This is a genomic window from Acidobacteriota bacterium (genome assembly GCA_016716715.1).
In the GTDB taxonomy this organism is placed as follows: Bacteria; Acidobacteriota; Thermoanaerobaculia; order UBA5066; family UBA5066; genus Fen-183.
Window position 1 is genome coordinate 42,501 of the sequence record JADJVE010000008.1, and the last position, 230,686, is coordinate 273,186.

A 230,686-nucleotide genomic window follows, 5' to 3' on the forward strand; every position below is an offset into this window, starting at 1 on the left:
ATCCGTCGAAGGCGAAACGGCTGCTGGGCTGGGCCCCGCGCGTCGCGTTCGCGGGCCTCGTCGACATGATGGCGGACGCGGACCTCGCGCGGGCCCGCCAGGAATCCGCGGCGTCCGTTCCGTCAGTCTGAGGAAAGGGCGAACGCGAGCGTCGCGCGGAAGTCGGGGAACGCGCCGGACGTCTCGACCGCTCCGTGGAGCGCGGGCGTCAGCGACCTCACGGGCGTCTTCGGCGTCGAAAACGCGAGATTCGCGGTGACGCGACCCTCGTCGAAGGCGAGCCAGCGCGGCGGGTGCAGCGTGCCCTCCGCCCGCCCGGCGGCCACGAAACACTCCGTGAAGAGCGTGCGGAGCATCGTGGCGTCGTCGAGTCCGGCGCCCTGCACGGGATAGGTCTGGCCGTCGGATTCGCCGGCCGGCGGCGCGCCGCCGTAAACGGCCTCGAGGGCGGCCTTCACGGCTGCGCCGTAAAGCTCGTCGCGGGATTTCGCGGCGAGCGTGATCGTGAGTCCGGAGGGTGTCTCGGAGATCCCGTACGTCACGTCGTGCTCCTTATGGTCCGGCGCGCGATCTTAACCGGCTGCTAGTCTCGCGGCGATGATGCCGCTTGCTCAGCGTCTCGCCGCGCGCATCCGCGCCGAGGGCCCGCTCCGCTTCGACGCGTTCCAGGAGGCGGCCCTCTACGACCCGGAGGGGGGCTATTACGAGCGCGCCGGGCGCGTCGGGCGCTCCGGCGACTTCGTGACCGGCCCGTCCTGGCACCCCGCGTTCGGCCGGACGATCGCGCGGATCGCGCGGCGTCTCCGGGAAGAGGGCGCGCCGCGCGGCCTTCGCGCGCCGACGGATGTCGTGGACTTCGGGGCCGGCGAAGGGGAGCTGCTTTCGGCGGCGGACGAGGCTCTTCGCGCGTGGGGAATCCGAGAGCAGTTCCGCCTCGTGGGTGTCGAACGCTCCGCCAAGCGCCGCAGCATCGCCGACGGGAGGTGCCCCAGCGCTGTCTGGCTCTCTTCACTCGAAGAAATCCCCTCTTCTTCCCTCTCCGGTCTCGTCGTCTGCTACGAGTTGTTCGATGCGCTGCCGGTGAGGGCGCTCTTCTTTGAAGGTGAAATGCTGCTGGAGCGCGTCGTGACGCTGGCACCCGACGGCGAGGGCTTCGCGTGGGGCCTCGCGAACTGCCCAGACGGCGCCGAGCTGCTCGACGGGTTCCGAGCCCGGGGCATTCACCTTCATAGAAATCAAAAGCTCGAGATTCGCTCCGGCGCCGCCCGACTCGCCGCAGAACTCGCAGCGCGTCTCTCTTCCGGGCTCGTTCTCGTCTTCGACTACGGCGCGCCCGCTCGCGCTCTCTACTCGGCTGCGCGGGCGAACGGAACGCTGGAGGCGTTCGTCTCCCACGGCGTGACGCGCGACGTCCTGACGGATCCCGGGTCGCGAGACCTGACGGCGTGGGTCGACTTTTCGGAGCTCGCCGACGCGTTCGCCGCCGCCGGTCTTTCCGTCGAGGGGCCGGTCAGCCAGTCGCGCGTCCTCGCCGCGGGCGGGATCTTCGAGGAACTCGCGGTGGACCCCGTCTCGCCACCCGACGCCGCGCGCGAGGCGGACCGCCGAGCGGCGGCGGCGCTCGTCCAGCCGGGCGGAATGGGCGAGTCGATCCGCGTCCTGATCGCCTCCCGGGGGACCGCTCTCGGCTCCGCTCTTGCGTCCTGGACACGCCCCGCGTGATGCCTTTGCATCGTTTGACATCGCCGGGACCGAAACACAGAATCCTCCTCGTCTTGACCGAAGCCGGGTGGTGTTCAGGCGCGGGCGGATCGCGAGGGGTGTGCTCATGAACCCGTCCATGGCGTCGTACCTGCCCATCCTGTACTTCGCGATCATGGCGGCGATCGTGCCGATCGCGGGCCTCGCGGCGATGTCGCTCCTGAGGCCGAAGAACCCGAACCCGACGAAGCTCTCGCCGTACGAGTGCGGCGTCGCGTCGCCGACGGAGGCGTTCGACCACCGCTTCTCGGTCCGGTACTACCTGATCGCGGTTCTCTTCGTCGTGTTCGACGTCGAGACGATCTTCCTGTTCCCGTGGGCGGTCATGTACCACAAGCTGAAGCTGTTCGGCCTCGTGGAGATGCTCGTCTTCCTCGTGATCCTCGTCGTGGGTTACGTCTACGCGTGGCGGAGGGGAGCGCTTTCGTGGGCCTGATCGAGAACGCGTTCCCGGACAACGTCCTCACGACCACCGTCGACGCCCTCATCGGCTGGGGCCGCAAGAACTCGCTCTGGCCGATGCAGTTCGGCCTCGCGTGCTGCGCGATCGAGATGATGGCGGTCGTCGACAGCCGCCACGACATGGCGCGTTTCGGCGCCGAGGTCTTCCGCGGGTCGCCGCGGCAGTGCGACATGATGCTCGTCGCGGGCACCGTCACCGAGAAGATGGCGCCGATCATCAAGCGCCTTTACGACCAGATGGCCGACCCGAAGTGGGTCATCGCGATGGGCTCGTGCGCAACCTGCGGCGGCCCGTACCGGAGCTACGCGGTCACGCAGGGCGTCGACCGGATCATCCCGGTGGACGTCTACGTTCCCGGCTGCCCGCCGCGGCCCGAGGCCCTTCTCTACGGCCTCATGGAGCTCCAGAAGAAAATCCAGAAGATGCGCGTGATCCGCCGCGCTCCCGAGGAGCTCGCCGTTGGCTGACGAACCGAAGGACGCTCCCGCCGCACCGCCCGCGGGCGAGCCTGCCGCTGCGCCCGCCGGCGAGCCCGCGAAGCCTGCCGCCGCAGCCGCCCCGAAGCCGGCCGCTCCTCCGAAGGTTCCCCTTCCGGCCCCCGTCGACGCGATGGGCGAGCCGCTCGTCGTCGCCCTCGCCGCGGCCGTGCCCGGCGCGGTCCTCGGCGCGAAGAAGATGGTCGGCCAGACGACCGTGGAGATCGCACCGGGCAAGCTCGTCGAGGCCTGCCGGCACCTCAAGGACAAGGAAACGTACACGTTCCTCGTGGATCAGACGGCCGTGGACTGGAAGGAGCGCGCCCCGCGCTTCGACGTCGTCTACTGGCTTCATTCGTTCGACCGCGGCAACGCGCGCGTGCGGCTCAAGGTCGGCGTTGCCGACGGCGCCACCTGCCCGACCGTGAGCGGCGTCTGGGAGACCGCGAACTGGATGGAGCGCGAGGTGTTCGACCTCTTCGGCATTTCGTTCGACGGCCACCCCGACCTCCGCCGGATCCTCACGTGGGACGGCTTCCAGGGCCATCCGCTCCGCAAGGACTTCCCGGTCGAGGGCATCGACACGGGAGCCGCGATCTACCCGGACCGCTACCCCGAGGGCGGCGGCCCCGCGCCCGACGACAAGAACAGGAAGACCGTCTCGTGAGCGAGCTCGTCGGAACCGCCGGCGCCGTTCCCGAAACGGACGAGACGATGCTCGGGCTCCGCGAGATGGAGCTCAACTTCGGGCCGCAGCACCCGTCCACGCACGGCGTCCTCCGGATCGTCCTCAAGGTGGACGGCGAGCGGATCGTCTCGGCGCGGCCGGACGTCGGCTACCTCCACCGCGGCACCGAGAAGCTCTTCGAGACCGAGACGTATCCCATGGTCATCCCGCACACGGACCGCCTGGACTACGTCGCGGCCGCGACGAACAACCACGCGTACGTGCTGGCCGTGGAAAAGCTCCTCGGCGTCGACGTCCCGAAGAGGGCGCAATACATCCGCGTCGTCCTCGACGAGATGCAGCGGATCTCGTCCCACCTCCTCTGGCTCGCGACGGCCGCGATCGACCTCGGCGCGATCACGCCTTTTTTCTACACGTTCCGCGAGCGCGAGGTCATTCTCGACCTCTTCGAGGACTACTGCGGCGCGCGCCTCACGCTGAACTGCATGCGCGTCGGAGGCCTCCAGGAGGAGCTGACGCCGGGCTGGATCGAGAAGCTCCGCGCCTTCACGGAGGACCTCGGGTCGAAGATCGACGAGTACGAGGACCTCCTGACCGAGAACCGCATCTGGAAGATGCGGACGATCGGCGTCGGGATCCTCAACACGGAGCGCTGCATCGAGTGGGGCGTCACGGGCCCGCCGCTGCGCGCGGCCGGGCTCGCGTGGGACATCCGCCGCGCAATTCCCTACGAGTGCTATCCCGAGCTCGACTTCGAGATTCCGACCGGCAAGAACGCCGACACGTACGACCGCTACCTCGTGAGGGTCGCCGAGCTGCGCCAGAGCCGCCGGATCCTCCTGCAGTGCTGCGACTGGCTCGCCGCGAACCCGACGGGCGACATTCGCGGCAAGGTGCCGCGCGTCATCAAGCCGCCCGTGGGCGACGTGTACGCCAGCGTCGAGTCCCCGAAGGGCGAGCTCGGCTTCTACCTCGTCTCGAACGGAACCAACAAGCCGTACCGGCTGCGCGTCCGGCCACCGAGCTTCATCAACCTGCAGGCTCTGCCGGAGATGGCGCGCGGCCACATGGTTTCGGACCTCGTCGCGATCATCGGGACGATCGACATCGTCCTCGGTGAGGTGGATCGATAGACATGGAAATTTCCGCGAGCGTCCTGAACTACGTCCTCATCCCGGCCGTCAAGGCCGTGGTGGTCGTGATCCTCGTCGCCACGGCGGCGGGCGTCCTCACGTACATCGAACGCCGGACTCTCGCGTTCCTCCAGGTGAGGAAGGGCCCGAACCGCGTAGGGCCGGAGGGCATCCTTCAGTTCGTCGCGGACGTCGTGAAGCTCCTGACGAAGGAAGACGTCGTCCCCGCGAAGGCGCAGCACTTCGTCCACTTCCTCGCGCCGGTCCTCGTGATGGTGCCCGGACTCGCGGTCTTCGCGGTCCTGCCGTGGGGTCCCGAGTTCACGATGAGGATCCCCGGCCTCGGCAAGATCACGACGGCCTGGTACGCGACGGACCTCAACGTCTCGCTGCTCCTCCTTCTCGCGATCACGTCGGTGGGGATCTACGGGATCATCCTCGGGGGCTGGGCGTCGAACTCGAAGTACGCGCTCCTCGGCGGCCTGCGCTCGGCGGCACAGCTCATAAGCTACGAGGTCCCGATGGGCTTCGCGGTCGTGAGCGCGATCCTCATGGCGCGCTCGCTGTCCCTCGTCGAGATCGTCGAGGCGCAGCGGACGCACCACATGTGGTTCATCCTGCCCGGCCTCGTCTCGTTCTTCCTCTACTTCGTGTCCGGCGTCGCCGAGACGAACCGCATCCCGTTCGACCTGCCCGAGGCCGAGAGCGAGCTCGTCGCGGGCTTCCACACGGAGTATTCGGGCTTCCGGTGGGCGATCTTCTTCCTGACCGAGTACGCGAACATGATCACGATCTCGGCGGTCGCGACGGCGCTCTTCTTCGGCGGCTGGCTGCGGCCGTTCCCGAACGTCGCCGCCCTCGGGTTCCTCGACGTGATTCCGGGCGTGATCTGGTACGTCCTGAAGGTCTCGTGCTTCCTCTTCGTGTACATCTGGTTCCGCGGGACGTTCCCGCGCTACCGGTTCGACCAGCTCATGGCGCTCGGGTGGAAGACCCTGATCCCGATCTCCCTCGTGAACCTCGTCCTCGTCGCGGTCGCGGCGCTGGCCGGGTTCCGCGGGCTCCGGATCCTCGGCACGATTCTCTGGGTCGCCGCCATCGGCGCCTTCGTGATCGTGACGCGGCTCAAGGCGGCGAAGAAGCCGCCCGCGACGCGCTTGATTCCGGCGCCGGTCGGCGCCCAAAAGGCGGAGGCCTGACGTGAGCTTCTGGGACGACGTCCTCCTCCTCGACATCTTCGGCGGCCTGAAGATGACCGGAAGGCACCTCTTCCGGAAGGCCGACACGGTGGAGTACCCCGAGGCCGCGCGCGAGCCGAGCGACCGTTTCCGGGGCATGTTCCGCCTCGACGAGGAGCGGTGCATCAAGTGCACGCTCTGCGCGATCGAGTGCCCGATCAACATCATCTTCATCGACTGGCACAACGAGAAGAACCCGCAGGGCAAGAACGAGAAGGTCCTCGACCGGTTCGACGTGGACCTCAAGCGCTGCATGTTCTGCGGCCTCTGCGAGGAGGCCTGCCCGACGAACCCGAAGTCGATCTGGCTGAGGACGAAGACTTACGAGCTCGGCACGTACGAGCGGAACGACGCCCTCTACCTCGACATCAAGAAGCTCACGAAGTGGGACGAGAACGTCAAGCCGTTCACGATCGTCGAGCAGGGGGAGGGGCGGTGACGACGCCGTTCTTCTTCTGGTTCTTCGCGGCGATCGTCGTGTTCGGCGCCGTGGGCGTCGTCGCGATGCGCCAGCCGGTCCACTCGGCGCTCTTCCTCCTCCTCTCCTTCTTCGGGATCGCGGCGCTTTTCGTCACGCTCCGCGCCGAGTTCCTCGCGGCGGTCCAGATCCTCGTCTACGCGGGCGGGATCATGGTTCTCTTCCTCTTCACGATCATGCTCGTGAACATCCGGAAGACGGCCGGAGAGCCCTTCCTGCACCGGCAGGCGGGCGCCGCGCTCCTCGTCGCGTTCCTGCTCCTCGCGGTCGTCGGCGGAACGATCGTGGCCTCCTCGCGGACGAGCGGCCTCGCGGACGCGGGCCAGAGCGCGGATCCCGCGAAGCTCTCGACGACGACGATCACCCGCACGGTGACCGAGACCGTCGACGGGAAGGTCGTGAAGACCCCCGTCACCGAGGAGATCGCCGGCAACAGCCAGGCCGTCGCCTGGAGCCTCTATCGCGACTATCTGCTGCCGTTCGAGGTGGCCTCGGTGTTCCTCCTCGTCGCGATGATCGGGGCGGTCGTCCTCGGCAAGCGGACGATGGAGCGGGTGGACTGATGATCTCGGTCACGCACTACGTCGCCCTCTCGTTCCTGCTCTTCGCGATCGGGGTCACCGGCGTCCTGATCCGCCGCAACCTCCTCACCGTCCTCATGTCGATCGAGCTCATCCTGAACGCCGCGAACCTCAACCTCATCGCGTTCTCGCGTCAGTTCGGCGACCTGAACGGGCAGCTCTTCACGGTCTTCGTGATCACGCTCGCCGCCGGCGAGGCCGCGATCGGCCTTGCGATCATCATCTCCCTCTACCGCCTCAAGAACTCCGTGAACCTCGACGCCGTGTCGGAGCTGAAGGGATGAAGGCTGCCGCGATCCTGCCCTGGATCCCCGTCTTCCCGCTGATCGGGTTCCTCGTCAACGGGCTCCTGTACCTCGCCACCCACTCGAAGCTGGGCGGCAAGGACTCCCCGAAGGGCCCGCACGGCGACGGACACGGCCACGTAGCTCACGACGATCACGGCCACGGCGCCCACCACGAGATCCCGTTCGCGGCGGTCCACGCGGTGGTCGGCCCCGCGGCAGCGATCCTCTCCTGCGTGGCGGCCTTTGCCGCGATCTTCCTGTGGTGGGGCGAGACGCACGGCCACGAGGGCGTCGTCGCGAACCTCTGGACGTGGATGCCTCTCGGCGCGAACCCGACGTGGTTCGGCGGAAAGGCGCTCGTCGTGGACGCGGCGTTCCGGCTCGACGCGCTCTCGGCGCTGATGCTGGGTTTCGTCACGTTCATCGGCTCCCTGATCCACGTCTACTCGGTCGGGTACATGGGGCACGACGAGGGGTTCGGGCGGTACTTCTCGTACCTGAACCTCTTCATGTTCTCGATGCTCACGCTCGTTCTCGGCGCGGGCCTCCCGATCCTGTTCGTCGGCTGGGAGGGCGTGGGCCTCTGCTCGTACCTCCTGATCGGCTTCTACTGGAAGAAGGACTACGCCGCCGACGCCGGCAAGAAGGCGTTCGTCGTGAACCGCATCGGCGACTTCGGATTCGTCCTCGGGATCTTCGGCTGCTTCGCGCTGTTCGGGACGACCGACTTCGGCGCGATGTTCTCCATGGCGGCCGCCAACCCCGCGAAATACGCCGCGGGCGGCCTCATGACGGCCGTCTGCCTCGCGCTCTTCATCGGCGCGTGCGGCAAGAGCGCGCAGATCCCGCTCTACGTCTGGCTCCCGGACGCCATGGCCGGCCCGACGCCCGTCTCCGCGCTCATCCACGCCGCGACGATGGTCACGGCGGGCGTCTACATGGTCGCGCGCTGCAACGTCTTCTACCGCATCTCGCACGAGTGGGCGATGAAGGTCCTCGGAGAGCACGCCACGGTTGGCGGCCTCCTGACGCACGACGCGTCCTTCGTCGTCGCGGTCGTCGGCGGCGCGACCGCCCTCTTCGCCGCGACGATGGGCCTCACCCAGACGGACATCAAGAAAGTCCTCGCGTACTCGACGGTCTCGCAGCTCGGTTACATGTTCCTCGGCTGCGGCGCGCTCGCTTTCTCGGCGGGCATGTTCCACGTCTTCACGCACGCGTGGTTCAAGGCCTGCCTCTTCCTCGGGGCGGGCTCCGTGATTCACGCCCTCGGCGGCGAGCAGGACATGACGAAGATGGGCGGGCTCCGCAAGCTGATCCCGCACACGTTCGTCACGATGTTCGTCGCGACGCTCGCGATCGCGGGCGTCCCGGGCCTCGCGGGGTTCTTCTCGAAGGACGCGATCCTCGCCGAGACGTGGGGCGCGGGCTACAAGGTCCTCTGGGTCCTCGCCGTCCTCACGGCCGGGATCACCGCCTTCTACATGTTCCGGCTCATCAAGATGACGTTCTACGGGACGTTCCGCGGCACGGCCGAGCAGCTCAAGCACGTGCACGAGTCGCCCGCCTCGATGGTCGTGCCGCTCTATTTCCTCGCTGCCGGCGCCGCCGTCGTCGGCTGGTTTGGCATTCCGAAATTCATTCTCGGGAAAGAGAATTCCTTCGAAGGGTTTTTGGAGCCCGTCATCGTGAAGCTGCCTGCGGCCTGGGTGGCCGAGGCGCACGAGATGACTCATGCGACGGAGTGGTCGCTGATGCTCACGTCGGTCGGCGTCGCCGCGTTCGGCATCGTCCTCGCCTGGGCGTTCTACTCGGGCGCGTACCCGTTCGCGATGCCCGAGCGCATCGCGTCCTCCCTCGGCGGCTTCTACCGTCTGGTCCGGGACAAGTACCGCGTCGACGAGCTCTACGAGGCCGTCTTCGTGAACGGGCTCATCAAGAAGGGCGGTCGCCTCATGTGGGAGATCGACGCCCGCGTCCTCGACCTCATCCCGAACGGCTCGAGCGCCGTCACGCTCTTCGCCTCGAGGATCTCCTCGTGGTTCGACCGGACGTTCGTGGACGGCGCGGTGAACGGCGTCGGGAACACCCTGGAAACGGCGTGGCGCGGGATGCGCCGCGTGCAATCCGGGCGCACGCAGAACTACGCGCTGACCATGGCGGCCGGCGTTTTCGGATTCGTCTGCCTCTACCTCCTCCTGAGATGAAGAAGGGCGCCGCATGAACGGACTCCTCTCCCTGCTCATCTTCCTGCCGGTCGTGGGGACCCTCGCGGTCTTCCTCGTGCCGCGCGAGAAGCCGGGCCTCATCCGCTGGGTCGCGACGCTCTTCACGGGCGCCGAGTTCCTCCTTTCGCTCCCGCTCTGGACCTTCACGGGGTTCCGGACGTCGGGCGACTTCTTCTTCCGCGAGACGCACGACTGGATCCCGTCGCTCGGCGCGAAGTACGCGCTCGGCGTCGACGGAATCGCGGCGCTCCTGATCCTCCTGACGACGCTCCTCTCGTTCATCTCCGTGTACTCGTCCTTCACGGCGGTCACGAAGCGCGAGAAGGAGTACTACGCGTTCCTCCTCCTTCTCGAGACGGGGATGATCGGCGTCTTCTGCGCGCTCGACTTCTTCCTCTTCTACGTGTTCTGGGAGGTCATGCTCGTCCCGATGTACTTCCTGATCGGGATCTGGGGCGGGCCGCGGAAGCTCTACGCGGCGATCAAGTTCTTCCTGTACACGCTCGCGGGCTCCGTCGTCATGCTGCTCGCGATCATCGCCCTGTACTTCTTCAACACGTCGGGCTTCCTGTGGTGGAAGGGTCTCGGCAACGCGCCGTCGTTCGACATCGTCCACTTCCAGTCGATCGCGTCCCAGATCCCGCCGGACCTCCAGATCTGGCTCTTCTGGGCGTTCTTCATCGGGTTTGCGATCAAGGTTCCGATGTTCCCGTTCCACACGTGGCTGCCGGACGCGCACGTCGAGGCGCCGACGGCGGGCTCGGTCATCCTCGCGGGCGTTCTCCTCAAGATGGGGACGTACGGCTTCCTCCGGTTCTCGCTTCCGATCTGCTCGGGAGCCTCGCGCACCTACTGGGTGCAGCTCACGGTCGTCGTCCTCTCGATCATCGGCATCATCTACGGCTCCATGGTCGCGATGGTCCAGAAGGACATGAAGAAGCTCGTCGCGTATTCCTCGGTCGCGCACCTCGGGTTCGTCATGCTCGGCCTCTTCTCCCTGAACAACGCGGGCATCCAGGGCGGAATCCTCCAGTCCATCAACCACGGGCTTTCGACGGGCGGGCTCTTCCTTCTCGTCGGAATCGTCTACGAGCGAACGCACACCCGCATGATCGCGGACTACGGCGGCCTCTCGGGCGTCATGCCCGTCTACGCGATGCTCTTCATGGTCATCCTCCTCGCCTCGATCGGCCTGCCGCTCCTGAACGGGTTCGTCGGCGAGTTCACGATCCTCACGGGCGCTTTCCTCGCCGACTGGCGCTGGGCAGCGTGGGCGAGCCTCGGCGTCATCCTCGGCGCGGCGTACATGCTCTGGCTCTACCAGCGCGTCTTCTTCGGCGAGCTGACGAACGAGAAGAACAAGGGCCTCGAGGACGTCAACCTCCGCGAGATTCTGACGCTCGCGCCGCTCATCGTCATGTGCTTCTGGATCGGCCTCTACCCGAAGCCGTTCTTCGAGATGACCGCGAAGTCGGCCGAGAAGATCGTCGCGGCCGTGAACCCGCCCGCGGCTTCCGAGTCCGCGCCCCGCATGGCGGCCGCAGGAGTCAAGTAGGCCATGCCGTTCGCCGCCGCCGACACGCTCCTCATCCTGCCGGAGCTGTTCCTCACGGCGGCGGGGCTCGTGCTGCTGCTCGCCGCGACCGTGGGCGGCCGCGAGAGGGAGCGGACGATCGCCTTCGCCGCGATCGGGTCCCTCGTCACGACCGGACTCCTGCTTGCCGTCTCGGCGTCCACCGCCAAGGCCCTGCCCCAGTCGGCCTTCGGCGGGATGTTCGTCCTCGATCGCTTCAGCCTCTACTTCAAGGTCCTGATGCTCCTCGCGGCCGTCGTGACGATCCTCTTCTCGCTGCGGTTCGTCGGCGCCTCGCCGTACCCGTCGGGCGAGTACTACGGGCTCATCCTCTTCGCGACCGTCGGCATGCTCTTCATGGCGTCCGGCACGCACCTCGTCTCCATCGTCGTCGCGCTCGAGCTCATGGCGCTGTCGCAGTACGTCCTCGCGGGCTACTTCAAGCGCGAGACGAAGTCTCTCGAGGCGGCCACGAAGTACTTCATCCTCGGCGCGTTCTCGTCGGGCGTCCTCATCTACGGCATTTCCCTCGTCTACGGCGCGACCGGGACGCTCTCCCTCGCGGGGATCGCGAAGGCCCTCGGCGCCGCGCCCGCGACGCCGCTTCTCATCGTCGGGATCATCCTCGTCGCGTGCGGCATGTTCTTCAAGATCGCCTCGGCGCCGTTCCACGTGTGGGCGCCGGACGTGTACGAGGGCGCTCCGACGCCGATCTCGGCGTTCTTCGCCGTCGGACCGAAGCTCGCGGCGTACGCGATCTTCGCGCGGATCTTCTTCATGGGCTTTGGCCCGCGTGCTCACGACTGGACCGCGATCGTGGCGGCGTCCGCCGCGCTCACGATGGTCGTCGGGAACGTCGGCGCTCTGCAGCAGACGAACGTCAAGCGCCTTCTCGGCTACTCCTCGATCGGGCACGCGGGCTACGCGCTTCTCGGCCTGCTCGCCTATGGCGACGCGACGGGCATCGGCCTCTGGGCCATCCTCGTCTATCTCCTCGCTTACGCGTTCATGAACCTCGGAGCCTTCGGCCTCGTGATCCTCCTCGAGTCGAAGGGCTACGCCGCCGAGAGCGTCGACGACTTCAACGGCCTCTCGAAGAAGAATCCGTGGGCGGCGGCCGCGATGCTCGTCTTCCTGCTGTCGCTGGCGGGGATCCCGCCGACGGCCGGGTTCGTCGGCAAGTACCTGCTCTTCTCGGCCGCGATGAAGGCCGGATGGTTCTGGCTCTCGCTCCTCGCGGTCCTCATGTCGGCCGTGTCGCTCTTCTACTACTTCCGGATCGCGCGGGCGATGTACCTCGTGGACGGGGAAGGCGAGCTGCACTGGCGCGAGGAGCCCGCCGTGACCGCGGCGATCGCGATCTGCGCGGCCGGGACGCTCGCGATGGGCATCCTCCCCGGGCCGTTCGTGGCATTCGCGAAGAGCTGCCTCTTCCCGTGAGCCGGGCAGCGGCGAGATGAGCGGCGCCGCCGGTCCCGGGAATGACGACGGTTCGGGCGGGGACCGGGGTTTTGCGCGCTACTTCGCCGACGTCCTGACGTTCGGGTGGGTCCTGCCGGCGGCCATCGCCGCGGGCGCCGGCCTCGGCTGGGTCCTGGACAAGGTCTTCGGCCTGTTCCCGGTCCTGACGGCCGCCCTGGCCCTCGTGGGCCTCGTTGCCGGCCTCAGGCAGATCTACCGCGAGTCGGGAGTCCTGTCCCGCAGCGGGAAGGGCCCCGGAAGTGGCAACGCCTGAGGGCCGCGAGGCTCCCGAGAGGCCCGGACGGGGGTGGCTTCGGACGGCCGCCGTCCTCGCCCTTCTGGCCGCCTCCGGACTGGCCGCGACGGGCCGTTTCCGGCCCGCCCTCGCCTTGACTCTGGGGGCCTCCGTGGCTATCGTCTCGGCGCTCTGGCTGTCGGATTTCCTCGGTCGCTTCGCGGCGCCCGAGCGAAGCACGCCGGCCCGATTCGACTGGAAACTCGGGTTCAAGGCCGTTCTCCGGTACGGCCTGATCGGAGCCGCCCTGTGGGCCTCCGTTCGGGCATTCCCGGCCGACGTCCCGTGGCTGATCGGGGGTCTCTCGACGGTCGTCGCCGCGGCGGCGATCGACGGGGTTCTCGAGCAGGTCCGCGGGCCGCGGAACGGAACGGGCGCGGCCCGCTGAAGGCGGAAACGGCGACGTGCACCACGAACATTCGATCTTCTTCGGGTTCTTCAACGCGCTCCTGACGCGCATCCTCGGGCCCGTCGACGGCGCTCCCGCCTGGTGGAAGAACGGCATCGACCTCGGGAGCTTCCACATCGCGGGCGTCGCGCCGCGCGGCGAGGGCGGCGAGCTTCTCGGCTGGATCCCCGACCACGTCGCGATGGCGATCGTCGTCGTCCTCTTCATGGCGGCGTTCTTCTTCTACGCCTCCCGGAGCTACCGCCGGGACGCCCCGGGCCGGCTTCAGAACGTGATCGAAGTCTTCGTCGACTTCCTGCGCGGCGTCATCAAGGAGAACATCGCCCACGGGGAGCATTACCTCCCGATCGTGGGGGCGTTCTTCTTCTTCATCTTCTTCTCGAACATCTGCGGCCTGTTCTTCTTCCTGCAGCCGCCCACGGCGAACCTGAACGTGACGTTCGCGCTCTCGATCACGTGCTTTTTCATCTTCAACGCCGAGGGCATCAAGGCGCACGGCCTGTTCGGGTACCTCAAGCACTTCCTCGGGCCGATGCTCGCGCTGGCGCCGCTCATGTTCCTCATCGAGATGATCGGGAACTTTGCCCGCGCGCTTTCGCTCTCGATGCGTCTCTACGGCAACATTTACGGCGAGCACACGGCCGGCAGCATCTTCACCGGCCTGATGCCCATCGTGGTCCCGTGGCCGATGATGGCCCTCGGGATCTTCACGGCGCTGCTGCAGGCGTACGTGTTCACTCTCCTGACCACCGTCTATCTGGGCGGCGCGACCGCCCACGAGCACTGATCCCGATTTCTCATCTCGAAAGGAGTCTTATGTTCAAGAAGCTCATGTCCGCGGGCGCCCTCGGTGCGCTCGCCCTGGCCCTCCCGAACCTCGCCCTCGCCGAAGAGGCCGCCAAGGCCGTCTCCTCCGGCGGGGCTGGATGGGGCCACTTCTCGGCTGCGTTCGCGATCGGCCTGGCCGCCGCGGCCGGCGCCATCGCCCAGGGCCGGACGGCGGTCGCGGCCTGCGAGGGAATCGCGCGCAACCCCGGCGCGGTCGGCCAGATCCGCGGCCAGGCCTTCCTCGGCCTCGTCCTGATCGAGTCGCTCGTCATCTACGCCCTCGTCATCGCTTTCGTCATCAACGGCAAGTAAATCTTTTCCCGTCAGGGATTTGGCGGCCCCGGGCGACCGGGGCCGCTGCTTTTTAGGGGGTGCCGGAAAAGCCGTTTGAAACCGGCGCGCGTATTGCTCTTCAGAAGGCGGTACGAACATGGCATTTCTGACCAGCAAGAAGCCTTCCTCCCCGGGCGCATGGGACTTCAAGAACGGCGAGCTGCCGTTCGCGGACGCGCTCTACGGCGCCGCCCTGCGTCTCACGCGCAACCGTCAGGACGCCGAGGATCTTCTCCAGGAGACTTACCTGAAGGCGTTCGCGCACTACGAGGGCTTCACCGAGGGGACGAACCTCAAGGCGTGGCTCTTCCGCATCCTCAAGAATGCGTTCATCAACGGCTACCGGCACGCGAAAGTCGGACCGAAGGAAGTCGACCTCGGCGTCGACGGCGATGACGCCCTCGAGGCGGCCGGGACGCGCGCGCGCGCCGCGGCGAACCCGGGCCCCGAGGATCAGCTCGTCGCCGGAACGATGGACGGCCCCGTTGCCGAGGCGCTGGCGGCCCTGCCGGAGGACTTCCGCCTCGTCGTCGAGCTCGTCGATCTGCAGGACTTCTCGTACCGGGAGGTCGCCGACATCCTCGAGGTCCCGCTCGGCACGGTCATGTCGCGCCTCTACCGGGGCCGGCGCCTCCTCGAGTCGGCCCTCCTCGAGTACGGCCGGCGGCGCAACTACCTCGGCGAGGGCGAGCCCTCGCGGACGCGCCAGGGCGCGCCCGGGCCGAAGACCGTTCAGTTGTCGGAATACCGCAAGCGCCGGTAGCGTTAGGCGGACTGGCGGGGACGACCGCCGCGAACGATGGATTGCCGGACGGCCAGCCTCCTCATCGAGGCGTACCACGACGACGAGCTCGAGCTCGTCGATGCCGCCCGTCTCCTCGCCCACTTCGAGGCCTGCCCCGAATGCCGCTCCCGCTGCGACGAGGCCGCGCTCCTGCGCGACGCCATGCGCACCGGCCGGCCCGTGGACCGTTGCCCCGAGGACCTCGCCCGGCGCCTCGCCGCGCGCTGTGGAGCGCTTCCGCCGCGCCCCCCCCGGCGTTCGCTCCGGCCCGTCGTCGTCGTGCTGGCGGGCGGCTGCGGTCTCCTCATTGGCTGGGTTGCGGGCCGTTTCGTGCCGGCCGCCGCCCGCAGCCCCCTCGCCTTCGCGGGTGCGAGCCGGACGTTCGACGCGGACGTCTTCTGCCTGCGCTGCGCGCTCGACGCGATCCTTCCCGGCGCCGCGGACTCCGGAGCGCACCGGCCGCTCCTCCGGACCGCCGACGGCAGGATCTGGGTCGTCGATCCCGGCAGCGCCGCGCGCGCGCGCTTCGGCAAGCCCGGGCAGGGGCCGCGCCACGTCGTCGTGACGGCCGCGCTCGACGAGCGGACGGGCGTCGCGGACGTGTCGGACGTGACGGAAGCCCCGCCGCCCGCGGCGTCTCCGGCCGCGGCGCGCTGAGCCCGCGCCCGGGCGTCAGGCGGTCGTCGCCGGAGGGTTGAGCCGCTTCTCGAACACGATGCGCTCGCGGACCCCTCCTCCGACCGGGAAGGCTTCGAGGCCCGCGACGCTGAACCCGTAGAGCCAGTACAGGCGGCACGCGGCGGGGGAGACCGCATAGGAGTAGGCGCGCAGAAGGTTCCGGCCGCGCTCGCGGCAGGCCTCGATTCCGCGGAACAGGAGCTCGCGGCCGATCCCGGACCCGCGGAACTCCCCCTCGACGGCGAGCCAGCTGAACACGGCGGCCTCGCCCGACCCGCCTCCCGGCAGGACGAGGAGGACGCCGGCGTCGCGTCCCTCCGCCTCGGCCGCGACGCACAGGTCGCGGCGCGCGTCGAAGATCAGCGCTGCCGCCTCGGCCTCGCGCGTGAACGCGTCGTCCGCCGGCATGTCGAATTCCTCGCGGAAGACGCGCGCGACGAGCGGCGCGAGCGCGGAGAGGTCCGCGGCGCCGCACGTGCGGTAGCGGACGTCCCGCGCCGGCGTCACATCCTCTCCGGGATCGGGACGCCGAGGACGCCGAGGACGTCCGCGAGGTGCTCGGAGACGACCTGGAGGGCCGCGCGGCGGGCGCGGCGCCGCGCCTCGTCCTTCTCCTGCGAGATCGGATGCGTGTGGTAGAGGTGATGGAAGGCCGCGGCGACCGCGAGAGCGTGCCGCACGAGGAGCGAGACCTCGAGCGTCTCGGCGACCTTCTCGAACGTGTCGAGCGTGCGCGAGCACGTCCGGACGACGTCCCACAGGCCGTCGTCGAGCGTGTCCGCCGGCAGCGACTCTACGGCCGCCGTCTCGGTCGCGTCGAGCCGGCCCGCGAGGCCCGTCTCCTCGAGCTTCCGGAAGATGTTCGCGGCCCGCACGGCGGCGTACTGGAGGTACGGGCCCGTGTCGCCCTCGAACGCGAGCGCCTCGTCGAAGTCGAACGCGATGATCTTGTTGCGCGAGAAGCGCGTCATGTAGACGCGCAGGGCGCCGACGGCGATGGACTCGGCGCGTCCCGGCTCCGGGCGCTCGGCGCCCGCTCGGGAGGCGATCTGGTCGCGGGCCTTCTCGACGAGCCGGTCGAGAAGGTCGTCGGCCTTGACGCCGAGGCCCTTGCGGCCCGACATCTCGACGAACGGCTTCGCGCGGTCCTCGTCGGTCAGCTCCACGCCGAGCGCCTCGGCGGAGGCCGGCGTCAGCGCGACCATCTCGTACGCGAAGTGCACGGAACGGTCGGCGGCCTCCGGGAAGCCGGCCTTCCGGACGGCCTCCTTGACGACCTTCTGCGGGTAGGACTGGCGGACGTCGATCACGTTGATGACGCCCGTGCCCTTGCCGAAGCGGCCGCGGACGGACGGGTCCGCGCCCTCGGCGTCGCGTCGCGTCCGGTAGAGCGGCGATTCGCCGTCGGAGGCGCGGAACTCGGGGCTGCCGTCGACGTCGACGTAGGGAACGGGCTCGTACTCGAAGTCGATGCCGAGGACGCCGAGCTTCCAGAGCTGGTAGGCGACGTCCTTGCCGGTGTACGTGACCGTCCCGTTCGAGCGCACGAGGACCTTGTCCGCGTCCTCCATGCCCTCGAACTCCGCGGCGCCCTCGAGAGGCATGACCCAGCAGCCGGCGTTCTTGCCCTCCGATTCGAGGCGCGCGGCCCCGGCGGCCTTCAGCCGCTCGAACGCTTTGGCCCAGAACTTCCGCCCGAGGATGTCGCTCTCGCGGGGAAGGAGGTCATAGTCGACGCCGATCCTCTCCATCGTCAGGAGGTGGCAGCGCACGACGGCTTCGGCGAGCCGGGCCGCGACCCTGGCCGTGGCCTTCTCCCCGGGCGTCTGGTCGTGGCCGGTCGCGGCACCCTCGATCGCGTGGAGCGTCGCGCGCCGCTCCTGTTCGAGCTCGGGATCGGCCGCGTAGCTCCTGCCCATGAGGGCGTAGAGGTCCCAGGCGAGGTCGCCGAGGCGGCGCCCCTCGACGCCCGGCGCGTCGTATGGGAAAGCCTCGAGGATCTCGCGGATCTCCTCGCCGTACGCGGCGGCCTTCTTCGGGTCGACGAGGGCGTCCGGGTGCTCGAGGCCGACGACGACATCCGCGACCTGCACGCCCGTGTCGTCGAGGTAGTTCTGCACCTCGACGTTCCGCCCGAGGCGCCGGAAGTTCCGGACGAGGACGTCGCCGAGAACGGCGTTCCTCAGGTGCCCGATGTGCGCCGCCTTGTTCGGGTTGATGTTCGTGTGCTCGACGATGAGCTTGCCGGTGCCGGCTTCCGCCTGGAGTGCGGCGTGGGCGTCCTCGAGCATCGCCCGGAGGACCTTCGGGCGGTCCACGAAGAAGTTCAGGTAGCCGCCGCCCTCCACCGTCCGCTTCACGACGACGTCGGGAAGGACGAGGGCGGGCGCGAGCTCCTCGGCGATCTTGCGCGGCGGGCGCTTGAGCACCTTGGCGAGCTCGAAGGCGACGGGGCAGGAGAGGTCACCCATCTCCACCTTCGGGGGCGTTTCGAGGACGAGGCGCGGGGGCTCGACCCCGAACGTCTTCCGGCAGGCGTCGACGATGGCGCGCTCGAGCGCGCTCTTGAGTCCGATCAGCATGGCGGCGGCGATTCTCGCATGTCGTAGCATCGCGAACGTGAGCGGAGCCGTGACACGCGGGGTTTTCGTGCGTGCCCTGCCCGAGCGCGCGTTCGAAGCCTTCGTGAGGGTCTCCGAGGTGCTCAGCTGGCTCGCGGACGGCGCCGTGATCGGCGCGCGCGCGGGCGGCAACTGGGCGCTCGGGTGGTACGCGGATCCCGACTCGGACGCCGGGTACAGCTCGATGGGCCAGATCGAGACCTTCGAGCCCGGGCGCACGCTCGCGGTCTCGAACCTCGTGTTCTCGAGCCCCGAAGGGCTGTCCTTCGGCCCCATGCGCCTCGTCATCACGTTCGAGGCCGTGGAAGAGGGCACCGACGTGACCGTGACGCAGGAAGGGCTCGAAGAGGGGCCCGTCTGGGAGTCGTACCGCGACCAGCTGGGACCGGGCTGGGAGCGGATGCTCGGGGACCTCAAGGCCTGGCTCGAGGAAGGGAAGAAGCTTCCGGGGCGCTGAGGGCCGGGATCAGGCCGGACGCTGCGGGCGGTGGAACCGCGCGTCGCCGGGGTACTTCTTCAGGCCCTCCTGCTTCCAGCGCTCCGCGCCGGCGCGGTCGCCGAGCACCGACAGGGTCTGATACGCGGCGAGGTACGCGTCGACGCCGGGGGAGGCCGCCACCATGTCCTCGATCGCCTTGCGCGCATCCGCCGTCCGGTTCTGCGTGGCGTACAGGATGACGAGCGAGGACCACGCCGCGAGCGTCGTCGGGTAGGCGCGCAGCTCGTCCCGGAACTCCGCCTCCGCTTCCTTCGGGCGGCCCATGCGCGCGAGAACGTCGCCGCGGAGGAGGTGCAGGCCCGGCAGCGGGAGGGCGTGAACGGCCCCTTCCTGGACGCGCGCGGACGCCTCGAGCGCCTTCGGGAGGTTTCCGCGGCGCACCTCGACCTGTGCGAGGACGAGGAGCCCCTTGTCGCGATTGCGGTCGGTCCTGAGGCACTCCCGCGCGGCCGCCTCGGCCGCCGGCAGGTCGCCGAGCGCGAGGCACGCGCGCGCGAGGATCTCGTCGCCCGCCGGGTCGCCCATCGACCGCGCGAGCTCGGCGTGCTTCCGCGCCTCTTCGGCCTTGCCCATCTGGAGCGCGTGGTTCGCGAACGACACGACGTACTGCGTCGAGCCCGCGGGGGAGAGCTCGATCGTCCTCTTGAGCGAGGCGAGCGCCTCGTCGGTCTTGCCCTGCTTCGCGAGCGCCTGCGCCTGCAGCTCCCAGATGTCCAGCATGCGCGGGTTCTCCGCGAGGAGCTTCTGCGTGATCGCCACGGACTTCGCCGCGCTGCCCTCGACGAACTCGCGGAGCGCTTCCTTCATGAGGCCGACGGTCGCGATGTGGTCCTTCGGGTCGTCCAGCGGGCCGCTGCCGGCCGACGCCCCCGAGCTGAGATACCCGAGGGACGCGAGCTTCTTCGCCGTCTCCTGGTCTACGGCGGCGGGCGCCGCGAACGACGTCCGGAGAACCTCCATCTCGATCCGCATCTTCCGGAACGGCTCGGGCAGGCCCGCCGCGAGGTTCGCCTTCTCGGCCGGGTCGGCGGCGAGGTCGAAGAGCTCGGGCCGGGGCGCCTCGATGTAATGCCAGCGGCCGTCCACGAGCGAGCGCAGCTCGCTCCACCCGAAGTGCGTCCGCGGGAAGAACGACTCGGCGTAGATCCGCCGCCCCGGCTGCACTTTGGCGTCCGTTGCGTCAGCCACGTCGATCACGGAAACCGTACCGGCGGGCGGCGCGAAGCCCGCGAGTCCCACGGCCCTGCCGATCGTCGTGAAGAGGTCGGCGAGCTGGACGGGGACGGCGACCGCGCGCGGCGCCGGGGGACCGCCCTTCGGGAGCTTCACGAGCAGCGGAACCTGCAGGACCTCGCGGTAGAGGAAGACGCCGTGCTCGCTCTCGCCGTGGTCGCCGAGCCCCTCGCCGTGGTCGGACATCAGGACGATCAGGGCGCGGTCGTAGAGACCCTTCGCCTTCAGGAAGTCGAGGAACTTGCCGGTGATCGCGTCGGCGGTCGCGATCTCCCCGTCGTACGGGCTCGCGTAGAGGCTTCGGAAGGGCTCCTTCGGCTCGTACGGGGCGTGCGGCTCGTAGAGGTGGAGAAAGGCGAAGAACGGCCCGCCCTGCTTCTCGATCCAGCGCTCCATCGAGGCCTCGGCCTCGTCCCCGGGGCGCTGCACGCGGCTCAGGGCCTGGAAGGGGCGCGTCGGGGCGACGTCGTCGTCCCAGAGGCCGAAGCCGCGCCCGATGCCGGTCGTTCCGGAGAGGACGATGCTCGTGACGGCGCCGCCGGTCGCGTAGCCGCCCTTCCCGAGCAGCTCCGCGAGCGTGGGGACGGAGGGATTCAGCACGTAGCCGAGGTTGTCGTGGAGGCCGTTCCGGTCCGGCAGGAGCCCGGTGAAGACCGTGGCGTGGGACGGCAGCGTGAGCGGCGCGTGGGCCCAGGCGCTCTCGAAGAGGATCGACTCCTCCCGCAGGGCCGAGAGAGCCGGCGTCTTCACGCCGCCGTAGCCGTAGAAGGGGAGGTGGTCGGAGCGGAGCGTGTCGATCGAGATCAGGACGACCGGGGCCTTGGGAAAGACGCGCAACGATCGAGGCCGGCCGCAGCCGCTGGCGGCGACGAGCACGACGAGCCCGAGGGCTTGAAGCAGCCCGCAGCGGGCTCGTGTCGGGGAGAGCACGCGGCGAGTCTAGCGCCCGGGCAAAGAAAAGGGCCCCGGCAGCGCCGGGGCCCGTCGACAGAGAAGGAGGGAAAGGACTAGAAGCGGATGCCCACCGACATCTGGAAGTAGCGCGGGGTCTGGTAGCTCCCGGCGGCGGCTGGTCGTTCCGAAGGTCGAGCCCTTCTGCCAGTTTGCCCCCATCGCCTTGCAGGCCGCGCCGGACGTGCCCTGCGGGCACTCGATCGGCGACGCGTTCGTGAACGGGTTGAACGCGATGAGGTTCGACGTGTTGAAGTTCGTGTTCACGGTCGTGTTCACGGCGAGGATGTGCTGCGCGTTGAACACGTTGAACACCTGCGGGATGACGAAGATCTCGAGGCCGCCGACGATGCGGTGCGAGTAATAGAGCTGCATGTCCGTGCGGTAGATGCTCTCGGTCCGGTACGCGTCCCGCGGGGTGAAGTAGTAGGCGACGGAGGCGGGAGGCGTCAGGTAGCCGGGGTTCGTGACATAGGAGCCCGTGCGGATCGTGCCGGAGGCGCCGTAGGGCGTTCCGGTGTCGTAGGTCTGGATGAGGCCGAAGTTGAAGCTGCCCCAGCTGGCCGGAACCGGGAGGTCGTAGTTGCCGTAGACGCGCACGCGGTTGCGCTCGTCCTGGCTCAGGTCGCCGGTGGGGTTGTTCCACGAGCGCTGCACGTACTCGGGGTAGACGTGCGAGCCGCCGCGCACCGGGCCGGAGCCGCTCGTCTCGCCGACGATGTCGCCGATCAGGTGCGACCACGTCCAGTTGGCGCCCATGGTGAAGCTCGGGGTGAAGCGGTAGAAGACCTGCGAGTGGAGACCGGTGTACTCGCGGCGGTAGTCGTTCGAGTTCACGACGAGGCCGAGGTCCTGGATGTCGCCGAACGGGCTCGCGACCCTGCCGGTCGTCATGTCCTTCTTGAGGTCGTAGTAGTCCTGGTACTCGCGGCGGACGAAGTCGACCCGGTAGCTGCCGCTCGACGACTTGCCGAAGTTGCCCGCGATTCCGAACACGTACTCCTTCGTGTTCGGGGAGGCGAGCGAATCGCGGATCTGAACGTTAACGCCGCCGATGGACGGCGCGCCGCCCTGCGGAACCTTGCAGCTCGCGGCGAGGGGGTTCGGGAGGCAGCCGTTGGCGTTGAACCAGTCGAAGATCTTCTGGGTCGCCTGCTGCGAGGTGAGGTACGGGCCCGCGCCCGTGTTGATGCCGGGGCCGTCGTAGTACCAGTAGAAGTCGGCCGGGCTGCCGGCGAGCGTCGCGCCGCTGCCTGCCTGCGTCTCCTGCAGGGCCGCGACGTACTGCGCGTAGCTCGCGGTGACGCGGAGGCTGCCGTTGCCGAGGACGTCGTACGTGGCGGCGAGACGCGGGCTGAACCTCGAATCCTTTGACGTGACGTTGCCCGCCGCGTCCGTGGCGTCGTTCTTGTCGTAGCGGACGCCGAGGTTGAACGACAGGCGGTCGTTCAGGCGCCACGCGTCGTTGAGGAACGCGGACTGCGTCCGGAGGTTGCTGCCCTGCGACGCCTGCAGGACCGGCCAGTAGTCGAGCTCGGTGAGGCCGGACTCGAAGACGGGGTAGACGTTCTGCCCCTGGAAGACGGATCTCCCGGATCCGAACGTGTAAATGACGTAGTTGCTGCCCGACTGGTAGTTGTTCGACAGGCGCTGGCCGGCGAAGTTGTCGTACCCGACCACGATGTTGTGCGAGCCGAGGCCCGGCGTCGAGAGGAAGTACGTGCCCTTGACGAAGAACTCGTTGTTGTCGCGCTTCTCGGGGCCGCACACGCCGCAGAAGATCGGCGCGTTATACGAAATGCCGAGCCCGAGGTCGCGGATGACCGTGCCGTTGGCGTTGTCCGTGTATCGGCCGCCGGAGTTCTCGAACGTGAACTTGCGCTTGGAGTACGAGCCCTCGAGGAAGAAGTTCGACGAGAGGACGCCGTTGTAGTTGAACGCCATGAGCTCCTGAGGGAGCTGGCGGTCGTAGATGCTCGCGAGGTCCGCGACGGGGATGCTCGTGAAGTAGTAGTTGACGTCGTCGTGCTTGACGCCGATGTACGAGCCGGTGAGGGTGTGGTTCTGGACGGGCGAGAACGTCAGCTTGCCTTCGTACCGCGTTTCCTTCGCGCCGTTCGTGTATGGAATGTTCGTTCTGTTCGTGAGGGAGGTGAGGGCCTCGCTCGTGTCGAAGTAGCGGCCGGCCCCGAAGAACCACAGCATGTCCTTGAGGATCGGGCCGCCGAGCGTCGCCTCGTAGGTCGACGTGACCGTGTTCGTGAAGGTGTCTTCCTGCGGGTTCACGCCCGTCGCGGTGCGGTAGCCGGACGTGGAGTTCCAGGCGTTGTTGTTGAGCGTCGAGCGGAACGAGCCGGAGAACACGTTGCCGCCGGACTTCGTGATCGTGTTGATCACGCCGCCGGTGAACCGGCCGTACTCGGCCGAGACGCTCGACGTGGTCGTCGTGGTCTCCTGGATGGCGTCCTCGATGAAGAGGTTGTTCGGCGAGGAGCGGACGTTGTCCGTGATCGTGACGCCGTTGACCGTGTAGAGGTTCTCGGTGGACTGCGCGCCCGAGATCGACGCCCCGTTCGGGCCGTTCTGGTTGACGCCGGGCGAGAGGTTGACGGCCGACGTGACCGTGCGCGCCGTCGGAAGCTTGCTGAGGACGTCGCCCGTGTACGTCGTCGCCTGGGCGGGCGACTGGGAGATCGAGTCGCTCTGGGCCGTGACCGTCGTCGCCGCGCTGACCGTCATCGCGAGGTTCGCGTCGAGGCTCGCCTGCTGCGAGGCGCCCAGCGACTTGCTGAGCGTCTGGGCCTTGAAGCCCTGGATCGTGAACGTGATCTGGTAATCGCCGGGGGGAAGGTTCGCGAGGACGTACGTGCCGTTCGCGCCGGTGACCGTGGTGCGGGTGCCCTGGAGGGCCGGGGATTTCGCCGTGACGGTGACGCCCGGCAGATCGAGGGCGTCGTTGCGCGCGCGGCCCGACAGCGTGGCGGTCGGAAGCCCCTGTGCGAGGACGACGGGCGCGAGGGCGAGGCCCACGAGAAGAGCGATGCCGACGAGAATCGAAAGCCTTGCGGAAACTGGGGATGTTGACGAGCGCACTAGATTCCCTCCTTCGGGTACCCCGGCCTTCTCGCCGGGAAATGTAAAGATGACGAAAGACCGAATACCGGGGACGAAGTCGCATCGGGCCGGGACGGAATTTCCGTGATGATCCTATGGGATCGGGGAACTCGCAAGGCCTGATGCGTCTGCATCAGGCAGGAGAAGGGGGGGGGCTGGCTCCCTTCGCCCTTGTCAGGGATTTCACTTTGCGGTATTCCAGCGGGCAAGATGAAAACCCCCACTCGCGTCCTCGCCCTGCTCCTTCTCGCCGCGTCTGTCCCGGGCCTCGGCGCCGGCCTCGAGCGCTACAAGGACTGGACCCGCTCGCCCGAGTTCGTCTTTCTCGCGACGGACGCCGAGCAGAAGGAGTGGAAGAAGATCACGACGGACGAGCAGGCCGACCGGTTCGTCCAGCTCTTCTGGGCCAAGCGCGACCCGGACCTCAAGACGCCGGTCAACGAGTACAAGCTCGGCTTCGACCAGCGCGTGAAGGAGGCCGACCAGATCTTCGCGATGCCGCGGCAGCGCGGCGCCCTGACGGAGCGGGGGAAGGCCTACATCCTGCTCGGCCCCCCGAAGACGCTCCAGCGGTCCGCCGGGACGAAAACGCAGCCCACATCGGCCCCGGGCTCGGTCAACATCCCGCCGCCGAACGAACCCGGGACGTCGATCGGGGAGAGCAAGGTCACGTTCGTCTACGAGGCGGCGCAGCTTCCCGAGTGGGCCAAGATGAAGTCCCTCGTCGTTGAGTTCGTCGTGGAGCAGGCGAGCGACTTCGTGGCGGGAAGGAGCGGCGACGTCAAGCGCCTCGAGGTGAACGCGCGCGCCGCTCTCGTGAAGAACCCCGACCTCAAGGAGGCGCCGCACTACCGCACGGCCGAAGAGCTCGAGGCCGAGCGCCAGGCCGCGCTCGCCGCCGAGGTCGAGGCCCGCAAGGGGCCCGCCCTGACGCCCGCGATCCGGACCTCGCTCGAGGGCCTCGCGGAGGATTCCGCGCTGCTTGCGGTCGTCCCGCTGGCCGCGGGGGAGACGGACGACACGCGCATCCAGGCCCAGATCTTCGTCACGGCATCCGCGGGCGAGCCGCCGGCCGGAAGCCGCCTCGCGTTTCTCGTGCGGACCCCGGACGGCAAGGATGCCGCCCGGTACGAGGAGGCGACGCCGCTCGAGCCGGCGCCGGGCGGAGGCCTCTACGCGAGCCGGTGGTTCTCGGTCCCGCCCGGCGAGTACACGGTGGCCGCCGGCGTCTACGACGCATCCGGAAAGGCCGTCGCCGCGGCCCGGAAGAGCGTCTCCGTCGCGGCCGTGCCCGCCGACTTCGCGGTCTCGCCCCTCGTGATCGCCAGCGCGTTCTTCGCCGTGCCGAAACCGAAGCCCGAAGACGCGTTCACGTTCTCGGGCCACCGCTTCGTCTCCAAGGGGGCGCGTCTCGACCCGACGGACGGCCTCTCGTTCGTCCTGCGCGTCTACAACCCGGCCGTGGACCCGGCGACGAAGTCCGTGAGCCTCTCGCGCTCGGTCCGGTTCCGGCCGAAGGGCGCGCAGTGGTCGGACGTTCCCCAGCCGCAGGACCCGCCGACCCAGGTCCCGGACCGCAAGGACCAGGCCTCCGGGGGAATCCTGACCGTCGACGTCTCGGCCGTCCTGATCGAGACGCGCCTCGGCGAGTACCTTCGCAAGCCCGGCGACTACGAGATCAAGGTCGTCGTGACGGACAACGTCTCGAAGAAGAAGGCCGAAGCCTCGACCACGTTCGTCGTGACGGGGACGCTCCCGCCGAAGAAATAGCGCGTCAGAAGCGCGCGTCGCGGGGGAAGCGGCGCCTGGCCTCGCGGCGCATCTCGCGCTCGCCGTCGGGGTCTTCCGTCGCGCGGAACGTCTTCATCGCGAGGAGGAAGGCCTCCGGGCTGGGCTCGTGGACGACGAGCGCGATGAGCGTCCGGCGTGCGTCCTCGCGCCGGCCCGCGGACGCGTAGAGGGCGGCGAGCGAAACGCGGGCGTCCGAACGGTCCGGGTAGAGGCGGATCTCCTCGAGGAACTCCTTCTCGGCCTCCGGCGCCCGGCCCTGCCGGGCGAGGACGTCGCCGCGCAGCATGTGGAGCCCCGACTGGACCAGCTTGTCTCCCGCGGAGAGGGCCGCCGCCTCCTGCGACCACTTGTCGGCCGAGGCGACGTCGCCGCGCATGACCGCGAGACGGCCGAGGACGAGCGCGCCGCGCACCTTCGTCTTGCCCGAGCCCTTCTCGTATGCCGCGCGGGCGGCGGGCTCGGCGGCGGCGAGGTCGCCCTTGCCGAGGAAGCCGCGCGCGGCGACGTCCTCGGCGTCGGGGTCGCCGAGCGCCCGGAGCGCCTCGGCGTGCTTCAGCGCCTCGTCCCATTTCCCGAGCTGCAGGCAGAGGTTCGCCACCTCGCGCAGATACGGAGTGCGCGCGGCCTCCGGCGCGAGATCGACCGTCTTCTTGAGGGCATCGAGGGCCTCCTCGGGCCGGCCGAGCTGCACCAGGGCCTTCGAGTCCATGTCCCAGATGTCGAGCATCCGGGGGTTCTCGGCGAGGAGCTTCCGGAAGACCGCGTGCGCCTTCGCGGCGTTCCCGGCGGTGAATTCGCCGAGGCCCATCCGGAGCTCCTCGAAGGTCTTGACGCGGTCCTTCGGGTCGTCGAGGCCTCCCGCGTTCGCGCTCGACGGGCCCGCGCTCAGGTAGCCGAGGGAGGCCAGCTTCTTGCGCGCCTCGGGGTCGAGGTCGCCGGCCGTTTCGTACGCCGGCTTGCGCTTCGCGATCTCGGCGAGCATCGGCCGGAGCGCATCGGGCTTCTGCGCGTAGAGGTTCGTCTTCTCGCCCGGGTCGGCGGCGACGTCGTAGATCTCGGCCTTCGGGGCCTCGATGTAGTGCCAGCGCCCGTCGAAGAGCGACGACAGCTCGCTCCAGCCGAAGTGGATTCGCGGGAAGAACGTCTCGGAGAGGATGCGGCGTGCCGGGGCGCCCGGCGGGTCGAGGAAGGACCGCGTGCCCTCGGGCCGCTGGAAGCCGCGGACGCCCGCGCCTTCGGCGATCGTCGTAAAGACGTCGATGAGCGCCGCGGGCTCGTCGACGGTTTCGCCCGCGCGCCGGCCGCCCGGGAGCTTCACGAAGAGCGGCACCTGCAGGCTCTCGCGGTAGAGGAACATCCCGTGCTCGGACTCGCCGTGCTCGCCGAGTCCCTCGCCGTGGTCCGAGAGGAAGACGATCACGGCCTTGTCGTATAGGCCCCGAGCCTTCAGGAACGCCATGAGCCTTCCGAGGATCGCGTCCGACTCCGCGATCTCGCCGTCGTAAGGCTGCGCGGCGTAGCGCGTCTTGAACGGCTCGGGCGGCTCGTACGGCGTGTGGGGCTCGTAGAGGTGAAGGAACGCGAACGTCTTTCCGTTCGTGGGCCGCGCCGCGAGCCAGGTCTCGAGCCGGGCCACCGTCTCGGGCCCCGCCCGCTGGACCCGGCCGAGGGCCTCACCGCCCTTGTCCGGTTCCACGGCGTCGTCGTAGAAGTCGAAGCCGCGCGAGATCCCGCTGGCGGCCCCCTTCAGGACGAAGCACGAGACGGCGGCGCCGGTTTCGTAGCCCTCCTTCTTGAGCAGCTCGGCGAGCGTCGGGACGTCCGCCCGGAGGCGGTAACCGAGGTTGTCGTGGATGCCGTGGGCGGAGGGCTCCCGCCCGGTCAGCATCGAGGCGTGAGAGGGGAGCGTGAGGGGGACGTGAGCCCAGGCGCGCGTGAAGAGGATGGAATCCTTCCGGAGCGCGTCGAGCGCGGGCGTCTCGACGCCCTTGTAGCCGTAGGCCGGGAGGTGGTCCGAGCGGAGCGTGTCGACGCTCACGAGAACGACGGGAGCGCCCGAGAAGGCCCCGGCCTTAGGCCCGCGGCGGCAGCTGGCGGCTCCGAACAGGAGGGCGATCGTGCAGGCGAGGGCGGCCGCGGCCAGCCTTCCGGACTTCATCGACGGAGGGTAACCCAGGGGGGCGAAGAAAAAGGAGCCGGGCCCGAAGGCCCGGCTCCCGAAAGGACGGGTGAGGAAGACTAGAAGCGGACGCCGGCCGTGAGAAGGAACGTGCGGGGCTGCTGCCAGCCCGCGACCGACGTGACCTGCCCGAAGCTCGGGCCGTAGTTCCAGTTCGCGGTCGGATTCGCCACGTTCCGCTCGCCCCGGACGGGCGTCGTCGTGAAGGGGTTGAAGTGCAGGTAACCCGTCGTCGTGTTGAGCGTCTGGACCGTCTGGTTGACGGTGATGGCGCCCTGGTTGTTCGTGACGTTGAGGACCTGCGGCTGGACGAAGAGCTCGAGGGTGTTGAAGAGACGGAGCGTCCACGTGAGCGAGAGGTCCGTGCGCTTGATGTCGTCCGTCCGGAAAGCGTCGCGCGCCGTGTAGTAGTACGTGGACGTCGTGGGCCGCTGCTGGTACCCGGGGTTCGTGACGTAGTTGGACGCGCGGACCGTGCCCACCGCGCCGTACGGGGCGCCCGTGTCGTAGCCCTGGACGAGGCCGAGGTTGAAGTTGCCCATCGCCTTCGGGATGAACGGGAGGTCGGCCGCCGCGATGAGCCGGACCCGGTGCCGCTGGTCCGAGGCCATCGAGCCGTACGGGGCGTTCCAGGACATCTGCTTGTATTCGGGGTACTGCTCGGTCGCGTTCGTGACCGCGCCGGTGTTTCCGGCCTCGGCGTCGAAGTTGCCGAGCGTGTGCGACCACTGCCAGTTGCCGCCGATCGTGAGCCACTGCCAGCGGTACTGGAACTGCGTCTGGAGGCCCGTGTAGTTGCGCTCGACGCTGTTCGTGTTCCCGATGAGGCCGAAGTCCAGCTTGGCGCCCGTCGAGGTGGTCACGTAGCCCGTTCCGGTGTTGATGACCAGGTTGTAGAAGTCGTGGAACTCGCGGCGGACGAAGTCGGCGCGGTACGAGAAGCTCGCACCGATGTTGCCGGCCACGCCGACGGTGTACTCCTTCGCGTACGGCGACTTGATCGTTCCGTCGATCGCCCGGTTCACGCCGGGGACGTTGGCGCCGCCGAGCGGGAGCTTGCACGTCGCGAGGTCGGGGCAGCCGTTGGCGTAGAACCAGTTGAAGACCTGCTGGATCGCTGCCGCGGCCGAGGTCGGGGGCTGCGTGCCCGCGGGGACGCCGACGTTGATCTTCTGCGCGCCGGAGCTGGCCGTGTAGTACCAGTAGTACGTCGCGGGCTGGCCGCCGGACGACGTCGAGTCCTGGATCGAGTCCTGCAGGCCGCCGACGTAGTGCGCATAGCTCGCACCGATGCGGACGTTGCCCTTGCCGGTCACGTCCCAGTTCACGGCGACGCGCGGGCTCCACGCCGCGTCGTCCGCCGTCGTCGCGCCGACGCTGTTCTTGGCGTTGTTCTTGTCGTAGCGGACGCCGAGGTTGAACGACAGCCGGTCGTTGAGACGCCACTGGTCGTTCAGGAAGAACGAGTCCGTCTTCGTGCTCGTGCCCTGCGTGAGCGTGGTGATCGGCGTGTAGTAGATGTAGTTCGTGCCCGTGTTGTCGATGACGGGGTAGATGGTGCCGTTGTACTTGATCGTGCTCGAGTGGAAGATGCGGTAGTTGCTGCCGGACTGGTAGTTGTTCGCCGTCCGGATGCCCTTGAACGTGTCATAGCCGAGCACGATGTTGTGCGAGCCCAGCGAGCCCGTCGAGAGGAAGTACGTGGCCTTGAGGAGGATGTCCTCGTTGTCGCGCTTCTCGGGGCCGCACACGCCGCAGAACGTCGGGGAGTTCCACCGGGCGTTGCCGCGCCCGCGGTCGCGCATGAGCGTGCCGTTGATGATGTCCGTGTACGTGGATCCCGAGTTCTTGAACGTGAAGTGGCGGTTCGAGTACATGCCCTCGAAGAAAAGGTTCGACGTGAAGACGCCGTTGTAGGCGACGGAGAGCGTGTCCTGCGGAAGCTCGCGCTGGACGAAGCTCGCCGTGTCCAGGACGACGCCGAAGACGTTGTTCCCTTCCTTGCTGCCGATGCTCAGGTAGGAAGCGGTGAGGGTGTGGTTCTGGACCGGGGTGATCGTGAGCTTGCCCGAGTAGCGCTGCTCGTCGATCGTGTTCGTGTAGGGGATTCCCTCGTAGCCGCCGACGGGCGTCTGGCCGTTCACCTTCGCGTCCGCGAACGTGGTTGCGGCCGTGCCCACCTTCGCGCTGCGGCCGGAGCCGAAGAACCAGATGTGGTCCTTCCAGATCGGGCCGCCGAGGGTCGCCTCGTACCGCTCGTTCAGGTCCTGGACGCGCGTCTCGCCCTGGGGCGACACGGCGCTCCACGCGTCGTTGACGAACGTCGTCCGGAACGAGCCCGAGAACGAGTTGCCGCCGGACTTCGTCACCGTGTTGATGACGCCGCCCTGGAACCGGCCGTACTCGGCCGAGATCCCGTTCACGTTCGTGGTCGTCTCCTGGATCGCGTCCTCGACGAACAGGTTGTTCGGCGTCGCGCGGATGTTGTCCGTGATGACGGCGCCGTCGACCGTGTAGAGGTTGTCGAACGTGGGCGCGCCGCCGATCGTGAGGGCGTTGCCGAGGCTCACGACCGGGATGACGCCCGAGGAGAGCGCCGCGGCCTGCGCGATCGTGCGCGTGTTCGGCAGCTGGTTCGAGAGGTCGCTCGTGATCGTCGTCGAGGCCTGCGACGTCGTCGAGACGATGTCGGACTTCGCCGTGACGACGGCGCTCGCCTGAACGCCCGAGAGCGTCATGTTGATGTCGAGGGCGGACGGCTGGCCCGCCGTCACCTTGACCGTCTTCGTGATGGGCTGGAAGCCCTGGAGCGCGAACGCGACGGTGTAGTCGCCCGGGGGGAGCGCCGAGAACGTGAAGCCCCCGTTGTTGGACGTCGTCGTCGTGCGCGTCCCCTGCAGGTTTTTCGAAGTGATCGTCACGGTCACGCCGGGCAGGCCGGCGTTCTCGTTCTCGACCTTTCCGGTGAGGTTACCCGTCGTCGTGCCCTGGCCCATCGCGCTCGTCGCACCGACGACGACCACGAGGAGAAGAGCCAGGAGTCCGAGGATCCTGTTTCTTGTCATGCTGCTTCTTTCCTCCTCCATTGAGATTCAGATGAACTTTTCCGCCCGGGACGAGGCCACAACCAACGGGATGGATTCCGTGTGCCCGGAACGGTGCTTCGAAGTGCGCTCAGTCGTTTGAGTCCTAGCACTCTACATGCCGTCCCTGCCACTCGTAAACCGCCTTTTATCCCACTGCAAACAAAAGCCTTCACCACCAGCTGCAGGGCTGTGGACGCGAATGTCGAACGGCAGCCGGGATTTCGGTCCAAGTTTCCGTAGACGAGGCGGGGGCGATTGCTCGAGGCCAGGGAGATTCGAACGCTCCTGTATAGTTGCGAGTTGGCGCGCCTCCTCGAGGCGCCCGACTGAAACCGCGCCTCGCGCTGGAGTCGTCATGAAGCGATCGATCTCCGCCCTCGCCCTCCTCGCTCTCCTCGTCTCGGCTGCCGGGCCTGCGCTGGCCGCGCTCGACAAGTACAAGGACTGGGAGAAATCGCCCGAGTACCAGTACCTCACGACGGACGCCGAGAAGAAGGACTGGAAGAAGGTCGCGTCCGACGAAGAGGCCGAGAAGTTCATCGCGCTGTTCTGGGCGCGGCGCGACCCGGACATCAAGACGCCGCGCAACGAGTTCCGCGAGCGCTTCGACGCGCTCGTGAAGCTCGCCGACGAGCGCTTCGCGGTCGGCAAGAAGCGCGGCGCCCTGACCGAGCGCGGCAGGCTGGTCATCCTCGTCGGCCCCCCGAAGGAGATCGCGGCGAAGGCGACGTCTTCCGCGGACACGCCGTTCGCCGGCACGGGAGGCGCCGGCGGCGTGTCGGGCACGGGCGGCGGCGCGTCGATGCTGTACACGTGGGTCTACGACAAGGCGCACCTGCCGGCGTGGGCCGACGTCCAGTCCCAGGAGATCAAGTTCATCGTCGACGTCGGCCTCGGGACCGAGTCGCTCCTCGACATGTCGCCGGCGAGGCGTTTCGAGAACAAGGCCGTGCAGATGTCGATCGTGAACCCGGACCTCAAGGAGGTTCCCGTCTACAAGACGCGCGAGCAGGCCGAGGCCGAGCAGAAGGCCGCCGTCGAGGCCGCCAAGGGCCCGGCCCTCGCTCCGGCGTCGCGCACCGCGATCGACGGCCTCCCGAAGGAGCCGTTCGGCGCTCTCGCCCTCCTCTCGCTCGCCTATCGCGACGGGGCGACGCGCCTCAGCGTCCAGCTCTACGCGCCGGCGGGCGCGGTCGGGACGGGCGAAGGTGTGCGCCTCGCGATCGTCGCGCGCGCCGCCGACGGGAGCGAGGCCGCCCGCGTCGACGAGGACGCGAAGCTCCTGAAGACCCGTTCCGACTTCTTCGCCGACCGCGCGCTGCGCGTCCTCCCCGGCGACTACGACGTCGCCGCTGTTCTTCTCGACGCCTCCGGCAAGGTCCTCGTGTCGGGGCGCCGGCCGATCACGGTCCCCGCGCTCCCGACGGAGTTCTCGGCCTCGGCCCTCGTGGTCGCCGTGAACGACTTCCCGACCGACGCGCCGGCGGCCGACGATCCGTTCACGTTCTCGTCCCGCCGCTTCGTCGTCAAGGGCGACGGCAAGCTGGATCCCGCCGACGGCCTCTCGTACGCGGTTCGCGTCTACAACCCCCCGGTGGACCCGGTGTCGCGCACGCTCACGCTCAAGCGCACGATCAAGCTCAAGCCGAAGGGCCAGCCGCCGATCGACGTGCCGACCCCGCCGGAGGAGCCGCAGAAGGTTCCCCCGTCGCAGGAGGGCGGCGCGCTCGTTCTCGACCTCGCCGGCGGCGTCATCGAGTCGAACCTCGGGCAGTACCTCAAGCCGAACGACTACGAGCTGCGCGTCACGATTCTCGACACGGTCACGCAGAAGAAGCTCGACCTCGTCGCGCCGTTCACGGTGGTGGGAAGCGCGGCCCCGGCTCCGGCGCCCGCGCCAGCGCCCAAGAAGAAGGGCTGAGGCCTGCTCGACCCTGACGCTCCCTACTCGACTCGAACGCTTGTCGTTCCGACCCCGACGCGGTTCGAGGCGACGTCCCGCACGGTCGCCACGAACCGCATGTTGCCGGTTCCCGACTTGAACTCGCCGCGGTAGACGAAGGGTTCCCTCCCGGAGGCCGCGAGGATCTCGGGCGTCACGACGATCTCCTGCCGCTGGGTGACGGGCGCCGAGCGCGCTCCGGTGTCCTCGACCGCCGCGAGGCCGATCTCGACGACGGCCTTCTTCTTACCGCCTTCGTCGAGGAACGTGAGCGCCGAGACGGGGACGACGACCGCGAACGGGACGAGGCGGCGCCCCATGCCGCCGCCCTTCCTGGGCGCGTCCGTCCGGACCGCCACCGCGAAGTCGCCGGCCGCGTCGGGGGTGATGAGCGCCAGTTCGAGCCGGTCGCGTGCGGCCTGTGCGGCCGTCAGCGGCGCGAAGCCGCGGCGCGTCCGAAGGGTCACGCCGGGGCGCGTCGTCCGGAGCTTCACGTCGTGCGTGGGCTTCTTCGCGTTGAGGGACGCGAGGGTGACGCCGACGGAGTAGTAGCTCCCGGATTCGCGGTAGATGCGGTCGAGCGAGGGCGCGAAGACGTTCCGGTTCTCGACGAGGACCCCACCCGTCTCGTCCGCGAAGCCCGCGAGGATCTCGCGCCGGTTCGAGTTCGCGAGGAAGGGGTCGATCGCGGGCGGGTCGGACTCGGAGGCGTCGCCGCCCGCCACGAGTCCGAGCGCGTCGATCGCGTGGAGCGTGATCCCGGCGCGGTTCGCGGACTCGAGGACGGCCCGGTACTGGGGCAGGACGTCGTAGTCGAACTGGTTCAGGGCGGTCCCGCCGAGGGCCTGCGCGAAGCTCTGGCCCGGGCGCAGCTCCATGCCGTGCGACACGTAGAGGAGAACGCGCTTTCCCGAGCGCGCCGCGAGCGCGTCGACGGTCCGGCGGAACTCGTCGAGCGTGCCCTTGTCGCGCGCCCACGCCTGCGCCCCCCAGGTCCGCACGATGGAGTCGCGCGCGGCCTGCCCCTGGATCGAAACCGGGGAGTAGCGCCGGGCTTCCCGGATCGCCTGGCGATACTGCGTGTCCCAGTAGAGCCCGCGCGGGGGGAGCTTTTCGAGCTTCGAGAGGCCGAGGAGGAGATCCTCCTTCGAGCTCGTGAAGGGCACGAAGACGCGGGTCGAGATGTTGTACGCGAGAAGCGCCATCGAGTCGGACGGCGTGAGGCGCGTGACGAAGTCGCGCAGCCCCTCGATGACGCGCTTCCTCTCGAACGGCATCAGGTGCTCGTCGTCGAAGAAGGCGAGGAACTGGCGGGGGACCCAGCGCGTGTCGCCGGCGCGCGTCGTCTCGAGGACGACGTCGGGCGACGCGTTCGCGAGATCCGGGCCGTGGACCTGCCCGGCGTCGATGCGGGCGAAATAGTCGGGCGCGTGCGGGATGCCGTCCACGATGACCGTGATCTCGCCCTTCGAGAGGTCCGTCACGGGTTCGCCGCCCTTGCCGGTCGCGACGACGTCGAGGTCCATCACCGTGACGTCCACGGCCGCGCGGACGCCCTCGCGGAGAAGGGACGGGGGCTCGGGCTGCTGGGCGGCGGCGACCACGGCGAGCGCGGCGGCGAGGACGGCGGCGCCCGAGCGCCGGAAACGGACGGATGGGGTCATCAGAGCTGGAGGATCTCGCGCAGCATCGACGCGTCGCGGGCGACGAGCTGGGGAAGTTCGGCGCGCGCGGAGAGCGCCACGACCTGGTCCGAGAGCTTCGGATCCTCGGTCGTCCACTCGTGCCCGATCTGCTCCGACGGCGCGATCTGCTTGGCGAGAAAGATCAGCTGTTCGGCGGCCGGGCTGCGCGAGGCGACCCGTCCGCTCGAGCCGAGGACGTCCTCGACCGCCTGCGGGAGGTTCAGCTTCCGGGCCAGCACGCGGCCGGCGGCCGCGCGGAAGCGCGAGAGCGCCCCGATGCGGATCGGGCCGGGCGGGAAGGGCACGGAGATCAGCAGCTTGAGGAGCTCGTAGCTGCCGAGCGGCTCGAGGAGGCCGAGCGTATAGGCCTCCTCGCGGGGAATGTCCGTTCCCTCGGCGAGATGGGAGGCGGCCACCGCGGTGGACAGCGCCGCCCGGCGGATGACGCGCTCCATCTTCTCCTCGGACGGGACCTTCGGGGTGGACGGGTCCGCGAGGAGGCCCACGAACCGCCGGAGCGCGGCGTTCCCGAGGACGCCGGCGGCCTCGCGGCAGGTCCGCACGAGCTCGGTGCTCTCGGTGCGCAGCGCGTTCGCGAGGTAGAGGAGGTCGATCGTGAGAAACGGGTCGAGCGCCGCGACCTGCACGATCCGCTCGGGATCGCCGCCCTCGTCGAGCGCGCTCTTCAGCATGACGGCGGTGTCGTCGTACACCGGGAAGAGGCGCGACGGCTCGCGCAGGCGCTTGTGGACGCGGTTCGCGAAGGACGTGAAGCCCTGGTACGACTCCTTGAGCTGGGCGGGGGACGGCGTTTCGCCGGGGAGGCCCTCGAGGATCTCCCAGAACATCGCCGCGAGGCTCTCGGCCTTGAACTCGCGCTCCCAGCGCGCGCCCGTCTCGTCGCTCCCGGCCGCCGTGCCGACGTTCACGCGCGAGTCGTCGACCGACTTGGCGCCGTGGAACGCGAGAACCTGGCCGCGGAGGGAGAGGTGGATCCGGATGAGGTCCTCGATCTTGAAGAGCGGGTCGAACTCGAACGACGCGCCCGCCCAGTGGAAGAGGTCGAGCAGGACCTTCATCGCGAGGCCCTCGACGGCCTCGGCGAGCTTTTCGCGCGGGAGGAGGTTGCGCTCGAGGATGAGGCGCGTGAGGTTCCGGCCCGTCGCGAAGCTCTCGGCGAGGAGCTCGAAGACGACCGGCTCGGTCAGGACCTTGCGGCGCGTCAGGAAGACGCCGAGGCGCTCGTTAGGGAGCGACGAGGAGACGAAGACGATCGCGCCGCCCTTGAGGTCGATCGTGCGCACGACCTCGCCGCGCCAGACCGTGACGCGTCCCGACAGGGCGTTGATCTCGAGCCACTGCAGGAGGTCGGCGAGCGAGAAGGTGTCGAGGTTGCCGCTGAGCGTGCGTGCCACGTGTGGACCAATCTTGACACGAACGCGCGAACCGGCGCCGGGACGGGTCAGGAGCCCGTGCGGAGGAGCCGGGCGGCCCTCTGGAGCGAGATCATCTCGCGGGCGTCCTTCTGGAAGACGGCGTCCCCGTAGCCCTTTTTCGAGATGAAACGGTAGCGGAGCTCCTGGAAGGGCAGCCCCTTCGGGACGCGATCCTGGCGGTAGTACCAGATCTCGACGTCGCCCTCGATGTCGCCGGGGGTCACCTCCCCGCGGGAGTTCGTCGGAACGCGCACGATCGCGGCGCCGCCCGTCGGGCTCGAGACGATCTGCGGCGCGGTCGTCTTGAGGTATGTCATCGGATCCTCCGACCGGAGGAGAGGCGAGCGGCCCACGTACGACGGAGGGCCGAGGACGAGGAGGACGCGGCCCCGGTCCGAGAGCGAGCCGCGCGTCGTCTCCGTCGAGAAGTGCGCCTCGGCGTACTGCACGCGCCGGTAGAACTCGCGCTCGGCCTCGTTGTCGGGCGTGGCGGGGTCCGGGTCGAACTTCTTCCAGAACCGGAAGACCCACTCCCGCCGCGCGGCGTCGTCCCCGAGCGCCGCGAACTCCTTCTTCTCGGGTTCCGTCAGGAGGAAGGAGACCGCGGTGGCGGGCCACGCCGGGTCGCCCGTGTACTGGGGGACCGTCCCTTCGTCCGGCAGAGTCGTGCCGAGGCCGGGGAGCCCGGGCGGCGGCGGCGCCGGGTTGCGCCTCTCGGCGGCCGTGCGCTGGGCGTCGAAGAAGATGCAGTAGCTCTTCGGGTACGCGCCCGGGTCGATGGTGGCCTCGGGCTGGAACTCGAAGTAGCGCGCGAGCTCCTGGCGCGCGCGGGCCTCGTCCTTCCTTTCCCACGCGACGGCCGCCGCGTAGAAGTGGTAGACGGGGAGGATCTTCGGCACGGCCGCCTCGCGCCCGGGCGCGGCGGCCAGTTCGAGGAGGCGCCGGAGAGCGGCGTCCGCCTCGTCCCACCGCTTCTCCTTGTAGGCTTTCTTCGCCTCGAGGAGCGAGAGGAGGAGGGGATCCTCCGCGGCGCGCGAGGGGATCGCGGCGAGGAGGGCTGCGAGAAGGAGCGCCGGGAGACGACGGAGGGCCACTTGGGAACCTCTGCCGGACCAGCTTAGCATCGGCCTCATGAGCGACTCCAGCGTCACGACCACCTCCGGCCTCCCCGTGAAAGCTGCTTACGGCCCCGCGGACGTGCCGGCCGGCTGGGATCCCGGAAAGCCCGGCGCGGCGCCGTTCACGCGCGGCACGCTGCCCGGCGGCTATCGCACGAAGCTCTGGACGATGCGGCAGTACGCGGGCTTCTCGAGCGCGAAGGAATCCAACCGCCGGTACCGCTTCCTGCTCGACCGCGGCCAGAGCGGCCTCTCCGTCGCGTTCGACCTCCCGACGCAGATCGGCTACGACTCGGACCACGCGCTCGCGCGCGGCGAGGTCGGCAAGGTCGGCGTTCCGATCGCGTCGCTCGAGGACATGGAGACGCTGCTCGACGGGATCCCGCTGGACGCCGTGTCGATCTCGATGACGATCAACGCGACCGCGTCGATCCTGCTTTCGCTCCTGCTCGCCGTCGCGAAGGGGAGGGGCACGCCGTGGGCGAGGCTCTCCGGCACGATCCAGAACGACATCCTCAAGGAGTACGCGGCCCGCGGCACGTATGCCTTCCCGCCGAAGCCCTCGATGCGGCTCGTTACGGACGTCTTCGCGTTCTGCCAGAAGGAAGTTCCGCGCTGGAACACGATCTCGATCTCCGGCTACCACATCCGCGAGGCGGGCTCGACGGCGGTCCAGGAGGTTGCGTTCACGCTCGCGGACGGCCTCGAGTACCTGACGGCCGCGCGGGAGGCGGGCCTCGATCCCGCCGCCATCGCGCCGCGCCTGTCGTTCTTCTTCAACGTCCACAACGATTTTCTAGAGGAGATCGCGAAGTTCCGCGCGGCCCGCACCCTGTGGGCGCGCCTCGTCGGGGAGCGCTTCGGCGTGACGGACCCGCGCGCGGCCGCCCTGCGCTTCCACACGCAGACGGCCGGCTCGACGCTGACCGCGCAGCAGCCCGAGGTGAACGTCGTCCGCGTCGCGATCCAGGCGCTCGCGGCTGTGCTCGGGGGCACGCAGTCCCTCCACACGAACGGCAAGGACGAGGCGCTGTCGCTGCCCACGGAGGATTCGGCGCTCCTCGCGCTCCGGACGCAGCAGGTCATCGCGCACGAGACGGGCGTCGCGCGCGTCGCGGACCCGCTCGGCGGCTCGTGGGCCGTCGAGGCTCTCACGGCCGGCATCGTCGCCGAGGCCGGCGCGCTCATCGCCCGGATCGACGGGATGGGCGGCGCCCTCAAGGCGATCGAAGCCGGCTTCTACCAGCGCGAGATCCAGGACGCGGCCTACCGCGCGCAGCGCGCGATCGAGGACAAGGAGCAGATCGTCGTCGGCGTGAACGAGTTCACCGTGGCCGAGGAACGGCCGATTCCGACGCTCGTGATCGACCCGGCCGTCGAGACGGACCAGGTGGCGCGGCTCAGGGCGCTCAGGGCCCGGCGCGACGGCGCGGCCGCGGCCCGGCTGCAGAAGGCCGTGGCCGACGCGGCGCGCGAGGGCCGCAACCTCCTGCCGCCGATCGTCGAGGCCGTCTCGGGCCTCGTGACGCTCGGTGAGGTCGTGGACGCGCTGCGTTCCGTGTTCGGCGAGCACCGCGAAAGCGCCGGCTGGTAGGGGCGAAGGCCCGCAAAATCGCGTCAAACAGGCATTTTTCCGAGGGTTTTCAGCGTGTGAGCGCGATCAAACCCGCATGGTGAGCCGACTTCGCCCTGTGTAATTCGCCAGAACCGGCCCGCCATGCGGCTTCGCGTCGGCCTCACAGAGGCATTACGCGGCAAACCCCAACATTCGCAGCAGTTTGGCCGTTGCACAGGAATCCGTGCAGGATTTGCGAACTCAGCGAAGGACGGGGGAGCGCCCTCTTTTGCACATCGAAATCCACAGGAGAATTCACAGATCCTCTGAGGATCTCCGCAACCTCTTCGAACTCAATCGGTTGAAGAGCCGTCCGGGAAGGGCAGCTTGCCCTCCGCGCTCGCGACGCCGGGCTCGAAACAGCGCCGGCAGCGGGCCTCGTAGAGACCGGCGGCCCCGACGACGACGCGCTCGGTGGACTCGACGAGGCGCTGCGTGCGGCTCGCGGGCTGGCCGCAGCGGACGCAGATCGCGCGCGTCTTCGTGACCTCCTCGGCGGCGGCCATCAGCGCCGGCATCGGCTCGAACGGGCGGCCGAGGTAGTCCTGGTCGAGGCCCGCGATGATCACGCGCTTGCCGAGGTCGGCGAGACGCGAGACGACCTCGACGATCGCGGCGTCGAAGAACTGCGCCTCGTCGATCCCGACGACTTCGGTGCGCGCGTCGGTCTTCGCGAGGACCTCGGCCGAGGTCGAGACGGCAACGGCGACGAGACGCAGGCCGCCGTGCGAGACGACCTCCATCTCGGCGTATCGGTCGTCGATCACGGGCTTGAAGGCCTGAACGCGGCGGCGCGCGATCTGCGCGCGCGTGAGGCGGCGGATGAGCTCCTCGGACTTTCCCGAGAACATCGAGCCGCAGATGACTTCGATCGAACCGATTCCAGGAGGCGTCATTTTCTCTTCTTCTTTTTCTCGACGCCGATCTTCGGGCAGATGTCGGCGAGGGTGCAGAGGTCGCACTTCGGCCGCTGCGAGGCGCAGATGCGGCGGCCGTGGAGGATGAGGGCGTGGCTGATCCACGTCCAGCGTTTCTCGGGGACTTTCCGGTTCAGGTCCTGCTCGACCTTCACGGGGTCGGCGTTCTTCGTCCACCCGAGCCGCCGCGCGAGGCGGCCGACGTGCGTGTCCACGACGACGCCGTCCGGCGTCGCCCACACGTTGCCGAGGACGACGTTCGCCGTCTTGCGCCCGACGCCCGGCAGGGCGTGGAGCTCGGCCATCGTGCGCGGGACCTCGCCGCCGTGCTTCTCGACGAGCGCCTTCGCCATCCCGCGGAGGGACTTCGCCTTCGCGTTGAAGAAGCCGGTGGAGCGGATGACCTCCTCGAGGGCGCCGGGCGGCGCGGCGGCGAGGGCCGCCGCGTCGGGAAAGCGCCGGAAGAGCTCTGGCGTCACGCTGTTCACGCGCGCGTCCGTGCACTGCGCCGAGAGGATCGTCGCCGCGAGAAGCTCGAGCGGACGCCCGAAGTCCAGCGAGCAGCCCGCGTCCCCGTAGAGGTGCTCGAGGCGGGCGAGCGTCTCGGGCACGGGCGCGGGAGGAGATTTCTTCGAGGGCATGGGGCCGGAGGATATGCCAAGATTCGCGCACTTTGAGATCGCACGCACGCCTCCCGAGACCCCTTCCGTCCTTGCTCATCGCCGCTCTTCTCGCCGGTGCTCTCTCCGCGTCGGCCGAGCGCGTGACCGTCACGATTCTCCAGACGACGGATCTGCACGGCCACCTCCTCCCGTGGGACTACCAGCGCGCGCAGCCCGCGGACGACGGTCTCGCCCGCGTCGCGACGCGCGTCGCCGCGATCCGCAAGGAGACGCCGAACGTCCTCCTTCTCGACGCGGGCGACACCATTCAGGGCACGCCGATCGAGTTCCTGCACGCGAAGGATCCCTCGAAGGGCGCCGATCCCATGGCGGAAGCGATGAGCGCGATGCGCTACGACGCGATGTCGGTCGGGAACCACGAGTTCAACTTCGGCCTCGCGGTCCTGCGCAAGGCGCAGAAGGAGTCCTCGTTCCCGTGGCTGTCGTCCAACACGCGCAACGTCGCGGACGGTTCGGCCGCGTTTCCCGAGTACCTGGTCAAGACCGTCGCCGGGGTCCGCATCGGGATCCTCGGCCTCACGACCCCGAACATTCCGAACTGGGAGCCCGCACGAAATCGCCCCGGCCTGCGCTGGGAGGATCCCGTGGACGCGGCCGCGCGCCTCGTGCCCGTTCTGCGCGGCAGGGAGAAGTGCGATTTCGTCGTCGCGCTGATCCACAGCGGCCCCGAGGTCGACCTGAAGACGGGCGAGCCGGACGGCACCGAGGACGAGAACCGCGTCGCGGCGCTCTCGAAGGTGCCCGGCATCGACCTCCTCCTCACGGGCCACACGCACCGGCGGATCCCGCTCACGCGGCTGAACGGCGTCGCGATGATCCAGCCGGGCCGCTGGGGCGACGTCCTCGCCCGCGTGGACGTCGTGTTCGAGAAATCCGGGAAGCGCGTGAAGGTAGCGGACCTGACGGCGTCGCTCCTGCCGTCGGACGCGTCCGTCGCGACGGACCCGGCCGTGGCGGCGATCGCGGCGCCCCACGACGCGGCCGCGCGCGCCTACATGGAAACCGTCGTCGCGACCGCCGAAGAGGACTTTCCGGGCGCGCGGGCCAGGCTCGAGGACACGGCGCTCCTCGACTTCGTGAACGACACGATGCGCGAGGCAACCGGCGCGGACCTCGCGATGACGTCGCTCCTCCCCGGGCGCTCCGAGGGGTTCAAGAAGGGTCCGATCAAGGTCCGCAACGTCTACGCGCTCTACCCGTACGAGAACCAGCTCGTCGAGATCGAGGTGGACGGGGCCACGCTCAAGGCCTGCCTCGAGCACGCCGCCGAGTTCTACGGCGCCGCTCAGTGGACGGACGGCAAGCTCGTCCTGACGCCGAAGGAAAAGATGATCCCGTACAACTTCGACGTCGTGCAGGGGGCGACCTACCGCATCGACCCGACGGCGCCCGTCGGCTCGCGCGTGAAGGCGCTGGCGTACAAGGGGCGACCCGTCCAGCCTTCCGACCGGTTCACGCTCGCCGTGAACGCCTACCGCGCCCAGGGCTCGGGCGGGTACAAGGCGCTCAAGGGCGCGAAGGTCGTCAAGGAGTTCCCCGACGAGATCCGCGAGCTCCTCATCGATCGGCTGAAGAAGCTCGGCACCGTGCGCCCGCAGACGGACCACAACTGGGTCGTCGCGCCGGATGCCGCCTGGGCTCCCGAGGCGCCCAGGAGAGCGCCTTAGATCACTTCGCCGCCGGGAACAGGTCCCACGCCCGGCTCAGGCTGAAGCCGATCTTCACGTTGTTGTCTGTCACGCCGCCGTTGTAGTCGCCGCCGATCATCTGGTCCATCGTCGTCGGCTGCGAGTTGCCCATCCAGAGCGCGAAGCGGTGGTTGAAGACCTGCTTCTCGATCGCGACGGACCACTGGCCGACCGAGTCCGGCACGTAGTCCTTCTTCGGGACGTACTCGCCCATGAGCGCGATCGTCTTCGTGACCTTGACCTGCACGATGACGGGCACGTTCCAGACGTCCTTCTGGAACTGCGTGTTCTCGACCCAGGCGGGCGCGGCCGCGAGGGTCACGCGGTCGGCGATCGTGTACGAGACGATCGCCTGCCCGAACCAGCTCGTCTCCTTCGGCGCGTAGGACGCCGTCCGCCAGTCGAGGCCGCCGCGCAGGCCGACGGCGAGCGGGAGCTTCGCGGTCGGCCGAAGGACCGTCGCCTTGAGCGCGAACTCGTAGTCCGCGTAGTTGTTCACGCGGTAGACCTGCACGGCGAGGTTCTTCACGGGCACGTACTCGATCCCGATGCCGGTGGACGCGCCCGAGTCGAGGCCGAAGAGGCTGCCGCCGCCGGCGTCCTTCACGTTCTGGTTGAAACGGTGCGTGATGTACGCCTCGAACGCGCCCTTCTCGTTCGTGAGCGGCGTCGACGTCTGGACGAAGTGGTTGCCGACCGTCGTCGCGACGCCCGGCGCGTCCTCGGCGGCTGCGGGCGCGCCCCCGAATGCGGCCAGAACCGCGGCGGCCCCGGCGGCCGCCGCACGAATTCCACGTCGCGTCATGGAGCAGCCCTCCTCGCGGTTACTTGGGTACCACGAAGGGCGAAATCGCGTCGGTGTCCTGGCTCACGCGATCGCGTCGCGCGAGGATGGCGAAGACGGACGGGCCACCGTCCGCCGGCGTGACGTCCACGCGCCCCATGTCGGTCGTCTCTCCGGCCGGCCACGCGGGAAGGTTGACGACGGCCTGCGCGGGGAGCGAGACGGTCTGCGCGCTTCCGACGGCCGCGCCGTCCGCTCCCGTGAAGGCCACGGTGACGACGGCCGGCTCAAATCCCGCGTTCACGAGCTGAAGGGTCGACGTGAACGCGTCGTTCACGGTCGAAGACACGAAGACGCCGCGGGAGCCCGCGGGAATCGCGGCTCCGAGCGACTGCGCGGCCACGCCGTACCCCGCCGTACCTCCACCCGCGATCGGACGCCGGTAGGTCGCGAACGCCGCGACGTTCTGGTCCGACGAGAGGTCGAGGGCGCCCTGCGCCGCGGCGCCCGCGCCGAGATCGACGGACACGACGGCGCCCGCCGGCACGGTCACGCTGCCGATCGTCTGGCCGGGAGCCGCGGGCGCCCCGGCCACCTGCGCGGCGCGGAACGAGAGGTTCACATGCGCGGACGTGGTGCCGGGATTGAAGACCTGGAGCGTGCCCGCGACCCCGCCTCCGCGCACGAACCCGGGCAGGACGGGCCAGAGCCCGACGTCGCCCGAGCGGAACGGCTCGAGCCGCACGGCGTCGCCGCTGACCGGGTCGTAGGCCGTCCCGAAGAGCAGCACGCTGCCGGTCGTGACGGAGCAGACGATCCGCGCCGAGGGCAGCGCGGGGACGCCGAAGACGTCGAAGATCGTCGAGCCCTGGACGCGGAAGCCGGAGGGCCAGTCGAACGGGAAGGTCACGCGCGTCTGTCCGGCGGCGTCGACGATGGAGACCGTGCCGGTCGCGTCCTGGACGATCAGGATGCCGGCGTGCGTCTTGAAGCTCGCGTCCGCGGGCGTGAAGACGAAGCCCGAGTCGCCTGCGGCGATCGCCGCGGTCCCGAGGACCGCGTTCGTCGCGGCGCCGAGCGTCCCGCCGCCTGCGGTGGGCACGGAAATCCGCGACCACGCGAAGGTGTCCGCCCCCTGGTCCGAGACGGTGCGGATCGAACCGAACGCCCCGGGGGAGTTCATGTCCGTCCCGACGACGTCGGACTGGACGAGGAGCTTTCCGGCGTCCACCGCCTGTTGCGCCGCGGGGGCCCAGCCGGCGATCCACCCTTCGGGGAGGAGCCGCTCGACCTGGTTGAGCGTCTTCGTCGCGCCCGTGCTGTCGGGCGTCCCGCGATTCCACGTCACGATCTGCGTGGTCGTGCCGGCCGCCGGGCTCCCTGCCGCGGCGACCGGGAAGTACAGCTCGTCCGCCTGGACATAGGGTGGCGCCGAGAGCGCCCCGACGCCAGCCGCCGTCCCGAAGTAGATGCGGGCCCGTTTCTCGTCGACGACCATTCCCCAGACGGCGCTGCCGTTGGCAGGCGAGAGGATGCCGCCGTCGGCGCCCTGCACGCCCGCAATGCTGCCGAGGAACGTCGTGGCGACGGGATCGTCGACGGAGGACAGAGTGGAAACGCCGGCCCCGGTCAGATAGACAGCCTGGATGGTGGGTGTCACGTCCGTGGGCGTGAGCGTCGCGGTGACCGGCACCGAGCCGGCCGGGTCGAGGAACCCGATCTGGCCGGCCTGGTCCGAGTAGAGGATCCGCCCCCGGTACCCGTGCAGGTCGTAGGGGTTCGTGCCCGCGCCGGTGTCGAAGAAGTCGATCTGGCCGGTCGTCTCGTCGAACCGTGCGATCTGCGAGGAGAAGTACATCGAGATCCAGAGCTTTCCACCGAGCCGGACGATCTTCGAGGGAGCGCTGACGTAGATGTCGATGGGAAGAGGCCAGACTCGCGCCGTCGACATGTCCGGCGCCCAGTGAGCGATCGAGTTGTAGATGAAGTCGCACGCCCAGACGGACCCGTCGTCGTCGACCCACGGGTACGAGAGGTAGAACATGCCCGGAGTGACCCAGTACGTGAAGGACGGCGCGGCGGGATCGAACACCGCCATGTAGCCGCCCGTTTCGGGCAGCCAGAACTTTCCGTCCGGACGCTTCGCGAGCGCCGTCGGCCGCCGGTAGACGTCGGGCCACGAGGTCAGCGTGCCGTCCGCCGGGTTGAAGTGCCCGACGTTGAAACCGCCCAGCTCGGTGATCCAGAACGTCCCGTCGCTGTCCTTCAGGAGCGAGCTCGGCGCCGTGTCGGCCGCGAACGTCCAGCGCGTGACGGTCGTCCGGTCGGGCAGCAGCTTCGAGATCTTGTTGTCGGCTGCCGAAACGCTCCAGACCGAGCCGTCGGGATCGAGCGAGACGTTGGCCCCGTCGATGTTGGGGGCGTTCGGGAAGGCGTACAGGTTGGAGTTTGCGGTGAGCGAGATGACCCCGGGCGTCGGCGTCGGCGTCGGCGTGGGCGTCGGCGTCGGGGTTTGCGCGTGCGCTCCGAGCGAGGCCGCGAGGAGAGCGGCGGGCAGGAGGCGGAGGAAACGGGACGGACGGGGGAGGGGGTGCGGAATTGTCACGGCGCGCATTGTAAGGGCGACGGATGCACGACCCGTTCCGCCCGAATCGTCGGGTCCAGAGGGCGATTGACGGGCGCTTCCAAATGGGCGTAGCATCTGAAATGTCGTCGCAGGGCGGCCTCGATCCGGTGAGCCAACGGGCTCCGGATGCGGAGCCGAAGGGCCGGGTCCAATCCCGCCGCCGCCCGGCAACGCAGGACCTGACGATCCGGGATCCCGTGCGCCGCCCAGGCGACGCGGGCCTCGACCGCAGGTCAGGAAGGCCGTTGGCTCCTGAAAGGGCCAACCCCGGAGGACAGGTTGAGCGAAAACGAACCCAAGGAGCGCGTCGTGGCGGCGCCGGAGGGCGAAGCGCGGGGCGGCGAGCCCGAGGGCGACTTCGAGTCCGACGCCGGCGACGAAGCGGGCGACGGTCCCGAGGGTCCGGAGGGCGGCGAAGGCGCCACCGCCGGGGAAGGCGGAGCACCCGGCTCCTTCGACCCGTTCCGCCGCCGCCGCCGCCGGCGCCGCCGGCGCGGGCGGGGACGCGGCCCGGCAGTTCCGGGCGCGGGCGGCGAGGGCGCCGCGGCCCCTGCGAACGAACCCGCTCCCGAGGCGCGAGGGCGGTATGCGACCCCTCGAGTGGACGCGCCTGCCGCGGGCCCTGCGAGCAGTCAGGCGAAGGTCAACGTCAAGGGGATCGTCCGCCTGCACGGCGACCACTCCGGCATGCTCGTGTCCGCCGAGTCCTTCTTCGGCGAACGGGGCGACCCGTTCCTCCCGAAGTTCCTCGTCGAGTCCGAGGACCTCGAGGACGGCCTCCTGGTCGAGGCCGAGGCGGTTCAGCGGGGCGGCAAGGGCCCGATGGTCCAGAAGATCCTCGCGATCGAGGGCCTCGAGCCGACGGAGTACCGCGGCAAGTACGTCCAGTTCCACAAGGGCGTCTCGGTCGACCCCGACCGGCGTCTGCGCATGGAGACGACGGCCGACGAGGTCTCGGGCCGCGTCCTCGACCTCGTCGCGCCGATCGGGCGCGGCCAGCGCTGCCTGATCGTCGCGCCGCCGAAGGCCGGCAAGACGTTTCTCCTGAAGACGATGGCGAACGCCATTGCGACGAACAACCCGGACGTCGTCATCTTCATGCTCCTCGTCGACGAGCGGCCCGAGGAAGTGACGGACATGCAGCGGTCCATCACGGGCGAGGTCATCGCGTCGCCGAGCGACCTCAACGCGGCGCATCACATCGCCGTGTCCGAGGCCTGCTTCGAGAGGGCCAAGCGCCTCGTCGAGATCGGCAAGGACGTCGTGATCTTCTGCGACTCGATCACGCGCATGAGCCGCGCCTACAACAACGAGCAGCGCGGCAGCGGCCGCATCCTCTCGGGCGGCATGGACGCCCGCACGATGGAGAAGCCCCGGCGCTTCTTCGGCGGCGCGCGCAACCACGAGGACGGCGGCTCGCTGACGATCATCGCGACGTGTCTCATCGACACGGGCAGCCGCATGGACGACGTCATCTTCGAGGAGTTCAAGGGCACCGGGAACAGCGAGATCATCCTCGACCGCGGGCTCTTCGAACGCCGGATCTTCCCGTGCATCAACATCCCGGCGTCCGGCACGCGCAAGGAAGAGAAGCTCTACGACGCGGACGAGCTCCCAAAGATCCACAAGCTCCGGCGCGCCCTCTCGTCCGTCAAGCCCCAGGACGCGATGGAGCTTCTGCTCTCCAAGCTCGGGAAGACGAAGACGAACAAGGAATTCCTGAAGAGCATCCTCTAGGCGTTCACTCTTCCGGCGGGATGTAGAAGTCGGTCAGCCGCCGCATGACGTGGCGCGCGTCCTCCATGTGGAGGAAGCGCCCGAGGCCCTCGAACGTCGTCCCCTCGGCGCCCGGGACGCCCTGGACGATCGCGGCCGCGCAGCGGAGGCGTTCGGCGTCTTCGCGGTTCCCGACGAGGACTGCCGTGCGGACGCGGATCTCGCCGAGCCGCTGGGCCTGGACGGGGCCCGCGTGCGGCGGACGCTCGAGCGAGCCGCCGGCGACGCGCGGATTCGCGTAGATCGCCTCAAGGCGCTCGAACGGGGTCTCGTGCTCGCGCGCGACGTCGAAGATGCGCGACGGCAGCCACTTCTCCGCGATCGCGTGCTGCGGGTTTCGCGCGTAGGCGGCCAGGAGATCGCGCCGCGCCGCGCGCGTTTCGTCCCGCCATGCGAACCCCTCGAGCGTCGGCGCGAGGAGGGCGAGCGAGAGCGTGCGCTCCGGGAAGTCGAGCGCGAACTGGAGGGCGATCTCGGCGCCGTCGTCGTGGGCGAGGACGTGCGTCTTCTCCGTCGAGAGCCAGTCGAGGAACGCGGCGAGCTCGGCGGCTTCTTCGGCGAGCGGGAGCGGGTCGGGCGCCTCGCCGGAGCGGCCGTGACCGCGGCGGTCGTAGCGGATCGCGCGGAAGCCCGACGAGATCGCGGTCGCGGGCGCCTCGAGGAGGTCCGCGTTCGCGAACGATCCGTGCAGGAGCACGACCGTTTCGCCCTCGCCGCCGACCTCGTAGTAAAAGCGGCGCCCGTTCACGCCCGCATACGGCATGGTCGTCAGGCCGGAGCGGCCGCCTCCGCGCGCGGCGCGACGCGCCGCCCGCGCCGCCGCCGGCGGCGCTTCGCCGGCGCGCCGGCGGGGGAGCCCGCAGGCGGCAGCTCGGGAAGGTCCTCGCCGAACCCGCCCTCGGGCGCGTCGAGACCGAATGCCTCACGCGTCCAGAAGTCCGCGGTGATGAGAGAAAGAGAAGAGATTTCTTCGAGTGAAGAGACCGGAGAGGGATTCGGAGAAGAGGGGACGGAAGAGGGGATTTCTTTGAATGTGGGTGGGGCGGGCGCGACCGGCACGCGTGGCGTGATGGGTTCCGGCTCCAGCGCTGCCGCGGCCTCTTCAACGTTCAGAGAAATCTTCGGCGCCGGAGGCGCGATCTTCTCTTCCACCTTCAAAGGAATCCGCGGCGCCGCAGGCGCCGTCTTCTCTGCCGTCGGCGCCGAAGGCGCTGTAAGTCTCTCGGTCTTCTCGACCTTCGGCGTCGCGCCGGGCGGCGCGAAGAGCTTGTCGTCCGCGAACTCCACCGGGATCTTCATCCCGATGAGCTTCTGGATCGCGTCGAGCGAAAACACGTAATCCTCGTCCGCGAGCGAGATCGCCTTGCCCGTCCGGCCCGCGCGAGCCGTGCGGCCGATGCGGTGGACGTAGTCCTCGGGATCCTGCGGAAGGTCCACGTTGACGACGTGCGTGACGCCCTCGATGTGGAGGCCGCGCGAGGCGACGTCCGTCGCGACGAGGAGCGGGAGCGTTCCGTTCTTGAAGTCCGCGAGGATCTTCATCCGCCGCGCCTGCGGGATGTCGCCGGTCAGCGCGCCGATCTTCCAGCCGTGCCGCTCGAGCGTCCCGACGAGGCGCTCGGCGAACCGCTTCGTGTTCACGAAGAGAAGCGTCCGGAGAGGCTCTCCGCGCGGGGCCGCGGCGGCTTCGCGGCGGAGGATGCCGAGGAGGAGCGGCATCTTCTCGCGCTGCGACACGTGGTAGAGCGCCTGCGTGACGCGGTCGGCGGTGACCTGCTCCGGCCGGATCTCGACCTTCACGGCGTCGTTCATGTGCTCGTAGGCGAGCTCCATCACGCGTAGCGAGAGCGTCGCCGAGAACATCATCGAGTGGCGCTTCCCGGGCGGCGGGCAGCGGCGGAGGATGCGCCGGAGGTCGCGGATGAAGCCGAGGTCGAAGAGGCGGTCGGCCTCGTCGATCACGAGGGACTCCACCTCGCCGAAGGACGTCGCGCCCTGCTGCTCGTAATCGAGGAGGCGGCCGGGCGTCCCGATCAGGAGGTCGCAGCCCGCCTTGAGCTGGTCGCGCTGCTTGACGTAGTCGATGCCGCCGAAGACGGTGACGATCCTCGGCTTGAGGAAGTGGCCGAGGGCCTTTGCGTCCTCCTGGATCTGGATGGCGAGCTCCCGCGTGGGCGCGACCGCGAGGGCGCGCGGGTACGGCGAGGGCTTCGGGCGTTTCGTGCGCGCGAGGCGCGTGAAGATTCCGATCAGGAAGGCCGCCGTCTTGCCCGTGCCCGTCTGCGCCTGGGCGGCGACGTCCTTGCCGGCGAGGAGGAGGGGCAGCGTCGCGGCCTGCACGGGGGTCGCGCGGACGAACCCGCACGCGGCAACCCCCGCGCTCACGGCGTGGGGGAGCTTGAGGTCGGCGAAGTAGACGTCGGTGAGGTGATCGCCGAATTTTCCCGGGGGCGCGGCCATCCAGACTTCATTGTAGCGTCCGCGGCCTCCCGGAACGCCCGCGTATACTCGATCGAGTCGTGCCTGTTCGGGAGCTGACCAAACGGATCTTTCTCGGCAAGAGCCGGGACCCCCTCGATCCGCAGGTATTTCACCAGCTCTCCCTCGTGGCGTTCCTCGCGTGGGTGGGCCTCGGGGCGGACGGGTTGTCGTCCTCGGCGTACGGCCCGGAAGAGGCGTTCCTCGCGCTCGGGACGCACACCCACCTCGCGGTCTTCCTCGCCGTGGCGACCGCGCTCACGGTCATCCTGATCTCGGCGTCCTACGCACAGCTCATCGAGCTCTTCCCGTCGGGAGGCGGCGGCTACCTCGTCGCGACCCATCTTCTCGGCGAGACGGCCGGGCTCGTTTCCGGCGCCGCTCTCCTCATCGACTACGTCCTCACGATCTCGACGTCCTGCGTGGCGGGCGTCGCCGCACTCTCCTCGTTCTTCGGCGAGATCTCCCCGTCGCGCCAGCTCGCGTACGCGTGCCTCTCCGTCGTCGTCCTCGTGGTCCTGAACCTCCGCGGCGTCCGCGAGTCGATCCAGGTGCTGCTCCCGATCTTTCTCGCGTTCCTGCTGTCGCACGTCGGGATCCTGCTCTTCGGGATGTTCCGCCACGTCGGCGCGGTCCCCGAGCTCGTCGCCCAGACGGCCCACGAGACGCGGTCCACCTGGGCCGAGCTCGGTGCGTGGGGGACGATCATGCTGCTCCTCAAGGCGTTCTCCCTCGGCGGCGGCACGTACACCGGCATCGAGGCGGTCTCGAACGGGCTCCAGATCCTGCGCGAGCCGCGCGTGAAGACCGGCAAGCGCACGATGGCCTACATGGCGATCTCCCTCTCGTTCATGGCGGGAGGGCTGATCCTCTGCTACCTCCTCGCGAACGTGCGGAAGGCCGAAGGCGTGACGCTGAACGCGTCGCTCTACCAGATCCTCTCGCGCGAGCTGTTCGGGAACGGCGGCGTCTCGGCCGCGTTCGTCCTGGTCCTTCTCGTCTCGGAAGGCCTCCTCCTCTTCGTCGCGGCGCAGTCGAGCTTCCTGGCGGGCCCGCGCGTCCTCGCGAACATGGCGATCGACTCGTGGGTGCCGCACCGCTTCAGCCTGCTCTCCGAGCGGCTCGTGACGCAGAACGGCGTGATCCTCATGGGCGCGGCCGCGATCGCGATGCTGGTGTATGCGCGCGGCTCGATCCACATCCTCGTCCTGATGTACTCGATCAACGTCTTCCTGACGTTCACGCTGTCCCAGCTCGGGATGTGCGTGCACTGGTGGCAGGTGCGGAAGACGGATCGCACGTGGGTCCGCCGTTTCGCCGTGAACGGCGCGGGGCTCGCCATCTCGGTGACGATCCTCATCGTGTCGACGGCCCTGAAATTCCGCGAGGGCGCGTGGATGACGGTCGTGATCACGGGCGCGCTCGTCGCGCTCTGCATCGCCGTCAAGAAGCACTACGGCTCGGTGAGCCTCCTCATGAAGCGCGCCGACGACGTCCTCACGACGCTCCCGACGCCGAAGACGGCGCCCGGCGCCGCCGTGCCGGCGCCGGAACGCGGGGCGCCGACGGCGGTCTTCCTCGTGTCGGGCTTCAACGGCCTCGGCATCCACTCGCTGCTCCAGGTCCAGAAGTACTGGCCGCGTTACTACCGCAACGCCGTCTTTCTCTCCGTCGGCGTCGTCGACTCGGCGAAGTTCAAGGGCACGGACGAGATGGAGAACCTCCGCCTCGAGACGGAGCGGGACCTCGACAAGTACGTCGAGTTCGCGCGCGGGCTCGGCATGCACGCCGAGCGGCACCACGCGATCGGGATCGACCTCCTCGATGAGATCGTCGCGCTCTGCAAGAGCGTCAAGGAGCAGTACGACCGGCCCGTCTTCTTCGCGTCGAAGCTCATCTTCCCGAACGAGAACCTCGCGAACCGGCTGCTCCACAACCAGACGCCGTTCGCCGTCCAGCGGCGCCTCCAGTTCGAGGGGCTCCAGACGGTGATCCTCCCGATTCAGGTCTCGATTTGAAGCCGGAGGCGCGGCCGTCGCCGCGGGGACCTCTCTCGTCCCGCCGCCCGCTCGCCTTCGCCCTCGGCGTCGCCGCCCTCGTCCTCGCCGTCACGACGGACGAGCGCGTGTTCGGCCTCGTCACAGACGGCCAGATCATGACCCGCACGGCGTACGCGATGGCGGCGCTCGGAGAGATCGGGATCGCGAAGGGCCATCCGGTGGACATCGTCCAGCCGGCGGGCGACGCGGTGACGCGCTACGGGATGGGGCCGTCGCTCGTGCGTCTGCCGGTGGCCGCGCTCGGCGGCCCGTTCGAGAACGCGTTCGGGCTTGGCGCCTCGCAGACGCTCTTCGTCCTCGAGCAGATTCTCCTCGTCCTGCTCGCCGCCCTCTCGGCCGGACTCCTGGCCCGTGCGTGCGGCGCGGACGCGAGGGCCGTCCGCCGCGCGGCGCTCGCCGCATCGCTCGCGTCGCCCCTGTGGGCGTACGCGTCGTCGGACTGGTCCGAGCCGCTCCAGGCCGCGTGCGTCGGCGGCGCCTTCGCGTGCGCGGCGCTCGCGGGCGCGCCGGGCGCGCGGCGCCCGGCGCTTCTCGCGGCCGGCGCCGGCGCTCTCGCCGGGTTCGCGCTGCTCTCGAAATCGATCTTCATCGTGCTGCCGCCGGTCGTCTTCCTCGTCGTCGTCCTCGAGTCCGGGAAGGGAGCGCGGCTGAGGCGGGCTCTCGCGTTTCTCGCCGGAGCCGCGCCGCTCGGCGCGCTCTGGCTCGCGCTCGAGATCGTGCGCTTCGGAGCGCCGTTCGCCTCGTACGGCGGGGAGCGCTTCAGCCATCCGCCGCTGGACGGCCTCTGGCGGCTGACGGTCGGGCCGAACAAGGGCCTCTTCGTCTACTTCCCGCTCGCGCTCCTCGGCGTCTGGGGCTTCGTCCGCCTCGCGCGGACCCGCCGCGTCCTCGGGTTCGCGCTCGCGGGGTTCTCGGCGTTCGTGCTCCTCACGACGGCGGCATGGTGGTCGTGGGACGGCACGGCGGGCTGGGGCCCCCGGCTCCTCGTTCCGCTCGTTCCGCTCCTCGCGGCGGCGGCGGCTCTCGCGGCCCCGGCTCTTCCCGCCGCGGCGTTCGCCGCGCTCTTCGCGCTCGGCGTCGCCGTGAACGCGCTCGGCGCGCTGCAGCCCGACGCGGTCCTCACCTGGTACTACGCGACGGTCAAGCCGCGCGTGCTCTCCGAGGCGGAGCAGCGCGCGTTCCCGTCCTTCGCCCTGGAGACGGACACCGCGGGCGTCGTGCGGCTGCTCCCGGTCCACGACGTCGCGAACCACGCCGCGCTCTCGCCGCTCACCGTGAACGCCTGGCTTCTCGCGCGGCGCCTCGCGGGCGGGGACGTTCTCGCCGCCCTGAAGACGCCGCCCTGGCGCACGGACCTTCCCGGGCAGGAGGCCGGTCTCCCGCCCGAGCAGGCGATTCCGGCCAGCGCTCTCCAGTTCCTCACGTCGCCGTTCCGCTGGCCGCACCTCGGGATGTCGCTCTCCCGCGCGTCCGCCCAGACGGACACGGTCCTCGCGTGGATCGACTGCCTCTACGACCAGGCGCTGCGCGCGCAGGACATGGAACGCGGCGACCGCGCCGTCGCATTCGCCGAGGAGCTCTACCGGCGCGTGCCGGGGGCGCAGACCGCCGCGACGCTCGCGGAGGCGTACCGGATCGCGGGGCGCCGCGAGACCCTCGCGGACTTCGTCGGATCGCTTCCGCCCGCGCAGAAGGCCACGCCCGAATTCGGGATGGTGCTCGCGCTCGCGACGCGCGACACGGGCAACGAGGCGGGAGCGCGCAAGATCCTCGGGCAGGTTCTCGCTGCGAGGCCGAAGCCCGAGTACGCCCGGCTCGCGGCCGCGCCGCTCGCCGCGTGGCCCGCGACGCTGCGGAAGATCCAGTATCCGGCCTCGTTTCTCGCGCCGAAGACGCCGTGAAGATCCGGCGCCCTCTCGCCGCCGCGCTGCTCCTCGCGGGCGCCGTCCTCGCGCTCACCGCGGACGAGCGCGTCTACGGCCTCATGGCGGACGGGAGGACGATGCTCCGCACCGCCGTGTCGATCGCGACGCTCGGGGAGATCGGGATCGCGCGCGGGAGCGCCGTCGACGTCGCCCGGCCCGGCGGGGACGCCGTTTCGCGTTACGGGATGGGCGCGTCGCTCGTCCTCTTGGTCCCCGCGCTCCTCGCGCCGGGATTCGAGAAGGCGTTCGGGACCGGGACGTCGCAGACCCTCTTCGTCCTCCTGCAGATCCTGCTCGTCCTGCTCGCGGCGCTCGCCGCGGGCCTTCTCGCGCGCGCGTGGGGTGGGGGGGAGAGAGCCGTGGCGGGCGCCGCCCTCGCGACCGCTCTCTCTTCGCCGCTCTGGGCGTACGTCGCGCTCGACTTCTCCGAGCCGCTCCAGGCCGCGCTCTGCGGCGGGGCTTTTGCCGCTGCGGCGTGGGCCGTGAAGGAGACCGCGGAGGAGACCGCCCCGCGACGCGCGCTTCTCCGCGCCGCCCTCGCGGGGTTTCTCGCCGGATTCGCTCTTCTTTCGAAGAGTCTCCTCGTGATTCTCTTTCCCGCGGTTCTCGCCGCCCTGTGGGCTCCAAGGGCGGGCCGCCCGCGGCGGCTCCTCGCCGCCTGCGCGGGATTCGCGCCGCCCGCGGCGCTGTGGCTCGCGTTCGAGGTCGTCCGCTTCGGGCGGCCGTTCGCGTCCTACGGAGGCGAGCGCTTCGACCACCCGCTCCTCGACGGCCTGTGGCGCCTGCTCGTCGGAGCGAACAAGGGCCTCGTCTTCTATTTCCCGCTCGTCCTTCTCGCGGCGTGGGGAGCGTTCGGTCTCCTGAAGGCGCGCCGCGCCGCCGCGCTGCCCGCCTTCGCCTTCGCCGGGGCGCTGCTCGCCGCCGCCGCCGCGTGGTGGGCGTGGGACGGGACCTTCGGATGGGGTCCGCGGCTCCTCCTGCCGGCGATTCCATTGCTCGCCGCCGCGGCGGCCGTGGCGCCGGCGCCGCGCGTCCTCTTCGCGGCGCTGCTCACGGCCGGAGTCGCCGTGAACGGCCTCGCGGCGCTCCAGCCCTCGACGCTCACGACGTGGACGTTCGCGACGCTCGCGCCGCGGCCCCTCGCGCCCGCGGACGCCGCCCTCTATCCGGACTTCGCGCTCCGGCGCGCGGCGGACGGCACGGCGTCCCTCTACCCGCAGTACTTCGCGTCACGCGAGGCCGCGCTCGCGCCGATCCCGCTCGCAGGGCGGCTCCTCACGGCGCGCCTCACCGGCCGAGGCGCCGCCGGGATCGACGCGGCGCTCTGGAAGGGAGAGCCCGCTCCCGCCTTCGGCGTCGCCGCCGCGTTGCCCGCGAGCTCGCTCGTGCACCTCACGGCGCCGTTCCGGTGGCCGCGCCTCGGGATGTCGTTCGCCCGCCGGAAGAACGAGGCGGACTGGTCGTTCGCGTACGTCGAGGCGCTCCTCGACCAGGCGAACCGCGCGCAGGACATGGGGCGCGCGGACCGGGCTCTCGACTTCGGTGAGCGCCTCTTTTCGGCGCTGCCGAACCCGGAGACGGCCACCGTCCTCGCGGAGGGATACCGCCTCGCGCGGCGGCCCGAGACTCTCGAGGCGTTCGCCGGAACGATCCGCCGCAAGGGAATGGAACCCGAGTTCGCCGTCGTCCTCGCGCTCGCGGCGCGCGACGCCGGAGACGCGCCCGGCGCCGCCGCCCGGATGGGCGAGGCCGCGGAGCGGAGCGGCCGCGCCGACCTCCAGGCGCTCGCCGCGGCGCCGCCGTCCACGTGGCCCGCGACGCTCCGGTTGATCCAGTCCGCGGCGGGTAGGATGCCGCCGTGAGCGCTGCCCCGATCCGCGTCGTCTCTCCCGCGACGGGCGTCCTCGTCGGCGAGGTCCCGGACTCCGGGGCCGCCGGCGCCGCGGAAGCGTTCGCCCGCGCGCGCGCCGCCCAGCCGGCGTGGGCCGCGTGGGACCTCGAGCAGCGCGTCGAGGCGATCCGCCGGTGGCGCGACGCCGTGCTCGACGAGCCCGCCGTGCCGGAGACGCTCGTGAGAGAAAGCGGCAAGCCCCGGATGGAGGCCGAGGGGATCGAGGTCCTCTACCTCTGCGAGCTGATCCGCGCGATGACGCGGCTCGCGCCGAGAGCATTCCGGGAGGAGACGCGGCACCCTCTCCTTTTCCTGACGAAGAAGACGCGTCTCGTGCGGCGCCCGCTCGGCGTCGTCGGGGTCATCGGCCCCTGGAACTTCCCGATCCTGAACAACGCCGCCGACGCGGTGGCCCCGCTGCTCGCGGGGAACGCCGTCGTCCTCAAGCCGTCCGAGGTGACGCCGCTGACGTCCGTCCTCCTCGCGGAGCTCTGGCGGCGGGCCGGAAATCCTCCCGACATCTTCCAGGTCGTGACGGGCCGGGGCGAAACGGGCGCCGCCGTCGCGGACCTCGCGGACGGCGTCATGTTCACGGGCTCCGTCGCCACCGGCCGCCGCGTCGGGGCGCGCTGCGGCGAGCGGCTCGTCCCGTGCGTCCTCGAGCTGGGCGGCAAGTCGCCGTTCGTCGTCCTCGCGGGCGCCGACGTCGAGCGGGCGGCGGAGGCCGCCGCGTGGTCCAGCTTCGTCCACTCGGGCCAGGTCTGCGTCCGGACCGAACGCATCTTCGTGGACGCCTCGGTGGCGGACCGCTTCGAGTCGCTCCTCGCCGCGCGCGTCGCCGCGCTGCGTCAGATGGCGCCCGATCCCTCCGGCACGGTGACCCACGACCTGGGGGCGGTCACCTTTGTGCGACAGATCGAGGTCGCGGAGCGCCAGATCGCGGACGCCCTGGCGAAGGGCGCGCGCGTCCTGACGGGGGGGGCGCGCGCGGCGGATCGCGCCGGTCTCTTCTTCCAGCCGACCGTTCTCGCGGGCGCGACGCCGGACATGGCCGTCATGCGGGAGGAGACGTTCGGCCCGCTCGTGCCCGTGATGCGCGTCTCGGGAGCCGAGGAGGCGCTCCGCCTCGCGAACGACACGCACCTGGGTCTCAACGCGACGGTGTTCGGCCCGCGGGCCGACGCGATCGCCTTCGCGCGAAAGCTGCAGACGGGCCAGGCGATCGTGAACGACGTCCTCGTGAACTACCTCGTCGTCGAGTCGCCGCTCGGCGGCTGGAAGGAGAGCGGTCTCGGCGTGCGGCACGGCGTCGAGGGCCTGCGCCAGTGGACGCGCATCGAGGCGATCACGGTCGGCCGGCCGCTTCTCGCGCCCGTCGGGCGGTTCCTCGCGCGAATGCTCGCGTTCCCGTACGACCGCCGCGTCCTCGTGGTGCTGCGGCGCGCCAGCCGGGTGCTGTACCGCCGCGGATGGTCCGAGAAGCTGAAGTCCCCTCCCGGCCCCTCGCGCCCGTAGAATCCGCCGGATGAAGCGCTCCCTCGCCGCTTTTGCGGCCTTGTCGTTCCTGTCGTCCGCCGCGGCCGCCCAGTCCGGCGCCTCCGCGAAGAAACCCACCCCGATGGCCGCGCCCGGGTTCCAGGTGTCGACCTCGACCGAAGCGCCGAAGGGCGCGACCGTCAGCGCCGGGGACCTCCGCGCGGTTCAGGGCGAGAAGCAGGACCCCTTCGAGCTCGAGCGCCTCGGCCTCGCCGCGGTCAACGCGAACGATCTCGACCGCGCGCGCATTTTCTTCGAGAAGGCCTGGAAGGTCGGCGAGCTGCCGACCGCCGCCTACAACCTCGCGTGCCTCGACGCGCGCAAGGGACGCGCGGACGCGGCGTTCGCGAACCTCGACAAGGCGCTCGCCGCCGGCTTCGACGACGGAACGTCGCTCGAGAAGGACCCGGACCTCGCCTCGCTGCGCGGCAAGCCGAAGTGGCCGTCGGTCGTCGCGGGCGCGGCGCGGAACCGCGCCGCCGGCGACGCGGCCGTCGTGAAGGAAGGCGTCTTCCTCATGCCGAAGGAGAAGCCGCTCGCGATCCTCGTCCTCGTGCACGACAAGCAGTCGGACCCCTACTCCGTGAGCGGCCCGTTCGCGGACGTCGCGCTCTCTCACCGCATCTTCGTCGCCGCGCCGCGCGGCCCCGGCCGGTCGGCGAAGAAGCGCTTCGGCTGGGGCTCGGCGGACCGCGCCGCGAAGGCGATCGACGCGGCCATCGACGCGGCCCGCAAGAAGGCCGGCAACGCGAAGCTCCCGATCCTGATCGTCGGCGTCGGGAGAGGCGGCACCGAGGTGTTCACGGTCGCCGCGAAGAAGGCGCCGAAGACGTTCGAGGGCATCGGGTCCATCGGGGGCCCGTTCGACCCCGGCGCCGCGCCGAACACGGCCGGCCTGCGGGGGGCGAAGCTGTTCCTCGGGTCCTCGCGCGACGCGGAGCCGAACGAGATCAACGCGATGAACCGGGGCATCGAGACGCTTCGCCAGCAGGGCTTCCAGCCGGCCGTGGCCCAGTGGCCGGGCACGGCGGCGGGCTTCCCGACCGACGTCCCGCGCGCCGTCAAGGAAACGCTCGACGCCTTCGCCGGAATGGTGCCGGCCGCACGCTGATGGCCGTCGACTTCTACCGCCATTCGCTCGGCGACGAGGAGAAGGACGCGGTCCGCTCCGTCCTCGACTCGCTGTTCCTCACGACGGGCCAGAAGGTCTACGCGTTCGAGAAGGCGTTCGAGGAATACCTCGGAGTGCCGGCCGTCGTCTGCACGGCTCACGCGACCGCCTCGCTTCACATGGCGATGCTCGCGGCCGGCATCGGCCCCGGCGACGAGGTCGTCACGACTCCGATGACGTTTCTCTCCTCGGCGAACGCCGTGCTCTACGCCGGCGGGACGCCGGTGTTCGCGGACGTCGACCCGTCGACCGCGAACATCGACCCGGACGCCGTCGAGGCCGCGATCACGCCGCGGACGAAGGCGATCGTCGCCGTGGACCTCTACGGCCTCCTCGCGGACATGAAGGCGCTGCGGAAGATCGCGGACCGCTACTCCCTCGTCCTCGTGGAGGACGCGGCGCACTGCGTCGAGGGGCGGCGCGACGGCGTCGGGCCCGGACAGCTCGCGGACTTCGCCTGCTTCAGCTTCTACGCGACGAAGAACCTCACGTGCGGCGAAGGCGGCGCGGTCTCGGCGCGCGACGCGTCGAAGAAAAACCTGCTCCGCCAGCTCGGCTCGCACGGGATGTCCCGCAACGCGGCGGACCGCTACGCAGGGAAGTACCAGCACTGGGACATGGAGCGCCTCGGCTACAAGTACAACCTCTCGGACGTCGCGGCGTCGCTGCTCCTCCCGCAGCTCCCGAAGCTCGCGGCGCGCCTCGCGCGGCGCGAGGAGATCTGCCGCCGTTACGAGGCGGCGTTCCGCGACGCGCCCGGCATCACGTTCCCGATCGTGCCCGCGGGCGCGACGTCGGCGCGGCATCTCTTCACGATCTGGGTCGAGCCGGCGGACCGCGACGCGATCCTCGCCGGGATTCAGGCGCGCGGGGTCGGCGTCGCCGTGAACTACCGCGCCGTCCACCTCACGTCGTACTACGCCGAGCGCTTCGGCTTCACGCGCGGCATGTTCCCGAAGGCCGAGCTCATCGGCGACTCGACGATCACGATCCCGCTCTGGCCCGCGATGACGGACGCCCAGGTGGACGAGGTCATCGCGGCGGTGAAGGCGGCGGTCGCGGAGACGTCCTAGCCGCCCCGTGTCCCCCCGGCGCCCCGGATGTCGAGTTGAGGGGCATGAGCAGAAACCCGCTCGGGCCCCTCGCCCTCGCCCTGTCGCTCCTGCCGAACGCCGCTCCGGCGCAGACGCCCGTGCCTCGGCCGCCCGGCCGCGGGAAGGAGCTCACCATCAAGGTGACCTGCCCGGCGTCGGCGCCCTTGTACGGGAGGCTCGACGTCTTGGTGTCCGTGATGGAGACCGGGGGGATGCCCGTGCAGACCTGGGGCTGGACGGAAAAACGCCTGACGTTGGATGGCGGGCCCATCGCGGCGAACTGCGGCGGGGACGCGTTCGGCGTGACGTCTGTCTGTAAGATCGAGGTGCCGCCGCTGCTTTCGCTGAGCGCCCACACAATCACCGCCCGCCTCGGCGCCTTCGACGGCTACCTGCCCAGCCACGGGGCCTGCACCTTCGACGTGAAGAAGGCCCCGTCCGCCCTCGCGTTGGCCGCCTCGGAACCTTCTGCCATGCAGGGTCTCAACGTCCCCGGCGCCGAGTTCCGTCAGGTGGTGGCGACGCTTTCCTCGAAGTCGCCCGACCAGGCGCGGTGGGGCCAGACGATCCGCTTCTGGGTCAACGGGCAGGAGAAGCCGCCTGCGAAGACCGACGCGGCGGGAAAGGCGACGATGCTCTTCAAGGCCACGCAGGTGCAGAACACGGTGCGGGCGGCCTTCGACGGGGATGGGCTCCACCTCGGGTCCACGGCCGAACTGGCCGTGCGCGTCGTCGACGAAGCCGGGATCGCGACGAAGCTCAGGCTCGAGCCGTCGCTCGTGGCCGCGCTCCCGAACGCAACCTCGATCCGGCTCAGGGCCACGCTCGAACGACAGATGTTGGGAGGTTCTCAGCCGGTTCCGGGCAAGACGATCCGCTTCTACAACGCGTCGGGGCCGCCGCAGCAGATCGGTTCCGCGACGACCGACGGGAACGGGCGGGCTGAGATCCTGTGGACCACGCCCCCGGGCTCCGGGCTGCAGTTCGAGGCGCGCTGGGGCGGAGACATGTTCGCCGGCCCTTCGACCGCGAGCGCCGTGCCGAGCATGGGGAGGTGATGCGGTGATTGTCGATCATGAAGGAATGAGCAGGCAGGCGCTCGCGCCCCTCCTTCTCGTTTTCTCGCTCATCCCGGCCTCCGTGCGGGCTCAGGTCCCCACACCCGCCCGCGTCTCGTCGCCGAGCAAGGGGCTGGAGATGAGGGTGGATTGCGGCAAGGGAGAGGGCAAGAGAGAGGAGATGTACTACCACCTGGCCGGTTACAGCGCCGAGATCCACGAGAAATCCACGGGCGCCTACGTTCCGTTCCCGGCGCCACTGGAGGTGAAACTCGAAGGCGTCCCCGTCCCGACGGTGGGCAGGCCCAACATCTGGGGCGCCGGATTCTTCGGGGAGTACTACGTCCCGCCCAGCGTGCCGGCCGGCAACCGCACCCTCACCGTCCGCTCTGGAGCCGTCGAGGGGGCTTGCGCCGTAATCGTCAAGAAGGTGCCGGCGCAGCTCAAATTGAGCCTATTCCAGAAGGATGCCTTGCCGGAGATGTTGCAGGAAGCCGGTCTCCCGGGCCAGAAGTACCTGATCGCCGACGTCTTCCTTTCCAGACAGAAGGACTACACCACCTCGTCCGTACCCGTCGGCGGGCAAGTGGTCCGTTTTCAGGTCAATGGAAAGGAGCAGCCGCGGATGACGACGGATGCGAACGGGATGGCAAGCCTGAAGGTCAAAGCACCGCCCGGGCCTACCGACGTGCGCGCGACCTTCGATGGCAACGGGCAACTCCTCGAATCGACGGCCACGGCCACGATCCAGATGAGGTGACGCCCGCGGGCGGTTCAGCCCGGCCCGGTCGACTCGACGATCTTCAAGACGTCCGAGGCCGGGTCGAGCGTGATCCCCGCGACGAACTTCCGCGACGGGTTCGGGACGACGAGCGTCGTCGTCGCGCCCGTCGCGGTCACGGGCACGTCGAGGAACGTCCCGTCCACGTACGTGATCCGCACGGTCAGCGGGAAGACGTAGTACGGCTTGTCGTTCGGTCCGGCCACGGGATGGGTGACGGCGTGCCCCTGCGTCTGCGTGACCGCGAGCGTCACCGTCGACGCGTCGACGGCCGTCCGGTACGTGGCCCGGAACGTCGGACGGAACCGCGTCTCGAGCCACTGGTCCCAGAACTGCTTGAGGTCGAGCCCGGTGCGCTCCTCGAAGAGCGCGCGCAGCTCGCCGCGCGTCGCGGTGCCCCACGCGTGCGCGTCGCCGTACGCGCGCAGCCCGGAGAAGAACGCGTCGTCGCCCACGAGGCGGCGCAGCATGTGAAGGAACCACCCGCCCTTGTTGTAGACGGCCCCGGTGTACTTGAACGGGTCGGCCGGATCGGCGACGACGGCTTGCGCGAGCCTGCCACCGTAGAGCCCGTCGTCGTAGGACGTGCGGAGCGTCTGGCCGGGGTTCTTCCCGAGCGCGCGCTCCTGGTAGAGCACCTCGGCATACGTCGCGAAACCCTCGTTCAGCCAGATGTCGTCCCAGGTCCGCATCGTGACGCGGTCGCCCCACCACTGGTGCGCCAGCTCGTGCACGAGGAGGAGCGTGATGTCGCGTGACGTGTTCGAGAGGATGTTCTCGCCGATGGACGTGAGCGTCGGGTGCTCCATCCCTCCCGAGAACCACGACGAGACGATCCCGTACTTCGTGTCGACGAACGGGTATTCCCCGAACAGCGACGCGAGGACCGAGATGTGGTCCTTCATCGCGGAGAGCCGCGGCACGTTCTCCGCCGCGTTCTCGGGCATGAGGTACGAGCGGATCGGCATGATGCGCCCGTCCATCGCCCTGTAGGCGTCCTCGACGACCTGGTACTTCGCGACGTTCAGGGAGACGAGGTACGTCGAGATCGGCTGCGGGAGGCGCCACGTCGACCGGATGCGCCCGTCGGGCAGCGTGGCCGACGTCCCGAGGCCCGCGGACGCGACGACGTAACCCGGCGGGACGGTCGCCGTCACGGTCGCCACGGCCTTGTCGTCCGGCGCGTCCACGCAAGGCCAGTACGTCCGCGAGTCGAACGGCTCGGCGACGCTCGTGGCCGCCTTGCCCGTCGTGTGATCCCACCACGCGAGCGCCGCGGCCGCCGGAGGAATGCCCGACCAGGCGATGCCGATCGACGTCCGCTCCTCGGCGGCGAGCGGGGGGGTGAGCGGCACGGTGAGCAGGTCGTTCGCGAACGTGAACCCGGGGACGGGCGCCCCGTCGCGCGTGACCGACGTGACGGCGTACGCGCGGTCGAGGTTGAACGTGACGGAGTCGGTCGTCTTCGCAAAACCCGACAGGCGCGTCGTGGAGGAGCCCGAAAGGATCCGAACGCCCGGGTCGAGCTCGAACGAGAGGTCGTAGGCGACGACGTCGAAGCCGCGCGTCGTGCCCTCGACGGAGGCCGGAGGCGGCCCGGAAACCCCGCGCGAGAGCGCGGCCTCGGCCGCCGCGCGCGAAAGCGCGTGCTTGGCGCGGCCTTCCTCGTGCTCGAGGACGAGGCGCGATCCGTCCTCGGGGCCCGGGCGGCGGGCGCCGGCCTTCCAGGCGGCGGCGCCGATCAGAAGGGCGAGGGAAACGGCGAGCGGGAGCCGCAGCGCGCGGGTCACGCGCCGATTCTACGGTGCGAAGCCGCCCTCAGAGCGCGGCGCCGAGGGCGTCGCCGCGCGCGATGCGCTCGCCCATGGCGATGCCGTCGCGCCAGCCGCCCGTGAGGACCATGCCCGGCAGGTACTCGAGGTCCTTTTCGACCGCCGCCAGCGTGCGGTGGTGGAAAAGCGGGATCTGCGGGATCGCGGCGGGCCACCGGAAGATCCACGAGCGGGTCGGCGCCGTCAGGCCCGGGTGGAGGCGTTTCGCCTCGTCCGTCGCGACCGCGAGGACCTCGGCGTCGGAGGACGCCGCGAGCGCGGGGTCGAGCGCTCCGCCGAGGAAGGACGTCGTGAGAATCGAACCGGCGGGGGCGCGCCCGGAGAAGAGCGACGACGGGTAGAGAACGCCGAGCGACCGGATGCCCTCGCCGCGCGGGACGAGCGCGCCGAAGCCCTTCGGCGAGCCGGGCCCGTCCGGCCACGCGAGCGCGACGACCGTGATGGGCGACGTCTTCATCGCGGCGAGCCCCGCGCCCGAGCGCGGCAGCCGGTCGCCGAGAAGGCGCGCGAGCGCCGGGCCCTCGAGCGTCGAGACGAGAACGTCCGCGTCCCACGAGCGGCCGTCCGCGAGGCGCACGGTCCACTTCGGGCCGGAAGCGTGCGGGCCCTCGACGATCGCGGCGGGGGAATTCACCTCAACGCGGCACGCGCCGCGCGAAAGGAGACGCTGTTGAAGAGTTTCTATGAGTAGGTAAAGACCCGTGTCGAACGTCAGCGTTCGGGCACGATGGCGGGGCGGGGCGCCGCCACCCGCGGCATTGTCGCCCGTCGCGCCCGCCGCCTCGCCCTTCTTACCCTTTCTAAGAAATCCTCTTATGACGCTGCCCGCTGCTCCTTCCGCCTCCCAGAGGCGAGGGAACGCCGAGCGCGTCGACAGCGTGTCGGGGTCGCCCGCGTAGACGCCCGACACCATCGGCCCCGCGCCGTAGCGCGCGGCTTCCGGTCCGAATCGCCGGGCGAAGAACGACGCCACGCTCTCGTCCTCGAGATCGGCGGGACGCCCGGGGACGAACGGCTCCTTCAGGAGGCGGAGCTTGCCGCCCGTCGTGAAGACGGTGTTGAAGAGGGCGCCCGGGCCGGGCACGACGGCGCGCGGCCGGCCGCCGCGGACGATCCAGCGCGGCGCCTTCGAATCCGCCTTGACGACGTGGGGCTCGAGGCCGAGGTCGGCGAGGAGCCGGTCGGCCGCCTCGCTCGTGCGGAGCGTGTTCGGGCCGCCTTCCACGACGAAGCCGTCCTCGCGGACCGTCTTCACCGAGCCGCCGGGCGCGGGGCCCGCTTCGAGGACGACGGTTTCGCCCTCGCCCCTCCGCCGATACGCCGCCGTCAGGCCGGCGATGCCGCCGCCGAGGATCACGACACGATTCATTCAGCCGCCTTCTTCACGGACGTGTTGACGATGTTCGCGAGCGCCCGGACGAACGCCGGGTGGTCGTTGAGGCCCTCGGCGACCGCGTAGTGCGGGATGCCGAGGCGCGCCGCTTCGCCCGCGAAGAGGAGCCGGATCTCGTAGAGCGTCTCGACGTGATCGGACACGAACGCGACGGGGACGACGACGACCTGCTTCACGCCCTCTTTCGCGAGGCTCGCGAGAACGTCGGAGGTGGAGGGGCCGAGCCACTCCACGGGGCCAACCTTCGACTGGTAGCCGACGCGCGAGGGGAAGCGGTTCCCGAGAGCGGCGTCGATCGCCTTCACCGTGCCCTCGACGTGCTGCGGGTACGGGTCTTTCTGCGTCACGACGGTCTTCACGGGCAGCGAGTGCGCGGAGTAGAGGATCACCGTATTCGCGGGGTCCGCGTCCGGCAACGTCCCGTGCGCCTTGAGGATCAGGTCGGCGTGCGCGGCGACGAAATCCGGCTCCTCGTACCAGGCGTCGGGCGCGTTCGTCCGCGCCGGGTTCCACCCCATCTTCGCGAGGGCGGACGTCACGCGGTTGAACGACCCTCGCGTCGTCGTGACGGAGTACTGAGGGTAGAGGGGGAGAACGAGGAGGCGCGTCGCGCCGGCCTTCCGGAGGTCCTCGAGCGCGTCCTCCACGAACGGGTACGAGCACGTCATCCCGACGCGGACGACCGGCGCCGGAATGGACGAGGCCGCGCCCTTGCCGAGCTCGGCCTCGAGGAGGCGGGCCTGCGTCTCGGACCAGCGGCGGATGGGCGACCAGTTGATCCGCTCGTACGTCGCGGCGGACTTCGGCGCACGCGTCGTCGCGATGAGCCACGCGACGAATCGACGAAGGGGAGAAAAGGAAATTCCGAGAATTTCAGGATCTACGAAAAGCTCATACAGGAAGGGCTTCAGCTCCTCGCGCGACGCGGGTCCGCCGAGCTGGACGAGCAGCACACCCAGACGATCGCTCATAAACCTTCTAAGAAAATCAACGGATCCTCCGCCGAACTGCCTACAGGGTACGAGAGAAGATCTTCGGCGAGTCCGCGCTCTTCTTCTCGAGGTAGGCGTCGAACAGCATCGCCACGTTCCGGATGAAGATCCGTCCCATGGTGGTCACCCGGATTTCGTCCGCGGTGATCGTGACCATCCCGTCGTTCACGAGCTCGGGGAGCTTTGCCGTCGCGTGCGCGAACGTCTCGTCGAACGACTTCAGCGAAAACGTCTTCTCGACGTCGCGCTTGTCGATCACGCAGTGGCAAAGGAGGCGCGTGATGACCTCGCCCCGCAGGACGTCGTCGGCGGAGAGGCGGCAGCCCTTCACGGTGGCGAGGCGGCCCGCCTCCATCGCGGCGTGGTACTCGGCGTAGTCCTTCGTGTTCTGGACGTACGCGTCGTCCAGGGTGCCGATCGCCGAGACGCCCATGCCGTAGAGGTCGCACCCGGCGTGCGTCGTGTAGCCCTGGAAGTTGCGCGTGAGCGTGCGGTCCTGCTGCGCCTTCACGATCTCGTCGTGCGGGAGCGCGAAGTGGTCCATCCCGATGTAGACGTAGCCGGCGGCCACGAAGCGCTCGATCCCCGACACGAAGATCGCGAACTTCTCGGTCCCCTCGGGCAGGTGCGCGGCGAGGACGCGCTGCGGGCGCTTGAGCCACGGGACGTGCGCGTACGAGTACATCGCGACGCGGTCGGGGCGGAGCGAGATGATCTGCTCGACGCTCGCCTCGAAGCCCGCCCGCGTCTGGCCCGGGAGGCCGTAGATCATGTCGAGGTTCACGGAGCCGTAGGCGAGGGAGCGCGCGGCGTCGACGAGCGCCTTCGTCATGTCGAAGGGCTGGACGCGGTTCACGAGCTCCTGCACCTCGGGGTCGAAGTCCTGGACGCCCATCGAGACGCGATTGAACCCGCGGTTCCGGAGGACCTCGAGGTGCCGGGCCGTCGTGACGCGCGGGTCGACCTCGACCGAGATCTCGGCGTCCTTCGCAGGGCGGAACGTCTCGAGGAGGTGCTGCGCGAGGCGGTCGGCCTGGACGGGCGTCAGGTACGTCGGCGTGCCGCCGCCCCAGTGCACCTGCTCGATCGAGCGCGAGGCGTCGATGCGCTTCGCGAGGAGGTCGATCTCCTTGTGCACGTCCGCGAGGTACGGCTCGATCTCGGCGCGGTCGTCGCCCTTCCGTTCGGGTTTCGGAACGACCTTCATGAAGCAGCCGCAGAACCAGCACTGCTCGTCGCAGAACGGGAGGTGGACGTAGAGGGAAACCGGCGACTTCTTCGCGTTCGCGCGCGCCGAGGCGGCCTCGTAGTCCTTCACGCCGATCGCCTCGTTCCACTCGGGGGCGGTGGGGTAGGAGGTGTAGCGGGGCCCCTGGACGTTGTACTTGTCGAGGAGCTCCGTCGTCATCGGGAGCGTCTCGCCGCGGAGGCGAATGGGGATGGCCGTCACGGGCCGGAGGTTAGCATCCGGCGCGACTGGGTCTCGTTAGAACAGGTGCATCAGGCGCGCCGGGACGGCGCTCATTCCACGAGGGTTACCTTCCGCGCCTTCGGGGAGAGGGAGATCGATTGCGGGAGGTGCCGGCCCTCCAGCCACACGATCCGCTGGGCCTCGACGGCCTTCGTCACCGTCTTCACCGCGTCGGGCACATCGGAGGCAGACGAGAGGACCTCCGCCTTGCCCCACGCGGGGTCGACCATCTTCTTGTTCTTCGCCCAGACGAACAGCGGAACGCGCAGCGCGCGCAGATACGCGCGCGTCCATGCGATCGGCGTCAGGCTCTCGTCGTCGGGTCCGGCCACGAGGAGCAGAACGGCCCGCGGCCGGTTCCCGGCGGCGGCCGAGAGCGCGGCCACCCCGACGGCATCGCCGAGGCGAGGCGGGCCGTTGTATTCCGGCGGGCCGACTTCGATCAGGAGTCTTCGGACGTCCCACGGCGCGGCGAAGTCCTGCGAGCGCAGGAAGACGTCGTAGCCGGGGGCCGAATCGCCGGGCTTGAGGGTCCCGGGCCAGCAGAAACGCAGGCGCTGGCCCTTTCGCAACGGGGATGCGTACCTGGTGTCCTGGGCGAAGAAAATGGAGGTGCGGAGCTGTGCGATCCACGGGCCCGCGTTCTCGTCCTTCACGACGACGATCTCGCCGGGGCTCTCCTCGACGGCCTCGACGTGCACGGGCTCTCCGTTCGAGAGGAACCAGCCGTCCATCTCGGATTCCTTCGGCGGGCTGCCCCTGAAGACGACCGGAACGGCCGTGAGCTCGGCCTCGGCCTCGCCGCGCATCGTCTCGGGCCCGCCCGGGGCCTCGCGCTTCACCCCGCCGACGAGAAGCTCCGTCGTGGCCCGGTTGCCGCCCTTGAACTCGAGGACGGCCCGGAGGACGTGGACGTCGGCGGGACGGAAATCGGGGAGGCGGATGCGGGCGAGGTTGCCGGGGTCGAGGACCTGTCCGTCGAACGTCAGCTCGATGCCCTCGGGCCGCGCGGAGAAGGCGCTCGCGAACGTGAGGCTTGCGATGCGTCCGCGGCCGCCGGCGCCCCGCAGGAGCGCCAACGAGGCCTCGGAGTTCGGACGCGGGACGTTGACCAGCTGGACCGCGCGCCCCAGCTCGGCGCCCTCGCGGTCCCGCGCGATCGCGACGAGCTCGTGCGGAACGGGACGGCCGAAATCGACGAGCATCTTCCACGGGGGCTTCGTCACGGAGTGGAGCGTTTGCCCGTCGAGCTGGAACTCCACGAACGCCGCGGCCGGGTCCACCTGCACTTCGATCGTGTGGACACCGACCGCGATCCCGAGGATGAGCGTGAGGAACGTGATCACGCCTCAGCCCCGCTTTCGTCGCCCTGGGTCAGATTCCGATCGGCAGCGCCACGGCTCCGAGGCGGTTCGTGGACGTGTCGCGCACGCCGACGAAGAGGCGGCCCTTCCAGCGCTTGTCGAGGTTGAAGTTCGAGTCCTTGCGGAAGAACGCTCCGGCCCCGGCGGCCTTGTCGACCGTGACGGAGAAGGGGATCACCATCGGCTCGGAGGCGCGGCCCTCCTCGTCGACGCCCGCGATCAGGAGCTCGAGCTTCGCGCGCTTCGTGTCCCCGCGCTCCTCGGCGTAGACGCCGCCCACGGGAACGACGACGTCGAACGGGAACGCGTCGTCCTTGCGGTCCTTCACGGCGGCCTTCGTCTCGAGCGCGATCGCGAAGTCGCCCTTCGGCGCGTCGGCCGACAGCAGCAGCGCCGCGAAGCGCGCGCGCGCCGCCGTCTCCGGCGTGAGCGAGCGCTGGCCGGCGGCGGCACGGACGACGACGCCGGGCCGCGCGACCTCGACGCGGATGTCGCGCCGGGCGGACGTGCCGTCCGGCGGCGTGAAGCCGAGGCGATAGCGCTGCGCGAGGAGGTTCGTCTCGACGATCAGGTTTTCGACCGGCTTGTTCGTGAAGCCGAGGCGCGCGCCGCCGGTCGACTGCGCGATGAGCGCGAACGTGTCGCTCCGGTACAGGAACGAGTCGACGGCGTCTCCCTCGCTCACGTTGTTGGCCGGCCGGAGCGCGGCGGCGGCGTCGCGCGGGGGCCGGCCGGAGGGGCTGGACATGGAGCTGGTCTCGGCCCTTCCGTCCGGCGAGTACAGGCCCGACGGGTCCACGGCGACGACCGTCGCCCGGGCGAGAAGCGCCTGGCTCTCGGCGTCCTTCGCCTCGGCGAGGAAGTTCCAGAGGCCGCGCGCCGAGTACGAGTTTCCCGACGTCGAAAGGACGTCGATGCCGTCGGTCGGGCTGCCCGCGAAGACCGTCTGCCCGAGCGCCCCCGAGCCTGCCGGGCCGCCGATCGGCTGGACGAAACCGGTCGGGGAGATCGGGCCCGCCATGACGACGACCGTCTTGGGCTCCGGGCGGTTCGCGATCGTGTCGAGGACGGTCGAGAAGTTGCGGAGCATCTGGCGCGACTGGCCTTCCCACTCGACGCTGCCCTGCTGCGGGAAGATGTACGCGCGTGGGAGCGTCCGCGCAGGCTTGTCGAGCGCCTTCTTCAGCGCGGAGCGGTCCGACGTGAACGCCTGCAGACGGCGAACGCCGTTGTCGAGGAGATACACGGCCGCTTCCTCGCCGCCCGGCATCCGGTCGACGTACGTCTTGAGCGCGTCGAGGCCCGCGTTGCGCGAGCGCAGGTCGGTCTGGAGGTCGGAGATCACGAAAACCGTGCTGTGCATGCGGCGCGCGGCGGCGGCGCCGGTGAGGGCTTCGGCGGCCGGAGCCGCGGGAGCCGAAGAGGCCGCGGCGGAAACCGGAGCGGCCGCCGGGACGGCGGGCGCCTCGAGCCAGTCGATCGGCGTCTCCTTGCCGTTCACGAAGAGCTTGAAGTCGCCCTTGGCGAGGCCCTGGACGGGCTTGCCCTTCGAATCGAGGACGAGCACCTCGACGTCGGCGGCGACCGCCTCGACGGAACTCTTGACCGACCGGGGCGCGTCGGACTGCGCGGAGGCGGGGACGGCCGGGGAAAACGCGAGAACGGCCGCAAGGGTGAACGTCAGGGTGCGTTGCATGGAGGCCTCCGGACACCCTCTTAGCACGCCCCGTGCCGGTTGTCACAGGGTCCGGACGTCTCCCGGCGGGGACGGAAGGAGCGAAAACGAGGCCGAACGCCCTGGCGTTTGTTTGCTACGTTCGGGGCAACGTGCAGATCCTGACCTATCCCGTGGGCGTCGTCGTCGGGCTCCTCCCCGTGGTCGTGGAGCTCGGCGCGCCCCCGCGCCCGGCGAGCCTGCTCCTCGACGGGCGGCCCGCGTGCACGTTCGTGAGCGAGGCGTCGACGTGCGTCGTAGACCTCGGTTCCGCCCCGAAGGTCCACGTTCTCGAGCTCGTGAGGAAGGGCCCCGCGGGCAACGTGGTCGAGCGCGCGGTGCGCTGGGTGAACCGGCCGGGCGCCGCCGAAGCCGAGGTCCAGACGCGCACGCGCTGTCCCGAGGGAGGCGGCCGCTGCTCCGTCCGGGTGGGCTGGGCGCACCCGGAGCGACAGAATCCGAAGAAGATCTCCGTCGCGCTCGACGGGAAGCGCGCCGCAACGACCCGCAACCGCGACGTGAGCCTCGACGTCGCCGGGACGCGCGGCTCGATCCTGACCGTCGACCTCGTGTTTCCGGACGGGCGCCGTGCGACGCATGCGTCGGTCCTCGGCGGACGTGTGCACGGAGACGAGGACACGGCCATCACCGCGAACCTGGACGCCGGCGCCTGCGGACCCGACGGACCCGCGGCGGCGGCCGCCCGCCGGCGCGCGGCGGGGGAAAACGTCCGCGCGGCCGAACGGGGAGAGGCCGAGATCGTCGTCGTCGCCGAGCCCGCGGCCTACGGCGCCCTCGCGCGCCTCGTCGGACCGGCGCACGTGGTCCCGAAGCCGCCGGACCGCGTCGCGCTCGACGACATCCTGAGAAAGGCCGGCTTCACCGTGCACGTCGTGGTCGCGGACCGGCGTCTCGCGCGCGGCGAGCTGCAGCCGAAGGAGCCGGTTCTCGACGCGATCCTCGAGACGCTCGACGCGACGCCGCTCAGGCCCGTGCGCCTCGCGGACGCCGTGGCGTCCGCGGCGCTCCACGTCGGCGTGCCCGGGAATCGGCGGCTCGTCGTCCTCGTCGCCGCCGAGGGCGCGGAGGACTCGAGCGCGCTCGGCGCGGCCGGCGTTCGCGCCTACCTCGACGAAATCCGCGTTCCGCTCGCCGTCTGGCGCATGCAGCCGGCGGCCCGGCCGGACTGGCCGGAGGGCCGGACGATCGCCACCGTGGAGGATTTCCGCGCGGCGCTCCTCGACGCGAAGGAGCGGCTCGACTGCCAGGCCGTCGTATGGATCGAACCGCGCGAGGAGAAGAAGCCCTAGCCGAGCGGCGCGCGCGCGGCGGCGACGAACGCGCCGACGTTCTCGGGCGGCGTGGGCGGCAGGATGCCGTGGCCGAGGTTCACGATGTGGCCGAGCGGCCCCGCGGCCTTCCGCGCGGCGAGGACGGCGGCGGTCACGCCTTCCTTCGGTCCGAGGAGGACGCCGGGGTCCACGTTGCCCTGTAGAGCCCGGCCCTTCGCGCGGGGGCGCGCCTGGTCGAGCGGGAGCTTCCAGTCCACGGAGACGACGTCGCCCGGCAGCGCGGCGATCGACTCGATCAGGTGGGCCGAGCCGGACGCGAAGTTGATGACGGGCACCGTTCCGCGCTTCGGGAGCTTCGCGAGGAGCCGTTCCGTCGCCGGACGCGCGAAGCGGTCGTAGTCGGCGCGCGAAAGCTCGCCCGCCCACGTGTCGAAGACCTGCACGACGTCCGCGCCCGCCTCGATCTGCGCGGCGAGATAGTCGCCGCAGCTGTCCGCGAGCTTCTCGAGGAGAAGGACGAGCGTCTTCGGGTCGCCGTGCATCATCTTCTTCACTTCGACGAACGACTTCGTGCCGCCGCCCTCGATCGCGTACGTCGCGAGCGTCCACGGAGCCCCGCAGAACCCGATCACGGCCGCGCGGCCTGCGACCTCGGTCTTCAGAGCCTTCATGATCTGGGGGACGAACTTCGTCCCGACGAGCGGGTCGAACGTCTTGAGGCGTGCGACGTCGGACGCGCTGCGGATCGGGCTCGGGAGCTTCGGCCCGCCCTCGTCGAGGCGCACCTCGATTCCCATCGGGGGGAGCGGGATCAGGATGTCGGAGAAGAGGATGACGCCGTCCATCCCGAACCGCCGGAAGGGCTGCATCGACACCTCGACCGCGCTCTCGACGTTCGCGCAGAGGTCGAGGAACGCGAGGCCCTTGCGCACCTCGCGGTACTCGGGGAGGTAGCGCCCGGCCTGCCGCATGAGCCACACGGGCGGGACGTCCACGGGGCGGGAAAAGGCGGCGTCGACGAATCGCTGGCGGGACGGCCCGGGGCCGGAGGTGGTGGGAACCGACATGGCGCAGGAGGTTAGCAGTTGATGCAGACGCAGGGGTTGTGGGCCCCCGGGGGGTTCCTATAATCGCCCCGTGATGGTGGATTCGGCCGCAGCGGCCGCGTGGAGCGCCGGCCTCGGCTGGACCGCTCTCACGCTCTACGCCCTGGCGTCGGCTCTCTACGTCCTGAACCTCTACCGGCCGTCCGCCTGGGCGGGCCGGACGGCGACGGCGTGCGCGATCGTGGGCGCCGTCCTGAACTTCGCGGCGCTTTACGCCCGGGCCCTCGCGGTCGGGACCGTGCCGTATCGCGACCTTCTCGGCTCGATGAAGCTCTTCGGCTTCTTCCTCGCCGTCCTCTCGGTCGTTCTCGAGCTGCGCCACCACGACCGCGCGCTCGGCCCGGTTCTCATGCCGGCGGCGCTCTTCTTCATGCTGCTCGCGCTCCTCGAAGCGCCGGGCGGGCCCCGTCCCGCCCCGAACCCGGACCTCAAGGGCGCGATCTTCGCGCTGCACGTCACGCTCAACATGCTCGCGTACGCGGCGTTCGCGGTATCGGCCGCGCTGTCGATGCTCTACATCGCCGCGGGGCGCGCGCTGAAGTCGCACACGCTCTCCGGCCCCGCGACGCGCCTGCCGACGCTCTCGTACCTCGAGCGCGCGAACCGCACGTCGCTCGGCCTCGGAATCATCGCGCTCGGCACGGGCCTCGCGCTCGGCTTCCTCTGGGCCGCGCGCGTCTGGACGAACGAGCACCCGCACTGGGGGCTCGACCCGAAGATCTTCTTCGCCCTCGGCACGCTCTTCTTCTACCTCTTCGTCCTCGTGCGGGCGCGCCGCGGCGCCCCGGGGGTCTCGACGGCGCGCCTCTCGATCGCGGGCTTCGTGCTCGTGCTCCTGTCGTACACCGCCGTCAACATGTTCGTCTCCAAGCTGCACGTCTTCCGCTCATGAACCTCGTCTTCGTCGGCTGGAATCACCGGGGCGCCCCTCTCGACCTGAGAGAGCGACTCGCCTTCACACCCGAGAAGGCGCGCGAGGCGCTCGAGGGGCTCTTCGCGGAGCGCATCCTCGCCGAGGGCGCGATCGTCTCGACGTGCAACCGCGCCGAGATCTACGGCGTGTCGGACCGCGAGGACGACCTCGACGCTCTCTCGGGTTTCTTCTCGCGCTTCCACCGCGTGGACGACGTGCTTCTGCGCCAGACGGCGCTCACGGGCCACGGCGACGCGACGGTGAGGCATCTCTTCCGCGTCGCCGCGGGGCTCGACTCGATGGTCCTCGGCGAAGCGCAGATCCTCGGGCAGATCCGCGAGGCGCACCGCGTCGCGACGGCCGCGGGGTCGCTGCGCGCCGTGACGAACCGGCTCTTCATGAACGCCCTCGAGTGCGGCAAGCGCGTGCGTTCCGAGACCGGTCTCGGCACGCGCCCGACGTCCGTCGCGGGCCTCGCCCTCACGCTCGCGGGCCGCATCTTCGAGTCCCTGAGCGGCCGCCGCGCGCTCCTCGTGGGCGCGGGCGAGACGGCCGAGCTCACGGCGCGCCTTCTTCTCGACGAGGGCGTGTCCGAGATCGTCGTCACGAACCGCTCGTTCGAAAGGGCGCAGGCGCTCGCGGCCGCGTCGGGCGGCCGTGCCGTCCCGTGGGACCAGCGCGCCGTCGCGGCCGCCGACGTCGACCTCATCCTCTCGGCCACGAACGCGACGGAGCCCGTCCTCACGGCCGCCGCGCTCAAGGCGTCGCTCTCCAACGCGAAGCGGCGCGGGCCGCTCCTCGTCCTCGACCTCGCGGTCCCGCGCGACGTGGAAGTCGAGGTGGGCGACCTGCCGGACGTCTACCGCTACGACCTCGACGCCCTCACCGGGATGGCGGACGCGAACGCGAAGGCGCGCCTCGAGGAGGTCCCGAGGGCCGAGGCCATCGTCGAGGAGTGCGTCCAGCGCTTCGCGGACTGGTGGGGCGGCCTCCTGCATGTCGACGTCGTGCGCGGCCTGCGCGAGAAGGTCGAGAAGATTCGCCTCGCCGAGATCGAGAAATACGCGGGCAAGCTGTCCGGCTTGTCCGAGAAGGACCGCGCCACGGTCGAGCGCCTCACCGAGACGCTCGTCGGGCACATCCTCCACGAGCCCACCGTCGGCCTCAAGGAGGGCGACGTGTCCGAGCGCCTCGAGAAGGCCGCTTCCGTGAAAGCCCTCTTCCGGCTGGGCGACCCTCCGAGGTGACGACGATGACGACCGCATCCCCTCTCCGCATGGGCACGCGGGCCAGCGCGCTCGCGCGCGCCCAGTCCGGGGCCTTCGCCGCGGAGCTCACACGCCGCTCGGGCCGGCCCGTCGAGGTCGTGATCGTGCGGACGCAGGGCGATCAGCTGTCCAGCGAGGGCAAGGCCCCGCCCGGCGGCGACTCCGCCGGCGTTTTCGTCCGCGCGCTGGACGACGCGCTCCGGAACCGCGAGATCGACTTCGCCGTCCACTCGCTGAAGGACGTCCCGACGGCCGACGCCGAGGGGCTCGTCCTCGCGGCCGTGCCCGAGCGAGCGGATTCGCGCGACGCGTTCGTCGTCGCGTCGCGCCACGCGGGCGTGACGAAGGTCGAAGACCTGCCGCAGGGCGCCCGGGTCGCCACGTCGTCGCCGCGGCGCGTCTCGCAGCTCCTGCGTGTCAGGCCGGACCTCGTGACGGTCGCGATGGCGGGCAACGTCGACACGCGCCTCCAGAGGCTCGAGGAAGGCCGCGCCGACGCCCTCATCCTCGCGGCCGCGGGCCTCGACCGCCTCGGCCGGGGCTCCGTCATCACGCGTCGGCTCGGGCCGGACGAGATACTCGGCGCGCCTGCGCAGGGCGCACTCGGCATCGGCTGCCGGGCGGACGACGAGGAAACGCGGATTTCTCTGCTGAAGATGGAAGACCCAGTCGCACGAGCGACCGCCTCGGTCGAGCGCGAGCTTCTGCAATTCCTTAGAGGGGGATGTCGCGCGCCTGTCGGCGCCCGAGGATTCCTAGAAGGTGAAGAGGGGAACCTGACGCTGAAGCTCGTGGGCCGCGTTCTTTCTCTCGACGGCCGCGAGTGCCTCGAAGACGAGATGAGCGAGCCCTTCGCGCCGCCGCCCTCTCCCTCTTCACCTTCAAAGAAATCTTCTCTTTCTCTTTCTTCCTCTTCCCTCGGCCGCCTCCTTGCCGAGAAGCTGCTCGCGCGCGGCGCGGCGCGGCTGATCGACGCGGCGCGCGTGTGAGCAAGCGGATCCTCCTGCTGCGCTCCGGCTCGGCCGGGCCGGAGGATTCGGTCGTTGCGCCCGATGTGACGATCCTGCACACCCACGTGGTCGAACCCCGCCCGGAGGGCGTGGCCGAGGCGCTCGCGTTCGACCCTGCGGGCGCCACGCTCGTCGTTTCGTCCAAGGAGACCGTGAGAGTTTTGCTCCCTCTCTTTCCGTTGCGCTTCTCTCGAGTGATTGCGGTGGGGGAGGGCACGGCTGATTTGCTTAGAAAGGTGAATACGGGGGGGCGGGTCGGCGGCAGTCTCGGCGGTGCGTCAACCTACAGTGGGGCTCCCGAAACGCAGATCGTCGTTCCCGAGGTGCCCGGAGCGGCGGGGGTCCTCCACCTTCTAAGAAAATCTTCAGCGGCGTTTCCTTCGCGCATTCTCTGGCCGCATGGGTCGGACGCCGCCTCCGAACCCTTCGAAGAAATCCGATCTCTGGGCTTCTCTCTCGCTTCGCCCGTCGTCTATCTGAAGCGTGCGCTCGGTGCTTCCGAGCTGGACGCGTCCGTCGTCGCCGATTTCGCCGCCGGTCGCTTCGGCTCGGTGGCGGTCGGTTCGACGGCCGGTCTGGACGTCCTGCTCTCGGCCGTGCCGTCCCCCCCGCCGGTAAGATGGGGCGTCCTCGGCCCCGAGACGGCGAAGGCCGTCGCCGCGCGTCATCTTCCCGCTCCCGTCGTCCCGCCGCGTGCGCGGCTTTCCGATCTTCTCGATCTCCTCCGGAAGGAAACCTCATGAGCTTTCCCCTCCACCGTTATCGCCGCCTCCGCCGCAGCGAGAGCCTCCGGACGATGGTCCGCGAGACGTCGCTCGCGCCGTCGGACTTCATCGCGCCGCTGTTCGTCGTGCCGGGGCAGGGCGTCCGCCAGGGCGTCTCGTCGATGCCGGGCGTGGACCGCACGTCCGCGGACCTCGCGGGCAAGGACGCGAAGGCGCTCGCCGACCTCGGCGTCCTCTCCGTGATCCTCTTCGGGATCCCCGACCACAAGGACGCGAAGGGCACGTCGTCCACCGACCCGGAAGGCCCGGTCTGCCGCGCGGTCCGCGCGATCAAGGCCGAGAGCCCGAAGACGGTCGTCATGACGGACATCTGCCTGTGCGAGTACACGGACCACGGGCACTGCGGGGTCATCAAGGGCGACACGGTCGACAACGACCCGACGCTCGCGATCCTCGCGGCCGAGGCCGTGGCGCATGCGAAGGCGGGCGCCGACGTCGTCGCCCCGAGCGACATGATGGACGGGCGCGTGGGCGCGATCCGCGCCGCGCTCGACAAGGAAGGGTTCGCGGACGTTGCGCTCCTCTCGTACGCCGCGAAGTACGCATCCGGGTTCTACGGGCCGTTCCGCGAGGCCGCCGAGTCGACGCCGTCCTTCGGCGACCGCCGCGCGTACCAGATGGACCCGGGCAACGTGCGCGAGGCCGTCAAGGAAGTGCTCTCGGACGTCGCCGAGGGCGCGGACATGGTCATGGTCAAGCCGGCACTTTCGTACATGGACGTCATCCGCGCCGCGAAGGAAGTCACGAACGTCCCGCTCGCCTGCTACAACGTGTCGGGCGAGTACGCGATGGTGAAGGCCGCGGCCGCGAACGGCTGGATCGACGGGCAACGCGTCACGCTCGAGATCCTGACCTCGTTCAAGCGCGCGGGGGCGGATCTGATCCTGACGTATCACGCCAAAGAAGCCGCGCAGTGGATCGGATGATGAAGAAGAAAGAGAAGAAAGATTTGCTTAGAAGGAAAGAGGGAAGGCCGCGGCGCCTGTCCGCAGGCGGGTCCGGCGGACGGCCCAGTCGGAGGCGCTCTTCCTCAGGGGCAGAAGCGCATGCCCGGAGGCGTGTCGTCGCCCGTGCGCTCGTTCGCGTCCGTCGGCGGGACGCCGTTCTTCGTGAAGAAGGGCAAGGGCGCGACGCTCGTCGACGCCGACGGCAACCGGTACGTCGACTGGGTGATGTCCTACGGGCCGCTCGTGTTCGGGCACGCGTACGGGCCGGTCCTCTCGGCCGTGCGCAAGGCGCTGCCGCGCGGCACGTCCTACGGCGCGCCGACGAAGGCCGAGATCGAGCTGGCCGAGCGCGTCGCGAAGGCCGTGCCCTCGATGGAAAAGGTTCGCTTCGTCTCTTCGGGTACGGAGGCCGCGATGAGCGCCGTGCGCCTCGCGCGCGCCGCGACCGGCCGCGACCTCGTTCTGAAATTCTCGGGCTGCTACCACGGCCACGCGGATTCGTTTCTCGTCTCCGCGGGCTCGGGCCTCGCGACGCTCGGCATCCCGGGCTCGCCGGGAGTGCCGGCGTCCCTCGCGGGAATGACCTTGACGGCCCGGTACAACGACCTCGATTCCGTAAAGGCGCTCTTCGCGGCGCATCCCGGCAGGATCGCCGTGATCGCCGTCGAGCCCGTCGCCGCGAACATGGGCGTCGTCACGCCGGCCGCGGGCTTCCTCGAGGGGCTGCGCGCGATTGCCGACAAGGAAGGGGCACTCCTCCTCTTCGACGAGGTCATCAGCGGCTTCCGCCTCGCGAAGGGCGGCGCGCAGGAGATCTACGGGATCAAGCCCGACCTCACGTGCCTCGGCAAGATCATCGGCGGAGGCCTGCCCGTCGGCGCGTACGGCGGCCGGGCGGACCTCATGGCGCAGATCGCGCCGGACGGGCCCGTCTACCAGGCCGGGACGCTCTCCGGGAACCCTCTCGCGATGGCAGCCGGCAAGGCGATGCTCGACGCGCTCACGCCGGCCGTTTACTGGAAGCTCGAGCGCACGGCGCGCGACCTCGAGCACGGCATGAACGCCGCCGCGAAGAAGGCGGGCGTCGCGGACAAGGTCGTCCTGAACCGCATCGGCTCGATCCTGACGCCGTTCTTCACGCCGGGTCCCGTGCGCAACTTCGACGACGCGAAGAAGGCCGACCTCGGCAAGTTCAGGGTCTGGTACCACGCGATGCTCCGGCAGGGCGTCTTCGTCGCGCCCGCGCAGTTCGAAGCGATGTTCGTCTCGACGGCGCACGGCCCTAAGGAGGTCGCGAAGACCGTCAAGGCGCACGAGATCGCGCTGAAGGAAGCGTTCGCCGCGGCGTGACGCTGCCCGACGCTTTCGAGAGAGCGCGGCGCGAAGCGCGCGAACGGGACCGCGAGGACCCGCTCGCGCGCTACCGCGCCGAGTTCGTCGTCGCGGACGAGGGTCTCCTCTATCTCGACGGCAACTCCCTCGGACGTCTCCCGAAGCGGGCGGAGGCGCTCGTCGTGAGGGTCGTGCGCGAGGAGTGGGGCGGACGCCTGATTCGCGGCTGGAACGAGGGCTGGGTGGACGCGCCGCGCCGCGTCGGCGACAAGCTCGGGCGTCTCCTCGGCGCCTCGCCGGGCGAAGTCGTCGTCGCGGACTCCACGAGCGTCAACCTTTTCAAGCTCGCGGTCGCGGCGCTGAAGGCGCGCGAGGGCCGCACGGTCATCGTCACGGACGAGCTGAACTTCCCGTCCGACCTCTACGTGCTCGACGGCGTCGCGAAGCTCCTCGGCGGCGGGCGGCGCGTGACGGTCGTCGCGGCGCGCGACGGCATCTCCGTCGATCCCGCCGACCTCGCGGCGGCGATCGGGCCGGACACGGCCCTCGTCTCGCTCTCGCACGTCGCGTACCGGAGCGGGTTTCTCCACGACATGAGAGAGGTGACCGAGATCGCGCACCGGGCCGGCGCGCTCGTCCTGTGGGACGTGAGCCACTCGGCGGGCGTCGTCCCGATCGACCTCGAGGTTTCGGGTGTCGATCTCGCGGTGGGCTGCACGTACAAGCACCTGAACGGCGGTCCCGGCGCCCCCGCGTTCCTCTACGTGCGCCGCGAGCTGCAGACGTCGCTCGAGAATCCGATTCCGGGCTGGTTCGGGCGCGAGGCGCCGTTCACGTTCGCGCCGGATTTCGCGCCCGCCGCGGGCGTGGAGCGCTTTCTCGTGGGGACGCCGCCGATCCTCTCCCTCGCGGCCGCGGAGGCCGGCGTCGACCTCGCGCTGGAGGCCGGCGTCGAGGCCGCGCGCGCGAAGTCCGTCGCGATGGGGAGATTCCTCGAAGGTTGTTGGAGGACGCAGCTCGAATCACTCGGCGTCACGCTGCGTTCTCCTCGCGAGAGTGAGCGCCGCGGTTCGCACCTTTCCTTCGGCCATCCGGAGGCGCTCGCGATCGACCGTGCACTCATCGCGGAGATGAACGTCATCCCGGACTTTCGCCCGCCGGACGTGATCCGCTTCGGCTTCGCCCCCCTCTACACCCGCTTCGAAGAGCTCTGCGATGCCGTGGATCGGTTCCGGAGGGTCCTCGACGAGGGGCTCTGGCGCCGGCACTCGGGCGCGGGCCCCGCCGTCACCTGACGCCTATTCGAACCAGCCGACGACGTCGAGGATGACGTGCGCGGTGCCGGTGGGGAGGCCGTCCACGACGACGTCTCCGGAGGCGCCGAGCGGCATCGTGACGTTGTTCGCGCGGGTCTGGCCGGCCCGGAAGGACACGGTCCCGGTGCCCGTCGCGGGTGCGCCGCCCGGCACGAGGCGGACCGACCCGGCGGCGGTGGATCCCGTCGCCGTGAGATTTCCGGCGATCGACTTCGCGGTGGCCGGGATGCCGCAGCGTCCCCGGACGACCCACGAGCGCGCCTGGCCCGCGTAGAGGGTGGGCCCGCCGTACGTCCCGTTCGCGCTCCGCGTGTCGAAGACCCGACAGGGCTGCACGGTGTGGAAGCTCGTCGCGGGCGGCGGCGTGCCGTAGTCGACCTGGATCGTGAGGGACGACGCGGTCTTCGAGAGCGCGGTGATCGTGAGGGACAGCTCGGGGTCCGTGAAGGACTTGCCGACGTCGAGCTGGGCGTCGTCGAAGCTGCCGGCGGTCGCGAAGTTCATGTCGAGGAGGTCCGAGCCGCCGGCGCTGCTCGGCGCGAAGCGGATCAGACCGCCGTTCGCCACGCCGGCCGGGAAACCGGAGTCGAAGCCGGCGCGGCTCCGCCACTCGATCCAGTAGGTGCGGTCGCTCTTCGTGGTCGGAATGCGCACGGCGTACGCGAACCCGCCGGGCGCCTCGAGCGCGTCGAGCGTGTACGTGACGCTGCCGCCGGGATGGTTGCGGACCGAGCCGGCCGGGAGCCATCCGAAGGTGTCCTTGAACTGCGCGTTGAAGTGTCCGGCGCGCGAGTTGCCCATCGTGTCGAAGCGGTCGCCGTATTCGCTACGCGTGCAGCCCGACGGCGCGACCGCCGCGGACGGGCACGTGTACGAGTGGGCGTGATAGACGCCGAAGTTGTGGCCCAGCTCGTGCGCCGCGACGAGCAGGCTCATCGAGCCGGTGCCGTTGATCCACGACCCGCCGCCGCCGACGTAGCCGAGGCCGTTCCACCCGCACGCGCCGATCCCCGCGAAGACCCAGACGGGGAAGTTGTAGTTCGACGGGTTGTAGCCGGCCGCGAGCGCCCGGGCGTTCGCCTGGGTCTGGATCGTCCCGGTGTCGCACGTCGTCGGCTTCGGGACGGTGGCCGTCACGAGGACGACGTCGCCCGTCATCGTGGCGAGCCCGTAGGACGCCTCGGCGTAATAGCGGGCGACGCTCGAGCCGGTGCCGAAGAAGAGGTTCTGGGCGTTCGTGACGGTCGTGGCCGTCAGCGAAGAGTCGTTCGTGAAGTTCAGGAGCATCACGAGCACGCGCTTGGGGCCGGTCGTCCAGGCGCTCAGCGCCGTCCGGCCGAGAGCCGTCCGCCCGGGTCCAACGGAATGGATCTCGTCGACTTCGAAGGCGTGGCGCCCGGGCCAGCCCGTGACCGAGACCCGCTCGCCGGTTCGGTTGGTCGGAGGGATCGCGAACCGCAGGGGCAGGACGTCGCCCTCGTCCGTCTCCAGCTCATAGAGGAGACTCGACTTACCCGCCGCGAACTCGTCAGCGACGAGGGCCCGGAAGGTGCCCGTGCGGGTGAACTGATCGTCGGATGGCCCCTCGGCGCGAGCCGCCGAAGAGATGGGGAGCAGGGTCGCGAAGAAGAGGGCGGCGAGGAAGCGGGCGTGCTGCATCGGGACCTCCGGTCGGATACGCCGAGAGGAACGGGGATTCTGTCTCGAAATGATACCCCAAATTGCTACGGGAGACGGCGTCTCAGACCCATGCTTGTACTAGTGCGGAATTTGATGCAACTGAATCAAAGCCTTGGGGATGCGCGATTTCATACCCTTCGCTACGGATGCAAAAGGTCCATTTCTACGCGCTAACCGAACTCACGTTCGTCAACACGCCGATTTCTTTCCGGCAAGGAGGCTGAAATGTCCATGGTTTCCCGCACGGCCCTCACGTTGCTGGCTGGCCTGATCGCGGTTCCGTTCACTCCGGTGAACCGCACGGCCACCAACAACGCGCCCGAACAGCAGGCCGCTCCCGCGGCCTACGCGACGACCGCCAAGGAGGCGTACCTCGCCCCCGAAGCGCTCACGTACATCCGTCCCGGGTTCAACATCAAGATCCAGGCCGTGACGAACTTCGGGCCCGGCCAAAAGCCGGTCGTCGAGCTCTACTTCACCGACGATCTCGGCGGGCCGCTCGACCGCCTCGGCCTCGTGACGCCGGGCACCATCTCGACGCGGTACGTCCCGGCGCTCTGGAACCCGACGACGAGGCGCTACACGGACTACATCGGCTACAACGCCGACCCCGCGAAGAACGCGAACCCGAGCCGTGACAACACGGGCACGTGGCAGGAACTCGAGATCGGCCACTACAAGTACACGTTCTTCAACGCCCTCCCCGCGACGATGGACCCGACGAAGCCGCACACGCTCGCCGCGATGGGCGTGCGCAACACGACCGACATCGTCGGGAAGCCCTACTACGCGGTTCCGAAGTATCTCGACTTCGTCCCGTCCACGAACGCGGCCGCGACGACGTTCAACGCGATGACGGTCGCGCGCTGCAACCAGTGCCATGACCCGCTCGCGCTGCACGGCGGCAACTACCGCGACATCAAGACGTGCGTCCTCTGCCACAACCCGAACAACATGACGGGCAACATCAGCGCCACGGAATCGCGCGTCCAGTTCGACGGGCAGATCTTCTTCCACGCCCTCCACATGGGCAAGAACGAGCTCGTCGTTCCGGAACTCACGTATCCGCAGGACGTCCGCTTCTGCACAACCTGCCACGACCCGGCGGCAGCCGGCGGCGCGAGCTGGTACACGTATCCGTCCATCGCGGCCTGCGGCTCCTGCCACGACGACGTGAACTTCACGACGGGCGCGAACCACACGGCCGGCCCCGCGGCCGACGGCACGTGCGCCACCTGCCACAAGCCGGAAGGCAGCGCGGATTGGGATGCGGGCATCAAGAACGCCCACGTCGTTCCGATCCAGTCCAAGCAGCTCAAGGGCTACACGGCCCAGATCCTGTCGGTCGCGAACGCCGGCCCCGGCAAGAAGATCGCCGTGACCTTCCAGCTCAAGAGCGGCGACGGCTCGTTCGTCGACCCGGGCGTCTACAAGGACACGACAAAGGGCAGCATCAGCATCAAGCTCGGCGGCCCGACGACCGACTACACGAACGCCGGCATGGCCGCGGCCGGCCAGCCGTTCAGTGAAGCCGCCCAGACCGCGACGTACAACGCGACGAACGGCCAGGCCGTCTACACGTTCACGAACGCCATCCCGGCGGCGGCCAAGGGCTCGTACGTCGTTTCGATCGACACCCGCCGCGCCTACACGTTGAACCCGGCGCCGAAGAACGGCCCGGCCACGATCAACGAGGGCGCGCCGAACCAGCCGTTCTACTTCGCGGTCACGGGCACGACGGTCGTCCCGCGCCGCACGTCCGTCGCGCTCTCGAAGTGCAACGTCTGCCACGCGAGGCTCGATAACCTCTTCTCGCACGGCGGCCAGCGCATCGAGACCCAGCACTGCGCCATCTGCCACAACCCGAACGCCACCGACATCGGCCGCCGCCCGACGGACGGCTCGGCCAACCCCGGCGAGTCCATCGAGTTCGCGCGCATGATCCACCGGATCCACACGGGCGCGGAGCTGACGCAGGACTACTCGATCTACGGATTCGGCGGCGCGGCCGCGAACTTCAACGAGGTCACGTACCCCGGCGACCGCCGGAACTGCCTCGCCTGCCATGTGAACGCCGCCGCGTACTCGCTCCCGCTCCCGAACTCCAACGTCCCGGTCGTCACGGACCGCGATTACTACTCGCCTCGCGGGTCGACCACGGCCGCCTGCACGGGCTGCCACGACAGCCGCGACGTCCTCGCGCACGCGTACATCAACACGGCGTACTTCCCGAACAACCCCACGGTCCCCGCCGACGCGTGCGGCACGTGCCACGCCACCGGTGCGGACGCCGGCGTCGACAAGGTTCACGCGCGGTAAATAAGGAAGGCCTGTGAAACACCTCTCGCTCGGAGTTGCCTTCGCCGCCCTCGCCGCATTCGCGGCGGGGCCGGCGGTGGCCCAGGCGCCGGCCAAGCCGGCGGCGAAGGTGGAGGCCGGGCCCTCGTGCGCCGACTGCCACGACGAGGCCAAAATCTTCGCCAGTAATCCCCATTCCCGTGGCTACGCCGCCGCGCACAAGGGCGCGACGGGCAACGCGGTCTGCGAAACGTGTCACGGCGACGGCAAGAAACACATGGATGCGGGCGGCGACAAGTCGCTCATCAAAACGCTCCATGGCGGCCGCGCCACCGACACGTGCCAGACCTGCCACAAGCAGTCCGCGGAGCGCGCGTCCTTCTGGAACAGCGTGCACGCGTCGTCCGAGGCGGTGAATTGCCTCTCCTGCCACTCCGTCCACAAGTCGGGCCAGGGCCAGAAGGCTCTTCTCAAGTCCGACCCCAACCAGCTCTGCGCGACCTGCCACCAGGACGTCAAGGCCTCGTTCACCGCCATGCCATACGCACACCGTCTCAAGGACGGCGTCATGTCGTGCGTGAGCTGCCACGATCCTCACGGCCGCCCGGTGAACCACGCCGTGCGACAGACCCGCGCGGGCGAGCCGGGCTGCGTCTCCTGCCACGCGGAGAAGAAGGGCCCCTTCGTCTATCCCCACGTCACCGGCATCGTCGGCAGCTGCCAGTCGTGCCACCGTCCGCACGGGTCCCCGTACCCGCACCAGCTGACGAGGGCCACGGTTTACACCCAGTGTCTCGAGTGCCACTCCACGCTCTCGACGGGCACGCTGGGCTCGCAGCCGCCTTCTTTCCACAACATCTCGCTGCCGCGCTACCAGAACTGCACGACGTGCCACACGGCCGTCCACGGTTCGCAGCGCGACCCGCAGCTTCTGAAGTAAGGACAGGCCGATGCGAATTCTCCGCTCCGCCTTCCTCACGGCCGCACTCGCTGCGACGCTCGCTTCCGGCGTTGCCCGCGCCCAGGCGATTCCCTTCGACATCGAGGCCGGCTATCGCTTCCTCTCGGTGACCGGAAACGAGGAGATGTACCGCTCGCAGATCAACGACCGCGAGGGATTCCTCATCCGATCGCTCCACATCGGGACCGACGAGAAGTACGCGGGCTTCCCGCTCACGGACAAGTTCCGGCTCGACGCCGCCGACCTCGGCGCCGGCGGCGCCGGCTTCCTGCGCCTCGACGCCGGCCTTTCCGGTGTCTACCGGCTCAGGTTCTCGTATCGCAACTCGCAGTACTTCAGCGCCATCCAGGGCTTCGCGAACCCGCTCGGCGCGACGGTCGGCCAGCAGACCTGGGACCGCACGCGCCAGCAGTTCAACGTCGACCTCGAGGTCCTTCCGGGCAAGGTGATCACGCCGATCGTCGGCTACACCTCCAACACGCTCTCGGGCCCCGGGTACACGACGTACCACTTCTCGCAGGACGAGTTCCAGCTCTCGCAGAACCTGCGCAGCAACGACCAGGAGTTCCGGGTCGGCGCCGCGTTCAACGCCGGGCCGGTGTCCGGCGAGGTCATCCAGGGCTGGCGCAAGTACCACGAGACCGAAGACCTCACACTCGCCCCGTTCGCCGCCCCGGGCAACAACACGACGCCGGTTCTCGGCAAGAACGTCTCGGCCAATTCGCTCACGCGCTCGAGCACGACGGACATCAACGTGCCCGTCACGTCGGCGTTCGTCCGCGGGTTCGCGCTGCCGAACCTCCAGATTTCCGGCTTCTACGTCCGGTCGAACGCGACCGGCGACGACGGCACGAAGGAAGGCGCCGCGGGCAGCTTCGCCTCGTTCGCCATCTCGCGGTTCTTCACGGGCTACTCGGCCAACAACACGACGTCGCCGAACAGCCTCACGTGGCGCGCCGGCGGCCGTGCGGAATGGCACGTCCTCTCCGGCCTCGACCTTTCGGCCGGCTACACGGAGCGCGACCAGACCTGGGACAACCAGGCGCTGATCAACGAGCTGTACACCGGCACGTCGACGTTCACGGGCTTCTCGCAGGCCGACGTCACGTCCCTCCTCTCGACCCAGACCAACATTGAGCGCAAGGAGAAGCTGCTCGACGTGCAGGCTTCCATGCGCTTCCTCGGGCCGGTTGGCATCCGACTCGGCTTCTCCCGCATCGACCAGGACCTGACCGTCGTCGAGGATCCGGCGGAGATCGTCGTTCCCGGCAACCAGGGCGGCACGTTCTCCCGCAGCATCAACCGCTACGAGGGCGCACTCACGTTCTCGATGGCCGGCTTCAACATCATGGGCGAGGCCTCCTTCGACGACGCGAACGCGGCCATTACCCGCGTGGACTACCTCACGCGGGACCGCGAGCGCATTCGCCTGACCTGGAAGACCTTCGACTGGATTCAGCTGGGCGCGGCCGCGATGTGGCTCGACCAGAAGAACGACGACTCGGGCCCGCTCAACTCCTATAGCGCGAGCTCGACCAACTACTCGGTTGACCTCACCCTCAAGCCCCTGAAGGACGTCTGGCTGCGCGGCGCCTACGGTCAGCTCAAGGCCCAAAGCTCCATCCCGGTCCGGGCGCCTCAGGACTTCACGACGTTCCTCTCCGTGAACGACGAAGACGGCGAGCTGATCGACTTCGGCGCCGGCTTCAAGTTCAAGCAGTTCGCGGTCGACGGCTTCTGGAGCCGCTTCGACAACACGGGCTCCTACCTGTTCCGGATGTACCGCGGCGGCGCTCGCGCAGACTGGACCGCGTCGGCGCACGCCGGTCTCGTGGTCGAGTGGACCGTCGATCGGTACCTCGACCTCATGCAGTCGTCGCAGAGCTACCGCGGCGACCGCCTTGGTGTGTACCTGAGGTGGCGGCCCTGAGCGGCGCCCGACTTCGATTGGAAGGAAGGTAAAATGAAGAGAATCTCCCTGGCCGTCTTCGCCCTCGTGGCGGCCATCACGCTCGTCGCGGGAGCGGCGTTTGCGACGATGGACCTCCAGAAAGAGTTCCTCGCGAAGTACCCGGACTCCAAGATGAAGTGCGGCTCGTGCCACACGAAGGCGATGCCCAAGAAGGGCGACGCCGAGGTCAACAAGTTCGGCGCCGACATGAACAAGGCCAAGAAGGACGGCAAGTACGACTTCGCCGCTCTCGACAAGATGGACAGCGACGGCGACGGCGTTTCCAACGCCGACGAGCTCAAAAAGGGGACGAACCCCGGCGATCCTGCATCCAAGTAAGATGGGGCGGATGAGGCTCGGAGTCGTTCTCACCGCGTTCCTGCTCTCGGCGACCACGCTGAGCGCAGCCCCGGCCGCGACCCCGAAGGCCCCGTCCAACGACGACTGTCTCGGTTGCCACGAGGACCCGTCCGCCAAGAGGGCGGACGGGTCCTCTCTTTTCGTCGACAAGAAGGTCTTTGCCGAGTCCGTCCACGGGTCGGCAGGGGCCTCGTGCGTCGACTGCCACACGGACCTCGCGAAGACGGCGGACTTCCCTCACCCGGAGAAACTCGCGAAGCCCGACTGCTCCGGCTGCCACGCGCAGCAGGTCGAGGACTACGGCAAGAGCTGGCACGCGGCCGCGCGGGCGAAGAGCCCGACGAGCAAGGCCGCCTGGTGTTCCGACTGCCACGGGTCGCACGACATCAAGCCCTCGAAGGACCCCGCGTCGCGGACGAATCACTTCAACCTGCCGGCGACGTGCATGCGCTGCCACGGCGATCCGAAGGTCTTCCCGCGCGCCGGCGGCGCCGACGGCAGCGAGCCGATGAGCTTCCACGACTCGATTCACGGCAAGGCGCTCGAGAAGTCCGGACTGAAGGTCGCCCCGAACTGCGCCACCTGCCACGGGTACCACGAGATCCGCAGCCCGAAGCGCGACCCGAAGAGCACCGTCGCGCGTATCCACGTGCCGTCGACGTGCGGCTCGTGCCACTCGAAGATCCTCGACGAGTACGCGACGTCGATCCACGGCGAGCAGCTCGCGAAGGGCAACGAGAGCGTCCCCGTCTGCTCCGATTGCCACTCGGCTCACGCGATCTCGGGCACGCCCGAGGTGCGGCGCCTTGCGATCCTCAAGCAGTGCGGGAGCTGCCACGACTCGTCCCTCAAGAGCTACCGCGACACGTACCACGGCCAGGTCTCGGAGCTCGGCTTCGCGGCGGTCGCGACGTGTGCGGACTGCCACACGGCGCACGAGATCCACCCGGCGGGCGACGCCCGGTCGTCGGTGGGGCCCGCCAAGCGGCTCGCGACGTGCCAGAAGTGCCATCCCGGCGCCGGGCCGAAGTTCGCGAAGTACGACCCCCACGCGAATCCGCACGACAAGGGCCGCAGCGGAATCCTCTGGTTCACGGCCCTGTTCATGAAGTACCTCCTGATCGGCGTCTTCGCCTTCTTCGGAGTCCACACGGCGCTGTGGTTCCCGCGGTCGGTCAAGGCGCGGCGCGAGGCGGCACGCCGCGACGGAAACGGAGACGCGCGATGAAGGACCACGGGACCGCGGCTCCGGCCGGCGGCGCGTACGTCCGGCGGTTCGACGACCTCGATCGCCGGCTCCACATCGTCCTGATGACGAGCTTTCTCGGGCTCGCGTTCACGGGGCTTCCGCTGCTCTTCTCTGAGCGCAAGTGGGCGAAGGCGCTCTCGAACCTGGTCGGCGGATTCAGGGCCGCCGGCGGCCTCCACCGGGTCTTCGCAATCGTCATGGTCATCGTCTTCCTCGTCCACCTCTCGCGGATGATGAAGCGGCTGTTCCTCGACAAGGACACGACGATCCTCTGGGGTCCCGGCTCGATGGTCCCTCAGCCGCGAGACCTCTCCGAAATGCTCGGGCACATCCGGTGGTTCGTGGGACTCGGAGAGCGGCCGCGGTTCGACCGCTTCACGTACTGGGAGAAGTTCGACTACTGGGCCGTCTTCTGGGGCATGGGGATCATCGGCGGCTCGGGCTTCGTCCTCTGGTTCCCGAAGTTCTGGTCGCGCTTCCTGCCCGGCGACTGGTTCAACGTCGCCCTCCTCGTCCATGGGGAAGAGGCGCTGCTTGCGACCGTCTTCATCTTCACGATCCATTTCTTCAACGGGCACCTCAGGCCCGAGAAGTTTCCGATGGACACCGTGATCTTCACGGGGGTCCTGCCGCTCGACGAAGTGAAGCACGAGCGCCCCGCCGAGTACGAGCGCCTGATCGCGGAAGACAAGGTCGCGGAGATCGCCGCTCCCGCCCCGACGCCCGCCGAGTTCCGCCGCGGCCGGATCATCGGCACGATCGCGGTCTGTGTCGGCCTCCTTCTCGCATCCTTGACGATCTATGCTCTGCTGAGCTGATTGCCGAAAACCTGAGGAGGAGTCCATGACCCCAGAGCCCGCGGGCCTCGCGGCCCGGTGGATGCGGCCGATTCTGTATCTCGGCCGCAACCGCTTGTCCATCCTCGGCGCCGTCCTGACGACGGGCGCCGTTTTCTCCCTGGTCGGCTTCTGGATCATCGAGGCGAACGCCTCGAAGCCCCTGCATCCCTACGCGGGCATCGTTTTCATCCTCGTCCTGCCGGCTTTCTTCCTGCTCGGTCTCGTCCTGATCCCGATCGGGATCTTCTTCGAGCGCCGCCGCCTGAAGAAAGAGGGGGCGCTGCCGTCCGTCTACCCGCAGATCGACCTCACGGACCCCGGTCTGCGCCGGTTCGGGTCCCTCGTCGCCCTCCTCTCGATTCTCAACGTCATCATCCTGACGTTCTCGGCGTACATGGGCGTCGAGTACATGGAGTCCTCGCGCTTCTGCGGCCTGACGTGCCACAAGGTCATGTCGCCCGAGTACGGCGCTTACCTGGACTCGCCGCACTCGCGCGTCGCCTGCACGAGCTGCCACATCGGGCCCGGCGCCTCGTGGGCCGTCAAGGCGAAGATCGACGGCGTGCGGCAGGTCGTCGCGGTCGTGTTCGGGACGTACTCGCGCCCGATCCCGTCGCCCGTCCACACGCTGCGCCCCGCGCGCGCCACCTGCGAGCAGTGCCACTGGCCGCAGAAGTTCTCGGGCGACAAGCTCCGGATCGTCACGAAGTACGCCGACGACGAGAAGAACACCGAGTCCAAGACGGTCCTCCTCCTCAAGCTCGGCGGCCGGCGGGCCGCGGGAGCGGTCGGGATTCACGGGCGCCACCTCGACGACAAGGAGCGCATTTCGTACACGACGGCCGACGGCCGCCGCGAGATCATCCCGACCGTGAACTACCTCGACGACGACGGAAAGACCGTCGTCTTCACGTCGACCGAGGTCAAGCCCACCGAGGCCCAGAAGGGCAAGTCCGAGACGCGGACGATGGACTGCATCGACTGTCACAACCGGCCGACGCACGCCTACCAGCTGCCGGACCGCGCCGTGAACGAAGCGATGGCGGGCGGCGCGATCAGCGCGGAGCTGCCGTTCGTCAAGAAGAAGGCGGTCGAGGTCCTCAAGGCCGAGTACGCGTCACGCGAGGTCGCCTTCGACCGCATCTCCAAGGACCTCACGGAGTACTACAAGGCGAAGTACCCCGACGTCTACTCGTCGCGCCGCGCCTCCATCGAGACGGCGGTGCGCGAGATCCAGCGGATCTACGGCCGGAACGTCTTCCCGGAGATGCGGCTCACGTGGGGAACCCACCCGAACCACATCGGCCACGAGGATTTTCTCGGCTGCTTCCGCTGCCACGACGGCAGCCACAAGACCGCGACCGGACGCGTGATCTCGCAGGAATGCGACGCGTGCCACCAGATCCTCGCGCAGGACGAGACGAATCCGAAGGTCCTCGCGGACATGGGGATCAAGTAAGGGCGGGCTGAACCGGCGGGCCGGGGGCGCCTGAATCCTCTGCATCATGGCGCCCCCCGGCCGTTCGCGCGAACTTCGAGGGAGTGGATCTCTCCTCGTCCTACCTCGGCCTCCGCCTCGCGAGCCCCGTCGTTCCCGGCGCCTCCCCGCTGACCGGCGACCTCGATTCCATCCGGCGGCTCGAGGACGCCGGCGCGCCCGCAGTCGTCCTCCCGTCGCTCTTCGAGGAGCAGGTCGCGGCCGAGGCCCTCGGCCACGAGGGCGCCCTGACGGACCCGGACCGGTACCTGCGCCAGGTGCGGGCCGCTAAGGACGCCGTGTCGATCCCCGTGATCGCCTCCCTGAACGGCACGACCGACGAGGGGTGGACGTCGTTCGCGCGGCTCGTCGAGCAGGCGGGCGCCGACGCGCTCGAGCTGAACCTGTTCCACATCTCGACGAACCTCTGGGCGAGCGGCGCGACCGCCGAGGCTCAGGTTCTCGAGAGCGTCGCGGCCGCGCGGCGCAGCATCTCGATCCCGGCCGCCGTGAAGATCTTCCCGTACTTCTCGTCGATCGCGTCGCTCGCGCGGCAGCTCGAGGAGGTCGGGGCGGACGGCCTCGTCCTCTTCAACCGGCTCTACCAGCCGGACATCGACCTCGAGGGGGGAGAGCCGACGGCCGACCCGCGCCTCTCGAGCCCGTCCGAGCTCGTCTCGCGCCTGCACTGGATCGCGCTCCTCGCCGGCCGCGTGGAGGTCTCGCTCGCTGCGTCTGGAGGCGTCCACACGGCAGCGGACGTCCTGCGGTGCGTCCTCGCGGGCGCCGACGTCACCCAGATGGTCTCGGCCCTCATCCTCCACGGCCCCGGGCATCTCAGGACGGTGACGGACGGAATCGCGATCTGGCTCGAAGCGCACGGCCACGAGTCGCTCGACGACGTCCGCGGGCTCATGAGCCTCGAGCGGCGGGCAGACCCGCGCGCGTTCCCGCGTCCGGGCTACCTGCAGGTGCTCCAGGGCTGGAAGACCGCCGAGCGGCGGGGCTGAGCCCGGAGACCGGGCCCGCGGGCCTCAGGCTTCGGCCGCGCCCGATTCCGTGACGACGAGGGTCTCGCCCAGGACCTCGGCGCAGTAGCGCTCGAGGTCGGCGTTCGAGAACGCGTCCCAGCCCCGGCAGGTGCCGTGCTCCTTCGTCTGGACGTCGCACGCGAGCGGCGAGCCGTGGACGATCTGGCGGCCGAGCTGCCACTTGTTCGCGAGCTCCTCGAACGCGACGCGGGGCAGGCCGGGGCGGCGCGCCTCGATCGTGGAGAAGCGCTTGCGCAGGTCCTGGTCCGACCACGCGCGGAACCCGCCGCAGAAGATCCGGTCGCGCGAGGCGACGTCGCACATCGAGTGCTCCTGGTCCGTCCTCGCGAGAAAGGCGTCGCGCAGCATCCGGATCGCGGCGGCCCTCGAGACGACGCGGCTCACGGGATCCTCGCGTGCTCCGTCAGATCCAGCCGCGGCGGAAGGAGAGCGCGACGGCCTCGACCTGGCTGTGGACGTCGAGCTTGCGGAGCACGTTCTGGATGTGGTTCCGGACCGTGGCGTGCGAGAGGTTCAGCTTCGCGGCGATGTTGAGGGCCGCGTAGCCGTTCGAGAGCAGGAGGACGATCTCGCGCTCGCGGGCCGTGAGCGGCGAGACGGAGATCGGCGCCTCGGGCGCCGCGACGGGTCCCGAGCGCGGGGCGTCGCCGTCCGCGGGCTCCTTCACCGTTTCGCGGAGCGCCTTGAGGATCGGCTCGGCGGACTCTCCCTCGGCTTCGATGAAGTGCATGAGGCACGAGAAGCGCGGGCCGACTTCGGGAAGAGCGATCGTGCGGACCACGATCTTCACGGTGCCGGTGCCCTTCTTCCGGACGTCGAGCAGAAACGGCCGCGGCTCCTCGCCCTCGGAGGCCGTCTTGACGGCGCCGCAGTCGTGCGAGCAGTAGACGTTTCCGAAGACGTCGCGGCCCGCGAGGACGTCGAAGCAGGCCTTGCCGAGGACCTCTTCGGGCTTCCACCCGAGAATCTTCTCGGCTCCGTCGTTCCAGTAGACGATCCGGTCGTTCCGGTCCATTCCGTAGGCCGGGAGCTTCGACTCGGCGATCAGCTCGAGGGGATCTTCGGCGGGCACTGCGGCGATTCTCATCGGTCGGACCCCGATTCTGTCAGAAATGTTCTGGCCCCTGCCCCTCTCCCCGAGACGGCGTCGAGCCTGAGTCTCGAAACGAGGCCTGAGCCGGGGGAGTCTACACCGGGCCCGCACCCGGTACACTCGCCGGATGTCGCGCCTGACGCTCGTGACGGCCGGGGAGTCGCACGGCCCGCTCCTGACCGGGATTCTGTCCGGCCTCCCGGCGGGCCTGAGAATCAATCCGTCCGAGGTAAATGCCGACCTCGCTCGCCGCCAGCACGGTTACGGGCGCGGCGGCCGGATGAAGATCGAGCGCGACGAAGCCCGCTTCACGGGCGGCCTCAGGGGCGGGGAGACGCTTGGGGGCCCCGTCGCGTTCACGATCGAGAATCGCGACCACGGCGTGTGGGAGAAGGTCATGGGGCCGCTCGAGGTCGACGCGGAAGCGGCCGCGAAGCGGCGCCTGTCGTCCCCCCGTCCCGGTCACGCCGACCTCGCGGGCGGGCTCAAGTACGGCCGCCGGGACCTGCGCGACGTCCTCGAGCGCGCGAGCGCGCGGGAGTCGGCGGCGCGCGTGGCGGCCGGTGCGCTCTGCCGGCAGCTCCTCGTCGCGTTCGGCATCCGCGTCAGGAGCGGCGTCCTGTCGCTCGGCCCGGTCTCCGTTCCCGCAGGCCCGCGCGGCTTCGACGACCTCGAACGCGTGGACGAGGCCTCGCCGTTCCGCGCCGTGGACCGGGAGCTGGAGGCCGCGATGACGGCCGCCGTGGACGCGGCCGCGAAGGCGGGCGACACGCTGGGCGGGACGATCCTCGTGGGCGCCCGCGGCGTGCCCGCGGGGCTCGGCTCCCACGTCTCGTGGGAGGACAAGCTCGACGGCCGGATCGCGCGGGCGATGATGTCCATTCCTTCGGTGAAGGGTGTTTCGCTCGGGGAGGCCGTGGCGAACGCCGGCCGCCCCGGCTCGGAGGCGCACGACGCGATCCACTTCGAGGCGAACCGCGGCTTCTTCCGCGCGACGAACCGCGCCGGCGGCCTGGAGGGCGGAATCACGAACGGGGAAGACGTCCTCGTCACGCTCCATCAGAAGCCGATCGCGACGCTCCGCGAGGGCCTGCCGTCGGTCGACATCGACACGAAGCAGCCCCACCGCGCGCAGTACGAGCGCTCGGACGTCACGGCCGTCCCCGCATGCGGCGTCATCGGCGAGGCGATGCTCGCGTTCGTCCTCGCGGACGCGCTGCTCGAGAAGACGGGCGGGGACTCGATGGAAGAATGCCGGAGGAACTTCGATGGGTTCATCCAGACTCAGAAGAGATATTGAGAGGGAAGAAGAGAAGATTTTCTTAGAAGGGTGAGTGGGGCCGGAGCGGTGCGCGAGGCCGATGCGACAAATGGACTTCTTCCTCGAATTTCCTTCTAAGAAATCTTCTATTCAATTCAACCATGCAGCTGTTTGTCCGTTGCCCGCGCGGGCCGCGGATGCGATCCGTGCCTATGCGGACAATCTCTCCCTCCGCGGCGCGCTCGACTGGAAGGACTGGATCCGGAAGGCCGACGAGGTGCGCGCGCTCGCCGCGCGGCTGATCGGGGCTTCCGACGCGGTCGGCGGCGCCGGCTCCATCTCGATCGTCCCGAACACGTCCTACGGACTTCATCTCGTCGCGTCCGGGTTCCCGTTCCGGGCGGGCGACTCCGTCGTGACGACGGCCTCGGAGTTCCCCGCGAACCTCGCGCCGTGGGCCGCGCTACGAGCGAAGGGCGTCGAGGTGCGGCGCGTCCCGACGCGCGACGGGGCGTTCGCCGCCGCGGACATCGAGGCGGCGTGCGACGCGTCGACGCGCCTCGTGTCGGTCTCCCTCGTCGCGTTCCATACGGGGTTCCGCGCGCCCGCCGAGGAGCTTGCCGAGTTCTGCAGCGCGCGCGGCATCGTCTTTGGCCTCGACGGGATCCAGGCCGTCGGCGCACAGCGCGTGGACGTCGCGGGCTGGGGCGTCGACTTCCTCTCGGCCGACGGCCACAAGTGGATGCTCGGGCCCGAGGGTGCCGGCGTCCTGTTCACGACGCCGGCGCTGCGGGAGAGCCTGACGCCGCCGGCCGGCTGGACGAACCTCGACCGCGCGTCCGCGACCGACTACCGCGTGCCCGAGACGCTCCGCTTTCGCTCCGACGGCGTCCGCTTCGAGCCGGGCGCGCTCCCGACGCCGGGCCTCTACGCGCTGGCGGCGTCGCTCGGCCTTCTCCTCGAGATCGGGCTCTCCGAGGTCGAGGCGCGCATCGCGCGGACGCTCGCCGTCCTCACGGAGGGCCTCCCGAGGCTCGGCTTCGATCCCGTGCTGTTCGGAGGTCCTCCGCGTTCGGGCATCCTCGCGGCGCGGCCGCCGGCGGGGAAGGACGCCCGGCATTTCCAGAAGCGCGCGGCGGAGGAGAACGTCGTCATCTCGGCACGCGAGGGCTTCGTGCGCTTCTCGCCGCACGTCGGGAACGACGAGTCGGAAGCGGAACGCGTGCTCGCGCTGCTGAAGAAGATCTAGGATTCGGATTTCTTAGAATGGTTATGAGGAGAAACAACATGTTCAGTCGTCCCTCGCGAGCGATCGCCGCCCCTGTTCTTTTCGCAGCAGTCTTTCTTTCTCTTCCCGCTCTCGCCTCCAAGAAGACCGAGGAAGAACTCATCGCGATCCTCTCGTCGCCCGACGAGGGGAAGGTCACCTCGGCGCTTCAGGACCTCGAGAAGCAGTACCCCGAGTCGAAGACCGCGCAGGCGGCCGTCGTCTCGAAGCTGAAGGACCCGCGCGAGAAAGTGCAGCGCAAGGCCGCCCGCGTCCTCGGCGCGATTCACGCGCCCGTCGACAAGAAAGTCCTCGCCGACATCACGCCGCTCCTGAAGTCCCCGAACAAGGACGCGGTCATCGACGGCCTCAAGGCCCTCCGCGGCCTCGACTCGAAGTCCGCCGTGCCGGAGATGGTTCCACTTCTCTTGAATCCGGACGAGAACATCAAGCGCGACACGTGCCGGACGCTCGCGGTGGTCGGCGACGCCTCGCTCGTCCCGAAGATCGAGCCGCTCCTTTCGGACCCGAACAAGAAGGTGCAGGAAGACGCCCGCGACGCGATCGCGACGCTGAAGAACCGCGTGAAGTAGGGCTCAGCGGCGCTCGGGCGGAAGCTCGGGCGCCTCGGGCGCCGCCGGGGCCTTTCGCAGCTCGGCGGCGCCGATCCAGTCCTGGTCGAGGATGAACACGCGCGGGTCGCGCGCGACCCAGCGTCCGTTCTCGAAGCGCTGGACCTCGTAGTGGACCCGCGGTGTCGGTGCGAAGCCGCTCGTGCCGACCTTCGCGAGCGCCTGCCCCCGCCCGACGCGCTGGCCGCGGCGCACGGAGACGCTTCCGAGATTCCCGTAGACGGTGCGCGTCCGCGGGTCGTGCGCGAGGATGACGACGATGCCGAGGCGGCGCCAACGCGCGTCGGCCTTGCGCGAGACGTGCCCCGCCTGCAGCACCGTGCCTTCGGCCGTGGCCGTCACGGGGCTCCCCGCCGGGGAGGCCAGCGTGAGGCCGGACTCGAATTCGGGCTCGCGCGTGATGGGTGATTCGTGCGGCCCGAAGACCGAGATCGGCACGGCCGTCGAGGGCTCGACGGGGGAGCGCGACGGCACGGCCGAGGGCCGGAAGCCCCCCGGCTCGTCCGCGGGAAGCGCGGCGAGGCTGCGCCGGAAAAGCTCGAGGACGCGCGTGCGGCGCGCGAGGTCGGACGTGGCGTTCTCCAGCCCCACCGCATCGGAAGCGGGCGTCCCGGGAGCGTCTCCAGGAAAGCCCGGCGGCGGAGGCGCCTCGATCACGGCGGCGACGCGCGCGAGGAACAGCTCGTCGGCGGCGATGCGGCTCCCGAGCGCGAGGGCGCGCCGTCCGACGGACGCGAACGCCTCGGCGCCGCGCTGAGCCGTCTCCCCGACGGCCCGGCGCTCGGCGGCGTGGACGATGTCCGACACGAGGCGCGGCGCCGCGACGAGACCCAGCGTCGTCGCGCCTCCCGCGAGGAGCGCGAAGGCGGCGAACGCGATTCCACCCTTTGGCCCGATCTCGAGCGAGCGGCTCTTCCTTCGCGGGTCGTAGGGGTGGAGGCGCAGGAGGCTCACGGCGCCCCCCGAAGGGCCGGGGCGCCCGTCTCGACGCCGAGGTCGCGGCGGTCGTCGTGCGCGGGAGGACGGAAGGTTTCGGCCACGGCGACGCGCAGCACGACCGGCGCCGTGCCGACGGGCACGGGCACCTCGAGGCGTCGCCAGCTCCCGGCAGGGAGCGTCACACGGCCGCGCAGTGCGTCGTCGACCCACACGTCGAGGGCGACCGGGCGCCCGTCCGGCCGGGCGTTCCTCACCGGGAGCACCGCCGTCGAGGCCTCCATCGCGCCCGGGATCCGCCACGCGGCCGCGGCCGCCGTCCAGCGAAACGCCCGGCCGTCCGGCTCCGCCTCGGGAGCCCACACGCCCGCGTCAGGCGAGAACCGGAACGCGGCGTCCGCCGTCTTCGTCTCGAGGGCGCGCGCGGCGACACCGCCGAGCGTGCAGGCCAGGGCGCCCGCGAGAACGACGGGCACGAGACCCGTGAGGAGGCGCGCCGTGCGCCCGTCCTCGCGGAGCGGAAGGCGGCTCGTGAGGACGGCGATCCACGCCGCGACCTCGGGGTAGACGAGGTGCGAGCCGAAGAGAAAGACGACGAGGAGCCCGATCACGGATGCCGCCGCTGCCGCGTCGCCCAGCGGGCCCGGCCCGTGCCCGGTGCCGAAGCCGAGCGCGCGGCCCGCGCCGCGCGCGAGGCCGAGGAGCAGCAGCGCGAGGAGCGCTCCGCCCGCGAGCCCCGACTCGGCGAGCGTCCCCAGGTAGAGGGACGGCGGGTGGTCGGTCGTCTTCACGGGACGGTGGAGCGTCCCGGCGGCGACGTCCGGAAACGCCATCTGGAACGAGCCGAGCCCGAAGCCCGCGAGGGGGTGTTCGCGGAAGATCTCCCAGCCTGCCTCGTAGAGGAGCACGCGCCCGCGCGTCTGCTCGAACGGCGCCGGCTCGGTGCGCAGCAGCGCCTCGACGCGGGCGTAAAGGGCCGACCTTCCACCGGGGCCCGGCCACGACACGGCGGCCGCGAGGGCGAACGCGCCGAGGATCGAGAGGGTGCCGATCGTCGCGGCCACACGGCGGCGGGTGCCGCCGCCCTCCCCGGCCGCGAGGCGGGTGAGGCCCCACAGCGCGAAGACGATCGCCGCCGTGATCGTCCCGACGAGCCCCGCCCGCGACCCGGAATCCGCGAGCACGACGAGGAGCGCGGCGCCAGACGCCGCCGAGGCGAAGCGCCGGGCGCGCCCGCCGGCCGCCGCGCCGGCGAGAAGCGGCGTCGCCAGGAGCACGACCGCGACACCCGCCGCGGACGGGTCCGTGAACGTGCTCTGCGCGCGATGCCATTCGGCCCAGCGCGCCGAGCGGAGCATCGGGAGGGCCCCGACCTTCTGGAGGATGCCGATGCTGCCCGCGAGCGCGCCGGAGGCGAGGAGGGCACGGTCCAGCCAGGCGCGGCCGTCGCTCTCTCGCGCGAGGCGGCCGGCCGCGCGGGCGAGGCCCGCGGCGGCGACGATCGGGAGCAGGGCGAGGAGCACGGCCGGCGCGGCGTGCGCGGCGTCCTCGCCGAGAAGGTTGACCGTCCGGGGCGGCGGCACGCCGCGCGAGAGAAGGTAGCTCGTGCGAAAGCCGACGAACGTGGCGGCGCCCGAGACCGCGGACAGCACCGCGAAGGCGCGCCAGGCCAGGACGACCGGCGAGACGAACGGCGCCGCGTGCGGCTCGTAGACCTCCCTGAGCGCCGCGCCCGCCAGATAGCCGAAGAGAAGGAGCGGACCCGCGGATGCGGGCTCCTTCGCGCCGAACGCGAGGGCGGATGCGCCCGCCGCCGTGACGGAGACGAGGGCGGCCGCGAAAGCCGGCCGCGGCGCCGCGAGCGCGAGACCGAAGAGGAGAATCGCGGCGGCCGCGACCGCGGTGCGATAGCCCGCGAGGGGCGGCAGGACGACCGGCAGCGCCGCGCAGCCGAGCGCCGCCCATCCGAAGCTCGCGAGGAGGGACGAGGGCGCGCGCCTCACAGGCCCTCTCCGGCGATGCGGATCGCGAGGCGGCGGATGTCGGCGCCGCCGCCCAGCTCGCGCGGCACGAAGCTCGGCAGGGTCCTCACGCGGACGATTTTCGCGCCGGGCGGGACGTCGAGGCGCACGTCCCGGGTCTCGCCGCCGCCGGGAACGTCGAGCGTCGCCGCGAGGTGGCCGTCGACGTCGACGCTTACTGCGACCGGCTGCCCGTCCGGGCGGGCGTTCTGGACGCGGAAGACGACGGAGGTCTCGCCGGGGCGGATCTCGCGGTAGGCCAGCGGGCCGGCCCAGTGGAACGGATCTCCCGGCCGGGCGGGGTAGACGCCCGCCCAGGTCTTGACGCGGAACGGCGCCTCCGCGCGCGCGGTCGGCAGCACGGCGGCCGCCGATCCGAGGATCCCCGCGGCCGCGAGGATGGCCGCGGTGCGGGACGGCTTCCATCCCCCGGCCGCCGTCTTCCTGCTGGCGCGCGAGGTGAGGTGGGGGACGAGGAGGAAGCCGGCGACGAGGCTCGTCAGGAGCGCGATCTCGAAGAACCGCATGTGCGAGCCCGTCTGGCACGCCACGAAGAGGCCCGCCAGCGCGGCGCCGGCCGCGCGCGACACCGGGTCGATCGGGCCGCGCGCGAACGCCGCGTCGAACGCGCGCGCGAGGAGCGGCACGACCGCGAGCAGCGCGAGAAGGAGGCCGGGCAGCCCGCATTCGGCGGCGACGTCGAGGAGCGCGTTCGTGGCGCCGTCCGTCACGGCGATCGACCCGTGGCGCTTCGCGTAGGCCGCGGGGAACTCGTACGGGAATCCCGCGAGGCCGACGCCGGAGAGCGGCTCGTCGCCCGTCATCTCGAACGCCGTGCGCCAGAACATGACACGGTTGTTCGCGAACGCGGTGAAGTCGCGCGCCTCGAGGGCCGCGCCCAGGCGTTGCACGAGGCCGCCCGAGGCGATCTCGCCCCCGCGCGGCAGGAGCCGCACGGCGAGGACGCCCGTCCCGAGCAGCGCCGCGGCGACGGCCGCGGCGACGAGAGGCGAGACGCGCCGCTTCCGGAGGAGCCCGACGGCGGCGAAGAGGGCCGCCGCGCCGAGGAGCAGAAAGCCGGTCCGCGAGCCGGAGGACTCGAGCGCCACGGGCGCCGCGAGAAGGCCCGCGAGCGCGGCCGCGCGGCGCGCCCCGTCCGACGCGGCGCCGCGCCCGGCGAGCGCGGCGAGGAGCAAGGGAACGAGGAGGCCGATCCCGACGCCGAGCGCGTTCGGGTCGGTGAACGTGCCGGCCCGGCGGTGCATCGCGGACCACGGCTGGAACAGGGGGTCCAGCGGCCGGAAGCGGTCGACGGCGGCAACGAGGAAGGCCGCGGCGCCGCCGGCGGAGACCCAGAGGAGCAGGCGGTCGCGCCCGTCCGGGTCGAGCGAGAGGCGCGCGAACGCGTCCAGCGCGAGGAGCAGCAGGCCGAGCCCGAGAAACGCGAGGGCCGCGTCGCGCGTGCGTTCGGCCGCGGTCATGCCGAGGACGTTCACGACGAGCGGGTCGACGCGGCCGTGCAGGAGGAGATAGAGCGTCTCGCCGCGCACCGAGGACGCGAGCGCGGAGCCGCCCGCGAGGACGAGAAACGCCGAGGCGAAGACGACGAGCTTCGGGGGCAGGAGCGAGCGCTCATCGCGGGCGAGGCGCCGGGCGAGGGCGCTCCCGAGCGCCGCGAAGGCGACCGCGGGAAGAAGCGGGGCTCCGCCGTGGTCGCCGAGGAGGCGCGGAAGGCCCATGCCGAGGGGCGCGACGGCTGCGACGAGGCACGTCGCGAGGGCGGGCCGCGTCCAGCCGAGGAGGAGGCCGGCGGCGGCGAGACCGAGGCCGGCCGCGCGGGTCGCAGGGGCCGCGGTGTCGGGGATCGTCCAGAGGGAGAGCGCGGTCAGGAAAAGCGTCGCGCCGAAGGCGAGGGTCGCCCGGCGCGGCGGGGTCAGACGCGTACCTCCTCCTGGAGCGGCGCGTACGACAGGGCGCCCGCGGCGCGCGCCCGGATCGCCTCGAGCGCGGCCGAGGCGGCCGAGAGCGTCGTGAGGCACGGGATGTCGCGCTCGAGCGCCGTGCGGCGGATCGCGACCTCGTCGTAGAAGGATTCCTTGCCGAGCGGCGTGTTCACGACGAGGTCCACGGACCCGTTGATCATGAGGTCGACGATGTTCGGGCGGCCCTCGTTGACCTTCAGGACGGTTCGCGGCGAGAGGCCGCCCTTCTGGAGCGCTCTCGCGGTGCCCCCGGTGGCGAGGAGCGTGAAGCCGAGCGCGTGCAGCTCGCGGGCGAGCGGCAGGAGGGCGTCCTTGTCGCCGTCGTGGACGGACAGGAACGCGGCGCCCTTCTCGGGCAGGCGGATGCCGGCGCCGAGCGCGGCCTTCAGGAACGCGAGGCCGAAGCCGCGGTCGCGGCCCATGACCTCGCCCGTCGAGCGCATCTCGGGGCCGAGAATCGTGTCCACGCCCTCGAACTTGCGGAACGGGAAGACGGGCGCCTTGATCGAGAACCCGAGGACGGGCGGCTCCTCGGTGAGTCCGACCTCCGGAAGCGTCTCGCCGAGGCAGAGGCGCGCCGCGAGGCGCGCGAACGGCACGCCCGTCGTTTTCGCGACGAACGGCACCGTGCGCGACGCGCGCGGGTTCACCTCGAGGACGTAGAGCTCGCTCCCGCGGATCGCGTACTGGACGTTCATGAGGCCGACGACCTTCAGCGCGAGGCCGAGCTTCACGGTCGCCTGGCGGATCTCGCCGAGCGCGGCGCGCGGAACCCGCGTGTAGGGCGGGAGGACCGCATACGAATCGCCCGAGTGGATTCCCGCCTGCTCGATGTGCTGCATGACGCCCGCCACCACGACGTGCTCGCCGTCGCCGAGGGCGTCGACGTCCAGCTCGTAGGCGTCCTCGAGGAAGCGGTCGATGAGGATCGGGCGGTCCGGGAACGCGGCGAGGGCCTCTCCGAGGACGTGACGGAGAGCCTCCTCGTCGTACGCGATGCGCATCGCGCGCCCCCCGAGCACGTAGCTCGGGCGCACGAGGAGGGGGAATCCGAGCTTCCGGCCCACGCGCATGCCTTCCTCGGCGTTGCGCGCGACGCCCCACGGCGGCGCCTGGAGGTTGACCTCCTTGAGGAGCTCGCCGAAGCGCTCGCGGTCCTCGGCGCGGTCGATGGCCTCGGGCTGCGTCCCGAGGATCGGCACGCCGGCGTTTTCGAGCGCGTGCGCGAGCTTGAGCGGCGTCTGGCCGCCGAACTGCACGAGGACGCCCTTCGGCTTCTCGCGCTTCACGACGGCCATCACGTCTTCGAACGTGAGCGGCTCGAAGTAGAGTCGGTCGGACGTGTCGTAGTCCGTCGACACGGTCTCGGGGTTGCAGTTCACCATGACGGACTCGTAGCCCGCCTCCGTGATCGCCTCGGCCGCGTGGACGCAGCAGTAGTCGAACTCGAGCCCCTGCCCGATCCGGTTCGGCCCGGACCCGAGGACGATCACCTTCTCCTTCGACGTGACGCCGGCCTCGTCCTCCGTCTCGTAGCAGGAGTAGAGGTAAGGCGTCGTCGACTCGAACTCGGCCGCGCACGTGTCGACGCGGCTGAAAACGGGCGTGACGGCGAGGCGCTCCCGCGCGGCCGCGACGTCGGCGGCGGACCGGCCGGTGAGCGTCGCGAGGTCGGGATCCGAGTAGCCGCTGCGCTTGGCCTCGCGCAGAAGGTCCGCGTCCTCGAGCGCCTTCGCGCCCGCCGCCTTCACGCGCGCCTCGACGGCGAGCGCCTCGGCGAAGCGGTCGAGGAACCAGCGGTCGATGCCCGTGACGTCCGAGACGGCCTCGACGCTCGTTCCGTGGCGGAGGGCCGCCAGGACCGCGTAGATCCGCTCCGGCCGCGGGACGCGCAACGCGTCGGGCTTGGGTGCGGGCATGGGGACGGCGTCCACCCAGCCCGTCCGGCCCGTCTCGAGCGAGCGAAGGGCCTTGCCGAACGACTCGGCGAACGTCCGCCCGAGGGCCATGACCTCGCCGACGGACTTCATCTGGACGCCGAGCGTCGTATCGGCCCCGGGGAATTTCTCGAACGTGAAGCGCGGGATCTTCGTCACGACGTAGTCGAGCGTCGGCTCGAACGAGGCAGGCGTCTTTTTCGTGATGTCGTTCGGGATCTCGTCCAGCCGGTAGCCGACGGCCAGGAGCGCCGCGATCTTCGCGATCGGGAAGCCCGTCGCCTTCGAGGCGAGGGCCGACGAACGCGAGACGCGCGGGTTCATCTCGATGACGATCCGGCGGCCCGTCTTCGGGTGCACCGCGAACTGGATGTTCGAGCCGCCCGTCGCGACGCCGACGGCGCGGATGACCTTCTTCGCGTCGTCGCGCATCGCCTGGTACTCGACGTCCGAGAGCGTCATCTGCGGCGCGATCGTGATCGAGTCGCCCGTGTGGACGCCCATCGGGTCGAGGTTCTCGATCGAGCAGACGACGACGAACGTGTCGGCCGCGTCGCGCATGACCTCGAGCTCGAACTCCTTCCAGCCGAGCACGGACTCCTCGACGAGGACCTCGTGGACGGGGGAGAGCGTGAGGCCGCGCTTCACGATCCCGTCGAAGTCGTCCTTGTTGAAGGCGATCCCGCCGCCGGACCCGCCGAGCGTGAAGGACGGCCGGATGATGACGGGGTAGCCGAAGGGCTGCGCGACGGCGCGGGCTTCCTCCAGGCTCCGCGCCATTCCGGACTTCAGGACGTCGACGCCGACCTCCTGCATCGCCTGCTTGAAGAGGAGGCGGTCCTCGCCGAGCTTCACGGAGTGGATGGAAGCCCCGAGCGTTTCGACGCCGTGCTTCGCGAGGACACCGGCCTCGTCGAGCGCGACGGCGAGGTTCAGCGCCGTCTGCCCGCCGACGGTCGGGAGGAGGGCGTCGGGCTTTTCCTGCGCGATGATCGCGGCGACCGTGTCGCGGTCGAGCGGCTCGATGTACGTGGCGTCCGCGAACTCCGGGTCCGTCATGATCGTGGCGGGGTTCGAGTTCACGAGGACGACGCGGTAGCCTTCTTTCCGGAGGGCCCGGCAGGCCTGGGTCCCGGAGTAGTCGAACTCGCAGGCCTGGCCGATCACGATCGGGCCCGAACCCAGCACGAGAATCGACTTGATATCCGTCCGTTTCGGCATCGGTCGGGGAGTTTACGGGATGCGCGCCACGGGCGTCTGGCGCGAGCGACACGCAGGGGATAGAGTCTCGATAACACTTCGGACCGGAAGAAGAGAAGGAGATTCTGCGAATGAGAAAGACCTTGTGGAACTCACTGTGCGCGTTGGCGACGGCCGCGGCGATTGTCGCGTGGGCGCCTTCCGCTTTTTCCGCTTCGAAGAAGACGCCGACCCCCGCCGCCGAGGCGCCCGCCGCGAAGACCACTTCGGACAAGTCCGCCAAGACCGAGAAGGTCAACCTGAACACGGCCAGCGAGAAGGACGTCGCCGCCGCCAAGGGCGTCGGGGACAAGCTCGCCAAGGAGCTCGTCGCGGGCCGTCCCTACAAGACGTGGGACGAGGTCTCGAAGGTCAAGGGCGTCGGCACGGGCAAGAAGCTCGACTCGCTCAAGAAGGTTCTCAAGCTGAGCGGCGGCGAGGCCGCCGCGGCGGCGAAGGAAGAGCCGGCGACGAAGGAAACCAAGGGAAAGAAATCCAAGAGTTCTTCGAGGGTGGAAGAAACGGCGGCTCCGGCTGCGACCGGCGCGGCGGCGGGCGCGGGCGCTTCCGGCAAGGCGTCGGCCTCGTCCGAGCCCTCTTCACCTTCTAAGAAATCTTCTTCTTCCTCTTCCTCTTCTTCCTCCTCCGAGAAGCTCGCGCCCGGGACGAAGATCAACATCAATACGGCCTCGGCGGAAGAGCTCGACAAGCTGCCCGAGATCGGGCCCGTCAAGGCGCAGGCGATCGTCGACTACCGCAAGGCCAACGGGAAGTTCGCGGCGCCCGAGGACGTCATGAAGGTGTCCGGCATCAAGGAAGGCACCTACGCGAAGATCAAAGACTACATCGTGGTTCGGTAAGGGGAGGGCGGCATGAGCCTTCTCGACGACGTTCTGCGGGAAGTGAGCGGCGCCGCCGGCGGCGCCGTGGACGCGTCGCAGCACAGCCTCGCGACCGACCTCATGGGGATGCTCTCGGGCGGCGGGATGTCGAGGGGCCTCGGCGGCCTCGTCGACATGTTCAACCAGAAGGGCCTCGGGGACATCGTGACCTCGTGGGTGTCGACGGGGAAGAACCTCCCGATCTCGCCGGAGCAGATCCAGGCCGTGCTCGGAAGCGCTCAGGTCCAGGCACTGGCTGCGAAGGCGGGCATCAATCCCCAGATGGCGAGTGCGGCGATCGCGCAGATCCTCCCGCAGCTCGTCGACAAGGCGACGCCGAACGGCCAGCTGCCGGCCGGCGGCATCCTCGACGCGATCTCGGGGTTCTTCCGAAAGGACTAGAACGTCCGCGAGTAGACGTACGTGAAGCCGGTCACCTTGCACCGGCGGACGGGCGGCTGGAACTTCACGGTCCTGACCTCGGCCTTCACGGACTCGGCGCGATCGGGAGAGCCCGTCTCGTTCGTGATCACGCGGACCGCCTTCACCGAGCCCGTCTCGTCGATGTCGGCCTCGACGACGACCTTGCCCTTCGCGCCGGGCGTGTCGCTGACGCGGAGCATGGGCGGCTCGATCAGGACTTCCTTGCGGTCCGGGAGGCAGCCGTCGTCGCGCTTGAGGAGGTCCTTCTTCACCCAGCCGATCCTCGTGTCGGGAAGCTTCACGCGAACCCAGCCGTCCTTTTCTTCGAACGAGGTCAGACGGACGCCTTTCGAGGCCTTGGCGACCGTCGCCGCCTTCGTGGAGGGAGCCTCCCGCACGTTCACGGTCTTCGGCACGATCCAGGAGAACTCGGCGGCCTGCGGCGCGGGCGCGGGTTCGGGCGCGGGAGCCGGCTCGGGAGCGGGCGGAGGCGGCGGCGGGGCCGAGGCGCAGCCCCAGAGGCCAACGGCGAGGGCGGCGACAAGGCCGAGACGTGAAGCGTTGAGACGCATCCGCGAATCCTACCGCGGCAGGCCGGGCGGTACGATGGGCGCCCCATGAGCAAGAAGGTCTCCATCCACAAGTTCGGCGGCACCTCGCTCGGGGACGCCGACCGCATCCGCAACGCCGCCCGGCTCCTTTCCGCCGCGCGCCGCAAGGGCCGGGTCGTGGCCGTCGCCTCCGCGATGGGGGGCGTCACGGACGTCCTCCTCGGAGCCGCCCGCGAGGCCGAGCGCGGCCGCATCGGGCCCGCCCGCGCCGCCGTCGAGGCCCTGCGCGAGCGCCACGAGGCCGCCGCGCGGGCGCTCGGCGTGCGCTTCGACGCGGCCCCTCTCCGCGAGCTTTCCGCCGCCCTCGAGGGCGTCGCGCTCCTGCGCGAGCGGACGGCGCGCGTCACGGACCTCGTGTCCTCCTTCGGCGAGCGCCTCTCGGCGCCGCTCCTCGCCGCGACGCTCGTGAAGGCGGGAGTCCCGGCGCGCTCCGTGGACGCGCGCGAGATGCTCGTCACGGACGACCGGCACGGCGCCGCGACGTGCGACCGCAAGAAGAGCGACCCGCGCGTCAGGCGGCGGCTGAGGCCGCTTCTTGCGAGCGGCGTCCTCCCCGTCGTGACGGGCTTCATCGCGAAGAACGCGGGGGGCGAGACGACGACGCTCGGCCGCTCGGGCTCCGACACGACGGCCGCGCTCCTCGGCGCCGCCCTCGCCGCGAGGGAGGTCGTGATCTGGACGGACGTGGACGGCGTGCTTTCGGCCGACCCGCGCCTCGTGCGCGGCGCGCGCCTCCTCCGGCGCCTCTCCTACCGCGAGGCGGCGGAGATGACGTACTTCGGCGCGAAGGTGCTCCACTTCCCGGCCGTCCTTCCGGCGATCGCCGAGGAGATTCCGCTCGTCATCCGCAACTCGTTCCACCCGGAGCGCCCGGGAACGACGATCGCCGTCAAGGGAGACGGCGCCCGCGGCGTGCGCGCCGTCACGGCGATCTCCGGGCTGTGCCTCCTCTCGCTCGACGGCAAGGGCATGACGGGCATCCCCGGGATCGCGGCGCGCGTCTTCGGCGCCACGGCGCGTCTCGGCGTTTCGGTCGTCATGTTCTCGCAGGCGTCCTCCGAGCAGAACATCGCGCTCGTGATCCCCGAAGGGGACCGCGCGCGCACGGTCGCGGCGCTCGACCAGGAGTTCCGCTTCGAGCGCCTCACGGGCTCGATCGACGGCGTCACGGCGCGCACGCCGATCGCGGTCGTCGCGGCCGTGGGCGACGGGATGAGGGGGACGCCCGGGATCGCGGCGAAGGTGTTCGCAGCCGCTGCAAAGGCCGGCGTCAATGTGGAAGCAATCGCGCAGGGAAGCTCCGAGTGCAACATCAGTTTCGCGGTGGCGGGAGAAGATCGCGAAAGGGCCGTCAGGGCGCTACATCGAGTCGTGACGACATGATCAGGGAGAGGCAGTCCGGCGCGGAGCCTCCCAAACCTTCTAAGAAAATCTTCTCTTCGATTTCTGTATTTGCGCCCGCTTCCGTCGCGAACTTCGGCGTCGGGTTCGACGTCCTCGGCGCCGCCCTCGAGGGGCCGGGCGACGTGGTCCGCGCGCGCCTCACGGACAAGCCGGGCGTCCGCCTCGCCGGAATCTCGGGAGACGGCGGAAGGCTGCCGCTCTCGGCGCGCCGCAACACGGCCGCCGTCGCCGCCGCCGCCGTTCTCGAAGCGGCGGGGGAGCGAAGGCGCGGGATCGAGCTGACGCTCGAGAAGGGCCTCCCGCTCTCGAGCGGGATGGGCTCGTCGGCGGCCTCGGCCGCTGCGGGTGCGCTCGCGGCCGGGCTTCTCGTCGGCATGACGGACCGCGTCGCGCTCCTTCGCCCCGCGCTCTTCGGCGAGCACGTCGCGGACGGCTCCTGGCACGGCGACAACGTCTTCGCGTCGCTCCTCGGCGGACTCGTGCTCGTCCCGTCGTCCGACCCCGACGGGCCGCTCGAGCCGGTGCGCCTGAAGGCGCCCGCGCGCCTGCGCCTCGTCCTCGTCCACCCCGCGCTCGAGCTCGAGACGCGCCGCGCCCGCGGCGTCGTCCCTCGGAAGGTTCCGATGGCCGTCCACACGGCGCACGCGGCGTCGCTGGCCGGCTTCATCCTCGCCCTCGGGGACGGCGACCTCGCGCGCGCGGGACGCGCCCTGCTCGAGGACCGGCTCGTCGATCCCGCGCGGCTGCCGCTCATCCCGGGCGGGCGCGCCGTCCTCGACGCGATGCTCGCCGCCGGCGCGCACGGCGCCTGCCTTGCCGGCGCCGGTCCCTCGCTCCTCGGGCTCACGGAAGACGGGCCCATGGCCGCCCGGATCGCGCGTGCCGCGGAGGCCGCGTGGCGGCGGGCAGGAGTCGCCGCCCATGCCTCCGTCCACCGCCTCGACGCAAAGGGCGCGCGGCGCGTCCGCTCATAATCGGCCGATGCCCGCGCCCTCCGTCGCCGCCCGCTTCCGCTGCGTCGCCTGCGCCGCGGAGTACCCGCTCGCCGAGGCGCGCACGGCCTGTGCCGCGTGCGGCGAGCTCCTCGACGTCGTGCCGGACCTCGCCTCGTTCGGGTATTCGGGCGCCGGATGGCGCGACCTCTTCGACCGCCGCCGCGCCGCGCCCGGCTCGCCCGAGACGCGCGCGTTCGAGCGCAGCGGCGTCTGGCGCTACCGCGAGCATGTCCTGCCCGGCCTCGACACGGAATATCTCGTGAGCAAGCCCGAGGGCTTAACGCGCCTCTATGCGGGCGGGGCGCTCGGCGAGGAGCTGGGGCTGACACGCCTCTTCGTCAAGCACGAGGGCGAGAACCCGACGCTCTCCTTCAAGGACCGCGGGATGGCCGCGGGGGTCACGTGGGCGAAGGCCTGCGGTTTCCCGCTCGTGGGCTGCGCGTCCACCGGCGACACCTCGGCGGCGCTCGCGGCCTATGCGGCCGAGGCGCCCGGGATGCGCGCCGTGGTTCTCCTTCCGCACGCGAAGATCACGGACGAGCAGCTCTCTCAGGCGCTCGCGTACGGGGCGACCACGCTCGGCCTCGACACGGACTTCGACGGCTGCATGAAGATCGTCGCCGCCCTTGCGGACGAGGGGCGCGTGTATCTCCTGAACAGCAAGAACGCCGTCCGCCTCGAGGGGCAGAAGACGATCGGCTTCGAGGCGATCCACGACCTCGGATGGTCGGTCCCGGACTGGTTCGTGGTGCCCGTGGGCAACGCGGGAAACGTCTCGGCGATCGGCAAGGGCCTGCGCGAGTGGCTCTCGCTCGGCATCCTCGACAAGAAGCCGCGGATCGCGGGCATCCAGGCCGACGCGGCGGACCCGTTCTACCTCTCGTACAGGGCCGGGTTCAAAGAGCGCGTCACGCGCGTGGCGGGCGACACGGCGGCCTCGGCAATCCGCATCGGCGCGCCCGTCTCGCACCCGAAGGCGCAGCGGGAGATCGGCTTCTTCGACGGAGTCGTGGAACGCGTGACCGAGGCCGAGCTCCTCGACGCCTTCGCGCTCGCGAACCGCCACGGCCTCGCGATCTGCCCAAATTCCGCCGTGGCGCTCGCGGGCGCGGCGAAGCTGCGGAGAGAGGGCGTCATCAAGAAGAGCGATCTCGTCGTCGTCGTCGCGACGGCGCACGCGCTGAAGTTTTCGGGGACGATGGCGGCGTATCACCGTGGAACGGGCCGCCTCGCGAACCCTCCGCGCCGCATTCCGGCGACGCTCGACGCCGTCCGCGCCGCGCTCGGCTAGAGGCGCCGCTCAGCTGCCCGGGGGCTGGTTCTCGTGCGGGCCGCCGCTCCGGATGAGCATGAGCGTCGTCGTCCCGATCTCGAACTCGGTGCGGCTCTCGAGCTCCGTGCGGCCGATCCGCTGGTCGAAGACGTATGTCCCGTTCGTCGAGCCGAGGTCCACGAGGAACACGTGCTCGTCCATGACCTCGATGGCGGCGTGCTGGCGCGAACACTGGATGTCGGACACGACGATGTCGGCGTTCGCGCGGCCGATCACGACGCGCGGCTTGTCGATCTCGAAGATGCGGCCCGAGTCCGGGCCCGAGATGCAGGCGAGTGACAGGCGGACGCCGTCGGGCAGCCGGAGCGGGCGCGCCATGCCCCGCGCGGCCGCGGGGATCGGGACCTTGTCCGTCGGGGGCCGCCCCGGGTCGGCCTGCGGCGGCGGGGACGTCTCCGCGGGCGGCGCGGTCGCCAGAATGGCCGCGCGGGCGGGCCCGCCCGGCATCGCGCCCGCCTGGCGGCGCTTGCCCGCCTCGGTCATGGCGGTCTCGTCGAGAGAGAACTCGTCGGGTCCGATCGAGTGAGGCCGGGCCAGCCCCGCCGAGACGGAGCCCGCGAGGCCCGGGTTCCGGATCTCAAAGACGCTGGCGCACTTCGTACACTTGATGCGCTTGAGGGGCGCGCCGGCGAAGCGCGACTCGTCGTAGTGGTAGCGCGCCTGGCACGAAGTGCACTGGATGATCACGACTGAATACGGCCTTCGCCCGTATTTTAGCCGGTTATCAGGTCCGCGTCGCGCCCCGCGCCCGCGCGACGATGCGCGGAACGGCCTCGAGCAGGCGCTCGACGTCGCGTTCCGTGGTCGTGCGCCCGAAAGAGACCCGGAGCGTCGCCTTCGCGTCGGCCGGCGTGAGGCCGAGGGCGATGAGGACGCGGCTCGGGGCCGTCGTCCCCGCGTGGCAGGCGGATCCGGCGGAAACGGCGATCCCCTCGAGGTCGAGTGCCGCGACGAGCGTCTCGGCCTCGGAGCCCGGAAACACGACGGACGTCGCCGTCGGAAGGCGGGAGCCGCCGGCCGCGTTGACCCGGGCCCCGGGGACGGCCGCCAGAAGGCCCGCCTCGAGCCTGTCGCGGAGCGCCGCGAGCCGGGCGCCCTCGCCCGTGAGGCGCTCGCGGGCGAGGCGGGACGCCTCGCCGAGACCGACGAGTGCGGCGACGTTCTCCGTGCCGCCACGCCGGCCCCGCTCCTGCCCGCCGCCCGCCGCGAGCGCGAAGACGCGCACGCCGGGCCGGACCCAGAGGGCGCCGGCCCCCTTCGGCCCGCCGAACTTGTGGGCGGCGATCGCGAGGAAGTCGACGCCGAGCGCCTGGACGTCCACGGGGATCTTCCCCGCGGCCTGAACGGCGTCGGCGTGGACGAGGGCGCCCGCCTTCCGGGCCGCCGCCGCGAAGGACGGCAGTTCGTCGAAGACCGCGCCCGTCTCGTTGTTCGCGAGGATCGCCGCGACGAGGGCGGTTCCTTCGCCCGCCGGGGAGGGATCGCGGGGGACGCCGCGCGCGTCCACCGCCAGCTCGCGGACCTCGAAGCCCTCCGGCGCGAGGGCGAGCGCGGCTTCGCGTACGGCCGCGTGCTCGGCCGCGGTGAAGAGCACGCCGCGCCGCGCGGCATCGGCCTCCCGGGCGGCGCGGGCGCCCCCGCGGACGGCCAGGTTGTCGGCCTCGGTCCCGCCGGACGTGAAGACGACGCCGCCCGGCTCGGCGTTGAGGAGCCTTGCGACCTCGTCCCGGGCCCGCTCGACGGCCGCGCGGGCGGCGCGCCCGGGCCCGTGGACGGACGACGGATTGGCCGCGAGCCCGGCGAGCCAGGGGCGCATCGCCTCGAAGACGTCCGGATCCAGCGGCGTCGTCGCGTGGTGATCCGCATAGAGGACGGACGGTGTGCTCAGAAGTGACCCCGGTCGCATTCTAAGGAGGAATCGCAACCTCCGGCCCCGGGTTCTGCGTACAGATGAGATGACGTGTCAGGGTGGAACCCGTCTTGCTGCGCTTCCGGAGTGGAAGGGGTGCGTGCGCGGATGGAAAGCTGGAGAATGGCCTGCATGAAGGCGGCGGCGTTCCTCTGCGCGGGCCTCGCGGCGGCCGGCGCGGCCGCCGGCCAGGCTCCGCCCGCTCCGCAGGCGCTGCCGACGCCGCCCCCGCTCGTCTCGGTCGGGCCGCCCGTTCCGGAGGCCCAGATGGCCCGGTCTCCGGAGGCCCTGAAGCTCTTCGGCCGGCTGGACGACGACCGGGCCGTCGTCTTCATCGCCTCCGGGCCGGCGGACGCCCGCGTCACCGTGCGCTGCCCGAACCTGTTCCGGGCGGTCGAGATCTGGACGTACCTCGAGCATCCGACGCTCGGGAGGAACGCGCGCATCCTCTTCTACCCGGAGACGCCGACCGGGTCGTACCGGTACTGGACGGTCCTCGAAGGCGAGGCCGCGCTCTTCCCGCCGTCCGACAGGGCGCCGTCGCTCGCGGACGTCGAGAAGAACCCGGGCTCCTGCGCGGACGCCCTGATGCTCGTTTCGGCCGCGAGGGACGTCGCGCGCCGGCAGGGCGACAACAACGGCGGGCTCGCCGAGCGCGGCGCGCTCGCGGTGCCGCACTTCGTCCCGCCGCCCGGCGCGAAGGTCGAGGCGCCCGCGCCGCTCCTCGTCTCCAACAGGCCGCTGACCACGAAGGAGCGCAAGAAGCTCACCGCGGAGGCGCCCGAAAGGACCCGCCGCTTTCTCGACGACGTCGAACCGATCATCACGGACGTCGAGCGCGACACGCTCCTAAAGCTGACCGAGGACTACCAGCGCGACCGATTCGTGGACGAGTTCTGGAAGCGGCGTTCGACGTCCCCGGACGGGATGCGGACGCCGTTTCAGGACATCTACGAGATGCGCCTCGCCGAGGCCAAGCGTCTCTTCGGAAACATCCGAACGGACATGGGCCGGATCTTCCTGCTGCACGGCGCGCCGAACGGCATCCGCAAGATCGACTGCCAGGACATCTACTGGCCGCTCCAGATCTGGTACTACGAGCGGATCGAGGAGCTCCGGTTGTCCAAGGTGCTCCTCCTCTTCTACCAGCAGCTCGGGGTCGGCGACTACCGCCTCTGGACTCCGCTGGACGGGCAGGGCGCGCTGATCGTCGGAAACATCGCGGGCGCTCTGAGCTCGGGCGGAGGGGCGCGGCGCGTCGACGTGACGCGCTGCAGCGAGTACCGCGACGTCATCGCCGCCGTGAACACCGTCGCGGCGAACTTCGGAACGATCGGCGGCATGAAGATGGCCGACGACCTCAGGACGGCCGCCAAGCCCGACGTCGAGGGCGCCGACCGGATCCTCCAGCTGACGACGGACATCCCGGCCGGCGCCGCGGTGCTCCCCATCCAGCGCGTCTTCCGCTTTCCCGAGCTCGTCGGGAGCCGGATGCGGATGGAGCTCGCCGTCCTCCTCGAGCGCGAGTCGCTCACGAAGAAGCAGATCGGCGAGGAGAGCTTCTACGACATCGACCTCGTCGGCGAGGTCGTCCGGGACGGGCGGCTCGTCGACAACTTCCGCTACCGCTTCGACTTTCCGGTCTCGAGCGTGAGCGGGCCGTTCGTGCCGCTCACGATCGAGCGCGAGCTCTACCCCGGCGAGTACCAGCTCCGCGTGAAGGTCCAGGACGCGAACCGAAACGCGGCCGCGCTGATCAAGGAGAGGCTGAAGGTCCCGGACACGCCGGAGGCCGCGATGACGGCGGAGGAAAAAGCGGCGCGCGAGGCCGCGAAGAGAGCCGTCACGGAGCTCGTCGAGAACGCCGGCGCCCCCCGGGGCAGTCTCTCGTTCCTCCCCATCGCGCGCGAGATCGCGACGGGGCTCATCCGTTTCGAGGCGCGGTCGAGCTCCGCCGACGTCTCGTTCGCCGAGTTCTTCCTGAACAACACGCGTGTGGTCACGAAGCGCCGCCCGCCCTTCGCCGCGGACCTCGACCTCGGGGAGCTGCCGCGCAAGCACGTGGTCAAGGTGATCGGCTACTCGAAGGACGGGCAGGCGATCGCGCAGGACGAGATGATCCTGAACGAGGGGCGCGAGGCGTTCCGCATCCGGATCACGAGCCCGGCCAAGGGCGCGGCCCTCGTGGGCGCCGTGCGCGTCGTCGCGGATCTCGCGGTGCCCGAAACCAAGCGCCTCGAAAAGGTCGAGTTCTACGTGAACGATCACCGCGCCGCGACGCTGTTCCAGGAGCCGTTCCAGCAGGTCGTCGACGTCCCGAAGAGCGCGGACCTCGGTTTCCTGCGCGTCGTCGCGACCCTCGAGGACGGCCAGTCCACCGAGGACCTCCGGTACTACAACGCGCCGAAGTACCTCTCCGAGGAGAACGTCAAGGCCGTCGAGCTCTACACGTCGGTCCTCGCGAAGGGCAGGCCCGTGACGGGCCTCAAGAAGGAGTCCTTCCAGATCCTCGAGGACGGCGTCCTGCAGGATCTGGACGGATTCGAGATCGTGACGAACCTCCCGCTCTCGCTCGGGATCGCCGTCGACACGTCGGGGTCGATGGAAGAGTCGATCGTCGAGGCGCAGAAGGCGGCGGTGGAGTTCCTCAAGAGCGTCATGACGAAGAAGGACCGCTCGTTCCTCGTCACGTTCGACAACGAGCCGCAGCTCGTCTCGCGCTTCACGACCGACCGCGACAAGCTCGCCCAGGCGCTCGCGGGTCTCCGGGCGCAGGGGTCGACGGCGCTGTGGGACGCGCTCGTGTACGGCCTCTACCAGTATCAGGGGACGAAGGGGAGGAAGGCGTACGTGATCCTGACGGACGGCGAGGATCGCAGCTCGCACTTCACCTTCGACGCCGCGCTCGACTACGCGAAGAAGACGGGCGTGGCGGTTTACTTCATCGGCCTGAAGATCGGCTCGACGCAGATCGACGTGCGCCACAAGCTCGGCAAGATCGCGCGCGAGACGGGCGGCACGGTCTTCTACGTCGACAATGCGAAGGGGCTCGCGCGGATCTACGCCGAGATCAACGAGGAGCTCCGGAGCCAGTACCTGCTCTCGTACGTCCCGCAGAACAAGTCGCTGACGACCCAGTGGCGAAGGGTCGACGTCAAGATGACGCCCTCGAGCCTGACGGCGCGGACCATCTCGGGGTATTACCCTTAGTCAAAGGCCGAAACGCGCGACGGGCACGGGCGCGCCGAAGAGGAAGCCCTGCGCCTGCATGCATCCGTGCGCCATCAGGAACGCGAGCTGCTCCTCGGTCTCGACGCCCTCGGCGATGACGCGCAGGCCGAGGCCCCGCGCCATCTCGAGAATCGCCCTCACGAGCGAAGCGTCCGCGCCCGTCCCGGGCACCGCGGCCACGAAGGTCCGGTCGATCTTGATCGCGTCGAGGGGAAGGCTCTTGAGGTAGGCGAGCGAGGAGTGGCCCGTGCCGAAGTCGTCGAGGACGACGCGGACGCCCATCTCGCGCAGCCGGTTCAGCGTCGAGATCGCCTCCTGGATGTCGCCCATTGCGACGCTTTCGGTGATCTCGAGCTCGAGCCGGTCCGGCGGGAGGCCCGAGGCCCGGAGCGCGTCCTCGACGGTCTTCACGAGGCCGCCGCGGTGGAACTGCCGCGCCGAGAGGTTGACCGCCACGAACCACGAGCTTCCGGATCTGGACGGGAACTTCACCGCCTGCGCGCAGGCCTCGTGCAGGATCCACTCGCCCATCGGGACGATCAGGCGCGTGTCCTCCGCGAGCGGGATGAAGGAGTCGGGCGCGAGAAGGCCGCGCTGCGGGTGCTGCCAGCGCACGAGCGCCTCCGCGCCGACGATCGCGCGCGACGGGAGCAGGACCTCGGGCTGGAAGTAGAGGACGAACTCCCGGTTGTCGACGGCGCGCCTGAGGCCGGACTCGAGGGCGAGCCGCTCGCGGATGGCCGCGTTGAGGGCCGGCGTGCAGAGCTGGAAGTTGTTCCGGCCGCGCTCCTTGGCGCGGTAGAGCGCGATGTCCGCGTTGCGCAGGAGCGCGTCCGTGTCCGTGCCGTCGTCGGGGTAGAGGCTGATCCCGACGCTCGTCGTCATCGAGATGCGCTGCGCCTCCACGAAGAGGGGCGCGGCGACGGCGTCGAGGATCTTGCGGGCGAGGGGCGCGACGTTCTCCTTCTCGACGGTCGCGAGCAGGAGCACGAACTCGTCGCCTCCGACGCGCGCGACCGTGTCGCCGGCGCGCACGCAGCCGCGCAGGCGCGCGCCGACCTGGCGGAGGACCTCGTCGCCGACGCCGTGGCCCATCGTGTCGTTCACGAGCTTGAAGCGGTCGAGGTCGAGGAACAGGACCGCGAGCTTCGAGCCGGAGCGCTGCGCCTGTGCGAGCGCGAGCTCGATGTGGTCCTGGAGGCACTTGCGGTTCGGCAATCCCGTGAGTGCGTCGTGGTACGCGAGGTGCTCGATCTCCTCCTCGGCCCGCTTGCGGTCCGTGATGTCGACGCACGTGCCCTCGATCACGGGCTCGCGGCCGGGCTCCTCGACGATCGCGCAGCTTTCGAGGGTCCACATCGGTTCGCCGCCGCGGCGCCGGGCGAGGCGCTCGCGGTTCAAGAACACCCGCTCCTCGAGGAGCCGGCGGATCCACAGCTCACGGTCCTTGTCTTCCGGGTGGAACTCCTGGGCCGGCGTGTCGAGGACGTCCGCGGTCGACGCGTACCCGAACATGCGCGCGAAGCTCTCGTTGCACTCGAGCATCCGCCCGTCGAACGTGGACCGGAAGAACCCGGCCGGGTTGCGCTCGTAGAGGCTCCGGAATCGCCGCTCGGAGGCCCGGAGCCCCTCCTCGGCGCGGACGCGGGCCGTCGCGTCGCGGAAGCTCCAGACGCGTCCGACGGGCTGGCCGTCGAGGCGCTGCGGGAGCGAGTACCGCTCGACGATTCTCCCGTCCCGGAAGCGCAGGATGTCGAAGCTCTCCGCGTCCGGGTGCTCGTACAGCTCCCGCACCTTCGCGAGAAACTCCTGCGGTTTGGCGAGCTGGCCGAGGACGTGCGAGAGGACGCGCTGGTCGTCCCGCGACGCGAGGATGTCCTCCGGGATCGCCCACAGCTCGGCGAAGCGGCGGTTGTACGAGACGATCCGGCTCTTGAGGTCGACGACGAGGATGCCGTCCGCGGTGGACTCGAGCGTGGACTCGAGGAGGGACAGCGAACGCCGGAGCGAGGCGTCCGCGTGCTTGCGCGCGAGCGCGGCGGCGATGTGCTGCGAGGCGTCCGTGAGGAGGCTCGTCTCGCGCTCGCCGAACCGCGTCGCGCGGCTGTAGCTCTGGACGACGAGCGCGCCGAAGATCCGTCCGCCCGATTTCAGCGGCACGCCGATCCAGTCGAGCGAGGGCGCGCCGATCTCCTCCACCTCGCCCCGGTTGACGAGCTCGGAGAAGAGCTCCGGGGAGGCGAGAAGCGGCCGTCCGGTGCGGATCACGTACTCCGTGAGGCCGCGGCCGAGCGGCTTGGCGGCCGGAGCCGGGTCGAACTCGTCGACGAAGTACGGGAAGCGCAGGAGCCGCTCGTCGGCGTCCCAGAGCGCGATGTAGAAGTTGCGGGCGTCGATGAGGTTCCCGATGAGGCGGTGGACGGCGGCGTAGAACTCTCCGAGGTCGCGGGCTTCGTCCGCGGCCTCCGCCACGCGCGCCCGGGTCTCCTGCAGGGCGGCCGCGCGCTTGCGCTCGAGGGCGCTCGCGAGAACCTGGGCGAAGAGGGGAAGGGGCCGCACGGTCTCCTCGCTCCAGCCGGCCTCCCTGCGGATCGTCACGAAGGTCACGACGCCGAGGAGGTGCTGCGAGGCCCGCACCGGCACGAAGACGAAGGACTGGACGCCGAGCGCCTCGGCGAACGCGCGCTCGGCGGCCGCTTCGGGCGGAAGCTCCGCGACCCGCGGCACGTCGACGATCTCGTGTCTCCTCATCCGGCCGACGGACCACGGAAGGTCGGCGACCCGCGGGGCGTCGGGCGGAGGGCCCTTCGCTCCGGTGGTGCGCCACTGCGAAGCCGGGGCGAATCGCTCGCCGTCCTCGCTCAGGAGCCAGAGCGTGACCGCGTCCGCCCCGAGGAACTGCCCGAAGGACTCGAGCGCGCGCTGGATCTGGGCGTCGATCTCGTTCGCGGTCGCGCGGACGAACGCGTTCGAGGTCTCGAGGACGAGGTCCGCGAGGGCCGTGCCCCTCTCGAGGGCGGCCTCGGCGGCCGCGAGGCGGGCGGCGGGGGCGAGGGAGGGGGACGATCCGCTCCGCCCGCGACGCGAGCCCGCATCACCCTTGTGCGCCATCCGCGGATTATGGGCCACTCGGGCGCGCCGGAGCTCCTCGGCTAAGCTCGCAACCGTGGCGCCGCGCATCGTCCTCGCGTCCTCCTCGCCCCGGCGGCGGGAGATCCTCTCCGCCCTCGGCCTGACGTTCGAAACCCGGCCGGCCGACGTCGACGAGTCTCTCCGGGACGGCGAGCCCGCCTTCGAGGCGGCCGAGCGGCTCGCGAGGGAGAAGGCGTCCGCCGTCGCGGGCGGGGCTCCCGGCGCGCTCATCGTTGCGGCGGACACGCTCGTCGTCCTCGACGGCGAGGCGCTCGGCAAGCCGAAGGACCGTGCCGACGCGCGGCGCACGCTCTCGCGGCTCGCGGGCCGCGCCCACGAGGTCGTCACCGGCGTCGCTCTCGCCCGGGACGGCCGGCTCGTCTCGGGCCGGGACGTCACGCGCGTTCACTTCGCCCCGATGACGCCGGGCGAGGTGGACGCCTACGTGGCCAGCGGCGAGCCGGATGATCGCGCCGGTTCGTACGCGATCCAGGGGATCGGCGGCCTCTTCGTCGCGCGCGTCGAGGGCAGCCCCTCCAACGTCGTGGGCCTCCCGGTGCGCCTGCTCTACACGCTCGCGGCGGAGCTCGGGGTGGACCTCAAACCCTGAGGACGGGCATCTCGCCGGAGGTGTCCCGCGCCGCCTGCCGCGACATGTGGAGGACGGCCGGGAATGCGAGCCCGGGACCCAGCACGCCGGCGCCGACGCGCACCTTGACCCTCTGGGGGAGCGGTCCCTTTCCCTCGCGCCACGGGCGGAACGTCTCGGCGAGGCGCGCGACCTTCAGCTTGCAGCCGTCGAGGTTCGCCTCGACGAGGAGCGCGAGAAACTCGTCCTCTTCCCAGCGGAAGAGGTAGTCCGTCATCCGGAGGTTCGCGAAAAGCGTGCTCGCGACCGTCCGGACGGCGTCGTCCACGACCGGGACGGGCGCCGCGCACGTGACGTCGCTCCAGTTCGCGAGGACGATCGACAGCACGGAGAGGACCGAGCCGTGCCGTCGCGAGCGCTCGACCTCCCGGTCGACGATCTCGTCGAAGAACGCGCGCGTGTAAGCCCCCGACTGCGGGTCGCGGATCGGAAACGACGTGCTCAGTCCGGCCTCCGTTTTTCCGAGTCTATCGCGACGCGCGGCCGTCTGTCGTACGCTCTCCGGCGCATGAGCGATCTCCCCGAGACCCTGCCCCTCCGCGACTTCGTCGCAGCGGCCCGGGGCGCCGTCCCGGCCGACCTCGTCCTCAGGAACGCCCGCGTCGTGAACGTCCTGACGGGCGAGATCCACGACGGGACCGTTGGCGTGAAGGGAGACCGCATCCTCGGCTTCGGCGACTACCGCACGGAGCGCCCCGGCGACACTGTCGACCTCCGCGGCGCCTACGTCGCCCCCGCGCTCTGGGACGCGCACCTCCACATCGAGTCCACGATGACGACGCCGGGCACGTTCGCGCGTCACGCCGCGGTTCACGGGACCGCGGCGGCCGTCACGGACCCGCACGAGATCGCGAACGTGCGGGGCGTCGCGGGCATTCGCGACTTTCTGGCGGCGGCGGCGGGCCTCCCGGTGGACGTCTTCGTCATGCTTCCGTCGTGCGTCCCCTCGACGCACCTCGAGACGGCCGGGGCCGCGCTCTCGGCGGACGACCTCGCGCCGCTCTACGCCCTGCCGAACGTGCTCGGCCTCGCCGAGCTCATGAACGTCCCCGGCTTTCTCTTCGGCGACCCCGCCGTCGTCGCGAAGGTGGAGGACGCGCGGAGACGGCGCGTGCCGATCGACGGCCACTCCCCGCTCCTCTCCGGCCTCGACCTGAACGCGTACGTCGGCGCCGGCATCCGCTCGGACCACGAGTGCCTCTCGCGCGCCGAGGCGCACGAGAAGGTGCGACGCGGGATGGACATCTGGATCCGCGAGGGCACGGCCGCGAAGAACCTCGACGAACTGCTGCCGCTCGTCACCGCCGCGAACTCCGAGCGTTTCGCGTTCGCGACGGACGACCGGCACCCGTGGGACCTGCTCCGGCACGGCCACCTCGACCATCACGTGAGGCGCGCGATCGCGCTCGGGCTCGACCCCGTCCTCGCCCTGCGCCTCGCGTCGTGGTCCTGCGCCCGGCACTACGGCTTCACGGACCGCGGCGCCGTCGCGCCCGGCTTCCGGGCCGACCTCCTCACGTTCGAGCGGCTGGACGACTTCCGGCCGGACCTCGTGGTCTTGGGTGGCCGGCGCGTCGCGAAGGGCGGAAAGCTGCTCGTGGACATCCCGGCCGCGCGCATGGAAGAGGGGCCGTCGTTCCGGGTCGAAGGCTTCGACCGTACGCGGCTCAGGGTCGCGGCGGGGGAGGGCGCCTCGCTGCGCGTCATCGAGGTGCGCGCCGGCTCGATCGCGACGGGCGCGTCTTCGCAGCGCGCGGCTCTCGCGGGCGGCGCCGCGGTGCAGGACGTCTCGCGCGATCTCCTGAAGCTGGCCGTGGTCGAGCGGCACCGCGGGACCGGCAACGTGGGCGTCGCGTTCGCGCGCGGCTTCGGCCTGAAGCGCGGCGCGGTGGCCTCGTCCGTCGCGCACGACTCGCACAACGTCGTCGTCGTCGGCGCGGACGACGCGTCGATGGAGACGGCCGTCCGGCGCGTCGCCGAGATCGGCGGCGGGATCGTGGTCGCGGACGGCGCGCAGACTCTCGCCGAGGTCGCGCTGCCGGTCGGCGGCCTCATGTCGAACCTCTCCATGGCCGACGTCGACGCCGCCGAGCGCCGCGCGAACGCGGCCGCCGCGACGCTCGGAGGCACGATGGACCACCCGTTCATGACGCTCGCCTTCCTCGCCCTGCCCGTGATCCCGGAGCTCAAGCTCACGGACAAGGGCCTCGTGGACGTCGCGAAGTTCGACTTCGTGGCGGCCGTGGTCTGAGGCCGGCCCGGTGATCGTCGACTGCGGCATCTACGACGGCGGCGTGCGGCGCGCGGGTACCTTCACGTTCGAAGAGGCCTACGAGGCGTCGAAGAGTCCCGACACCTTCGTGTGGCTCGGCCTGTACGAGCCCACGCCCGACGAATTCGCGTCCGTCAAGACCGCGTTCGAGCTCCACGAGCTGGCGGTCGAGGACGCCCTCAAGGCCCACCAGCGCCCCAAGCTCGAGGTCTACGACGACACGCTCTTCATCGTCGTCAAGACGGCCCGCTACGTGGATTCCGACGAGGTCGTGTCGCTCGGCGAGCTTCTCCTCTTCGCAGGCGCGAACTTCGTCGTCGCCGTCCGGCACGGCGAAGCGAGCCCGCTCGTCGAGACCCGCAGGCGCGTCGAGAAGCGCCCGGAGCTCCTGAAGTGCGGACCGGGCGCCGTGCTCTGGGCCATTCTCGACCACGTCGTGGACGACTACCTTCCGGTGCTGGAGGGCCTCGACCACGACATCGATCAGGTCGAGAACGAGGTCTTCTCGAGCGGGAAGGAGAATCCCGCGGAGCGCATCTACTTCCTCAAGCGCGAAGTCATGGAGTTCCTGCGCGGCGTGCGTCCGCTCCGCGACCCGCTGGACCGGCTCGCGAGCGGAACGCTCACGCTCCTCCACGAGGACATCCGGCCCTACTTCCGCGACGTGAACGACCATCTCGTGCGGGTCGTCGAGCAGCTCGAGGGGGACCGCGACCTTCTGACGAGCATCCTGCAGTCGAACCTGACCCAGGTCTCGATCCTCCAGAACGAGGACATGCGGAAGATCTCGGCGTGGGCGGCGATCCTGGCGGTGCCGACGATGATCGCGGGGATCTACGGCATGAACTTCCAGCACATGCCCGAGCTGAAGTCCCCTTGGGGGTATCCCTTCGCGCTCGGGCTCATGCTGGTCGTCTGCATGGCGCTCCACCGCGCCTTCAAGCGGTCGGGCTGGCTCTAGTCAGCTCTGCGGCGGGCCGCCGCGGAGCCCGCCTCGCATCTGGCGGTGCGCGGCGATCCAGCCGTCCAGCTTCGCCCGCTGCTCGGGCGTGAGCACCGCGTCGATCTCGGCCCGGACGGCCTTCATCTTCGCCTTGGCGGTTTCGCCGTTCGCCCGCACCTTGAGGAACGCGGCGCCGACGACCGCGGGGTCGGGCTTCGCGGCGGACGCGGCCGCCTTCAGGGCCTCGCGATCTGCCTTGGCCTGCTCGCGCAGGGCCGCCCCTTCGTCCTTATGCGAGGCGAAGATCGCCTTGATCTTCTCCTTCTGGGCGTCGGAGAGGTCGAGGGTCGCCATCGCCGCGCGGATGCCCTGGGCCAGCTTGCCGGGCCCGCCGGGAGCGGGCTGGGCGAGGGCGGCCCCGGCCGCGAGCACTCCGGAGAGAACGAGGGCGGAGACACCGAAGAGATTCTTCTGAAAGGGTTTATGAGACATTTGCTGAACCTCCGGGCGGCTTTTCGTCCGCCTCTAGGGTTCAGACGCCGAATGTGGGGTCGGCGTTTACAGATGCCGCCTTCCCCCTCTTACCTTCTAAGAAAGATCCTCTTCAGAATCTCTCGCCGACGAGGACGATCGCGCCCGTCGGAGCCGGGACGCCGCCCTTCGGCTCGACCGAGACGGCGAACTTCAAGGGCCGGTCGTCGAACGACTCCTGCTTCGAGATGGGGATCACCGTCGCCCCGTCGCTCTTGGCGTCGAACGTCCCGGCCGGGACGGGCTGGTCACCCACGAACGCCCACAGCTCGTAGCTCTTCTCGAGCGGCAGGGGAGGCAGGCCGGACACCCAGAGAATTCCCTGCTTCGTCCCGGGGTTCCAGAGCAGCTTGGCGCGGGCGGCCGGGTTTCCCTCGAGCCCCTTCAGGAGCGCGACCTGCACCCGCGGGTCCTTCAGCCAGGAAATTTCCTGCGACGTCAGGGAGATCTGCCGGTCGCGCTCCTTGACCATCGTCTCGAGGCGGGCGACGTTTTCGCGCGTCGCCGCGAGGTCGGCGCGCGTCGCGTACCAGAGGGCCCCGAACGCGGCCGCGAGCATGAACGACGCGGCGACGCCGAGCGCCCAGATCATCGTGGCGAGGCCGCGGTCCGGCCCGGCCTCGGCGATCGCGATTGCGGCCGCTTCGGCGCCGGGCCCCCGGATCTCCCACAGGACGCGGTCCCGGACCTCCGCGGGCGGCGCGATCTTCGCGCCCGTGTCGAGCGCGTCGAGCTCGGCCTCGAGAGCCTCGGCCTGGAAGGCGGCCTCTTCCGCGGCGCGGAGGGCGCGCCTCTGCTCGTCAGCCACGGCTGGTTTCCTTCTGCGCGTTCGCGGCGATCGTGCGCATCTTCGAGAGGCCCGAGCGCGTCCGGCTCTTCACGGTCCCGAGCGGTTCGGCGAGACGCGCGGCGATCTCCTCCTGCGTGAGGCCTTCGAAGTAGGCGAGGCGGAGGACGGCCTGCTCCTTCTCGTTCAGCTGGGCGAGCGCGCGCTCGACGAAGTCGCGCACGTCGGCAGCCTCGGTCTCGTCGGCGGCGCCGGCGACCTGCTCGAGGATGGGTGTGTCCGCCGCCGTGATCCTCTTGTCGAACGACCGGCGGCTCCGCCAGCGGTCGAGCGCCCGGCTGCGCGCGATCGTGAACAGCCAGCCCCGCACGGACGCGCGGGCGCCGTCGAAGCGGCGCGCGTCGCGCCAGGCCTGGACGAAAGTCTCCTGCAGCACGTCTTCGGCGTCCCTCGCGTCCTTCAGGATACGGACACAGAAGCCGAAAAGGACCGGTGCGTGGAGATCGTAGAACGCGGCGAACGCCTCGCGGTCGCCCGCGACGATACGCGCGAAGAGGTCGTCAGCCGCCGCGTCCACGCCCCGGCAGACTGACGGGGCCGCCGGGGACTGTCAAGCGGGGCGGCCGGATCGGCATTTGACGCCCTTGCCGCGCCCCGCTACCTTGCACGCCGAGGCGCGCTGCGCGCGCCCGGAGCACGCATGACACGCAAGCAATCCGCCGCCTCCGGCGGCCAGCCGCCCCTGCCGTTCGACGCGGAGGTCGCCCTTCCGGAGGAAGCCCGGCGGCGGTACCTGAACTACGCCCTGTCCGTCATCACCTCGCGCGCGCTGCCCGACGTCCGCGACGGCCTCAAGCCCGTCCAGCGCCGGATCCTCTTCGCGATGTTCCAGAACCTGCACCTGATGCCGGACGCGAAGTTCAAGAAGTCCGCGTCGGTCGTCGGCGACGTGATCGGCAAGTACCACCCGCACGGCGACGTCGCGATCTACGACGCGATGGTCCGCATGGCGCAGCCCTTCTCGCTGCGCGCCCCGCTCGTCGACGGCCACGGCAACTTCGGTTCGCTGGACGGCGACTCGGCCGCGGCGTACCGGTACACCGAGGCGCGCCTCAAGCCGCTCGCCATCGAGCTCCTCTCGGAGATCCGCAAGAAGACGGTCGACTGGCGCCCGAACTTCGACGGCGTCCACTTCGAGCCGGTCGTCCTCCCGGCGCGCTTCCCGAACCTCCTCGTGAACGGCGCGAGCGGCATCGCGGTCGGCATGGCGACGTCGATTCCTCCGCACAACCCGGTCGAGGTGCTCGACGCTGCGATCGCGGCCGTCGACGACCCGGACGCGGACCCGCTCAAGCACATCAAGGGCCCGGATTTCCCGACGGGCGGGCTCCTCCTCGGGGGCAAGCGCGAGATGCGCGCGATCTACGAGACGGGCCAGGGCACGCTCAAGCTGCGGGCCGAGTGGGAGGTCGAGGAGGGAGCGCGCGGCGCGCAGACCATCGTCGTCACGTCGATCCCGTACGCGCAGGAGAAGGCCTCCCTCGTCTCGAAGATCGCGGACGTCATCATCGAGCGGCGGCTTCCGGTCCTCGTGGACGTGCGCGACGAGTCGACGGACGACGTGCGCATCGTCCTCGAGATCAAGCGCGACACGGATCCGGCGCTCGTCATGACGTACCTCTACAAGCACACGCCGCTCGAGACGACGGTCCCGATCAACCTCACGTGCCTCGTCCCGGGCCCGAACCCGGACGTCGGCGAGCCCGCGCGCCTCTCGCTCAAGGCGATGCTGCGCCACTTCCTCGACTTCCGGCTCGAGACCGTGAGGCGCCGTTTCACGTTCGACCTCGAGGAGCTGCGCCGCCGCATCCACCTCCTCGAAGGCTTCGTGATCATCTACGACGCGCTCGACGAGGCGATCCGGATCATCCGCAAGTCGGACGGCAAGGCGGACGCGGCCGGGAAGCTCATGAAGCGCTTCGGCCTCGACGAGGAGCAGGTCGAGGCGATCCTCGAGACGAAGCTCTACAAGCTCGCGCGCCTCGAGATCGACGCGATCCGCGCCGAGCTGAAGGAGAAGCTCGCGGAGGCCGCGATCATCGAGGCGATCCTCAAGTCGCCGAAGAAGCTCTGGAACGAGGTCCGGGGCGAGCTCGGCGAGGTCCGCGAGGCCCTCGCGGGGGAGAAGCGCCGCACGAAGGTGCTCGCGAGCGTGGACGAGCCTGAATACGACGCCGAGGCGTTCATCCAGCACGAGGACACGTACGCCGTCGTCACGGTCGACGGGTGGCTCAAGCGCCTCGGCCAGCTGAAAGACCCGAAGGCGACACGCCTGCGGGAGGGCGACGAGGTCCTCGCCGTGCTCCAGGGCTCGACGAAGGAGCTCGGCGTCCTCTTCTCGAACCACGGCGCCGCGTACGTTCTCCACCTGAACGACGTACCTCCTTCCACCGGCTACGGCGAGCCCGTCCAGAAGCTCTTCAAGTTCGGGGACGGCGAGCGCGTCGTCGCGGCGATGTCCCTCGACCCGCGCATCACGCGGCCGAAGAACGCCGTGCTCCTCGCCGTCACCCGGCGCGGGCTCGTCTTCCGCTTCTCGGTCGACCCGTTCCGCGAGGTGACGACGCGCGCCGGCCGGCGCTTCGCGCGGCCCGCCAAGGGCGACGAGGTCGCGCACGTCTTCGTCTGCCTCGAGAAGGACCTCGTCGCGCTCGCGTCCGAGAAGGGGCGGGCGATCCTCTTCGCGGCGTCCGAGGTCCCGGTCCTCGCGGGGCCGGGCAAGGGCGTCCTCGGCTTCAAGCTCGCGCCGGACGACAGGCTCGTGGGCGCGGCGCTCTTCGGCGAGGACGAGAAGCGCGCGACGCTGACGCTCGTGAACGGAAAGGGCACCGAGCACACGATCACGAAGCGCTACACGCCGGTCTCGCGCGGCGGGAAGGGCTTCGAGCTCATCAAGCGCGACCGGCTCGTGAAGTCGCTCGCGCCGGAGATCGAGCTCCTCTCGTTCGGCTGAGACGGAATCGCAAAAAGATAAGATGAAGAGGGAGAGGATTTCTATGAAAGTGAATAAAGCAGGGAAATCGGCCGTCGCTTCGAGGGGTTTGCTCGCCGCATGCGGGGGTGTCGCCCTCTTCACCTTCATAGGCTCCTCTTCTTCCGCGGCCCCCGTCGAGCTGCCGCGGCCGAGCCCGGCCGCGTCCGTATTCGAGAAGATCGGGACCGCGAAGCTCACCGTCACGTATTCGCGCCCCGCCGTGAAGGGCCGCGAGGTCTGGGGCGGGCTCGTTCCGTACGGCCAGGTCTGGCGCCTCGGCGCGAACGACGCCACGACGCTCGAGATCTCGGAGGCCTGCAAGCTGGCGGGTCACGAGCTTCCCGCCGGCTCGTACGCGCTCTTCGCGATCCCGGCGAAGGACAAGTGGACGATCGTCGTGAACTCCCAGGCGAAGCAGTGGGGCGCGTACTTCCGCGACCCGAAGAAGGACGTCTTCTCGTTTGACGTGACGCCCTCCGCCGGGCCGCACCAGGAGTGGCTGGAATACCGGATCCACCCGGATTCCGCGCGCGTCGTGCGGGTCGAGATGGCGTGGGAGAAGCTCCGGATCTCGTTCTCCGTCGAGGTGGACGTGAACGGGATCGTCTGGAAGAACCTCGACGCGGCACGCGCGGCCGCCGGGCCGAAGGAGCACACGGACTTCTACCAGTCGGCGCGCTTCTCCCGCGAGACGGGCGAGCGCAAGGCCGAGGCGATGGGCTGGCTGGACGAGGGCATGAAGCGCGGCGACAGCTTCTGGATGGACGAGCTCAAGGGCGATCTCCTCGCAGACGAGGGGAAATACGCCGAGGCGGCGCCGCACCTGGAGAAGGCCATCGAGGGCTCGAAGAAGGCCGGCGCGCCCGAGGAGTGGCGCGACGGCGCGCGGAGGAAGCTCGCCGAGTGGGCCGCGAAGGGAAAGCCGAAGACCTGATGGACGTCGTCCTCGCCGAGAAGTACGGCTTCTGCGCCGGCGTGCGCGTCGCGGACAAGCTCGTCCGCCTCGCGGCGCAGCGCGGTGAGACAGGCGCGATCCTCGGCCAGGTCGTCCACAACGAGAGCGTCGAGTCCGAGATGGCGGGTCTCGGCTTCCCGACGGTCCACGCGCTCGAAGACGCACGGGAGCACGCCGGCCGGATCGTCTTCTCGGCGCACGGCGTCGCGCCGTCCGTGCGCGCGCGCGCCGCGGCGCTCGGTCTCGCGGCCATCGACACGACGTGCAAGTTCGTGACCGACATCCACAAGGAGATCGACCGCTCGCTCGCGGAGGGCGCCTTCCTCGCGATCCTCGGGCAGGCCGACCACCGCGAGGTCGTCGGGTACACGAAGGACCTCGACCCGGCCCGGTACCGGGTGTTCTACAAGCTCGAGGACGTGAAGGCGTTCGACTGGTCGCGCGTCTCCACGGTCAAGATCGTCTTCCAGACGACGATCAACTCGGAGACGTTCGCCGAGCACGTGGCCGAGATCCGCCGGCGCGTCGCCGACACGCGCACCGCGGACACTATCTGCTACGCGACGAAGGAGAATCAGGACGCGCTCCGCGTGCTCTGCGACGACCCCACGATCGACGCGATCGTCGTGATCGGCGGCAAGCACAGCAAGAACACGAAGGAGCTCGCCCACATCGCCGCGGAGAAGAAGCCGACGTTCCTCGTCGGCACCGCCGCCGAGCTCGACCCCGCGAAGCTCGCGGGGTCGAAAAAGGTCGGCGTCTCCGCGGGAGCCTCGACGCCGGACTACGACGTCGAGGCGGTCGTCGCGAAGCTGAAGTCGATCTAACGCCGCTTCGGGTGCCACCCGTCGTCGCCGTCGGGGGGCTTCGGAGTCGGGACGGGCGTCCTCGTCGCGCGCCGCGTCGGCGTGGGTGTCGGAACGACCGTGGGCGTCGCGGTCGGCGGCACTCGGGTCGGCGTCGCTGTCGGGACCGGGCGTCGAACCGGGCGTCGCGGATGGCGTCTGGCGCGGAGTGGGCGTCGCCGCGGGCGGATTGCCCTCCCCGGACGGTCCGTTGTGGCACGTGTAGCAGCCCACGAGCGCGCCGGCCGCGAGCTTCACCGTTCCGTGCTCCGTGCTGAACGTCCGGTCCGTGAAGGCGCGCGAGAGGACCGTGCCCCGGTCGTCCTTGCCGTGACACGCGCGGCAGGACGCGAGGTTGGATTTCGCGGCGCCCTCGTGCCCCTTCACCCAGCTCTGGCCGAGCGGGTGCAGGCCGTGCGGCCCGCCGTTCGTCGTCGAGGGGACGGACGCGTTGTGGCACGTGGAGCACTCCGACAGCGTGCCCGCGTGGCCTTGCAGGGCGATGCTCTGGAGGTTGTCGTTCGCGTGCGAGGACGGGTACTCGGCGTGAGTCGCGCCGTGGCACGCGGAGCACTGCAACCCGCCGTGCCCCTTCGAGAACCGGTAGAGCGAGAGGCCCGCGCCTGGCGTGTCGGCGTTCGTCGCGAAGACCGTGCTCGCCGGAGCGCGCGGGTTGCCGTGCACGTCGAAGACCGACGTGTAGCGGATCTGGCCGTCGTTCACGGTCGCGGTCCCCGCGTGGCATTGCTGGCAGGACGGCTCCTGGAGCCAGCCCGTGCGGCCGGCGGCGCCCACGGCGCTCATCCCGCCGTGGCAGCTCTGGCACTGCATGAGCATCGATCCGTCCGAGGCGACGGCGGCGCCCATCGCGCCGCGCAGGCACTTCGTCTCGGAGCCCGGGTGGCAGCGGTAGCACGCCGAGCGGTTCGCGACGGAGTCGAGCGCGAGGCCGTTCGTCGGGTCGAGGACGCGCGCGTGGCGCGCGTGCATCGCCTGCGTGAGCGGCGGGATCCCGGCCCGGCCGCTGCCCGCCAGCGCCTCGGAGCCGTGGCAGGACGCGCAGAGGATCGACTTGCCGCCGGCCACCGTGGCCGAGAGACCGGCCGGGTTGAAGCCGAGGGCCGCAAGGGCCGCCGCGTACGCCGCGTTCGACGCGTTCATGTCGTCGTGGAGCCGCAGGATGTTGAGGCGGTAATCGCGCTGGGGGTTCGCGTCATGGATCCAGCCGCCGTACGGACGCGCGGCGGGGCCTGACGCCGAGGAATGGCACGAGCTGCAGTCCATCTCGTCGGAGACCGGGAGGACGATGTTCGTCGACGCGAGTACCGCGCCGGCCGGGCTCTTCGCCGTGACCTTCATGAGCGGGTAGAAGTTCTTCTTGCCGGCGTCGTCGTACGGCGTGATCGGGATGCCCTCTGCGATCCACCACTGGAGCGCCGGATCCCAGCCCATCGGCTGGGCGGCGTTCGCCGAGCCGGGCATCTTCTTTCCGAGGAGACCCGTGTCGGCGGCCGGGGAGGCCTTGAAGAGGCTTTGGACGTTGCCCCAGAAGTTCGTCTTCCCGATCGAGGTCCGGTTGATGGACCCGGTGGGGTCGGCGACCGCCTCGTACGTGAGGACGGCCCGGGCGGGGTCCGTCACGCGCTTGCCCGAGGCGTCGACGACCTGCGCCTGGATCGTGTTGTACGGCGGAAGGATCGCGAAGACCCCGAAATCCGCGTCCATGCAATGCATTCCGAGGTTGTTCCAGGCCACGACCGTCCAGCCCGTGGGGCCCGCGGCCCCGCCGGGCCGGAGCGCGAGAAGGAGGCCCGCTGCCGCGCCGAGGAGGAGTATTGAATACTTTTTAGTCATATAGTCTCCTTTTCGATGTGGCTCGGCCGGTACCCGTTGTCGTGGATAGCCGCAGGACTCGGCGGGGAGTGAACAAACCCCCGATTGCCTAACGTTGCGACGACGTCTCGCTGATGCAGCTGTACTAGAGGGCGATTTCGAGCGTCACGGGGGCAGATAATTCTCCTTGATGGAGACCCCGGTGATCCCCGCGCTCGACGCCCAGGAGGGCCTCGGCTTCGGGCCGCTCGAGACGGTGTTCGAGGCCCTGGGCCGCGCGCTCATCGTCCTCGACGCGGAGTTCCGGATCATCCGCGCGAGTCACACGCTCGACGAGATCGCGGGCAAGGGAATCGTCGAATCCGCGATCGGCCAGCCCATCGAGGAGCTCGTCGGCGCGAAGCTGTTCGGCCCCGCGGACACGCTTCGCGAGGCGCTCACGAGCGGCCGGCGCGAGGAGGGTCGGCGGGCCGTCCTCCGCTGCGGCGCCAAGAGCGCCCGCCTCGTCTCTCTCACGGCGGCCGTCGTCCCGCTCCACGTCTCGAACCACTGCGACCCGCGGGCGCGCTACCTCGTCGTCGTCCGCCCGGCCGAGGACGAGGACTCGCTCCTCCAGAGCATGATCGCGTCGCACGGCCTCGTCGCGCGCTCGCCCGCGATGCTCAAGATCGTCCACCTCGTCGAGTCGCTCCACCGGAGCAACGCGACGGTCCTCATCACGGGGGAGAGCGGGACGGGCAAGGAAGTCATCGCCCGCGCGCTCCATTCGAGCTCGCTCCAGAGCTCGGGGCCGTTCGTCGCCGTGAACTGCGGGGCCCTTCCCGCGGACCTTCTCGAGAGCGAGCTCTTCGGGCACGTGAAGGGCGCGTTCACGGGCGCGGTCCGCGACCGCGTCGGCCGGTTCGATCTCGCGCGCGGCGGGACGATCTTCCTCGACGAGGTCGGCGACATCCCGCTCCACCTGCAGGTCAAGCTCCTGCGCGTCCTGCAGGAGCGGCAGTTCGAGCGCGTCGGGGAGAGCCGGACGCGGCCGATGGAGGCGCGAATCATCGCGGCGACGAACCAGGACCTTCACGGCGCGATCCAGACGGGCCGTTTCCGCGACGATCTCTACTACCGGCTGCGCGTCGTGCCGATCCACATCCCGCCGCTCCGCGAGCGGCCCGAGGACGTCGCCCTCATCGCCCAGCACCAGCTCGCGCACATCGGCGGACGCGCGGGCCGCGCGCTCCAGCTCTCGCCCGACACGCTCGAGGCGCTCAAGACCTACCCCTGGCCCGGCAACGTGCGCGAGCTCGAGAACGCGCTCGAATACGCGGTGGCTCTCTGCACGGGCCAGACGATCCAGATCGAGGACCTGCCCGAGGAGATCCGCTCCGGTGGAGCCGCGGCAGAACCGCCGCGCCCGGCGGCTCCCGCCTCGGCGCCCGTGAGGGCGGCGGACGCCGCCGTCGATCCCGAGCGCGCGCAGATCGTCGAGGCACTCGAGAGCGCTCACTGGAACCGCCAGAAGGCGGCCGAGGCCCTTCGCCTCTCCCGCTCGACGCTCTGGAGGCGGATGCGCGACCTGGGCATCGAGTGAGCTCGCGCCGCGACTTCCTCGGTCAGCTCTGGGTGTGGACGGGCGCCGCGCTCGCGACCGCCTCCGGTTTCGTCCTCTTTCGCACATTGAGGTCCGCGGCGCCGCCGTTTCGTGAGGTCGCTCTGGACGCGGCGGTGGTCGCGCGGGCGGTCGCCTCCGGCGGCGCGGCCGTGGGCGAGATCTTCGTGGCGGGAACCGCCGAAGCCCCCGTCGCGGTCTCCCTGGCATGCACGCATCTCGGCTGCCGCGTCGCGGGCGCGCCCGGCGGATTCGCGTGCCCGTGCCACGGCAGCCGCTACGACGAGGCCGGCGCGCCCGTCGCGGGACCCGCGCGCGCGGCCCTCGCGCGCGTGCCGCTGGTGAAGCGCGGGGAATCGTGGATCGCCCGGCTCTGACGGACGCGCCTGCTCCGCGCGCGGGTCCGCCGTCCGGCGGCTTCGGGCGGCTCTCCTTCGGTTTCCTCGCCGTGAGCGTCGTCTCCGGCGTTCTTCTCGTGCCTTTTTATTCGCCCGCCGGGGCGTGGGAGAGCCTCGAGAAGATCCAGGGCGGCCTCGCGTGGGGGTTCTTCCTCCGGGCTCTTCACGCGTACTCGAGCTTCGCCGTCCTCGTGACGATGGCCCTGCACGTCGTGCAGGTCCTCGCGGCGAAGACCGAGCGCCAGCTCCCGTCCGGCGTCTGGTGGCGGTCGGTGGTTCTTCTGCCCGTCACGGTGGCGGCGCTTCTCGGCGGCTTCGTCCTGCGCGGTGACGCGGAAGCCGTAGCCGCCCTCTCGATCTGGCGGCGCATCCTCGATTCGCTCCCGCTCGCGGGCGCCGAGATCGCGCGCCTCTTCCTCGGATCGGTCCCCGGCGACCTCGGCCCCGCGGCCCTGCACCACGCCGGAACCCTCACGCTCCTCCTCTGGTTCTTCACCGCCGAGCACGCCGGGCGCCTGTTGCCCGACGCGCGCGGGACGGTCCTCGCGGCCCTCGTCTCCGTCGCCCTTGCCGGAGTCGTGCCGCTTCCGCTCGGGGCGCCGCCGTCGGCGTCGCCCGCGCACCTCCTCGGCCCGTGGTCGCTCCTCGGGCTGCAGGGCGCGCTCGAGGTCCTGCCGCCGGCGTCGGGATGGGTTCTTCCGCTCGCGGCGGTCCTCGTCCTCGGCCTCGTCCGCCACGCGGAGGGCCGTGCGCGCCGGGCCCTCCTCGCCGTGCTCGGGGCGTGGGGAGCCGCCTACGCGGCCTTCACGGTCCGCGTCCTGCTCGCAGCGAGGGGTTGATGTTCCGGACGTTCGCTTTCGTCGCGGCCCTCTGCGCGGCGCTGCTCGGTCTCCTCGCCGCGTTCAGCCGGGAGGCGCGACGCGCATCGGCTCTCGGGCGGGGGTCGGACCGCGCCGGCGGCCGCGTCGAACGCTGTGTCACGTGCCACACGAAAGAGACCGAGGATCCCGGCGGCGCGCACGCGCGCGCCGCGCTCGGCTGCGCGTCCTGCCACCTCGGCAACGCGCTCGCGTTCTCGAAGGAGCGCGCGCACGAGGGGCTCGAGAGGGAGCCCGGCGCGCTGTCGACGGTCGCGCTCACGTGCGGTCGCCCGGATTGCCATGCCCGCGAGGCGGCGCGCATTGCGACGTCGCCGATGACGCGGAACGCCGGGATGGTGGCTGTGGACCGCTTCGCGTTCGGGGAGATCGCGGAGCCCGACGGGACTCGCACGATCGCGGAGGTGCTCGCGGTGGCGCATCCGACACTCGCGGAGAGCCACCTCCGGAAGCTCTGCGCGGGCTGCCACCTCGGAACGCGGCGTACGAACCGCGACGACCTGATAGACGGCAACGGCTCCGGCTGCGCGGCCTGCCATGTGGCGCGGAAGCTCGACGACAAGCCGCGCCCGCATCCGCCCGTCGACTCGAAGATCACGGACGACCGCTGCTTCGGCTGCCACAGCGGAAGCGCGCGGATCGCGCTCAGCTATCAGGGGCTCGTCGAAGTCGAGAAGAACGCTCCGCTCGCTCACGCCGCCTCCGACGTCCATCAGGCCGCTGGCATGGCTTGTATCGACTGCCACCTCCACACGGACCTGATGGGCGACGGCACCGCTCGCACGCACAAGGAGGACCAGGTCGAGATCACGTGCGAGGCGTGCCACGGGCCGGTGCGGGCGGGCGGCGAGGTCGCATGGCGCGACGTGAAAGACGAAATCAGCAGGGAGATTCTGGCTAGAGAGAAGAGAAGAGAAGAGGAAGATTTGCTCAGAAAGGGGAAGAGGGGAGACCGCGGCGCGCCCTCGCCCGACGCTCCGGCCCGGCTCGGGAAGCGAGGCACTCCCCTCCTCAACCTTCTAAGAAAATCTTCCTCTTCCTCTTCCTCTTCCTCTCCCTCTTCTTCCTCTTCTCCTTCTTCCTGGGTTCTCGTCCGAAAGCTCGACGGCGTCGAGCTGCCCGTGAGGCAGACGCCGCGGGACCGCAACCACACGCTGCACGGGCACGAGCGGCTCTCCTGCAGCTCGTGCCACGCCGCGTGGGTGCCGACGTGCGACTCGTGCCACACGTCGTACTCCGCATCCGGCTCGTGGTGGGACTTCGGGGCCGGCCGGGAGACGCCGGGCGGCTGGACGGAGAAGTCGGGTCCGTTCGCCGCTGCGCCGCCCCTCCTCGGCGCGCGCGCCGACGGAAAGATCGTGCCCGCGCAGTACGGGATGGTCCTCACGATCGACGCGACGGCGGCGGGCGGTGCGAAGACCTCGCGCCGGCTCCTTGCTCCTGCCGAGCCGCACACGACGGGAAAGAAGGCGCGCACGTGCGAGAGCTGCCACCGCGCGCCGCCGCAGCCGGAGTTCGAGGCCGGCACGCGGACGGGGTTTAGGGATCTGAATGAAGACGAACGGCGCCGCGTGGCGCGTGCAGCGTTGAAGGAGAAGTGACATGGGCGAGAAAGTGAAGATCGGAATCGTCATCTGCGGCCGGTACGGCACCTGCGCGGGCGGAAAGTGCTTCCGGGCCCTCCGCGAGCGGGAGGGTGCGTTCGCCGCTTACGCCGGACGGGAGGTGGAGCTCGTCGGCTTCACGACCTGCGGGGGCTGTCCCGGCGGCAACGTCGAGTACGCCCCCGAAGAGATGAAGAAGAACGGCGCCGAGGTCATCCACCTCGCCACGGGCTTCGTCGTGGGCTACCCGCCGTGCCCCTACCTCGACCACTTCGTCCGGATGATCCCGGAGAAGTTCGGCCTGCAGGTCGTCGTGGGGACCCACCCCATCCCGCAGAAGTACTACAAGATCCACCAGAGTCTGGGAACATGGGACGACCCTCGTTGGGACGAGCTCCTGACGCCGACGCTCGGCGAAGAGCCCGTCCGCGTGGCCTACGACTAGGTGCGCGCGCCCGGCGGGAGCGGGGCCGGTTACGATCAGGCGCGTGAAGAAGGACGGAGCGGCCGATCTGGCTCCAAGCTGGTCCAACCTCGAGGCCGTTTTCGAGTCGCTGGGGCGCGTCCTCATCACGCTCGACGCGCAGTTCGTGATCATCCGCGCGAGCCACACGCTCGACGCTCTCGCGGGGGAGGGCGCGGCCGCGTCCGTGATCGGCAAGCCGATCGAATCGCTGATCGGCGCTCGCCTGTTCGGCCCGGAGGACTCCCTGCGCGAGGCGCTCCGGGCAGGGCGCCGGGAGGAGGGGCGGCGGGGCGTCCTGCATTGCGGCGAGGACGCCGCCCGGCTCGTGTCCGTCACGACGGCCCCCGTTGCCGAGAACGTGATGAACGCCTGCGATCCGCGGGCGCGGTACCTGGTCGTTCTGCGGCCCGCCGAAGACGACGACTCGCTGTTGCAGAGCGCGATCGCCTCGCACGGCCTCGTCGCGCGGTCGCTCCCGATGATGCGGATCGTCCACCTCGTCGAGTCGCTCCACCGGAGCGACGCCACGGTCCTCATCACGGGCGAGAGCGGAACCGGAAAGGAAGTCATCGCGCGCGCCCTCCACGCCCAGTCGACGCACGGCGCCGGGCCGTTCGTCCCCGTCAACTGCGCGGCCCTGCCGGGCGAGCTGCTCGAGAGCGAGCTCTTCGGGCACGTCCGCGGCGCGTTCACGGGAGCGGTGAAGGACCGCGTCGGGCGCCTCGAGATGGCTCACGGGGGAACGCTCTTCCTCGACGAGGCCGCGGAGATCCCGCCGGGCATCCAGGTCAAGCTTCTGCGCGTCCTGCAGGATCGGGTGTTCGAGCGCGTGGGCGAGAGCACTCCGAGGCGCCTCGGGGCGCGGATCATCGCCGCGACGAACGCCGACCTCCACGACGCGATCTTGCAGGGCAAGCTCCGGGAGGATTTCTACTACCGGCTCCGCGTCGTCCCGATTCACATCCCGCCTCTGCGCGAGCGAACCGTCGACATCGAGCTGATCGCCCGGCACCTCCTCGCGCGCATCGGCGGCCGCGAAGGCCGGGCGCTACGCCTCTCGTCGGACACGCTGTCCGTGCTCGAGGCGTTCCCGTGGCCCGGCAACGTGCGCGAGCTGGAGAACGCGCTCGAGTACGCGGTCGCGGTCTGCCGCGGGCAGACGATCCACGTCGAGGACCTGCCAATCGAGATCCGGACCGCGCCGGGTGCGCCGGTGCAAGCCGTTCCGGCCCCCGAACCCGCGGGCCTGACGCTTCCGGCCGGCGGAGAGGCCCAGCGGATCCGGGCGTCTCTCGAGCGGAACATGTGGAATCGTTCGAAGACCGCCCTCGAGCTCGGCATGAGCCGCACCACCCTCTGGCACAAGATGAGGGAGCTGCGGATCGGGCCGTCGGCCGGCTGACCCGGACGCTACTGCGGGGCCGGGCCGTGCTCGTGCGCGTGGGAGGCGCAGGCGTCCGCGGGCGCGACCTCGGACTTCTCGCCCCGCGCGATTTCGTCGAGGCATCCGCGAACCGTGGGCGCTCCCGCTCGAAGGACGGTGATCCCGGCAGCGCGCAGCTTCTCGAGCGCCCCCGAGCCGATCCCGCCGACGACGATCGCCTCGAACTTCTCGCCGGCCAGCCCGTCCAGCGGCCGGCAGGCGCCGTGTTCATGCGCGACGCGGCCGTTCGGAACCGCTCGTGCCTCGCGCGACGCGGTGTCGACGAGGACGAAGAGGGGCGCGGACCCGAAGTGGCGGGAGACGGGACTGTCCAGGCCGAGGTCCTGGGTCGCGGGGAAGCAGATCTTCACGGGGACCTTCTTTCCGGCGGTTCAGCAGCCGCCCTGAATCTTCTTCTCTGCTTTCGGTTTCTTCGCGCCCGAGTGCCGGGCGGCGTCCGTCAGGCGGCCGATCTCGGCGCGCGCGTCCTCGCGAAAGCGAAGGACGTCGGCCGCCCAGCGGCCGACCGGCGCCGCCGAGGCGGCCGGCGTCAGGATCGTCGACTCGAAGTTCGGGAAGCCGCCCTCGAGGATGGTGACGTTCTCGTAGCCGAGCTCCTCGAGCAGAAGGCCGGCCTTCCGCGCTTCGGCCTCCGTGTCGCCGACGACGATCTTGCGGACGTGCCGCGGCGCGAGAAGCGGGCTCCACTCCTTGCCGAAGAGAGATCGGGTCGGGACGTTCGTGGCGCCGGGGAGAGCCCGCGCGGCGAAGGCGGCCGGACTCCGCACGTCGACGATCCGGATGTTCGGCTCGTGATCCACGATCCGGAAGGCGAGCTCGTCGGCGGTCATCACCGGAACCGGATGGGCGCCGGCGTACGCGCCGCCCGAGACGCGCGCGAGCAGCCTGCTCTTGTAGTCGGGCAGGACGAGGAGGACGCCGCCGAGGGCGATGAGAGCGGCGCCCGCGACAACGTGGCGGCCCCGCGCGAACCGGAGGGAAGGAGCGGACGCCGGAGCCACGCGCTTCTCGATCCACGTCGTCGCGGCGAAGGCCGCGACTGCCGCGGCGACGAGGAGAAACGCGAACGCCCCCTGGGAGATGCCGAGCGAGTCGAACACCTTCACGGGGCCGAGCGCGCTCGAATCGTTGAAGTGCTTGACGAACGGGTAAGCCTCGGCGAAGCCGAGGACGCCGAGGAGGCCGCCCGCGACGAAGAACATCGCGTCGACCTTTCCGATCGCCGCGGCGCAGACGCTGGTTCCGGGGCAGTAGCCGCCGATCACGAAACCGATTCCCATGACGATCCCGCCGACGACCGCCGGCCAGAGCCAGGTCGGGTTCACGAAGATCGCCTCGGTGTCGAGGAGCCCGGCGGAGCCGAGCAGCAGGACGCCGCTCATCGCGGTCACGGCGGCGGTGAAGAAGACGCGCAGGACCGTGAAGTCGGTTCCGTAGAAGACGCCGACGAGCCGGCGCGACGAGGAGAAGCCCGCCTGCTCGAGGACGAAGCCGAACGCGAGTCCGAGGAGGAGTGCGACGACGAGGTTCAGCTGGTCGGAGATCAGGTTCGGGACGAACGGGCCCACGGCTAGCTCCCGGCCTTCCCGCCGAGCCAGAGGCCTCGCGCGAACCAGGCGAACGCGTAACCGGTTCCGAAGATGGCGAGCATCGTGACGAAGCCGGCTGTCGAGAGGACGGCCATCCCGCTGAGCGCCGCGCCGCTCGTGCAGCCGCGCGCGAACTGCGCCCCGACCCCGAAGAGCGCGCCGCCCACGATGGCGAGCGCCCACCGCAGGCCGCGGGACACGCGGGGCCCGGCCTCGGTGACGAGAGCCAGCCGGTCCGACACGAGCCCCGAGACGAAGGCGCCGATCAGGACCCCGGCGACCTCGAAGACGAGCCACGAGAGGAGCGGGCTGTCCTTTCCGGGCCCGACGTATGGGCGGTAGAACGGGGAGGCGGCGGCGTGGGCGGGGGCGAGCGTGGCCACGGCCGTGACCGCGACGCTCTTCACCGCTCCGCTCGCGCCGAGGCCGCGCCCCGTCACGAAGATCGTCGCGAGAAGGACCATTCCGAGCAGAAAGCCCGCGAGGTAGGGGTTCATCGGATTCCTGGTCATCGTGTCCTCTCTTCGCGGCTCGCGGATTCGGTCTCGAGCTCTTCGTAGCCCGTGAGCATCGCCTTGAGATTCGACGTGAGCGTGTGGCCCGTCGTGACGAGGTAAAGGTGTGCGACGAGGAACGTCACGAGGAGGAATGCGGCGGCGGTGTGGACGAGCGCGATCGTCTGGAGGCCGTGGACGTTCAGGCCGAGGACGGCGTGCCGCTGCGGATACCGGTAGAACATGTAGAGAAGGCCCGAGCCGGCGACGACCGGGATCACGAGCAGCTTGAGGCCGGCGTAGACGAGCTTCTGGAGCGGGTTCAGCTTGGAGAGGACGGTCTTGCGCGTCGGGTGGGGCGCGTTCCGGAAGATGCCGAAGACGTAGTAGTTCGCCTGGGCCACGAGGTGCGTCCACGTGGGAACGTACTGCCGCCACTCGCCCGTCGTGACGTGCCAGAAGACCGCGAAGACGATGAGGACGAGGAAGGCGATCGCGGCGACCCCGTGCGCGCGGACGGCCTGCTCGAATCCGAGAAAGCGCAGGGAGCCGTGGATCTCGAAGCCGGTCACCGCGAGGAACACGATCAGCCCGGCCTGCGTCCAGTGCCAGAACCTCTCGAAGGCCCGATAGACGTATTCGCGTCTCATGTCACTTATCTCCGTCCCGCCGGCTCACGAAGAACCTGGCGCTTCCGTGCACGAACACTCCGAGCAGCGTCATCCCCGCCAGGGCCGCACCGAGCCGGTCGACCCACGGGGACCGGTCCCTGCCCGGCATGTAGAAGCCCGGGAGCTTCGCGAGCCGTCCGCCCTCCCGCGCGTGGCACTCGTCGCAGCGGACGGCCTTGTCGCGCGGCGAGACCATGTGGTTGATCGGCCAGACCATCTCCGTCCGGGCGAAGCCGTAGTGGCCGCTGTAGGGAACGCCGATTTCCTTCATGCCCGCCTCGGCGGCCTTCCCCCAGTCGAACTCCTTCCAGTAGCCCCCGTCCCCGGCTTTCGAGGAGTAGAGCTTCGGCTGGATCAGGACGTCACTCTCCGTGTCGTAGATCTGTTTCGCGCGGTGGATCTTGACCGGGACGATCTTCGAATCCGGGTCGTCGTAGCTGCCGCCGATGGGGTTCAGGACGAGCGGCTTCGCCGGGTCGAACTTCTCCCCGACGAGGTAGTGCGACGCCGTCCCGTTGAACCACGCGTATTCTGGGACGAGGTTCTTTCCCCACACGAAGGAGCCCTTGATCGACATGTAGACGTCGGTCCCGTTCGCGTCCTTCTCCTCGTAGGGTCTTCCGTCCTTCAGCTTCCCGGCCGTCGACCAGTCCCACGCGAGCTTCGTCGGGTTCACCTTCGCGTAGACGGGGATGTGGCACGTCTGACAGGCGACTTTCAGCGTGTGCTGGTTCAGGACGTCGTCGGCGTGCGGCAGGTCCGAATGGCAGGATTCGCACACGACGCGGTTCCGGTTCATCGAGGAGACGGAGTAGGCCTTCCCGAGCATCTGGTGCTTCTTGGCGGTGTGGCACGCCGTGCACGACATGTCGGGCCCGTCGGACGCCATGTGGACGTCGACGTCGCGCGACGGGTCGAAGAGCGCCTTCTCGAGGTCTCCGTGCTTGACGTTGTTCCCGCCGCCTCCGAAGAAGTGGCAGGTGCCGCAGTTGGTCCGCTGCGGTTTTCCGACGTGCTGCGCGACCTTGTTGAGGTCTACGGAGGGATCGGGCATGCCCGCCGCACCGGCGGCTTTCACGTACGTCCCGCTCGCGTCGTGACAAGCGAGGCAGTCGACGTTGAGAGGGTTGTTCAGGTCGAACGACGCGTCCGCCCATCCGTATCCGATGTGGCACTTGTCGCAGCTCGCCTGGCTGCCCGAGACCCCGATGCAGTAGTTGTTCAGCACGTTTTTCTTGCCGACGGGGCGGATGCCCTTTCCGTCCACGTACTCCACGCGCTCCCAGTTCCAGTGCGACGAGCGCATGACCTCGACCTGGCGCCCGTTGTGGCAGGAGAGGCACGCGGCCGTCACGTCCTGCGGGCGCTTGAACGGAGTCTTGAGCTGCGTGAAGAGCGAGTGGTCGACGGAGGACTTTCCGGGCTTCGACGTCTTCGCCCGCAGCGTCTCGAGGGGCGAGGATTCGGTGCCGCGCCGGTGAAGGGCCGTGAAGGCGAGTCCCGCCGCGATCAGGACCGCGAAGAGCGCGAGAAAGATCCGTCTCATGCCCGGGTCATTTCAAGAACGACGCCAGAGCGCGCACCCCGGAATCTGGCCTGAATCGCGAGTCGACCCCCGGAAAGGTCGACTTTCCGAACGTCCTGTCGTGACGAATTGTTCAAACGTTGCGGACGCAAGACTACGCGCCATCTGAGGGTCGTCGCGACGAGTTGTTTCAGGCGAACTCGTTTTCGGTGAAACGCGGCGTCGCGCTGCGCAACGAGACGTTTCATTTCGCCGCACATTTCCCCCTCATTCGCAGAAATCCCCCTCTTTCCTCTTGGCCCGGTTCTTGTAACGGGGAGTCACAAACGAGCACTTGCTCGTCTGGAGAACCAGATGGCCCAGAGCCGGCGCGAGTTCATCAAGATCGGGGGCGTGGGGGCCGCCGCGGCGGTGGCCGGCACCGGACTCGCCTCCCAGTGGTGGGGCCTCGACCCCGACGTCGTCCACGACCCCGGCACGGACGGCGAGAAGATCGTCCCGACGTTCTGCGAGCTCTGCTTCTGGAAGTGCGGCGTCCTCGCGCACGTGAAGAACGGCCGCGTCACGAAGATCGTGGGCAATCCCGAGCACCCGCTCTCGAACGGACGGCTCTGCCCGCGCGGAACGGGCGGCACGGGCCTCCTCTACGATCCCGACCGGCTGAAGAAGCCGCTCCTGCGCCGCAAGGGCAAGCGGGGCGACCAGACCTTCGAGGAAGTCTCCTGGGAGACGGCGCTCGACTTCACGGCCGAAAAACTCCTGAAGATCCAGAAGGAGTGCGGGCCCGAAAAGGTCGCTCTCTTCTCGCACGGCTTCGGCGGCTCGTTCTTCAAGCACCTTCTCTTCGCCTACGGGTCGGGAAACGTCACGGCGCCGTCCTACGGACAGTGCCGCGGGCCGCGCGAAGTCGGGTTCCAGCTCACGTTCGGGTCGCCCGTCGGGTCGCCCGAGACGCTGGACGTCGCCAACGCCCGCGTGATCACGCTCATCGGCTCGCACCTCGGCGAGAACATGCACAACACGCAGGTGCAGGACTTCGCGGCCGCGATCGCGAAAGGCGCGACGGTCATCGCCGTCGACCCGCGCTTCTCGACGGCCGCCGGCAAGGCCAAGTACTGGCTCCCGATCAAGCCGGGCACCGACATGGCCCTCCTCCTCGCGTGGATGCACGTGATCATCAACGAAGGGCTGTACGACCGCGAGTACGTCGAGACGCATGCGACCGGCTTCGAGGAGCTCAGAAAGCACGTCGCCGACAAGACGCCCGAGTGGGCGTTCACGGAGACGACGATCCGCCCCGAGGTCATCGTCGAGACCGCGCGCGTCATCGCCGGGGCGCGTCCGGCCTCGCTGATCCATCCCGGGCGCCACACGACCTGGTACGGCGACGACGCGCAGCGCAGCCGCGCCGTCGCGATCCTGAACGCGCTCGTCGGAAGCTGGGGCCGCCGGGGCGGAATCTTCGTCCCGTCCTCGATGAAGGTTCCGGCGACCCCGGTACCCGCATACGCCGCGAAGCCGAAGACGGCCCAGGACCACCCGAACGGAGTCGCGTATCCGTTCGCCGACGAGGTCCTGTCGCACGGCGTCTGCGACGCCACGATCCCCGGCCGGATCGGCGGCGACGGATGCCCGATCAAGGCCTGGATCGTCTACGGCACGAACCTCCTCCAGGCGCTTCCGCAGCGCGCGAACGTGCTCGAAGCGATCCAGAAGCTGGATCTCCTCGTCGCGATCGACGTCCTGCCCGCCGAAATCGTCGGGTACGCGGACGTGGTCCTCCCGGAGTGCACGTACCTCGAGCGCTGGGACGACGTTGCGCCCGTGCCGTGGCGGGAGCCGTTCCTCGCGATCCGGCAGCCCGTCGTGCCGCCCCTCTTCGACAGCAAGCCCGGCTGGTGGATCGCCAAGCAGCTCGCGAACCGCATGAATCTCGGGCAGTACTTCCCGTGGGACGACGCGGGCGCCATGGTCGAGGCGCGCCTCGCCGCCGGCGGCTACGACGTCGCCGCGCTCAAGGCGAAGGGTGTCGTGCGCGGCAAGCCCGTGCCGACGACGACCGAGGACGGCCTCGCCCTCTCCTTCGCGACGCCGTCGAAGAAGATCGAGCTCTACTCGAAGCAGATGGAGGCCGCCGGCCTCCCGCCGCTCCCGCCCTACACGCGGCACGAGCAGCCTGCCTCCGGCCAGTTCCGCCTCCTGTTCGGCCGGACGCCCGTCCACACGTTCGGGCGCACGACGAACAACCGGTTCCTCTCCGAGGTCACGAACGACAACGAGGTCTGGCTGAACGCGAAGATCGCGAAGGAACGCGGTCTCGCGAACGGTGAGCGCGTCGTCCTCGTGAACCAGGACGGCGTGCGGTCCACGCCGGCGAAGCTGAAGGCGACGCAGCGCATCCGGCCCGACTGCGTGTTCGTCGTGCACGGGTACGGCCACACGAGCGAGGGGCTGAAGTTCGCGAAGAACCGCGGACTCGACGACTCCGCGCTCGTCACGAAGATCGCCGTCGACCCCGTGGCCGGGAGCACCGGGATGAGCGTCAATTTCGTCTCCGTGGAGAGAGCATGAGCGTCCCGAAAAAGCGCTACGCGATGACCGTAGACACCCGGCTGTGCGTCGGGTGCAAAGCCTGCGTCCTCTCCTGCAAGGCAGAGAACGACGTCCCGGACGGCTTCTGCCGCGACTGGATCGTCGAGGACGTGCGCGGGGAGTTCCCGCTGCTCGCCGCCGAGATCCGGTCCGAGCGCTGCAATCACTGCTCCGACGCCCCGTGCGTGAAGAACTGCCCGACCGGCGCGAGCCACGTGAACGAGGGCGGGGCCGTCCTCGTGACCCACGGCAAGTGCTCGGGCTGCAAGGCGTGCATCGCGGCCTGCCCGTACGACGCGCGTTTCGTGAACCCGAAGGGCTACATCGACAAGTGCACGTTCTGCCTCCACCGCGTGCAGGTGGGCGTCCTCCCCGCGTGCGTCACCGTCTGCCCGACCCGGACGCTCGCCTTCGGCGACCTGAACGACCCCGAGTCGCCGGTCGCGATGAACCTCTCCTCGCGCCGCTGGAAGGTCAACCACCCCGAGAGCGGCGCCCAGCCGAACCTCTACTTCCTGCTGTGAGGGCCTCACGATGACGCCTCAGCTTCTCGAGACCGTCACCACCCGCGCGAACGCGCAGATCGACCCGTCCCTCCACGTCTGGGGCTGGGAGATCACGGTCTACCTCTTCCTCGGCGGGATCGTCGCGGGGATCCTCATTCTCACGGCCGCCCTCGAGCTCGCCTCGGGCACGCGGCCGCTCTCGCGCGGCCTGCGCCTCGCGCCCTTCGCCGCGCTCGCGCTCTTGTCGCTCGGCATGTTCGCGCTGTGGCTCGACCTCGCGCACCGGCTCTGGGCGTGGCGCTTCTACGCGGTCTTCCGCCCGACGTCGCCCATGTCGTGGGGCGCGTGGATTCTGTGGCTCGTCTATCCGGTGGGCCTGGCGTTGGGACTTGGGTCTCTAGGGAGCGATGAGCGGGGAGCCCTTCGAAGGTGGGTGCCGGAAGTCCTCAGAAGCGCATTCGAAGGAACTCTCGCTTTCGCGGACAAGAGGCGCCGGTCGATTCTCATCGCCGCGGTGCTGGTCGGAACGGGCCTCGGCCTCTACACGGGCCTCCTCCTCGGCACGATGCCGTCGCGCCTCGCGTGGAACAGCGCCGTCCTCGGGCCGCTCTTCCTCGCGTCTGGCGTCTCGACGGGCGCCGCGTCCCTTCTTCTCCTCCGCCTCGACGACGCGGAGCGAAAGACGCTCGTGCGCTGGGACGCGATCGCGATCGGCGCCGAGCTCGCCCTGATCGTCCTCCTGCTCCTCGGCTGGGCGACGTCGGGCGAGGCGGGCCGTTTCGCGGCACGGAGCTTCCTCGGCGGACCGTACACCGCCGTCTTCTGGTCCCTCGTCGTCGTGACGGGGCTCCTCGTCCCGCTCGCCATGGAGTTTCTCGAGTCCCGGCGGCACCTGAGGTTCATTGCCCTCGTCCCCGTCCTGATCCTCACGGGCGGTCTCGCTCTCCGCTGGATCCTGCTCGCCGCCGGCCAGGCCTCGGCCTTCCGGCTCCTCCATTGAAAGAGGTGAAGGCCATGTCCGAACGCCCCTTCTGGAATCCCTATGTCGCGGGGGTCGTCCTCGGCCTCGTCCTCCTCGGCTCGTTTCTCGTCATGGGCTTCGGCCTCGGCTCGTCCGGCGCCGTCACCCGCTTCGCGGTCGCGGGCGCTCACCTCGTGGCGCCGAAGGCGGTCGAGACGAACGCGTACTTCTCGCAGTACTACGGGCCTGGCAAGCACGTCCTCGAGGACTGGCTCGTGTTCGAGGTCCTCGGGGTCTTCCTCGGCGGCGCCCTCGGCGCGTACTCGGCCGGGCGCATGAAGCTCGGCATCGACAAGGGCGCGCACACGACCACGGCCCGGCGCCTCGTGCTCGCCGTGCTCGGCGGCGTCGCGATGGGTTTCGCGGCGCGCCTCGCGCGCGGCTGCACCTCGGGCCAGGCGCTCACGGGCGGCGCGGCCCTTTCGCTCGGCTCGTGGGTCTTCATGATGGCGGTTTTCACCGGCGGCTACCTCGTCGCCCCGCTCGTGAGGAGGGAATGGCGATGACGTTCCCGCTCTACCCCCACGGCCTCTTCGGGACCTACACCGGGCTCCTCGTCGGGACGCTCGTCGGCGTCGCATTCGGGTTCGTGCTCGAGCGCGCCGGGTTCGGGCGCGCGCGGAACCTCGCGGCCCAGTTCTACCTGACGGACCTGCGCGTCCTGAAGGTCATGTTCAGCGCGATCGTCACGGCCCTCGTCGGGATGACGGTGCTCGCGGGCGTCGGCGTCCTCGACCTCTCCCTGATCACCGTGCCCGAGACGTTCCTGTGGCCGCAGCTCGTCGGCGGCCTCCTCCTCGGCGCCGGCTTCATCGTGTCGGGCTACTGCCCCGGAACGGGCGTCGTCGCGATCGCATCGGGCAATCTCGACGGCGTCTTCGCGATCGGCGGCGTCATGATCGGCTCGCTCGCGTTCGGCGTCGGGTACGGCCCCCTCGAGAGCTTCTACAAGAGCGGGGCGATGGGCGCCGTGCGGATCGACGCGCTGCTCGGCGTGCCCGCCGCGGTCGTCGCGGCTGCCGTCGTCGCGATGGCGGTCGGGGCGTTCCTCGGAGGCGAGAAGCTCGAGGCGATCTTCGCGCCGCGGCAGGGCGAGCTCGTTCCGGCCTCGCCCGCGGGCGTGAAGATGCGCGTGTTCTCGGGCTTCGCGGTCGTCGCCGCGCTCGCGCTTTTCGCCCTTGCGCTCCCGGCGCGGCACACGGTTGCGGCGTCAAAGGCGGTCCGGCCGATCACCGCGGCCGACCTCGGCCGGGAGCTCGTCGCTTCCCCGGACTCCTGGTGGGTCGTGGATCTGCGCCCGGATTCGGAAGCCGGCAAGGGCCGGCTGCCCGGCGCGATGGTCGTCTCGGAAAAGGAAGTCGCCTCCGCGGCGGGCCTCGCGGCGACACGTTCTCTCGTCGTTTATTCGCAGGGCGACCTCGAGGCCCCGCCCGCGGCGGTCCTGAAGTTCGCGGGCGAGGTCTTCCTCTTGAAGGGCGGCTACGACGCCTGGAAGGCCGACGTCCTCACGGCGCCGAGGCCCCCCGAGAACCCCACGGCCGCGCAGATCTCCGACTTCCGGACCCGCGCGGCCCTCAACGCGTACTTCACCGGCGCCGCCACCGTGGCGGCGCCCACGCTCACCGCGCCGCGCCCCATGGCGGCGCCGGTCACCGCCCCGAAAAAGGGCGGAGGCTGCTGATTCCATCGCGGGCCTCACGGCCCGCCTTTTTTTCGAGAGGAGTGCCCAGATGAAGACCCGGATCGGCATCGCGCTCGTCGCGCTGCTCGCCCTCGCCGCCGCCCCCGCGCTCGCGACGGACGGCTACTTCCAGCTCGGCTACGGCACCCAGCAGAATGGCATGGCCGGTGCGGGCGTCGCCCTGTCCCTCAACACGATGTCTCCGGCGACGAACCCGGCGGCCAACGCGTGGGTGACGGGCTACGACCTGAACGTCGCCGTCTTCAACCCGAACCGCCAGTTCACGGTCACGGGCTCGCCGTCCGGCTACCCGGGCACGTTCGGCCTGGCGCCTGGCGAGGTGAAGAGCGGCAACTCGTGGTTCGTCGTGCCGGGGATCGGCGCGAACTGGAAGCTGAACGACGCGATGACGCTCGGCGTCGCGATCTACGGCAACGGCGGGATGAACACGGCGTACGACGCGTCGGTCTTCTACGCGGGGCGTACGGGCGTGGACCTCATGCAGCTCTTCGTGGCGCCGACGTTCACGTACAAGGTCGCGAAGGACCACGCGTTCGGCGTGAGCCCGATCCTCGCCTGGCAGCGCTTCCAGGCCGAGGGCGTCGGGAGCTTCGCTCCGTACTCGTCCTCGCCCGGAAACCTCTCGAACAACGCCCACAATTCCGCCCTGGGCTGGGGAGTGCGCGTCGGGTACATGGGCAAGCTCGCGCCCTGGCTCTCGATCGGCGGCTCGTACCAGACCAAGATGACGATGGCGGAGTTCGACAGCTACGCGGGCCTCTTCGCCGAGCAGGGCGGCTTCGACATCCCCTCGAACTGGACGGTGGGCGTCGCGCTCAAGCCCACCGAGTGCTTCACGATCGCCTTCGACGTCCAGCAGATCTATTACAGCGAAACCAAGTCGATCGGAAACACGCTTCTCCCGAACCTCATGACGGCGCGGCTCGGAGACGACGGCGGAGCGGGCTTCGGCTGGAAGGACGTCACGGTCTACAAGGCCGGCCTCCAGTACGCCGTGACCCCGACGTTCACGATCCGCGCGGGCTACGCCTGGGCGGAGCAGCCCATTCCCGCGTCCGAAGTCCTCTTCAACATCCTGGCCCCCGGCGTCATCGAGCAGCACATCACCGCGGGCATCAGCGCCAGCGTCTCCGAGAAATCCAAGCTGCACTTCTCCGTCGTCCGGGCGCTCGAGCATTCCGTCACCGGCCCGAACCCCCTCGAGGTTCCCGGCAAGCAGACGATCGAGCTGAAGATGGATCAGTGGATCTTCGACCTCGGCGTGTCGTTCGGGTTCTGAGGCTCGCGTGACGCGCTCGCTCGCATCCTTCGCCCTCGCCGCCCTTCTCGCGCTGCCCGCGTCCGCGGCGGGCGTCGAGAAGGCCCAGGGCGTTTACGTGACGCTCCTCTCGGGCCTCAAGGCGGACGTCGGTGAGACGTCTGCAAAGGCGGAGTCGGCGCTCAAGGGCGCCGGCTTTGCCGTTCTCGCGAGCTTCGACAACGGCGTCCCACCGGGCTGCAAGGCGGCGGCGCGGACGATCGTCATCGCCTCCGAGCCGTGGGCCGCCGAGGTGATCTCGGGTGGCGGCGACAAGGCCTTCGGCCTTCCGATGCGCGTCGCAGTGTTTTCCGACGCGTCGGGCGTCAGCGTCTCCGTCGTAAACCCCGTTTCTCTTCTCAGGACGTTCTATGGCTCCGATGTGAAGGACGCGGCGGCCCTGAAGGCCGTCGAGGCCGTCGCGGCCGCGCTCGCTCCGCTCGGGACGGTCTCGCCGAAGCAGGCCGGCCAGATGCGCGACAGCGGGGCGATCGGCGGGATGGGCGGAGGCGCGTTCCCGGACAAGGTCGTCCCGATCCTCGCGCCGGGCAAGGCGCCCGCGGAGGTGGCCGAGGCGATCAGAGCCGGCGTCGCCGACGCGGCCGGCTGGCACACCGTTTACGCCTACAAGGCCTCGGACGACGTGTTCGTCGTCGGTCTCACGAACGCGAAGACGGAAGGCCGCGCGTTCGGAATCGCGGGAGAGAAGCGGGCGACGCAGGCCAACCCGTTCCCGGGCCTCGACCACGCGGCGGCGTTCCCGATCGAGGTCGTCGTCACGAAGAAGGGCGCCGGCAGCTCCGTCACGCTCCTCAAGGAGATGTGGCGGATGAAGCTCTACTTCGAAGACGCCGGAAACTGGGCGTTCATGAAGAACATGCAGATGCCCGGCGACATCCAGAACGAGATCGAGGCGGCCGTCCGCAAGGCCGTGCCCTGATACGAGAGACCCCAGACGCGAGTGGAACAACCGCTGAAATCCACGCACCTTCTCGGAATGACGCTGCTGCCGTGACGAAGAAGTGCCTCGATTGCCACGACAAGGAGGCCGCGCGGCTGACGGAGCGCCTGCGCCAGTCCACTCTTGGGTACTTCGACATGCTCACCATCTACATCGGCCAGAAGCTGGGCCTGTACGAGGCCCTCGCCGCGGCCGGCCCGCTCACCTCGGCCGAACTGGCCTCGCGGACCGATACCCACCCGCGGTACGTGCGCGAATGGCTGGAACAGCAGGCGGTCGGCGGGCTGCTCGCCGTCGACGATCCCGAGGCGCCGCACGAGAGCCGGCACTACCGGCTACCCGCGGGCCATGGCCGCGTGCTCGTCGAGCGTGACGACCCGAGCTGGCAAGGCACGCGCCCGCACAGCCTGCTCCCGTTGGCCCGTCAGATGCCCGCGCTGCTGGACGCGTTTCGACGGGGCGGCGGCCTCTCGCCTGTCGACCACGATGACGACTCGCGGATGGCCCAAGCTTCGCTCGGCCGGGTCGCGTATTTGTCGTCGATGGGCGACTGGATCGCGGCTCTGCCGGACGTAGATGCCCGACTGCGACGCGAGCCACCGGCACGGGTTGCCGATCTCGGTTGCGGGGCCGGCTGGTCCGCCATCGCCCTCGCCAGCCACTACCCGCTGGTTCACGTGGACGGTTTTGACATCGATGCCGAAAGCGTCGCGATGGCCCGGGAGAACGCCAGCGCCTCGGGAATGGCGGATCGCGTGCGGTTCGAGGCCTGCGATGCGGGCGATCCCGCCCTGGCGGGTAACTACGCCCTCGCTGTCGTCTTCGAGGCGCTCCACGACATGCCGCGGCCGGTCGATGCTCTTCGCACCCTGCGCCGGCTCGCGGGCGAGACCGGGGCCGTGCTCGTGGTGGACGAGAAGGTGGACGCGCTCTTCACGGCGCCGGGCAGCGACGTCGAGCGCTTCACGTATGGCTGGAGCGTCCTGTCTTGCCTGGCCTCGGGCATGACGGGCCCGGACCCTGCCGGAACCGGCGCCGTGATGCGCCCGGAGACGCTACGCGGCTACGCCACGTCCGCCGGGTTCAACAGGTTGGAAATCGTGCCCGTGCTTCACGACAGCTGGACTTTCTATCGGCTCCGCTGAGGCCGCCCTCGTCGAGGGCGCACGTTCGCGGCCTTTGATCTTGACATATAAAGATTTATTGATATATTCGAGTCGTGGCAGCTCTCCTCCCGGCCCGCATGCTCGAGCGCCCCGCCGACCTGACGCGGCTCGCGTCGCTCTTCCATGCCCTGTCGGACGAGACTCGCCTCCGGATCGTGGGAAGGCTCCTGGGCGGCGAGCAGTGCGTCTGCAACCTCACGGACGCGCTCGACGCGGGCCAGTCCCGCCTCTCGTTCCACCTGAAGGCGCTGAAGGATGCCGGCCTCGTCTCCGACCGGCGGGAGGGGCGCTGGGTGCATTACTCGCTGAACCCGGACGTTCTTCAGGAGATCAAGAACTTCGTCGGATCCGTGCGGGAAGGCGCCGCGCGCTGCTGCTGAGAATTTCGTGTGACGGATACATCAAGAATCATTGATGAGAAGGGGGACCCCATGGCGGAAACGAGCATCAAGGACGTGGTCAAGGAGAAGTACGGAGAAGCCGCCCGGCGGGCCGTGGCCGGGGAGACGTCGTGCTGCGCGCCGACGTGCTGTGGCGGGGAGAAGGACCCGATCACGTCGAACCTCTATTCGCTCTCTGAGACCGCGGGCCTCCCGGAGCTGGCCGTCTCCGCGTCGCTCGGGTGCGGCAACCCGACGGCGCTCGCGCAGCTGAGCGAGGGCGACACGGTTCTCGATCTCGGTTCGGGCGGAGGCATCGACGTCCTCCTGTCGGCGCGGCGCGTCGGCCCCACCGGGAAGGTCTACGGCCTCGACATGACGGACGACATGCTCGCCCTCGCGCGCGAGAACCAGCGCAAGGCGGGCGTCACGAACGTGGAGTTCCTCAAGGGCGAGCTCGAGAGCATCCCGCTCCCGGACGCGAGCATCGACGTCATCATCTCGAACTGCGTCGTGAATCTCTCCTCCGACAAGGACCGCGCGCTCGCCGAGGCGTTCCGGGTCCTGAAGCCGGGCGGGCGTTTCGCGGTGTCCGACGTCGTCGTGCGCGGCGAGGTCCCGGGAGACGTGCGGAAGAGCGTCGAGCTCTGGATCGGCTGCCTCGCGGGCGCTCTCGAGGAGAGGGAATTTGAGGCGAAGCTGAAGAAGGCGGGCTTCACGGGCGTCGAGATCGTCCCGACGCGCCTCTACACGATCGAGGACGCGCGCGACTTCCTCTCGGCCGCGGGGATCGACGCGGACGCGATGGCGCCCCAGGTGGACGGGAAGTTCATGAGCGCGTTCGTCCGGGCAACGAAGCCGGCGTAGGTCCGATGACCGACGGCATCGCGAGGAAGCTCTCCTTCCTCGACCGCTGGCTCACCTTCTGGATCTTCGCCGCGATGGCGGCGGGAGTGGCCATCGGCTCGTTCGTTCCGGGGGTCGAGGGATTCATCAACTCGTTCCAGGTGGGCACGACGAACATCCCGATCGCACTCGGGCTCATCCTGATGATGTACCCCGCCTTCGCCAAGGTGAGGTACGAGGAGATGGGCGACGTCTTCCGGGACCGGAAGATCGTCGGGCTCTCTCTTCTCCAGAACTGGGTGATCGGCCCGATTCTGATGTTCTTCCTCGCCATCGTGTTTCTGCGCGACCACCCCGACTACATGGTCGGGCTCATCCTGATCGGCCTCGCCCGCTGCATCGCGATGGTCATCGTGTGGAACGAGCTCGCGAAGGGCGACACCGAGTACGCCGCGGGGCTCGTGGCCTTCAACAGCGTCTTCCAGGTGCTGTTCTACAGCGTCTACGCGTGGTTCTTCATCACGGTGCTCCCTCCCGTGTTCGGTCTCGAAGGAAGCCTCGTGAAGGTCGGCATGAGAGAGATCGCGAAGAGCGTCTTCATCTACCTGGGGATCCCCTTTCTCGCCGGCGCAATCACCCGGTTCGTCGGCGTGAAGCTGAAAGGAAGGGAGTGGTACCACCGGGAGTTCGTCCCCAGGATCAGCCCGGTGACGCTGGTGGCTCTCCTCTTCACGATCGTGGTGATGTTCAGCCTGAAGGGGAAGCTCATCGTCTCGATCCCGATGGACGTCGTCCGGATCGCGATCCCGCTCCTCGTCTACTTCGTCGTGATGTTCCTCGTCTCGTTCTTCATGGGAAAGCGGGCCGGAGCCGGCTACAGCAAGACGACGACCCTGGCCTTCACCGCGGCCAGCAACAACTTCGAGCTGGCGATCGCCGTCGCCGTCGCGGTCTTCGGGATCAACTCCGGGGCCGCCTTCGCGGCGGTCATCGGGCCGCTCGTCGAGGTGCCGGTGATGATCGGCCTCGTGAACGTGGCGTTCTGGTTCCAGCGGCGGTACTTCGCATGAGCAAGCCTCGTGTCCTGATCCTCTGCACGGGCAATTCCTGCCGGTCGCAGATGGGCGAGGGCTGGGTCCGCCACGACCTCGGCGACCGCGTCGAGGTCCATTCCGCCGGAACGCGGCCGTCCACCGTGCATCCGCTCGCGATCCGCGTCATGGCCGAGGCGGGCGTCGACATCTCGCCCTACCGCAGCAAGTCCGTCGAGGCGCTGAAGGGCGTCGCGTTCGACCTCGTCGTCACGGTCTGCGACTCCGCGCGCGAGGCATGTCCGATCCTGCCGGGCGCGCGGAAGATGCTCCACGAGACCTTCGAAGATCCTGCCCTGGCAGGTGACGGCGAGGACGCCCTGCCCGTGTTCCGGCGCGTGCGCGACGAAATCCGCGCCCGGCTCGTTCCTCTCGTCGCGGCGGAGTTGAAATGAGCGAGGCCCTCTCCCTTCCCAGCTACAAGCAAGAAGCGCCGGCGGCTGGCCTGCGGCCCAGGACCGTCCTTCTCCATCTCTTGGCTCTCGCCGCCTGGGTGGGCGCCTATGTCGTGAACGGGGACGTCTCGCGGTTCGTCACGACCCGTCTCCTCGGCCTCACGCCCGGGACGCATCTCGGCGCGGCGGTGGAGTTCTTCGTCTTCGAGGTGCCGAAGGTCCTTCTCCTCCTCACGCTCGTCGTCTTCGTCGTAGGCATCGTGAGGAGCTTCTTCACGCCGGAGAGGACGCGGACGCTTCTGGCCGGGCGGCGGGAGACCGCCGGGAACGCTCTCGCGTCGCTCCTCGGCGTCGTCACGCCGTTCTGCTCGTGCTCGGCGGTCCCGATGTTCATCGGCTTCGTGACGGCCGGCGTGCCGCTCGGCGTGACGTTCTCGTTCCTCGTGGCAGCGCCCATGGTCAACGAAATCGCGCTCGCGCTCCTCTTCGGTCTCTTCGGCTGGAAGGTCGCGGGGCTCTACCTCGGCACCGGCCTCCTGATCGCCTTCGCCTCCGGCTGGGTCATCGGCAGGCTGAAGCTCGAGGGGTGGGTGGAGCCCTGGGTCTACAAGACCCGCGGCTTCGTGGGAGAAACGGCGGGAGAGAAGCCCGGCTGGGAGCAGCGCCTCGCGATCGGACGCGGGGAAGTCCGCGAGATCGTCGGGAAGGTCTGGCTCTATGTCATCGCCGGGATCGCCGTCGGCGCGGGAATCCACGGCTGGGTGCCCGAGAACTTCATGGCGTCGATCATGGGCAAGGGCGCTTGGTGGTCCGTGCCGCTCGCCGTCCTGATCGGGATTCCGATGTACTCGAACGCCGCGGGAATCCTCCCGGTCGTGCAGGCCCTCCTGGGCAAGGGGGCAGCGCTCGGCACTGTTCTCGCGTTCATGATGTCGGTCATCGCTCTGTCGCTCCCGGAGATGGTCATCCTCCGGAAGGTCCTCACGCCGCGCCTCATCGCGGTCTTCGTTGGCGTCGTCGGAACGGGAATCCTCCTCGTCGGGTACCTCTTCAACGCACTTCTCTGAGATTGCCGCCCGCCTGATGCAGGCGCCTCATGTTCGGGGGAGCCGGGCGCCCGATACATTTCGGCTTGTGCCGAAATGACGAAGTCCGGCCTCTCCGCCACGACCGCCGCCGCCAAGGCTCTCGCGCACCCGGCGCGGCTGCGGGTTCTCGCGATGCTCTCCGGCGGGCCTCTCTGCGTCTGCCAGATGACCGCCGTTCTCGGCTTCGCTCCGTCCACGGTCTCCGAGCACCTCAGGGAGCTGAAGCGGGCGGGCCTCCTGGTCGAGGAGAAGAACGGCAAGTTCGTCTTGTACCGGCTCGCCCCGTCGCCTGACGCGGCACGGTGGAGGCAACTCGTGCGCCGCGGTCTGGACGGCGATCCCGTCGCCCTGGCCGACGCCGTCCTCGTGGCCCGGCTTCGCCGGATTCCCGTCGAGGAGTTCGCCGCAACGGGCGGCCGGATTCCGCCGCCTCGAAAAGCTCGTCCAGGAGGATCACCCCGATGACGCTCCGCCTGTCCGCATTGATCGTCGCCGTCGCGCTTTCGGCCGGGGCTTCGGCGAGTTCTCCCGCAGCCACGCCCGCGTCCGAAGCCCGGATCCCGGCTCTTTCCCCGGACGAGCTCGACTCCGCCCTGAAGGCCGGGGTCCCGCTCATCGTCGAGTTCGGCGGAGAGACGTGCATCCCGTGCATGAAGATGCAGCCGGTCCTGCAGAGTCTCCAGGCGCGTCTCGGCAAACGCGCGCGCGTCTCCAACTTCTGGATCCAGCCGAACCCGGACGTCGCCCGGCGACACCAGATCATGGTGATACCGACGCAGATCATCTTCGACTCCAAGGGGCGCGAGATCTTCCGGCACATGGGCTACTTCGCGCAGCCCGATTTCGAGAAAGCCCTGAAGGAGAAGGGACTCCTCTGATGGAGAACCTGCTGGCCGGCCTCGCCGCGCAGGCTGCCGCCGCGCCGGCCCCGGTCATGCTCGCCCTCGTGTTTCTCGGGGGCGTGCTCTCGTCCGCGAGCCCCTGCGTCCTCGCGGCGGTCCCTCTCGTCGTCGCGACGGTCGGCGGCGCCGGAACGACCAAGGCGCGCGCCGCGGCGCTCACGGCAGCGTTCGCGACAGGTCTCGCGGTGTGCTTCACGGCGCTCGGTGCGGTGGCGGCTCTTTCGGGGCGCCTGCTCGGCGACGTCGGCGTGGTCTGGCCCCTGCTGCTGTCGGCCGTCCTCGCGGTCATGGGCCTTCACCTCGCGGGCGTCGTCCAGCTCCCGATGCCGCACGTCGACGCGTCCCGGCTCGGCAAGGCCGGGATCGCGGGCGCGTTCGGGCTCGGCGCCCTCACGGGAACGCTGTCGTCCCCGTGCGCGACGCCGATCCTCGTCGTCATCCTCTCCCTCGTCGCGTTCGAGCAGAAGGTTCTATGGGGAACGACGCTGCTCCTGGCGTATTCAGCCGGTCACGTGGTCCTGCTGCTCGCGGCGGGTGTCGCGACCGGGTTCGTGACGGCCTTCGTCGGGAGTCGCGCCGCCGTTTGGGCCGGGCGGCTGCAGCGGGCCTTCGGGTGGGTCCTCGTCATTCTCGGCGTCGGAGTGGGCGCCACGGCGCTTCGCCGCGTGCTCGCAGCCTGAGACTTCGGAGACAAGGAGAACGTCATGGAAAACATCGTGCGCAGGAAGATCGAGATCCTCGGCCCGGGGTGCGCCCGCTGCAAGGAGACGTACCGCGTCGTGCGGCAGGTGGTCGAGACGGATCAGCTGAACGTCGACGTCGAGAAGGTCGAGTCGATCGAGCGGATGGTCGAGCTGGGGCTCATGGCGACACCAGGGGTCGTGATCGACGGTAAGGTCGTCGTGTACGGCCGCATTCCGAAGGTCGACGAGATCCGCAAGCTCCTCGCGGACGCCTGACGCTTTTGGCCGCGCCTACCGAACCGGGAAGTTGTTCCTCGTCGTGCGCGCGGATGGCGCGGCGGCCACGGCGGGTTCGAGCCAGTCGCGATTGGCGAACAGCTCGTCCGGGATGAGCACGTCGAAGTGGTTGAAGAGCGCGGTGACGAAGTGCGAGGAGGCTTCGTCGAGCGCGACGGGGCGCTCGAGCACGAGCGCGCGCTGGCGGGAATGGTGAAAGCCCGGAATCTTGTGAGCGACGAGCCTGCCGGCCGCGAGGTGATCCCGCAGCACGTCCCGCGAGAGGAACGAGATCCCCTCGCCGTCCAGGATCGCCTGGATGATCAGGTGCAGGTCGTCGTGGACGATGACCTGCCGGAACTCTCTGAGGTCGTGCCCGACCGCGTGCAGGTTGCTCTCGAGCAGCATCCTCGAGCAGCAGCCCTCGCGGCGGACGAAGAACGGTACGTCCAGGAGCGCCTCGATCGGCGTGTCGTGCGGCGGGAGGTCGAGGGCCGGAGCGCTGGCGAAGACCACCTCGTCCCCGGGCAAGGGAAACGAGGCGAGAGGGGAAAGGTCGAAGGCCTCGCAGAGCTCCATGACGGCGAGGTCGAACGAGCGGGCCGTGATGCCCTGCAGGATCTGCTCGGGGCTGTTGAAGACGAACTTGAGGTCCGCCGAGTCCGGGCAGGCCAGCATGAAGTCCTTGAGGACGCTCGGGAGGTGCGCGATCCCGAAGGACGGCGTGCAGGAGAACGCGATCTTGGACTTACCGCCGAGGACGCGGAGCCCGGACATCAGGTTCTGCTCGACGCCGAGAAGGGTCTGGGCAGCCTCGAAGACGAGCTTGCCGGCCGGAGTGGGCCGGAGCGCCCGGCCGGACCGGTCGATGAGCTCGCAGCCGTACTGCTCCTCGAGCATCTTGATGCGGCGTGACACTCCGGGCTGGGTCAGGTTCAGGTTTTCAGCAGCTCGCGAAAACGTTCCGGCCTTGACGACCTCGACGAACGTCTTCAGGTAGGACGACTCCACCGGCATCACCTCGGGCGGGCTCCATGACGAGTCGTTATGGGGCCCATGCGGCCTCCGCAGTGTACCTGAGACGGGCGAGGCCCTAGGTTGTGGTTGTCACCCTCGGGTCGACGTTTACCAGCTTTAAACCTTCAGGAGGTTGCATGAAATTCACAAGGGTCCGGGCACGTGCCGTGCTCGCCACGGCTGCAATTGCGGCCGCATTCGCCGTCGCGCTGCCGGCCGTCGCCGTCGACCCGACCTTCGACATCTCGGTCAAGGGTCAGATCTTCTCGGAGACCACGGACTACGGGACCGGCGTGGATCGATCGGGTTCGCGCACCGACATCCACTTTCAGCGCCTGCGGCTCTCCATCACCGGAATGCTGGACGAGACCTACGGTTTCAAGTTCCAGACGTGCGGCGCGTGCGGGACGACGAAGCAGGGCTCTCTCGGTTATGCGGTGACGCTGCAGGACGTCGACTGGAACGACCGCGACGTGCGCATCATCGACGGGTACGCGATCGCCAACTACTACGACAGTCTCAACTTCAAGATCGGCCTGACGAAGATTCCTCTCACGCGCGCGAACCTGGACGATTGCTTCTCCGCGCTGTCGCAGGATCGCTCGATGTTCGTGTACAGCGCGTACGGCACCTCACCCGCGAAGTTCAGCCGCGACCTGGGTGCGGTCGTTTGGGGCTCCTTCCTCGATGAAAAGCTGCGCTACTACGCCGCCCTCTTCCAGGGGCGTGAGGGGATCGTGAAGACCACGCACCCCTTCAGCGGCGCCACGGTGACCTCTTCTCCCGAGCCCGAAAACTCCTTCGAATGGGTCGGCCGGGCCCACTACGCGTTTCTCGATGCCGAGCCTGGATCGGCGTATGAGGGCACTTATTTCGGCGACCTGAAGGTCCTCACGCTTGGCGCCGGCGTCGCCTATGAGCCGAACGCCGTCTACCGGAACGTGACCAGCGCGGGAGTCGTCCAGAACCTGGACACCGTCGATTACACCGCTTTCGCAGCCGACCTCCTCTTCGAGTACCCGACCAAGGCCGGCGTTTTCACGGTCGCGGCGCAATACCTCAAGACCGACTTCGACGACGCCGTCAAGACGAACTTCAACCCTGGCGACCGCCTCGTGAGCATCGCCGGGCTGAACGGGCAGAAGAACGGCGGGTACGTGAAGGGCGCCTACATCCTGCCGCTCAAGGTCGGAAAGAAGGGACTCCTCCAGCCCTACGTTATCGGCGAGAGCTGGAAGTTCGCGCATCTCCTTGGCATCGACGACCAGAAGATCACCCAGTACGGCGGTGGCCTCAACTACTACATCCAGCGGGAAAACGTGCGCCTGACGTTCGAGTACCTCCAGACGGAGTTCGACAAGGAGACCGGCTTCATCGGCGGCCGCGTCGACCCCGTCACCTTCGCTCCCATCGACAAGCTCAAGTCCTTCGGCACGTTCCGGCTCATGGTCCAGATCCAGGTCGGAACCTTCCTCTAAACGCTCGACAAACGACAACCGAGGAGAGACATCTCATGTTGAAGAAAATGACCATCACGCTTTTCGTGGCCGTGGCGCTCGTCGCCGCCGCCACCGTCTTCGCGGCCCCCGCGACGAACGGCAAGATTCTTTCGATCGACGGCGCCTCCGTGAAGATCGCGATCGATGGTGAGAAGCCCTCCTGGATCCGGGAGGGAGCGCCCGTGAAGTTCACGGAAGGCGTCGGCAAGATCCTCGAGGTCTCCGCCGAGGGCGTTACTCCGGTCGTCATCACCGTCAAGACGAAGAAAGCTGCCGAGTTGAAGGCCGGCCAGGCCATTTCCTTCGAAAAGGGCAAGTCGTCGGCGGGCTGCTGAGTTCGGAGATTTTCTGAGAAAGGAAGAGTGCCCCGTGAATTCGAAGCGAATTGTCATTCCGGTTCTTCTCGTCGGGCTGCTCACACTGTGGGCGGCTCCCGCTTTCGCGGCGGCCGCGGCCGAGGGGCTTCCGCCGGTCGTTTCGCCTTCCGTCCTTGCCGATCGTCTTGCGGCCGCGCCGGGCAGCGTCGCGCTGCTCGACGCGCGTCCCGCGATCAAGGCATACCTCGCCGGCCACATCGCGGGCGCCCAGACCGTCAACGTCGACAGCTTCAGGTCGACGGCCGGCGGCGTACCGGGCGCGCTCTTTCCGATGGAGACGATCCACTTCGTCGTCCACCGTCTGGGAGTCACGTCCGACACGCCCGTCGTCGTTTACGCTGAGGAAAGCGACATCGACGCCACGTTCGTCGCCTCGGTCTTGCGTATCGCCGGCCTCAAGCAGGTCTCGATTCTCGACGGCGGCTTCGAGCGCTGGACGGCCGAAAAGCGTCCCGTGACTCCGGCGCGCAAGCCTGTGGCGGCCTCGACGGAGACGTTCGTGCCCCGGCCGGCCGACCTCGTCACGCTCGACGACGTGAAGAAGGCGGTCGAGGCGAAAAACGTCGTCTTTCTCGACGCGCGCCCGGCAGAGGCCTTCAACGCGGGCCACATCCCTGGTGCGAAGTCGCGGTTCTGGAAGAAGGACATCGTCCCGGAGGGCCAGCCGAACGCAGGCTCTTTCCGCCCCGAGGCCGACGTGAAGGCCGAGCTCGAGAGCGCGGGCGTGACCGCAACGACACCCGTCATCGTCTATTGCAGCACCGGGCATCAGGCCTCGGAGCTCTTCTACACGCTCCGCCACCGCCTCGGCTATTCCAACGTGCGCCTCTACAACGGCTCCTGGCTCGAGTGGTCGATCACTCCCGGGCTGCCGAAGGAGGTAACGCCGCCTCCTGCCTGACGCCTGTTTCGATCCGATGCGGGCGGCGCGACGAGGAAACGTCACATGAAGAACGACATCACCCGAAGACGTTTCCTCGGAACCGCCGCCACGCTGGGCGCGGGGGCCGTCGCGGTCCCCGCCGTCGCGAGTCCAACCGTCCACCCGCCAGGCTGGAGCGGGACGGCCCGAGTCGAGAAGATCGCGACGACGTGCGAGATGTGCTTCTGGCGGTGCGGGGTCCTCGCATCGGTCGAAGGAGGCAAGGTCGTGAGGGTCGAGGGAAATCCCGATCACCCCCAGAACCAGGGACGCCTGTGCGCCCGCGGGAACGCGGGGACCGGACTGCTCCATGACCCCGACCGGTTGAAGACCCCGTTGCTTCGAGTTGGAGAACGCGGCGAAGGTCGCTTCAAGCCCGTGAGCTGGGACGAGGCTCTCGACTTTCTCGCCGGCCGCCTCGTGAAGCTCCGCGACGAGCACGGGCCGGAGAGCGTCGCCTTCTTCCCGCACGGCAACGGTGCGCGCTTCTTCGCCACGTTGATGCGTGCCTACGGCACCCCGAACAGCGCCGAGCCGTCCTTCGCCCAGTGCCGCGGTCCGCGGGAGGTGGGCTACTCGCTCACGTTCGGGCAGGGCCTCGGCTCCCCCGAGCCGGTCGATCTCGAAGAGGCGCGGCTCGTCGTCCTCATCGGGAGCCATCTGGGCGAGAACGTGTTCACGTCCCAGATCACGGCGTTCGCGACGGGCCTCGCGCGCGGCGCGAAGCTCATCGCGGTCGATCCGCGCTTCTCGCTCGCCGCCTCGAAGGCCGACTGGTGGCTGCCGATCCGGCCGGGCACCGACATCGCGCTTCTTCTCGCGTGGATGAACGTCCTGATCGCCGAGGATCTCTGCGACAAGGAGTACCTCAAGACGTACGCCTCGGGGTTCGACCGTCTTGCGAACCACGTCCGGGAGTTCACGCCGGAGTGGGCCGAGGCGATCACGGAGATCCCCGCCGCGAAAATCCGCGAGACGGCGCGAGCGATGGGCAAGGCGAAGCCGGCCGTCGCCGTGCACCCCGGGAGGCACGTCACCTGGTACGGCGACGACACGCAGCGGGCGCGGGCGATGGCCATCCTGACGGCTCTCCTCGGGAGCTGGGGACGCAAGGGCGGCATCTTCCTCCCCACGCCGATTCCGCGCGGGAGCTTCGACCTCCCGGACTTCCCGGAGCCGAAGCGAGGACGGGCAGACGGCGCCGGTAAGCGCTTCCCTCTCGCCATCGAGGAGCTGGGAGTCACGAACGGCCTGATCGACGCGACCCTTTCGGGCGATCCCTACCCGATCAAGGCGTGGATCGTCTACGGGCAGAACATGCTCGAGAGCATCCCGCAGCCGGCCCGGACGGTCGAAGCGATCGGGAAGCTGGACCTGATGGTCGTCGTCGACGTGCTGCCCGTCGAGCAGATCAAGTACGCGGATCTCGTGCTGCCCGAGGCCACGTATCTCGAGCGCTACGACCCACCGACGATCGTGGAGTCCGCCAAGAGGCCGTTCATCGCGGTGCGCTCGCCGGCGTGCGAGCCCCTCTACGAGTCGAAACCGGGATGGTGGATCGCAAAGGAGCTGGCGAAGAGGCTGAAGCTGGAGGCGTTCTTCCCTTGGGACACGCCCGAGCAGCACCTCGAGAAGATTCTCAAGCCGACCGGGTTCGGCGCGCGGGAGCTCCTGAACCGCGGGGCGGTGGCCTTTCCGGGCAAGCCGTACCTCGAGGATCGCGCTCCGGTCGACCGCACGTTCGACACCGCGAGCGGGAAGATCGAGCTCTACTCGGAGGCTCTCGCGAAGATCGGCGCGGATCCGCTGCCGCGCTACACGCCGCCCGTCGAACCGCCAAAGGGGTTCTTCCGGCTCATCTACGGGCGCGCGCCGGTGCATTCCTTCGCGCGGAGCCAGAACAACGAAGCGCTCGACGCCCTGATGTCCGAGAACGAGGTCTGGCTGGCGACGAGCGTCGCCCGCGACTGGGGAGTGACCGAGGGCCAGCGCATCGTTCTCGAGAACGTCGAGGGCGTGAAGAGCAGCCCGGTCCGGGTCAAGGTCACGGAGGGCATTCGGAGCGATTGCGCCTACCTCGTCCACGGCTTCGGCCAGCAGTCGCGAGCCCTGAGGCGCGCCTTCGGTCGCGGCGCCTCCGACAACTCGCTGATGAGCCGGGTGAGCGTCGATCCGTTGACCGGCGGAACCGGGATGCGCGTGAACTTCGTGCGCGCCGCCCGGGCTTGAAGGGAGAGGACGAGTGGCCAGATACGCGATGGTGACGGACCTGCGCAAGTGCGTGGCCTGCCAGGCCTGCACGGTCGCGTGCAGCGCCGAGTGGGCCGTGCCCGCCGGGCATGCGCGGACGCACGTCCGGACGACGCCTCTCGCCGGCAGCTTCCCGAACCTGACCTCCAGCCCTGTCGTGGGCCAATGCAACCAGTGCGATCACCCTCCCTGCGTCGAGCCCTGCCCCTCGGGCGCGACGTATCAGGACGCCGGCGGCATCGTCCGCGTGGACACGGACGTCTGCATCGGTTGCGGCTTCTGCGTCGACGCCTGCCCCTACGAGGCGAGATTCATCAACCCGCGCACGAAGAAGGTCGACAAGTGCGACTTCTGCAGGCCGCGCATCGAGCGCGGTGAGGTGCCCGCGTGCGTCGCGACCTGCACGGCCCACGCGAAGTACTTTGGAGACCTCGAGGATCGCAACAGCGAGGTGTCCCGGCTCGTGTTCCGGGACGGGGCGCGCCGGATGGAGACCCGGACGGTCGCCGTCGGCCCGAACGTCTTCTATCTCGGGCGGCCGGAGCACCTCGACCTGGTCCTGAGCAGTTACCCGCCCCGGCCCCCTCGACTTCTCACCGCCGGCGCGGCGTGGACGAGGCTCCTGAAGCCGCTCGTGCTCGCCATGGTTGGGATGACGTTTGCGGGCCAGGCCGTGGCGTTCTTCACGCAGCTCCACAAGGGGGAGGGCGACTTTGAGGAGTGACGCCATTCCGCTCGCGCCGGTGCCGCTCACGGCCGACGAGGCCGAGACGATGCTCCAGCGCCAGATCAAGAAGCATCACGTCGCCATCATTCTCCTGCACTGGTTCAACGCGGCGACGTGGATCCTCGAAGTCGCGACCGGCGCCGCGCTCATCTCGTCGCGCCTCTTCCGCGTCGCCCCGGACTGGTACCTCGCGATCGTCAACGGGCTGTTCGGCACGCGGGGCAACCTTCTGCGCTTTCACGTCGCGCTCGGCCTCGTCTGGATCGGCGTCTTCCTCGTCTACGGAATCTTCGGCTTCCGCACGTATCTTCGCGGCGAGGTCCTGAAGAAGGAGATCGCCCTCGATCGCGACGACGTGCGCTGGCTCGTCGTCCGTGCGCTCCGGATCCTCGGACGCAGCGACGAAGCGCTCCCCCTCCAGGGGGTCTACAACGCCGGACAGAAGCTCTTCTCGATGGTGGTCTACGCGATGCTGCCGGTCGTGATGGTCACCGGCGTGATCATGGCCTTCAGGCTGTTCTCGCCGTGGGTCGTGGGCTGGGCGGTAGTTCTCCACTTCGGCGCCGTTGGGGCGGTCGTGGCCGGGCTCGTCATTCATGTGTACATGGGAGCGGTTTTCCCGGAAGAGAAGCCCGCCTTCTTCTCGATGTTCACCGGATCGGTAAACGAGCTCTTCGCCTACAACCATCACTTCAAGTGGTGGAGGGAGATGAAGACGGAGCAGCTGGCCTGGGATCGGCAGCGCGAGCCGGCGGCGGAGATCGCCAGACCGGAGACGCCTGCGGGAGGCGAGGGCGACGCGCAGGAACCCTCGACCTGACGAAGCTGTACGCGCAAGGCGGTGCGCTGAAGAGGCCTTCGCCGGGCTTCAACGCGTGAAGATCAGCTTCGCGCCGGCGATCAGGAGGACGAGCGCCAGGCTGCGCCGGATCGCGACGGGCGGGAAGCGGCGACTGCCGAGATACGAGCCCAACGTCCCGCCGATCACAGCGGCGGCTGCAAGGACAATGGCGAACGAAGGGACGTTCCGTGCGCCCCCGAGGTTTCCGAGCAGCCCGGCCACGGAATTGACGAGGATGAAGAGAGCGGACACGGCCGCCGCGGACCTGGCGCGCGCCCACCGTTTGAAGAGAAGCAGGGGCGTGAGGAAGATGCCGCCGCCCGTCCCCGTGAGACCCGCCAGCAGCCCGAGCCCGGCGCCGATCGGGAGGGCGACGAGAGGGCGCGGCTCCTCGGCGACCACGTCGGGCGCCGACCCGGAGAAAAGGAAGCGGAAGGCCGAGAACAGCAGGACGACTCCGACGAGCACCTTGAAGGCGTGAGCGGGCAGGTCGACCCAGCCGCCGACGAAGGCCATGGGAACGGAAAGCGCGGCGAAGGGCCAGAACAGCCGCCACGAGAAGTGCCCCGCCCGCCAGAACTGCCACGTGGCGATGCTCGCGACGAGCACGTTGAGGACGAGCGCCGTGGGCTTGATCTCGGCGGGGGCGAGACTGAAGAGGGACATGACGGCGATGTAGCCGGAGGCGCCGGCGTGCCCGACGGACGAATAGAGAAACGCCACGACGAGAACGGCAGCCGTGAGGAAGACGAGTGTTTCAGTCGACATTCGTGCGCATGGCCCAGCGTGCCGCAACGATACCGTGCTTTTCGGAATGGCTTCCTGATGAGGCGCGTCGAGAAGCGGGTTGCAGTTCTCATGCACGAGTTGCAGTCCGGCGGACGAGCCTGCGTCGGTGATGGGGCGGCCTCCATCGAGAAAACACTCTATCCATTCATGTTCATGCGGCTCCCTTCGTCTGCCTCGCCCGGTTCCTCCCACTGGCACAGGACGTGAAACGAGAAGGCACGTCCGGGAAGCCCAAAGGGCAGGCCGGCATGAGACGAAAGGAGACCACGACAATGCGAAGTACCTTCACGAAGACCGCATCTCTCCTCGCGGGCGCGCTCTTCCTCGCCGGAACGCTGACGCTGCCGGCGGACGCGCAGCAGGGTCCGGGGAACGGCCCGGGCGACGGCACCGGCAATCAGGGCGTCGGCCCGAAGGACGGCACCGGCTACGGCGCGCCCGGCAGCGGCGCGACGCCGGGCGCCAAGGCGGGCCAGCCCCAGAACGGCAAGATGGGGAAGGGCCCCGGCGACGGCTCCGGCAACAACGGGAGCGGGCCCAGGGACGGCACCGGCTTCGGGGCCGGCTCGGGCAAGGGCTCGGGCACCTGCACGGGAAGCGGCCCGCAGGGCGGCCGCGGCTCGGGTGCCCGGCAGGGTGGGCGGAGCTGATCTTCCGGGGCGGCCCCGCGACTGCGGGGCCGCTTCTCCGGGTGCGCTCGAAGGTTCAGCCTCGGCGGCGGCTGAACAAGCGCTCGAGGAGGGGCTTCGGCGGCGGGCACGTGCAGCGCTTGTCGCGCGGAACGCCCGCAAGCGCTTCCTCGACGTGCCGGCCGCAACCGGCATACGTCGGCTTCCCGCACCGGGAACAGGTCACTCGATGACACATGGCCAGTCCCCGGCGGTTTATCGCGCGGCCGGCCCGGAGGGTTTCGCCGGGCACGTGCTCAGACCGAAGATGGAATAGAGCGGACAGTTGCCCACGAGTCCGGTCAAGAGGAGCGGGATGCCGACGAAGCCCCAGCTCGTCTTCGGTCCGACCACCGTCAGCGAGAGCATCACGATGCCCGCGACGATCCTCAGGATGCGGTCCGCGGTACCTTCGTTGGTCTTGAAGAACTCTTTCATGGTGACTCCTTATGGCCGCTGTGGATTCGGCGGCCGTCTCAGACGAGACGAAACTCCCATCCGCAGTGCCCGTGGGAGTCTGCGTCCGGGGGGCAGTGAAGACAACGGGTGGTGATGCGCGGATCGACCGTGCGTGCGAACGTCTCGAACTCGACCTCGCCGACGGGCCGGCACGGAAAGTCCGGCAGGCCCTTGCGCCGGCGGGTTTCCTGGACGCGGCAGGACGTCATGAAGAAGCGCAGGACGGCGCCGTCCCGTTCGATGCGGCTCGGGTTCACGAAGCTGTACGCACGGAGGGACAGCGCCCGCGCGAGAGCATCGAGGCCGCCGTCCTTCGGGATCGCGTAGGCCTCCATGATCCGCCGCGCCTCGGCCGCGGCGAAGCGGCGCCACGCGCCCGCGTCGAGGTCCATCGCCGTGTCCATCCCGAAGCGCTCCTCGGCCGCGAGAAACCAGCTTCCGTCGTGGGCGAGCCAGTTCTTGGCGAAGACGTCGAGAGCCTTGAAGAGGCCGGCGCGATCGAGCGCCTCGAACGCCGGCGGGGCGGCGGCACGCGCCGCTTCCGCGGGCTTGCGAAACGTCGCGAATCGCTCGTGATGGGCTTCGCCGGAGGTCGTCTCGATCATCCCGGCCGCCGCGAGGAAGCCGCGCGCCCAGTCGAGGGTGACGGGTCCTTCCGGATGCGTGCGGCCCTCGGCCGCGTGGACGCGCGTCGCGAAGTCGAAGCCCTCGGACGAAAAGTCCGCAAGCACGAGGATGCCGCCGGGCCGCACGACGCGGAGAACCTCGCGCAGGACGGACGCGCCGTCGGCGAGATGGTGGAGGACATTGAACGACACGGCGGAGGCGAAGGCGCCGTCGGCGAAGGGGAGGGCGGCGCCGTCGGCGGGCGTGAAGGCGATCCGGGCCTCGAGGCCCGTCCCGGCCGTCAGCGACGCGGCGATCTCCTGCTCCTCGGCGTTCACGTCGACGCTCTCGACGGCGTGCCCGCGACGCGCGAGCTCGCGCGCCATGACGCCCATTCCCGAGCCGAGGTCGAGGACGGGCCCCTCGAGGGCGCCCGCCGCGTCGAGAACGAGAGCCGCCGCGCGGGCGCCGTCGTGCCCGAGGGCGACGAATGCGTCTTTCCGTGTGTGGAACGCCGCCAGACGCCGGTCGAGCTCGTCAGCGGTCAGGCTCAATGGGTTCCTTTTCCGGTCCGGAACGCTCCGGCCGGGTTCGTGTGGAGCAGCTCGTCCCGCCGCCGGCGGGACCGGGCGCCCCTCACGTGGGGATGCCGAGGCGGGGGAAGACGAATTTCTGGAGGACGATCCATGCGAGGAGGGCGCCCCACATCCAGGCGGCGTCGCTGCTCATCCCCGGCTCCGGGCGCCCGTGGGGGCGGTGTTGGCGTTGGACATGGATTACAATATAATCATTAAGTTATAGATGGTCAACTCCCCTCCGGACCGCCGCCGCGCCCTCCTCCTCGCCTCGCCCGTCGTCGCGGCGCTGCTGCTCGCGGCCGCGCTCGTGGGCGTTTCGCTCGTCGCGGCGAGCTCGCTGCGGGCTCGGGACGCGGCCGTGCGCGACGGCCTCCTCGCCCGCGCCGGCCACGAGCTGGAGGCCCGGCTCCGGAACGACGGGCCCGAAGGGGCGCCGCTGGCCCTCTCGGAATTCCTCGGCGCGAACGCGACGCTCGTGAGGGGCGTGGAGGTCGTCTCCTTCGCCGGGGTGGCGGCGCGCGCAGGCGAGACGGAGGGTGCGGCCGTCGAGATGCCCGCGATGCTCGGGCCGGGCTGGCGCCCCACCGGCGCGGGCCCCGGCGCGGGCCCCGGTCCCGGGGCGGGATACGGGCCGGGTCGAGGCCCCTTCACGCTGCGCTTCTTCCCCGCGCGGGGCGCGGCGAGCTCGGGCGGCCTCGCCTTCGCGCTCGTCCTGGGGTCCGTCGTCGCGGGCGTCGGGCTCGTCGTCCTGTCCCTTGCGGCGGCGCGCGGGCTCGCCGAGCGCGAGCGCCGCGAGCGCCTCGAGGCCGAGCGCGAGCGGCTCGACGCCGTCGCCCTCACCGGCGCCGGCCTCGCGCACCGCGTCCGAAACCCGCTCGCCGCGATCAAGGGCACGGCGCAGCTCATGGCCGACCGTCCCGACCAGCAGGTCGTCGAGCGCTCGCGCCGCATCGTCGAGGCGAGCGCGCGGATCGAGGACCTCGTGTCGCAGATCCTGAGGTTCGCGCGGCCCGTCGAGCCTCAGCCCCAGAGCCTCGACCTCGTCGCCCTGGCGCGTGAGGCGGCGGAACGTGCGGGCGTCGCCGTGACGGTTTCCGGCCCGCCCGCGGTCAGCGCGTTCGCGGACACAGGCCACGCGGCCGACGTGCTCGACGAGCTCCTGGCGAACGCGCGGGCGCACCATCCCGGCGGGATCTTCGAAATCGCCGCCGGCAGAGCCGGCGGCACGGCCTGGGTCGAGGTGCGCGACCGCGGCCCCGGCCTCTCGGTGGATCCGGCACGCGCTTTCGACCCCTACGTCACGAGCCGGCCCGGCGGCACCGGACTCGGCCTTCCCACGGTGAGGGCGCTCGCCCGCGCGAACGGCGGAGAGGTGACGCTCGAGGCTCGCGCGGGCGGAGGCTGCGTGGCGCGGCTGACCCTTCCCGGAGAGCGGGCCTGAGATGGCGCGCATCCTCGTCGCCGACGACGATCCGTCCTTCCGCGCCCTCCTGAGGGACATCCTCGAAGGGGATGGGCACGCGGTCACGGAGGCCCGCGACGGCGAGGAGGCGCTCCACTTCGCGCGCCGCGAGGCCTTCGCGCTCGTCCTGACGGACCGCCGGATGCCCGCCCGCGACGGCCTCGCGCTCCTGAAGGCGCTGCGCCGGGAGCTTCCGGCGCCGCCGCCCGTGGTCGTCCTGACGGGATTCGGGACGATTCCGGAAGCCGTCGAGGCCGTGCGCCTCGGCGCCGCTGACTACCTCACGAAACCGCTCGATTCTCCGCGCGCGCTCCTCGCGGTCGTCGACCGGCTGCTCGCTCCCGAGCCGGCCGCGGAGGAGATCGTCACCGGCGACGCGCGGCTGCGCGAGATCCTCGCGCTCGTCGACCGCGTCGCCGCGGCCAACGTGCCGGTGCTCGTGACGGGGGAGTCGGGCACGGGCAAGGAGCTCGTGGCGCGGCGGCTCCACACGCGCTCGCCCCGCGCGACCGGTCCGTTCGTCGCGGTCAACGCGGCGTCGCTGCCCGAGTCGCTCGCGGAGAGCGAGCTGTTCGGCCACGAGCGGGGGGCGTTCACGGGCGCGGACCGCGCGCGCGCGGGACGCTTCGAGGAGGCGAGCGGCGGGACGCTCTTCCTCGACGAGATCGGCGAGCTCGCGCCGGCCCTCCAGGCCAAGCTCCTGCGCGTCCTCGAGGACCGCAACGTGCGGCGCCTCGGAAGCGAGAAGGACGTGACCGTCGACGTCCGCCTCGTGGCGGCGACGAACCGCGACCTCGCCCGCGAGGTCGAGACGGGCGGCTTCCGGCGCGACCTCTACTTTCGACTTGCCGTCGTGCTTGTCGCGTTGCCGCCGCTCCGCGAGAGGCCCGGAGACGTCGCGCTCCTCGCCCGGCACTTCGTGGCGAGCCTCGCGGCGCGGCACCGGCTGCCGGAGCCGGAGCTCACGCCTGAAGCGCTCGACGCCCTCGCGCGGCACGCCTGGCCCGGCAACGTCCGCGAGCTGCGCAATACGCTCGAGCGCGCGGTCGTGGTGCGGGGCGGCCAGCCGATCCGGGAAGAGGACGTTCGGCAGTCCGCCGCGTCCGCCGCGTCCGCCGCGCCGGCGCTCACGCTCGACGAGGAGACGCGCGAGCGCGAGGCCGCTCTCGCGGCCCTGCGCCTGTCGGGCGGGAACCGCGACGACGCCGCCCGGCGGCTCGGAATCTCGGTCCGCACGCTCTATTACCGTCTTCGCCGCTGGGGCCTCAATTGAATGCTTGGGAGAAAGAAGATGCGATTCATGGGTAGTCCGTTCTCGAAATTCGTGCTCCTGCTCGGCGTTCTGGCGGCCCTGTCGACGTCCCTCGCCGCCGCGGAGAAGAAGCCGACCCTCCTGTTCTTCATGAACCCGGCTGGCCGCCCGTGCCAGACGCAGGATCAGATCCTCGCCGAGGGCCGGAACAAGTGGGAGCCGCGTGCGACGCTCCGCTACGTCCGCACGGACGTTCCGGCCGACCGGGACGTCTTCTATCAGTACGGCGTTCGGTCTCTTCCCAACCTGATCCTGGTGGGCGCCGACGGCAAGGAGATCACCCGGTATTCCCCCGGCATCCAGCCCGTCGACGCGGTCGTTGCGGGCATCCCCGGCAAGTCGGGCCGCTGAGCGGGGAGCCTCGCGTGGACACGCTTGCCGGGTTCAGCCTGGCCAACGCCGCTTTCGCCGTCGGAGCCGGCCTCGCCAGCACCGTGTCCCCTTGTGTGCTGCCCGTGCTGCCCATCGTGATGGCCGGACGACCGGGAGAGCACCGGCTCCGGCCGCTGGCCATCGTGGCCGGGTTGATGTCCACGTTCTTCGCCATGGGAATCCTCTCGTCGCTCTTCGGCGCCGTGGTCGGGCCTCTGCTGGTGCGCCTGGAGAAGCCCGTCGCGATCCTCATCGGGGTCATCGGCCTGCTGGTGCTGGCCGACGTCAACCCTTTCAAGAGACTGAAGGTGGGGATTGCTCCGGAGCGAAAGCGGGGGCTCTGGTCGGGGTCCGTTCTCGGGGCCTCGCTCGGGCTCGTGTGGATCCCGTGCGTCGGTCCGTTCCTCAGCGCCGTCCTCGCCATGGTCGCGGCCCGCGCCCGACTGGGCGAGGGAATGGCTCTGCTGGGTTTCTACAGCGTCGGCTTTGCGCTCCCGATGCTGGTTGCGGGGTACGCCGCGCAGGCGTTTCGGGAGAAGACCGCCTTCCTGCGCTCGCGTCCGGTGCTGGTCCGGGTCGCGAGCGGAGGCCTGCTGGTCGGGCTCTCGGTCTGGATTCTCGCCAAGGGCCTCTACGGCACGCCCTGGTGACGGACTGCAGGCGCTGCGGGCGGGCTGCAGTTTCTGCAGGAAACCGGGGACGCGGGGAAGAGAGATTTCTGCGAAAGGCTTGAATGACCGCGTCTTGCGCGCGGCGGCGGCACCCGGCACGAGGCGTGCGTTGTCATTCGCCGGAAGGAGATCGAAATGAAACGGAACCTCACCACCCTTGCCCTCCTCGCCGCCCTCGCCACCCTCCCGCTCCTCGCCCAGCAGGGCCCCCCCGCCGGACGCGGCGCCGGGTCCGGCACGCCGGCTGCCGCCTCGAAGATCGACGTCACGAAACCGTCCACGGTCATCGGCGACGTCGTCTCGCTCAAGGGCGGTCCCGGTCTCGGGATGCCGACGCTCGCCGTGAAGGTCGGCGGCAAGGAGGAGGCGTACATCCTCGGCTCGTACCGGTACCTCACCGCGCAGAAGTTCGCGCCCGTGGCTGGCGACGCGGTCCGCCTCACCCTCTACACGTGCGTCGAGTGCCCGCAGGGCTTCGTCGTCGCCGAGGTCGAGAACCTCACGCAGAAGACGATCCTGAAGCTCCGCAACGCGGACGGGACGCCCGCCTTCGCCGGCCGTGGGAACGGCGCGGGCGCCGGCGCCGGGAACGGGAAGCACAACGGCGCGGGCTGCTGCGGCGGCGGCAACGGCGCCCAGACGGGCCCGATGGACGGCACCGGCCCGAACCCGAACTGCCCGAAGAAGTCCTGAGGCCTCAGGCGCCCACGGAGACGGCAGCGGCCGCCGTCACGAGCGCCTGCGAAAGGTCGGCGATCAGGTCGCGGACGTCCTCGCAGCCCACGGAGATCCTCACGAGGTCGTCGGTGATCCCGGCGGCCTCGCGCTCCTTCTTCGGCATCCCGGTGTGCGTCATGGAGGCCGGGTGCTCGATGAGCGTCTCGACGCCGCCGAGGCTCACGGCGAGCGTCGCGAGCTGCACGGAGTCGATCAGCGCCTTGCCCGCCTCGAGCCCGCCCTTGACGCCGAACGAGAACACCGCGCCGGGCCCGGACATCTGCCGGAGCATGAGCGCGTGCTGCGGGTGGCTCGGGAGGCCCGGGTGGAGCACCCACGCGACGCCGGGGTGCGCCTCGAGGAAGCGGGCGACCTCGAGAGAGTTCGCCTGCGCGCGCTCCATCCTGAGGCCGAGCGTCTTGACGCCCCGGAGAACGAGCCACGCCTGGTGCGGGTCCATCGTTCCGCCGAACGCGACGTGCACCTTGCGGAGCCTGTCGTGGAGCGCGGGCGAGCCCGCGACGATCGCGCCGCCCACGACGTCCGTGTGCCCGTTGATGTACTTCGTGAGGCTGTGGACGACGACGTCCGCCCCGAGCGCGAGCGGCTGCTGGAGGACGGGGGACGCGAACGTATTGTCGACGACGAGGAGCGCGCCCGCCGCGTGTGCGATGTCCGCGCAGGCCGCGATGTCCGTGAGCTTCATCGTCGGGTTCGCGGGCGTCTCGATGTAGACCATCTTCGTCGAGGGCCGCATCGCGGCGGCGACGTTCTCCGGCTTCGACGAATCGACCCACGTCGAGGCGACGCCGAACCGGCGGTACTCGTTCTCGAGGACGAGGCGGGACGGCCCGTAGACGGAGTCCGTGCCCACCACGTGCGCGCCCTGCTCGAGGAGAGCGACGTACACCGTGTTGATGGCGGCCATGCCGGTCGCGGCGCCCAGCGCGCCGCAGCCGCCCTCGAGGATCGCGAGGCACTCCTCGAGCGCCGCGACCGTCGGGTTGCCGAGGCGCGTGTACTTGAAGCCGGGGTCGCGGCCCTGGAAGCGCGCCGCGCCCTCGTCCGCGTTCTTGAACGCGAACGTGGACGTCTGGTAGATCGGCGTCGAGACGGCGCCCGTGGCGGGGTCGGGGTGCTGGCCCGCGTGGATGATGCGTGTGGCGGGGTGCATTTTTCGGACGTCGGTCATTTCGATTCCTTTCCGTGCGCGGGGACGGCCGTGCGGGGCGCCCACTCGCCGGTTTTGTCGCTCTGGGTGTAGTCCTCGGAGAGGTCGCGCCCGCGCCGCGCGACGTGGTCCACGCCCTCGAGGAGAGCCTGGAACTCGGCCTCGCTGACGGTGGGCGCGAGGCTGATGCGGACCCATCCCGGTTTCTCGCCGAGATGCCCTTCGTCCAGTCGGTGGCGGATCGTCTTCGAGTGTTCTTCGTCGATGTGGAGGAGGAGGTGGCCGTATGGGCCCGCGCACATGCAGCCGGCGCGGACCTGGATCCCGAAGAGGTCGTTCAGGAGGCGCGCGGCGAGGTTGTGGTGGACGTGTTGGAAGATCACCGAGAGGACACCGAGGCGCCGCGTCTCGAGATTGCCGAGGATGGCGAGGTCGTCGCGGCCGCGCCAGGCGCGGATCGCGCGGCCGAGATAGTCCTGCTCGACGCGCTCCGTGCGCGTGGCTCCGACGGCCGCCTTGAGGTCGAACGCGAGGCCCGCCTGGATCGTCTGGACGATCGGGGGCGTCCCGCCCGTCTCGCGCGATTCGATCGCGCCGAGGTAGCGGTGGTCCCACGGGGACGTGTAGAGGACGGTCCCGCCGCCCGGCTCGGCCGGCACGCGGTTCGTGAAGAGGCGCCGGTGCGCGACGAGGAGGCCCGGCGTGCGCGGGCCGCCCAGGAACTTGTGGACGGAGAAGAAGACGGCGTCGAGCGCGCCCGCGGCATCGCCTGCCGGGTGCATGTCGACGTCCACGTAGGGGCCGGCGGCCGCGAAGTCGAAGAACGCGAGCGCGCCGTGCCGATGGAGGACGCGCGCGAGACCGTGGACGTCGTTGAGGATTCCCGTCACGTTCGAGGCCGCGCTGAACGTCCCGATCTTCCAGGGCCGGTGCGCGTGGGCCGCGAGCTTGCGGTCGAGGTCCTCGAGGCTGATGCGTCCCTCGGCGTCGAACTCGACGTAGACGGAGTCGCCGATCGTCTCGCGCCACGCGATGTCGTTCGAGTGGTGCTCCATCAGCGACCGGAAGACGACGGGACGGTCGTCCCGGGGGATCCGGGCCGCGAGGCCGAAGCGCTCGTCGAGCTGGTCGGGGAGCCTGAGGCCGAGGACGTGGATGAGGCGGTTGATCGCGCCGGTAGACCCCGAGCCGACAGGGATCACGACGTCATCGGGCGTTGCGCCGACGTACGCGCCGATCTTCCGGAGCGCGCCCTCGTAGAGCTCCGTCATCCGGTGGCCCGTGAAGCTGCTCTCCGTGTGCGTGTTCGCCATGAACGGCAGGACGCGCTCGTTCAGCTCGTCCTCGACGTCGCGGTGGAAACGGCCCGAGGCGATGAAGTCGAAGTACCGGAGGGGAAGCTCGCCAGAGGGGCCCGGCATCACGGCGTCCGCGCCGATCACCCGGTTGCGCAAGCGGTCGAGGAACGCGGCCTCCGCGGCGGGTGAGGCGGTGACGACGGGGCCGCGGGGCTCGGAGGAGGCGGCGTCGACGAGGCGGGGCGGCGCGGGGGCGGCGGAGCTCAGCGGCGGCCGCCTCGCTTCGGACGTCCGAGGATGGCGTTTGCCTTGTCGCGGGCGTCGCGTTCGACGCCGTCGCAGACGATGGAGCAGATCTTCAGGAGGGTGGGGTCCGCGATGCGGTAGACGGTGCGCGTGCCGTCCTTCCGGCGGTCGACGAGCGCCGAGCCGTGCAGGACCGAAAGGTGCTTGCTGACGTTCGCCTGCGTGCCGCCGACTTCCTCGAGGATCTCGCCGACGGACGCCTCGCTCCGGAACAGCCGCCTCAGGATCTTGAGGCGCATGGGCTCGGAGAGCGCCCGGAAGCGCATTGCGACTTCTTCGCAGCCGGCGTCCGTGAGCGGGAGATGAGCGTGCATCGCCATATGGCGATCATCGTACCCGCCGCAGACGAGGTCAATGATGCAGGTTCAGGGGTCAGTCCGGGAGAGTGGCCTCGACGAAAGCGCCGTCGCCGGTTCTCTGGCCGGGTTGGCCGCCGTCGTTGACGACGGCGTACGCGACCCAGGGATTGCTGCCGGAGGTGCGCGTGACGACGGCGTATCCGCTCGGGACACCGGGGGCAAACGTCGCGAAGATCGTGTTGATCTGCGTGAAGCCGTTCGCGGGCACCGTCACGTCCGTCGATCCGGCTTTCTGGCCGGTCGCGCCGTCGTGGAGATCGATGTGAAAGGTGTCGGCGAGTGAGTTGGTCGAGCCCACGACGACGAGAGCGAGGTTTGTCCGGTTCTCGGCGTTCTGCTGAAGGGCGTAGAGCCACGCGGCCGTCGTTGCTTCGGATCCGGCCGGCACGGCCGAGTAGAAGAGGCCGTATCGCCCTCCGCCGCCGGCGGTCGAGGTCCGGGCCCCGACCGAAAGGCCGCGAGTGTCGCCGGTCAGATCCGTGACGAAGAGCGCACCGACGAATGTCGCACCGGGCGCCCCCGGAATGATCCCCGGTCGCGCAGGACCTGCACGAACGACGGGAGGATCTGCTGCTCTCTGGCGAGGAGCTGGATGTTGAAGGTGACCGAGCCCGAGGGAATCGCCGACGCGACGTAGGTGGCGGTCAGAGTGTGCGAGGCCGAGGAGAAGTTCGTGAGCACGAGCTCGGTATTGAACGCGCTCGTCTCGACGATGACGGGGAGAGTGAGCCTGGCAATAGCAGATGCCGGAGCCGCGAGGACGGGCTCGACGAAGGAGCCGTCGGAGTTGGCCTGGTCGTTGATGACGGCGTATGCGTAGAAGGGAGCCGTGCCGGAGACACGCTCGACCTTGACGTAGCCGTTCGTGACGCTGAGGCCGTTCGACCCGAGGATCCCCGAGACCTGACTGAAGCCGCCGGGGGAGAGCGTGATGTCGGGCAGAGCCTGGCTGACTGGACTTGCCGGGTCACCGGAGACGACCGTGAGGCGCAGCGTGATGTTTCCGGCGGAAGAGCCTCCGGCGTTGATGACGGCGACGTTGGAGCGATCGGTTGCGTTCTGCCGAAGGCCGCAGAGATAGACGGGAGCGGAGAGAAGTCTCCCCGATCGAAGCCCCGCGTACGCGAGGCCGGCCCGGCCCTCGGTGACGGCGGTCGTCGTGCGCACCGTCGCGGCCGCGGCGTCCGCCGATGAAAGCCCGCTGAACGTGATCTGAAGAGTGCCGCCGCGGTTTCCGGAATCACCCAGCTGGATTCCGAGGCCTCGGAGGTACGTGATGGCATCCGACACGATCTTCTGGCGGCCGGCTGGGAGGCTGTCCGTCGCCGTGCCGCTGGCGCCGCCAAAAGCGGCCGTGTAGGCGTACGAGATCGAGACGTCGGTCGTTCCGCGGTTCGTCAACGCCAGCTCGGACGTGAAGAAGGAGCCGGCGAGGCCGCCGGACGAGAGGACGATCGGGACGGCGACGGTGGACGAGAGCCCCCCCGCCGCGACGCACTTGTACGTCTGCGTGTGCGTGTTGATGTTCAGGTTAGTAGTGCCGGCGAGAACTTCGAAGGCCGTGCCACCGTTATCGCGATCCCCGATGATGATCGTGCCGGGGCCGACCGTGTCTTCCAGTGTGACGGTCTGCACGACCCGCGAGGATCCGACAGGGCTGCAGGCCGGGGGAGACTCGAAACTGGTGCCGCTGCTCGTGGATGTTGTGACAGAGGAAGAAGGCGCGGCGACGATGGTCTGGGTGTGGACGTTGATGTTGCTTTTTCCGGCGAGGACAAGGCATCCCGCGCTCTTGTTTACGCCGAAACAGACGTTGGCCGGCCCGATTGCGTCCTCCAATACGGTCGTGACCTGGGCTGTGGCGCCGCTGCATGTCTGAGAGGAAGCCGTGATGGTGGTACCTGTTGATCCCAAACACGGTGTGCTGGACGGGGCGCACAGCGGCGGCGGCGGGCAGGTTTGGCAGGGCGTGGTCGCGGGAGAACAGGAGGTCTGCGCGAAGGCGGAGCCGGCCACACCGTGCAGCAGCAGGCCCGCGAAGACGCCGACGGCGATCCGCGCCCAGCCGAGTGAGCGAGATCGTGTCACTCGGTGCTCCTCTCGATACCGTCCGATGCGTGATTGATGGCCGGAATTCTCGGCGGTCGACGCCGGTAAGCGCAAGCCAATAGATGGCGCCTCACCGAGCCTTGTGTCTCACGCCGGGTATATTTGTGGGACGTGATGCGAACTAGTAGCCCGGGGATCCGCGGGCCGGGCTCGCGGGGGGGGGGGGGGGGGGGGGGGGGGGGTCTGGGGGGGCCGCGGAGGGGACGCCGCCAGCCCCCTCCCCGGTCCTTCGCCGCCTGGGCTGCCTGAAAGGCGAGGAGGCCAAGACCTATCGCGAGCACCTCGAGGCCAAGTACAGAAAGGATCCTCCGGGAGTCAACGTCCTCCCGGGGTTCTTTTCCGCGGGCCCCCGGCGCTTGCGCTCTGGGCGGCCTGGCGGCGCCAGGGTGTTCCGCATGGCGTCACGGATCCACACCGGCCGATCGAAGGGAAGGCATTGCGGGGGGGGGGGGGGACGGGCCGTCTCGCAGCGTCGCCTTCGTCCGGGTCTGCGCCGCGGGCAAGGGTGGTTGCGAGCTTCTCGTGACGCGCGACGTCGCCGGATTCAGGAAATCCCCGGTCCCGATCGCCTTACCGGCCGTGGTGCTGGGCTCGGACCTCCGTCGCCGCGGAGGCCCGTCCGACGTGTCCGCTGACCCACGCTCGACGCCGTCGCAGACAATCGAGCAAATTCTCAAGATCGAGGGATCCTTGATCGCGTAGAAGGTGCGCGTGCCTTCCTTGCGGCGGCCGAGGAGCGCCGAGCCGAGCAGGATGGCGAGGTGCTTGCTGACGTTTGCCTGTGTGCCGCCGACATCGGCCACGATCTCGCCGACCGAGGCCTCGTTCCGTGAAAGCCGCCTCAGGATCTTGAGACGCATGGGTTCGGAGAGCGCGCGGAAGAGAGCCGCGACCTGCTCGCAGCCTGCGTCCGTCGCGGGCAGGACGGCATCGACCGCGGCGTTGCATGCTCCGGAACGGGGCCCAACGGGCCCCGGCGTCACCCTCACGTGAAGCGGCCGGAGCCCGGCCCGCAAGAGCCGCCTCCGTCGCCGCCCTTTGACGCGGAGGCTCCGGCGGACGCGAAGCGCGAGACGAGCTTCTGGATCTTCTCGCTTCCGCACTCGGGGCAGGTCACCCCGAAGTCCTCGAGGCCGGCGCCGACGAGCTCCTCGAACGTGGCACCGCACTTCTCGCACGTGAACTCGTAGAGGGGCATGGGCGTCTCCTCAGGCGTCCCAGGACTCGAGGGCCCAGGTGACGACGTGCGGCCGGGACGCGCTGCCCTGCACGTCCTTGAGGGCGGCACGCAGCTTCGGGACGTCCTCGTCCGCGACGAAGGACATGATGATCGTGGAGGTCTTCGGGAACGCCGCCGAGCCGAGGTGGCGGCCGGAGGAGCCGAAGCCCCGGGCCTCGACCTCCGTGTATCCGGAAACGCCCGCGCGTTCGAGGGCGACCTCGACCTTCTCGCGGCACTCCGTGCCGGCGAGCACCATGAGCATCTTCACGCTTATTCCTCCGCGGGCGGCGCGCCGGCCGCCTTGATGTACATGAAATAGAGGAGCGGGATCACGACGAGAGTCAGGGCGGTCGCCACGACGACGCCCGAGATGAGCGCGACGGCGAGGCCCTGGAAGATCGGGTCGAGAAGGATGACGCCGCCGCCCGCGACGAGCGCGAGGGCCGTGAGCACGATCGGCCGGAAGCGCACGGCGCCCGCCTTCATGACGGCCTCCTCGAGCGGCTCGCCGGCGGCGAGCTCGAGGTTGATGAAGTCCACGAGGAGGATCGAGTTTCGGACGATGATCCCCGCGAGCGCGATGAACCCGATCATCGACGTCGCCGTGAAGAACACGCCGAACGCCGCGTGCGCCGGCACGATGCCGATGAGCGTGAGCGGGATCGGCGCCATGATGATGAGCGGCGTCACGAAGGAGCGGAACCACCCCACGACGAGGACGTAGATGAGGACGAGGACCGCGGCGAAGGCGATCCCCATGTCCCGGAAGACCTCCACCGTGACGTGCCACTCGCCGTCCCACTTGAGCGCGTAACGGTTCGAGTCTGTCGGGAGCGCCGTGTTGAAGATCTCGAGCGGCCGGCCGTCCGGGCCGCGCAGCGCCTCGACTTTCTTCTTCATGTCGAGAATGCCGTAGACGGGCGCCTCGGCGACGCCGGCCATCTCGGCGAGAACGTACGTCACCGGCTGCAGGTTCTTGTGGTACACGAACGGCGCCCGCTTGCCCGGGACGACGGTCACGAGCTCGCGGATCGGGATGAGGCGGCCCGTCTGCGAGGGCACGGTCGTCGCAAGGAGGCCCTCGAGGCCGGAGCGCTGGGCGCGGTCGAGGCGCAGGACGATGGGCACGGCCTCGCGCGCCGCGTCCACGCGCAGGAGGCCCGCGTCCATGCCGTCGAGCGCGATCCGGAGCGTCTTGACGACGACCTCGGGCGTCACGCCGCTCAGCATCGCCTTCTCACGGTCGATCGCGACCTCGATCTTCGGAGACGCGTCCTCGACGAGCCAGTCCGTGTCGACGACGCCGGGGGTGGACTCGAAAATGCCCCGGACCTCCCGCGCCAGCACGATCCGCTGCGCCGGGTCGGGCCCGTAGATCTCGGCGACCATCGTCGAGAGGACCGGCGGCCCCGGCGGGACCTCCGTGACCTTCACGTTCGCGCCAAGGCGCTTGCCGGCCTCGGAGATCCGGTTGCGAATCTCCTTGGCGATCGTGTGGCTGTCCTTCTTCCGTTCCTCTTTGTGCGCGAGGTTCACCTGCAGGTCCGCGACGAGCGGGCCCGAGCGCAGGAAATAGTGGCGCACGAGGCCATTGAAGTTGAACGGAGCGGACGTGCCGGCGTAGACCTGCACGTCCGCGACCTCGGGCTGGGCCTTGACGAGCGTCGCGAGCGTGCGCGCGGCGGCGGCGGTCGCCTCGAGAGTGGTGCCCTCGGGCATGTCGAGGACGACCTGCAGCTCGCTCTTGTTGTCGTACGGCAGCATCTTGACCTTCGCCGCCCGGACGAGGAAGAGGCCGCAGGCGAGAAGAAGGAGAACGACGACGCTGCCGAGCAGGACCCAGCGCCGCGTCGCGCTCGCGAGGAGCGGCGTGAACAGCTTCCGGTAGAAGCGGAGCAGGCGGTCCTCGGGCTTCTTGTCGGCGCCCGCCTCGAAGTGCTCCTCGCCCCGGAGGTGCTCCTCGGCGAACTTCCGGAAGAGGCGGAACGTGAGCCACGGCGAGACGACGAACGCCACGAGCAGCGAGAAGACCATCGCGGCCGAGGCGTTCACGGGGATCGGGCGCATGTACGGGCCCATGAGGCCGGAGACGAACGCGAGCGGGAGGAGCGCCGCGACGACCGCGAACGTCGCGAGGATCGTCGGGTTGCCGACCTCGTCGACCGCGTAGACGGTGGTGAGGCGCGGCTCGCCCCAGCCCATCTCGTAGTGGCGGTGGACGTTCTCGACGACGACGATCGCGTCGTCCACGAGGATGCCGATCGCGAAGATGAGCGCGAAGAGCGTGACGCGGTTCAGCGTGTACCCGAAGAGAAACGACGCGAAGAGCGTGAGCGCGAGCGTCGCGGGAACCGCGACGAGGACGACGACCGCTTCCCGGCGGCCCAGGAAGAGCGCCATGAGGAGGACGACGGAGAACGTCGCGAGCCCGACGTGGAAGATGAGCTCGCCGGACTTCTCGTCGGCCGTCTTGCCGTAGTCGCGCGTCTTGGCGACGGTCACGTTGGACGGGACGACCGGGCCCTTCAGGCCCTCGAGACGGGCGTCGAGGTCCTTCACGAGGTCGACGGCGTTCGTGCCGGGCTTCTTCGCGACGGCGAGGGTGACGGCCGGGGCGTCGTCGCCGGCCTTCGTGAGCATCCACGCGTACTGCGAGGGTTCCTCGGGGCCGTCGGACACGGTCGCGACGTCCTTGAGCCACACCGGCTTGCCGTTCGCGACGCCGATCACGGCCGAGCCGACGTCCTCGGCGCGGCGGAAGAGGGAGCCGACCTCGACGGGGACCTCGGCGTTGCCGGAGGCGAAGCTGCCCGCGGGCAGGCGCCAGTTGAGGCCCGAGAGCGCGCCGTACGCCTGCACGAGCGAGACGCCGTAGGACGCGAGGCGGTCGCGGTCGAACTTCACGTTCAGGACGCGCCGCTGGCCGCCGATCACGGTCACCTGCGCGACGCGCGGGTGCCGCGTGAAGTCGGCCTTGACCTCGTCGGCGATCTGCCGGAGCTGCATCGGCGAGGCGTCCTTCGAGTAGAGCGTGTACGCGGCGACGGGGACGTCGTCGATCCCGCGCGGAGCGACGACCGGCGGCAGCGCGCCCGGCGGGAGAGCGGGCGCGAGCTCGGCGATCTTCGCGTGGACGCGGACGACGGCCTGGTCGGGGTCCGTCCCGACCATGAACCGCACGATCACGATGCCGCCCGAGGGCTGCGAGATCGAGTAGACGAACTCGACGTTCGGGATCTGGTAGAGCGCCTTCTCGACGGGCGAGACGACGCGCCGCTCGACCTCCTCGGCCGTCGCGCCCGGAAGCGCGACGAGGACGTCGATCATCGGGACCTTGATCTGGGGCTCCTCCTCGCGCGGCGTGACGAGGAGCGCGAACGCCCCGAGGAGGAGCGACGCGACGACGAGGAGCGGCGTCAGCTTGGACTCGAGGAACGCCTTGGCGATCCGGCCGGAGGCGCCGAGCGGCCGGCGCGTCATCTTCCGGTGGAGGATCTCGCGGGCGCTCGGCCCCTGGGGAATGTGCTCGTTCACCGGGAGCTGCCCTTCAACTCGGAGACGGGCGCGCCGTCGGCGGGCGGAGACGCGAGACCGACGAGGACGGTCTCGCCGCCCGAAAGGCCGGAGAGGATCTCGACCTTGCCGCCGGAGACGGCGCCCGTCGTGACGGCCCGGGTGCGCGCCTTGCCGGCTTCGTCCTTGACGGCGACGAGCGTGACGCCGCCGCTCGTGAGGACCGCGCTCTCGGGGACGAGGACGGTCGCGCGCGGGGCGGTGTCGAGCGTGGCGCGGCCCGTGAGGCCTGTCGAGACGGGCGTGCCCGCCAGCTCGAGCGTCGCCGTGTACGTGTGGCTCGCCGGGTCGGCGCCCGGGGACATCTCGACGACGGTGCCCGTGAGCTCGGCGGCGACGCCGTCGATCTTCACGGCGAGCTTCTGTCCGGCTTTGAGGCCCGACGCGGCGACGGCGCCGGCCGGAACCTGCACGACGAGGCGGCGCCCCGTCGCGGACTCGACCATGACGAGCGGGCGGCCCGGGGCCGCGAGGTCGCCGGCCTCGACGAGGCGGGCGGCCACACGGCCGGCGAAGGGCGCCGTCACGCGGGACTCGCGTGCGACGGAGGAGGCTGCTTCCACCGCGCCTTCGCCCTGCTGGACGGCGCCCTTCGCCTGCTCGTACTGCATTCGTGACATGTCGAGCTCGAGCGGCGACGCCGAGCCCGAGGCCGCGAGGGCCTTGTAGCGTTCGTAGTTGCGCTCGGCGAGAGAGAGCGCCGCGCGGGCCTGGGCGAGGGCGCCCTTGGCCTGCGCCTCCTGCCCGCTCGCGGTCTGCGGCATCGATCTCGACGAGGACGTCGCCGGCGGCGACGGACTGGCCGACACGCGCGGGGACGGCGACGACGTTTGCCATCACGCGCGACGAGACGGCGGCGGAGCGGTCGGCCGTGACGGTGCCGTAGAGAGTCAGGCGGTCCGGCAGCGATGCCTTCTCGACCAATGCCGTGGCGGCGGAGACGGGTGCGATGGAGGAAGAGGAAGATTTCTTAGAAGGTGAAGAGGGGCCGGCGCAGCCGGCGAGGACCACCGAGGCGATTCCCGCCGCGACGAGGGCGCCCGACACCTTCAAAGAAGATCCGAATCCCCCGGTCTTCTCCCCGTCTTTCCCCCTCAAAGAAATTCCGAATCCGAACATCTGCTTCACTCCGTTCCTCCGTTCAATACGCTCTCGGGGCGGCGTCCCGCCTTGACGGCGAGCTTCAGCGCCGCCGTGTGCGCGTCGGCGCGGGCGACGAGCTCGCGCGTCTCCGCCTCGCGGCGGGCCGTGGTGACGTCCAGGAGATCGAGCGTCTTCACGACGCCCGCCCGGAACCTGTCGTTCGTGATGCGCTCGGCCTCGCGGGCCGAATCGAGCGCCTTCTTCGCGGTCTCGTGCCGGGCCTGGGCCGTCCGGGCTTCCTCGAAGGCCTGGCGGACCTCGAGGCGGACGCCCTCGGCGAACCGCGCGACGTCCTCGCGCCCCGCGCGGGCGTCCTCGCGCGCCGCGACGGCGGCGGCGTGGTCGCTGCCGCCCGCGAACACGTTCCAGGTCGCGACGGCCATGATCGAGCCCGACGTGCCCGTCGAGCCGAACGGCTTGTCGCCGTACAGCTCGCCCTTGGCGACGAGCGCGAGCTTCGGCCAGATCGGCGCCTTCTTCACCTTCTCCTCGAGCTCGCCGGCGGCAAGGAGATTCCGGGCCGAGCCGAGATCCGAGCGCTCGGCAGCCGTCGCGAGCCAGCCGTCCACGGGAGTCGCGACGGGGCGCGGGTCGGGCAGGGGAGCGAGGGTCCAGGAGGAACTGCCGGCGGCGCCGAGGCGGAACGCGAGGTTCGCATTCGCGATGCGCACGCGGCCGTCGGCCTCCGTCACGAGGTCGTCCATCTTGGAGAGCTCGACCTCGGCCCTGAGGAGCTCCGAGCGGACGAGCATGCCCTGAGCGGCGTAGTCGCCGGCCAGCTTGACGTGCGCGGCGACGGTGTCGCGCGACTTGTGGAGAAGGGCCGCGTATTCCTCCGCCTGGGCGACCATGACGTACGCCTCGGCGGCCGCGAGGGCCGCGTTGTCGGCCACCCACGAGGACGTGCCCGAGGCGGCGTCGGCCGCGAGCTTCGCCTGGTCGATGCGGCCCGAGAGCTCGCCGCCCGTGAAGAGGGGGAGGACGATCTCGGCCCGCGTGATCCCCGTGTTCAGGGGCGAGGCGTCGTTCGGGTTCGAGGCCACGAACTCCGGGAACGAGAAGACGCCCTGGTTCAGCTTGAGGGCGAAGACCTCGGCCGGGTTGTTCGTGCGCATCCAGAGCGCCGTCAGGTTCAGGGACGGCCACCGGAAGCCCTTCGCCTGTGAGGCGCGGGCCTCGGCGGCGCCCTGGCGGGCCTGCGCGGCGGTGACTTCCCGGGCGCCTTCCCGGGCCTTCTGCATGGCGCCTGCGAGGGTCAGGGGCGAAGGGGTCCCGGCCTGGGCCCGGGCGCCGGAGGGCGCCGCGAGGGCAACCAGGAGGAGCAGGGCCCGGGCGGCCGGAAGGGGCTTGTCATTCATAGAAAACTCTTATATAACTATATAGCGATTGAAGTCAACCGGCTGGAACGCCGGAACGACAAGGAGAAAACAATGACCATCAACGACGCTCTCCGCGCCATCGGCGGCTTCTTCACCCTGGCCTCCGTCGCCCTCGGGTACTTTGTTCACCCCGGCTTCTTCCTCTTCACGGCCTTCGTGGGGGCGAACCTGCTTCAGAGCGGCCTTCTCGAAGACGTGCCCGATGGTCGCGATCCTGAAGAAGGTAGGGCTGACGGACCAGATCGACCAGCCCAGGGCGTCCTGTTGCGCCGGGGAGGCCGCGTGAGGTACGACGTGGCCTTCCCCGGCGGCGTCGCCGTCGAGGCTGCCTTCAAGGGCCACACGGTCCGGACGGACCAGCCCTCGCCCTTCGGGGGAGACTCGGCTCCGGCGCCGTTCGACCTCTTCATCGCCTCGATCGCGACGTGCATGGGCTTCTACGCCCTGCGGTTCTGCCAGGAGCGCGGGATCGCGACGGAAGGCCTCAGCCTCTCGGTCGAGACCATCAGGGACCCCGAGAAGAAGCGTCTCTCGACGATCAAGGCGGCCCTTACGCTCCCGCCGGGATTCCCCGAGAAGTACACGGGTGCGATTCAGCGCGCCGTCGACCAGTGCGCCGTCAAGAAGCACATGATCGAGCCGCCCGCGTTCGAGCTCTCGGTGAACTGAAGACGTTCAGGCCGGGTCGGCGAGGATCGCGGAGAGCCTCTCGACGACTTCCGCGCCCGATTCCTTGTCGTAGGGCGCCGCGTAGAACGCGTCGAGGTCCATCGGGGGATGGAGCGTCAGGTGGCACTTCCGGAGGAACTTGCCCGGAAGCTGCTTGTGAAGCAGCAGCTCCCGGAAGCCGTCCACGCGCACGGGCACCGCGATCGCCTTTGTCCTGTGGAGGAGCTGGGCGACGCCGGGGCGCAGCGGAGCGCCCTTCTGCGTCGTCCCGGCGGGGAAGTGCAGGAGCCAGCCGGTCGCGATGGCTTCCTCCACCTTCGCAATGCCTTCGAAGTCGGCGGTGCGCTTCACGTCCTTGCCGCCCTCGCGAAAGCTGCGGCGAAACGTGACGCCGCCGGCCTTCGTGAACAGCTGCGTCACGAGGTTCTTCTGCATCGTCTCGGTGGCGGCCGAGAAACGCGTGAACGGGTCCTCGAGCGGCATCGCGTGCTTGACGTACACGAGATCGAAGAACGCGATCGCCTCCATGAAGTACGTCTGGTGGTTGGACAGGAACACGACGTTCCGGTGCGGCAGCGTGTCCAGGATGGCGTCGCCGGTCGCGTGGACGCGGTTCAGGAGGCGGAAGTAGGGCAGCGTGAATCCGAACGCCGCGCTCGTGATGATGCCGCGCCGAAGCCAGCGATCGAAGAACGACTGTTCGAGGGAGGACATGTTTGGCCGATTGTAACGGCCTGTGAAGGGGGGGGGGGGGGGGGGGGACGGTCGGGGGGGGCGGGGGGGGGAAGGGGGGGGAGAGGGGGAGGGGGGCGGCGGCCGCCCGGCGGGGCGGCGCCCGGGGGGGCGGGGGGGGGCGGGGGGGGGGGGGGGGGGGGGCCGGGGTGCGGGGGGCGCGGGGCCGGGGGGCGGGGGCGGGTGGGGGGGGGGGGGGGGGGGACGGGGGGGGGGGGGGGGGGGGGGGGGGGGGGGCCCGGGGGGGGGGCCCGGGGGGGGGGCCGGGCCCCCGGGGCGGGGGGCCCGGGGGCGGGGGGGGCGGGGCCGCCGCGGGCCCCGGGGGGGGGCGGGGCGGGGGGGGGGGCGGGGGCGGGGGGGGGGGGCCCGGCCCCGGGGGGGGTGGGGGGGGGCCGTGGGGGGGGGGGCCCGTTGGGTGGGCGGCGCGCTTGGGGCGCGGCCGGGGGGGGGGGGGGGAGGGGGGGGGCGGGGGGGGGGGGGGGCGGGGCGCGGGCGGGGGCGGGGGGCGCCGGGGCCCGCCGGCCCGCGCGGGGCCGGGGGGGGGGGGGGCGGGGCGGCCGCGGGGGGGGGGGGGCGCCGCGGGCGGGGGGGGGGGGGGGGGGGGGGGGGGGGGGGGGGGCGGCCCGCCCGGGGGGGGGGGGCCGGGCCCCGCGGGGGCGGGCCGGCCCGGGCGGGCGGGGGCTTGGGGGGGGGGGCGCGCGGGCGCGCCCCGCGGGGCGGGGGGGGGGGGGGGGGGGGGCGGGGCGCGGGGGGGGGGCCGGGGCGGGCGGGGGGGGCGGGGGGGGGGGGGGGCGGGGGGGGGGGCGCGCCGGGGCGCCCCGGGGGGGCGGGGGGCGGGCGGGGGGGGGGGGGGGGGCGGCGGGGGGCGCGGGGGGGCGGGGGGGGGGGGCGCCGGCGGGGGGGGGGGCCGCCCGGGGCCGGGGCGCCGGGGGGGGGGGGCCCGGCGCCCCCGGGGGGGGGGGGGGGCGGGGGGGGGGCGGCGCGGGGGGGGGGGGGGGGGGGGGGGCGCGCCGGGGGGGGGCCGGCCGGGGCGGGGGGGGGGGCGGGCCGGGGGGGGGGGGGGGGGGGGGGGCCGGGGGCGCGGGCGGGGGCGGGGGGGGGGGGGGGGCGGGGCCCGCGGGGCCGGGGGGGGGGGCGGGGGGGGGGGGGGGGGGGGGGGCGGCACCGGAGCGCGACTTCGAGGCCCCATACGACCAGGTCCGTGGCTTTCGGCGCGTGCCCGAGGCGGCGCAGCATCGAGGAGATCTGGCCGCGGTGGTACGTCTGGTGGTTCACCACGTGCCGGACGATCACCCAGAACGGCGCCGTTTTCGCCTCGCCCTTGAGGTTCTTCCAGGTGAACGAGGTCGCGAGGCGTGCGGCGTCGTACGTGGGGACGAGCCGTGCGTGCTTTTCCTGCGCGGCGAGGAGGACGCGGACCGCGTCGTCCAGGGTCGGAAGCTCGGCGACCGTCGGCAGGCGCATTGCGTCCTTCCCGGCGAAACGCTCGGCCCAGGCGTCCGTGGCGCCCGCGATGTGGACGAACGTGGCCCGCAGCGACGGCCAGCCCCCGCCCTGCTCCTTCTCGTAGTCGTGCTCGGGGATCGTGCGGAGGGCTTCGATGACGCGCGCGTTGGCCCAGGCGTTGAACGCGTAAAGGGAGGCGAGGTCGTCCGCGGGAAGGCTCATCGCGCCGCGTCCTCCACGATCGTGTTCGTGAGCGTCCCGAGGCCGTCGATCGTGAGGCTCACGACGTCCCCCGGCTTGAGCCACTGGTCGTGCGTGACCTTCGAGCCGTTCAGCTCGAGGAAGCAGCCGGTCCCGACCGTGCCGGAGCCGATCACCTCGCCGGGCTCGAGCGTGACGCCGTCGGCGGCGCGTTGCACGATCTCGGCGAACGTCCAGTTCATCTGCGAGACGTCGCCGTGCGAGACAGGCACGTGGTTCACCGTCGCCGACATGGCCGCGTAGAGGACGTTGCCCTTGTGCGACGGGCGGAGCCGGGGCTGGAGCTCGTCCTTCGTGACGAGCCAGGGCCCGAGGCCGGTCGCGAAGTCCTTTCCCTTGGCGGGCCCGAGGTTCAGCTTCATCTCCTCCATCTGGAGCGCCCGCGCGGAGAAGTCGTTCATGACGCCGTAGCCGAAGATCGCGGCGTCGGCCTCCTCGAGCGTCGGGTTCGTGACGCGCCGGCCGATCACGCAGAAGCACTCGAGCTCGAAGTCGAGTTTTTCGAGGCGGCGCCCGCCGACGCGCAGGTCGCCGGGGCCGACGACCGCGAGGGCGTTCGTGAAGTAGAAAACGGGGAAGTCGTCGAACTCCGGGATCATCGGAAGGCCCCGGTTCTTCCGGGCGGTCTCGACGTGCTGGCGGAACGCGTAACCGTCGCGGATCGAAACGGGCTTCGGGAGCGGCGCGGCGAGCGTGACGCGCGCTTCGGAGACGAACGCTTCTCGCGGCAGCTCGGAGGCCATGGCGACGAGGGAGGCCGCGTCGGGGAGCAGCTCGTCGGACCGTTTCACGAAATCGAGCATCGACAGGTTCGCGAAGCGCGGGTGGGCGCGCGCGAAGTCGAGGATGCGGTCCTCGCCGATCACGGCGCCGAACCGCGGGTGCCTGCGGAGGACGCCCGACTGGGACGCTTCGCCCTCCGGCGGCATGAACGAGACGAGCTTCATTGCGGCTCAGTTTATACGCTCCGCGCTAACATTCGCGGCCGGAGGGACCCGAATGCCGCGCGCCGTCGGACGCGACCGCCTCGGGGTCGAGACCGCGGGGCAGGTCCTCCTCGACTGCGACGCGCCGAAGGGCTGGCGCCCCCGCGTGCCGGCGACGCCGACCTCCGCGGAGCACCCCGGAACGGCGGTTGCCTGGGAAGGGGACTTCTTCGAGGTCCTCGAGGTCCGGCCCCGGGGGGCGGGCGTGCAGTACGTCCTCGCGCCGTGGGACGAGCGGCACGCGATGCGCGTCGTGGCGGCCTACAGCGAGGAGTCGGAGGCCGCGCGGGCGGGTGAGCGTTCGGACGCCGCGGTGCACGCCGACCGCCACGTGTACATCCTCCTCGTCGCGCCGCTCGCGGGGTCTCTTCCGGCCCACGTGCAGGAGCGTCTCGAGGTCGAGTACAACGTGCCGGCGCGCCGCCTGAGCCTCGCCTCGGCGCTCCCGCTCTGGGTCGTCGGGTGGCTCTCCCTCGTCCTCCTGCTGGCCTCGTCGGTCGGGGGCGCCGGCCCGGTGCCCGCGCCGCTCCTCGTCTTCGGCGTCTACCTGCTCGCCGAGTCCACGGCGCGCCTCGCCGTGTGCATCCTGCAGGGCCGGCCGATCGGGACGGTCGTCGGCACGCTCCTCTACGAGGGTTGGCGGCGCGCGAAGGCCTTCGCCGGCGGCGAGCCCCTGCCGAAGGAGAAGGCGATCTGGGACGTGGAATCCGACGCGACGCAGGACGTCCTCGACCGCTACCACGTCCTCGAGCCGTTTGCGGGCCTCCTGCCCGTGGACGACCAGGTCCGCCTCGCGGAACGATTCGACTTCGACGCACTCCGCTGGGGCCGCGTCGAGGCGATCTTCCTCCTCGTGATGTTCGGGCCGCTCGCCATCGCGTCGCTTCTGGGCGCCCTTTCCGTGTTCGAGGCCGCGGACGTTCCGAGAGTCGCCGTCTTCGGCGGGATCGCATTCGAGCAGCTCGTGAGGCTCCGGAAGCTCGCGGCGGGCCGGCTCGCGCCGAGCGTGCTCGGCGCCCTCGTGCGCCCGTTCGCGCAGAAGCTTCTCGCCTGAGTCAGCGGGCGGGCTTCTCGGCGCGCACGATCCGGAGCGGCGGGAAGACGTCGAGGACGTGCGGCCCCGCCTGCGTCACGACGAGCCCGGCCGCCGAGAACGACCGCGCGTAGTCGCCCGTCCGGAGGAAGTCCGAGACGAGCGCCACGCCGCCGCCTTTCAGGACGCGCGCGATTTCGTGGCACGCGTCGGCCCGGCCGCCCGCGTCGGGGATGTTGTGGAGGCAGACGTTCGAGAGGACGACGTCGAAAGACGCGTCGGGAAACGGCATCGACCGCGCGTCGGCGTGGCGGACCTCGACGCGCTCGGCGACGCCCTCGGCCTCCGCGTTCGCGAGAAACGCGTCGGCGGTGTTGCCCGTGAGGTCCTTCGGACTCCAGACGTCGATCCCGACGGCGGTTCCGGTCGTGAGCTTCTTCGCGGCGCCGAGCGCGAGAAGGCCGCGCCCGGTGCCGACGTCGAGGACGTTCTCGGCCCCGGTCCACTCGATCATCGCGAGCATGCGGTCGCGCTGGCGGAACTTTCCGCGCTCGGCGTAGAGAATCATGAGCGCGCCGCCGAGGCAGCACGTGACGCCGACGGAGACGACCGTCCCGCGCGCGTTCACGCCCGCGAGCGGCCACGGGAGGAGCGCCCCTCCGAGGAGGGCCAGGCCTCCGATCACGAAGAGATTCCGGATGACGCCGGGGGCGTCGGTGCCGTAGTCCAGCTTCCGCACACCGGAATGCTACCGGACGTGGTGCTGGATCAAGGCTTTTCTGCGCCCTTCTTCTCGAACCGGATTTCCGAGGCGCCGCTGTCCGCGAGCTCCCGCCCGTCCTTCGCGAGCGACGTCACGCTCCACTTCAGGACGGCGTCGCCCGCCGCCGACGCGAGCCACGCCGGCGCGGCATAGGACGTCGAAGTGGCTGCGACGTACGCCTCGTGCAGAAGCGCGCCGTCGCCGCCGAATACCTCGAGGCGGTAGAAGGCCGTCGACCCGACGGGCGCCCAGCGAAACGTCGTGGTCTCGCCGGGGGCGACGACCGTCCGGTTTGCTGGAGACAGCAGCGCGAGGCCGCCGGTGGCGCCGGGCAGAAGCTCGGCGGGCGCGCTGCCCACGTAGTAGTTGAGGGCCGGAAGCGGGAAGCCCGCGACGGCGCCTCCGAGCACGACGCCGACGCCGGCGCTCGCGTTCTCGAGGTTGGACACGGAATCCGGGTCGTCCGAGGCCTCGATGCGGAGCAGGATCTGGTGGAACCCTTCGGTGGACGTCGGGATCCGCTTCGGGTCGGGTCCGGGGAGCGTCGCGCGTCCGCCCGGGAGCAGGGTGACGTTGAAGCGCTCGAGCTCCGTGTAGCGCTTCTGGAGCGAGCGCTGATCGGGCGGCAGCGTCGCCTCGGTGAGGAGGTCCCGCGTCGAGGGGCGCTCGTCGGACGGCAGGACGACCTCCCAGCGGCCCTTGAGGCGGCCGGTGCCGGTGTAGGAAATCTGCGCGGCCAGAGACGGCGCGGCGTCGCCGACCTTCACGGAGAGGAGCGGCTTGTCGATTGCGAAGGCAAGCTTCACGTCGACGAGGGAGAAGGGAGTCCGGGCCCCCGGCCGCCGGGCGGCAGGTGACGAAGACGTACTCGTCGGGGCCGCCGACGGTGCTGATGAAGTGACGCACGTAGAAGAACGGCGACAGCGCGCCGCGCTCGGCCGCCTGGTAGGCGCGGCGCGCGACGGTGGCGGGGATCGTCATGATGTCCGTGTAGGTGCTCCCCTGCAGGCTCGAGCGGTCGTACCGGACCGGCAGGCTGCCGTAGATCGTGTTCGGGTCGCACTTCTGGCCCCGGGCCGGCGCGGCGGAGATCAGCTCGCCGCACCAGAGCGACTCGGCCGGAACCTGGTTCGAGAGGCCGCCGAACGTGATGTACACGGACGTCGCGCCCTGGCTGTTCACGTTCACGCCCGCCGGATCGCGGCGGATGTCGGCGAGGGCCGGGGCCGCGAGCGCGAAGGCGGCGAGAACGGCGAGAACGGCGAGAACGGCGAGAACGGCGAGAGGGCGGGTGCGTGTCTTCACAGCGGCCTCCTAGAAGAGATTCAAGCTCACGCCGGAGCCGACGGTCCACGTCTTGCGGTACGTTTCGGTGCCCTGGACGAGGTCGCGGTTGCGCTGCGCCGTCCAGCCGTAGCGGAGCGAGATCTGGCCCGTGACGCCGTGCGTGCCGCGCTTCGGCGGCTCGAAGCGCCAGCCCGCCTCGACGCTCACGACCCAGTTCAGGCCGTCCTTCGTCGCGGCGTCGTCGCCCGTCGCCGTGCGGGACCCGTTGGCCGAGAGCGTGGCGTTCGGGAACGGCTTGAGCCCGAGGGTGCCTGCGGCGCGTTTCGTGCGTTCCACGCTTCCGCTCTCCTTGCTTGCCGCCCGCTCCAACCCGTACTCGGCCGACGCGTCGAGGAAGGACGACACGGGCAGCGAGAGGCTGACGGTGTTCGAGGTGCCCAGCGTGTCCGCCTGGTCGCGGCCGGGCTGCCGGTTGTCCGTCGAGGAGTAGCTCAGCTTCCATCCCCAGCGCACGGACCCGGCCTGCCAGTCGGCGCCAGCGATCTGGTTCTCCGCCACCTGGTCTGGGATCTGGGTCTCGTTGAAGCCGCCTCCGAGCGGGCGGTTCGCTCCGAACTGGTGCGTCGCGTTCAGGCCGTAGGAGAGCGCCGGGAGCCACCACGGAGGCGCGGTCCCGCCGAGGAGCGTTCCGAGCGGCACGGCGGCGGTGAGCGTGGGCTTCTGCGTCTTCGTCTTGAGCAGGCCCGGGAGATCCGCGAGGTTGTCCACCGTCCACGCGAAACCCGCCTGGACGGTGACCGGGCCGGCAGACGCGTTCAGCTCGACGGCGTCCTGCTGGAGGTCGGCCTGCGTCGACACGGCGACGCTGCGGTACTGCGGGTCCACGCGCTCGTGCCGGAAGGACACGGTCGCCGAGAACGGTCCCGCGCCCTTCACGACGTCGAGCGCCGCGTTTGCATAGAGAGCCGAGCGTGTCGTCGTCGCGATCGGGACGACCGTCTCGCCCTTCTCGAGGGTCGGGTCCGGAGGGCTCTCGAAGCGACTGCGTGCGAATCCCCCTTCGAGCCGCAGGCGGCCGGAGACGAGACTCGCGAGCGCACGCACGCCGAGGCCCTGGCTCTTCTCCGCGTCGCTCACGAAGCCGCGGTTGACCGAGTTGCGCGGGAGGAGGGAGCCGTCGACGACAGTACCTTCGACGCGCACGGTCCCCGGAGCGGAGGGCACGACCTCGATCCCGAGGCGGCCCGCCCAGACCTGATGCTCGCGGTTGTCGAGGCCGAAGAAGTTGTCCCATCCGACGATCGAGGATCCGTTCATCGCCGTCAACGAGAGGTCCGCGACCTTCCCGAAGGAGAGGCTGGCCTTCCCGCCGCGGCTCGAGAACGAATTGATGAGGTGCCGGTTCTCGCCGAACGAGACACCGCCCCATTCGACCGAGCCGGGGCCGAACGACAACTTTGCGCCGTAGCTGGCGAGGTCGGCCTTGTCGGCGTCCTGGCCTTTTTCTCCGAAGCGGAGCGCGTCCTCCTCCCGGGCGGCGAGCGCGATCGTCATCTGCGCCCCGAGCCCCAAGGATCCCCGTCCGAGGTCGGCTGTGACATTGGCCTGTCCGGTGAGGTCCTGGAACCTGGCCCGGTCGGGCGCCGCGGAGTCCGGGAAGTGGCCTTCGGCGATCTGGCCCTTGAGGGTGAGGTCGAGCTTCGGCGTGACGTCGACTCTCTCGAGACCTCCTGCCTTGAGGACCTTGAACGGCAGCCTGGAAATTTCCCTCCATTCGTTCGCGGGAGTCACGAGGAAGACGACGAACTCCTGGGGACCGGGCGGAAGCGGCCGGAGCGCGCCGCGATACCTCAGGCCCTTCTCGGTGGCCTCGAACAGGTCGGTCAGGTCGGTCTTGCCGAGGAGGACGGCGACGCGGCCCTCGGAGGCCGCGACGGAGCGGCTCGGCTGGATCTCGATCGGAAACCGCCGGCTCACCCACTCCTGGCCTCCGGTCTCGAGCCTCGCGGAGAGCGCGTCGTCTCCCGCGAGGACCGGACCGGAGGCGAGGGCGAAGGCGAGGGCGGCGGCGCGCGCCGCGGCCCTCATGGTGTCACTTGGTCGGCAGCGGGCCGAGCTTGATCTTGGTGACGTTCTTGTTCTGGACGCCGAGCTTGACCATCGGGAGCGTGGTCGTCGTGATCTTCGGCACGATGAGGCGCCTGCCCTTGACGCCGGACTTCTGCGCCTGGAACTTCACGAGCGAGGAATGCGCCTTGACGGCCGCCTGGTCGAACTTCGAGCGGGCGTTCGGCTTCAGGTTGTTCAGGTTCAGGAACGCGTTTTTGCCCGCGTCGAGCGCCTTGCCCGGAAGGGCCAGGAGCCGCGAGGCCGCGTCTCCGATGTCTGACAGGAGCTTGTTCCGGGCGCTCGCGTTCGTGCCGAACCCGATGAGGTTCTGGGCCGCCTTCCCGAAATCGAGCGGCGCGCCGGGGTTGGTCCCCCAGACGTCCTTGTAAACGTCCCGTTCGTCCTTGTTGACCGCCTTCCACTCCGAGTCGGCCTTGTTCTTCGCGGCTGTGATTCCGGTCTGGCCCTGCGTCGCGATGTTCGTGAGAATCTGGCCGCCGTCCACGAGGAGAGCGCCCGCGGCGATGTAGTCGACCATGGCCTGTCCGGCCTCGCCGCCGATCTCCTCGGAGACGTCCTGCATCTTCCCGTAGCAGACGACGAGCTTGTTCGTGTTGTCGCCGATCTGCGTGAGGAGGTCGCCGCCGAGGCGGGCCGCCCTCGGAGCGACGTCGTCCTCGACGATCTGGGACGCCTTGTTGAGCGTGTCGATCGCGGCGTTCAGGCTCGTCTCGATCCTCTGGAGGCGCGGAGCCGACTTGCTTCCGAGCTCGTGCCCGAGCTTCGCGAGGGCGTCGCTCGCCGCGACGAGGGCCGTCATGCTGTTCCGCACGCTCTGCACGAGCTTGACGGTCGAGTCGACGAACTTCTGGATCTTCGAGATGTAGTCCGCCATCTTGGCGACGTTGCCCGTGGCCGCGGTGCACGGCGCGGACCCGAGCGCCGCGATGAGGCCGCTGGAGAGCGCGACGGGTACGCCGCCGACGGTGACCCAGCACGAGCCTCCGAATTCCACGGCGGTCTCCGGGCAGGCGGCGGCGCCGGCGCCGGCGGCCGTCGACCCGCCCGCAAGCGCGCCAATCGCGGTGGCCATCGCAGAGGCGCAGCCCCCGCACTCGCCGAGGAAGGGCCCGACCGTGCTCACGAGGGCGGCGCCGTCGCCGACGACCGACGTGAGGTTGAGAGCCGCGATCTGGGCGGCTTCCTTCTGGAGGTCCTGGATCGCCTTCGTCAGGGCGTCCGCCTGCTTCTTGGCGTTCGGGCCCGCCGCCGCGACGTCCCCTGCGAGGCCGGCGAGCTCGGTGAGGATCTTGCCGCCCTCGACGGCCGCCGGGGCCGTCGCGAGCGCGGCATCCCCGAGCTTCCCGGCGATGCCTCCGAGGGCGACGAGATTCTGCATCTGACTCTGGAAGAACTGGTTCAGGCTGTCGAGCGAGGCCTTCGAGCCGCACTGGGGGTCCGCGAGAAAGCGGTCGAAGTCGGTCTTGATGTCCTTCACGAATGCCGCGGCCTTGTTGTAGTCGGCGATCGCGTCGGGGTTGATCGCGTCCTTGCCGATCACCTTCAGCGCCGCCTTGGCGTCCCTCTCGGCGTCCTGGATCGCCTTGTTCGCGTCGTTGCCGAGGTTCTTCGCCAGGGTGTTGAGGTCTTTCACGCCTCCGCAGAGCTGGTTTCCGATCTGCGTCGGGCTCGGAGACAGGGGGTTCGACCCGAAGCAGCGGTCGAAGCTGAGCCCGACCGCCGTGATGGGGCAGCCGCCGGGATCCGCGGTGGCGGAGCAGTTGGCGAGGGCCGTCCCGGCTGGCAGGAGGGAGAGCAGGGGGGCGAGTGTGACGGCGGTCATTCCTCTCAAGAACGTGCTTTTCATGGTGTCCTCTCTTTCCTTTCGTGGCGTCACCCCCTTCCACGCGAAAACAGGGGAAAGCGGCTCACGGCTAAGATCCGCTCGCAACTCATGACTGCCTCACCGCCCGGAGAGGTGACCCGGCTCCTGCTGGAGTGGAGCCGCGGGGATCGGGGCGCGCTCGACGCGCTCGTGCCCCACGTCTACTCCGAGCTGCGCCGGCAGGCCGACCGCTACCTGAGCCGCCAGCGCAGGGGGCACACGCTGCAGGCGACGGCTCTCGTCCACGAGGCGTTCCTCCGGCTCGTCGACCAGACGAGCGTGTCGTTCCGGGACCGGGCCCACTTCTTCGCCGTCGCTTCCCGCGCGATGCGTCAGATCCTCGTGGACCACGCGCGGCGGCGGCACGCCGACAAGCGCGGCGGCGCCGCGACGCGGCTCGTCCTCGAGGACGGGATCGCCTCCGTCCAGCCGCGCGGCGTCGACCTCATGGCGCTCGACGCGGCGCTCGAGCGCCTCGAGGAGCTGGATCCCGCGCAGGCGCGGCTCGTCGAGCTGCGGTTCTTCGGAGGACTGACCGTGGAGGAGACCGCGGTCGTCCTGGAGTGCTCGCCCGCGACCGTCAAGCGGTCCTGGAGCTCGGCCCGCGCGTGGCTGTACGGCGAGCTCGCGGGCGCGGGGGAGGGCGCGTGACGCCCGAGCGGTGGAAAAAGGTCCGAGGGGTCTTCGAACAGGTCCTCGAGCTCGAGGCGGACGCCCGGGCAGCGTTCATCGACGCTTCGGCGAAGGACGATCCGCTGCTCGCGGTAGAAGTGCGGAATCTGCTCGCTTCGGCCGAGGCCGCCGTGGACTTTCTCGAGGCGCCGGCCGCGGCGGCCGTGGTCCGCCTCCGCGAGGAAACCGATCCGCCGGGCACGCGCCGGGTGGGCCCTTACGTCCTCCACGAGAAGATCGGCCAGGGCGGGATGGGGCGCGTCTACCGCGCGGCGCGCTCCGACGAGGCGTACCACCGGCAGGTCGCACTCAAGATCGTGAATCGGGGTATGAACACGGAGTTCATCCTCCGGCGCTTCCGAAACGAACGCCAGATTCTCGCGGGCCTCGACCACGCCAACATCGCCCGGCTCTACGACGGCGGGACGACCGAGGACGGCCTTCCGTACTTCGCGATGGAGTACATCGAGGGCAAGGACCTCCTCGCATGGTGCGACGCACATCGGCTGTCGATCACGGCCCGCCTGAACCTCTTCCTCGAGGTGTGCGGCGCGGTCGCCTATGCGCACCGGAACCTCGTCGTCCACCGGGACCTCAAGCCGAGCAACATCTTCGTGACGGTCTCCGGCGTTCCCAAGCTGCTCGATTTCGGGCTCGCGAAGATTCTCAACGCGGACGTCTCCTCCCACACGGCAGACGTCACGGGGGTGGACGCGCGCCTCCTGACGCCGGAGTACGCGAGTCCCGAGCAGGTGCGCGGTGAGAGGATCACGACGTCCAGCGACATCTATTCGCTCGGCGTCATCCTCTACGAGCTGCTGACGGGCCGCCGTCCGTACAAGCTGAAGACACGGGATCCCGGCGAGATCGCGCGTGCCGTGTGCGAGGAGGAGCCCGAGCGGCCGAGCGCCGCGATCTCGCGCGTGGAAACCGTTCCGGCCCGGGACGCCGAGGACGATGTCGCGCTCACGCCCGAGTCGGTCGCCGCGACGCGTGAGGGGGATCCGGTCCGCCTCCGCAAGCGCCTCGGCGGCGATCTCGACACGATCGTCCTCATGTGCCTGCGCAAGGAGCCGCAGCGCCGGTACGGCTCGGTCGAGCTGCTCGCGGAGGACCTCCGGCGCCACCTGGACGGGCGCCCCGTCCGCGCCCGCAAGGACACAGTCGGGTACCGGACCGGCAAGTTCGTCCGCCGGAACAAGGTCTATGTCGCGGCGGGCGTGCTCGTGGCGGCATCGCTCGTGATCGGGCTCGGGGTCTCGCTGCGTCAGACGCGGATCGCGAGGGCCGAGCGGGCGCGGGCCGAACGGCGGTTCGCCCAGCTCCGCCGCCTCGCCCGCACCTTCCTCTTCGACGTCCACGACGCCATTTCCGACCTGCCGGGCGCGACGAAGGCGCGCAGCCTCCTCGTGAAGGAGGGGCTGGGCTACCTCGACAGCCTCGCGCAGGAGGCGGGCGACGACGGGGCCTTGAAGGCCGAGCTCGCCGAGGCCTATCTGCGGCTCGCGCAGCTTCAGAGCGCTGTCGGCACTTCGAACGAGGGCGAGAGCGCCGCGGCGCTGCCGAGCTTCCGCAAGGCGGTCGATCTGCGCGAAGCGCTCGCGGCCCGGACCGCCTCCGGGTCCCGCGAGGAGGACGAGCTTGCCGAGGCGCAGATCCGTTACGCCGGGTTCCTCGTGAAGACCGGCGACCTCAAGGGCGGAATCGACTGGGGCCGCAAGGCGGTTGCTCACCGCGAGGCCGTGCTCGCGCGATCGCCGAACGACGCCCGGGCCGCCGCGCGGCTCGGGACGACGCTCCAGATGAACGCCTACGCGATCTCGGCGGACGGCGCTCCTGCCGAGGCGCGGAAGCTCCTCGAACAGTCTGTCCGGCACTTCGAGATGGCGGCGGCGGCGCCGCGGCCCGAGGCGTGGCTTCCGCAGGGGCTCGCGTGGGCGTACGCGGACCTCGCGGAGACGTACGAGCGGACCGGCGACTTCCGCACGGCTCTCGTGTACCTCGAGAAGACGCGGACGCTCGACGAGGCGATTCTCGCGAACGACCCGCTCAACGTCCGCGCGCGGCTCCGCCTCGTCTTCGCGCTCGCGGACATCGGCTACAACCTCATGCGGCTCGGCGAGGCCGCCCGGGCCCTCGATGCGACCCGCCGCGCCCTCCCGATCGCCGAGGCGCTCGCGTCGGAGGACCTTCGCAACCAGCAGGCCCGGTCCGCGCTCGGCATGACGAAGCTGATGCTCGGCGATATCCTCGTGCCGGCAGGTCAGCCGCACGAGGCCGTCGAGCACCTCGGCGCCGCCGCCGCGATCTTCGAGGCGATGGCCGCCTCCGACCCGCTCAACGCGTGGGCGCGCGTGCAGCTCGGGCGCACGTACGCCGCGAGCGGGGACGCGTGGTCCGCCCTCGTGAAGGGTCCGCGCGGCGGCGAAGCCCCGGCGCGCGCCTGCGGCTACTATCGCCGGTCAGCCGATGCGCTTTCCCTCCTGAAGGCGGAGGGGCGGCTGCCGGGGATCGAAATGCCGAGAATCGACGAAGTCACGGCCCGCGTCGCCCGCTGCGGGAACGCTCCCTCCGCGGGGAGGTGACGATGCCGAACCGCCTCGCCGGCGAATCGTCCCCCTACCTCCTCCAGCACGCCCACAACCCGGTGGACTGGTACCCGTGGGGCGAGGACGCGTTCGCAAAGGCCCGCGCCGAGCGGAAGCCCGTCTTCCTCTCGATCGGGTACTCCTCCTGCCACTGGTGTCACGTCATGGAGCGGGAGTCGTTCGAGAACGCTGCGGTGGCCGACCTCCTGAACGAGCACTTCGTCTCGATCAAGGTCGACCGCGAGGAGCGCCCCGACGTGGACGACGTGTACATGACGGCCGTGCAGCTCACGACGGGCCGCGGCGGATGGCCGCTCTCGGCGTTTCTCCTGCCGGACGGCAAGCCGTTCTTCGCGGGGACGTACTTTCCGCCCGAGGACCGGCACGGGAGAGCCGGATTCAAGACGCTCCTCCTCCGGGTCGCGCAGGCCTGGGGCAACGACCGCGCGGCGCTCGAGGACTCGGCCCGCCAGATCTCCGAAGAGGTCGCGCGCGCGGCCGACCCGGCCGGCCGCGTCGGCACGGCGGCGCTCTCGCGCGACGCGCTGCTCCTGCCGGGCGCGGCGCTCGCGCGCGCCTTCGACCCGCGCCACGGCGGCTTCGGCGGCGCGCCGAAGTTCCCGCCGCACCTCGCGCTGGAGTGGCTGCTCGCGCGCGGCGCCGGAGGCGACGCCGCGGCGCTCGCGCACGCCATCGGAACGCTCGACGGCATGGCGCTCGGCGGCATCCGCGACCACCTCGGCGGCGGCTTCCACCGATACTCGACGGACGCCGAGTGGCTCCTCCCGCACTTCGAGAAGATGCTCACGGACAACGCCCAGCTCCTCGGCGTCTACGCCGTGGCGTACTCCGCGACGGACGACCCGCTCTACGCCGAGGTCGCGCGCGAGACTGGCGACTACCTGCTGCGCGAGATGCGCGGCACGGAGGGCGGGTTCTACGCGGCGACGGACGCGGACTCGGAGGGGGAAGAGGGAAGATTTTTCTGCTGGGACCCGAGAGAGATCCGGGAGATTCTCGGAAAGGAACGGGGAGAAGATTTCTGCGAATGGTATGGGGTTCGTGAGGGCGGCAACTTCGCCGAGGAAGCGACGGGCCACCGCACCGGCGCCAACGTTCTTCACCTTTCAAAGAAAATCCCCTCTTCCTCTGAATCCCGTCTTGCTGCGTCCCGCGCGGCGCTCCTCGCCGCGCGAGCAAAACGAACTCCTCCTTCCCTCGACGACAAGCGCGTCGCCGGGTGGAACGCGCTCGCCGTGTCCGGCTTCGCCGTCGCGGCGCGCGCGCTCGCCGAGCCGCGTTACCTCGAGGCCGCGCGCGTCGGCGCGCGCTTCCTGCTGAACGTCTCGCGCCTGCCGGACGGCGTCCTCGCGCGGACGTGGAAGGCCGGGGAGGCGAAGATCCCCGCGTTCCTCGAGGACGAGGCGTTCCTCGCGCTCGCGCTCCTCGATCTCGCGGACGCCGAGGGCCCCGGCGCGGCCGGGATCTGGCACGAGGAGGCGAAGGCGGCCGTCGCGTCGCTCCGCGCGCGCTTCCGCCGCCGGGACGGCCCGGGCTTCACGTTCTCGGGGACCGGGAACGAGACGCTGCTTTCCAACGGGCGCGATCTCTTCGACAAGGCCGTCCCCTCGGCCTCCGGCGCCGCGGCGCGCGCGCTCGCGCGCCTCGCGCTCGTGACGGGCGATCGCGCGCTCGCGCGGGAGGCGAGGGACGCCGTGGACGAGGTGGGCGGGCTCATGGCGCGCTCGCCGCACGGCATGGAGTCGTGGTTCTTCGCGCTGGAGCTTCTCTTCGAATTCGAGGACAGATTTGGAGAAGGGAAGAGAGAGATTTCTTCGAGTGTGAAGAGGGGAGGGGACGAGGCTGCCGATTCGGCCGTACGCGTCGAGGCGGTGGCCGTCGAGCCGCGCGTGCCGCGCGGCGAAAAGGGCGCGTTGCGGCTGCGCATCGCGATCGCTCCCGGCTGGCACCTGCAGGGGCCGGACGGCCTGCGCGTCGAAGCGTGGGGCGGTTCCGAATTCACCTTCGAAGAAGTCCCCCTTCCGGCGCCCCTGACGCTGACCAGCTCGGCGCGCGACGACGAGACGGGCTGGTACGGGACCTTCGAAGCGAATCTGTCCTTTTCCGTGTCCCGAAACGCGGCGAAGGGAAAGAGGGACGTGAGCGTGCGCGTGACCACCCGCGCATGCGGCGAAGGTGCGTGCCGCCCGGACGAGGTACTTTCGCTCTCGGTCCCGGTCGAAATCGTCTGACCGCGGCCGGGCGTCAGTGCCCGGCGACTTTCTTCTTCACGTAACGGACGCCCGCGCCGATCACGGGCACGTGCTCGTAGATGAACGCTCCCATGTCGAAGTAGTCGCGGTGGTACACGGCCTTGCCGCCCTTGAACCGGAAGTGCGAGACGCCGGGCACGGCGATCTCCTTGCCGCCCGCGATCGCCTTGTGGCGCATGTGCATGACCCACGGCGCGAAGACCTCGTCGCCCTGCTCGACTTCCTTGTCGAAGTCGAACCGGATCGAGATGAGGTTCTCGTACATCTTCGAGTAGTACGCCCGGATCCCCGGGACGCCGCGGATCTCGGAGACCGGGTCGCGAAAGAGGATGTCGGGTGAATAGAAGTCGTCCAGCAGATGCAGCGAGTCCTTGTTGAACGCGTTGAAGAACGTGGAGATGGACGGGTGCGATTTCGGCACGGAAGCCTCCTCGGGGCGTGCGGGAGCGGCGCCGATCAGGAGCGCAAAGAGCACGAACGGGACGATCGGGCGTCGCGGCATGGGGCCCCTTTCCGCGGCGGAGAGCCGCCGCTGACGGTCTCTACGACGGGGACGCCCCGCGGGATCTCAGCCGAGGGCGCCGAAGTACGCGGCCGCGCCGTTCTTGAGGAGCGCCGTCACGTTGTGGAGAAGGATGCGGTGGCCCATGGCCATCAGCTCCTTCGCGCGGGCGCCCGTCTGTGCGGTCGTCCCGACGAGGAGCCCCGCGTCGAGCACCGTCTTCGTGATCCGGTCGACGGCCTGCTCCACCTCGGGCCGGGCCGGGCCGCCGGGATAGCCCATCGCCATCGCGAGGTCGCGCGGGCCAATGATGAAGCCGTCGACGCCGGGCACCCGCACGAGGTCGTCGAGGGCCGCGACGGCCTCGAGCGTCTCGATCTGCGGAAGGACGAGCGTCTCGTCGTTCACCCGCTCGACGTAGTCCTCGATCTTCTCGGGGCCGAGCGTGAACCTGTTCGCGCGCACCGGCGCGATGCCGCGGAGGCCCTTCGGCGGGTACTTCATCGCCTCGACGAGGCGCCTCACGTCGTCAGTCTCGCGCACGCCGGGCAGCATGATCCCCATCGCGCCCGCGTCGAGGTACTGGAGGATGAGCTTCGGGTCGAGGCCGCGGGGCCGGACGAGAAGCGTCAGCCCGGCGAGCTCGCACGCGCGCGCCGCGTCCTCGGCCTCGCGCGGCCCGGCCGTGCCGTGCTCGGTGTCGAGGAGGTAGAGGGAGAAGCCGAGGAGCCCGAGCGTCTCGAGCGTCGAGGCTTCGACGTTGGGGGAGAGAAGGCCGTGAACGGCCTCGCCGGCCTTCAGCCGGGCCTTGAGCGATTTCGGCATGGAACCCTCGCGGGGATCGTAACTCCCCCCGGAACGGGAACGCCGCCGGGGCTTTCGGGGCCGCGGCGGCGTCGGGATCCGGGGACGACCGGGCAGCGCCCGGTCAACCGTCAGCGTTTCTCGAAGGGCACGATGTGACGCTCGCCGGAGCCGAGATAGATCTGGCGCGGGCGGGCGATCTTCTGGTCGTTGTCGGCCATCATCTCGTTCCACTGCGCGAGCCAGCCCGACATGCGGGGGATCGCGAAGAGGACCGGGAACATGTCGACGGGGAACTTCATGGCCTGGTAGATGAGGCCCGAGTAGAAGTCGACGTTCGGGTAGAGCTTCCGCTTGACGAAGTACTCGTCCTCGAGGGCGATCCGCTCGAGCTCGAGCGCGATGTCGAGGAGCGGGTTCTTGCCCGTGACCTCGAAGACCTGCTCGGCCATGTTCTTGATGACCTTGGCGCGCGGGTCGTAGTTCTTGTAGACGCGGTGGCCGAAGCCCATGAGCTTCGTCTCGCCGCCGGACTCCTTGACCGACTTGATGAACTCCGGGATCTTGGACTTCGAGCCGATCTCGAAGAGCATGCGGAGGACGGCCTCGTTGGCGCCGCCGTGGAGCGGGCCGTAGAGGGCGCCGATCGCGCCGGCCGCCGAGACGTACGGGTCGGCCTCGGACGAGCCGATCGCGCGCATCGCGTTCGTCGAGCAGTTCTGCTCGTGGTCCGCGTGGAGGATGAAGAGGATCTCGAGCGCCTTCACGAGCGTCGGGTTGGCGACGTACTTCGGCTCGACCGCGCGGTACATCATCTGGAGGAAGTTCGCGGTGTAGGAGAGCTCGTTGTCGGGGTACGAGAACGGCCAGCCGATCGAGTGGCGGTACGCGAACGCGGCGAGCGTCGGGATCTTCGCGATGAGGCGGATGATCTGCTGCCGGCGCGTCTCGGGCTCGCGGACTTCCTTGGCCTCGGGGTAGAACGTCGAGAGCGCGGCGACCGTCGACGAGAGCATCCCCATCGGGTGCGCGTCGTACCGGAAGCCCTTCATGAGGCTCTTGATGTTCTCGTGCACCATCGTGTGGAACGTGATGTCGTTCGTCCACGACTCGTACTGCGCCTTCGTGGGCAGCTCGCCGTTCACGACGAGGTACGCCGTCTCGAGGTACGTCGTCTTCTCGGCGAGCTCGGCGATCGGGTAGCCCCGGTAGTTCAGGATGCCCTTGTCCCCGTCGATGAACGTGATCGTGCTCTTGCACGATGCCGTGTTCAGGAACGCGGGGTCGTAGGTCATGAGGCCGAAGTCGGTCGGCTGTTCCTTGATCTGGCGCAGGTCGATCGCGCGGATCGTCCCGTCCTTGATCGGCAGGTCGTACGCTTTCCCGGTCCGGTTGTCGGTGATCGTCAGGGAATCGCGCATCTTGGCGGAACCCTCCTGCGCCTTCGCATCGGGCGCGACTGTCGTCGCCATTTGAAATCCTCCTCTGGGCCCGGCTGGGCCTCCGGGTCGTCCCAGAAGAATGGGGACGGGAGAACCGACCGGAAATGATGAGGATGCGCTAGTTCTTCATCGGTTGTGACGAATTTCACAAGCGATGACGCCCGGGGGCTGGGGGGAGGGGTGGCTTCAGCCCGAGACGCCGTCGTAGCCGAGGTAGGCCTCGAGGACGTTCACCTCGTGCTCGAGGTCCGCGATCCGCTCCTCCATGACGTGCCGAAGGGAGACCATCCCGACGACCTTCTTCTTGCCGTCGACGATGGGGAGGTGGCGGATGTGGTTCGCCGCCATCTTTTCGGCGGCGACCGCCTCGTCTCCGGGGGCCGGGATCGACAGGACGTCGGCCGTCATGACGGCCGAGATGGGCGTTTTCGCGGGGTCGCGCCGCGCGAGGACGATCTTGTCGAGGACGTCGCGCTCGGAAAAGATGCCCGTCATCTTCTTGCCCTTCATGACGACGACCGCGCCGATGCGCTCCCTCACCATGGTCTTGACGGCCTCGAGGACCGTGGAGGTCTCTTGAACGGTGATCGCGGGGCGGGAACTGTTCCGAAGCAGGTTCGCCATGGCGGACTCCTCTCGCAGGCTCGCGCCTGAGGACAATCTGGGAGCCGCCGGAGGAACCGGCCTTGATGCAGAAGGATCAGGTCGAGAGGGTCAGCGCGTGTAGCCGGGGCGTCGGTCGTCCAGCGCCGGGAACTTCGCGCGCGCGTCGGCGACGACGGCCGGGTCGACGTCGGCGATCAGGACCGTCTCGGTCTCGGCCGCGCTGACGAGCGTCTCGCCCCACGGCGACGTCACGGACGAGTCGCCCATGTGCCGGTTGCCCTTGCCGTCCTCGCCCACCCTGTTCACGCCCGCCACGTAGGAGAGGTTCTCGACCGCCCGCGCCTTGAGGAGCAGCCGCCAGTGGTGGCGCCGGCGCTCGGGCCAGTTCGCGACGACGGCGAACAGGTCCGTGCCGTCGGCCGCGAGGCGGAAGGGCTCGGGGAAGCGCAGGTCGTAGCAGACGAGCGGCGTGACGCGCAGCCCCTCGATCTCCCACGTGACGACCTTCGACCCTTTTGCGTAAACGGCGTCCTCGCCCGCGAACGAGAACGGGTGGAGCTTCGTGTAGCGCGAAACGTCGCCCTCGGGCGTGACCCAGAGCGCGTTGTTGCACGGCAGGGGCGAGGGCGCGCCCGTGGCGTCGCACGTCTCGGCGAGCCCGGCGACGAGATGCAGCCCGAGGCCGCGCGCCATCCCGCGCAGCCACTGCTCGCTCGGCCCGCCCGGCGGCTGCGCGATCTTCCCGCCGTCCATCGAGAAGCCCGTGGCGAACATCTCCGGCAGCAGCGCCAGCGACGCGCCGCCGTCCGCCGCGCGCTTGAGCAGCTTCGCCGCGCCGGCGTGGTTGGACTTCCAGTCTTCCCAGGCGAGGTCCATCTGGAGGAGGGCGACGCGCACGGGGGGAGATTACGGCTTCTGCGGCACGCGCGTCACCTTGATCGGCTTGCCGATCCACGGGGCCGTCACCACGAGCTCGGGCGCGCCCCCTTCGCCCGCGATGAGCTTCAGGGTCGCCCAGTCGAGCGGCATGAACCATTCGTCGGGGCCGGTGCGCAGCAGGGCGCTCACGCGCGACGCGCTCCACGTGGCGACGGCCTTCCCGTGCGAAGCCTCGAGCGTCACCGGCATCGGGAAGCTCTCCACGAGATACGACCCGGCGATCCGGGGGTCGAGCGGCGCCGCCTCGCCGCGCGCGGGCGGCTCGACGGGCTTGACGCTCTCCCCGAACGCGGCCGCCGCCGCGGAATCGGCGATCGGCCCCGTGACGTTCGCGTAGTTGTTCGAGAGGACGACGACCGTCACGCCGTCATCGGGGAACCAGAGCGTGCGCGCGTTCGCGCCGGGAAACGCTCCGCTCGAGGAGATCACGCGCCGGCCGCGCGCCTTCGTCGGCGGGAAGACGGCGAGGGGGTCGGTCCCTGCGGGCAGGAGCTTGCCCGCGGCGAGCGCGCGGTGGAAGCGCAGGAGGTCGCGCGCCGTCGCGTACCCCGAACCGCCGCCGACTTTCCAGGACGCGTCCTCGGGGCCGCTCACAGCGAGCCCTCGCGCCGCGAGCGGGTCGGGCATGTAGCCGGACGCGAGACGCGGAACGACGGAAAGCGTGTCGAGGTCGCCGGCGTCCGTCATGCCTGCGGGCGCGTAGAGGCGCCTCTTGATGACGGCTGCGAACGACGCCCCCTCGACGCGCTCGAGAACGTAAGCGAGGACCGCGTAGTTCGCCGTCGTGTAGAAAAACGTTTCGCCGGGCTCGCTCGCGAGCGGCGTCTTCGCGAGCAGCGCGACGACCTCCTCCGGGGTGAGGCTCGCCGGGATCGTCCTCCGCAGGCTCTCCGGGTCGCGGATCCCGGACTTGTGGTTCAGGAGTTGCGAGACCGTGATCCGGTCGGCCTTCGGGAACGCGGGGGCCCACTTCGCGAGCGGGTCGTCGAGCGAGAGCTTCTTCTCGGCGGCGAGCTGCTGGAAGAGGAGCATCGTGAACCGCTTCGTGATGGACGCGATCCGGAATCGCGTGTCCGGGCGGTTCGGGACGGAGAACTCCTGGTTCGCCATCCCCCACGCTTTCTCGAACAGGACCTCGTCTCCCCGCGCCACGAGAACGACGCCGCTGAAGACGTCTCTCTCCGCGAGCGGCGCGACGACCGACTCGACGGCCTTCGCGAGCGCGTCCGGCGGGACGGAAGCCTCCGCGGGAGGGGCGAACGCGACGAGCACGAGGGCGGCGGCGGCGAGGCGCATGAAGGTCCTCCTTCCAGGTGCCGGAGAGACGCCGGGCCGCGCGAAAAGGTTCCTCCGCGTCAGGAAAGCCCGGGACGCGTCGCGCGCTCGACGAGGTGAACGAAGGAGCGGTAGCGCTCGCCCGTCGCGCGCGAGAGGCCGGCCTCGCACGTGCGGCTGGACGACCAGTGCCCCGCGGCGCGGGCACCCTCTTTCACCTCCGCGGCCTCGAGGCGCGTCGCCGAGGCGGTCAGCTCGGGGACGAGAAAGCCGCGGTCACCGGCGAAGCCGCAGCAGCCCGCGTCCTTCGGGACCACGGCTTCCTCGGCGCACGCGCGCGCCACCGCCTCGAGCTTCGGGACGAGGCCCATCTTCACGAGGGAACAGACGGGATGCAGCACGGCCGAGGGCTCGCGGCGCGTCACGGTGAGTTTCGGCAGGAGGACGTCGTGGACGAACGCGACGCCGTCGAGGATCGTGAGCGCGTCGAAGCGCTTCCGGTTCTCCTCCGTGAGGGCCTCGCGCGAATGGAGGAGGCCGTACGTGCACGGGCTGGTGTCGACGAAGACGGGCAGCCGCCCGGCGTCGGACCAGCGCCAGAAGTTCGCGATCGCGCGGTTCGCGGCGAGCGCGTGCGCCTCGGCGTAGCCCTTCGACGAGAACGGAACACCGCAGCACGTCCCGGCGGCGTCCGGTGGGACGTGCACGGCGACGCCGGCGCGCGCCGCGAGCGCGACGACCGTGTCCACGAGCGGCGGCGTGTCGTCGCCGGCCTCGGGTCCCATCGTCCGCGAGATGCAGGACGGGAAGTAGATCGCCTGCGCTCCCGCCGCGGACGTCCGAGCCCGCATGACGCTCGCGGCGCGCGGCATCTCGGCGCTCCAGAGCGGGAACGAACCGCCCGCGACCGCCCTCAGCGCCCGCGTGAGGCCCGTCATCGCCCGCGCCCCGAGGAGCGACTGCACGGCGTGCCCCATGCGCAGGCCCATGCGCAGCGCCGGCTCCACCAAACGAAACGCGCGTGCGACGAGCGCGGCGGCCGTTCGCGCCGCGGCCGGGTGCCGCGCCGCGCGGAAACGCTTCGTGAGCTGCCCCGTGTCGATCTTGACCGGGCAGGCGGTCGCGCAGAGCCCGTCCACGGCGCACGTGTCGAGCGCGTCGTACGGGAAGTCGGCTTCGAGGGAGGCGCGAAGGTCGGGATCGCCGCGCGTGTCGTCGAGGCGCGCCAGCTCGCGGCGCACGACGATGCGCTGGCGCGGGGTGAGCGTGAGGTCGCGGCTCGGGCACAGCGGTTCGCAGAAGCCGCACTCGATGCAGCGGTCGACCTCGTCCTCGACGGACGGGATCGGCTTGAGATCCTTCAGGTGCGCGCGCGGGTCGGCGTTCAGGAGGACGCCGGGGTTGAGGAGCCCGGAGGGGTCGGCCAGCTCCTTGACGCGCTTCATGACGGCGTACGCGTCGGGCCCCCACTCCGTCTCCACGAACGGCGCCATGTTCCGGCCCGTGCCGTGCTCGGCCTTGAGCGCGCCGTCGTAGCGCTCGACGACGAGCCGCACGACGTCTTCCATCAGGCGGGCGTACTGCGCGACGGCGCGCGCGTCGCGGAAGGACTGTGAGAGGACGAAGTGCAGGTTCCCGTCGCGGGCGTGGCCGAAGATGATCGCGTCGGCGTAGCCGTGCTTCGCGAAGAGGGCCGTGAGGTCCGTCGCCGCGTCGGCGAGGCGCTCCACCGGGAAAGCGACATCCTCGATGATGACGGTCGTCCCGCTCTTTCGGACCGCGCCGACCGACGGGAACATCCCCTGCCGCACGCGCCAGAGGCGCGCCTGCTCGGCGGCATCGTGCGTGAAGCGCGCGGGCTCCACGAGCGTCAGGCCGGCCGCGGCCGCGTTCGCGGCGCGTCCGAGCTTCTCGCGCTCGTCCTCGCGCGCGGCCTGAAACTCCGCGAGGAGGCCGGCGGCGCCCGGCGGGAGCGTGCGCAGAGCGGCGGGCACGCCCGGCTCGTTCTCGACGGAGCGCAGGGCCGCGCGGTCCATGACCTCCAGCGCCTTCGCACCGGCCGCGTTGAGCGGGACGATCGCGGCGCAGGCCGCGTGGAGATCGGGGAAGAGGAGGAGGCCCGTGACCTTGACCGGAAGGTCGGGCACCGTGGCCAGGACCGCTTCCGAGAGGAAGGCGAGGGTGCCCTCCGACCCCACGAGGAGGCGCGCGAAGACGTCCACCGGGCGTTCGAAGTCGAGGAAGGCGTTGAGCGCGTAGCCGGTCGTGTTCTTCGTCCGGTACTTCGCGCGGATGCGCGCCGCGAGCGCCGCGTCGGAGACGACGCGCGCGCGCAGGTCGGCGAGGCCCTGCCACAGCGCCGGCTCCTTCGCGCGGAGGACGTTGTCCGCCTCGGGGCTCGCGGTGTCGATCGCCGTGCCGTAGGGAAGCAGGAACGTGAGCGACTCGAGCGTGTGGTACGCGTTCTGCGCGACGCCGCAGCACATCCCGCTCGCGTTGTTCGCGACGATGCCGCCGAGCGTGCACGTGGCGATGGACGCGGGGTCGGGCCCGATCTTCCGGCCGAACGGCTTCAGGGCGCGGTTCGCGTGCGCGCCGATCACGCCCGGCTGGACGCGGATGCGCGCCCCGTCGCCCTCGACCGTCAGGCCGCGGAAGCCGCGCGCCGTCTCGACGAGGACGCCGTCCGTGACGGACTGCCCCGAGAGGCTGGTTCCGGCCCCGCGGAAGACGAGCGGCACGCCGTGAGCCCGCGACACCGCGAAGAGGCGCCGGACCTCGTCGGCACTTCTCGCGTGGACGACGGCCTTCGGCACGAGGCGGTAGAAGCTCGCGTCGGACGCCCACGCAATCCGGTCGATCGCGCGCGTGAGAACGCGGTCCTGCCCGACGGCCGCGGCGAGTGCAGCAGCGAGCGGCGCCGGGGTTTCTTCCATTCGTGGGCGATCCTAGCCCGCGGACGCCCCCTCTTACTTTCTAAGAAATCTTCTCTTCCTCTTCTTTGCTAGGCTGAATGCGATGGGCCGCTCGCTGCTCTCGAAGGTCTGGGACCTCCACGCCGTCCGGAAGCTCCCGACGGGTCAGACGCAGCTTTTCGTCGGCCTGCACCTGGTCCACGAGGTCACGAGCCCGCAGGCGTTCGCGATGCTGAAGGAGAACGGCTGGAAGGTGGCGTTCCCGTCGCGCACGGTCGCGACCGTCGACCACATCATCCCGACTCTCAGCCTCGCGCGTCCGTTCGCCGACGCGCAGGCGGAGGAGATGCTCGTCTCGCTCCAGCGGAACTGCCGCGACTTCGGCGTGCCGCTCTACGACCTCGGCGCGCCGGAGCAGGGCATCGTCCACGTGGTCGGGCCCGAGCTCGGCTTCACGCAGCCGGGAATGACGATCGCGTGCGGCGACAGTCACACGTCCACGCACGGGGCGTTCGGTGCGCTCGCGTTCGGGATCGGCACGTCGCAGGTGCGCGACGTCCTCGCCTCGCAGTGCCTCGCGATGGACCCGATGAGGCTCCGCCGGATCGACGTCGCCGGGCGTCTCGCGCCCGGCGTCTACGCCAAGGACGTCATCCTCGCGATCATCCGGACGCTCGGCGTCAAGGCGGGCGCCGGCTACGCGTACGAGTACGGCGGCGAGGCCGTGGACGCGATGTCGATGGACGAGCGGATGACGCTCTGCAACATGTCGATCGAGGGCGGCGCGCGCGCGGGCTACGTGAACCCCGACGCGACGACGTTCGCGTACCTGAAGGGCCGGCCGGCCGCTCCGAAGGGCGATGCCTGGGAGCGGGCCGTCGCGTGGTGGGGCTCGATGGCCTCCGACGCCGACGCCGCGTACGACGACCGCGTGACGCTGGACGGCGGGGCGCTGGAGCCGCACGTGACGTGGGGGATCAACCCTTCGCAGAGCGCGGGGATCTCCGGCCGCGTGCCGAAGGCAGCCGACGCCCCTCCCGACGGCCGGGCCCAGATCGCGGAGGCTCTGGACTACATGGGCTTCGCGGGCGGCGAGGCGATCGCGGGGACGAAGATCGACGTCGCGTTCATCGGCTCGTGCACGAACGGGCGCCTCTCGGACCTGCGTGAGGCCGCGCGCGTCGTGAAGGGGCGGAAGGTCGCGAAGGGCGTCAAGGCGCTCGCGGTGCCGGGATCGAACGCCGTCCGCGCCGCCGCCGAGAAGGAAGGCCTCGACGCGATCTTCCGCGAGGCCGGCTTCGAGTGGCGCGGCGCGGGCTGCTCGATGTGCCTCGCGATGAACCCCGACCGTCTCGAGGGGCGGCAGGTCTGCGCGTCGTCCTCGAACCGCAACTTCAAGGGCCGGCAGGGCAGCCCGACGGGCCGCACGCTCCTCATGAGCCCGGCGATGGTCGCGGCGGCCGCGGTCGCAGGCGAGGTCGCGGACGTGCGAACGCTGCTCGGGGGCGCGCGATGAGCCTGCCCGCGATCCGCCGCGTTTCGGGCACGGCGCGCCCGCTCGCCGGCGACGACATCGACACGGACCGGATCATCCCGGCGCGCTTCCTCGTCTCCGTGACGTTCGACGGCCTCGGCGCGCACGCCTTCGAGGACGACCGCAAGGCCGCGACGGCGCGGGGCGAGGTCCACTCCTTCGACGACTCGAGGTTCTCCGGCGCGTCGCTCCTCCTCGTGAACCGCAACTTCGGCTGCGGCTCCTCCCGCGAGCACGCGCCGCAGGCGCTGCTGCGCGGCGGGATCAAGGCGGTCGTGGGCGAGTCGTACTCGGAGATCTTCTTCGGAAACTCCGTCGCGATCGGCCTGCCGTGCGTGACGCTTCCGCACGACGCGATGGCGGCGCTGCAGAAGCTGGTCGCGCGGGATCCCGCACGGATGCTCGCCCTCGACCTCGAGACGAAGACGCTCGCGGTGGGCGAGGCGACGTTCGAGGTCGCGATGCCGGAAAACGCGCGCCAGGCGTTCCTCTCCGGGCACTGGGACGGCACCTCGATGCTGCTCGACCGCTTCGAGGCGGTCGAGCAGCTGGCGAAGCGCCTGCCCTACGTGGCCGGGTTCTAGCCTACGGCTTGAAGGTCGCGATCACGCCGGCGTGGTCGGACGCGTAGGGCGGCATGGAGTGGCCCTGGACGGGCGCGATCACGCGCTCGGAGTTGATCAACCGGATGTCACCCTTGAAGAAGAAGAGGTCGATCCGTTCGAAGGGCTTCGACTCGGCGAAGAACGGGGGCGCCGGGTACTGGTCCTCGAGGTAGAGCGGCCATGTGAGCCCGAGGTCACCCCGGCCGTGGGTCGCCGGCCAGCCCTCCGTATATCCGGCGGCCTCGAAGATGCCGACCGTCGGCGTGTCGTCCACGAAGCCGCCGTGGTTCGCGTCGGAGTTGAAGTCGCCGCAGATCACGACCGGGGTCGTGCCGCCCTGCATCGCCAGGATCAGCTCCTCCGCCTGCGCCATCTGGACGAGAGTCGCCGCCGGAACGCCCGCGATCGGAGTCTCGAGATGAGTCGTCGCGAAACGGAACCACTTGTCGCCCACGTGGACTTCGCCGGAGATGTAGCCCGCGATCACGTTCAGGCCCGGCGCGAACGGGAGGAAATTGACGAACGTATGCGTCTGGAGGTTGTCCAGGTAGAACTTCGGCCGTTTCAGATCGGAGCGGACGAGGACGGCGTTCCGGTCGGTGAATCGGAGGGCGCCGCCGATCAGGTCGCCCGGCAGCGCGAGGTCGTTCAGCGACTGGACCGCGACGAGGTCGTAGGGGGCGCGGGCCTTCACGAGCGCCGCCTGGAGAAGGGCGAGTTGGTCGAAGACGGGGAAGTCGGCCGTGTCGGGATCGGGCCCGAACCTCCAGAGAACGGCTTCCTGGAGGGCGAGGATGTCGGGCTTCTTGGCGGCGATCCGGGCCGCCATCACCTTGGCGCGTCCCTCGAAGTTGCTCGCCTGGAGCTCGGCGAAGGTGAGGTCGACGGCCTCGGCAACGGTCGCGGGGAACTGACCCGTCAGGACTCCGATGATGTACGTCAGGTCCGTCCCGTCATCCATGTTCTGGGTCATCATCGTGACGGGCACGTTCGCATCGGGCTTTGCGGCGTTGGTCGGGAACGCGATGACGGCGAGGGCACAAACAGCAAGGGCCGCGAGTTTTCGCAGCATGACTCCTCCTTGCTGGCTCGGGGCGCTCCGGAGGTCAGCCGCGTATGTCCGCTTGGGCACACCGGAGCCGACCTCGGGTCAGTGCTCAACACATGGGTGCCCGGCCGCGCGCCGGCCCTGATGCAGTTGAATCACGAGAGCCCGGGATAAGCTCCGTCCACGATGCATGCAGTTCGACCTCTCCGAGCCGTTCTCGCCCTCGGCTTGACCGCTGCTGCCCCGCTCGCCGCACAGGGGACGTTTGCGGAGACCCGCAAGCCGGTACCCGCCGTGAGGAAGGCCGCGTTCGCGTGTCCGGCGGGGCAGATCGTCTTTCAGAAGACGGACGGGAACTTCACCTGTATCGCCGCGGACGCAAACCCGTGCCCGCCGGGCCGGATTCTCGACAAGACGACGAAGCCGGGAGTTGCGGTGTGCGGGCCGCTTCCGACGAAGACGCCGTACTCGTGTCCGGCGCCGCAGGTCGTCTTCCAGAAGGCGGACGGCCAGCTCACCTGCATCGCGCCCGACGCGAAGCCGTGCCCGCAGGGCCAGGTCCTCGAAAAGACAGCCTCTTCGGGGCACCTGGCGTGCAAGCCGCTGCCCGCGCGTACGCCGCCCGCGTGTCCGGCGGGGCAGGTCGCCTTCCAGAAGGCGGACGGGAACTTCACCTGTATCGCCGGGGACGCAAACCCGTGCCCGCCGGGCAGGTTCTTCGACACGACGACGAAACCGGGAATTGGCGAGTGCAAAGGGCTTCCGGCGAAGACGCCATTCGCTTGTCCGGCGGGGCAGGTCGCCTTCCAGAAGCCGAATGGCCAGTTCGTCTGCGTCGCGGGCCCCTGACCTTTCCGACCGCGTGAAGGCTCAGCGCTCGGAGGCGCGGGCCTCCCGCACCATCTCCAGGAACGCGTGCGCCGCGGGGCCGAAGTTGCCGGCCGCGCGGTAGACGAGCCGCAGGTCGCGCGGGCGGCGCAGCTCGGGCAGCGTGGTCGCCGCGAGGCGGCCGGCCTCGATCTCGGAGAGCGCCGTGCGGCGGGGGAGCAGGGCGACACCCATCCCGCGCTCGACCGCGCGCTTGACGCCGTCGAGGCTCGGCAGCGAGATCTTGATGTTCAGAGCGACGCCGCGCTCGGAGTACGTGCGGAGCACGCGCTCGCGGGCGGGCGAGGGGTCGCTGTGCGCGATGACGGTCTCGCGCCCGAACTCCTCCAGAGTGACGCGCTGTTTCTTCGCGAACGGGTGCGACGGGAGCGAGAGGACGACGAGCTCGTCGGAGGCGAGGACGACGGTCTTCAGCCCCTCCTCGGGAGGCACGAAGGCGACGACGCCGAAGTCGAGCGCTACGGCGAGGACGTCGGCCCCGAGGAGCCGCGAAGGCGAGCGTTTCACCTCGAACTCGACGCCCGGGTGCGTCTCGCGGAAGCGGCCGATGAGCGGGATCACGACCTCGAGGCCCGCCTCGTTCGCGCCGATCACGACGCGCCCGCGCTTGACGTCCTTGAGGTCGCGCACGGCCCGCTCGGCCTCTTCTGCCACGGCGAGGACGCGCTCGGCGTAGCCGAGGAGCGTCTTGCCGGCCTCGGTCAGCCGGACGTCGTGCGTCGTGCGGTCGAAAAGGTCGGCTTTCAGCTCGTCCTCGAGCCGGCGGACGGCCTGGCTGACGGCCGACTGCGTGCGGAACAGGCGCACGGCCGCCTTCGAGAAGCCCCTCTCCTCGGCCACCATCAGGAAGACGCGCAGGGCGGCTACGTCCATAAGCAGGGCTAATAATATCAAAAGTAATATGAGTTTGACGACTTGCCCCGGAAAGAGTGCAATGCGCCTCGTGATTTCGAACCTCGGCGCCGTCTCCGTCGTCGTCCTCCTTATCGGGGAGATTCCTCTCGTCCTTACGGAGGGGATCGGGGCGGGCTGACGGGGACCTTAGAAACCACCAGCAACCGCCCCGCACCCGCGGGGCTTTTTTTTTGGGTCCGGACTATTCGGGATGGAGGCCAGGGAAAACGTGAAGAGCGACGCGATCAAGAAAGGCCCGGCGCGGGCTCCCGCGCGCGCGATGCTGCGCGCGACCGGCCTGACGCCCGCCGACCTCGAGCGCCCGCTCGTCGCCGTCGTCCACCCGTGGACGGACCTCGGCCCGTGCAACTTCTCGCTGCGCGCGCTCGCCGAGGAGGTCAAGGCCGGCATCCGCGAGGCCGGCGGCACGCCGTTCGAGTTCGGGACGATCGCGATCTCCGACGGCATCTCGATGGGGACGGACGGCATGCGCGCCTCGCTCGTCTCGCGCGAGGTCATCGCGGACTCGATCGAGCTGGCGGTCTCCGGCCACGCGCTCGACGCCGTCGTCGCGCTCTGCGGCTGCGACAAGACGATCCCCGGCGCCGCGATGGCGCTGGCCCGTCTCGACATCCCCTCGGTCGCCCTCTACGGCGGCTCGATCGAGCCGGGGAAGGTCGCGGGCAAGGACCTCACGATCCAGGAGGTCTTCGAGGCCGTCGGCGCGCACGCGGCCGGGAAGATCTCCGACGAAAAGCTCTGCGACGTCGAAGCCGGCGCGTGTCCCGGCGCGGGCGCCTGCGGCGGCCAGTTCACGGCGAACACGATGGCGACGGCGCTGACGTTCCTCGGGCTCTCGCCGATGGGCGCGAACGACGTCCCGGCGACCGACCCCGCCAAGGCGGGCGTCGCGCGCGCCGTGGGAAGGCTCGTCATGGACCGCCTGAAGGACGGCCTCACGCCGTCGAAGATCCTGACGCGCGCCGCGTTCGAGAACGCGATCGCGTCCGTCGCGGCGACGGGCGGCTCGACGAACGCGGTTCTCCACCTTCTCGCGATCGCGCGCGAGGCGGGCGTGCCGCTCGTTCTCGACGACTTCGACTCGATCTCGGCGCGGACGCCGCTCTTCGTCGACCTCAAACCGGGCGGCCGCTTCACGGCGCCCGACCTCGCCCGCGCGGGCGGCTCGCGTCTCGTCGCGCGGCGCCTCGTGGAAGCGGGCCTCCTGAAGAACGCGAAGACCGTCTCGGGCCGCACGCTCTTCGAAGAGGCGGAGGACGCCGTCGAGACGCCCGGGCAGGAAGTCGTCCGCCCGGTGTCGAAGGCGCTCAAGCCGCACGGCGGGCTCGCGATCCTGCGCGGCACGCTCGCGCCCGAGGGCGCCGTCGTGAAGCTCGCGGGACACGAGCGGCTGCGCCACACGGGTCCGGCCCGGGTGTTCGACGGCGAGATCGCGGCGTTCGCGGCCGTGCAGGCGCGCGCGATCGTGGCCGGCGACGTCGTCGTGATCCGCAACGAGGGGCCGAAGGGCGCGCCGGGGATGCCCGAGATGCTCGCCGTGACGGCCGCGCTCGTGGGGCAGGGGCTCGGCGAGTCCGTCGCGCTCGTGACGGACGGCCGCTTCTCCGGGGCGACGCACGGCTTCATGGTGGGCCACGTCTCGCCCGAGGCCGCGTCCGGCGGTCCGATCGCCTACGTGAAGGACGGCGACCGCGTGACGCTGGACGTCGTCGCGCGCCGCCTCGACGTCCAGATCGGCGAGGCCGACATGGCCGCCCGCCGCCGCGCGTACCGCGCCCCCGCGCCGCGCGCGACGGGCGGAGTCCTCGCGAAGTACGCCCGCCTCGTCTCGTCGGCCTCCGACGGCGCCGTGACCGGGACGTTCGCGGGAGTCGAGGCGTCCGAGCCGGCGACCACCGTTCCCGCGGGGAGGACCGCATGACCGCGCAGGCGAAGGCCCAGCCGAAGGTCCGCACGACCGCCGCGCGCGCGATGGCCGACGAGCTGGTCGCGCAGGGCGTGACGCACATCTTCGGCCACCCGGGCGGCGCCGCGCTGCCTCTTTACGACGCGCTCCACAGCTCGCCGATCCGCCACCTCCTCATGCGGCACGAGCAGGGCGCCGCGCACGCCGCGCAGGGTTTTGCGCGCGCGACGGGCCGCCCCGGCGTGTGCCTCGCGACGTCCGGCCCGGGCGCGACGAACCTCGTCACCGGCCTGACGGACGCGATGCTCGATTCGACGCCCGTCGTCGCCCTCACGGCGCAGGTCGCGACGTCGCTTCTCGGCCGCGACGGCTTCCAGGAAGCCGACATCGTCGGGATGACGCAGGGAATCACGAAGCACAACTGGCTCGTCCTCGAGCCCGACGACGTCGCCTCCACGGTCCGTTACGCGTTCCGCGTCGCGGCCATGGGGCGCCCGGGGCCCGTCCTCGTCGACGTGCCGCGCGACGTCCTGCAGGGCGAGGTTGCGTCCGAGGGCCCGTACGACGACCCTGCGAACATCGCGGACGTTCAGAGGCGCGCGGACGCGGTGTCGCTCCGCCGCGCGGCCTTCGCGATCTCGAACGCGCGCCGCCCGGTCCTCTACGTGGGCGGCGGCGTGATCTCGTCGGGTGCGTCCGCCGAGGTGCGGCGCCTCGCGCACAAGACGCGAATCCCCGTGACGACGACGCTCATGGGCAAGGGCGCGTTCCCCGAGACGGACCCGCTCTCCCTCGGGATGCTCGGGATGCACGGCACGGCGTACGCGAACTGGGCGATGCACGAGAGCGACCTCATCATCGCGCTCGGCGCGCGCTTCGACGACCGCATCACCGGCAAGCTCGCGACGTTCGCGCCGCACGCGAAGATCGTCCACCTCGACATCGACCCGGTCGAGATCGGGAAGATCCGCAAGGCGGACTACCCGCTGCACGGCGACGCGAAGACGGTGCTGAAGCAGCTGCTCCCGCTCGTCGGCGCGCCGCACACGAACGGCTGGCACGACCGGATCGCGGCGTGGAAGGACGAGGCGCCGCTCGCCTACGAGCAGACGGGCGACGTCATCCTCCCGCAGTTCGCCATCGAGACGCTCTGGAAGATGACCCGCGGCCTCCGTCCGATCGTCACGACCGACGTCGGCCAGCACCAGATGTGGGCCGCGCAGTTCTGGAAGTGCGACGAGCCGAACACGTTCATCACGTCGGGCGGCCTCGGCACGATGGGCTTCGGCCTCCCGGCCGCGATCGGCGCGCAGTGCGGGATGCCCGACCGCCTCGTGATCAACCTGAACGGCGACGGCAGCTTCCAGCAGACGATGCAGGCGATGGCGACGGCCGTCGAGGAGAACCTCCCGATCAAGGTGATCGTCCTCGACAACCAGAACCTCGGGATGGTCCGCCAGTGGCAGGACCTCTTCTACGAGCGCCGCTTCTTCGCGGTGGAGCTGAAGAACCCCGACTTCGCGAAGCTCGCCGAGGCGTTCGGGGCCGCCGCGTTCCGCGTCAACCGTCCCGAGGAGCTCGTCCCGGCCTACGAGGCCGCGCTCGCCGTGAACGACCGCCCCGCGCTCGTCCACGTGCGGACGGACGGCAACGAGAACTGCTACCCCATGTGGCCCGCCGGCCAGTCCATCGACACGATGGTCGTGTCGGATCCCCGGAAGAAGAGCTGAGAGAGATCAGGAGGCGCGCGATGCAAGAGACCTATGAAATCAAAGCGAAAGATGCTCCCGGCCTTCTGGCGAGGGTGGAGTCGCTTTTCAGGCGGCAGCGCGCGCCCATCCGGAGCTTTTTCTTCGAAGGGTGTGAAGGCGGTCCGGTCGCGAGGCTCGTCCTCGTCGCGGAAGCCGACGAGGATCGCTCGAATCTCCTTCAGAAGCAGCTCTTGCGCCTCGAGGACGTGATCGAGGTCGTCCGGTCGCGCGACACCGCCGCCCTCGCGCAATCGGAATTCACACTCGAAGAAAAAACGGCGTAATCCGAACCGAACCATTAACTCGACGAGGAACTTCTTCATGGCCACGATCTGGTACGACAAGGACGCCGACATCTCCCGCCTCAAGGGCCGGACGGTCGCGATCATCGGGTACGGCAGCCAGGGGCACGCGCACGCGCTGAACCTCCGCGACAGCGGCGTTTCGGTCGTCGTGGGCCTCCACGCGACGTCGAAGTCCGCCGCGAAGGCGCGCGCCGAGGGCCTCACGGTCCTGCCGGTGGACGAGGCCGTGAGGCGCGCGGACATCGTCATGATCCTCACGCCCGACACCGGCCAGAAGCAGCTCTGGGACGAGGCGATCGCGCCGCACATGAAGGCGGGGAAGACCGTCATGTTCGGGCACGGCTTCAACATCCGGTTCGGCCAGATCGTCCCGCCGCCCGACGTGGACGTCTCGATGATCGCGCCGAAGTCGCCGGGCCACCGCGTTCGCGAGCTGTACCAGGAGGGCGCGGGCACGCCGGCGCTCCTCGCCGTCGAGCAGAACGCGAGCGGCCACGCGCGCGAGGACGCGCTCGCCTACGCGAAAGCGCTCGGGACGACGCGCGCCGGCGTCCTCGAGACGACGTTCGCCGAGGAGACGGAGACCGACCTCTTCGGCGAGCAGGCCGTCCTCTGCGGCGGCACGTCCGCCCTCGTGAAGGCCGCGTTCCAGACGCTCGTCGACGCGGGCTACCAGCCCGAGGTCGCCTACTTCGAGTGCCTCCACGAGCTGAAGCTCATCGTCGACCTGATGTACCGCGGCGGCCTGAACTACATGCGCTACTCGATCAGCGACACGGCCGAGCACGGCGACTACACCGCCGGCCCGCGCATCGTGACGGACGCGACGCGCAAGGAGATGAAGAAGATCCTCGAGGAAATCCAGGAGGGCGTCTACGCCGAGAACTGGATCGCCGAGAACCGCGCGGGCCGCCCGAACTTCGAGGCGACGCGCGAGAAGGAGCGCACGCAGCTCCTCGAGACGGTCGGCGCCGAGCTGCGCGAGAAGATGCCGTTCCTGCAGCCCGTCGTGATCGGGAAGGTGGCCTGACCATGCACGCGGAGGGCGACGTTCGGCCGCGCATCGCGATCTTCGACACGACGCTCCGGGACGGCGAGCAGGCGCCGGGCTTCTCGATGCGCGAGGCGGAAAAGGTGCGCCTCGCCGTGAAGCTCGACGAGCTGGGAGTGGACATCCTCGAAGCCGGATTCCCGATCGCCTCGGAGGACGACTTCTCGGGCGTCCGCGCCGTCGCGAAGGCCGTCCGCCGGCCCGTGGTGGCCGCGCTCGCGCGCGCCGTGGACGCCGACGTGGACCGCGCGCTCCAGGCGCTCGATGGCTGCGCGCGGCCGCGCCTTCACACGTTCATCGCGACGTCGGACCTCCACCTCGAGCACAAGCTCCACATGTCGCGCGGCCAGGCCCTCGAGGCCGCGGCCCGCGCCGTCGCCCGCGCGCGGCGGCACGTCGACGACGTGGAGTTCTCGGCCGAGGACGCGACGCGGAGCGACGTCGACTACCTCGTCGCGGTCGTGACGGCCGTGATCCAGGCCGGCGCGACGACCGTGAACCTTCCGGACACCGTCGGCTACTCGACGCCCGACGAGATCTACAAGTTCTTCACGGCGATTCGGACACGCACGCGCGGCGCGGAGCGCGTCGTCTTCTCCGCGCACTGCCACAACGACCTCGGCCTCGCCGTCGCGAACAGCCTCGCGGCGATCGAGGCGGGCTGCCGCCAGATCGAATGCACGGTGAACGGCGTCGGCGAGCGCGCGGGCAACGCGTCCCTCGAGGAGATCGTCATGACGCTCCGCGTGCGGCCCGACAAGCTGCCGTTCACGACGGGGATCGTCCCGGGCCAGATCTACTCGGCGAGCCAGCTCCTCACGGAGCTCACGGGCGAGGCCGTCCAGGCGAACAAGGCGATCGTCGGCCGCAACGCGTTCGCGCACGAGGCCGGCATCCACCAGGACGGCATCCTCAAGGACCGCCGGACGTACGAGATCATGCGGCCCGAGGACGTCGGCGTCCCGAAAACGACGATGGTCCTCGGCAAGCACTCCGGCCGCCACGCGCTGAAGGCGCGGTGCGAGGCGCTCGGGATCGTCCCGGCCCGCCACGAGCTCGACGACCTCTACAGGCGCATGATCGCGCTGGCGGATCGGCAGAAAGTGGTTCACGACCGGGATCTCGTCTCGCTCTGGTCCGCGATGAAACGCGTGCCCGCGGCGCGAGCCGCGTCCGTCCACCCGCACCCGTCCTCGGCCCGGCCCGCGGCGGCGGCTCTGAGGGCTGAGGACGTTCCGGCCGCCGAAGAGGCCGGCTACGGCTACGGAGTCTGAGTGGGGAAGCGCGCGCGCATCGCGGTTCTGCCGGGCGACGGCATCGGCCCGGAGGTGACGGCGGGAGCCGTCGCCGTTCTGAAGGCGGTGGAAGCGCGCTTCGGGCACACGTTCGTCTTCTCGGAGTGGCTCCTCGGCGCGCGCGCCCTGCGCGAGAAGGGGACGCCGCTTCCGGAGGACACGCTCGTCGCGTGCCGTGACGCGGACGCGGTTCTCATGGGCGCGGTGGGCGACCCCGCGTACGATCTCGCACCGTACGACCAGCGGCCCGAGTACGGCCTCCTCCAGCTTCGAAAGGCCCTGGGCGTCTACGCGAACATCCGCCCCGCGCGCCTCTACAAGGCGCTCGCGGACGCGGGCCCGCTCAAGCCCGAGGTCGCGCGCGGCCTCGACCTCGTCGTGGTGCGCGAGCTGACCGGCGGCCTCTACTTCGGCACGCCGCGCTCGATCGACCTCGCGGCAGGCACGGCCGTGAACACGCTTCCCTACACGCGGCCCGAGATCGAGCGCATCGCCGAGATGGCGTTCCGCCTCGCGGCGACGCGCCGGAACAAGGTCACGTCCGTCGACAAGTCGAACGTCCTCGAGACGTCGCGGCTCTGGCGCGCCGTCACGACGGAAGTCGGCAAGCGCCACCCGGACGTGACGCTCGAGCACCAGCTCGTGGATTCGTGCGCGATGAACCTCGTGCTCTTCCCGTCGGCGTTCGACGTCCTCGTGACGGAGAACCTCTTCGGGGACATCCTGTCGGACGAGTGCGGCGCGCTCGTGGGCTCGCTCGGCCTCCTGCCGTCCGCGAGCCTCGGCGACGGGCCGGGACTCTTCGAGCCCGTGCACGGCTCCGCGCCGCAGATCGCGGGGCGCGACCTCGCGAACCCGATCGGCGCGATCGCGACGGCGGCGATGCTGCTCGGCGACGGGCTGGGCCTGCACGAGGAGGCCGCCGCCGTGCACCGGGCGATCGAGGCCGCGCTCGAAAAGGGCGCGCGCACGGCGGACCTGGCGCAGAAGGGCGTACGCGCGCTCGGGACGCGCGAGATGACGCGGGCGATCGCCGACGAGGTGGCGGCCGCGACGACGACGATGGAAACGGCGCCGGGCCGCGAGGCGGCCTGCGGCGCGCCGCAGTGAGGGTGTGATGGGAATGGAATCGAAATGGATCTGGAAAGACGGCGACTTCGTCCGCTACGAGGACGCGACGCTGCACTTCCTCACGCCCGGCCTCCACTACGGGATCGGCGTCTTCGAAGGGATCCGCTGCTACCAGACGAAGGCCGGCCCCGCCGTCTTCCGCCTGCCCGAGCACATCCGCCGCTTGCGGCTCTCGGCGAAGGCCCTCGGCTTCGACACCCTGCCGTTCTCCGAGGAGGAGCTGATCGAGGCGACGAAGGAGACTGTCTCGAGGAACGGGTTCACCGAATGCTACCTGCGCCCGATGATCTGGCTCGACGCCGGCGGCTGGAACCTGAACCTCGACGGCGGGAAGCCCGCGATCGGCATCGCGGCCTGGGAGTGGAAGAACTACCTCGGCGCCGCGGCGCTCGAGAAGGGCGTGCGCGCGAACGTGTCGTCTTACACGCGCCACCACCCGAACGTCTCGATGACGAAGGCGAAGATCAGCGGCAACTACGTGAACAGCTTCCTCGCGAAGACGGAGTCCGTCCGGCTCGGGTTCGACGAGGCAATCATGCTGGACCCCTCCGGCTACGTCGCCGAGTGCACGGGCGCGAACCTCTTCGTCGTCAAGGACGACAGGATCGTCACCACGCCGTCCGCCCCCATCCTCGAGGGGATCACGCGCGACACGCTCTTGACCCTCGCAAAGGAGCTCGGCTACGAGGTCGTCGAACAGACGATCGCGCGCGACCAGCTCTACATGGCCGACGAGGTCTTCGTGTGCGGCACCGCCGCCGAGGTGGTGGCGCTCCGGGAGATCGACTTCCGGACGATCGGCACGGGGGCCGCCGGCCCCGTCACGCTCGCGCTCCAGAAGGCGTACCACGCGACCGTGCGCGGCGCGCATGCGCGTTCGAAGGAGTGGTGCACGCCCGTGCGCGATCTGCGCGAGGCGCGGCGCTATCCCGCCCCGGTCCGGCTCGTCCGCGGCCGGCGCCGCTGAAGCCGCGGGTCCGTCCGTGAAACGCGCGAAGACGGGAGAGGAGTACCTCGAGCGGATCCTCTCCGCGCGCGTCTACGACGTCGCGATGGAGACGCCGCTCGACGTCGCGCCGCTGCTCTCGCGCCGCACGGGACACACGGTCCTCCTCAAGCGCGAGGACCTCCAGCCGGTCCACTCGTTCAAGCTGCGCGGCGCGTACAACAAGATGGCGCGGCTCACGCCGGCGGCGCTCCGCCGCGGCGTGATCGCGGCCTCGGCCGGCAATCACGCCCAGGGCGTCGCGCTCGCCGCGCAGCGTCTCGGGTGCTCCGCGACGATCGTCATGCCCGTCACGACGCCGCGCATCAAGGTGGACGCGGTGAAGAGCCGCGGCGCGCGCGTCGTCCTGACGGGCGACTCGTACGACGAGGCATACGCGGAGGCGAGGCGGATCGCCCGCGCCGAGAGGCGCACGTTCGTCCACCCGTACGACGACCCGGACGTCATCGCGGGGCAGGGCACGGTCGGCATGGAGATCCTCCGCCAGCATCCGGGCGGCGTCGACGCGATCTTCGTCGCCATCGGCGGCGGCGGGCTCGCGGCGGGCGTCGCGGCGTACGTGAAGCGGATCAGCCCGAAGACGAAGATCATCGGCGTCGAGCCGGTGGACTCGGACGCGATGTGGCAGTCGCTGCGCGCCGGCCGCCGCGTGCGCCTCGACCGCGTCGGCCTCTTCGCGGACGGCGTCGCGGTGAAGCAGGTCGGCAAGGAGACCTTCCGCCTCTGCCGCGACCTTCTCGACGAGGTCGTGCGCGTGGACACCGACGCGATCTGCGCGGCGATCAAGGACGTCTTCGAGGACACGCGCTCGATCCTCGAGCCGGCGGGCGCCCTCGCGGTCGCGGGGCTCAAGGCGTGGGCGGAGAAGCGGAAGACGACAAAGGCAAGACGCTCGTCGCCGTCGCGTGCGGCGCGAACATGAACTTCGACCGGCTGCGCTTCGTCGCCGAGCGCGCGCAGCTCGGCGAGAAGCGCGAGGCGATCCTCGCGGTCACGATCCCCGAGCGTCCGGGCTCCTTCCGCGAGTTCTGCGCGGTCGTCGGGCGGCGCAGCATCACGGAGTTCAACTACCGGTACGCCGACGCGAGGGACGCGCACGTCTTCGTCGGCGTCGAGGTCGAGAACCCGCGCCAGACGGCGGCGCTCATCGCGGCGCTGCGGCGAAAGGGTCTCCCCGTCCTCGACCTCTCCGAGAACGAGATGGCGAAGCTCCACGTGAGGCACCTCGTGGGCGGCCGCGCGCCCGCGGCGCGCGACGAGCGTCTGCTGCGGTTCGAGTTCCCGGAGCGGCCCGGCGCGCTCCTGAACTTCCTCGACCACCTCAGGAGCGACTGGAACATCAGCCTCTTCCACTACCGCAACCACGGCGCGGACTACGGCCGCGTCCTCGCGGGCATCCAGGTGCCGAAGAAGGACGACGCGAAGTTCCGCCGCTTCCTCTCCGAGCTCGGCTACCGCCACACGGACGAGACGAAGAACCCGGCGTACCGGCTGTTCCTCCTCTGGGGGGGGGGGGGGTAGGTCGGTGGCTGAGGCCGGCGGCGCGAGCAGCCCGGGCCGTCGGCGCCGCCGTGACATTGACGACCAGACTGCGTGAGGGGGTGCCGAGGGCCGGGCCGGCAGCAGGCGGCCAGAAAGCAGCGAGGAGGGGAGAGGAGGCGGGGGATCCGTAGATGCCGCCGGGGGGGCCGGGCTTCCCGCAACCTCCGGAGCGCGAAGGCGGCACCGGCAGCCACAGGCTCGTAACCCGACAGAACGCGTCCGGCCTGAACGCAGGGCCGCAGAGGGCGAGGAGTCGTCAGGCGAGGGCGACCGCCCCGAGCCCTGGCTCCTCAGGCGGCTTCTGCACTGTCTCCTTGATCTCCGATCCCCACGTCGAGTGCGGGATCGCGAAGATGAGGAGCGTCGTGACGGCGGCGGCGAGGATCTCGATGCGGGCGGGGCGGCCGGGGCGCTGGACGAGGATCGCCCCCGCCCAGAAGAGGCCGGCGATGAGCGTCTTGTTGTCCGTGAGGTCCCAGCCGAACGGCACGCCCGTCCAGTACGCGTCGAACGCGGCCTTTTGGACGATCGGTCCGAGGATGAAGCCGCCGACGGCGATGAGCCCGAACGTGATCCAGGCGAGGCGGCGGGTGGGCGCGCCCGCGAGCGCCGCGAGGCCCGCGGCCGTGGAGAAGAGCATCCCGAGGAACATGCAGAGAACGTGCGGGACGAGGATTGCCGTGGCGACGTCGCCCTTGAAGCGCGTGACAGCGGGGCGCGGCGGGAAGACCGCCGTCTCGCCGCCCTTCGCGAGGCGAACCTGGTACTCGAGCTTGCCCGCGGGCGGCTGATGGGGGAGCGCGGCGATGAGGTCGGCACCCGCGCGCGCCATCGGGAGGACCGTCCAGTCGTCGTTCGTCGGATAGCGGCGGAACGCCACCGCACCCGTGAGAGCGGCGTCCGGAGCCGCGACGCGGACGGGCTGGTCGCCCGGCCCGCCGTGCGTGCGCGTGAGCTTCAGGTCGATCGAAGTCCCGCCGACGGCGACGCGCCCGCTCACCGGGTACGTCGGTCCGGAGCGGCGCTGCCAGACGGCGGAGGCGAGCGTGATGACGAGCGCGAGGACGAAACGGACGGCAGGCTTCTTCACGCCGTCCGATTTACCGGGACGCCGCCTCCGCGTCAATGAAGCAGCCGGACGGGGACGCCCCGTCCGGCGGGTGTTCGCTTTCTCAGCGTTCGGCCGCCCAGCGGCCGGAACCTCAATGCATCCGCTTGATCTTGGGCTCGGTGCGCGGCGCGCGGGCCTTCAGGACCCTGCGCTCGGGGTGCGTCGGGCGGTCGACGCCGTGGCCGAGCACCTCGAGGAGGTCGGACGTCGTGATGATGCCGACGAGGTGCGGCGTGCGGCCGGGCTGGACGACCGGAAGGCAGCCGATGCTTCGGCCGCGCATGAGGTTCGCGGCCTGGCGGATGGACATTTCCGGGTCGGCGGTGACGACGTTCGTCGACATGACCTCCGCCACGCGGTGGTTGCGGCGGAACCCGTCCTCTTTCGCGGCTCCGAGGTCGTGGGACGACACGATGCCGACGAGAGCGGCCTCGTCGTCACGCACGACGAGATGGTGGACGTTCAGCGCCTTCATGCTGGCATAGGCGGTTTCCGCGGACTCGGCGGCGCTGATCGTCCTCACGTGCGGGGTCATCACGTCCTGTACGCGCATGGACCCTCCTTGGCGGCGCGCTCGGCGCGCCTGCTTCCGTTGGGAAGGTGGGTCCGCGCGGCCGTCCGCGCATGGAGCAGATGAATCAGGGCGGGCGGCGGCTACCGGGATGCCGTCTTCACCGCCTTGCCGTGCAGGACCTCGCCGGCCTTGACCTGGGCCTGGCGGGACATGTCGATCGACTCCCCGAGGATGCGGGCCATCTCCTGCGGAGCGTGGAAGCCCATCGAGTTCTCGGCGGCCACCATGTCGAGGCGCCATTGAGCGGCGCGCTGCAGCTCCCCCAGCTCCTTGATGGCCGGATCCTTGTCCACGACGGCCCGCCACGCGGCCAGCAGGTTGGCTTTCGTCTCGGCGGCCAGCTTCTTGTCCTGGTCTTCCTTGCCGAGCTTCGCGAAGTCCGCGTTCTTTTCGAGCGTCTCCTTCGCCTTCGCGGCGGCCGCGGGGCGGTTCTGGTCGTCGTACGGCTTCCGGACGGCGACGATCGCGTCGATCATGGCGACGGCCGCCTGGCCCGCGCGCGACATGAGGGCGAAGTGGCGGTCCTGAATGGCCTCGACGCGGCTCTTGAGCTCCTCGTCGCTGTATGGGTGGCAGGTGGCGCAGGAGCGGTTCGCCGAGAGGAGGGGGCTCCTCACCCAGTGCTCGGAGATCTTCTGGGCGCCGTCGCGGCGGTAGGACATGTGGCAGTCGGCGCACGCGACGCCGCTGCGGGCGTGGATGCCCTGGCTCCACATCTCGAACTCGGGGTGCTGTGCCTTGAGGACCTCCATGCCGGTCTCCGCGTGCGTCCAGTCCTTGAAGCGCGCGCCCTTGACCTCGATGGAGTTGTACTGCTTCTCCATGTCTTCGACCTTGAGGCCTTCGGCCCACGGGAAGAAGATCGTCGTGCCCTTGCCGCAGAAGTACTCGACGTGGCACTGGCCGCAGACGTACGAGCGCTTCTCCTGGCGGGTCGCGTCCACGTTCGGGTCGTACGGCCGGGCGCGGTCGCCGCTGCGCCAGCGCTCGATGCTCGGGAGGTGCGGGACGGCGGCCTTCGACGCCGCCAGCTTCTGGATGCCCGCGACGAACGCCGGCCGCGTGACGCGCAGCTCCATCGACTTCGGGTCGTGGCAGTCGACGCAGGACACCGGGTGGACCTTGCCCGTGAGCTGCTCGAGCTGCTTGTGGGCGTCCCAGTAGCTCATGTCGCCGACCGCGGCGAGGCCCTTCTGGAGCTGCTCGGCCTCGCTCGCCTGCGGGGCCGCGTCCTTCCCGAGCTTCCGGTAGAGCGGCATGATCGAGGCGTGGCAGTGCATGCAGTTGCCCGACTGCTTCCCCTCGGCCTGCACGTTCCGCTTCGTGTTCTCCTGGTCGAAGAGCATGAAGGCGTGGCCGCGCCGGTCGCGGTAGTCCACCGCGAAGAGGTATCCCGCGAAGATGCGCGTCAGCCACGGGTCGCGCGCCGCCTTCTGGGGCGGCACGACGCCCTCGGCTCCGCCGTAGCCCCCGCCGTACTTCGTGTGGGACGGCTCGGACGTGCGCTTGTACCCGTCGTACTCGCGCGGCCAGTTCGTGCCCCACTTGGCCGGGTCGACGTCGTTCTCCGTCACCTCGGCGAGCCTGACGGTGGAGTTCTTCGCCTCCTGCTTCTTCTCGGCGATGTTGACGAGCAGGGCGGCGGCGCCCAGCGCTCCGAGGGCGAAGGCGCCCGCGACGAGGGCGATGAGGAGCCCGCTCTTTTTCTTCCCGGGCTCGGCGTTCTCTGCGGACATGAGGTGCTCCTTCTCGGGTGGTGTCGCGTGTCAGCGCTGGTGGCCGACCGAGGCGTGGCAGCGGACGCAGGAGACGTCGCCGCCCTGGGTCATCGAGTCGACGAGGTCGGAGTGGCAGCGGCGGCAGTTGGCTTCGACGACCGCCGAGCTCTCGGGCCGGGCCCGGATGACGTCCGGGAATCCGCCCATCGTGAAGGCGAACGAGTGGTGCCAGCCGTTGGAGGCCTTCACGAGGTACTTCGAGATGGGGCCTGCCGGCGTATGGCAGTCGTTGCAGGTCGCCACATCGTGGTGCGGGGCGGCCTGCCAGCCAGCGTAGTGCGCGCTCATCACGTGGCAGTTCGCGCACGTGGCCGGGTCGTTTCCCATGTAGGACGAGCCCTTCGCGTACCAGAAGGCATATCCCCCGACTCCGATGGCGAGTCCGGCAGCAGCGGCGACGAGGGTCAGGGGGACCGGGAGGACGGCAAAGCCCCGGCTCGACTTCACGGGCACGCCGTCAATGTAGGGCCCCGGGTGAACTTCGGCACATGACGACCGTCATATCCGACCCCTCCTTCCGGGACTAAGATTCCTCGCGCGGTGAACGTGTCGAGCATCGTCGTGCGTGTCGCCCCTTCCGGCGTGGCAGGGTGCGTGCAGCGGCTCGCGGCGATGCCCGGCGTCGAGGTCCAGTTCACGGACACCGACGCGGGCCGCATCGTCCTGACGCAGGAATCGGAGACGACGGACGAACAGGAAGCCGGCCTGAGGCGCATCCAGGCGCTGCCGGGTCTCCTGTCGGCCGAGCTCGTCTGCCATTACTTCGGGGATCTCGAGGAAGACGCGGAGGGAACATGAACGAGACCCAGACTCGCCGGGAGCTTCTCAAGCGCAGCGCCGCGCTCGCCGCGGCCGCCGCCGCCGGAATTCCGGTCGCCGAAGACGCCCTCGCGGCCGCCGGAACTGCGGCCGCGGGCGACGGCGTGGCCTGGGACAAGAGCGTCTGCCGCTTCTGCGGAACCGGCTGCGGAATCCTCGTGGGGACGAAGGCGGAGCGCGTCGTGGCCGTGAAGGGCGACCCGGACGCGCCCGTGAACCGCGGCCTCCTCTGCGTGAAGGGCTACGCGAACGCGAAGATCCTCTACGGCGAGGACCGCCTCGTGAAGCCGCTCCTCCGGATGAAGGACGGCAAGTTCGACAAGAACGGCGACTTCTTCCCGGTGAGCTGGGAGCGCGCGTTCCAGGAGATGGAGGCGCAGTTCAAGAGGGTCCACACGGAGCTCGGCCCGAGCGGCGTCGGCGTGATGGGCTCGGGTCAGTACACGATCATGGAGGGCTACGCGGCCGTGAAGCTCGTGAAGGCCGGCTGGCGCAGCAACAACCTGGACCCGAACGCGCGGCACTGCATGGCGTCGGCGGTCACCGGTTTCATGCAGACGTTCGGCATCGACGAGCCCTCGGGCTGCTACGACGACATCGAGAAGACCGACGCCGTCGTGACCTGGGGCTCGAACATGGCCGAGATGCACCCGATCCTCTGGTCGCGCATCATCGACACGCGCCTCGCGCGCCCCGAGTACCGGATCCTCAACCTCACGACGTACACGACGCCGACGTCGGCCGGCGCGGACACCGACATCCTCTTCAAGCCGAACACGGACCTCGCGATCTGGAACTACATCGCGCGCGAGATCGTCACCCGCGGCGCCGTCGACCGGGACTTCGTCGAGAAATACTGCGTCTTCGCGGCGGGGACGGTGGACATCGGGTTCGGGATGCGCCCGGGCGAGGACCACGCGACCGCCGCCGAGAAGGACACGCGAGACCGCGAGCGCACCGTCGTCCTCACGAAGGAGGAAGCGATCGGCCGCGGCCTCGATCCCTCCGTCACGCACACGCGGCCCCAGAAGGACGCCGCGAAGGCGGGCCTGCACTGGCTCATCACGTTCGAGGACTTCAAGAAGGCCGTCGAGCCCTACACGCTCGACTTCGTCGCCGCGCTCACGAAGGGAAACTCGGAAGAGCCGCTGGAGGAGCACGCGCGAAAGCTCAAGCAGCTCGCCGACGTCTACGCCGACCCGAAGAGGAAGGTCGTGTCGTTCTGGACGATGGGCTTCAACCAGCACACGCGCGGAACGTGGGTCAACGAACAGGCGTACATGGCCCATCTCCTCACGGGCAAGCAGGCCAAGCCGGGCAGCGGCGCCTTCTCGCTCACGGGCCAGCCGTCCGCGTGCGGCACGGCGCGCGAGGTCGGCACGTTCTCGCACCGCCTGCCCGCCGACATGACGGTCGACAACCCGGAACACAGGGCCGCCGCCGAGGCGCGCTGGAAGCTCCCGCAGAAGACGATCAACCCGAAGGTCGGCAGCCACATCACGGAAATGATGCGGGACCTCGAGGACGGGAAGCTCAAGTGGCTCTGGATCCAGGTCACGAACCCGTTCCAGTCCACCGCGAACAACAACCACTGGCTCGCGGCCGCCCGCCAGCCGGGCACGTTCATCGTCGTCTCCGACGCCTACCCGGGCATCAGCGCGAAGGTGTCCGACCTGATCCTGCCGAGCGCGATGATCTTCGAGAAGTGGGGCGGCTACGGCAACTCCGAGCGCCGCACTCAGCTCTGGCGGCAGCAGGTCCCCGCGCCGGGCGACGCGAAGACCGACGTCTGGCAGATCCTCGAGTTCTCCAAGCGCTTCAAGCTCCGCGAGGTCTGGGGCGAGCAGCCCCTCCCGGGCCTCAAGGCCGAGGGCTTCACCGACGGAAAGCTCCCCTCGATTCTCGACGACGCCGTGAAGATGGGCTACACGCCCGACAGCACGCTCTACGACGTTCTCTTCGCGACGGCTGCCAGCAAGAAGTTCCTCTGGCCGGACCCGGTCGCGAAGGGCCACGCGAACGCGACGGCCGCCCAGCTCGGCGCGGCGTGGTTCCCCGAGAAGGCTCTCTTCGAGGAGTACGCGGGCTTCGGGCGCGGCCACGGGCACGACCTCGCGCCCTTCGACCGGTACCTCGCGGACGACGTGCGCGGCCTCCGGTGGCCCGTCGTCGACGGCAAGGAGACGCCGTGGCGCTTCAACGAGACGTACGACCCGTACGCGAAGAAGGGCAGCGGGTTCGATTTCTACGGCAAGGCGATGAAGGCGCTCCCGAAGGGCGACCTCGAGAAACCGGCTGGCCCCGAAAAGGTGTCCCTCGCGGGCAAGGCCAAGATCTTCTTCCGTCCGTACGCGGCGCCTGCCGAGGTGCCGGACTCCGTCTACGACCTGTGGCTCTGCACGGGGCGCGTCCTCGAGCACTGGCACTCGGGCACGATGACGCGGCGCGTCCCGGAGCTCCACGCCGCCATGCCTTCCGCGCTCCTCTACATCCACGAGAAGGACGCCGCCTCGCGCGGCCTGAAGCGCAACGACGTCGCGTGGATCGAGTCCCGCCGCGGGAAGATCCAGGTGGCCGTCGAGACCGCGGGCCGCTACAAGATGCCGCGCGGCCTCGTCTACGTGCCGTGGTTCGACGAGTCGATCCTCATCAACAAGGTCACCCTCGA

At 70.1% G+C, this 230,686-nt stretch carries 195 protein-coding genes and 3 pseudogenes (2 of these 198 only partly in view); 119 read left to right on the plus strand and 79 right to left on the minus strand.

Going from position 1 to position 230,686, the window contains the following annotated elements:
• A protein-coding gene (gene gmd, locus IPL89_13620) for a GDP-mannose 4,6-dehydratase (protein ID MBK9064210.1) crosses the window boundary here: on the plus strand, positions 1–131 show its end. 937 nt of this gene lie to the left of the window's left edge; the window shows 131 of its 1,068 coding nt (coding positions 938–1,068); its start codon lies beyond the left edge, outside the window; it ends in the stop codon at positions 129–131.
• Here gmd and IPL89_13625 read toward each other — a convergent pair.
• Positions 123–542 carry a hypothetical protein gene (locus IPL89_13625; protein MBK9064211.1) on the minus strand — a complete coding sequence of 140 codons (420 nt, stop codon included), beginning with the start codon at positions 540–542 and terminating at the stop codon, positions 123–125. The genes gmd and IPL89_13625 overlap by 9 nt on opposite strands.
• A 55-nt stretch (positions 543–597) precedes the next feature.
• Here IPL89_13625 and IPL89_13630 point away from each other — a divergent pair, with 55 nt between their 5' ends.
• The 18 genes from IPL89_13630 to IPL89_13715 all read left to right on the plus strand — a co-directional run bounded on the left by IPL89_13630 (position 598) and on the right by IPL89_13715 (position 15,673).
• Complete coding sequence (locus IPL89_13630) at positions 598–1,722, plus strand: SAM-dependent methyltransferase (GenBank protein ID MBK9064212.1); 1,125 nt, start codon at positions 598–600, stop codon at positions 1,720–1,722.
• Between the two features lie 118 nt (positions 1,723–1,840).
• The gene (gene ndhC / locus IPL89_13635; GenBank protein ID MBK9064213.1) at positions 1,841–2,197 is read left to right on the plus strand and encodes an NADH-quinone oxidoreductase subunit A; all 357 of its coding nucleotides are present in this window, start codon (positions 1,841–1,843) and stop codon (positions 2,195–2,197) included.
• Entirely contained in the window at positions 2,188–2,691 is a 504-nt protein-coding gene (locus IPL89_13640) for an NADH-quinone oxidoreductase subunit B (GenBank protein MBK9064214.1), read from the plus strand. Before ndhC ends, IPL89_13640 begins: the two co-directional genes overlap by 10 nt.
• The gene (locus tag IPL89_13645; GenBank protein ID MBK9064215.1) at positions 2,684–3,367 is read left to right on the plus strand and encodes an NADH-quinone oxidoreductase subunit C; all 684 of its coding nucleotides are present in this window, start codon (positions 2,684–2,686) and stop codon (positions 3,365–3,367) included. Before IPL89_13640 ends, IPL89_13645 begins: the two co-directional genes overlap by 8 nt.
• Before the next feature lie 47 nt (positions 3,368–3,414).
• A complete protein-coding gene (locus tag IPL89_13650; protein ID MBK9064216.1) occupies positions 3,415–4,521 on the plus strand; it encodes an NADH-quinone oxidoreductase subunit D in 1,107 nt (368 codons plus the stop codon).
• Positions 4,522–4,523: 2 nt separating this feature from the next.
• The gene (nuoH, locus tag IPL89_13655; protein ID MBK9064217.1) at positions 4,524–5,720 is read left to right on the plus strand and encodes an NADH-quinone oxidoreductase subunit NuoH; all 1,197 of its coding nucleotides are present in this window, start codon (positions 4,524–4,526) and stop codon (positions 5,718–5,720) included.
• Between the two features lies 1 nt (position 5,721).
• The gene (locus IPL89_13660; GenBank protein ID MBK9064218.1) at positions 5,722–6,198 is read left to right on the plus strand and encodes an NADH-quinone oxidoreductase subunit I; all 477 of its coding nucleotides are present in this window, start codon (positions 5,722–5,724) and stop codon (positions 6,196–6,198) included.
• Positions 6,195–6,800 (plus strand): NADH-quinone oxidoreductase subunit J, encoded by a 606-nt coding sequence (locus tag IPL89_13665; GenBank protein MBK9064219.1) that lies wholly within the window; start codon positions 6,195–6,197, stop codon positions 6,798–6,800. Before IPL89_13660 ends, IPL89_13665 begins: the two co-directional genes overlap by 4 nt.
• Before the next feature lie 2 nt (positions 6,801–6,802).
• Positions 6,803–7,102, plus strand: coding sequence for an NADH-quinone oxidoreductase subunit NuoK (gene nuoK / locus IPL89_13670; GenBank protein ID MBK9064220.1), 300 nt, complete (start codon positions 6,803–6,805; stop codon positions 7,100–7,102).
• Positions 7,099–9,312 carry an NADH-quinone oxidoreductase subunit L gene (nuoL, locus tag IPL89_13675; protein ID MBK9064221.1) on the plus strand — a complete coding sequence of 738 codons (2,214 nt, stop codon included), beginning with the start codon at positions 7,099–7,101 and terminating at the stop codon, positions 9,310–9,312. Before nuoK ends, nuoL begins: the two co-directional genes overlap by 4 nt.
• A gap of 13 nt (positions 9,313–9,325) precedes the next feature.
• Positions 9,326–10,888 (plus strand): NADH-quinone oxidoreductase subunit M, encoded by a 1,563-nt coding sequence (locus IPL89_13680; GenBank protein MBK9064222.1) that lies wholly within the window; start codon positions 9,326–9,328, stop codon positions 10,886–10,888.
• 3 nt (positions 10,889–10,891) lie between these two features.
• Positions 10,892–12,346: an NADH-quinone oxidoreductase subunit N gene (locus IPL89_13685; protein MBK9064223.1), complete on the plus strand. Its 1,455-nt coding sequence runs from the start codon at positions 10,892–10,894 to the stop codon at positions 12,344–12,346.
• A 16-nt stretch (positions 12,347–12,362) separates the two neighbouring features.
• Positions 12,363–12,641, plus strand: a complete 279-nt coding sequence (locus IPL89_13690; protein MBK9064224.1) for an AtpZ/AtpI family protein — start codon at positions 12,363–12,365, stop codon at positions 12,639–12,641.
• Positions 12,628–13,050, plus strand: coding sequence for an ATP synthase subunit I (locus IPL89_13695; protein MBK9064225.1), 423 nt, complete (start codon positions 12,628–12,630; stop codon positions 13,048–13,050). The genes IPL89_13690 and IPL89_13695 overlap by 14 nt, the downstream gene beginning before the upstream one ends.
• A 16-nt stretch (positions 13,051–13,066) precedes the next feature.
• Entirely contained in the window at positions 13,067–13,858 is a 792-nt protein-coding gene (atpB, locus tag IPL89_13700) for a F0F1 ATP synthase subunit A (GenBank protein ID MBK9064226.1), read from the plus strand.
• Between the two features lie 44 nt (positions 13,859–13,902).
• Positions 13,903–14,211 carry an ATP synthase F0 subunit C gene (locus IPL89_13705; protein MBK9064227.1) on the plus strand — a complete coding sequence of 103 codons (309 nt, stop codon included), beginning with the start codon at positions 13,903–13,905 and terminating at the stop codon, positions 14,209–14,211.
• Positions 14,212–14,329: 118 nt separating this feature from the next.
• A complete protein-coding gene (locus IPL89_13710) occupies positions 14,330–14,995 on the plus strand; it encodes a sigma-70 family RNA polymerase sigma factor (protein ID MBK9064228.1) in 666 nt (221 codons plus the stop codon).
• A gap of 36 nt (positions 14,996–15,031) precedes the next feature.
• A complete protein-coding gene (locus IPL89_13715; GenBank protein ID MBK9064229.1) occupies positions 15,032–15,673 on the plus strand; it encodes a zf-HC2 domain-containing protein in 642 nt (213 codons plus the stop codon).
• Positions 15,674–15,688: 15 nt separating this feature from the next.
• Here IPL89_13715 and IPL89_13720 read toward each other — a convergent pair whose 3' ends face one another.
• The gene (locus tag IPL89_13720) at positions 15,689–16,201 is read right to left on the minus strand and encodes a GNAT family N-acetyltransferase (protein MBK9064230.1); all 513 of its coding nucleotides are present in this window, start codon (positions 16,199–16,201) and stop codon (positions 15,689–15,691) included.
• A complete protein-coding gene (argS, locus tag IPL89_13725) occupies positions 16,198–18,276 on the minus strand; it encodes an arginine--tRNA ligase (GenBank protein MBK9064231.1) in 2,079 nt (692 codons plus the stop codon). The genes IPL89_13720 and argS overlap by 4 nt, the downstream gene beginning before the upstream one ends.
• 37 nt (positions 18,277–18,313) lie before the next feature.
• Between argS and IPL89_13730 the strand changes: the two genes are divergently transcribed.
• Positions 18,314–18,772: an SRPBCC domain-containing protein gene (locus IPL89_13730; GenBank protein ID MBK9064232.1), complete on the plus strand. Its 459-nt coding sequence runs from the start codon at positions 18,314–18,316 to the stop codon at positions 18,770–18,772.
• 9 nt (positions 18,773–18,781) lie between these two features.
• On the opposite strand, the gene IPL89_13735 is transcribed toward IPL89_13730, so the two are convergent.
• Positions 18,782–20,977 carry a sulfatase-like hydrolase/transferase gene (locus IPL89_13735; protein MBK9064233.1) on the minus strand — a complete coding sequence of 732 codons (2,196 nt, stop codon included), beginning with the start codon at positions 20,975–20,977 and terminating at the stop codon, positions 18,782–18,784.
• A gap of 9 nt (positions 20,978–20,986) precedes the next feature.
• The gene (locus tag IPL89_13740) at positions 20,987–24,091 is read right to left on the minus strand and encodes a TonB-dependent receptor (GenBank protein MBK9064234.1); all 3,105 of its coding nucleotides are present in this window, start codon (positions 24,089–24,091) and stop codon (positions 20,987–20,989) included.
• 231 nt (positions 24,092–24,322) lie between these two features.
• Here IPL89_13740 and IPL89_13745 point away from each other — a divergent pair, with 231 nt between their 5' ends.
• Complete coding sequence (locus IPL89_13745; GenBank protein ID MBK9064235.1) at positions 24,323–25,882, plus strand: GWxTD domain-containing protein; 1,560 nt, start codon at positions 24,323–24,325, stop codon at positions 25,880–25,882.
• 4 nt (positions 25,883–25,886) lie between these two features.
• Here the strand turns inward: IPL89_13745 and IPL89_13750 are convergent, their stop codons facing one another.
• Both IPL89_13750 and IPL89_13755 read right to left on the minus strand, forming a co-directional pair.
• Positions 25,887–28,061 carry a sulfatase-like hydrolase/transferase gene (locus IPL89_13750; protein ID MBK9064236.1) on the minus strand — a complete coding sequence of 725 codons (2,175 nt, stop codon included), beginning with the start codon at positions 28,059–28,061 and terminating at the stop codon, positions 25,887–25,889.
• An 80-nt stretch (positions 28,062–28,141) separates the two neighbouring features.
• Positions 28,142–31,147, minus strand: a complete 3,006-nt coding sequence (locus tag IPL89_13755; protein ID MBK9064237.1) for a TonB-dependent receptor — start codon at positions 31,145–31,147, stop codon at positions 28,142–28,144.
• Positions 31,148–31,523: 376 nt separating this feature from the next.
• On the opposite strand from IPL89_13755, the gene IPL89_13760 reads away from it, so the two are divergent.
• Positions 31,524–33,089: a GWxTD domain-containing protein gene (locus tag IPL89_13760; GenBank protein MBK9064238.1), complete on the plus strand. Its 1,566-nt coding sequence runs from the start codon at positions 31,524–31,526 to the stop codon at positions 33,087–33,089.
• A 23-nt stretch (positions 33,090–33,112) separates the two neighbouring features.
• Here the strand turns inward: IPL89_13760 and IPL89_13765 are convergent, their stop codons facing one another.
• From IPL89_13765 to IPL89_13775, 3 genes are read right to left on the minus strand one after another with little or no spacing between them, the layout of a single operon-like run.
• Positions 33,113–34,774: a VWA domain-containing protein gene (locus IPL89_13765; GenBank protein MBK9064239.1), complete on the minus strand. Its 1,662-nt coding sequence runs from the start codon at positions 34,772–34,774 to the stop codon at positions 33,113–33,115.
• Entirely contained in the window at positions 34,774–36,210 is a 1,437-nt protein-coding gene (locus IPL89_13770; GenBank protein ID MBK9064240.1) for a DUF4388 domain-containing protein, read from the minus strand. The genes IPL89_13765 and IPL89_13770 overlap by 1 nt, the downstream gene beginning before the upstream one ends.
• A gap of 47 nt (positions 36,211–36,257) precedes the next feature.
• Positions 36,258–37,325, minus strand: coding sequence for a GWxTD domain-containing protein (locus IPL89_13775; GenBank protein ID MBK9064241.1), 1,068 nt, complete (start codon positions 37,323–37,325; stop codon positions 36,258–36,260).
• 37 nt (positions 37,326–37,362) lie between these two features.
• Between IPL89_13775 and IPL89_13780 the strand changes: the two genes are divergently transcribed.
• Complete coding sequence (locus IPL89_13780; GenBank protein MBK9064242.1) at positions 37,363–38,943, plus strand: methylmalonyl-CoA mutase; 1,581 nt, start codon at positions 37,363–37,365, stop codon at positions 38,941–38,943.
• Positions 38,944–39,257: 314 nt separating this feature from the next.
• On the opposite strand, the gene IPL89_13785 is transcribed toward IPL89_13780, so the two are convergent.
• Both IPL89_13785 and nth read right to left on the minus strand, forming a co-directional pair.
• Positions 39,258–39,860: a thymidine kinase gene (locus tag IPL89_13785; GenBank protein ID MBK9064243.1), complete on the minus strand. Its 603-nt coding sequence runs from the start codon at positions 39,858–39,860 to the stop codon at positions 39,258–39,260.
• Positions 39,857–40,522: an endonuclease III gene (gene nth, locus IPL89_13790; protein ID MBK9064244.1), complete on the minus strand. Its 666-nt coding sequence runs from the start codon at positions 40,520–40,522 to the stop codon at positions 39,857–39,859. The genes IPL89_13785 and nth overlap by 4 nt, the downstream gene beginning before the upstream one ends.
• Before the next feature lie 71 nt (positions 40,523–40,593).
• On the opposite strand from nth, the gene IPL89_13795 reads away from it, so the two are divergent.
• Positions 40,594–42,231: a bifunctional metallophosphatase/5'-nucleotidase gene (locus tag IPL89_13795; GenBank protein ID MBK9064245.1), complete on the plus strand. Its 1,638-nt coding sequence runs from the start codon at positions 40,594–40,596 to the stop codon at positions 42,229–42,231.
• 1 nt (position 42,232) lies between these two features.
• Here the strand turns inward: IPL89_13795 and IPL89_13800 are convergent, their stop codons facing one another.
• Both IPL89_13800 and IPL89_13805 read right to left on the minus strand, forming a co-directional pair.
• On the minus strand, positions 42,233–43,057 hold the full coding sequence (locus IPL89_13800) for a hypothetical protein (protein ID MBK9064246.1): 825 nt from the start codon (positions 43,055–43,057) through the stop codon (positions 42,233–42,235).
• A gap of 19 nt (positions 43,058–43,076) precedes the next feature.
• The gene (locus IPL89_13805) at positions 43,077–45,641 is read right to left on the minus strand and encodes a hypothetical protein (GenBank protein ID MBK9064247.1); all 2,565 of its coding nucleotides are present in this window, start codon (positions 45,639–45,641) and stop codon (positions 43,077–43,079) included.
• Positions 45,642–45,971: 330 nt separating this feature from the next.
• Between IPL89_13805 and rho the strand changes: the two genes are divergently transcribed.
• Complete coding sequence (gene rho, locus IPL89_13810; GenBank protein ID MBK9064248.1) at positions 45,972–47,399, plus strand: transcription termination factor Rho; 1,428 nt, start codon at positions 45,972–45,974, stop codon at positions 47,397–47,399.
• Positions 47,400–47,403: 4 nt separating this feature from the next.
• Here the strand turns inward: rho and IPL89_13815 are convergent, their stop codons facing one another.
• Together IPL89_13815 and IPL89_13820 are read right to left on the minus strand one after the other, a co-directional pair.
• Positions 47,404–48,186, minus strand: a complete 783-nt coding sequence (locus IPL89_13815) for an alpha/beta hydrolase (GenBank protein ID MBK9064249.1) — start codon at positions 48,184–48,186, stop codon at positions 47,404–47,406.
• A 20-nt stretch (positions 48,187–48,206) separates the two neighbouring features.
• Positions 48,207–49,898 (minus strand): DEAD/DEAH box helicase, encoded by a 1,692-nt coding sequence (locus IPL89_13820; protein MBK9064250.1) that lies wholly within the window; start codon positions 49,896–49,898, stop codon positions 48,207–48,209.
• A 44-nt stretch (positions 49,899–49,942) separates the two neighbouring features.
• On the opposite strand from IPL89_13820, the gene IPL89_13825 reads away from it, so the two are divergent.
• From IPL89_13825 to IPL89_13860, 8 genes are read left to right on the plus strand one after another with little or no spacing between them, the layout of a single operon-like run.
• Positions 49,943–51,934, plus strand: a complete 1,992-nt coding sequence (locus IPL89_13825; protein ID MBK9064251.1) for an APC family permease — start codon at positions 49,943–49,945, stop codon at positions 51,932–51,934.
• The gene (locus tag IPL89_13830; GenBank protein ID MBK9064252.1) at positions 51,931–53,877 is read left to right on the plus strand and encodes a hypothetical protein; all 1,947 of its coding nucleotides are present in this window, start codon (positions 51,931–51,933) and stop codon (positions 53,875–53,877) included. The genes IPL89_13825 and IPL89_13830 overlap by 4 nt, the downstream gene beginning before the upstream one ends.
• Positions 53,874–55,763, plus strand: coding sequence for a hypothetical protein (locus IPL89_13835; protein MBK9064253.1), 1,890 nt, complete (start codon positions 53,874–53,876; stop codon positions 55,761–55,763). Before IPL89_13830 ends, IPL89_13835 begins: the two co-directional genes overlap by 4 nt.
• Positions 55,760–57,307 (plus strand): aldehyde dehydrogenase family protein, encoded by a 1,548-nt coding sequence (locus tag IPL89_13840; protein MBK9064254.1) that lies wholly within the window; start codon positions 55,760–55,762, stop codon positions 57,305–57,307. The genes IPL89_13835 and IPL89_13840 overlap by 4 nt, the downstream gene beginning before the upstream one ends.
• 10 nt (positions 57,308–57,317) lie before the next feature.
• On the plus strand, positions 57,318–58,439 hold the full coding sequence (locus tag IPL89_13845; protein ID MBK9064255.1) for a hypothetical protein: 1,122 nt from the start codon (positions 57,318–57,320) through the stop codon (positions 58,437–58,439).
• Entirely contained in the window at positions 58,439–59,572 is a 1,134-nt protein-coding gene (locus IPL89_13850; protein ID MBK9064256.1) for a DegT/DnrJ/EryC1/StrS aminotransferase family protein, read from the plus strand. Before IPL89_13845 ends, IPL89_13850 begins: the two co-directional genes overlap by 1 nt.
• Before the next feature lie 44 nt (positions 59,573–59,616).
• Positions 59,617–60,651: a hypothetical protein gene (locus IPL89_13855; GenBank protein ID MBK9064257.1), complete on the plus strand. Its 1,035-nt coding sequence runs from the start codon at positions 59,617–59,619 to the stop codon at positions 60,649–60,651.
• A gap of 25 nt (positions 60,652–60,676) precedes the next feature.
• Positions 60,677–61,411, plus strand: a complete 735-nt coding sequence (locus IPL89_13860) for a hypothetical protein (protein ID MBK9064258.1) — start codon at positions 60,677–60,679, stop codon at positions 61,409–61,411.
• 14 nt (positions 61,412–61,425) lie between these two features.
• Here IPL89_13860 and IPL89_13865 read toward each other — a convergent pair whose 3' ends face one another.
• From IPL89_13865 to IPL89_13890, 6 genes are all read right to left on the minus strand, one after another.
• On the minus strand, positions 61,426–63,222 hold the full coding sequence (locus IPL89_13865; GenBank protein ID MBK9064259.1) for a M1 family metallopeptidase: 1,797 nt from the start codon (positions 63,220–63,222) through the stop codon (positions 61,426–61,428).
• 28 nt (positions 63,223–63,250) lie between these two features.
• On the minus strand, positions 63,251–64,633 hold the full coding sequence (hemG, locus tag IPL89_13870) for a protoporphyrinogen oxidase (GenBank protein ID MBK9064260.1): 1,383 nt from the start codon (positions 64,631–64,633) through the stop codon (positions 63,251–63,253).
• Positions 64,630–65,628, minus strand: coding sequence for a ferrochelatase (gene hemH / locus IPL89_13875; GenBank protein ID MBK9064261.1), 999 nt, complete (start codon positions 65,626–65,628; stop codon positions 64,630–64,632). Before hemH ends, hemG begins: the two co-directional genes overlap by 4 nt.
• Before the next feature lie 40 nt (positions 65,629–65,668).
• Positions 65,669–67,099, minus strand: coding sequence for an oxygen-independent coproporphyrinogen III oxidase (gene hemN, locus IPL89_13880; GenBank protein MBK9064262.1), 1,431 nt, complete (start codon positions 67,097–67,099; stop codon positions 65,669–65,671).
• A 71-nt stretch (positions 67,100–67,170) separates the two neighbouring features.
• Positions 67,171–68,466 carry a hypothetical protein gene (locus IPL89_13885; protein MBK9064263.1) on the minus strand — a complete coding sequence of 432 codons (1,296 nt, stop codon included), beginning with the start codon at positions 68,464–68,466 and terminating at the stop codon, positions 67,171–67,173.
• A 28-nt stretch (positions 68,467–68,494) separates the two neighbouring features.
• Positions 68,495–70,180, minus strand: coding sequence for a VWA domain-containing protein (locus tag IPL89_13890; GenBank protein MBK9064264.1), 1,686 nt, complete (start codon positions 70,178–70,180; stop codon positions 68,495–68,497).
• A gap of 131 nt (positions 70,181–70,311) precedes the next feature.
• Between IPL89_13890 and IPL89_13895 the strand changes: the two genes are divergently transcribed.
• Positions 70,312–71,508 (plus strand): hypothetical protein, encoded by a 1,197-nt coding sequence (locus IPL89_13895; protein MBK9064265.1) that lies wholly within the window; start codon positions 70,312–70,314, stop codon positions 71,506–71,508.
• Here IPL89_13895 and hemE read toward each other — a convergent pair.
• A complete protein-coding gene (gene hemE, locus IPL89_13900; GenBank protein MBK9064266.1) occupies positions 71,505–72,557 on the minus strand; it encodes a uroporphyrinogen decarboxylase in 1,053 nt (350 codons plus the stop codon). The two genes, IPL89_13895 and hemE, sit on opposite strands and share 4 nt — an antisense overlap.
• A gap of 70 nt (positions 72,558–72,627) precedes the next feature.
• Here hemE and ccsA point away from each other — a divergent pair, with 70 nt between their 5' ends.
• The 7 genes from ccsA to kynU all read left to right on the plus strand — a co-directional run bounded on the left by ccsA (position 72,628) and on the right by kynU (position 80,146).
• Positions 72,628–73,488, plus strand: coding sequence for a cytochrome c biogenesis protein CcsA (ccsA, locus tag IPL89_13905; GenBank protein ID MBK9064267.1), 861 nt, complete (start codon positions 72,628–72,630; stop codon positions 73,486–73,488).
• The gene (locus IPL89_13910; GenBank protein ID MBK9064268.1) at positions 73,485–74,756 is read left to right on the plus strand and encodes a glutamyl-tRNA reductase; all 1,272 of its coding nucleotides are present in this window, start codon (positions 73,485–73,487) and stop codon (positions 74,754–74,756) included. The genes ccsA and IPL89_13910 overlap by 4 nt, the downstream gene beginning before the upstream one ends.
• Positions 74,757–74,761: 5 nt before the next feature.
• On the plus strand, positions 74,762–75,766 hold the full coding sequence (gene hemC / locus IPL89_13915) for a hydroxymethylbilane synthase (protein MBK9064269.1): 1,005 nt from the start codon (positions 74,762–74,764) through the stop codon (positions 75,764–75,766).
• On the plus strand, positions 75,763–76,530 hold the full coding sequence (locus IPL89_13920) for a uroporphyrinogen-III synthase (protein ID MBK9064270.1): 768 nt from the start codon (positions 75,763–75,765) through the stop codon (positions 76,528–76,530). Before hemC ends, IPL89_13920 begins: the two co-directional genes overlap by 4 nt.
• Positions 76,527–77,498 carry a porphobilinogen synthase gene (gene hemB, locus IPL89_13925; protein ID MBK9064271.1) on the plus strand — a complete coding sequence of 324 codons (972 nt, stop codon included), beginning with the start codon at positions 76,527–76,529 and terminating at the stop codon, positions 77,496–77,498. The genes IPL89_13920 and hemB overlap by 4 nt, the downstream gene beginning before the upstream one ends.
• Before the next feature lie 120 nt (positions 77,499–77,618).
• Positions 77,619–78,869, plus strand: a complete 1,251-nt coding sequence (gene hemL, locus IPL89_13930) for a glutamate-1-semialdehyde 2,1-aminomutase (GenBank protein MBK9064272.1) — start codon at positions 77,619–77,621, stop codon at positions 78,867–78,869.
• 2 nt (positions 78,870–78,871) lie between these two features.
• On the plus strand, positions 78,872–80,146 hold the full coding sequence (gene kynU, locus IPL89_13935) for a kynureninase (protein MBK9064273.1): 1,275 nt from the start codon (positions 78,872–78,874) through the stop codon (positions 80,144–80,146).
• A gap of 3 nt (positions 80,147–80,149) precedes the next feature.
• Here kynU and IPL89_13940 read toward each other — a convergent pair whose 3' ends face one another.
• On the minus strand, positions 80,150–81,826 hold the full coding sequence (locus tag IPL89_13940; GenBank protein ID MBK9064274.1) for a hypothetical protein: 1,677 nt from the start codon (positions 81,824–81,826) through the stop codon (positions 80,150–80,152).
• Positions 81,827–82,072: 246 nt separating this feature from the next.
• Here IPL89_13940 and IPL89_13945 point away from each other — a divergent pair, with 246 nt between their 5' ends.
• The 8 genes from IPL89_13945 (at position 82,073) to IPL89_13980 (ending at position 91,992) form a co-directional block, all read left to right on the plus strand.
• Positions 82,073–84,166 (plus strand): OmcA/MtrC family decaheme c-type cytochrome, encoded by a 2,094-nt coding sequence (locus tag IPL89_13945; protein MBK9064275.1) that lies wholly within the window; start codon positions 82,073–82,075, stop codon positions 84,164–84,166.
• A 13-nt stretch (positions 84,167–84,179) separates the two neighbouring features.
• Positions 84,180–85,085 carry a DmsE family decaheme c-type cytochrome gene (locus IPL89_13950; GenBank protein MBK9064276.1) on the plus strand — a complete coding sequence of 302 codons (906 nt, stop codon included), beginning with the start codon at positions 84,180–84,182 and terminating at the stop codon, positions 85,083–85,085.
• Positions 85,086–85,095: 10 nt separating this feature from the next.
• Positions 85,096–87,036 (plus strand): hypothetical protein, encoded by a 1,941-nt coding sequence (locus IPL89_13955; GenBank protein ID MBK9064277.1) that lies wholly within the window; start codon positions 85,096–85,098, stop codon positions 87,034–87,036.
• Positions 87,037–87,069: 33 nt separating this feature from the next.
• Positions 87,070–87,396, plus strand: a complete 327-nt coding sequence (locus IPL89_13960; protein MBK9064278.1) for a hypothetical protein — start codon at positions 87,070–87,072, stop codon at positions 87,394–87,396.
• A 10-nt stretch (positions 87,397–87,406) separates the two neighbouring features.
• Positions 87,407–88,645, plus strand: coding sequence for a cytochrome c3 family protein (locus IPL89_13965; protein ID MBK9064279.1), 1,239 nt, complete (start codon positions 87,407–87,409; stop codon positions 88,643–88,645).
• Complete coding sequence (locus IPL89_13970) at positions 88,642–89,484, plus strand: hypothetical protein (GenBank protein ID MBK9064280.1); 843 nt, start codon at positions 88,642–88,644, stop codon at positions 89,482–89,484. The genes IPL89_13965 and IPL89_13970 overlap by 4 nt, the downstream gene beginning before the upstream one ends.
• Positions 89,485–89,509: 25 nt before the next feature.
• A complete protein-coding gene (locus tag IPL89_13975; GenBank protein MBK9064281.1) occupies positions 89,510–90,964 on the plus strand; it encodes a NapC/NirT family cytochrome c in 1,455 nt (484 codons plus the stop codon).
• Positions 90,965–91,047: 83 nt separating this feature from the next.
• Complete coding sequence (locus IPL89_13980) at positions 91,048–91,992, plus strand: dihydroorotate dehydrogenase-like protein (protein MBK9064282.1); 945 nt, start codon at positions 91,048–91,050, stop codon at positions 91,990–91,992.
• A gap of 24 nt (positions 91,993–92,016) precedes the next feature.
• Here IPL89_13980 and IPL89_13985 read toward each other — a convergent pair whose 3' ends face one another.
• Together IPL89_13985 and IPL89_13990 are read right to left on the minus strand one after the other, a co-directional pair.
• A complete protein-coding gene (locus tag IPL89_13985) occupies positions 92,017–92,418 on the minus strand; it encodes a hypothetical protein (protein ID MBK9064283.1) in 402 nt (133 codons plus the stop codon).
• Positions 92,419–92,437: 19 nt separating this feature from the next.
• Positions 92,438–93,121, minus strand: a complete 684-nt coding sequence (locus tag IPL89_13990; protein MBK9064284.1) for a PAS domain-containing protein — start codon at positions 93,119–93,121, stop codon at positions 92,438–92,440.
• Between the two features lie 133 nt (positions 93,122–93,254).
• Between IPL89_13990 and aroC the strand changes: the two genes are divergently transcribed.
• From aroC to IPL89_14005, 3 genes are all read left to right on the plus strand, one after another.
• Complete coding sequence (gene aroC, locus IPL89_13995) at positions 93,255–94,427, plus strand: chorismate synthase (protein ID MBK9064285.1); 1,173 nt, start codon at positions 93,255–93,257, stop codon at positions 94,425–94,427.
• A gap of 70 nt (positions 94,428–94,497) precedes the next feature.
• Entirely contained in the window at positions 94,498–95,637 is a 1,140-nt protein-coding gene (locus tag IPL89_14000) for an aminotransferase class V-fold PLP-dependent enzyme (protein ID MBK9064286.1), read from the plus strand.
• Positions 95,638–95,675: 38 nt separating this feature from the next.
• Positions 95,676–96,248, plus strand: coding sequence for a HEAT repeat domain-containing protein (locus tag IPL89_14005; GenBank protein MBK9064287.1), 573 nt, complete (start codon positions 95,676–95,678; stop codon positions 96,246–96,248).
• 3 nt (positions 96,249–96,251) lie between these two features.
• Here IPL89_14005 and IPL89_14010 read toward each other — a convergent pair whose 3' ends face one another.
• The 4 genes from IPL89_14010 to carB are packed head-to-tail and all read right to left on the minus strand — an operon-like array spanning position 96,252 to position 104,384.
• Positions 96,252–97,241 carry a M23 family metallopeptidase gene (locus IPL89_14010; protein ID MBK9064288.1) on the minus strand — a complete coding sequence of 330 codons (990 nt, stop codon included), beginning with the start codon at positions 97,239–97,241 and terminating at the stop codon, positions 96,252–96,254.
• On the minus strand, positions 97,238–99,226 hold the full coding sequence (locus IPL89_14015) for an O-antigen ligase family protein (GenBank protein MBK9064289.1): 1,989 nt from the start codon (positions 99,224–99,226) through the stop codon (positions 97,238–97,240). The genes IPL89_14010 and IPL89_14015 overlap by 4 nt, the downstream gene beginning before the upstream one ends.
• Positions 99,223–101,283, minus strand: a complete 2,061-nt coding sequence (locus tag IPL89_14020) for an O-antigen ligase family protein (GenBank protein MBK9064290.1) — start codon at positions 101,281–101,283, stop codon at positions 99,223–99,225. Before IPL89_14020 ends, IPL89_14015 begins: the two co-directional genes overlap by 4 nt.
• Complete coding sequence (gene carB, locus IPL89_14025) at positions 101,178–104,384, minus strand: carbamoyl-phosphate synthase large subunit (GenBank protein ID MBK9064291.1); 3,207 nt, start codon at positions 104,382–104,384, stop codon at positions 101,178–101,180. Before carB ends, IPL89_14020 begins: the two co-directional genes overlap by 106 nt.
• Before the next feature lie 110 nt (positions 104,385–104,494).
• Between carB and IPL89_14030 the strand changes: the two genes are divergently transcribed.
• The gene (locus IPL89_14030) at positions 104,495–105,262 is read left to right on the plus strand and encodes a helix-hairpin-helix domain-containing protein (protein ID MBK9064292.1); all 768 of its coding nucleotides are present in this window, start codon (positions 104,495–104,497) and stop codon (positions 105,260–105,262) included.
• A gap of 12 nt (positions 105,263–105,274) precedes the next feature.
• Positions 105,275–105,685 (plus strand): DUF937 domain-containing protein, encoded by a 411-nt coding sequence (locus IPL89_14035; GenBank protein ID MBK9064293.1) that lies wholly within the window; start codon positions 105,275–105,277, stop codon positions 105,683–105,685.
• Here IPL89_14035 and IPL89_14040 read toward each other — a convergent pair.
• A complete protein-coding gene (locus tag IPL89_14040; protein MBK9064294.1) occupies positions 105,682–106,278 on the minus strand; it encodes an SH3 domain-containing protein in 597 nt (198 codons plus the stop codon). The two genes, IPL89_14035 and IPL89_14040, sit on opposite strands and share 4 nt — an antisense overlap.
• Positions 106,279–106,323: 45 nt before the next feature.
• Here IPL89_14040 and IPL89_14045 point away from each other — a divergent pair, with 45 nt between their 5' ends.
• Genes IPL89_14045 through thrC form a run of 3 tightly spaced genes read left to right on the plus strand, consistent with a single transcriptional unit; the run spans position 106,324 to position 110,007 of the window.
• A complete protein-coding gene (locus tag IPL89_14045) occupies positions 106,324–107,700 on the plus strand; it encodes an aspartate kinase (protein ID MBK9064295.1) in 1,377 nt (458 codons plus the stop codon).
• Positions 107,697–108,695 carry a homoserine kinase gene (locus tag IPL89_14050; protein MBK9064296.1) on the plus strand — a complete coding sequence of 333 codons (999 nt, stop codon included), beginning with the start codon at positions 107,697–107,699 and terminating at the stop codon, positions 108,693–108,695. The genes IPL89_14045 and IPL89_14050 overlap by 4 nt, the downstream gene beginning before the upstream one ends.
• Positions 108,696–108,702: 7 nt before the next feature.
• Complete coding sequence (thrC, locus tag IPL89_14055; protein MBK9064297.1) at positions 108,703–110,007, plus strand: threonine synthase; 1,305 nt, start codon at positions 108,703–108,705, stop codon at positions 110,005–110,007.
• 9 nt (positions 110,008–110,016) lie between these two features.
• On the opposite strand, the gene IPL89_14060 is transcribed toward thrC, so the two are convergent.
• Together IPL89_14060 and IPL89_14065 are read right to left on the minus strand one after the other, a co-directional pair.
• The gene (locus IPL89_14060) at positions 110,017–110,736 is read right to left on the minus strand and encodes a zinc-ribbon domain-containing protein (protein ID MBK9064298.1); all 720 of its coding nucleotides are present in this window, start codon (positions 110,734–110,736) and stop codon (positions 110,017–110,019) included.
• A 37-nt stretch (positions 110,737–110,773) separates the two neighbouring features.
• Complete coding sequence (locus IPL89_14065; GenBank protein MBK9064299.1) at positions 110,774–111,955, minus strand: cysteine desulfurase; 1,182 nt, start codon at positions 111,953–111,955, stop codon at positions 110,774–110,776.
• 135 nt (positions 111,956–112,090) lie between these two features.
• On the opposite strand from IPL89_14065, the gene IPL89_14070 reads away from it, so the two are divergent.
• A complete protein-coding gene (locus IPL89_14070) occupies positions 112,091–115,168 on the plus strand; it encodes a VWA domain-containing protein (protein MBK9064300.1) in 3,078 nt (1,025 codons plus the stop codon).
• On the opposite strand, the gene IPL89_14075 is transcribed toward IPL89_14070, so the two are convergent.
• Entirely contained in the window at positions 115,169–118,300 is a 3,132-nt protein-coding gene (locus tag IPL89_14075; protein MBK9064301.1) for an EAL domain-containing protein, read from the minus strand.
• Positions 118,301–118,355: 55 nt separating this feature from the next.
• Between IPL89_14075 and maf the strand changes: the two genes are divergently transcribed.
• The gene (gene maf, locus IPL89_14080; GenBank protein MBK9064302.1) at positions 118,356–118,931 is read left to right on the plus strand and encodes a septum formation protein Maf; all 576 of its coding nucleotides are present in this window, start codon (positions 118,356–118,358) and stop codon (positions 118,929–118,931) included.
• Here the strand turns inward: maf and IPL89_14085 are convergent.
• On the minus strand, positions 118,921–119,298 hold the full coding sequence (locus tag IPL89_14085; GenBank protein ID MBK9064303.1) for a diguanylate cyclase: 378 nt from the start codon (positions 119,296–119,298) through the stop codon (positions 118,921–118,923). The genes maf and IPL89_14085 overlap by 11 nt on opposite strands.
• Before the next feature lie 180 nt (positions 119,299–119,478).
• Here IPL89_14085 and ade point away from each other — a divergent pair, with 180 nt between their 5' ends.
• On the plus strand, positions 119,479–121,221 hold the full coding sequence (gene ade, locus IPL89_14090) for an adenine deaminase (protein MBK9064304.1): 1,743 nt from the start codon (positions 119,479–119,481) through the stop codon (positions 121,219–121,221).
• Positions 121,222–121,231: 10 nt separating this feature from the next.
• Positions 121,232–122,203 (plus strand): magnesium/cobalt transporter CorA, encoded by a 972-nt coding sequence (gene corA / locus IPL89_14095; GenBank protein MBK9064305.1) that lies wholly within the window; start codon positions 121,232–121,234, stop codon positions 122,201–122,203.
• Here the strand turns inward: corA and IPL89_14100 are convergent, their stop codons facing one another.
• The 3 genes from IPL89_14100 to IPL89_14110 all read right to left on the minus strand — a co-directional run bounded on the left by IPL89_14100 (position 122,204) and on the right by IPL89_14110 (position 124,080).
• On the minus strand, positions 122,204–122,677 hold the full coding sequence (locus IPL89_14100) for a periplasmic heavy metal sensor (GenBank protein ID MBK9064306.1): 474 nt from the start codon (positions 122,675–122,677) through the stop codon (positions 122,204–122,206).
• Between the two features lie 112 nt (positions 122,678–122,789).
• On the minus strand, positions 122,790–123,524 hold the full coding sequence (locus IPL89_14105; GenBank protein ID MBK9064307.1) for an anti-sigma factor: 735 nt from the start codon (positions 123,522–123,524) through the stop codon (positions 122,790–122,792).
• Complete coding sequence (locus IPL89_14110) at positions 123,517–124,080, minus strand: sigma-70 family RNA polymerase sigma factor (GenBank protein ID MBK9064308.1); 564 nt, start codon at positions 124,078–124,080, stop codon at positions 123,517–123,519. The genes IPL89_14105 and IPL89_14110 overlap by 8 nt, the downstream gene beginning before the upstream one ends.
• A 123-nt stretch (positions 124,081–124,203) precedes the next feature.
• Between IPL89_14110 and IPL89_14115 the strand changes: the two genes are divergently transcribed.
• The 11 genes from IPL89_14115 to IPL89_14165 all read left to right on the plus strand — a co-directional run bounded on the left by IPL89_14115 (position 124,204) and on the right by IPL89_14165 (position 136,518).
• Positions 124,204–126,516, plus strand: coding sequence for a DNA topoisomerase IV subunit A (locus tag IPL89_14115; GenBank protein ID MBK9064309.1), 2,313 nt, complete (start codon positions 124,204–124,206; stop codon positions 126,514–126,516).
• Positions 126,517–126,565: 49 nt separating this feature from the next.
• Positions 126,566–127,471 (plus strand): DUF2911 domain-containing protein, encoded by a 906-nt coding sequence (locus IPL89_14120; GenBank protein MBK9064310.1) that lies wholly within the window; start codon positions 126,566–126,568, stop codon positions 127,469–127,471.
• Positions 127,471–128,319 carry a 4-hydroxy-3-methylbut-2-enyl diphosphate reductase gene (gene ispH, locus IPL89_14125; GenBank protein MBK9064311.1) on the plus strand — a complete coding sequence of 283 codons (849 nt, stop codon included), beginning with the start codon at positions 127,471–127,473 and terminating at the stop codon, positions 128,317–128,319. Before IPL89_14120 ends, ispH begins: the two co-directional genes overlap by 1 nt.
• Positions 128,320–129,112: 793 nt before the next feature.
• Complete coding sequence (locus IPL89_14130; protein MBK9064312.1) at positions 129,113–129,250, plus strand: hypothetical protein; 138 nt, start codon at positions 129,113–129,115, stop codon at positions 129,248–129,250.
• Between the two features lie 465 nt (positions 129,251–129,715).
• On the plus strand, positions 129,716–130,195 hold the full coding sequence (locus IPL89_14135; GenBank protein MBK9064313.1) for a hypothetical protein: 480 nt from the start codon (positions 129,716–129,718) through the stop codon (positions 130,193–130,195).
• Between the two features lie 165 nt (positions 130,196–130,360).
• Positions 130,361–131,752 (plus strand): sigma-54-dependent Fis family transcriptional regulator, encoded by a 1,392-nt coding sequence (locus tag IPL89_14140; protein MBK9064314.1) that lies wholly within the window; start codon positions 130,361–130,363, stop codon positions 131,750–131,752.
• A 32-nt stretch (positions 131,753–131,784) separates the two neighbouring features.
• Positions 131,785–132,147, plus strand: coding sequence for a Rieske 2Fe-2S domain-containing protein (locus IPL89_14145; protein MBK9064315.1), 363 nt, complete (start codon positions 131,785–131,787; stop codon positions 132,145–132,147).
• Entirely contained in the window at positions 132,129–133,007 is an 879-nt protein-coding gene (locus tag IPL89_14150) for a cytochrome b N-terminal domain-containing protein (GenBank protein ID MBK9064316.1), read from the plus strand. The genes IPL89_14145 and IPL89_14150 overlap by 19 nt, the downstream gene beginning before the upstream one ends.
• The gene (locus tag IPL89_14155; GenBank protein MBK9064317.1) at positions 133,007–134,647 is read left to right on the plus strand and encodes a hypothetical protein; all 1,641 of its coding nucleotides are present in this window, start codon (positions 133,007–133,009) and stop codon (positions 134,645–134,647) included. Before IPL89_14150 ends, IPL89_14155 begins: the two co-directional genes overlap by 1 nt.
• Position 134,648: 1 nt before the next feature.
• On the plus strand, positions 134,649–135,095 hold the full coding sequence (locus tag IPL89_14160; protein ID MBK9064318.1) for a CGGC domain-containing protein: 447 nt from the start codon (positions 134,649–134,651) through the stop codon (positions 135,093–135,095).
• Positions 135,096–135,138: 43 nt separating this feature from the next.
• A complete protein-coding gene (locus IPL89_14165; protein ID MBK9064319.1) occupies positions 135,139–136,518 on the plus strand; it encodes a sigma-54-dependent Fis family transcriptional regulator in 1,380 nt (459 codons plus the stop codon).
• A gap of 8 nt (positions 136,519–136,526) precedes the next feature.
• Here the strand turns inward: IPL89_14165 and IPL89_14170 are convergent, their stop codons facing one another.
• The 5 genes from IPL89_14170 to IPL89_14190 are packed head-to-tail and all read right to left on the minus strand — an operon-like array spanning position 136,527 to position 140,860.
• Positions 136,527–136,910, minus strand: a complete 384-nt coding sequence (locus IPL89_14170; GenBank protein ID MBK9064320.1) for a NifB/NifX family molybdenum-iron cluster-binding protein — start codon at positions 136,908–136,910, stop codon at positions 136,527–136,529.
• Positions 136,911–136,931: 21 nt separating this feature from the next.
• A complete protein-coding gene (locus IPL89_14175) occupies positions 136,932–138,128 on the minus strand; it encodes a YeeE/YedE family protein (protein MBK9064321.1) in 1,197 nt (398 codons plus the stop codon).
• Positions 138,129–138,130: 2 nt separating this feature from the next.
• Positions 138,131–138,661, minus strand: coding sequence for a YeeE/YedE family protein (locus IPL89_14180; GenBank protein MBK9064322.1), 531 nt, complete (start codon positions 138,659–138,661; stop codon positions 138,131–138,133).
• Positions 138,658–139,293 (minus strand): cytochrome b/b6 domain-containing protein, encoded by a 636-nt coding sequence (locus IPL89_14185; GenBank protein MBK9064323.1) that lies wholly within the window; start codon positions 139,291–139,293, stop codon positions 138,658–138,660. Before IPL89_14185 ends, IPL89_14180 begins: the two co-directional genes overlap by 4 nt.
• A gap of 1 nt (position 139,294) precedes the next feature.
• Positions 139,295–140,860: a tetrathionate reductase family octaheme c-type cytochrome gene (locus IPL89_14190; protein MBK9064324.1), complete on the minus strand. Its 1,566-nt coding sequence runs from the start codon at positions 140,858–140,860 to the stop codon at positions 139,295–139,297.
• A gap of 333 nt (positions 140,861–141,193) precedes the next feature.
• Between IPL89_14190 and IPL89_14195 the strand changes: the two genes are divergently transcribed.
• The 17 genes from IPL89_14195 (at position 141,194) to IPL89_14275 (ending at position 155,745) form a co-directional block, all read left to right on the plus strand.
• Complete coding sequence (locus tag IPL89_14195) at positions 141,194–143,410, plus strand: molybdopterin-dependent oxidoreductase (protein ID MBK9064325.1); 2,217 nt, start codon at positions 141,194–141,196, stop codon at positions 143,408–143,410.
• A complete protein-coding gene (locus IPL89_14200; GenBank protein ID MBK9064326.1) occupies positions 143,407–143,955 on the plus strand; it encodes a 4Fe-4S dicluster domain-containing protein in 549 nt (182 codons plus the stop codon). The genes IPL89_14195 and IPL89_14200 overlap by 4 nt, the downstream gene beginning before the upstream one ends.
• 10 nt (positions 143,956–143,965) lie before the next feature.
• Positions 143,966–144,937, plus strand: coding sequence for a polysulfide reductase NrfD (gene nrfD / locus IPL89_14205; protein ID MBK9064327.1), 972 nt, complete (start codon positions 143,966–143,968; stop codon positions 144,935–144,937).
• A gap of 14 nt (positions 144,938–144,951) precedes the next feature.
• Positions 144,952–145,464: a YeeE/YedE family protein gene (locus IPL89_14210; GenBank protein ID MBK9064328.1), complete on the plus strand. Its 513-nt coding sequence runs from the start codon at positions 144,952–144,954 to the stop codon at positions 145,462–145,464.
• Complete coding sequence (locus IPL89_14215; GenBank protein ID MBK9064329.1) at positions 145,461–146,639, plus strand: YeeE/YedE family protein; 1,179 nt, start codon at positions 145,461–145,463, stop codon at positions 146,637–146,639. Before IPL89_14210 ends, IPL89_14215 begins: the two co-directional genes overlap by 4 nt.
• A 49-nt stretch (positions 146,640–146,688) precedes the next feature.
• Positions 146,689–147,939: an outer membrane protein transport protein gene (locus IPL89_14220; GenBank protein ID MBK9064330.1), complete on the plus strand. Its 1,251-nt coding sequence runs from the start codon at positions 146,689–146,691 to the stop codon at positions 147,937–147,939.
• A gap of 7 nt (positions 147,940–147,946) precedes the next feature.
• Positions 147,947–148,897, plus strand: a complete 951-nt coding sequence (locus IPL89_14225; GenBank protein ID MBK9064331.1) for a hypothetical protein — start codon at positions 147,947–147,949, stop codon at positions 148,895–148,897.
• 158 nt (positions 148,898–149,055) lie between these two features.
• On the plus strand, positions 149,056–150,063 hold the full coding sequence (locus IPL89_14230) for a methyltransferase domain-containing protein (protein MBK9064332.1): 1,008 nt from the start codon (positions 149,056–149,058) through the stop codon (positions 150,061–150,063).
• A gap of 98 nt (positions 150,064–150,161) precedes the next feature.
• A complete protein-coding gene (locus IPL89_14235; GenBank protein MBK9064333.1) occupies positions 150,162–150,464 on the plus strand; it encodes a metalloregulator ArsR/SmtB family transcription factor in 303 nt (100 codons plus the stop codon).
• A 51-nt stretch (positions 150,465–150,515) separates the two neighbouring features.
• On the plus strand, positions 150,516–151,331 hold the full coding sequence (locus IPL89_14240) for an arsenite methyltransferase (protein ID MBK9064334.1): 816 nt from the start codon (positions 150,516–150,518) through the stop codon (positions 151,329–151,331).
• A gap of 5 nt (positions 151,332–151,336) precedes the next feature.
• Positions 151,337–152,380: an ACR3 family arsenite efflux transporter gene (gene arsB, locus IPL89_14245; GenBank protein MBK9064335.1), complete on the plus strand. Its 1,044-nt coding sequence runs from the start codon at positions 151,337–151,339 to the stop codon at positions 152,378–152,380.
• Entirely contained in the window at positions 152,377–152,796 is a 420-nt protein-coding gene (locus IPL89_14250; protein MBK9064336.1) for an arsenate reductase ArsC, read from the plus strand. The genes arsB and IPL89_14250 overlap by 4 nt, the downstream gene beginning before the upstream one ends.
• A complete protein-coding gene (locus IPL89_14255) occupies positions 152,793–153,863 on the plus strand; it encodes a permease (GenBank protein ID MBK9064337.1) in 1,071 nt (356 codons plus the stop codon). The genes IPL89_14250 and IPL89_14255 overlap by 4 nt, the downstream gene beginning before the upstream one ends.
• 75 nt (positions 153,864–153,938) lie before the next feature.
• Entirely contained in the window at positions 153,939–154,349 is a 411-nt protein-coding gene (locus tag IPL89_14260; protein ID MBK9064338.1) for a helix-turn-helix transcriptional regulator, read from the plus strand.
• Positions 154,346–154,762, plus strand: a complete 417-nt coding sequence (locus tag IPL89_14265; GenBank protein MBK9064339.1) for a thioredoxin family protein — start codon at positions 154,346–154,348, stop codon at positions 154,760–154,762. The genes IPL89_14260 and IPL89_14265 overlap by 4 nt, the downstream gene beginning before the upstream one ends.
• A complete protein-coding gene (locus tag IPL89_14270) occupies positions 154,762–155,466 on the plus strand; it encodes a cytochrome c biogenesis protein CcdA (GenBank protein MBK9064340.1) in 705 nt (234 codons plus the stop codon). Before IPL89_14265 ends, IPL89_14270 begins: the two co-directional genes overlap by 1 nt.
• A gap of 24 nt (positions 155,467–155,490) precedes the next feature.
• Positions 155,491–155,745 carry a TM0996/MTH895 family glutaredoxin-like protein gene (locus IPL89_14275; GenBank protein ID MBK9064341.1) on the plus strand — a complete coding sequence of 85 codons (255 nt, stop codon included), beginning with the start codon at positions 155,491–155,493 and terminating at the stop codon, positions 155,743–155,745.
• 15 nt (positions 155,746–155,760) lie between these two features.
• On the opposite strand, the gene IPL89_14280 is transcribed toward IPL89_14275, so the two are convergent.
• Entirely contained in the window at positions 155,761–156,756 is a 996-nt protein-coding gene (locus IPL89_14280) for a LysR family transcriptional regulator (GenBank protein MBK9064342.1), read from the minus strand.
• Between the two features lie 143 nt (positions 156,757–156,899).
• Between IPL89_14280 and IPL89_14285 the strand changes: the two genes are divergently transcribed.
• The 6 genes from IPL89_14285 to IPL89_14310 are packed head-to-tail and all read left to right on the plus strand — an operon-like array spanning position 156,900 to position 163,357.
• Positions 156,900–158,240, plus strand: coding sequence for a hypothetical protein (locus IPL89_14285; GenBank protein MBK9064343.1), 1,341 nt, complete (start codon positions 156,900–156,902; stop codon positions 158,238–158,240).
• Between the two features lie 35 nt (positions 158,241–158,275).
• Complete coding sequence (locus tag IPL89_14290) at positions 158,276–158,596, plus strand: hypothetical protein (protein ID MBK9064344.1); 321 nt, start codon at positions 158,276–158,278, stop codon at positions 158,594–158,596.
• Between the two features lie 34 nt (positions 158,597–158,630).
• A complete protein-coding gene (locus tag IPL89_14295; protein MBK9064345.1) occupies positions 158,631–159,539 on the plus strand; it encodes a sulfurtransferase in 909 nt (302 codons plus the stop codon).
• Positions 159,540–159,596: 57 nt separating this feature from the next.
• Complete coding sequence (locus IPL89_14300) at positions 159,597–161,789, plus strand: molybdopterin-dependent oxidoreductase (protein MBK9064346.1); 2,193 nt, start codon at positions 159,597–159,599, stop codon at positions 161,787–161,789.
• A 13-nt stretch (positions 161,790–161,802) separates the two neighbouring features.
• Complete coding sequence (locus IPL89_14305) at positions 161,803–162,534, plus strand: 4Fe-4S dicluster domain-containing protein (GenBank protein ID MBK9064347.1); 732 nt, start codon at positions 161,803–161,805, stop codon at positions 162,532–162,534.
• Positions 162,524–163,357 carry a cytochrome b/b6 domain-containing protein gene (locus IPL89_14310; GenBank protein MBK9064348.1) on the plus strand — a complete coding sequence of 278 codons (834 nt, stop codon included), beginning with the start codon at positions 162,524–162,526 and terminating at the stop codon, positions 163,355–163,357. Before IPL89_14305 ends, IPL89_14310 begins: the two co-directional genes overlap by 11 nt.
• A 48-nt stretch (positions 163,358–163,405) precedes the next feature.
• Here IPL89_14310 and IPL89_14315 read toward each other — a convergent pair whose 3' ends face one another.
• Positions 163,406–164,146: a sulfite exporter TauE/SafE family protein gene (locus IPL89_14315; protein MBK9064349.1), complete on the minus strand. Its 741-nt coding sequence runs from the start codon at positions 164,144–164,146 to the stop codon at positions 163,406–163,408.
• A gap of 293 nt (positions 164,147–164,439) precedes the next feature.
• On the opposite strand from IPL89_14315, the gene IPL89_14320 reads away from it, so the two are divergent.
• Positions 164,440–164,817 carry a hypothetical protein gene (locus IPL89_14320; GenBank protein MBK9064350.1) on the plus strand — a complete coding sequence of 126 codons (378 nt, stop codon included), beginning with the start codon at positions 164,440–164,442 and terminating at the stop codon, positions 164,815–164,817.
• 234 nt (positions 164,818–165,051) lie between these two features.
• Here the strand turns inward: IPL89_14320 and IPL89_14325 are convergent, their stop codons facing one another.
• A complete protein-coding gene (locus IPL89_14325; GenBank protein MBK9064351.1) occupies positions 165,052–165,273 on the minus strand; it encodes a DUF2892 domain-containing protein in 222 nt (73 codons plus the stop codon).
• Positions 165,274–165,311: 38 nt separating this feature from the next.
• Positions 165,312–166,454, minus strand: a complete 1,143-nt coding sequence (locus IPL89_14330) for a class I SAM-dependent methyltransferase (GenBank protein ID MBK9064352.1) — start codon at positions 166,452–166,454, stop codon at positions 165,312–165,314.
• A gap of 247 nt (positions 166,455–166,701) precedes the next feature.
• Between IPL89_14330 and IPL89_14335 the strand changes: the two genes are divergently transcribed.
• The 5 genes from IPL89_14335 (at position 166,702) to IPL89_14355 (ending at position 170,988) form a co-directional block, all read left to right on the plus strand.
• Positions 166,702–167,919, plus strand: coding sequence for a HAMP domain-containing histidine kinase (locus IPL89_14335; protein MBK9064353.1), 1,218 nt, complete (start codon positions 166,702–166,704; stop codon positions 167,917–167,919).
• 1 nt (position 167,920) lies between these two features.
• Entirely contained in the window at positions 167,921–169,213 is a 1,293-nt protein-coding gene (locus tag IPL89_14340) for a sigma-54-dependent Fis family transcriptional regulator (GenBank protein MBK9064354.1), read from the plus strand.
• A gap of 27 nt (positions 169,214–169,240) precedes the next feature.
• Positions 169,241–169,603, plus strand: a complete 363-nt coding sequence (locus IPL89_14345) for a thioredoxin family protein (GenBank protein ID MBK9064355.1) — start codon at positions 169,241–169,243, stop codon at positions 169,601–169,603.
• Positions 169,604–169,617: 14 nt separating this feature from the next.
• Positions 169,618–170,274 carry a cytochrome c biogenesis protein CcdA gene (locus IPL89_14350; protein ID MBK9064356.1) on the plus strand — a complete coding sequence of 219 codons (657 nt, stop codon included), beginning with the start codon at positions 169,618–169,620 and terminating at the stop codon, positions 170,272–170,274.
• Between the two features lie 156 nt (positions 170,275–170,430).
• On the plus strand, positions 170,431–170,988 hold the full coding sequence (locus IPL89_14355; GenBank protein MBK9064357.1) for a hypothetical protein: 558 nt from the start codon (positions 170,431–170,433) through the stop codon (positions 170,986–170,988).
• A gap of 4 nt (positions 170,989–170,992) precedes the next feature.
• On the opposite strand, the gene IPL89_14360 is transcribed toward IPL89_14355, so the two are convergent.
• The 5 genes from IPL89_14360 to IPL89_14380 form a co-directional block, all read right to left on the minus strand.
• Positions 170,993–172,204 (minus strand): PLP-dependent transferase, encoded by a 1,212-nt coding sequence (locus tag IPL89_14360; GenBank protein ID MBK9064358.1) that lies wholly within the window; start codon positions 172,202–172,204, stop codon positions 170,993–170,995.
• Entirely contained in the window at positions 172,201–173,637 is a 1,437-nt protein-coding gene (locus IPL89_14365; protein MBK9064359.1) for an aminotransferase class V-fold PLP-dependent enzyme, read from the minus strand. Before IPL89_14365 ends, IPL89_14360 begins: the two co-directional genes overlap by 4 nt.
• Positions 173,638–173,744: 107 nt before the next feature.
• Positions 173,745–174,107 (minus strand): winged helix-turn-helix transcriptional regulator, encoded by a 363-nt coding sequence (locus IPL89_14370; GenBank protein ID MBK9064360.1) that lies wholly within the window; start codon positions 174,105–174,107, stop codon positions 173,745–173,747.
• 52 nt (positions 174,108–174,159) lie between these two features.
• Complete coding sequence (locus tag IPL89_14375; GenBank protein MBK9064361.1) at positions 174,160–174,534, minus strand: hypothetical protein; 375 nt, start codon at positions 174,532–174,534, stop codon at positions 174,160–174,162.
• Positions 174,535–174,617: 83 nt separating this feature from the next.
• Positions 174,618–175,781, minus strand: a complete 1,164-nt coding sequence (locus IPL89_14380; protein MBK9064362.1) for a hypothetical protein — start codon at positions 175,779–175,781, stop codon at positions 174,618–174,620.
• 49 nt (positions 175,782–175,830) lie between these two features.
• Here IPL89_14380 and IPL89_14385 point away from each other — a divergent pair, with 49 nt between their 5' ends.
• Positions 175,831–176,025: a hypothetical protein gene (locus tag IPL89_14385; protein MBK9064363.1), complete on the plus strand. Its 195-nt coding sequence runs from the start codon at positions 175,831–175,833 to the stop codon at positions 176,023–176,025.
• Positions 176,026–176,656: 631 nt separating this feature from the next.
• Here IPL89_14385 and IPL89_14390 read toward each other — a convergent pair.
• The 6 genes from IPL89_14390 to IPL89_14415 form a co-directional block, all read right to left on the minus strand.
• Positions 176,657–177,115 carry a helix-turn-helix transcriptional regulator gene (locus IPL89_14390; protein MBK9064364.1) on the minus strand — a complete coding sequence of 153 codons (459 nt, stop codon included), beginning with the start codon at positions 177,113–177,115 and terminating at the stop codon, positions 176,657–176,659.
• Between the two features lie 125 nt (positions 177,116–177,240).
• On the minus strand, positions 177,241–177,453 hold the full coding sequence (locus IPL89_14395; GenBank protein MBK9064365.1) for a zinc ribbon domain-containing protein: 213 nt from the start codon (positions 177,451–177,453) through the stop codon (positions 177,241–177,243).
• Between the two features lie 10 nt (positions 177,454–177,463).
• A complete protein-coding gene (locus tag IPL89_14400) occupies positions 177,464–177,745 on the minus strand; it encodes a hypothetical protein (protein MBK9064366.1) in 282 nt (93 codons plus the stop codon).
• Between the two features lie 2 nt (positions 177,746–177,747).
• Entirely contained in the window at positions 177,748–180,957 is a 3,210-nt protein-coding gene (locus tag IPL89_14405; protein MBK9064367.1) for an efflux RND transporter permease subunit, read from the minus strand.
• Positions 180,958–181,007: 50 nt separating this feature from the next.
• Positions 181,008–181,814 carry an efflux RND transporter periplasmic adaptor subunit gene (locus IPL89_14410; protein MBK9064368.1) on the minus strand — a complete coding sequence of 269 codons (807 nt, stop codon included), beginning with the start codon at positions 181,812–181,814 and terminating at the stop codon, positions 181,008–181,010.
• 360 nt (positions 181,815–182,174) lie between these two features.
• Entirely contained in the window at positions 182,175–183,551 is a 1,377-nt protein-coding gene (locus tag IPL89_14415) for a TolC family protein (GenBank protein ID MBK9064369.1), read from the minus strand.
• Between the two features lie 72 nt (positions 183,552–183,623).
• On the opposite strand from IPL89_14415, the gene IPL89_14420 reads away from it, so the two are divergent.
• The gene (locus tag IPL89_14420) at positions 183,624–184,241 is read left to right on the plus strand and encodes an OsmC family protein (GenBank protein MBK9064370.1); all 618 of its coding nucleotides are present in this window, start codon (positions 183,624–183,626) and stop codon (positions 184,239–184,241) included.
• Positions 184,242–184,247: 6 nt separating this feature from the next.
• On the opposite strand, the gene IPL89_14425 is transcribed toward IPL89_14420, so the two are convergent.
• The 3 genes and pseudogenes from IPL89_14425 to IPL89_14435 form a co-directional block, all read right to left on the minus strand.
• A complete protein-coding gene (locus IPL89_14425; protein MBK9064371.1) occupies positions 184,248–184,955 on the minus strand; it encodes a 1-acyl-sn-glycerol-3-phosphate acyltransferase in 708 nt (235 codons plus the stop codon).
• Positions 184,956–186,167: 1,212 nt separating this feature from the next.
• A pseudogene (locus IPL89_14430) lies at positions 186,168–186,641 on the minus strand (DinB family protein).
• The gene (locus IPL89_14435; GenBank protein ID MBK9064372.1) at positions 186,638–187,627 is read right to left on the minus strand and encodes a fumarylacetoacetate hydrolase family protein; all 990 of its coding nucleotides are present in this window, start codon (positions 187,625–187,627) and stop codon (positions 186,638–186,640) included. Before IPL89_14435 ends, IPL89_14430 begins: the two are co-directional and overlap by 4 nt.
• A gap of 52 nt (positions 187,628–187,679) precedes the next feature.
• Here IPL89_14435 and IPL89_14440 point away from each other — a divergent pair, with 52 nt between their 5' ends.
• Entirely contained in the window at positions 187,680–188,720 is a 1,041-nt protein-coding gene (locus IPL89_14440) for a hypothetical protein (GenBank protein MBK9064373.1), read from the plus strand.
• Position 188,721: 1 nt separating this feature from the next.
• Here the strand turns inward: IPL89_14440 and IPL89_14445 are convergent, their stop codons facing one another.
• From IPL89_14445 to IPL89_14460, 4 genes are all read right to left on the minus strand, one after another.
• Positions 188,722–189,438 (minus strand): methyltransferase domain-containing protein, encoded by a 717-nt coding sequence (locus tag IPL89_14445; protein MBK9064374.1) that lies wholly within the window; start codon positions 189,436–189,438, stop codon positions 188,722–188,724.
• Between the two features lie 29 nt (positions 189,439–189,467).
• The gene (locus IPL89_14450) at positions 189,468–190,268 is read right to left on the minus strand and encodes a hypothetical protein (GenBank protein ID MBK9064375.1); all 801 of its coding nucleotides are present in this window, start codon (positions 190,266–190,268) and stop codon (positions 189,468–189,470) included.
• 508 nt (positions 190,269–190,776) lie between these two features.
• The gene (locus IPL89_14455; GenBank protein ID MBK9064376.1) at positions 190,777–192,837 is read right to left on the minus strand and encodes a hypothetical protein; all 2,061 of its coding nucleotides are present in this window, start codon (positions 192,835–192,837) and stop codon (positions 190,777–190,779) included.
• A 4-nt stretch (positions 192,838–192,841) separates the two neighbouring features.
• On the minus strand, positions 192,842–194,725 hold the full coding sequence (locus IPL89_14460; protein ID MBK9064377.1) for a hypothetical protein: 1,884 nt from the start codon (positions 194,723–194,725) through the stop codon (positions 192,842–192,844).
• 87 nt (positions 194,726–194,812) lie between these two features.
• Between IPL89_14460 and IPL89_14465 the strand changes: the two genes are divergently transcribed.
• Genes IPL89_14465 through IPL89_14475 form a run of 3 tightly spaced genes read left to right on the plus strand, consistent with a single transcriptional unit; the run spans position 194,813 to position 200,255 of the window.
• The gene (locus tag IPL89_14465; protein ID MBK9064378.1) at positions 194,813–195,394 is read left to right on the plus strand and encodes a sigma-70 family RNA polymerase sigma factor; all 582 of its coding nucleotides are present in this window, start codon (positions 194,813–194,815) and stop codon (positions 195,392–195,394) included.
• Positions 195,391–198,000: a serine/threonine protein kinase gene (locus tag IPL89_14470; protein ID MBK9064379.1), complete on the plus strand. Its 2,610-nt coding sequence runs from the start codon at positions 195,391–195,393 to the stop codon at positions 197,998–198,000. The genes IPL89_14465 and IPL89_14470 overlap by 4 nt, the downstream gene beginning before the upstream one ends.
• 2 nt (positions 198,001–198,002) lie before the next feature.
• Positions 198,003–200,255: a DUF255 domain-containing protein gene (locus tag IPL89_14475; protein ID MBK9064380.1), complete on the plus strand. Its 2,253-nt coding sequence runs from the start codon at positions 198,003–198,005 to the stop codon at positions 200,253–200,255.
• Positions 200,256–200,268: 13 nt separating this feature from the next.
• On the opposite strand, the gene IPL89_14480 is transcribed toward IPL89_14475, so the two are convergent.
• The 7 genes from IPL89_14480 to IPL89_14510 all read right to left on the minus strand — a co-directional run bounded on the left by IPL89_14480 (position 200,269) and on the right by IPL89_14510 (position 208,780).
• Complete coding sequence (locus IPL89_14480) at positions 200,269–200,778, minus strand: nuclear transport factor 2 family protein (protein ID MBK9064381.1); 510 nt, start codon at positions 200,776–200,778, stop codon at positions 200,269–200,271.
• Between the two features lie 66 nt (positions 200,779–200,844).
• Positions 200,845–201,603: a host specificity protein gene (locus tag IPL89_14485; GenBank protein MBK9064382.1), complete on the minus strand. Its 759-nt coding sequence runs from the start codon at positions 201,601–201,603 to the stop codon at positions 200,845–200,847.
• 110 nt (positions 201,604–201,713) lie between these two features.
• Positions 201,714–203,003 (minus strand): citrate synthase, encoded by a 1,290-nt coding sequence (locus IPL89_14490; protein ID MBK9064383.1) that lies wholly within the window; start codon positions 203,001–203,003, stop codon positions 201,714–201,716.
• A 207-nt stretch (positions 203,004–203,210) separates the two neighbouring features.
• Positions 203,211–203,648 carry a CBS domain-containing protein gene (locus IPL89_14495; protein MBK9064384.1) on the minus strand — a complete coding sequence of 146 codons (438 nt, stop codon included), beginning with the start codon at positions 203,646–203,648 and terminating at the stop codon, positions 203,211–203,213.
• Between the two features lie 90 nt (positions 203,649–203,738).
• Complete coding sequence (locus IPL89_14500; GenBank protein ID MBK9064385.1) at positions 203,739–204,527, minus strand: carbon-nitrogen family hydrolase; 789 nt, start codon at positions 204,525–204,527, stop codon at positions 203,739–203,741.
• A 9-nt stretch (positions 204,528–204,536) separates the two neighbouring features.
• Complete coding sequence (locus tag IPL89_14505) at positions 204,537–205,865, minus strand: beta-lactamase family protein (GenBank protein MBK9064386.1); 1,329 nt, start codon at positions 205,863–205,865, stop codon at positions 204,537–204,539.
• Positions 205,866–205,924: 59 nt separating this feature from the next.
• Positions 205,925–208,780 carry an FAD-binding oxidoreductase gene (locus tag IPL89_14510; GenBank protein ID MBK9064387.1) on the minus strand — a complete coding sequence of 952 codons (2,856 nt, stop codon included), beginning with the start codon at positions 208,778–208,780 and terminating at the stop codon, positions 205,925–205,927.
• A gap of 82 nt (positions 208,781–208,862) precedes the next feature.
• On the opposite strand from IPL89_14510, the gene leuC reads away from it, so the two are divergent.
• Positions 208,863–210,275, plus strand: a complete 1,413-nt coding sequence (leuC, locus tag IPL89_14515; GenBank protein ID MBK9064388.1) for a 3-isopropylmalate dehydratase large subunit — start codon at positions 208,863–208,865, stop codon at positions 210,273–210,275.
• Positions 210,272–210,877, plus strand: coding sequence for a 3-isopropylmalate dehydratase small subunit (locus IPL89_14520; protein ID MBK9064389.1), 606 nt, complete (start codon positions 210,272–210,274; stop codon positions 210,875–210,877). Before leuC ends, IPL89_14520 begins: the two co-directional genes overlap by 4 nt.
• A 1-nt stretch (position 210,878) precedes the next feature.
• Here IPL89_14520 and IPL89_14525 read toward each other — a convergent pair whose 3' ends face one another.
• A complete protein-coding gene (locus IPL89_14525; GenBank protein MBK9064390.1) occupies positions 210,879–211,970 on the minus strand; it encodes an endonuclease/exonuclease/phosphatase family protein in 1,092 nt (363 codons plus the stop codon).
• A 204-nt stretch (positions 211,971–212,174) separates the two neighbouring features.
• Here IPL89_14525 and IPL89_14530 point away from each other — a divergent pair, with 204 nt between their 5' ends.
• Positions 212,175–212,795, plus strand: a complete 621-nt coding sequence (locus tag IPL89_14530; protein MBK9064391.1) for a hypothetical protein — start codon at positions 212,175–212,177, stop codon at positions 212,793–212,795.
• A gap of 21 nt (positions 212,796–212,816) precedes the next feature.
• On the opposite strand, the gene IPL89_14535 is transcribed toward IPL89_14530, so the two are convergent.
• Positions 212,817–213,707 (minus strand): LysR family transcriptional regulator, encoded by an 891-nt coding sequence (locus IPL89_14535; protein ID MBK9064392.1) that lies wholly within the window; start codon positions 213,705–213,707, stop codon positions 212,817–212,819.
• Positions 213,708–213,939: 232 nt separating this feature from the next.
• Here IPL89_14535 and ilvD point away from each other — a divergent pair, with 232 nt between their 5' ends.
• Positions 213,940–215,670: a dihydroxy-acid dehydratase gene (gene ilvD / locus IPL89_14540; protein MBK9064393.1), complete on the plus strand. Its 1,731-nt coding sequence runs from the start codon at positions 213,940–213,942 to the stop codon at positions 215,668–215,670.
• Positions 215,671–215,720: 50 nt separating this feature from the next.
• Positions 215,721–217,385, plus strand: coding sequence for a biosynthetic-type acetolactate synthase large subunit (gene ilvB / locus IPL89_14545; GenBank protein MBK9064394.1), 1,665 nt, complete (start codon positions 215,721–215,723; stop codon positions 217,383–217,385).
• Here the strand turns inward: ilvB and IPL89_14550 are convergent.
• On the minus strand, positions 217,316–217,729 hold the full coding sequence (locus IPL89_14550; protein MBK9064395.1) for a hypothetical protein: 414 nt from the start codon (positions 217,727–217,729) through the stop codon (positions 217,316–217,318). The two genes, ilvB and IPL89_14550, sit on opposite strands and share 70 nt — an antisense overlap.
• Here IPL89_14550 and ilvC point away from each other — a divergent pair.
• From ilvC to ilvA, 5 genes and pseudogenes are all read left to right on the plus strand, one after another.
• Positions 217,728–218,741, plus strand: a complete 1,014-nt coding sequence (gene ilvC / locus IPL89_14555; GenBank protein MBK9064396.1) for a ketol-acid reductoisomerase — start codon at positions 217,728–217,730, stop codon at positions 218,739–218,741. The two genes, IPL89_14550 and ilvC, sit on opposite strands and share 2 nt — an antisense overlap.
• A 2-nt stretch (positions 218,742–218,743) precedes the next feature.
• Positions 218,744–220,036: a 2-isopropylmalate synthase gene (locus IPL89_14560; GenBank protein ID MBK9064397.1), complete on the plus strand. Its 1,293-nt coding sequence runs from the start codon at positions 218,744–218,746 to the stop codon at positions 220,034–220,036.
• A gap of 27 nt (positions 220,037–220,063) precedes the next feature.
• Positions 220,064–221,167 (plus strand): 3-isopropylmalate dehydrogenase, encoded by a 1,104-nt coding sequence (leuB, locus tag IPL89_14565; protein ID MBK9064398.1) that lies wholly within the window; start codon positions 220,064–220,066, stop codon positions 221,165–221,167.
• A gap of 7 nt (positions 221,168–221,174) precedes the next feature.
• Positions 221,175–222,155: a branched-chain amino acid transaminase gene (locus IPL89_14570; GenBank protein MBK9064399.1), complete on the plus strand. Its 981-nt coding sequence runs from the start codon at positions 221,175–221,177 to the stop codon at positions 222,153–222,155.
• A pseudogene (ilvA, locus tag IPL89_14575) lies at positions 222,058–223,715 on the plus strand (threonine ammonia-lyase, biosynthetic). Before IPL89_14570 ends, ilvA begins: the two are co-directional and overlap by 98 nt.
• A gap of 277 nt (positions 223,716–223,992) precedes the next feature.
• On the opposite strand, the gene IPL89_14580 reads toward ilvA, so the two are convergent.
• The 4 genes from IPL89_14580 to nrfH all read right to left on the minus strand — a co-directional run bounded on the left by IPL89_14580 (position 223,993) and on the right by nrfH (position 227,646).
• Positions 223,993–224,826, minus strand: coding sequence for a hypothetical protein (locus IPL89_14580; GenBank protein ID MBK9064400.1), 834 nt, complete (start codon positions 224,824–224,826; stop codon positions 223,993–223,995).
• A 112-nt stretch (positions 224,827–224,938) separates the two neighbouring features.
• Entirely contained in the window at positions 224,939–225,400 is a 462-nt protein-coding gene (locus IPL89_14585) for a CBS domain-containing protein (protein ID MBK9064401.1), read from the minus strand.
• A gap of 101 nt (positions 225,401–225,501) precedes the next feature.
• Positions 225,502–227,157 (minus strand): ammonia-forming cytochrome c nitrite reductase subunit c552, encoded by a 1,656-nt coding sequence (locus IPL89_14590; protein MBK9064402.1) that lies wholly within the window; start codon positions 227,155–227,157, stop codon positions 225,502–225,504.
• A gap of 30 nt (positions 227,158–227,187) precedes the next feature.
• Complete coding sequence (gene nrfH, locus IPL89_14595) at positions 227,188–227,646, minus strand: cytochrome c nitrite reductase small subunit (GenBank protein MBK9064403.1); 459 nt, start codon at positions 227,644–227,646, stop codon at positions 227,188–227,190.
• Between the two features lie 93 nt (positions 227,647–227,739).
• Here nrfH and IPL89_14600 point away from each other — a divergent pair, with 93 nt between their 5' ends.
• Both IPL89_14600 and napA read left to right on the plus strand, forming a co-directional pair.
• A complete protein-coding gene (locus tag IPL89_14600; GenBank protein MBK9064404.1) occupies positions 227,740–227,997 on the plus strand; it encodes a chaperone NapD in 258 nt (85 codons plus the stop codon).
• Positions 227,994–230,686, plus strand: a pseudogene (gene napA, locus IPL89_14605) (nitrate reductase catalytic subunit NapA); it runs 61 nt beyond the window's last position. Before IPL89_14600 ends, napA begins: the two are co-directional and overlap by 4 nt.

Excerpts from the sequence above, each read along its gene's own strand:
- arsB (MBK9064335.1), top strand. The coding sequence starts at position 151,337 with ATGACCGACGGCATCGCGAGGAAGCTCTCCTTCCTCGACCGCTGGCTC.
- IPL89_13685 (MBK9064223.1), top strand. The coding sequence starts at position 10,892 with ATGCCGTTCGCCGCCGCCGACACGCTCCTCATCCTGCCGGAGCTGTTC.
- IPL89_13705 (MBK9064227.1), top strand. The coding sequence starts at position 13,903 with ATGTCCGCGGGCGCCCTCGGTGCGCTCGCCCTGGCCCTCCCGAACCTC.
- hemE (MBK9064266.1), bottom strand. The coding sequence starts at position 72,557 with ATGTCGGTTCCCACCACCTCCGGCCCCGGGCCGTCCCGCCAGCGATTC.
- IPL89_14405 (MBK9064367.1), bottom strand. The coding sequence starts at position 180,957 with ATGACGCGCCGGCCGCTCGGCGCCTCCGGCCGGATCGCCAAGGCGTTC.
- thrC (MBK9064297.1), top strand. The coding sequence starts at position 108,703 with ATGCCCGCGCCCTCCGTCGCCGCCCGCTTCCGCTGCGTCGCCTGCGCC.
- IPL89_14325 (MBK9064351.1), bottom strand. The coding sequence starts at position 165,273 with ATGAAAGAGTTCTTCAAGACCAACGAAGGTACCGCGGACCGCATCCTG.
- IPL89_14425 (MBK9064371.1), bottom strand. The coding sequence starts at position 184,955 with ATGTCCTCCCTCGAACAGTCGTTCTTCGATCGCTGGCTTCGGCGCGGC.
- leuC (MBK9064388.1), top strand. The coding sequence starts at position 208,863 with ATGGGCCGCTCGCTGCTCTCGAAGGTCTGGGACCTCCACGCCGTCCGG.
- IPL89_14270 (MBK9064340.1), top strand. The coding sequence starts at position 154,762 with ATGGAGAACCTGCTGGCCGGCCTCGCCGCGCAGGCTGCCGCCGCGCCG.
- IPL89_14320 (MBK9064350.1), top strand. The coding sequence starts at position 164,440 with ATGCGAAGTACCTTCACGAAGACCGCATCTCTCCTCGCGGGCGCGCTC.
- IPL89_14370 (MBK9064360.1), bottom strand. The coding sequence starts at position 174,107 with ATGGCGATGCACGCTCATCTCCCGCTCACGGACGCCGGCTGCGAAGAA.
- argS (MBK9064231.1), bottom strand. The coding sequence starts at position 18,276 with ATGCTGATCGGACTCAAGAGCGCGCTCGAGCGCGCCATCGTCGACGCC.
- IPL89_13680 (MBK9064222.1), top strand. The coding sequence starts at position 9,326 with ATGAACGGACTCCTCTCCCTGCTCATCTTCCTGCCGGTCGTGGGGACC.
- IPL89_14410 (MBK9064368.1), bottom strand. The coding sequence starts at position 181,814 with ATGCCGCAGACCGCGAGCGGGCAGGAGGCGCAGGCCAAGGGCGCCCTC.
- IPL89_14505 (MBK9064386.1), bottom strand. The coding sequence starts at position 205,865 with ATGCGCCTCGCCGCCGCCGCCCTCGTGCTCGTCGCGTTCGCCCCTCCC.
- IPL89_14345 (MBK9064355.1), top strand. The coding sequence starts at position 169,241 with ATGGGTAGTCCGTTCTCGAAATTCGTGCTCCTGCTCGGCGTTCTGGCG.
- IPL89_14235 (MBK9064333.1), top strand. The coding sequence starts at position 150,162 with ATGCTCGAGCGCCCCGCCGACCTGACGCGGCTCGCGTCGCTCTTCCAT.
- IPL89_14475 (MBK9064380.1), top strand. The coding sequence starts at position 198,003 with ATGCCGAACCGCCTCGCCGGCGAATCGTCCCCCTACCTCCTCCAGCAC.
- IPL89_13800 (MBK9064246.1), bottom strand. The coding sequence starts at position 43,057 with ATGACGCGACGTGGAATTCGTGCGGCGGCCGCCGGGGCCGCCGCGGTT.
- IPL89_13955 (MBK9064277.1), top strand. The coding sequence starts at position 85,096 with ATGCGAATTCTCCGCTCCGCCTTCCTCACGGCCGCACTCGCTGCGACG.
- nrfD (MBK9064327.1), top strand. The coding sequence starts at position 143,966 with ATGACGCCTCAGCTTCTCGAGACCGTCACCACCCGCGCGAACGCGCAG.
- ndhC (MBK9064213.1), top strand. The coding sequence starts at position 1,841 with ATGGCGTCGTACCTGCCCATCCTGTACTTCGCGATCATGGCGGCGATC.
- IPL89_14240 (MBK9064334.1), top strand. The coding sequence starts at position 150,516 with ATGGCGGAAACGAGCATCAAGGACGTGGTCAAGGAGAAGTACGGAGAA.
- IPL89_14045 (MBK9064295.1), top strand. The coding sequence starts at position 106,324 with ATGAGCAAGAAGGTCTCCATCCACAAGTTCGGCGGCACCTCGCTCGGG.
- IPL89_14485 (MBK9064382.1), bottom strand. The coding sequence starts at position 201,603 with ATGCCGAAATCGCTCAAGGCCCGGCTGAAGGCCGGCGAGGCCGTTCAC.
- IPL89_14390 (MBK9064364.1), bottom strand. The coding sequence starts at position 177,115 with ATGCGTCTCAAGATCCTGAGGCGGCTTTCACGGAACGAGGCCTCGGTC.
- IPL89_13990 (MBK9064284.1), bottom strand. The coding sequence starts at position 93,121 with ATGAGAATCGCCGCAGTGCCCGCCGAAGATCCCCTCGAGCTGATCGCC.
- IPL89_13690 (MBK9064224.1), top strand. The coding sequence starts at position 12,363 with ATGAGCGGCGCCGCCGGTCCCGGGAATGACGACGGTTCGGGCGGGGAC.
- IPL89_13755 (MBK9064237.1), bottom strand. The coding sequence starts at position 31,147 with ATGACAAGAAACAGGATCCTCGGACTCCTGGCTCTTCTCCTCGTGGTC.
- IPL89_14250 (MBK9064336.1), top strand. The coding sequence starts at position 152,377 with ATGAGCAAGCCTCGTGTCCTGATCCTCTGCACGGGCAATTCCTGCCGG.
- IPL89_14490 (MBK9064383.1), bottom strand. The coding sequence starts at position 203,003 with ATGCGCGATTCCCTGACGATCACCGACAACCGGACCGGGAAAGCGTAC.
- IPL89_14415 (MBK9064369.1), bottom strand. The coding sequence starts at position 183,551 with ATGAATGACAAGCCCCTTCCGGCCGCCCGGGCCCTGCTCCTCCTGGTT.
- IPL89_14030 (MBK9064292.1), top strand. The coding sequence starts at position 104,495 with ATGAGAAAGACCTTGTGGAACTCACTGTGCGCGTTGGCGACGGCCGCG.
- IPL89_14440 (MBK9064373.1), top strand. The coding sequence starts at position 187,680 with ATGCCGCGCGCCGTCGGACGCGACCGCCTCGGGGTCGAGACCGCGGGG.
- IPL89_14255 (MBK9064337.1), top strand. The coding sequence starts at position 152,793 with ATGAGCGAGGCCCTCTCCCTTCCCAGCTACAAGCAAGAAGCGCCGGCG.
- IPL89_14040 (MBK9064294.1), bottom strand. The coding sequence starts at position 106,278 with ATGCGTCTCAACGCTTCACGTCTCGGCCTTGTCGCCGCCCTCGCCGTT.
- hemG (MBK9064260.1), bottom strand. The coding sequence starts at position 64,633 with ATGAATCGTGTCGTGATCCTCGGCGGCGGCATCGCCGGCCTGACGGCG.
- IPL89_13780 (MBK9064242.1), top strand. The coding sequence starts at position 37,363 with ATGAGCGACTCCAGCGTCACGACCACCTCCGGCCTCCCCGTGAAAGCT.
- IPL89_14315 (MBK9064349.1), bottom strand. The coding sequence starts at position 164,146 with ATGTCGACTGAAACACTCGTCTTCCTCACGGCTGCCGTTCTCGTCGTG.
- IPL89_13710 (MBK9064228.1), top strand. The coding sequence starts at position 14,330 with ATGGCATTTCTGACCAGCAAGAAGCCTTCCTCCCCGGGCGCATGGGAC.
- ilvD (MBK9064393.1), top strand. The coding sequence starts at position 213,940 with ATGGAGGCCAGGGAAAACGTGAAGAGCGACGCGATCAAGAAAGGCCCG.
- ispH (MBK9064311.1), top strand. The coding sequence starts at position 127,471 with ATGGACGTCGTCCTCGCCGAGAAGTACGGCTTCTGCGCCGGCGTGCGC.
- hemH (MBK9064261.1), bottom strand. The coding sequence starts at position 65,628 with ATGAGCGATCGTCTGGGTGTGCTGCTCGTCCAGCTCGGCGGACCCGCG.
- nth (MBK9064244.1), bottom strand. The coding sequence starts at position 40,522 with ATGCCCTCGAAGAAATCTCCTCCCGCGCCCGTGCCCGAGACGCTCGCC.
- IPL89_13765 (MBK9064239.1), bottom strand. The coding sequence starts at position 34,774 with ATGACCCCATCCGTCCGTTTCCGGCGCTCGGGCGCCGCCGTCCTCGCC.
- IPL89_13960 (MBK9064278.1), top strand. The coding sequence starts at position 87,070 with ATGAAGAGAATCTCCCTGGCCGTCTTCGCCCTCGTGGCGGCCATCACG.
- IPL89_14185 (MBK9064323.1), bottom strand. The coding sequence starts at position 139,293 with ATGAGACGCGAATACGTCTATCGGGCCTTCGAGAGGTTCTGGCACTGG.
- nuoL (MBK9064221.1), top strand. The coding sequence starts at position 7,099 with ATGAAGGCTGCCGCGATCCTGCCCTGGATCCCCGTCTTCCCGCTGATC.
- IPL89_14520 (MBK9064389.1), top strand. The coding sequence starts at position 210,272 with ATGAGCCTGCCCGCGATCCGCCGCGTTTCGGGCACGGCGCGCCCGCTC.
- IPL89_14160 (MBK9064318.1), top strand. The coding sequence starts at position 134,649 with ATGGGCGAGAAAGTGAAGATCGGAATCGTCATCTGCGGCCGGTACGGC.
- IPL89_14200 (MBK9064326.1), top strand. The coding sequence starts at position 143,407 with ATGAGCGTCCCGAAAAAGCGCTACGCGATGACCGTAGACACCCGGCTG.
- IPL89_13750 (MBK9064236.1), bottom strand. The coding sequence starts at position 28,061 with ATGAAGTCCGGAAGGCTGGCCGCGGCCGCCCTCGCCTGCACGATCGCC.
- IPL89_14525 (MBK9064390.1), bottom strand. The coding sequence starts at position 211,970 with ATGCTGCGAAAACTCGCGGCCCTTGCTGTTTGTGCCCTCGCCGTCATC.
- IPL89_14190 (MBK9064324.1), bottom strand. The coding sequence starts at position 140,860 with ATGAGACGGATCTTTCTCGCGCTCTTCGCGGTCCTGATCGCGGCGGGA.
- IPL89_14035 (MBK9064293.1), top strand. The coding sequence starts at position 105,275 with ATGAGCCTTCTCGACGACGTTCTGCGGGAAGTGAGCGGCGCCGCCGGC.
- IPL89_14560 (MBK9064397.1), top strand. The coding sequence starts at position 218,744 with ATGCACGCGGAGGGCGACGTTCGGCCGCGCATCGCGATCTTCGACACG.
- ilvC (MBK9064396.1), top strand. The coding sequence starts at position 217,728 with ATGGCCACGATCTGGTACGACAAGGACGCCGACATCTCCCGCCTCAAG.
- IPL89_13745 (MBK9064235.1), top strand. The coding sequence starts at position 24,323 with ATGAAAACCCCCACTCGCGTCCTCGCCCTGCTCCTTCTCGCCGCGTCT.
- IPL89_14000 (MBK9064286.1), top strand. The coding sequence starts at position 94,498 with ATGGACTTCTTCCTCGAATTTCCTTCTAAGAAATCTTCTATTCAATTC.
- IPL89_14355 (MBK9064357.1), top strand. The coding sequence starts at position 170,431 with ATGAAACGGAACCTCACCACCCTTGCCCTCCTCGCCGCCCTCGCCACC.
- IPL89_14550 (MBK9064395.1), bottom strand. The coding sequence starts at position 217,729 with ATGAAGAAGTTCCTCGTCGAGTTAATGGTTCGGTTCGGATTACGCCGT.
- IPL89_14115 (MBK9064309.1), top strand. The coding sequence starts at position 124,204 with ATGACACGCAAGCAATCCGCCGCCTCCGGCGGCCAGCCGCCCCTGCCG.
- IPL89_14590 (MBK9064402.1), bottom strand. The coding sequence starts at position 227,157 with ATGTCCGCAGAGAACGCCGAGCCCGGGAAGAAAAAGAGCGGGCTCCTC.
- nuoH (MBK9064217.1), top strand. The coding sequence starts at position 4,524 with ATGGAAATTTCCGCGAGCGTCCTGAACTACGTCCTCATCCCGGCCGTC.
- IPL89_13850 (MBK9064256.1), top strand. The coding sequence starts at position 58,439 with ATGGCCGTCGACTTCTACCGCCATTCGCTCGGCGACGAGGAGAAGGAC.
- IPL89_14050 (MBK9064296.1), top strand. The coding sequence starts at position 107,697 with ATGATCAGGGAGAGGCAGTCCGGCGCGGAGCCTCCCAAACCTTCTAAG.
- IPL89_14180 (MBK9064322.1), bottom strand. The coding sequence starts at position 138,661 with ATGACCAGGAATCCGATGAACCCCTACCTCGCGGGCTTTCTGCTCGGA.
- IPL89_13965 (MBK9064279.1), top strand. The coding sequence starts at position 87,407 with ATGAGGCTCGGAGTCGTTCTCACCGCGTTCCTGCTCTCGGCGACCACG.
- IPL89_14495 (MBK9064384.1), bottom strand. The coding sequence starts at position 203,648 with ATGGCGAACCTGCTTCGGAACAGTTCCCGCCCCGCGATCACCGTTCAA.
- IPL89_13970 (MBK9064280.1), top strand. The coding sequence starts at position 88,642 with ATGAAGGACCACGGGACCGCGGCTCCGGCCGGCGGCGCGTACGTCCGG.
- IPL89_14220 (MBK9064330.1), top strand. The coding sequence starts at position 146,689 with ATGAAGACCCGGATCGGCATCGCGCTCGTCGCGCTGCTCGCCCTCGCC.
- IPL89_14480 (MBK9064381.1), bottom strand. The coding sequence starts at position 200,778 with ATGCCGCGACGCCCGATCGTCCCGTTCGTGCTCTTTGCGCTCCTGATC.
- IPL89_14285 (MBK9064343.1), top strand. The coding sequence starts at position 156,900 with ATGAAATTCACAAGGGTCCGGGCACGTGCCGTGCTCGCCACGGCTGCA.
- IPL89_14140 (MBK9064314.1), top strand. The coding sequence starts at position 130,361 with ATGGAGACCCCGGTGATCCCCGCGCTCGACGCCCAGGAGGGCCTCGGC.
- ilvB (MBK9064394.1), top strand. The coding sequence starts at position 215,721 with ATGGCCGACGAGCTGGTCGCGCAGGGCGTGACGCACATCTTCGGCCAC.
- IPL89_14455 (MBK9064376.1), bottom strand. The coding sequence starts at position 192,837 with ATGAGGGCCGCGGCGCGCGCCGCCGCCCTCGCCTTCGCCCTCGCCTCC.
- IPL89_14070 (MBK9064300.1), top strand. The coding sequence starts at position 112,091 with ATGAAGGCGGCGGCGTTCCTCTGCGCGGGCCTCGCGGCGGCCGGCGCG.
- IPL89_14465 (MBK9064378.1), top strand. The coding sequence starts at position 194,813 with ATGACTGCCTCACCGCCCGGAGAGGTGACCCGGCTCCTGCTGGAGTGG.
- IPL89_14535 (MBK9064392.1), bottom strand. The coding sequence starts at position 213,707 with ATGGACGTAGCCGCCCTGCGCGTCTTCCTGATGGTGGCCGAGGAGAGG.
- IPL89_13945 (MBK9064275.1), top strand. The coding sequence starts at position 82,073 with ATGTCCATGGTTTCCCGCACGGCCCTCACGTTGCTGGCTGGCCTGATC.
- IPL89_14395 (MBK9064365.1), bottom strand. The coding sequence starts at position 177,453 with ATGCCCCTCTACGAGTTCACGTGCGAGAAGTGCGGTGCCACGTTCGAG.
- IPL89_13910 (MBK9064268.1), top strand. The coding sequence starts at position 73,485 with ATGAACCTCGTCTTCGTCGGCTGGAATCACCGGGGCGCCCCTCTCGAC.
- hemC (MBK9064269.1), top strand. The coding sequence starts at position 74,762 with ATGACGACCGCATCCCCTCTCCGCATGGGCACGCGGGCCAGCGCGCTC.
- IPL89_14265 (MBK9064339.1), top strand. The coding sequence starts at position 154,346 with ATGACGCTCCGCCTGTCCGCATTGATCGTCGCCGTCGCGCTTTCGGCC.
- IPL89_14260 (MBK9064338.1), top strand. The coding sequence starts at position 153,939 with ATGACGAAGTCCGGCCTCTCCGCCACGACCGCCGCCGCCAAGGCTCTC.
- IPL89_14510 (MBK9064387.1), bottom strand. The coding sequence starts at position 208,780 with ATGGAAGAAACCCCGGCGCCGCTCGCTGCTGCACTCGCCGCGGCCGTC.
- IPL89_14340 (MBK9064354.1), top strand. The coding sequence starts at position 167,921 with ATGGCGCGCATCCTCGTCGCCGACGACGATCCGTCCTTCCGCGCCCTC.
- IPL89_13820 (MBK9064250.1), bottom strand. The coding sequence starts at position 49,898 with ATGGCCGCGCCCCCGGGAAAATTCGGCGATCACCTCACCGACGTCTAC.
- IPL89_14155 (MBK9064317.1), top strand. The coding sequence starts at position 133,007 with ATGTTCCGGACGTTCGCTTTCGTCGCGGCCCTCTGCGCGGCGCTGCTC.
- IPL89_14215 (MBK9064329.1), top strand. The coding sequence starts at position 145,461 with ATGACGTTCCCGCTCTACCCCCACGGCCTCTTCGGGACCTACACCGGG.
- IPL89_14460 (MBK9064377.1), bottom strand. The coding sequence starts at position 194,725 with ATGAAAAGCACGTTCTTGAGAGGAATGACCGCCGTCACACTCGCCCCC.
- IPL89_14005 (MBK9064287.1), top strand. The coding sequence starts at position 95,676 with ATGTTCAGTCGTCCCTCGCGAGCGATCGCCGCCCCTGTTCTTTTCGCA.
- hemB (MBK9064271.1), top strand. The coding sequence starts at position 76,527 with ATGAGCTTTCCCCTCCACCGTTATCGCCGCCTCCGCCGCAGCGAGAGC.
- IPL89_13760 (MBK9064238.1), top strand. The coding sequence starts at position 31,524 with ATGAAGCGATCGATCTCCGCCCTCGCCCTCCTCGCTCTCCTCGTCTCG.
- IPL89_13975 (MBK9064281.1), top strand. The coding sequence starts at position 89,510 with ATGACCCCAGAGCCCGCGGGCCTCGCGGCCCGGTGGATGCGGCCGATT.
- IPL89_14335 (MBK9064353.1), top strand. The coding sequence starts at position 166,702 with ATGGTCAACTCCCCTCCGGACCGCCGCCGCGCCCTCCTCCTCGCCTCG.
- IPL89_14075 (MBK9064301.1), bottom strand. The coding sequence starts at position 118,300 with ATGGCGCACAAGGGTGATGCGGGCTCGCGTCGCGGGCGGAGCGGATCG.
- IPL89_14585 (MBK9064401.1), bottom strand. The coding sequence starts at position 225,400 with ATGCGCGTACAGGACGTGATGACCCCGCACGTGAGGACGATCAGCGCC.
- IPL89_13855 (MBK9064257.1), top strand. The coding sequence starts at position 59,617 with ATGAGCAGAAACCCGCTCGGGCCCCTCGCCCTCGCCCTGTCGCTCCTG.
- IPL89_13845 (MBK9064255.1), top strand. The coding sequence starts at position 57,318 with ATGAAGCGCTCCCTCGCCGCTTTTGCGGCCTTGTCGTTCCTGTCGTCC.
- hemL (MBK9064272.1), top strand. The coding sequence starts at position 77,619 with ATGCCCGGAGGCGTGTCGTCGCCCGTGCGCTCGTTCGCGTCCGTCGGC.
- IPL89_14275 (MBK9064341.1), top strand. The coding sequence starts at position 155,491 with ATGGAAAACATCGTGCGCAGGAAGATCGAGATCCTCGGCCCGGGGTGC.
- aroC (MBK9064285.1), top strand. The coding sequence starts at position 93,255 with ATGTCGCGCCTGACGCTCGTGACGGCCGGGGAGTCGCACGGCCCGCTC.
- IPL89_14290 (MBK9064344.1), top strand. The coding sequence starts at position 158,276 with ATGTTGAAGAAAATGACCATCACGCTTTTCGTGGCCGTGGCGCTCGTC.
- IPL89_13650 (MBK9064216.1), top strand. The coding sequence starts at position 3,415 with ATGCTCGGGCTCCGCGAGATGGAGCTCAACTTCGGGCCGCAGCACCCG.
- IPL89_14210 (MBK9064328.1), top strand. The coding sequence starts at position 144,952 with ATGTCCGAACGCCCCTTCTGGAATCCCTATGTCGCGGGGGTCGTCCTC.
- IPL89_13715 (MBK9064229.1), top strand. The coding sequence starts at position 15,032 with ATGGATTGCCGGACGGCCAGCCTCCTCATCGAGGCGTACCACGACGAC.
- IPL89_13785 (MBK9064243.1), bottom strand. The coding sequence starts at position 39,860 with ATGACGCCTCCTGGAATCGGTTCGATCGAAGTCATCTGCGGCTCGATG.
- IPL89_13940 (MBK9064274.1), bottom strand. The coding sequence starts at position 81,826 with ATGCAGCACGCCCGCTTCCTCGCCGCCCTCTTCTTCGCGACCCTGCTC.
- IPL89_14195 (MBK9064325.1), top strand. The coding sequence starts at position 141,194 with ATGGCCCAGAGCCGGCGCGAGTTCATCAAGATCGGGGGCGTGGGGGCC.
- ade (MBK9064304.1), top strand. The coding sequence starts at position 119,479 with ATGAGCGATCTCCCCGAGACCCTGCCCCTCCGCGACTTCGTCGCAGCG.
- IPL89_14435 (MBK9064372.1), bottom strand. The coding sequence starts at position 187,627 with ATGAAGCTCGTCTCGTTCATGCCGCCGGAGGGCGAAGCGTCCCAGTCG.
- IPL89_14420 (MBK9064370.1), top strand. The coding sequence starts at position 183,624 with ATGACCATCAACGACGCTCTCCGCGCCATCGGCGGCTTCTTCACCCTG.
- IPL89_13630 (MBK9064212.1), top strand. The coding sequence starts at position 598 with ATGATGCCGCTTGCTCAGCGTCTCGCCGCGCGCATCCGCGCCGAGGGC.
- IPL89_14230 (MBK9064332.1), top strand. The coding sequence starts at position 149,056 with ATGCTCACCATCTACATCGGCCAGAAGCTGGGCCTGTACGAGGCCCTC.
- IPL89_14065 (MBK9064299.1), bottom strand. The coding sequence starts at position 111,955 with ATGCGACCGGGGTCACTTCTGAGCACACCGTCCGTCCTCTATGCGGAT.
- IPL89_13860 (MBK9064258.1), top strand. The coding sequence starts at position 60,677 with ATGAGCAGGCAGGCGCTCGCGCCCCTCCTTCTCGTTTTCTCGCTCATC.
- carB (MBK9064291.1), bottom strand. The coding sequence starts at position 104,384 with ATGCCGAAACGGACGGATATCAAGTCGATTCTCGTGCTGGGTTCGGGC.
- IPL89_13890 (MBK9064264.1), bottom strand. The coding sequence starts at position 70,180 with ATGCAACGCACCCTGACGTTCACCCTTGCGGCCGTTCTCGCGTTTTCC.
- IPL89_14570 (MBK9064399.1), top strand. The coding sequence starts at position 221,175 with ATGGGAATGGAATCGAAATGGATCTGGAAAGACGGCGACTTCGTCCGC.
- IPL89_14100 (MBK9064306.1), bottom strand. The coding sequence starts at position 122,677 with ATGTCTCATAAACCCTTTCAGAAGAATCTCTTCGGTGTCTCCGCCCTC.
- IPL89_14360 (MBK9064358.1), bottom strand. The coding sequence starts at position 172,204 with ATGACCGACGTCCGAAAAATGCACCCCGCCACACGCATCATCCACGCG.